This is a genomic window from Klebsiella pneumoniae complex sp. WS1778 (assembly GCF_049472055.1).
GTDB lineage: Bacteria > Pseudomonadota > Gammaproteobacteria > Enterobacterales > Enterobacteriaceae > Klebsiella > Klebsiella quasipneumoniae.
In genome coordinates this window covers 113,971-326,525 of record NZ_JBKGTJ010000005.1, presented here as the reverse complement: position 1 = coordinate 326,525, position 212,555 = coordinate 113,971, and the positions used below count along the sequence as shown (strand labels likewise).

Below are 212,555 nucleotides of genomic sequence, written 5' to 3'. Positions count from 1 at the left end.
AGAAGTGAAACGCCGTAGCGCCGATGGTAGTGTGGGGTCTCCCCATGTGAGAGTAGGGAACTGCCAGGCATCAAATAAAGCAGAAAGCTCAGTCGGAAGGCTGAGCTTTTTGTTTTTGCGTTTTAACAAGAACCCCGTCCCGAAAGGTGCGGGGTTTTTTGCTGTGTGGGGTATATCTCCCCGGTGGCGCTGCGCTTACCGGGGCTACACGATCCGTAGCCCGGACAAGGTGCGCAGCACCGTCTCCGGAGAGGCTCCTGTCTAAGGGTTAGCAGTTGCGACGTCAATCTTAGTCTGCTTCAGCCTGCTGCTCATGTATCAAATTCAATAACGGATACGGTTGCCCCAGATCGTCCGTTTCAGACCGCCCTGTCACCCTAAAACCCATTCTCTGATAAAACCCGACCGCTTGTTCATTCTGCTCATTTACGTTGGTCGTCAGCTTCGGCGTTAACGACAGCGCATGCTCAATCAGCAATCTCCCCACACCGCAGCCGCGGACATCTGGATCGACGAACAGCGCATCCATATGATCTCCGGTCAGTAGCATAAAGGCGATCGGCTGGTCCTCCGTGTTAACCGCCACCCACAGCGGAGCCTCCGGTAAAAATGCGCGTACCATCTCCTCCAGCTCCTTTCGATACGCTTTTGACAGAAAGTCGTGGGTGGCGTCGACCGACCGACACCAGATCGCAATCAGTTTATCCCCTTCATCAGGCCGGGAACGGCGGATGCTAATAACCATATTTTCTCCTTTTCTTCATTCTTATATTCTAACTCAATGCGCGCCGTGAAATTTTCTCACCGTGAACATGCAGACTCGACATTCACCCGATTCCTGGTTATCTTCAGCTATCTGGATGTCTAAACGTTTATACGTATGCTATGAGGTAATAGAGTTATGCCAATTCGGGTGCAGGACGAGCTACCAGCCGTCAATTTCTTGCGCAATGAAAACGTCTTTGTAATGACGACAACGCGTGCAACAACTCAGGAAATCCGCCCCCTGAAGGTGTTAATCCTCAACCTGATGCCGAAGAAAATCGAGACGGAGAATCAGTTCCTGCGTCTGCTGTCGAACTCTCCGCTGCAGGTGGACATCCAGTTATTACGTATCGATGCGCGTGAGTCACGTAATACGCCGGCGGAGCATCTGAATAATTTTTACTGCAATTTCGATGAGATCTGCGATCAGAACTTTGACGGCCTGATCGTCACCGGCGCTCCTTTAGGCCTGGTTGAATTTAATGATGTCGCTTACTGGCCGCAGATCAAACAGGTGCTGGAGTGGGCCAAGGATCACGTCACTTCGACGCTGTTCGTCTGTTGGGCGGTGCAGGCCGCGCTGAATATTCTGTACGGCATTCCCAAGCAAACCCGTGCCGAAAAGATTTCTGGCGTCTATGAACACCATATTCTACACCCACACGCCTTACTGACCCGCGGTTTCGACGACTCTTTCCTCGCCCCACACTCACGCTATGCTGACTTTCCGGCAGGGCTTATCCGTGACTATACCGATCTCGAGATCCTCGCGGAGACAGAAGAGGGCGATGCGTATCTGTTCGCCAGTAAAGATAAGCGTATCGCCTTCGTCACCGGCCACCCCGAGTACGATGCCAATACCCTGGCAAGTGAATATTTCCGCGATGTGGAAGCCGGTTTGAACCCTGAGGTTCCCCACAACTATTTTCCGCAAAACGACCCGCAGAACAAACCGCGCGCTACCTGGCGCAGCCACGGTAATCTGCTGTTCGCTAACTGGCTGAACTATTACGTCTACCAAATTACACCATACGATCTGCGGCATATGAATCCAACGCTGGAGTAATACTCCGCACGAAACGATCCTAAAGCGTTTCAGCACTTTGCCTCTGGCACCTTCGGGTGCCTTTTTTATTTCCGAAATTCACCTCACAGCTGATGATAACTTTAATTTCATTGTTATCAATATGTTAATGTCATTTTGAAATTAAAATGGAAATTGTTTTTGATTTTGAAAATTAATTGAGTAGTCTTAATTGTGCTGAGCGAAAACTGCACAACGATCTTTCGCTCGCTTCCAGCGGATCAACCAAGAGGAGCAGCACAATGACGCAGCAGGCGACAATCACCGATGAACTGGCCTTTAGTCAGCCCTATGGCGAGCAGGAGAAGCAGATCTTAACGCCTGAGGCGGTAGAATTTCTGACGGAACTGGTGAGCCGCTTTACGCCGGCGCGCAATAAACTGCTGGCCGCGCGTCTGCAGCAGCAGCAGGCTATTGACGATGGACAGCTGCCGGATTTTATTTCGGAAACTGCTTCCATTAGAAATAGCGACTGGACCATTCGTGGTATCCCGGCGGATTTACAGGATCGCCGCGTTGAAATTACCGGCCCCGTCGAGCGCAAGATGGTCATTAACGCGTTGAACGCTAACGTAAAAGTCTTTATGGCGGACTTTGAGGATTCGCTGGCGCCTGACTGGCGTAAAGTCATTGATGGTCAAATCAACCTACGCGATGCCGTGAACGGGACCATCAGCTACACCAATGAGGCTGGCAAAATCTATCAACTGCAGCCCAATCCCGCTGTGCTGGTATGCCGTGTGCGCGGTCTGCATCTGCCGGAAAAGCATGTGACCTGGCGTAATGAGGCCATCCCCGGCAGTCTTTTCGATTTTGCGCTCTATTTCTTTCATAACTACCAGGCGCTGCTGGCGAAAGGAAGTGGTCCCTACTTCTATCTGCCAAAAACCCAGGCCTGGCAAGAGGCGGCATGGTGGAACGATGTCTTCAGCTTTACTGAAGATCGCTTTGATTTGCCGCGCGGCACCATCAAGGCCACGCTGCTGATTGAAACACTGCCGGCGGTATTCCAGATGGATGAGATCCTGCATGCGCTTCGCGACCATATTGTCGGCCTGAACTGCGGCCGCTGGGACTATATCTTCAGCTATATCAAGACGCTGAAAAACCATCCGGACCGCGTACTGCCGGACCGCCAGGTGGTGACGATGGATAAACCCTTCCTTAGCGCCTACTCACGGTTGTTGATTAAGACCTGCCACAAACGCGGGGCGTTTGCGATGGGCGGGATGGCGGCCTTTATCCCGAGCAAAGATGTCGAGCGTAACCGTCAGGTGCTGAATAAAGTCACCGCCGACAAAGAGCTGGAGGCGAACAACGGTCACGATGGCACCTGGATCGCCCATCCTGGGCTGGCGGATACCGCCATGGCGGTGTTTAACCGCGTGCTCGGCGACAAGCCGAATCAGCTCTCGGTGACCCGTAGCGAGGACGCGCCCATTACCGCCGAACAGCTGCTGGCCCCCTGCGAGGGCGAGCGCACGGAAGCCGGGATGCGCGCCAACATTCGCGTGGCGGTGCAGTACATCGAAGCCTGGATCTCCGGCAACGGCTGCGTACCGATTTATGGCCTGATGGAAGACGCCGCGACAGCTGAGATCTCGCGCACCTCTATCTGGCAGTGGATCCATCATCAGAAAACCCTGAACGACGGCACGCCGGTCACAAAAGCGCTGTTCCGCCAGTGGCTGGCGGAAGAGCTGATGGTGATTCAGGAAGAGCTGGGAGAGCACCGCTTCAGCCATGGCCGCTTTGACGATGCGGCGCGGCTGATGGAGCAGATCACCACCTCTGATGAACTGATTGATTTTCTGACATTACCGGGCTACCGCCTGCTGGCCTAATCGCCAGATGGTGTGGTTCGCCATTTAGTCCTTCACCAATGCGCCTGGAGAGCCAGGAAATTATATGGAGCATCTGCACATGAAAACCCGTACCCAACAAATCGAAGAATTAAACAAAGAGTGGACGAACCCGCGCTGGGAAGGGATTACCCGCCCGTACAGCGCGGAAGAGGTGGTGAAATTACGCGGCTCGGTGAACCCGGAATGCACGCTGGCGCAGCTTGGCGCGGCGAAAATGTGGCGTCTGCTGCACGGTGAAGCAAAGAAAGGGTACATCAACAGCCTTGGCGCGCTGACCGGCGGCCAGGCCTTGCAGCAGGCGAAGGCCGGCATCGAAGCCATTTATCTCTCCGGCTGGCAGGTGGCGGCGGATGCTAACCTGGCGTCCAGCATGTACCCGGATCAATCGCTGTACCCGGCCAACTCGGTACCGGCGGTGGTGGATCGGATCAACAATACCTTCCGCCGCGCCGATCAGATCCAGTGGTCAGCCGGGATTGAGCCGAACGATCCGCGCTTTATCGACTATTTCCTGCCGATCGTGGCGGATGCGGAAGCCGGTTTTGGCGGCGTCCTTAATGCCTTCGAGCTGATGAAATCGATGATTGAAGCCGGTGCAGCGGCTGTTCACTTCGAAGATCAGCTGGCGTCGGTGAAGAAGTGCGGTCATATGGGCGGTAAAGTGCTGGTCCCGACCCAGGAAGCGATACAGAAACTGGTGGCGGCGCGTCTGGCGGCTGACGTGATGGGGGTCCCGACGCTGGTGATCGCCCGTACCGATGCTGACGCTGCCGATTTAATTACCTCAGACTGCGATCCGTACGATCGTGAGTTTATTACCGGGGATCGCACCAGCGAAGGGTTCTTCCGCACCCATGCCGGGATCGAGCAGGCGATCAGCCGCGGGCTGGCCTATGCGCCGTATGCGGACCTGGTGTGGTGTGAAACGTCGAAACCGGATCTTGAGCAGGCGCGTCGCTTTGCTGAAGCCATTCATGCGCGTTTCCCGGGCAAACTGCTGGCCTATAACTGCTCGCCGTCGTTTAACTGGAAGAAAAATCTCGATGATAAAACCATCGCCAGCTTCCAGCAGCAGCTGTCGGACATGGGATACAAGTACCAGTTTATTACCCTCGCCGGGATCCACAGCATGTGGTTCAACATGTTCGACCTCGCCCATGCTTACGCACAGGGTGAGGGGATGCGCCATTATGTTGAAAAAGTGCAGCAGCCGGAATTCGCCGCCGGGCCGGAAGGCTATACCTTCGTCTCGCATCAGCAGGAGGTGGGTACCGGCTACTTCGACAAGGTCACCACCATTATCCAGGGCGGCGCCTCGTCGGTGACGGCGCTGACCGGCTCGACCGAAGAAGATCAGTTTTGAGCCATGCCCGGTGGCACGACGCTAACCGGGCCAGTGAAGGGATCCAGGCCGGATAAGCGAGCGCGCCATTCGGCCTGACGTGGTGCCGGATGGGGGAGTTCGATGACGCGTGGTCTGGAATTACTGATTGCCCAAACGATATTGCAGGGATTTGACGCTCAGTATGGGCGTTTTCTCGAAGTGACTTCCGGCGCGCAGCAGCGCTTTGAACAGGCCGACTGGCATGCGGTGCAGCAGGCGATGAAACAGCGGATCCACCTCTATGACCACCATGTGGGTCTGGTGGTGGAGCAGCTGCGCTGCATCACGGAAGGAAAGAGCACGGATGCCGACTTTTTGCTGCGGGTGAAAGCCCACTACACCCGTTTGCTGCCGGATTACCCTCGTTTTGAAATTGCCGAGAGCTTTTTCAATTCGGTCTACTGCCGCCTGTTTGACCACCGCTCGCTGACCCCCGAGCGGCTCTTTATTTTCAGCTCGCAGCCCGAGCGTCCTTTTCGCACCCTTCCGCGACCGCTGGCGAAAGATTTTTTTGCCGATCGCGGCTGGCCGCACCTGCTGGGTAAAGTGCTGTCCGATCTGCCGCTGCGGCTGCCGTGGCAAAATAAAGCGCGGGATATCGGCTATATCATTGCCAGTCTGCAGGAGGCGCTGGGGGAGGAACTGCTCGCCACCTGTCATCTGCAAGTCGCCAATGAGTTGTTCTATCGCAATAAAGCCGCCTGGCTGGTGGGCAAACTGGTGATGCCGATGACCACGCTGCCCTTTTTGCTGCCGATCCATCGCAGCGACGAGGGCGAGTTGTTTGTCGATACCTGCCTGACCACCCATGCCGAAGCGAGCATCGTGTTTGGCTTCGCGCGTTCCTATTTTATGGTTTATGCGCCACTGCCCGGCGCCCTGGTGGAATGGCTGCGCGAGATCCTGCCGGGGAAAACCACGGCCGAGCTGTATATGGCGATTGGCTGCCAGAAGCACGCTAAAACCGAAAGCTATCGTGAATATCTGCACTACATCGCTCGCTGCGATGAGCAGTTTATTGAGGCGCCGGGCATTCGCGGGATGGTGATGCTGGTGTTTACCCTGCCGGGGTTTGACCGGGTGTTTAAGGTGATCAAAGACCGCTTCGCGCCGCAGAAAGAGATGACCGCCGCCCACGTGCGCGCCTGCTATCAGCTGGTAAAGGAGCATGACCGCGTCGGGCGGATGGCGGACACGCAGGAGTTTGAAAATTTCGTGCTGGAGAAACGACAAATCGCGCCGGCGCTGCTGGCGCTGCTGCAGGCGGAGGCGGGGAACAAACTGACCGACCTCGGCGACCGGATTGTCATCAGTCATCTGTATATTGAACGGCGAATGGTGCCGCTCAACCTGTGGCTGGAGCAGGTTAACGGCCAGGCGCTACGCGATGCGGTAGAAGAGTATGGGAATGCTATCCGCCAACTGGCCGCCGCCAACATCTTTCCCGGCGATATGCTGTTTAAAAACTTCGGCGTCACCCGCCACGGCCGGGTGGTGTTCTACGACTATGACGAAATCTGCTATATGACGGAAGTGAATTTTCGCCAGATCCCACCGCCGCGCTATCCCGAGGATGAGCTGGCCAGCGAGCCGTGGTACAGCGTCTCGCCGGGGGATGTGTTCCCGGAGGAGTTCCGCCACTGGCTGTGTGCCGACCCGCGCATTGGGCCGCTGTTTGAGGAGATGCATGCCGACCTGCTGCGCGCCGACTACTGGCGCGAACTGCAGACGCGGATTAAAAACGGCCATGTGGAAGATGTCTACGCCTACCGGCGCAAGCAGCGTTTTAGCGTACGCTATGGCGCTGACAGTAGGCCGGATAAGGCGTTTACGCCGCCATCCGGCAAGGTGCGCCGATCTGCCTGATGGCGCTACGCTTATCAGGCCTACTTAAAATGCCCCGGTGGGGCATTTTTTTTTATTTAACCCCGCCGTATGCCAGCGTGACCTCTTTCGCGGCCTTAATGACCAGCGCGCCCAGCTCGGTCACCCGGTCATCGGTCATGCGTGAGATGGGGCCGGAGATGGAGATTGCCGCGAACGGTTCGCGGTGTTCATCATAAATGCAGGCGGCGACGCAGCGCAGTCCGAGCGCGTGCTCCTCGTCATCGAACGAGTAGCCCCGCTTGCGGGTCTGCGCTAAATCTTCCTTCAGATGCAGCGGCGAGACCAGCGTGGCATGCGTATAGGCATGTAGCCCTTTACGGTGCAGGAGGCTGGTAACCTGCTCTTCGCTCAGCTGCGAGAGGAACGCCTTCCCGGCGCCGGAGGCGTGCATCGGCAGTTTTCCGCCGATCGGCGCCGACATCCGCATCAGCTGGGTGCACTGTACCTGGTCGATAATGATCGCCTGGTGGTCGCTCTGGTCAAGCACTGCCAGATTCACCGTTTCACCGGAATCTTCCATCAGCTGGCGCAGGATCGGGTGGACAATCGCCAGCAGATTGCGGCTTTGCAGAAAGCTGCTGCCGACCACGAAGGCATGCGCGCCGACGGCCCAGTGGCCCAGCTCGCCGACCTGGCGGACGAAACCCAGCTGCTGCATGGTGGTCAGCAGGCGGTGTGTGGTTGAGTTAGGCAGACCCGCCTGCTGCGCCAGCTCGGTCAGCGCGACGCTGCTGTGGGATTCGGCAATCCATTCGAGCAATTTCAGGCCGCGGGTCAGCGACTGAACCTGACCGCCAGCCTGCTGGGCGGTGGCAGCCGCGGGTTTTCTGCCGCGTTTCGCGGGAACGGGGGTAGTGGCCATCGCGGACTCCTTTTTCTGTATCGTGGAAATAATTTTCGTTTTATTTGGCGATAATGCAATCACTACCGGACTCATCGGAGGAGTGAAGCTGAACATGTCTCATATTGCCCGTTGTTGTCTTTTCCGCTCCGGTGGTTTATGCCAGTATGGTTTGTTGGCTATTTGGCCTGAGTTGAGCGTTGTCGGGAGCAAGTGTGAGCAGCAAAGTTGAGCAACTGCATCAGCAGTTAAAAGAACGTATTCTGGTTCTGGATGGGGGCATGGGCACCATGATCCAGGGCTATCGTCTGAGTGAGCAGGACTTTCGCGGTGAGCGCTTTGCTGACTGGCCGTGCGACCTGAAAGGCAACAACGACCTGCTGGTGCTCAGCAAGCCCGAGGTGATCCGCGAGATCCACGACGCCTACTTCGAGGCCGGCGCGGATATCATTGAGACCAACACCTTTAACTCGACAACCATCGCGATGGCGGATTACCAGATGGAATCCCTGTCGGCAGAGATCAACTTTGCGGCGGCGAAGCTGGCCCGCGCCAGCGCCGACGCCTGGACGGCCCGCACGCCGGAAAAACCGCGCTACGTCGCGGGCGTGCTTGGCCCAACTAACCGCACCGCCTCCATTTCGCCTGATGTGAACGATCCGGCGTTCCGTAATATTACCTTTGACCAGCTGGTGGCCGCCTATCGCGAGTCCACCCGGGCGCTGGTGGAAGGTGGCGTGGATCTGATCCTGATTGAAACGGTATTTGATACCCTGAATGCCAAAGCGGCCATCTATGCGGTAAAAGAGGAGATGGAGGCGCTGGGCGTTGACCTGCCGCTGATGATCTCCGGCACCATTACCGATGCCTCCGGCCGCACGCTTTCCGGGCAGACCACCGAAGCTTTCTATAACTCGCTGCGCCACGCCGAAGCCTTATCGTTTGGTCTGAACTGCGCCCTCGGGCCGGACGAACTGCGCCAGTACGTCCAGGAGCTGTCGCGCATCGCTGAATGCTACGTCACCGCGCACCCGAACGCCGGCCTGCCCAACGCCTTCGGCGAATACGATCTGGATGCCGATACCATGGCGGCGCAGATCCGCGAATGGGCGGAAGCCGGTTTCCTTAATATCGTCGGCGGCTGCTGCGGTACGACCCCGGAGCATATCGCCGCCATGAGCCGGGCGGTAGCGGGCCTGCCGCCGCGCCAGCTGCCGGAAATCGCGGTGGCCTGCCGCCTCGCCGGCCTTGAGCCGCTCAATATCGGCGATGACAGCCTGTTCGTTAACGTCGGCGAACGTACCAACGTTACCGGCTCGGCGAAATTTAAACGCTTAATCAAAGAAGAGAAGTACAGCGAAGCGCTGGACGTCGCGCGTCAGCAGGTGGAAAGCGGCGCGCAGATTATCGATATCAACATGGACGAGGGGATGCTCGACGCAGAAGCGGCGATGGTGCGCTTCCTCAACCTGATTGCCGGCGAGCCGGACATTGCCCGCGTGCCGATCATGATCGACTCCTCCAAGTGGGAAGTTATTGAGAAAGGCCTGAAATGCATTCAGGGCAAAGGCATCGTTAACTCGATTTCGATGAAAGAGGGCGTCGAACCCTTTATCCACCATGCGAAACAGGTTCGCCGCTACGGCGCTGCGGTAGTGGTGATGGCCTTTGACGAAGTGGGCCAGGCTGATACCCGCGAACGTAAAATTGAGATTTGCCGTCGCGCCTACAAAATCCTCACCGAAGAGGTCGGCTTCCCGCCAGAAGATATTATCTTTGACCCGAATATCTTTGCGGTGGCGACCGGTATCGAAGAACACAATAACTATGCCCAGGACTTTATCGGCGCCTGCGAAGACATCAAACGCGAGCTGCCGCATGCGCTGATCTCCGGCGGGGTCTCCAACGTCTCCTTCTCTTTCCGCGGCAATGACCCGGTGCGTGAGGCGATCCACGCCGTATTCCTCTACTATGCGATCCGCAACGGCATGGATATGGGGATCGTCAATGCCGGTCAGCTGGCCATCTATGATGACCTGCCGGGCGAGCTGCGCGACGCGGTGGAGGACGTGATCCTCAACCGCCGCGATGACAGCACCGAAAGATTGCTCGAACTGGCGGAAAAATATCGCGGCAGTAAAGTTGACGACGGCGCCAATGCCCAGCAGGCGGAGTGGCGCAGCTGGGAGGTGAAAAAACGCCTCGAATATTCGCTGGTGAAGGGCATTACCGAATTTATCGAACAGGACACCGAAGAAGCGCGTCAGCAGGCTGCCCGCCCGATTGAGGTGATCGAAGGGCCGCTGATGGACGGCATGAACGTGGTCGGCGATCTGTTCGGCGAAGGCAAAATGTTCCTGCCGCAGGTGGTGAAATCCGCTCGCGTCATGAAACAGGCGGTGGCCTACCTTGAGCCGTTTATCGAAGCCAGTAAAGAACAGGGCTCCAGTAACGGCAAAATGGTGATTGCCACGGTAAAAGGCGACGTTCATGACATCGGCAAAAACATCGTCGGCGTGGTGCTGCAGTGTAATAACTACGAAATCATCGATCTTGGCGTGATGGTCCCGGCGGATAAAATTCTCAAAACCGCCAAAGAGGTGAACGCGGATCTCATCGGCCTTTCCGGGCTGATCACCCCGTCGCTCGACGAGATGGTTAACGTGGCGAAAGAGATGGAGCGTCAGGGCTTTACCATCCCGCTGCTTATTGGCGGCGCAACCACCTCGAAAGCGCATACGGCGGTGAAAATCGAGCAGAACTACAGCGGCCCGACCGTTTACGTACAGAACGCCTCGCGCACCGTCGGGGTGGTGGCTGCGCTGCTCTCGGATACGCAGCGCGATGAGTTTGTCGCCCGCACGCGCAAAGAGTATGAAACCGTGCGTATCCAGCATGGACGTAAAAAACCGCGCACCCCGCCGGTGACCCTGGCGGCCGCACGGGAAAACGATCTGGCCTTTGACTGGGAGAGCTATACGCCGCCGGTGGCCCATCGCCTGGGGATTCAGGAGGTGGAAGCCAGTATCGAGACGCTACGCAATTACATCGACTGGACGCCGTTCTTTATGACCTGGTCGCTGGCGGGTAAATATCCGCGCATTCTGGAAGATGAAGTGGTAGGGGAAGAGGCGCAGCGCCTGTTCAAAGACGCTAACGAGCTGCTGGATAAACTGAGCGCAGAGAAAACCCTCAACCCGCGCGGCGTGGTGGGCCTGTTCCCGGCCAACCGGGTGGGCGACGATATTGAAATCTATCGCGATGAAACCCGCACCCACGTGCTGACGGTGAGCCATCACCTGCGCCAGCAGACGGAGAAGGTCGGCTTCGCCAACTACTGCCTCGCCGACTTTGTGGCGCCGAAGCTGAGCGGCAAAGCGGACTACATTGGCGCCTTCGCCGTCACCGGCGGCCTGGAAGAGGACGCGCTGGCGGAGGCCTATGAAGCGCAGCATGACGACTATAACAAGATCATGATCAAGGCCATCGCCGATCGTCTGGCGGAAGCCTTTGCCGAGTATCTGCACGAGAAAGTGCGCAAGGTCTACTGGGGGTATGCGGCCAATGAGAACCTCAGCAATGAGGAACTTATTCGCGAGAATTACCAGGGGATCCGTCCGGCGCCGGGGTATCCGGCCTGTCCGGAGCACACCGAAAAAGGCACCATCTGGCAGCTGCTGGACGTCGAAGCCCATACCGGTATGAAGCTCACCGAATCGTTCGCCATGTGGCCGGGCGCCTCGGTTTCCGGCTGGTATTTCAGCCATCCGGACAGCAAGTACTTCGCCGTGGCGCAGATCCAGCGCGACCAGGTCGAAGACTACGCGCTGCGTAAAGGGATGACCCCGGCGGAAGTCGAACGCTGGTTAGCGCCTAATCTGGGCTATGATGCCGACTAAATCGTCACCTTTCCTTACAACAAACAAGGCGCTCTGTGAGCGCCTTGTCTCTTTATTGAGGTTAACCCCTTATACTGAGATAGGTTCCAGAACGTCGGAACACCTATAACGATAAGGAGAAGCTGATTCCGTGTTAACTCTGCTACACCTGTTGTCCGCGGTCGCTCTGCTGGTGTGGGGCACGCATATCGTGCGTACCGGGGTGATGCGCGTCTATGGCGCTCGCCTACGTACCGTTCTCAGTAGCAGCGTAGAAAAAAAGCCGCTCGCCTTCTGCGCGGGTCTTGGCGTGACTGCGCTGGTACAAAGCAGCAATGCCACCACCATGCTGGTGACCTCGTTTGTCGCCCAGGATTTAGTGGGCCTCACGCCGGCGCTGGTGATGGTGCTGGGCGCCGACGTTGGGACGGCGCTGATGGCGAGGGTACTGACCTTCGACCTGTCGTGGCTGTCGCCGTTGTTGATTTTTATCGGGGTGATTTTCTTCCTCGGCCGCAAGCAGACCCGCGCCGGGCAGCTGGGGCGAGTAGGGATCGGCCTTGGGCTGATCCTGTTGGCCCTGGAGCTGATTGTGCAGGCCGTCCACCCCATTACCCAGGCCAACGGCGTGCAGGTGATTTTTGCCTCGCTGACCGGGGATATCATGCTGGATGCCTTGATTGGCGCTGTATTCGCGATCATTAGCTACTCCAGCCTGGCGGCGGTGCTGCTGACCGCGACGCTGACCGCGGCGGGAGCGATCTCTTTCCCGGTGGCGCTGTGCCTGGTGATTGGCGCCAACCTGGGATCGGGGCTGTTGGCGATGCTCAACAACAGCGCGGCGAACGCGGCGGCGCGCCGGGTGGCGCTGGGCAGCCTGCTGTTTAAGCTGGTGGGGAGCCTGATCATTCTGCCGTTCGTCCATCCGCTGGCCGCGGCGATGCACAAGCTGCCGTTGGCCGAGTCCGAGCTGGTTATCTACTTCCACGTTTTTTACAACCTGCTGCGCTGCATCGCGATGGTGCCTTTTGCCGGACCGATGGCGAAGCTGTGCCAGCGCATGATCCGCGATGAACCCGAGCTGGATAACCATCTCAAACCCAAGCATCTTGACCCGTCGGCGCTGGACACCCCGGCGCTGGCGCTAGCCAACGCCGCGCGCGAGACGCTGCGCATTGGCGACGCGATGGAGCAAATGCTGGAGAGCCTGCATAAGGTGATGCATGGCGAACCGCGTCAGGAGAAAGAACTGCGCCGCATGGCGGACGATATCAACGTCCTCTACACCGCCATTAAGCTCTATCTGGCGCGAATGCCAAAGGATGAGCTGGCGGAAGAAGAGTCCCGGCGCTGGGCGGAAATTATTGAGATGTCGTTAAACCTCGAGCAGGCCTCCGATATCGTCGAGCGGATGGGCAGCGAGATCGCCGATAAATCGCTGGCGGCGCGTCGCGCCTTCTCGGTGGAAGGGTTAAAGGAGCTGGACGCCCTGTACGATCTGCTGCTCAGCAATCTGCAGTTGGCGATGTCGGTCTTCTTCTCCAGCGATGTGCCGAGCGCCCGTCGCCTGCGGCGCAGCAAACACCGGTTCCGCATTCTTAACCGCCGCTACTCGCATGCGCACGTTGACCGCCTGCATCAGCAGAACGTGCAGAGTATCGAAACCAGTACGTTGCATCTGGCGCTGCTGGGGGATATGAAGCGCCTGAACAGCCTGTTCTGCTCGGTGGCTTACAGCGTGATGGAGCAACCGGATGAAGACGACGAACGGGATGACTACTGAGCCATTCCCCGGCGACGCTGTGCTAACCGGGGTTTTGCGTTTGGACGTCCCGTTGAGGCAGCCCGGATAAGGCGCAATGCGCCGCTATCCGGGAAACGTTAGCCACCCAGCCTCAGAAGCGGTGGCCCGCAGGCAGGGTTATCGCTTCTTCCCCCGCTTTGAACAACAGCGTCGGGTTCGGGCCACCGAGCGTCGCGTGACCATCGGTGACCTGGATCCAGTTTCCTTCCGGCAAACCAATCACCGTTAATTCCGGCGCCACGACCAGCAGTTCGCGGATACGCTGTTCGCGGGTTTCGCCCTGATGCCCGGTCGGCAACGCGTTGGTGAAGTGCGGGTTAATCTGTAGCGGGAACAGCCCCAGCGCATCAAATCCCTGCGGATCGACAATCGGCATATCGTTGGTGGTGCGAATGGTCGGGCAGGCGAGGTTTGAACCTGCGCTCCAGCCGATATACAGCGCCCCGCGTTTGACGACATCGACAATCGGCGCCAACAGACCGCGACTGCGGCACTCTTTCAACAGCTGGAAGGTGTTCCCGCCGCCGACGATCACCATCTCGGTGCTTTCAATGGCGGCGATAGGGTCGTCGACGCTGTGGATACCGGTTACGCTGACCGCCATGGGCGCCATAACCGCAGCCACTTTGGCCGTGTAATCATCCCAGGATTGCGTCACGCCAGCGAAGGGGATGAATACCGCCTTACGGCGCCCTTTGACCCGACCGGCAATCAGCGGCAGGGCGTGTTCCAGCCAGGCTTTTCCCGGCAGCGTGGAGTTACTGAGTAACAGCAGTTCCATCTTTTCTTCCTGTTTTAAAAATATTATTGAAGCAGAAATTCTAGCATCGCCCCCATACCGGCGCGCTGATATGGCGCATGATGTAGGTAAGCGGAATGCTGTTCACAAGCCCGACGAAGCTTCTGGATAATGAATCATACAATCCAGGTTTTTTCTCGCCCACAAGGTAGGGTATATTTCGCTTTTACAGGAGAATCTATGCTGCCCGACTCATCAACCCGATTAAACAAATACATCAGTGAAAGCGGCATCTGCTCGCGTCGCGAAGCGGACCGCTTTATTGAACAAGGCAACGTCTTTATCAATGGCAAGCGCGCCACGATTGGCGATCAGGTGAAGCCTGGCGACCTGGTCAAAGTTAACGGACGGTTGATTGAGCCGCGCGAAGCGGATGATCTGGTGCTGATTGCGCTGAATAAGCCGGTCGGCATTGTGAGCACCACAGAAGACGGCGAGCGCGACAACATTGTCGATTTCGTCAACCACAGCAAGCGTATCTTCCCTATCGGCCGTCTGGATAAAGACTCCCAGGGGCTGATTTTCCTCACCAATCATGGCGACCTGGTGAATAAGATCCTGCGTGCCGGCAACGACCATGAAAAAGAGTATCTGGTTACGGTCGATAAGCCGGTGACTGATGAGTTCATTCGCGGCATGGGCGCGGGGGTACCGATTCTCGGGACCGTGACCAAAAAATGTAAGGTAAAGAAAGAAGCGCCGTTCGTTTTCCGCATCACCCTTGTGCAGGGGTTAAACCGCCAGATCCGTCGCATGTGCGAGCACTTTGGCTATGAAGTGACGAAGCTTGAGCGTACGCGGATTATGAACGTCAGCCTGACGGGGATCCCGTTGGGTGAGTGGCGCGATCTGACCGATGACGAGCTGATCGACCTGTTCAAGCTGATTGAAAACTCCTCTTCCGAAGCGAAGCCGAAGGCCAAAGCGGCGATCCCCGGGATCAAGCGCCCGGTGGTGAAGATGGAAAATAGCAACGATAAAGGCCGCCCGGCTGGCAACGGCAAACGTTTCACCCAGCCGGGACGTAAAAAGAAAGGGCGCTAACGCCTGCCGCGGGTCGGTGTATTCGCCGACCAGGAAAAGGTTGCTTCCTTATCCGTCTTATAAGCCTGCTGTTTTTTCACCTGGCGGGCTTTCTTCGCTTCCGCTTCGCGCTGCGCCATCAGCTTATCGATATATTCCTTTTTCACGCTGTTCGTTTCCGCATTGCTCAGCGGGCGGCCGTGCGCAATGCGCGCGCGGTCAAGCAGCGTTTTCAATTCGCGCTGTTCGCGCTCGGTCATCTCTTTTTGTGTAATTCGGGGGAGTGCCATGGTGGTGCCCTCAGTCAGACCAGAGCACCCAGTGTACGGTAATGAATATTTTACTGATAGCCTGTATGGCAACTAAAGCACGCACACGCCCGGGCCTGCGCCCGGACGTGTCACGCTCAGCGCTTGCTGGCTTTTTTGGCGATGGGCTTCCCTGACCAGTATCCGGCCAGCAGCGAACCGGACAGGTTATGCCAGACGGAGAACAGGGCTCCCGGCAGCGCCGCCAGCGGGCCGAAGTAAATTTTACCCAGCGCGGCCGCCAGGCCGGAGTTCTGCATCCCTACCTCGATCGCCAGCGTACGGCAGGTGGATTCATCAAAACCAAACAGACGTCCGCCCCAGTAGCCGCCGAGCAGGCCAATGGTGTTATGCAGGATCACCGCGATAATCACCACCAGGCCAACGGACGCGATATGGGCCGCGGAACCCGCCACCACCGCGCTGATGATCGCCAGAATGCACACCATCGAGAAAGCGGGGAGGAACGGTTCCACCGCTTTCACCACCTTCGGCAGCAGATGATGGACAATCAGCCCCAGGGCGATGGGAATGACCACAATCTGCAGAATGCTCAGCAACATCCCCATGACGTCGACCTGAATGTGCGCGTCGACGTACAGACGGGTCAGCAGCGGCGTCGCGATGACGCCGACCAGGGTGGAGACCGAGGAGATAGTCACCGACAGCGCCACGTCCCCTTTGGCCAGAAAGATCATCACGTTGGAGGCCGTCCCGCTGGCGACGCTGCCCACCAGCACCATCCCGGCGGAGAGCTCCGGCGGCATATGAAACAGCAGCGCCAGCAGCCAGGCGGCGAGCGGCATCACCAGATAGTGCAGAAATATCCCTGCAGCGACCGGCGCCGGACGCGACAGGACGCGTTTGAAATCCGCCAGCTTTAGATGTACCCCCATACCGAACATAATCAGCATCAGCAGGGTGGTAACCCACGGGCCGATCGGGGTGAAAGTGGTAGGGGTGTAATAGGCCAGAACGGAGAGCAGCAGTGCCCATAACGGGAACAGCCGCGTCAGAGTTGCGAGCATGTTGTGTTCCTTGCGATACGCAAACCGGCCGCGCCGAACCGGTAGGGCGGCGAGCTGGTCAGCTGGTTGTGTTGATGTTGTTATAAAAAAGCCGGGTTCGAGCCCGGCTATAGGTATTGTTTATCGTGCTAAGGAATTTTATTCAAACAAATTATGATGCAACGTCTGCACCACCTTCTCCGCATCGGCGCCAGGGACCAGGAAGCAGAGGTTGTGGCTGGATGCGCCATAGCAGATCATGCGGATGTTAAACGGATCAAGGACGCCAAACACCTCTTTGCCGACGCCGCAGGCTTTCGACAGCTCGTTGCCGATCAGGGCAACCAGCGCCAGGTCTTCTTCCACTTCCACGCGACACAGCGAGGAGAGCTCGGTCAGCAGCGCCTGGGTCAGCAGGGTATCGCCCGCAGAGGTTGAGCCAGTGGTGTCCATGGTCAGGGCCACGCTCACTTCGGAGGTGGTGATCAAATCGACGGAGATGTTATGGCGCGCCAGAATACCGAACACTTCGGCGAGGAAGCCGCGGGAGTGCAGCATATTCAGGCTGTGCAGCGTCAGCAGCGTCTGGCGGCGGCGCAGCGCCAGCGCGCGGAACAGCGGCGGGTTCTCGGTGGTTTTACACACCAGCGTACCGCCCGCTTTCGGTTCTTTACTGGAGCCGACAAATACCGGGATATCGCTGCGCACGGCAGGCAGCAGGGTCGCCGGGTGCAGCACTTTGGCGCCAAAGGTGGCCATTTCCGCCGCCTCTTCAAAGGCGATGACGTCGATGCGTTTCGCCGCTGGCGCGACGCGCGGGTCGGTCGTATAGATCCCGGGCACATCGGTCCAGATATCGACGCGGGTGGCATTCAGCGCTTCGCCGAGCAGAGCGGCGGTATAATCGCTGCCGCCGCGGCCGAGGGTGGTGGTGCGGCCCTTCGCTTCGCTGCCGATAAAGCCCTGCGTCACCACCAGGCCTTCCGCGAGACGCGGCGTCAGCTGCTGCTGGGTCAGTTCGGCGACAGCGGCGATATCCGGTTCGGCGCGGCCAAAGCGATCGTTAGTGCGCAGCACTTTACGGGCGTCAAACCACTGCGCCTGAATTCCGCGTTCACGCAGAATCTCCACAAACAGCAGGGTGGACATCAGTTCGCCATGGCTGACCAGTTCGTCAGTCAGCGCGCTAGAGGAGGCGAGCGCGGCGGCTTCCGCCAGCGTGGTGATATTTTCCAGCAGGCGCTCAATCTCTTCGCGGATCACGTTGGGATAGCGCAAACGCTCCAGAATATTGAACTGGATCTGGCGCAGAGCGTCCAACTGGGAAAAACGTTCGGTGGGTTCCAGCCCTTCCGCTAAGGCCACCAGAATGTTGGTCACGCCGGCAGAGGCGGAGAGCACAACAATACGGGTATTGGCATCAAGCAGCGCCACATCAATGCTGCGGTTCATCGCGTCAAAATCAGCAACGCTGGTGCCGCCAAATTTGGCGACGACTAAATCTGTCATAACAACCTCGTGTCAGGGGGCCTGACTTATTAAAACGATTCCTGAACACCGATCCTGGCAGGGGCTGGATGCCGCCGGATCGCAACAAAATGTCTTAATAAGCCAGGCCAAATTATTCAGCCATGGCACAAGGGAAGAGCGATAAACAGGGTGGCGCAGAATGATAAACAACTACGATGTCACCCAGAAGTGCTCCACCTTGTAGACCCGACTCACCGCTCTGGGCGCTGAAGTGTTCGGGTATGAAACGCCCGACTGCGAACGTTTCTGGTGACAACCCAGGGGATTCAGCCCCTGTGGCCGGTGAGGAGCGTAACCAGACGCTCTTTCACCTCGGCGTTGCTCCCCCTCACGTATTTTCGCCGGACTGGTTCCTCCAATACGGTTACCTGGGCAACGCACCTCTTCTGGCAATTACCGACGTCTTTCACCTGGCCGGGGGAATAAGGACATTATATCCCCCGCGAATACCCTTTCGCTGTAGCGTGAAATGCGCGAGCAATAGATACTTACAATACGTAAGCACTGCGGATATATAAAGGCTTAACGCCAGCTATGTCAACGCTGCGGTTATGCGGATTTTTCATGCCCCTGCGGCTAACAGAAAAAAGCCTTATGATAGCTATACTAATGGGGCTTTTTACTCCGTTTTGACCCGATTCCTGACCGGCGTCAGGGACAAGTCACAAAAATCATCACAATTTTCCGTCACCGGCGCTACAATCGACCGAAGTCACAATCTCAAATCAGAAGAGTATTGCTAATGAAAAACATCAACCCAACGCAGACCTCTGCCTGGCAGGCATTACAGAAACACTTCGACGAAATGAAAGATGTCACTATCAGCGAGCTGTTCGCCAAAGATAGCGACCGTTTTTCTAAGTTTTCCGCGACGTTTGACGATCTGATGCTGGTGGACTTCTCCAAAAACCGCATCACCGAAGAGACGCTGGCTAAACTGCAGGATCTGGCGAAAGAGACCGACCTGGCGGGCGCCATCAAGTCGATGTTCTCCGGTGAAAAGATCAACCGCACCGAAGATCGCGCGGTACTCCACGTCGCGCTGCGCAACCGCAGCAACACGCCGATTGTGGTTGATGGCAAAGATGTGATGCCGGAAGTGAACGCTGTGCTGGAGAAGATGAAAACCTTCTCTGAAGCGATTATCTCCGGTAGCTGGAAAGGCTACACCGGCAAACCGATCACCGACGTGGTCAACATTGGTATTGGCGGTTCCGATCTCGGTCCGTTCATGGTCACCGAAGCGCTGCGCCCGTATAAAAACCACCTCAACATGCACTTTGTCTCCAACGTCGATGGCACCCACATTGCCGAAGTGCTGAAGAGCGTCAACCCGGAAACCACCCTGTTCCTGGTCGCGTCCAAAACCTTCACCACTCAGGAGACCATGACCAACGCCCACAGCGCGCGCGACTGGTTCCTGGCGACCGCGGGCGACGACAAGCATGTGGCTAAACACTTCGCGGCGCTCTCCACCAACGCGAAAGCGGTTGGCGAGTTCGGCATCGACACCGCCAACATGTTCGAATTCTGGGACTGGGTTGGCGGCCGTTACTCCCTGTGGTCGGCGATTGGCCTGTCCATCATTCTCTCCGTGGGCTTCGACAACTTCGTTGAGCTGCTGTCCGGCGCGCATGCGATGGATAAACACTTCTCCACCACCCCGGCGGAGAAAAACCTGCCGGTACTGCTGGCGCTGATCGGTATCTGGTACAACAACTTCTTCGGGGCAGAAACCGAAGCGATTCTGCCGTACGACCAGTACATGCACCGTTTTGCCGCCTACTTCCAGCAGGGCAACATGGAGTCCAATGGTAAGTATGTTGACCGTAATGGCCACGCCGTGGACTACCAGACGGGTCCGATCATCTGGGGCGAGCCGGGCACCAACGGTCAGCACGCGTTCTACCAGCTGATCCATCAGGGCACCAAAATGGTACCGTGCGATTTCATCGCCCCGGCTATCACCCACAACCCGCTCTCCGATCATCATCCGAAGCTGCTGTCCAACTTCTTCGCCCAGACCGAGGCCCTGGCCTTCGGTAAATCCCGTGAGGTGGTGGAGCAGGAATATCGCGATCAGGGTAAAGATCCGGCGACCCTGGAGCACGTGGTGCCGTTCAAAGTGTTCGAAGGCAACCGCCCGACTAACTCCATCCTGCTGCGTGAGATCACCCCGTTCAGCCTCGGGGCGCTGATTGCTCTGTACGAGCACAAAATCTTCACCCAGGGCGCGATCCTCAACATCTTCACTTTCGACCAGTGGGGCGTTGAGCTGGGCAAACAGCTGGCTAACCGCATCCTGCCGGAGCTGAAAGACGGCAGCGAAGTCAGCAGCCACGACAGCTCCACTAACGGTCTGATTAACCGTTATAAAGCCTGGCGCGCATAACGCTTGCGCAGCTAAGACGGAATGCCGACCTTATGGTCGGCATTTTTTTTACAGCCGTCGCAGCAGGCGGGCTGGATTCCCCGCCCACACGCCTTTCTCGGTGATGGACTTCGTCACCACGCTGCCCGCGCCAATCACCACGCCGTCGCAGATACTGACGGCCAGAATCGTGGCGCCGCTACCGATCGACACGTCATCGCCAATCTCAATCCGCCCCCAACTGGCGCGGTCGGCGTTTGGTTTGCCGTCGCGAAACAGATCGTTGGCGAACATCACCCCGTGACCGATAAAACAGCGCCGACCAATGGTGACGTACTCGCAGATAAAGGTATGAGACTGGATTTTACTCTCCGCGCCGATGCGGGTATTCCCCTGGATCTCAACGAACGGCCCGACGAAGACGTTATCGCCCAGCGTGCAGTCATACAGGTTGGCGGGCTGGTAAATAACGACATTTTCACCACAAACGACGTTACGTACGCCGGTGTCACGAAGCTCAGGCATAGTTCCTCTCATAGCGGTTTGGCCAGAATATGTAAGGTGCTTTGCTGGCTGGCGGAATGAAAAGTTGCGTCTCTGATGTGCTGCATCCCCTGGCGTTCGTAAAAACGGCGCGCGGCGGGATTCGCGGCGAGTACTTCCAGCCACAGCCAGCTTTCACCGGCCGTTTTTGCTCGCGTCTCGACGGCGTGAAAAATCTGCTCGCCGTAGCGGTGGCCAGTCTCCCCCGGCATCATGTAGAGCTTATGCAGCAGCGTACCCGTCGTGCCGTCGTCAGCCATTCGCTGTTGATAGCTATATTTAGCGAAACCAACGGGGGAAGCGGCTTCGGCGATGAGCCAATGATGGTTGGCATCGGTCAGACTCCGATGTAGCGCATCTTCGGCATATTCTTGCTTAAGAAATAACGCCAATTCATCGGCATTGCGCCAGAGATGGGCGAAGTGGTGCTGGTAACTGGCATAACCCATCGCGCTCAGTTGTGGCGCGTCGTCGGGTAATGCCTTTCGGATAGTCAACATGCTGCGTTCCTCGGGTCATTCAGTGGCTATAGTGCCTGTAATATGAACAACGTGGAACGACAAAAATCGGTGGGGAAGGGGCTGGAGGTTCTTCCTCCAGCCGGGGGGTTAACGGGCGAAAGCGATCGCTTCGATTTCGACGCCAGCGTCTTTCGGTAACCTGGCCACTTCCACGCAGGAGCGCACCGGAAAGGCCGCCTGATGTTCGGTAAAGAAGGCCTCGTAGGCGGCATTGATGGCGGCAAAATCCGCCAGGTCTTTCACAAACACCGTGGTTTTGACGATCTGACCAACGCTGAGGCCGGCGGCTTCGACGATGGCTTTCACGTTCTCCAGCGACTGGCGCGTCTGTTCGGCAATGTCGTCGGGCATGGTGCCGTCCTGCGGATTAATGGGCAGCTGGCCGGAGGTGATGGTCATCGCGCCGAGATTGACGCCCTGAACGTACGGACCAATCGCGGCGGGCGCGTCAGCGGTAGTAATAATCATGGGGTTACCCTTCAAACAGTTACAGAAAATAATTCAACAGCACCAGTGAGCCGACGCCGCTGACCACCACCCACACCAGACCCAAACGGAAGCTGGCGAGCGTACAGATAATAGCGGCGATCACCTTCGGGTTTTTTAAGTCGAACTCCATGCTGGAATTCACGCTCAGGATCTGAATGGTGATGATGGCCGGCAGGACGGTGACCGGCACGAAGCGCAATGTTTTGGTCACCCGCTCAGACATCTGGATCTTGCCGGCCAGGCCGATAAACGAGAAACGAATAAGAAAAGTGACCGCGGCCATGCCCAGCGTCAGGGCGATAAAGTAGCTATTACTCATTTTCCAGCGTCTCCACTAACGGCATATCGGATTCGGTTGTTGCCCTCTGCTTGCGCTCTTCCGCCAGGTCGACGCACAGGCCGGCGAGGACGCCGAGCACGGAGGCGACGACGATACCCAGCGAGTAGGGCAGGACCACTAACAGCACGCCGGAAACGGCGGCCACTACCGCGGCGACGGTGCAGGCCTGGCTTTTAATTTGCGGCACCACGATGGCGATAAAGGCGGCGACCATGGCGAAATCGAGACCGTATTTTTCAATGTGGGGAAACGAGGCGCCGACCAGCGCGCCAAGAAAATCGGCCAGCACCCAAATCGCCCAGAAGGTGATCATCGCCGAGCCATAAAACAGATATTTTTCCTTTTTATTTCCTTCCATCTCTTTAACGGTGGTGGCATACACCTCGTCGGTGAGCGCATAGGACATAAAGCATTTTTTAAAGAATGAGGCTTCGCGCACGGTACCGGAAATAGAGGCGCTATACAGCACGTGGCGAAGATTAATAATTAATGTGGTGAAAATAATCACGCCGAGAGTGGCGCCGGTTTTTAACATATTCAGTGCCAGCATCTGCGCCGAGCCGGCAATCACAATCGCCGACCACGCGGTACTTTGCCAGACGCTCATTCCGGCGCTGACGCTTAACGCGCCAACAATGAACGAGAAAGGAAAGTCCCCGATGCACAGGGGCATAATGGCGCTGGCGCCGCGTAATATGACTTTTTTATTCATCGTAAAATACCTGTTGGTGCAGGCAATAAATCATTATTGCGTAGGGTACAAAAGGGCTGGTCTTATTTGCTGACCATAATGCGAATGATCTCTTTATCAGTTTGCGCCATAGGCTTAATCACGAGGCGGCACAGGTTATTAATCGACTGTTCGACGTCGGCGCAGACAATGCCGTCGTTGGCGCTGGCGCAGCGGTTTTGCATCGCCATCAATACAGATTTAAAGGCGCTGGAGACCACCGAGGACACCTTCATCGCGCAGCTGTTGGAGGCGCCATCACAAATCATGCCGGTAACATCGCTAATCATATTGATGATGGCGGTGTTGATGGTTTCGATATTGCGGGTAAACAGCCATGCCATACCGGCGGCGGCGCCCATGGCGGCGGTGGAGGCCGCGCACAGTGCGGACAGGCGGGTATAGCGCGAATGGATGGAAATGGCCGTCAGATGCGAGAGCGCCAGCGCGCGAGCGAGCGTCTCTTCATCGGCATTCAGATGCTCGGCGACGGTTACCACCGGCATGGTCGCCGCGATCCCCTGGTTGCCAGAGCCGAAGTTCGACATAGCGACCACCGGGGCGCCGCCCATACGCGCATCGGAAGCCGCGACGGTGTTGATAATGACCTCACTCATTAAGTCATTGCTTAACAAACCATTTTTAACGGCTTCAGAGAATGTTCCGTTAATATTCAACCCATACTTTTTCGATTTTCCTTCTGCAGCCAGTGCGCTATTGAGGCGGGCGGCTTCCAGAATAAACATAATATTCTCAACCGGGGTGGAGATAATAAAGTCATACGCTTCCTGGAGAGAGAAAGTTGGCAGTTCGGCCTGCGCTGTGGCGCTATTTTCCCCGGCGTGTAATGGCTGCTGTTCACCATTAATATATAACTCGACCACATTGGTATGCGTGCCTTTTACCACGACGCGACAGGTCTGGTCACTGGCGCTGAGGGTGAAATCGAGATGAATAAAGTCAGGCGTGTCCTGGACGTCAATATTAACGTGGCCGGCGTCCACCAGCGCTTGTGCCTGTTCCACATGCTGTGAAGTAATGCCTGCCAGGGTCTGTAATCCCTTATCGGCATCGCCGCCAAAGGCGCCGATGGCGGCGGCCAGCGCGACGCCATTCACTGTCGTGCCGGGAATCGTGACGCCCGTGGCGTTTTTATACAGGTTGGCAGAAATAAAACCGCTAATTTTTTCGCAGGGTATCGCTAAATGTTTCGCGGCGTAAGCGGTGGTAAATGAAATAGCAACGGGTTCAGTGCAACCTAATGCTGGTGCGACTTCTCGCTGTAGCCAGCGAATAAAAAGAGAGGATGTTTGGTCAGACATTATTATGATTCCTGGACGTAAGATGATGAGGAAATATGCTAAGGGAATCGGCAGAAAAAAACTTTCTCAAATAACCCTTTATTTATTAAGGTCTGGAGAAAAGTTTTATTTTTAGCTATATCTAAACATGCAGGCTTGTATGTAAATTAAGCTATTGATTAACAATGGTTGTATAAGCAAATTTTTATGCAAATCATGGGAATCAGTCATGTCGATCACACGCCGTTAAGGAGAGCATTTTTCTCTTTTGCCGAAATCCTGCCCTGAGGGCGCAAAAATTTAAAGCCCACGCGGTGAGGGGTAACTGTAGATCTGAATCACACTTTTGCGCTATACCGGACGCAACAAGGACTGATTATGAGGTGTGAATATGTCGTCGGTTTATCGCCCACTGGTGAATTTTATCGCCACAGCGATGCAAACGGTTTTGAATCTTGGGCTGCTGTGCCTGGGGATTATCCTGATCGTCTTCCTCGGTAAAGAGACGCTGCATCTGGCCGATGTCCTCTTTACCCCGGAGCCGACCAGTAAGTACCGGCTGGTGGAAGGTCTGGTGGTCTACTTTCTCTACTTCGAGTTTATCGCGCTGATCGTCAAGTATTTTCAGTCGGGGTTCCATTTCCCGCTGCGCTATTTTGTCTATATCGGCATCACCGCGATTGTGCGTCTGATCATCATCGACCATGAGTCGCCGATGGCGGTACTTATTTATTCCGCCGCGATCCTGATTCTGGTGATTACGCTCTGGCTGTGTAACTCTAATCGCCTGAAACGCGAATAAAAAAAAGCGGCCTCCAGGGCCGCTGACCAACAGTCACAAATAGAATTTATGTAGGGTCCAGTTGAGGATAGCAGTGGCATTGGCCTTACTTTTTCAGCTGAGGGCGACGGCGACAATACCCGGTTGGGGTCGTGTATTGCGGCTAGACCGTCGGCCCTCCTCTGAAATTTGGGGCCGGTGTTACAAAAAAAACTTAACCTTTCACCCCACCCGCCGTCAGGCCGTTCACCAGCCAGCGCTGCGCCAGCAGGAAGACGACCGTGATCGGGATGGCGGAGAGTACCGCCGCGGCGGCAAAGTCGCCCCACAGATAGTTCTGCGGGTTGAGATACTGTTGCATACCTACCGCCAGGGTATAGCTGTTCACATCGCGCAGCAGCAGCGAGGCGACCGGCACTTCGGTGATAGCCGCGATGAACGACAGAATAAAGACCACCGCCAGAATCGGCACCGACAGCGGCAGCAGTACGAGGCGGAACGCCTGCCATGGGGTCGCGCCATCCAGCGCCGCCGCTTCTTCCAGCGAGCCATCGATGGTTTCGAAGTAGCCTTTGATGGTCCAGACGTGCAGGGCGATACCGCCCATGTAGGCAAAGATCACGCCGCCGTGGGTGTTGAGGCCGACGAACGGGATGTACTGGCCCAGGCGGTCAAACAACGCGTACAGCGCCACCAGCGACAGCACCGCCGGGAACATCTGGAAAATCAACATCCCTTTCAGCAGGGTCGCTTTCCCCGGGAAGCGCATACGGGCAAAAGCGTAGGCGCAGGTGGTGGAGAGGGCGACGATACCGATCGCGGTGATCCCGGCGACCTTAATCGAGTTCCACAGCCACAGCAGGACCGGGAACGGCGGCGGCGTGACGCGGCCATCCGCGTGTTCGACGCTGAAGCCTAACGCCAGACGCCAGTGCTCCCAGGAGATGGTATCCGGGATCAGGCTGCCGGTGGCGAAGTTACCCTCGCGCAGCGAGATGGCGATAACCATCAGCAGCGGAAACATAATCGCGGCGATAAAAATCAGTAGCAGGAGATGCGTGGTAAATAAACGTAGCTTCTGCGATTTGGGTTGGACCATAGCCATTGTAATTTTACTCCCCTTGACTTCGCACCAGGCTATTTTGCTTGCCATTTTGAACTCGGGCAGTGCTCAGAATTCTCACGTACTACGTGTACGCTCCGGTTCTTCCGCGCTGGCCGAGTCCAAACTGCCCGCGCCAATAACGCCTGGTTATTCCAATTAATCAAACTTCATGCGTGTGGCTTTCAGGTTCACAATCGCTAACGCGCCAACCAGCAGGAAGATAAGCGTGGCGATAGCCGCCGCCAGGCCGAAGTCCTGACCGCCGCCGCCTTCAAAGGCGATACGGTAGGTGTAGCTCACCAGCAGGTCGGTATAACCGGCCGGGGTGGTGGTGCCGAGACGGTCCGGACCACCGTTGGTCAACAGTTGAATCAGGACGAAATTGTTAAAGTTAAAGGCGAAGCTGGCGATCATCAGCGGCGTCAGCGGCTTAATCAGCAGCGGGAAGGTAATTTTAAAGAAGTTCTGGAACGGGCCGGCGCCATCCATTGCCGACGCTTCGTACAGATCGTCCGGAATCGCCTTCAGCAGCCCCATGCACAGGATCATCATGTACGGGTAGCCCAGCCAGGTGTTGACGATGATGATCATGGTGCGCGCGGTGGTCGGGTCGCTAAACCACGCCGGCTTAATGCCGAACAGCGTGCTGAGCATCATGTTGATTTCACCAAAGCTCTGGTTGAACAGACCTTTGAAAATCAGAATCGAAATAAATGACGGTACGGCATACGGCAGAATCAGCAGGACGCGGTAAATCGCTTTGCCTTTCAGTGCTTCCCACTGCACCAGGCAGGCAAGGATCATCCCCACCGCGACGGTCAGCACCACGGTCAGCACCGAGAACACCACCGTCCAGACGAAGATCGCGAAGAACGGTTTCTGGATGCCTTCATCGTGGAAGACGCGGGTAAAGTTGTCCCAGCCGATAGTCACGGTGTAGCCCGGGCTCAGCTTTTCTGTGCCCCAGCTACCGTCGGCGTTGATGGCCTGGTAGAAACCAACGTCGTTGTTCGGGCGGTATTTGACGTGGGTTTGATTGTTGGTCAGCACGCCGTTTTCGCCAAGCGTATACAGCGGTTGGGTGCCGGAGAACTGGCGCAGCGAGCTCATGATCACTTTGCTGTCGTCAGGCAGCACGGCGGTCAGCTGGTTCAGCGCGGTGCGGTTCTGGGTAATGACGCGCAGGTTGGCGCGCTCGCCTTCCGGCAGGGCGTCGGTTTCTTTTAACGCCAGCTTCTGCTCGCCGCCGAATTTAAAGGCGTCGGAAAGGTAGTTTTTACCGCTCTCACCGTCGGTCAGGGCCAGCTTCCACTCGTCGCCTGCCGGGATCAGCGTGAAGTTATAGGCTTTGCCGGCCTGGAAGGAGCGATCCATCAGCACCTGCTGCGCGCGCTCAAAGGTCAGCTGGTTGGTGCTGCTGTAGTTGGTGAACGCGATAGCGATAGTACAGATCAGCGGAAACAGGACAAACAGGCCCATGCCGGCGAGGCCGGGATAGACATAGCGCCAGGCATAAGCCTTGCGGTTAGCGAAAATATACAGGCCAACTGAGCTTAAAATCAGCGTCATGATGGCGAACAGGTACTCCCCCTGGGCGTACATCAAAACAACAAGGTAACCCACCAGCAGGCACAGTAAGCCAATCACAGACCATGTGAGTTGCGGACTTTGCCACCAGTGTTTCTTTTTAACGGCATCCATGGGGATCATCCTCTACAGCGGTGAAAGCTTATTTGTCAGGTGGCGCTTCGCTTACCTGACCTACGGTCCGAGCCGTAGTGGTAGGGCGGGTAAGCGCAAGCGCCACCCGCCGTTTTCTTACTTGGTGATACGGCTCTGGGCATCCTTCAGCGCAGCATCGACAGTCTGACGACCGCTGGCGGCGTTGATAACCGCGGTACGAACGGCATACCAGAAGGCAGACATCTGTGGGATGTTAGGCATGATTTCGCCTTTCTGGGCGTTCGCCATGGTGGCGGCGATGCGCGGATCTTTTTCCAGTTTTTCCTGGAAGGATTTCAGCGCCACGGCACCCAGCGGTTTGTCGTTGTTAACCGATTCCAGACCCTGATCGGTCATCAGGTAGTTTTCGAGGAACTCTTTCGCCAGCTCTTTATTCGGGCTGGCGGCGTTGATCCCCGCGCTCAGCACGCCAACGAACGGTTTCGATGGTTTGCCTTTAAAGGTCGGCAGCAGGGTCACGCCGTAGTTAACCTTGCTCTTATCGATGTTAGACCACGCCCACGGACCGTTGATGGTCATCGCGGTTTCACCTTTGTTGAAGGCCGCTTCCGCGATGGAGTAATCGGTATCGGCATTCATGTGCTTGTTCTTGATCAGGTCAACCAGGAAGGTCAGGCCCGCTTTCGCGCCTGCGCTGTCCACGCCGACGTCTTTCACATCGTACTTGCCGTTTTCAAACTTGAACGCGTATCCGCCGTCGGCAGCGATCAGCGGCCAGGTGAAGTACGGTTCCTGCAGGTTGAACATCAGCGCGCTCTTACCTTTCGCTTTCAGTTCTTTATCCAGCGCCGGGATCTCTTCCCAGGTCTTCGGCGGGTTCGGCACCAGGTCTTTGTTGTAAATCAGGGACAGCGCTTCCACCGCGATCGGGTAGGCGATCAGTTTGCCGTTATAGCGAACGGCATCCCAGGTGAACGGATAGAGTTTGTCCTGGAACGCTTTGTCCGGGGCGATTTCCGCCAGCAGGCCGGACTGCGCGTAGCCGCCGAAACGGTCATGCGCCCAGAAGATGATGTCCGGGCCGTCGCCGGTCGCCGCAACCTGCGGGAATTTCTCTTCCAGCTTATCCGGGTGTTCTACGGAAACTTTAATGCCGGTGTCTTTTTCAAACTTTTTACCCACTTCAGCGAGGCCGTTGTAGCCTTTGTCGCCGTTAATCCAGATAACCAGCTTACCTTCTTCAATTTTCGCGAGGGCAGAGGCGGAAAACATCATCGTGGTCAGTGCCGACAGCGCGAGGATGCGAGCGCCAGTTTTGATTTTCATATACCCGTCCTTTTTGGTGTTGTACTCGTGGATACACTTCGGTGGCTTAACGATGATGAGTTTCCTTTTTTAACAACCCCTTTCCATCCTCCCCAGGTCTACGCCCCACCCGCTGGTTGTGTGATCTCCATTGCAAAAACGGCCGTATTGCGTCCTGGAGCACAGAAAAAAGCGCCCAATTTTGTCGCCTCCATCACGAAATCACGCGCCGCCCGCCATCCCCCGCGGCGAGAGCCAATCTCTCATCCTCCCATCTCCTCCCCCATAAAAAAGCCGGGGGGCGGAGGATTTGCCCGGCTAATGAATGCCGCATAGTCGACCCATCTTGAATGTGACTGTTAGTGACAGGTTGTAACGAAGGGAGAAGGGCATGGCGAGCGTACAGCTGCGAAATGTAACGAAAGCCTGGGGTGACGTGGTGGTATCGAAAGATATCAATCTCGATATCCACGAAGGGGAATTCGTCGTGTTTGTCGGGCCATCGGGCTGCGGCAAATCTACCCTGCTGCGTATGATTGCCGGGTTAGAAACTATTACCAGCGGGGACCTGTTTATCGGGGACACCCGCATGAACGAGATCCCACCGGCAGAACGCGGCGTTGGGATGGTATTCCAGTCTTATGCGCTCTATCCCCACCTTTCCGTTGCGGAAAATATGTCGTTTGGCCTGAAGCTGGCCGGCGCGAAAAAAGATCTGATTAACCAGCGGGTGACCCAGGTTGCGGAAGTGCTGCAGCTGGCCCATCTGCTGGAGCGTAAACCGAAAGCCCTCTCCGGCGGTCAGCGCCAGCGCGTGGCGATTGGTCGTACCCTGGTGGCTGAGCCGAGCGTCTTCCTGCTGGATGAGCCGCTTTCCAACCTCGATGCCGCCCTGCGCGTCCAGATGCGTATCGAAATCTCCCGTCTGCATAAGCGACTGGGCCGCACCATGATCTATGTCACCCACGATCAGGTGGAAGCGATGACCCTCGCGGACAAGATCGTGGTCCTCGACGCTGGCCGGGTGGCGCAGGTCGGGAAACCGCTGGAACTCTATCACTATCCGGCTGACCGCTTCGTCGCCGGCTTTATCGGTTCACCGAAGATGAACTTCCTGCCGGTTAAAGTCACCGCGACGGCTATCGATCAGGTGCAGGTTGAACTGCCGAACCGTCAGCAAATCTGGCTGCCGGTGGACAGCGCCAACGTTCAGGCGGGCGCCAACATGTCCTTAGGTATCCGCCCGGAGCATTTACTGCCCAGCGATATCGCCGATGTGACCCTCGAAGGTGAGGTTCAGGTCGTCGAGCAGTTAGGTCACGAAACGCAAATTCATATCCAGATCCCCGCCATCCGTCAGAACCTGGTTTACCGCCAGAACGACGTGGTGTTGGTAGAAGAGGGAGCCACATTCGCCATCGGTTTGCCGCCAGAACGTTGCCATTTATTCCGTGAGGATGGCACCGCTTGTCGTCGGCTGCATAAAGAGCCGGGCGTGTAAGGCTTCCCATTAAAAAAAGGCGCGAACCCGGCTGGCGGTACACCGGCGAAGCGTGCAAAGAAAAGCAATGATCTCAGGAGATAGAATGATGATTACTCTGCGCAAACTTCCACTGGCGGTCGCCGTCGCGGCAGGCGTTATGTCTGCTCAGGCGCTGGCTGTCGATTTCCATGGCTACGCGCGTTCCGGCATTGGCTGGACCGGCAGCGGCGGCGAGCAACAGTGCTTCAAAGCGACCGGCGCTCAAAGTAAATATCGTCTTGGTAACGAATGTGAAACCTATGCGGAACTGAAGCTGGGCCAGGAGCTGTGGAAGGAAGGGGATAAGAGTTTTTATTTCGATACTAACGTTGCCTATTCCGTGAATCAGGAAGATGACTGGGAAAGCACCTCTCCGGCGTTCCGTGAAGCCAACATCCAGGGTAAAAACCTGATCGACTGGCTGCCGGGCTCCACGCTGTGGGCGGGTAAACGCTTCTATCAGCGTCATGACGTTCACATGATCGACTTCTACTACTGGGATATCTCCGGCCCGGGTGCAGGTCTGGAAAACGTTGACCTTGGCTTCGGTAAGCTCTCTCTGGCCGCTACCCGTAACTCAGAAAGCGGCGGCTCTTATACTTTCTCCAGCGATGACACCAAAAAATATGCTGCGAAAACTGCCAACGACGTCTTTGACATCCGTCTGGCGGGCCTGGAAACCAACCCGGGCGGCGTGCTGGAGTTAGGCGTCGATTACGGCCGTGCTAACCCGCAGGATGACTACCGTCTGGAAGACGGCGCGTCGAAAGACGGCTGGATGTGGACCGGTGAACATACTCAGTCCATCTGGGGCGGCTTCAACAAGTTTGTCGTTCAGTACGCCACTGACGCAATGACCTCCTGGAACAGCGGCCACTCTCAAGGGACCAGCATCGATAACAACGGCAGCATGATCCGCGTTCTGGATCACGGCGCGATGGACTTCAACGATGACTGGGGCCTGATGTACGTTGCGATGTACCAGGACGTGGATCTGGACAGCAAAAACGGCTCCACCTGGTACACCGTGGGTGTTCGTCCGATGTACAAATGGACGCCGATCATGAGCACCCAGCTGGAAATCGGTTACGACAACGTGAAATCCCAGCGTACCAGCGAAAACAACAACCAGTACAAAATTACTCTGGCTCAGCAATGGCAGGCAGGGAACAGCGTCTGGTCTCGTCCGGCTATCCGTATCTTCGCAACCTACGCGAAATGGGATGAAAACTGGGGCTACAGCAACACCTCCGGTCTGCAGACAAAAGACAGCAGCGGAAGCGGCGCTTTCACCTCCAGCCGCGGTGACGACAGCGAAGTTACCTTCGGTGCCCAGATGGAAGTGTGGTGGTAATACCGTCCGCAGGACGGGTGTAACCTGGGAGGGGCATCGGCCCCTCCTGACTATTCAGGGTTAGCGCGCTATTGCCTGGCTACCGCTAAACCGATGCTATCCAAGGTGAGAAGAATGAAAATGAAGAAAACTCTCGTCGCTCTGTGTTTATCCGCAGGGATGTTGGCATGCGTGCCGGGGATGAGCCTTGCCGATGTTAACTTTGTGCCGCAGAACACCAGCGCCGCGCCGTCTATTCCAGCCAGTGCGCTGCAGCAGCTGATCTGGACGCCTGCCGATCAATCGAAGACGCAGAGCGTAGATTTAACCACCGGCGGTCAACGCCTGGATGTACCGGGGATCGTCGGACCGGTCGCCGCCTGGAGCGTGCCGGCCAATATCGGTGAGCTGACCCTGACCCTCGACAGCGAGCTGAACAAACATAAGCAGATTTTTGCGCCGAACGTGCTGATTCTCGACCAGAACATGACGCCAGCGGCGTTCTTCCCCAGCAACTACTTCACCTATCAGCAGCCGGGCGTGATGACTGCCGATCGCCTGGGCGGCGTGATGCGCCTGACTCCGGCGCTGGGCCAGCAGAAGCTCTATGTACTGGTGTTTACCACTGAGAAAGATCTCCAGCAGACCACCACCCTGCTGGATCCGGCGAAAGCCTATGCCAAAGGCGCAGGCAATGCGGCGCCGGACATTCCGGATCCGATCGCCAAACATACCACCGATGGCGTGCTGAAGCTGAAAGTGAAAACCAACAGCACCTCCAGCGTGCTGGTGGGGCCGCTGTTCGGCTCCTCCGGCCCGGGCCCGGTCACCGTCGGTAACACCGCGGCGCCGGTAGCCGCGCCAGCCGCCGCAGCTGCTGCTGCGCCGGCCGCTAAAAGCGAACCGATGCTCAGCGATACCGAAACCTACTTCAACAACGGTATTAAGCAGGCGGTGAAACAAGGTGACATCGATAAAGCCCTGAAATTGATGAACGAAGCTGAGCGCCTCGGCTCGAAATCCGCTCGTTCCACCTTTATCAGCAGTGTAAAAGGCAAGGGGTAATCGTCTCCCCACAATGCTGATGTTTAGGCACAGCCTTTAGGTGCATCCTCCGGGATGCACCTTTTTTTGCACGCGCGGCGGTCTGTTGCATGGCTGTTGCGTGAATGATCGTATATTGACGTTTGCCCGCCACCAACCGCCTATTCTGCGATACAATGCTTGCACGTTATGTACCGGAGAATCAGGCATGTCCCATCCTGCGCTTACGCGACTGCGTGCGCTGCGCTATTTTGCCGTTATGCCGCCCCTGGCGCCGCCTCTGAGTGACTGGCTGCTGCTGGAGGACTCAATGACCCAGCGTTTTGAGCAACAAGGAAAGCAGGTCACCGTCACCCTGGTTAACGAAGGGTATATCGGGCGTGAGGCGCTGGCTGACGAAGCGGCGCTGTTGCCCGACGAGCCGCGCTATTGGCTGCGGGAGATTATACTCAATGCCGACGGTGAGCCCTGGCTGGCCGGGCGCACGGTGGTGCCGGAGTCGACGTTGTGTGGGCCGGAGCTGGCGCTACAGCAGCTCGGGCAGACCCCGCTGGGGCGATACCTGTTCACGTCGTCGACGTTAACCCGCGATTTTATTGAAATTGGTCGCGATGCAGCGCTGTGGGGACGTCGTTCCCGCCTGCGGCTAAGCGGCAAACCCCTGCTGCTGACCGAGCTGTTTTTGCCTGCGTCGCCGTTGTACTAAGAGGAAGAAAAAATGGAGTGGAGTCTGTCGCAGAATAAGCTGTTGGCGTTTCATCGCCTGATGCGCACTGACAAACCGATCGGCGCCTTGCTGCTGCTGTGGCCGACGCTGTGGGCGCTATGGGTGGCCTCGCCGGGCGTCCCGCCGCTGTGGATCCTGGCGGTCTTTGTCGCCGGCGTCTGGCTGATGCGCGCCGCCGGCTGCGTGGTGAATGACTATGCCGATCGAAAATTTGATGGTCACGTAAAGCGTACCGCCCGCCGTCCGCTGCCGAGCGGCGACGTCACCGAGAAAGAGGCGCGAACGCTGTTTATCGTTCTGGTGCTGCTCTCCTTCCTGCTGGTGCTTACCCTCAACACCATGACGATTTTGCTGTCGGTGGCGGCGCTGGCGCTGGCGTGGGTCTATCCGTTTATGAAGCGCTACACCCATCTGCCGCAGGTGGTGCTGGGGGCGGCCTTTGGCTGGTCGATCCCGATGGCCTTCTCGGCCGTCAGTGAATCGCTGCCGCTGAGCTGCTGGCTGATGTTCCTCGCCAACATTCTGTGGGCGGTGGCCTACGATACCCAGTATGCGATGGTGGATCGCGATGACGACGTCAAGATCGGCATTAAATCGACGGCGATCCTGTTCGGCGAAAACGATCGTCTGATTATCGGTATCCTGCAGGTGGCCGTGCTGGCGCTGATGGGCGCGGTGGGCTGGCTGAATGGGCTGGGCTGGGAATACTACTGGTCGCTGTTCGTGGCGGCGGGTCTGTTTGGCTGGCAGCAGAAGCTTATCTTCAATCGCGACCGCGACAACTGCTTTAAAGCGTTTATGAACAATAACTACGTCGGGCTGGTGCTGTTCCTCGGCCTGGCGATGAGCTACCTGTAAAACACCTGTCCCCATCCCCCCGGTTTACCGGGGGGCGGTGAGGACGGCAAACGCCGCGTTACGCGTCGTCCTGCGTGACGCTTTCGATCGTCAGACGTACATCCGATGTAATCAAATCCGCCAGCATCCGGTAGACCTTCAGGGTCTCTTCCGGCTCGGCATCGCCCGTATCGCTGATATAGCCTTCATCGCGCAGGGTCAACACCAGGGTACTGAACACTGCTTTGTCGAAGAACTCCGGCGCGTTGATGCCATGCAGCACCGACAGGCGCTGCGCCACGGTACGGCTCTCTTTCTCCAGCGAGCTGCGGTTGATCGACGGGTTAGCGCTCAGCAGCCAGAAGGTGATGGCGTAGCGCTGCAGCGTCTCGCGAGCGCCTGCGGCCAACAACTGCAGGGAGCGAGAGTGCGACGGGTTAAGGCTCATCACATCGCCATCGATGACGATCAGCTCCTGACGCAGCATCTCGGCAATCAGCGCATCCATTACTCCGGCCAGCTCCGCTTTCTCCCAGCGCAGGAACAGCTCGGCTTTGAGGAACGGGTAGAGCGTTTCCACATGGCGCAGCACTTCGGCGCGGCTGAGATGACGATGCTGAGTCACCAGGGCGGCTAACAGCGACGGCATCACCAGCATATGGGCGATGTTGTTGCGATAGTAGGTCATCAGCACCGCCTGCTCGCGCGGCAGAATGATGATGTCGCCAATGGTGTCCTTCTCCACTTCGAACTTGTTCATCTGCAGCGCATGGTCGATAAGCTCGCTGGCCGAAGCGGATGGGGCGGTGGCATCCGGCGAATAGGGCACATTGCGCAGCAGCGCGAGGTAGCACTCTAACTGCTGGGTGAGCTGCTCACGGGTCAGCGAACGCTGGCGGGAGGCCAGTAGCGCCGTACAGCACAGGTTCATGGCGTTGGCCGCGCCGGCGTTATTGATGCGCACCATCAGGTCAGCGGCGATGTTATTCACCGTCGGCGTAAGCCAGGAGGGGCGGACCGCTTCGATTGGGTCAATTGCTTCCCGCCACTCTGGCACATGGTGGTTCAGGTAGGTCATCAGCGGCAGCGGTTCGCCGAAGTTAACGTAGCCCTGGCCAAGGTTGCGCAGCTTGCTTAAGCCGCGCAGCATCTGCGGCAGACTCTCTTTCTCTTTGGTGGCGCCGCGCAGCTCTTTGGCATAGGTCCCCACCTCCATCACGTGCTCGTAGCCGATATAGATCGGCACCAGAGTGATCGGCCGGGTGCCGCCGCGCAGCATCGCCTGGATGGTCATCGACAGCGTACCGGTCTTCGGATCGAGCAGACGGCCGGTACGGGAGCGGCCGCCTTCGACGAAATACTCCACGGAATAGCCGCGGCTGAACAGTTCGCCAAGGTACTCGCGGAACACCGTGGAGTAGAGCTTGTTGCCCTTAAAGGTGCGGCGAATAAAGAACGCGCCGAGGCGGCGGAAGATTGGCCCGGCCGGCCAGAAGTTAAGGTTGATACCCGCCGCGATGTGCGGTGGCACCAGCCCCTGGTGATACAGGACGTAAGAGAGCAGCAGATAGTCCATGTGGCTGCGGTGGCAGGGGACATAGACAATCTCATGGCCGTCGTGCGCCAGTTGGCGTACGCGCTCGGCGTTATGCACGTTGATGCCCTGATACAGGCGGTTCCAGGTGAAGCCGAGAATGCGGTCGGTCAGGCGGATCATCTCGTAAGAGAAGTTCGCGGCAATCTCTTCCATCAGTGCAATCGCGTTCTGCTGGGCCTTCTCGTGGGAAATTTTCTTGCTGCGTGCTTCGTCTTCCACCGCACGGGCAATGGCCTTCGACGCCAGCAGCTTGTTAAACAGATCCTGGCGGGCCGGCAGACGCGGGCCGACGGCGGCCAGGCGCTGGCGGGCAAAATGCATCCGCGCGACGCGAGCCAGTTTCTGGGCGATGATCTTATCAGTACCGTGCTCATCGGCCATGCGACGCAGCGATACGGAAGGCGAGAAGCGCACGAAGCTGTCGCGGCCGAGCCAGGAGACGGCGAAAAATTTCTGAATGCCGTTAAGCATCCGCAGCGGCGGATTGACTTCCCCTTTCTCACGACCCGGCGAGCGGCCGAACATCACCGACACCGGCACCATTTGCACATCGAGATCCGGATGGTTGCGGTGCAGATCGAGGTAGTCGTGGAACAGCTTGATGGACTCTTCTTTTGGCGTGTAATAGGTGAATACGCGCGGCCCGCCGTGGATGAATACGTAGCGCGGCAGCAGGGCGCCGTCGATTTCCAGCGGTTCTAGCGGGTCAGGTAAATCATGCGCCAGGCATTGGGCGCGCAGCGTCAGCAGGTCCGCCTTGGAGTTATAGGGCAGGACGTACATGACCGGACGCGAGGTATCGAGTCCTAATTCCTGAGCAGGCTCTGCCGGAATAGACTTGCTTTTTACCAGCACCCGTAATGGTAAATTCAGTAATTTATAGTAAATTCGTTGCCAGCCGGACATAAACGATGTGAAGCCTCTGGTTAATCATGCAAATGCGCGGCAAGAATAACAGAAAGCGGGCAAAATTTCCGTTACCGCGCGGCAAACGCGTACACTCATCGACGTCATTTACATAAAAAAGGTTTTGTGATGGCCAATAATACCACCGGGTTAACCCGAATCATTAAGGCGGCAGGTTACTCCTGGAAAGGATTTCGCGCGGCGTGGATCAACGAGGCCGCGTTTCGTCAGGAAGGCGTCGCCGCCATTGTGGCCGTCGCAATAGCCTGCTGGCTGGACGTCGACGCCATCACCCGCGTATTGCTGATTGGCTCGGTCCTGCTAGTGATGATAGTCGAAATTCTCAACAGCGCGATTGAGGCGGTCGTGGACCGTATTGGCTCGGATTATCATGAGCTTTCAGGGCGCGCCAAAGACATGGGGTCGGCGGCGGTCCTGCTGGCGATTATCATCGCGCTGATCACCTGGGGAACGCTGCTGTGGAGCCATTATCACTAACGTTCTTCGCTAACCCTCGCAAAATATAAACAATCTGCCGATTTTTGTGTGCCATGTGGTTCCAAAATCACCGTTAGCTGTATATACTCACAGCATAACTGTATATACACCCAGGGGGCGGAATGAAAGCGTTAACGACCAGGCAGCAAGAGGTGTTTGATCTCATTCGGGATCATATCAGCCAGACGGGCATGCCGCCGACGCGTGCGGAGATTGCTCAGCGCTTGGGGTTCCGTTCCCCAAACGCGGCGGAAGAACACCTGAAAGCGCTGGCGCGTAAAGGCGCGATCGAGATCGTCTCCGGCGCCTCGCGCGGTATCCGCCTGCTGACGGAAGAAGAGCACGGCCTGCCGCTGATCGGCCGCGTCGCCGCCGGTGAGCCGCTGCTGGCGCAGCAGCATATTGAAGGCCACTATCAGGTCGACCCGTCGATGTTCAAGCCCAACGCCGATTTTCTGCTGCGCGTCAGCGGGATGTCGATGAAAGACATCGGTATTCTGGATGGCGATCTGCTGGCGGTCCACAAAACCCAGGATGTGCGCAATGGCCAGGTGGTGGTAGCGCGCATTGACGATGAAGTGACGGTCAAGCGCCTGAAAAAGCAGGGCAACGTCGTCGAACTGCTGCCGGAAAACAGCGAGTTTACCCCTATCGTTGTCGATCTGCGTCAGCAGAGTTTTACCATTGAGGGTCTGGCCGTTGGCGTGATCCGTAATGGAGAATGGCTGTAACGCCTGCCCCTGCGCAGCGTCATCTGATGCATGACGCTGCGACGTTTGTCCTCTATCAGGTCTCCGAACATGCTGCTCAACGCTGCCGATAAAGCGCTGTGGCGCCTTGCACTCCCCATGATTTTCTCCAATATCACCGTCCCGCTGCTGGGGCTGGTGGATACCGCAGTGATCGGCCACCTTGACAGCCCGGTATACCTCGGCGGCGTCGCGGTCGGAGCAACGGCCACCAGTTTCCTGTTTATGCTGCTGCTGTTTCTGCGCATGAGCACCACCGGGCTGACCGCTCAGGCCTGGGGGGCCAAAGATCCGCTGCGACTGGCGCGGGCGCTGGTGCAGCCGCTGGTCCTGGCGCTGGGCGCCGGGGTGTTAATTATCCTGTTTCGCCTGCCGCTGATTAACCTCGCCCTGCATATCGTCGGCGGCAGCGAGGCGGTTCTCGAGCAGGCGAGACGGTTTCTCGAAATCCGCTGGCTCAGCGCGCCCGCCTCGCTGGCCAACCTGGTGCTGCTCGGCTGGCTGCTGGGGGTCCAGTACGCCCGGGCGCCGGTGATTTTGCTGGTGGTCGGTAATCTGTTGAATATTGTGCTCGACCTGTGGCTGGTGATGGGCCTGCGGATGAACGTCCAGGGGGCGGCGCTGGCCACGGTCACCGCGGAGTACGCGACCCTGATTATCGGCCTGATGATGGCGAAGCGGGTGCTAACGCTGCGCGGCGTGTCGCTGGCGATGCTGAAAAACGCCTGGCGCGGAGACATGCGCCGTCTGCTGGCGTTGAATCGCGACATCATGCTGCGCTCCCTGCTGCTGCAGCTGTGCTTTGGCGCGCTGACCGTCTTCGGCGCCCGGCTGGGCAGCGATATCGTGGCGGTCAACGCCGTACTGATGACCATGCTGACTTTTACCGCCTACGCGCTGGATGGCTTTGCCTATGCCGTGGAGGCCCACTCCGGCCAGGCCTACGGCGCGCGCGACGGCAGCCAGCTGCTGGAGGTGTGGCGGGCGGCCTGCCGGCAGTCCGGTATGGTGGCGCTGGCGTTTGCCCTGGTTTACAGCCTGGCGGGGGGGCACATCATCGCGCTGTTAACCTCGCTGCCTTCCCTGCAGCAGCTGGCCGATCGCTATCTGATCTGGCAGACGATCCTGCCGGTGGTCGGGGTCTGGTGCTATCTGCTGGACGGCATGTTTATCGGCGCGACGCGCGGCGCGGAGATGCGGAACAGCATGGCGGTCGCCGCGGCCGGCTTCGCCGTGACGCTGCTTACGGTCCCGGTGCTCGGCAATCACGGCCTGTGGCTGGCGCTGGCCGTGTTTCTCGCCCTGCGCGGCCTGTCGCTGGCGCTGATCTGGCGCCGCCACTGGCGACGCGGAACCTGGTTTAGCTAGTTATTGCCGTTCATAACGGCTATCCATGAATTCCCGTGGTTGCGCACCGCTTACCGGGGCAACTCAGTAGCCCGGCTCAGCGTAGCGCAAGCCGGGGAAATCTCCTCAGTCTTATCCATCGGTATGGTGGTTAAAAATTCCGAATAACGAATCGGCGCCAGCATTCTCATCTATAGTTAATACCATGTCCGGCACAAAACGGGCTGTAAACCCACCGAATGATGAGGACGTTATCATGAATAAAGACGAAATCGGCGGTAACTGGAAACAGTTGAAAGGTAAAGCCAAGGAACAGTGGGGCAAACTTACCGATGATGATATGACCGTAATCGAAGGGAAGCGCGACCAGTTGGTCGGCAAAATTCAGGAGCGTTACGGCTATGCGAAAGATCAGGCTGAGAAAGAAGTCTCAGACTGGGAGCATAAGAACGACTATCGCTGGTAGCGTTCCTTGATCCGAAGAAAGAAGCATTTGTGTTAGTGCCTGTCTGAATGGCGCAGGGACGCGCCGTTAACCCTTTTTCCCGCTGCGGCTGCCGCTCAGCGGGCTTTCTTTTTGAGCTGAATAGTATGATCGTGGTGGCAGTGTCCCGGCGTGCTGCAGGCTTCTACTTCCACGCAGCTCGCGCAGAGGCCGTGAGCTTCAATCACATTGTGGCGCAGGGCGAAGCCCATTCTGGCCGCCAGCGTATGCATGATATCTTCCACCCCTTCAGCCGCCTCTTCCTTCACCACGCCGCAGCGGTCGCAGATAAACATGGCCGAGCTGTGGGTCGGCTGGTCAAAGAGATGACACAGCACATAGCTGTTGGTCGATTCCACCTTGTGGACAAAACCCTGCTCGAGTAAGAACTCCAGCGCGCGGTAGACCGTCGGCGGCTTCGCCTGCGGCTCTTTCTCGCGCAGCAGATCCAGCAGGTCGTAGGCGCTGATTGCCCCTTGCTGCAGGCTCATCAGGCGCAACACTTCCAGACGCTGTGGGGTCAGGCGTACGCCGCGTTGCGCACACAGCTTTTCAGCATGCGCTAACATCTCTTGCGAAGGGGTCTTATCCATGAGCATCCTCAGGTTGCGTGAAATTGAATCTGTTACTTTATCACGTTCCGCGGAAAACGCCGAGACCCGACGGGTGATGCGGGTCATACTTCAGGTTGTCGGTGCCTGCGCCAGTTCCGGGTGCTGGCCGCTGACGCTCGTGGAGGCTGCGCCTTAGCCGGCCGCTAAAACCGTCATGCCCGATTTAATCGCAACACGCCTGACCCAGGTATGCTATATCTGAAGTGTCTCATTTTCGGGAGAAAACGATGAAACGACCTGATTGCATTCGCCACTGGCGCGAACTGGAAGGGCCCGACGATGCCACTTATCCCGACAGCCCGGAGCGTTTTTCCATTGGCGCGCCGCTGGGGCGCGGTTTACGCCTCAATCGGTTGGGGATCCACCACGAGAGACTGCCGCCCGGGCGGCGCACCTCTTACCCGCACGCGGAGAGCGATGAGGAAGAGTTCATCTATGTGCTGGAGGGCTATCCGGAAGTGTGGATAAACGGCTATCTCTGGAAACTGGAGCCGGGGGACAGCGTGGGTTTTCCCGCTGGTACCGGCATCTGCCACACTTTTCTCAATAACACCGAGCAGGAGGTTCGTCTGTTGGTGGTGGGTGAGGCCAACAAAAAGTACAACCGAATTTACTACCCGCTCAATCCTGGCTATGCCGCGACGCGCCAGGATCGCTGGGTTGACCATCCGCCGCAGTTCTTTGGCCCACATGACGGCAAACCGCGGATAAAGTAATCGACACCGGGAAGGGGCGAAGCGCGGCGCACTACGCGCCTGTGGTTTATCTTTATGCTATAGTAGCGCCCCTTTTTACCCGGATGCTTATTTATTCGCCATGATGCCTGAATCAACGTCACCTGTTTTCCCTGCTCATCGCTTCTCCATCGCGCCGATGCTCGACTGGACTGACCGACATTGCCGCTACTTCCTGCGGCTGCTGTCGCGGCATACGCTGCTGTATACCGAAATGGTGACCACCGGGGCGATTATTCATGGCAAAGGCGACTACCTGGCGTATAGCGAAGAAGAGCACCCGGTCGCACTGCAGCTCGGCGGCAGCGACCCGCAGGCCCTGGCGCAGTGCGCGAAGCTGGCCGAGGCGCGCGGCTATGACGAGATCAATCTCAACGTCGGCTGCCCCTCCGATCGCGTGCAGAACGGGATGTTTGGCGCCTGCCTGATGGGTAACGCGCCGCTGGTGGCCGACTGTATCAAAGCGATGCGCGATGTGGTGTCGATCCCGGTCACGGTGAAGACCCGTATCGGCATCGACGACCAGGATAGCTATGAATTCCTCTGTGATTTCATTGAGACGGTCTCCGGCAAGGGCGAATGTGAGATGTTTATTATTCACGCCCGCAAAGCCTGGCTCTCCGGTCTGAGCCCGAAAGAGAACCGCGAGATCCCGCCGCTGGATTACCCCCGCGTCTGGCAGCTGAAGCGTGACTTCCCCCACCTGACGATGGCGATTAACGGCGGTATCAAATCGCTGGATGAAGCCAGAATGCAGCTTGAGCATATGGATGGGGTGATGGTCGGGCGTGAGGCCTATCAGAATCCGGGTATTCTGGCTTCGGTCGACCGGGAGATTTTCGGCGTCGCCGGCGCGGATGCCGATCCGGTGGCCGTCGTGCGGGCCATGTACCCGTATATTGAGCGCGAGCTCAGCAAGGGCACCTATCTGGGCCATATCACCCGTCATATGCTGGGACTGTTTCAGGGTATCCCAGGCGCCCGCCAGTGGCGTCGCTACCTGAGCGAAAATGCGCATAAACCCGGCGCCGACATTGCGGTGCTGGAGCAGGCCCTAAAGCTGGTGGCCGATAAGCGTTAGTTTCTCACCAAAACCTGGTGAAATTGACCACGCCTCGCACACTATTGCGGGGCGTTTTCTTTTAAATTCAGTTTGTTATTGTTGGCATGTTTTTTGTAATACCTGCAGAGCGACATATTAATGACTGTGGGGAGAGAGCCATGCTGGAACTGTTATTTGTCATCGGATTTTTTGTCATGCTGCTGGTCACCGGCGTATCGCTGTTGGGGATTATCGCCGCCATCGTGGTGGCTACGGCGCTGATGTTCGTCGGCGGTTTGTTTGCTTTAATGATCAAATTGCTGCCGTGGCTGCTGTTGGCGGTGGTGGTGGTGTGGGTTATTCGGGCGCTGAAAACCCCGGACGGAAACGCTTTTCGCGACAATAACCGTTGGCGTTACTAAGGTATTGAGGGGTGTGTCACAACCTGAACAATTTTGCACAGAACCGCGTAGGCATCGCTACGCAAATCTGTCACTATTAGCGCGTTAACGAATTCATCGCGCTGTACCCTACATACAGCCGAACTAAAAAAAAGTAAGGGCTTCCCAGGTGGAAGCCCTAAACTTTTGTCCTTTTGTCCTTTTGTCCTTTTGTCCTTTTGTCCTTTTGTCCTTTTGTCCTTTTGTCCTTTTGACCGCTTACGGCAGCAGCAGACTCGACCCCTGTGTCACCCGGCTCTCCAGAACTTCATGCGCCCGTCGCGCTTCGGTCAGCGGATAGGTCTGACTCTCCGGCACGTCCACTTTGATTACTCCACTGGCGATCAGCGAAAACAGCTCACTGCAGGCTTCAGCCAGCTCTTCCCGGTTGGTGATATAGCCCTGCAGCGATGGGCGGGTGACGTACAGAGAACCTTTCTGATTCAGGATCCCCAGATTAACGCCGGTCACCGGGCCGGAGGAGTTGCCAAAGCTGACCATCAGGCCGCGGCGCTGCAGACAGTCCAGAGAGGCTTCCCAGGTATCTTTCCCTACCGAGTCATAGACTACGGCGACTTTCTTACCGTCGGTGAGCGCTTTGAGCCGCTCCGCGATAGGTTCTTCGCGATAGTTAATCACCTGCCAGGCGCCCGCCGCTTTGGCGCGCTGCGCCTTCTGCGCGCTGCCGACGGTGCCGATAAGTTTCGCCCCCAGCGCTTTCGCCCACTGACAGGCAATCAGCCCCACGCCGCCGGCGGCGGCATGAAACAGGAACATCTCATCAGGCTTAATTTCGTAAGTTTTACGCAACAGATACCAGACCGTTAATCCTTTGAGGAACGACGCGGCGGCCTGTTCGAAAGAGATGGCGTCCGGCAGGACCGCCGCTTTATCGGCCAGCACATTGTGCACCGTGCTGTAGGCGCCGAGCGCCGACTGGGCGTACACCACCCGATCGCCTGCCTTAATGTGCGTCACCCCATGGCCGACTTTACTGACGATGCCGGCCGCCTCGGTGCCCAGACCGCTCGGCAGCGACGGCGGCGGATAGAGGCCGCTGCGAACATAGGTGTCGATATAATTGATGCCGATGGCTTTGTTTTCGACCTGAATTTCATGCTCCGCAGGATCGCGAGGGGTAAACTCAACCGCCTGAAGCACCTCCGGCCCCCCGTGTTTTGAAAATTCGATGCGTGTTGCCATGTTCGCTCCTGTGTTGTTCTGAGATTATCCAGTAAGCTTAACAGCCTGCGGCGGCAGCGACGGATTTTCTTACCCGCCTCAGGCCAGCCACGCTTAATGGGTTCTTTAGCGGCAATGGCTTTCTCGCTATACTGTCACGCTCTTTTCCGTATCGGTGAAATGTTAGGCTATGGCAGGAAATAAACCCTTCAACAAACCACAGACAGAAACCCGCGAACGCGATCCGCAGCTCGCCGGGCTGAAAGTCCCGCCGCACTCGATTGAAGCGGAGCAGTCGGTGTTGGGCGGTTTAATGCTGGATAACGAGCGCTGGGACGACGTCGCCGAACGCGTCGTTGCCGACGACTTTTATACCCGTCCGCATCGTCATATTTTTACCGAGATGGCGCGCCTGCAGGAGTCGGGCAGCCCGATTGACCTGATCACCCTTGCGGAGTCGCTGGAGCGTCAGGGACAGCTGGACAGCGTGGGCGGTTTTGCCTATCTGGCGGAACTGTCCAAAAATACCCCCAGCGCGGCGAACATCAGCGCCTATGCCGACATCGTGCGCGAACGCGCGGTCGTGCGCGAGATGATCTCGGTGGCCAATGAGATCGCCGAGGCCGGCTTCGACCCGCAGGGGCGAACCAGCGAAGATCTGCTCGATCTCGCCGAGTCCCGCGTCTTTAAAATCGCTGAAAGCCGGGCCAATAAAGACGAAGGGCCGAAAAACATCGCCGATGTCCTCGACGCCACTGTCGCCCGTATCGAACAGCTGTTCCAGCAGCCGCATGACGGCGTTACCGGGGTCAACACCGGCTACGACGACCTCAACAAAAAGACCGCCGGCCTGCAGCCGTCGGATCTGATTATCGTCGCCGCCCGTCCGTCGATGGGTAAAACGACCTTCGCGATGAACCTCGTGGAAAACGCAGCGATGCTGCAGGACAAACCGGTACTCATCTTCAGTCTCGAGATGCCCTCCGAGCAGATCATGATGCGTTCTCTGGCCTCGCTGTCGCGCGTCGATCAGACCCGCATTCGTACCGGTCAGCTGGACGATGAAGACTGGGCGCGGATCTCCGGCACCATGGGCATCCTGCTGGAAAAACGTAACATCTATATCGATGATTCCTCCGGCCTGACGCCGACGGAAGTGCGTTCCCGCGCGCGGCGTATCGCTCGCGAGCATGGCGGCATCGGGCTGATTATGATCGACTACCTGCAGCTGATGCGCGTGCCGTCGCTCTCTGACAACCGTACCCTGGAGATCGCCGAAATCTCCCGCTCGCTGAAGGCGCTGGCCAAAGAGCTACAGGTGCCGGTGGTGGCGCTGTCGCAGCTGAACCGCTCACTGGAACAACGTGCCGATAAACGTCCGGTCAACTCCGACCTGCGTGAGTCCGGCTCTATCGAACAGGATGCCGACTTAATCATGTTCATTTACCGTGATGAGGTCTATCACGAGAACAGCGATCTTAAGGGCATCGCGGAAATTATCATTGGTAAACAACGTAACGGCCCGATCGGCACCGTGCGACTGACCTTCAACGGTCAGTGGTCGCGTTTCGATAATTATGCCGGTCCTCAGTATGATGATGAGTAACCCTTCCTCCTTCTTTTATTAAGGAATTCAAATGCAAGCGGCAACTGTAGTTATCAACCGCCGCGCTCTGCGACACAACCTGCAACGTCTGCGTGAACTGGCGCCTGCCAGCAAACTGGTTGCGGTGGTGAAAGCGAACGCCTACGGACACGGTCTTCTTGAGACCGCGCGAACGCTGACCGACGCCGACGCTTTTGGCGTCGCCCGCCTGGAAGAGGCGCTGCGCCTGCGAGCGGGGGGGATCGCCCAGCCGATCCTCCTGCTGGAAGGCTTTTTTGCGGCGGAAGACCTGGCGGTGATCGCCGCTCAGCGTCTGCATACCGCGGTGCATAGCCCCGAACAGCTGGCGGCCCTGGAGCAAGCCGATCTCCCCGAGCCGGTGACCGTGTGGATGAAGCTGGATACCGGCATGCATCGCTTAGGGGTGCGTCCGGAGGAAGCCGAGGCGTTTTATCAGCGTCTGAGCCAGTGCAAAAACGTCCGCCAGCCGGTTAATGTGGTGAGCCACTTCGCCCGCGCCGATGAGCCGACCTGCGGCGCCACCGAACGCCAGCTGGATATTTTCACCACCTTTACCGAAGGCAAGCCGGGATTGCGCTCTATTGCCGCCTCGGGCGGTATCCTGCTGTGGCCGCAGTCGCATTATGACTGGGTGCGTCCGGGCATTATCCTGTATGGCGTGTCGCCGCTGGACGATCGCTCCACCGGGAAAGATTTTGGCTGTCAGCCGGTGATGACCCTGACGTCCAGCCTGATTGCCGTGCGCGAGCATAAAGCAGGGGAGCCCGTCGGCTACGGCGGCACCTGGGTCAGCGAACGCGACACGCGTCTCGGCGTGGTCGCGATGGGCTATGGCGACGGTTATCCGCGCGCCGCGCCGTCGGGCACCCCGGTGCTGGTCAATGGCCGCGAAGTGCCGATTGTCGGCCGGGTGGCGATGGATATGATCTGCGTTGACCTCGGCCCGCAGGCCCAGGATAAAGCCGGCGACGCGGTGGTGCTGTGGGGAGAGGGACTCCCGGTAGAGCGCATCGCCGAGATAACGAAAGTGAGTGCTTACGAACTTATTACGCGACTGACCTCCCGCGTCGCCATGAAATACCTCGACTAAGCCTTGTTCGTACCGGATAGCTCAGACGCTTATCCGGTACGCTATCGGTATAGCCGCGGACAAAAAAGCGGTTTATACCGCAGCGCGGTCACTTTCCCCTCAACATCCTCTCGACCTGCCGTCATATCCGGTTTATTGTGTAAGAACCTGCCCCATGTAAACCTGGAGATACATCGCGTGTTTCAAAAAGTTGACGCCTACGCCGGCGACCCTATTCTTTCTCTGATGGAACGCTTCAAAGAAGACCCGCGAAGCGACAAAGTCAACCTGAGTATCGGGCTGTATTACAACGATGACGGCATTATCCCGCAGCTGCAGGCGGTGGCGGAAGCGGAAGCGCGCCTGAACGCCGAGCCGCACGGCGCCTCGCTGTATCTGCCGATGGAAGGGCTGAGCGGCTACCGCCAGGCAATTGCGCCGCTGCTGTTTGGCGCGGAGCATAGCGCGCTTAAGCAAAACCGCATCGCCTCCATTCAGACGGTCGGCGGTTCGGGCGCGCTGAAGGTCGGGGCCGACTTCCTCAAACGCTACTTTCCTGAGTCCCATGTCTGGGTCAGCGACCCGACCTGGGAAAATCACATTGCCATATTTGAAGGGGCTGGCTTCGAAGTAAGTACTTACCCCTGGTTTGATAAAGCCACCAACGGCGTGCGCTTTGAAGCGCTGCTGGCGACGCTGCAAACGCTGCCGGCGCGCGACATTGTGCTGCTGCACCCCTGCTGCCACAACCCGACCGGCGCCGACCTGACGCCGGAACAGTGGGATCGTGTGGTGGAGATCCTGAAAGCGCGTCAGCTGATCCCGTTCCTCGACATCGCCTACCAGGGCTTTGGCGCAGGGCTGGAAGAGGATGCCTACGCCATTCGCGCCATCGCCAGCGCCGGGATGCCGATGCTGGTCAGCAACTCGTTCTCCAAAATTTTCTCCCTGTACGGAGAGCGCGTCGGCGGCCTGTCGGTGGTCTGTGAAGACAGTGAAACCGCAGGCCGCGTGCTTGGCCAACTGAAGGCCACCGTGCGCCGCAACTACTCCAGCCCGCCGAGCTTTGGCGCGCAGGTGGTGGCGACGGTGCTGAACGATGCCGGGCTGAAAGCCACCTGGCAGGCGGAAGTGGACGCCATGCGCGCGCATATCCTGACTATGCGTCAGGCGCTGGTCGACGCGCTGCAGCAGGTTGCCCCGGGCAGCGATGTGGATTACCTGCTCAAGCAGCGCGGGATGTTCAGCTACACCGGCTTCAGTGCGGCGCAGGTGGATCGCCTGCGCGACGAGTTTGGCGTCTACCTGATTGCCAGCGGACGCATGTGCGTGGCGGGGTTAAACTCACGTAATGTTCAGCAGGTCGCGAAAGCCTTTGCCGCGGTAATGTAAGCCGCTCTCCAGCAGGTTGTCTCTGCCGGTCAACGGGCAGGGGCAACCCCCTCTGATTGTGATCATCCTCTTTTTCTATGACATCTACGCGAAAAAGGCTTTTCATCCCTGTCGCCTGCGGGTAAGGTCGGGGCGTTACTAAGCATGCACATTATTGAAAACAATAATGATTGATAGATTTAGGGATAAATATGCGCAAACTTACTCTCGCCCTTGCGGCGGCTTCTCTCCTGTTCACGCTGAACAGCGCCGTAGTAGCGCGCGCCTCCACGCCACAGCCGCTGTGGGTCGGCACCAACGTGGCCCAGTTGGCCGAGCAGGCGCCGATCCACTGGGTTTCGGTGGCGCAAATTGAGAACAGCCTGCTGGGGCGTCCGCCGATGGCCGTCGGCTTTGATATCGATGACACCGTTCTCTTCTCCAGTCCTGGTTTCTGGCGCGGGCAAAAAACCTTCTCTCCCGGCAGTGAGGATTACCTGAAAAACCCGCAGTTCTGGGAAAAAATGAACAACGGCTGGGACGAATTCAGCATGCCAAAAGAGGTGGCGCGCCAGCTGATTGCCATGCATGTGAAGCGTGGCGACAGCATCTGGTTCGTCACCGGCCGCAGCCAGACCAAAACAGAAACCGTTTCTAAAACCCTGCAGGATGATTTTCTTATCCCCGCCGCCAATATGAACCCGGTGATTTTCGCTGGCGATAAGCCGGGTCAGAATACCAAGACCCAGTGGCTGCAGACGAAGCAGATAAAGGTTTTCTATGGCGACTCGGATAACGATATTACCGCCGCCCGCGAGGCGGGCGCCCGCGGGATCCGCGTGCTGCGTGCCGCCAACTCCTCCTATAAGCCGCTGCCGATGGCCGGCGCGCTGGGCGAAGAAGTGATCGTCAATTCCGAATACTGACAGGCGTCAGAACGTGATAAACGGCAGCGGTGACGCTGCCGTTTTTTTATGCAAAATCCGGGGTGGAAGGTTTTACCTTTTCACGTATTGCTGCACACTTAGAGGGATTCATTCGCAAAAAGGAGTCGATGATGTGGTATCAGCAAACCCTGACGCTTGGGCCTAAATCCCGTGGTTTTCATCTGGTCACCGACGAAATCCTCGGCCAGATCCGCGGGCTGTCCGGGGTGAAGGTCGGCCTGCTACACCTCCTGCTCCAGCATACTTCCGCTTCCCTGACGCTCAACGAAAACTGCGATCCCACCGTCCGGTATGACATGGAGCAGTATTTTCTTAACGCCGTGCCGGACAATGCGCCGTACGAACATGATTATGAAGGCCCTGACGATATGCCGTCGCACATCAAATCATCGATGCTTGGCGTGTCGCTGATGCTGCCGGTCGAGGACGGACGCGTCAGGCTGGGGACCTGGCAGGGCATCTGGCTGGGGGAGCATCGGATACACGGCGGTTCGCGGCACATCGTTGCGACGCTCATGGGGGAATAAAAGATGACAATTTCGGAGTTATTGCAGTACTGCATGGCGAAGCCGGGAGCAGAGCAGAGCGTCCACAGCGACTGGAAAGCCACGCAGATTAAGGTCTCGGACGTGCTGTTTGCCATGGTGAAGGAAGTCGAAGACCAGCGGCCGGCGGTTGCGCTGAAGGCGAGCCCGGAGCTGGCGGAGCTGCTGCGGCAGCAGCATCGCGACGTCCGGCCCAGCCAGCATCTCAATAAAGCACACTGGAGCACCGTCTTTCTGGATGGCTCGCTGCCGGATTCGCAAATCTACTACCTGGTCGATGCGTCTTATCAGCAGGCGGTGAAAATGCTGCCGGAGCCGGTCCGGCAGCAGCTTTCTCGCTAATTATTTTAGCATCGGCTTCAGGAAGCGCGCGGTGTGCGAGGCTTCGCACTCGGCGACGGTTTCCGGGGTACCGGAAACCAGAATTTCGCCGCCGCCGCTGCCGCCTTCCGGGCCGAGATCGACAATCCAGTCGGCCGTTTTTATCACGTCGAGATTGTGCTCAATCACCACGATGGTATTGCCCTGATCGCGCAGCTGGTGCAGCACTTCCAGCAGCTGCTGGATATCGGCGAAGTGCAGACCGGTGGTCGGCTCATCGAGGATATACAGCGTCTGGCCGGTACCGCGCTTGGACAGCTCGCGCGCCAGCTTGACGCGCTGCGCCTCGCCGCCGGACAGGGTCGTCGCCGACTGGCCGAGACGGATATAGGTCAGACCCACGTCCATCAGGGTTTGCAGTTTACGCGCCAGCGCCGGTACGGCATCAAAGAACTCGCGCGCTTCTTCGATAGTCATATCCAGCACTTCGTGGATGGTTTTGCCTTTGTACTTAATCTCCAGCGTTTCGCGGTTATAGCGCTTACCTTTGCACTGGTCGCACGGTACGTAGATATCCGGCAGGAAGTGCATTTCGACCTTGATCACCCCGTCGCCCTGGCAGGCTTCGCAGCGACCGCCGCGGACGTTAAAACTGAAACGGCCCGGCGTATAGCCGCGGGAACGTGATTCCGGCACCCCGGCGAACAGCTCGCGCACCGGCGTAAACACCCCGGTATAGGTCGCGGGGTTGGAGCGCGGCGTGCGGCCGATCGGGCTCTGGTCGATATCGATGACTTTATCGAAGTGCTCCAGCCCCTGAATATCGCGATACGGCGCCGGTTCGGCGATGGTCGCGCCGTTAAGCTGACGCTGGGCAATGGGGAACAGGGTGTCGTTGATCAGCGTGGATTTACCCGAGCCGGAGACGCCGGTGATGCAGGTAAACAGGCCCACCGGCAGGGTCAGCGTCACGTCTTTCAGGTTGTTGCCGCGCGCGCCGGTTAGCTTGAGGACTTTCTCCGGATCGGCGGGCACGCGCTGCTTCGGCACTTCAATTTTGCGCTTGCCGCTCATAAACTGGCCGGTCAGGGATTCTGGTACCGCCATAATGGCCTCCAGCGGTCCTTCCGCCACCACCTGGCCGCCGTGGACCCCGGCCCCGGGGCCGATATCGATCACATGGTCGGCGGCGCGAATGGCGTCTTCGTCATGCTCAACGACGATCACCGTGTTGCCTAAATTACGCAGGTGGATCAGGGTCCCGAGCAGGCGCTCGTTATCGCGCTGGTGCAGGCCGATGGAGGGCTCATCCAGGACGTACATCACGCCAACCAGTCCGGCGCCAATCTGGCTCGCCAGACGGATACGCTGGGCCTCGCCGCCGGAGAGCGTTTCCGCCGAGCGGGAAAGCGTCAGGTAGTTGAGGCCGACGTTGACGAGGAACTTCAGGCGATCGCCAATCTCTTTCAGCACTTTTTCGGCGATTTTTGCCCGCTGGCCGGAGAGCTTCAGATTGTTAAAGAAGTCCATCGCGTGGCCGATGCTCATATCGGAAATGGTCGGCAGCGGGGTGTTTTCCACAAACACGTGGCGCGCCTCACGGCGCAGACGCGTACCGTCGCAGCTGGCGCACGGGCGATTGCTGATGAACTTCGCCAGCTCTTCGCGCACCGCGCTGGATTCCGTCTCTTTGTAGCGGCGCTCCATGTTATGCAGCACGCCTTCGAACGGATGGCGGCGCACCGAGGTGTCGCCGCGGTCGTTCATGTATTTGAATTCAATATTCTCTTTACCGGAACCGTACAGGACCACTTTCTGCACGCTGGCGCTGAGGGTGCCCCACGGCGCTTCAACGTCAAACTTATAGTGCTCCGCCAGCGACTTCAGCATCTGGAAGTAGTAGAAGTTACGCCGATCCCAGCCGCGGATGGCGCCGCCCGCCAGCGACAGCTCCGGATTTTGCACCACGCGATCGGGGTCGAAATATTGCTGCACGCCGAGACCGTCGCAGGTCGGGCAGGCACCCGCCGGGTTGTTGAAGGAGAACAGGCGCGGCTCCAGCTCGCGCATGCTGTAGCCGCAGATCGGGCAGGCGAAGTTGGCGGAAAACAGCAGCTCTTCCGCTTTCTCATCATCCATATTGGCCACGATGGCGGTCCCGCCGGAGAGCTCCAGCGCGGTTTCAAACGACTCGGCCAGACGTTGCGCCAGATCGTCGCGCACCTTGAAGCGGTCGATGACCACCTCGATGGTGTGTTTCTTCTGCAGCTCCAGCTTCGGCGGATCCGAGAGATCGCAGACTTCGCCGTCGATCCGTGCGCGGATATAGCCCTGGCTGGCGAGGTTTTCCAGGGTTTTGGTGTGCTCGCCTTTGCGCTCTTTAATGATGGGCGCGAGCAGCATCAGGCGCTGACCTTCCGGCTGAGAGAGCACATTATCGACCATCTGGCTGACGGTCTGCGCCGCCAGCGGCACGTCGTGGTCCGGACAGCGCGGCTCGCCGACGCGGGCGTACAGCAGACGCAGGTAGTCGTGAATTTCGGTAATCGTACCCACCGTCGAGCGGGGGTTGTGAGAGGTTGATTTCTGTTCGATGGAAATCGCCGGCGACAGCCCTTCGATATGGTCGACGTCCGGCTTCTCCATCAGCGACAGGAACTGTCGCGCATAGGCGGAGAGCGATTCGACGTAGCGACGCTGGCCTTCGGCATACAGGGTGTCGAAAGCGAGTGAAGATTTGCCAGACCCGGAAAGCCCGGTGACGACAATGAGTTTGTCGCGCGGGATAACGAGGTTGATGTTTTTGAGATTATGGGTGCGGGCGCCCCGAACTTCGATCTTATCCATTCACCTTTCCCGGTAGGTAGATACACGGATTGCCTGGTTTGCTTGAAGGACAAACGGCAGAAACGGCTAATTATGACACAATTTAACCTGAATGAATATACAGTATCGGAATGCAAATTCAGGTCGAGTGTGCAACAATGTCGTAGCCGGGTACTATCTCTGGAATCAGCCTCGCAGCTATTAAAATGCTACGTGGAAATGGTACACTCGCGCGTTTACACTATTAAGAAACGTATTCAGGAGACACGAACATGGCCAGCAGAGGCGTAAACAAGGTGATTCTCGTCGGTAATCTGGGGCAGGACCCGGAAGTACGCTACATGCCAAGTGGCGGCGCAGTCGCCAACTTCACGCTGGCAACTTCCGAATCCTGGCGTGACAAGCAGACCGGCGAAATGAAAGAGCAGACTGAATGGCACCGCGTTGTGCTGTTCGGCAAACTGGCTGAAGTCGCTGGTGAGTATCTGCGTAAAGGCTCTCAGGTGTACATTGAAGGCCAACTGCGTACCCGCAAGTGGACCGATCAATCCGGTCAGGATAAATACACCACTGAAGTGGTGGTAAACGTTGGCGGCACCATGCAGATGCTGGGCGGCCGTCAGGGCGGCGGCGCACCGGCAGGCGGCGGACAGCAGCAGGGCGGTTGGGGTCAGCCTCAGCAGCCGCAGGGCGGCAACCAGTTCAGCGGCGGCGCGCAGTCCCGTCCGCAGCAGCAGGCTCCGGCAGCGCCTTCCAACGAACCGCCGATGGACTTCGACGACGATATCCCGTTCTAAGGCCTGCCTTAAACGCGATATCCGCGTAGTTAACACAGAAAGCCCCGGTTTCGCCGGGGCTTTTTTTATGATTATTTCACCACCGCCTCAGAAGTGGTTTTGACCGCTGGCCGCGAGCGCTTCAGGCCGCGGGCACCTGAGCGGTCGCGGGCATCGCCACGCTGGGCTGCGGTTTGGCTGGCGGCGCCACCGGCTCCTGCCGCGGTGCCGCCGTCGCTTTCTGTTTGCGGGCCATGTCATCGACGATCAGCCGATAGGCGATGTAATACTTATAGATATTGCTGACGTAGGTCACCGTTTCCGCGCCGATTTTTTCTGCCGCCAGATTTTCGACGTTACCGAACCAGACGTTTGGATCAAACCCGCGCTGTTTGGTCATGGTGCGCAGGCGGGCGATACGCGCCGGACCGGCGTTGTAGGAGGCAAAGGCAAATAGCGCTTTATCCAGCCGGGTCATGGGCTCATCAGCATAGTAACGATCTATCATCCAGCGCATATATTTCACGCCAGCATGAATATTGGGATCCAGCTGTTTAATATCGCCCACCTTCAGCTCTTTTCCGGTGCGGGGCATCACCTGCATCACTCCGACGGCGCCAACGTGGCTTCGAACCGACTGGTTCAGCCGCGACTCCTGGTATCCCTGGGCCGCCATCAGCAGCCAGTCGACATCATAGCGATCGCCATATTTACGGAAGACGTCCACCATGGCGAGGAACTTGCGCCGTTCCTTACTCGCTGCGGCATTTTTAACATATTGGGCATTTTTCAGGTAACGCAGCAGCAGGGTATTACCCAGCGTGGTGCCCTGACGATTCTTTTTCACGAAGTTGTTCAGCAGCGCCAGCAGCTGCGGGCTGTCCTGGCGTACCGCCCACGCAATGTTGCCGCCGTCGCGCAGCACCACGTTGTCATGGACCTGGATTTTCGGAAATACCTGTTTCCAGAAAACCGCTTTATGCTGATCGACGACGATCAACGGCACCAGCCCGGCGTTGAGCATTTCCAGCAGATCTTCATCCTCCAGCGCTTCCGGCGCCGCTTCCAGGGTAACCGGCGGTCGTGACTCGCTGGCAAATCGGGCGTTCAGCGCTTGCAGACTTTCGTAATAGCTGGAGGAGCGGCGAACAAAGACCGTTTGACCGGAGAGCTGCTCCAGACTGTCGACCTTCGGCGATGCCGGGCCGGAGATCAGTAATTCTTTCACGTTGCTGTAGAGCGGTTGGGCGAAATCGACCTGGGCTTCCCGCGAGGGCGTGATAGTCAGGTTGGCGGCGGCGATATCCCCTTTACCTTCATTAAGCGCGGTAAAGAGATTATCCCGACTGACCGGCACAAAAACGATATGCAGCTTCAGGTGGCGCTGTTTTAGCTTTTTATCTTTCGCCAGCTGTTTATTCAGATCGTTTTCCAGCGCGATAAAAATGTCGTGCGTTGCCCCGCGCTGGGTGCCTTTATCAATAAAAAAGAAGGTCTTGCTGTAGGTGGTTAATACCCGGATGGTGCGCCGATCGAGCATGCCAGGCAGATCGCCTTTCCACGGCTGCAGCATGTCGTCGATATGGATCGACAGCGTATTGTCTTCGGTTGCCACCGGCGGCGCGATTTCCGCCTCCGCCGCCGGCAGAAAAGGGGCGAATAACAGCGTCGCGAGGCAGGTAAGCCAGGCGATAAACAGGCGTGATAGCGAGTTGGCGTTCATGGAGGAGCACTCCGCAGGGGGATGTGTTTATTTTAGCAGAACGGCCGCCGTTAGCTGGGTAGGACATGGGGGAAAAGGTGTAACGATACCGACAAAGAGTCTTTCGCAAATAGTATTACTTACTATTAATGTGCTTTTGTCTTTAATTTAACTATGGAGATAATATGATAAAAATATGTTTTTTTAATGATGAATAGAAAGTGATGATTTTATTTTTACTTTATTCTCTTCCGTTTGTTTTTTGGTAACCAGCTGATTGGTAAATGTTATTTTATTTTTCTCTGATATTGATTATTATCATCTTGATAATGAATCTCATTTTTATTACCGTAACACGGCACATTACTCTAATGACACGCTGTCTGGATTACGCTATCAAAGAATAGCGCGCAGCGCTTTTTCTCTAATGATGAAACAGGGCACTTAATTTTATTATGCCTCACGCTGTCTTCTTATTCCCATTAATGCCGGGAAGGCGCTGACCTGCGCCAAAATCTGGCGAGGCGCTGAGGCAAGTATTTTATCCCATTGTTTTTTCAATTGGGGAAGGCGTTATGCCCGACAGCAACAGAAAACAGGGCATATCCTATGAAATACACGTCTCTCTTCCCGCTGGGGATCGCCATTCCTCTGTTTGCCTGTAGCGTGCCGCTGCAGGCGACAGAAGGCGTTATCGAACCATCGACGTCTGACGAGAGCACCCCCACTGCTGAAAATCACGAGGAAACGATGGTGGTAACTGCCGCCAGGCAGAACCTGCAGGCGCCGGGCGTGTCGACCATTACTGCGGACGAGATTCGCAAACATCCCCCCGCCCGCGATGTGTCGGAGTTAATTCGCACGCAACCCGGAGTCAATCTGACCGGTAACTCCACCAGCGGTCAGCGAGGCAACAACCGGCAAATTGATATCCGTGGGATGGGACCAGAGAACACTCTGGTGCTGGTCGATGGAAAACCGGTCACCAGCCGTAACTCGGTGCGGTATGGCTGGCGCGGCGATCGTGATTCCCGTGGCGATACCAACTGGGTGCCGGCAGAGATGATCGATCATATCGATGTGATCCGCGGCCCGGCGGCGGCGCGCTATGGTAATGGCGCGATGGGCGGGGTCGTCAACATCGTGACCAAACCGACCACGCCTGAATGGCATGGGTCGTGGAATACCTATATGAATGCTCCGCAGCATCGTAAAGAAGGGTCGACGAAACGTACCAACTTTAGCCTCAATGGTCCGCTGTCAGACAGTGTCAGCTTCAATCTCTGGGGTAATCTGAGTAAAACCCAGGCCGATGCTCAGGACATTAACGCCGGGCATGAAGCCGAGCGTACAGGCTCCTACGCGGGCTCTTATCCTGCCGGACGTGAAGGGGTGGTGAACAAAGATATTCACAGTAAGCTGCGCTGGGAGTTCGCCCCGATGCAGGCCCTGGAGTTTGAGGCCGGCTACAGCCGACAGGGCAACCTCTATGCCGGCGACACACAAAACACCAATACCAGTACGCTGGTGAAGAGCATGTACGGGAAAGAGACTAACCGTCTCTACCGGCAAACTTATGGCGTGACATGGACCGGCGGCTGGGATAATGGCGTGACCAGCAACAGCTATGCCCAGTACGAACACACCCGCAACTCGCGAATGAATGAAGGGCTGGCGGGGGGGACGGAAGGGATCTTCTCCAGTAGCGAGTTTTCAGATATCGATCTGGCCGATGTTCTGCTACATAGCGAAGTGAATATTCCGTTTACGCTGGGGGTCGATCAGAATCTGACGCTGGGGACAGAATGGAATCAGCAGCGGATGAAAGATGGCGTATCGACAACCCAGGCGCTCTCTTATGGAACTATCGATGGCGTATCGGCTACTGGTCGTAGCCCGTACTCCAGCGCCGAGATCTTCTCGCTGTTTACCGAAGATAATATGGCGCTAACGGACAGCACCCTGCTGACACCCGCTCTGCGCTTCGACCACCACAGCATCGTCGGCAATAACTGGAGCCCCTCACTGAACCTGTCCCAGGAGCTGACGGACGACTGGACGCTGAAGCTGGGCATTGCCCGCGCTTACAAGGCGCCTAACCTCTACCAGTTGAACCCGAACTATATTCTCTACAGCAACGGTCAAGGCTGTTACGCCAGTAGTTCCGCCTGCTATCTGATGGGGAATAGCGACCTGAAAGCGGAGACCAGCGTTAATAAAGAGATTGGTCTTGAGTATAAGCATGAGGGCTATCAGGCGGGAATCACCTGGTTCCGTAACGACTATCACAACAAGATTGAGTCAGGGTACGCGGCGGTGGGCACTGCCAGCAACGGCACCACCAATATCTATCAGTGGGAAAACGTACCAAAGGCGTTAGTGGAAGGCCTGGAAGGAACGTTGAATCTTCCGATGGGGGAGACGGTTAACTGGAGCAATAACCTGACATGGATGCTGCAGAGCAAGAATAAGACGACAGGCGACCGACTGTCAGTGATCCCGCAGTTTACCCTGAACTCGACTTTGAGCTGGCAGGTCCGTGAAGATCTCTCTCTGCAGAGCACCTTTACCTGGTATGGCCGACAGAAACCAAAACGCTTTAATTATAAGGGCGAGGCGGTCAGCGGCAGCGAATTAAACGAAGTCAGCCCATACAGTATTGTCGGTCTCAGTGCGACCTGGGATGTGAACAAAAACCTGAGCTTCACCAGCGGGATAGATAACCTGTTTGATATCCGCCACTATCGGGCAGGGAATGCGCAAACGACCGGCAACGCGACGACGGGAGCTTATCTGTATGGCGCGGGTGCCGAGACCTATAACGAATCGGGGCGGACCTTCTTTGTGAGCGTAAATACTCACTTCTGATGGTGCTGGTGAGAATGAAACCGGGTGCAGCGCGGCCCGGTTTTTTTATTTCAGATGAGAGCGGTGGAGACAATTATAAATGGTGACAAAATCTTCACGCCCTCTACATTATTAGCTCAAAATATCTTTTTATACTGATTTCCGTCGCGCAAGGTCGTTGATCCCGATCGGGCTCGATAATAGCACCCTGCTATTTCCCTTCTGCAATACCCCCCTGCCCCCCTTCCATTCCCAACCGCAGCGATGCGGAGGAGGGGGACCTTCCTTATTTTTGCCGGGTGACCTGATGACGATATTGAGTGGGGGTGAGCGCATGATATTTTTTGAAGGTACGATTAAACGCACTGAGATCGTCATAACCAACCATAATACAAATATCGACAATACGGTAACCAGGCGTCGTCAGCAATAAACGGCGACAGAGCGACATGCGCTGCTGGCGGATATATTCCATCGGCGATCGATCAAAATAATGACGGAAGAGCCGAAACAAATGCCAGGGGGAATAACCAGAGATATCGCTCAGATCGTCGACGGTCAGTTTCTTATCCAGATTATTATCGATCCACAAGAGCAGGTCGCTTAATACCGATTGCTGGAGCGTTTTGCTATGCATGATTGAGGCCAATCCCAAAAACGAAGGGCTCCTCAATGAGGAGCCCTGGATTTATTGAACGGTGAGCTCGCCGTGGCGAACCTGATAATTTTTTTGGTTATCAGGGCCAATAAAGTCGCTGGCGGGTTTTGCCACCTGCAGATGACCAAACGCGGTTGATTGCTCTGCATGATAATTTTCGCCGTCATTCACGTTGCCGTGCCCGTTATAACGGGCAATGGCCGGGAAGGGATACACCGGACGCGTTGCGATAACGGCTGGAGCGGCGTCAGCGTAAGGCTGACTGACTTTCTGCACGCCGTGAAACTGCGTTTGGGCATCTGGTTTTTCTGTCATCGGCGGCAGCCTGGCGGCGGCTGGCGCCCGTTTGCCGGCCATAATCTCCTGCGGCGCGATGCCTTCCTCGGTCCAGCGCATCAGCGGGGTAAGGAGATCAATTTGATCGTAACCTTCGCCATTACCGCAATGTGCTACCCCAGGCAGCAGGAATAACCGCAGGAAGGAATCCGTTGCGGCATGGCCCATCTCTGCTTCTACGCCGCGGTAATAGGCGATAGAAAAGGCTGGGCTGACGGAGTCATCGACCAGACCGTGCCAGAGGATAAGCTTGCCGCCGCGCTGCTGATAGGCATGAAGATTGGTATTTGCCGCATTATAGAGCGGTGCCAGTTGAGCGACGGCGTCAAAATTCTGCTGATTAAGTGGGAAATCCCGCATCGATTGGATCTTCTGTTTTCCTCCCGGCAGGAGCACGGATTGCAGAGCCGGTAGTACCATCATTTCCGACATTGAGTGGCCGGTTGGCGTCTCCGGCACCGGCCAGCGTAGCTCGGAGCCCAGCGGAAGACCGCCAGCGACGAACTGGGCGCCGTGGCTGTCGTAAGCGCCGCGGTAGAGCTTTTTCACTACCTCAATCTCTTCCTGTGTCAGGCAGGCGGAACGGTCCTGAGCGTTGGCAGGACAGCGGGGAAGCCAAGTCTCAGAGAACTGACAGGCATAGGGGTTTTGCAGGATGCCGTCCTGCACGCCGGAAAGCGTCGGGCAGTGAGCCAGTATGGCCTGGTGAATCAAAGGTAAGCGATCTTTCAACAAGATAGCGGTACCGTCCGGACGCTGATTGGCGGCCACATTCCAGCCGTGGAAGAAGGAGTTCTGAAACTGGAAAAAGGCCGCTGGCGCACCAGCGCTGATACCGTCAAAATCCTGCGGAAAGCGCTGCGCTTCCATCAATGCTTCGCGACCGCCGTCTGAGCAGCCCATAAAGTACGCGTACTTTGGCAGCTGGCGGTAAAGCGTCTGCATCACCGCTTTAGCCAGCACTGCGGTCAGGTGGTTGGCGCGCCAGGCAAAATCGATGCGCTTTTGCGGATCTTCGGCCCATGACGCATCCATCATACTGCCATGGTGCCCCATATCGGTTGCTGCCACCACAAACTCGCCGTTCATTGCCGGCAGGCAGCCGCTGGCATTCGACAGACTCAGGTTAATACTCCCGCACAGTCCGCCGCAGCCGACCTGCAAGAAACGTTGACTCCAGCGCTGGGTCGGCAGGGCAATCTGCACGCCAATCTGGGGGGCGATAGTGGCGCTCACCTTGCACCAGCTTCCCTGCGCGGAGGTCTGCATTTCAGTGTGGTTGATAGTGACCTTTGCGCCAACGGCGGCGCTGAAGTCGGTAGCGCTTAGCGCATCGCATGTTAGCGCGGGGAGAACAATCGGCAGACTGGAGGCAGCCTGCGCTGGCGAAGCGAACGATAACCCAAAGAGGGTGCAGATAATGATGGGTAAGATCGTTTTAAGTAAGCGTGACATACGCAATTCCCTGTAATTGATGATGGGAGGCGGCAGGATGGTGAAGCCTATGCCTCACCTTCCCTGGCGAGGCGCCACTGCTTGGCTATTGTAGATAACGATAGACTTTCCTTGATGCCTTGATAAGGCGTCCCTACTGTATTCTGCTATTTTGAGGAAAATATGGAGATGTTCGCCATCGGCGTCTGGTGGTGAATACAAGATAAAATGTTGTGATGTCGATTGCATAATTTATTCAATTTCTCTTCATTATATCTGCTGGCTTTAAGAATATGATTGTGCCTGTTCCTGGTGATTCCAGAGAACAACATTCCTAACGAGATCCTTCCCCCTTTCCATTAGCAAGAAAGGGGGATTTTTCAATAAAGACCGTTCAGGTAAATCTAAATATAGCTCTGGTGTTGGCCATTAGAACCACGGCGTTCAGGAAAAGTTCCATCATTAAATATATTTTTAAACATGATTTAACATCCTTTTTTTCTCCATTTTGTCGCCATAATTGCATGTAATTCTGCGCCTCGCTCAGGTTATTTCTGTCGCATATCTTAGATACGCATCCTGAACAAATAAGCTCAACGCCAGCAGATAACTGCTATTGCTCATTATCTCGTAGACGACACATTCATGTTAAAAAAGACTCATATCATCAGCGGATTATTGATTACCCCTTTAACGCTGTACGCCGCAACCTCATATCAAGTTGATGATATCCGTTTTGAAGGGCTGCAGCGCGTGACCGTCGGGGCGGCGCTATTAAGTATGCCGTTGCACGCGGGAGAAGCGGTGACGGCAGAGGAAGTCAGCGAGGCAGTGCGCGCGCTGTATGCGAGCGGCAATTTCGAGAATGTGCAGATCCTGCGCGATGGGAAAACGCTGGTGGTGCAGGTTAAGGAGAGGCCCACTATTGCCAGCATCAGTTTTTCCGGGAATAAGTCGGTGAAGGATGATGCGTTAAAGGAAAATCTCACCGCGACAGGTATTTCAGCAGGTAGCGCACTGGATCGAAATTCGCTTAGCGAAATAGAAAAGGGGTTGCAGGATTTCTATTACAGCGCGGGGAAATACAGCGCGCAGGTTCACGCTGTGGTGACACCGTTACCGCGTAATCGCGTTGACTTAACGTTCGTCTTTCAGGAAGGCGTATCGGCGAAAATCGCACAAATAAACATTATCGGTAATCAGGCGTTTCGGGAAGAGACGCTCCTGGACCAGCTTCAGCTACGCGATAATGTGCCGTGGTGGAATGTGGTAGCGGATAAAAAATATCAGAAACAGAAGCTGGAAGCCGATCTGGAAACGCTGCGCAGTTTTTATCTCGATCGCGGCTATGCGCGCTTTGCGATCCAGTCCACGCAGGTCAGTATGACGCCAGATAAAAAATCCCTGTATATCACCATCACCCTCAATGAAGGCGAACGTTATCAGGTCGACCGAACTCAGGTGACAGGCGACCTGGCGCAGCATGGACCGGAGATCGAGGCCCTTGCCCAGCCGCTGGCGGGGGCATGGTATAGCGGGGCGCAAGTCACCACGGTTGAAAATGAGATCAAAAAGCGTTTTGGTAAGTATGGTTATGCCTGGCCGCAGGTGACGACCACGCCGGAAATCGATGACGCGCATCATCGTGTGACGCTGCATATTCAGGTCAACGCCGGCCGCCGTTACTCGGTACGCCAGATCCGCTTTTCCGGTAACGACACCTCCCGGGACGCGGTGTTACGTCGTGAAATGCGCCAAATGGAAGGGGCGTGGCTCAACAACGAAAAAGTCGAGCAAGGGAAAGTACGTCTTGATCGAACGGGTTTTTTTGAGAACGTTGAACAGCAGATCGTTCCGGTCAATGGAACGGCGGATCAGGTCGATGTGGTCTACAAGGTGAAGGAGCGCAACACCGGCTCATTCAACGTGGGCCTGGGATTTGGTACGGATAGCGGCGTGAGCTATCAGCTTGGCGTGACGCAGGATAACTGGCTGGGTACGGGCAATAGCGTGAGCTTCAATGGGACGCGCAACAGCTATCAGTCTTATCTTGAACTGGGGGCGACGAACCCGTGGTTTACCGTTGATGGCATCAGCCTGGGCGGAAAGATTTTTTATAACAGCTATGATGCTTCCGATGCGGATGCCGGGAGCTATAACCAGCAGAGCTATGGCTTAGGCAGTACGCTAGGGTTTCCCATTAGCGAAAATAACTCCCTGAACCTGGGGCTGGATTATGTCCATAATCGCCTGACCAATATGGATCCGGAGCTGACGACCTGGCGCTACCTCAGCTCTCGGGGAATCGAGCCCAGCGTGGTGACGAAAGATGGCGACAGTGGCGCAAAATATAGCGCCAACGATTATTTTTTGAGTCTTGGATGGGGCTACAACGATCTCGATCGCGGCTTCTTCCCGCGTGCGGGAAACAAGAGCAGCCTGAGCGGTAAAGTGACGCTCCCTGGTTCGGATAATAGCTACTACAAACTCTCTTTTGACACCGCCCAGTATCTGCCGCTGAGCGAAAACAAGCGCTGGGTCTGGATGGAACGCCTGCGCGCAGGCTATGCTGGCGGGTTAGACGGCAAAAGTGTGCCGTTCTACGATAACTTTTACGCTGGCGGTTCGTCGTCGGTGCGCGGCTTCTCTTCTAACACCATTGGGCCTAAAGCGGCCTATTACCGCTGCAATGGTAGCGAAAGCAGCTATAGCGCCTGCCCGCTGGACGCCTCGTCTGATGCGGTCGGCGGGAATGCCATGGCGGTGCTGAACAGCGAATTTATCATTCCAACCCCCTTTGTGAATGACAAATACGCCGATAGTCTGCGAACCTCGCTGTTTGTTGACGCGGGGACGGTCTGGAGCACCTCCTGGCACAACACCACGCAGACGCTGGCGGCAGGTATCCCTGACTACGGCGATCCGAGTCATATTCGTCTCTCCGCGGGGATTGCCGTGCAGTGGATGTCTCCCCTTGGTCCACTGGTCTTCTCCTGGGCAGAGCCGTTTAAAAAGTACGATGGTGATAAAGCAGAACAGTTTCAGTTTAATATCGGCAAAACCTGGTAGGGCCTCAGCGGGGCTTGTTAGACCGGCGTGGCAATATTCTGTGGACTGTCTTCCGACATAGCGATTGAGCAGAATATGCTCAATCGCTATGTCGATATTAGCGCTAAGGAATGCGATCTGGCGGGACACCCGCGACATTTACCCGAGCGCGGTCTGAGGGCCTCGCGGAGCTGGTGACGTACGACGAGGTAACCGCGCAATAAATAGCTGCCTGCTACGGTCCTCTTTTCTTGCCAACCGCGGGTAATGCTCAGTGCTGCATCATCTAATACCAATGACTGAGGCCTCATCCAGAGGGACTAAGACGTATTGTCAATTAAGTTTATATTATCTTATTTTTTATTATATTTTCTTTTTTAAGGTTAATTTGGCTGTTTTTTATCGGGCCTAATCATAAATTTCGAGAGGAAAATGAAACGTTACTAATAATGGGTTGTGTTGTTAGGAATTGTCTTAAGTCACATAATTGTCAGGGACGCTTGCGGTTTATAATAATGAATGCTATCACTATATACGGTAACAATTTGTAGCATCTGTATAAGGAAGGAATATGAAATGGACTATTCTTAATACTCTGATCTGCCCGCAATCCGGCATCGCCTTCTCGGCAATATCCAGTCTGCGTTTCTTAAAATTTATCATGTGGTACGAGGCCGATGTGATCCTGCTGCCCGGCGAGTCGATGAAGCTCTATTCCTCGAGAGTTTTAATTAATGACCAGTATCATTCATTAAAAATCTACAATATTACGGTGTACGATGAGGCGCAATGGGAAAAATTACGTGAGCGGCCATCTTGCCCATACCATGCCGGCGGCGAGCGGTCTGACTCCTGTTTTTACCAGTCCTTTTGCGCAATTAAGCGCTGTCCGAATAATATTCCCCGCAGCGAACCCTGGCGGTAGTCAGTCCACGCCGCCGGCCAGCCGCCGGCGGCGTGGCGTTATTTCGCCAGCAGGGCCGCCAGCCGCGGCTGGACGCTTGCGCAGCCCGCCAGCACGAGGTTGCCTCGCCGCAGACCCTCATTGGCGAGAAACGCATTGCACTTTCCCCCCGCCTCCTCAATCAACAGCATGCCTGCCAGCGCGTCCCAGCTGTTCATATGCGCTTCATAATAGGCATGGAGCTGGCCGGCGGCGACATGCGCCAGCATCAGGGCCCCCGCGCCGAAGCGGCGATATTCCAGGCCGGCGTCGAGCAGGGTCGCGATGGCCTGGGCGTAGTCGCTGGCCGGGGCGCGGCTGGAACGGCCCATACCCACCACCACCGCATCCGGATCCGGTTCGCGTAGCGTCAGACGCTGGCCGTTGAGATACGCGCCTTCGCCGCGGCCGGCGAAGAAAAACTCATCGCGATCGGGAGCGTAGATAATGCCAAGCGTCAGCTCGGCCTGGCATACTCGTGCCAGCGAGATACACCAGTAATCCATACCGAGGATAAAGTTGGTGGTGCCATCGACAGGGTCGAGCACCCAGACGGTCTGTTCATCGCCAGCAAAACCGCTCTCCTCGCCGAGGAAACCCTCCTGGGGAAAATGGGCCTGCAGCCAGCCTTTAATCTGTTGTTCTACCGCGCGATCCGCCTGCGACACAAAGTCCTGGCGCGATTTTTTATCGACCTGTAATCCCGCATCGCGCAGCGCCTGGGCGTGGGCGCCAGCCTGGTGAATCAAGGCGCATAATGACTCTCGTTGTGCTTCCGTCATAGTCCTGCTCTCAGATAACAAAGGGCGACGTGCGCCGGTGAATTAACGTCACCTCCACCCAGGTGGTGCGTGAAGGTTGTAAAGGGTCGGCGGCGCGCTCCTGCAGCCGGGTAAGCGCCTGGCGGGAAATCGCCGCCACATCCTGATGTAGGGTGGTGAGCTGGTAGCTATATTGCGCGGTCGGCGGCGTGTTATCAAAACCAATCAGCTGATAATCCTCAGGCGCCTGTTTGCCGCGCTGGCGCATTCCATCGAGAAAGCCACAGGCAAGCTGGGCATTGGCGCAAAAGATCCCCTCAGGCACCTCGCCAGCGAGCGCCGCGGCCTGCTCACCGCCGACGTAGCCCTCTTCCGGACAGGCGAGGTGCGCCAGGTCGCGTTCGATGTCCACTCCGCGCGTCTGTAGCGCCCGGCTGAACGCTTCCCCGCGCATGCGTCCGGCCCAGGTGGAAGGGTGAATATTGAGCCAGCCGAAGCGCCGACAGCCGCTGCGCAACAGCTGGTCGGCGGCCAGCTCGGCGCCAGCGGCGTTATCAGAGCAGACATAATCCACCCCGGGGATCGTCGGTTGACGGTTAATGCCCACCACCGGAATATGCTGCTGAACGCACTCGTTCACCAGCGCTTCCGGCGGCTGGCCGGAGGTAACGATAACTCCGGAGACGCGAAACTGAGCGAAACGGCGCAGGGTGTGCGCCAGATCCTGCTCGCTATGGATCTCGCTCACCAGCGCCTGAAAGCCCTGGCGTTGGATCTCGTTGAGCAGGGCATCAAGCAGGGCGCTGCGAAAAGGATCGCTGATGCGCGAGACGATCACGCCGATTAAGTGGCTGCGCTGGCGGTTCAGCCCCTGGGCGAGGAAGTTAACCTGATACCCCAGCTCTTCGGCGGCGCGCAACACCCGCGCCCGGGCATCGGGAGAGATGCTGCCGTTGCTGCTCAACGCCCGGGACACCACCGCCCGGGAGACGCCCGCTCGCCGGGCAACGTCCTGGGCGGTGACGCTGGGTTTACGGGGTGCAGGGCTCATAGGATATGCGCCTCGTCGTTAAACGTGGGACGCGGCAACGTTAAGGCGAGCCCATCCCGGGAAACGAATAAACCCGGCCACGGCTGGCAGGCCTGCTTCAGCGCCGGCAGGGAAGCATCCTCGCAGTGATAGAGCCCCAGCGCCGGGAGCTGCAGCGTTCTGAACAGCATCAGGCAAGAGGGGAAATCGCCATGAGAGGCGTCATCGTCCAGAGCCGCCACCGAGGCACACTCCTGAAACGCCAGCCCGGCGCCGGCCATCAGGGCCATCGAGTCGGCGGTCGGCCGGCCATCGCCGCTGTAAAACAGCGTCTGCCCGGCAATGGTGATACGGATGGCGCGATTACTCAGCTCATGCTGGGTGGGGGCAGTGCGGATCTGCCAGTCCTGCCACGTCCAGGCGTCGCGACACGCTTGCCAGTCGAGGGTGAAGCCAAGCTCCGCCTGCGGCCAGTTCGCCAGCGCGGCCAGCTGCTTGAGCACCGGCTGCTGCGCCGGCTGGCAGTAGATAATCAACGGCTTCTGGCGGGAGCCGCTTTTCCAGTAATTCAGCAGTGCCGTCAGACCGGTGCAGTGGTCCGGATGAACGTGGGTGAAGTAGATCGCGTCGATATCGTTGACCCCGCCGCCGCGCTGCCAGAGCGCGCGGGGAACGGTGGGGCCACAGTCGATTAACCACTGTTTGTTGTCCGCGTCGATTACCCGCAACGCGGAAGTATTTTGCGTGCAGGAAAAGGCGCTCCCGCAGCCAAGCACATCTATTTTCATTTACCCTCGCCAAAAATTTTTGTCGCTTAATTAAATTGTCATAAATACCCGACAAAGTAGGCTCACATCATGTCGAGTCAACGTTGCATTTTTTTTACAGCTAAATGAACACGTGTTCATACCAATAAAAAATGCCCGCAACAGCGCTTTCAGGTAGCGAATATGAGTTATTTAAAGATCTCTGGCCTTAAAATTAGTTATGGCGATAAAGTGGTTTTACATAATATCGATCTGGCGGTCGAGCAGGGGGAGATGATCGCCCTGCTCGGCCCTTCCGGATGTGGAAAAACCACCCTGCTGAATGCCCTCTGCGGTTTTATTCCGGTGGAAAGCGGGGAGATCGCCATCGCCAGCCGATCGATCACCCATCAGGCGCCGGAGCAGCGCAATATCACCATGGTGTTTCAAAGCTACGCCCTGTGGCCGCACCTGACGGTGGCGCGCAATATTGGCTATGGCCTGAAGCTGCGCAAATGGCGCGGGGCGGATATCACACGGCGAGTGGCGGAGCTGCTACGGATCGTCAATCTCGACGGGCTGGCTGACGTGAAGGTGACCGAACTCTCGGGCGGCCAGCGGCAGCGGGTGGCACTGGCGAGGGCGCTGGCGATAGAGCCTCAGGTGCTGGTGCTGGATGAGCCGTTATCTAATCTGGATGCCAAAGTGCGGCTCAATGTGCGCCATGAAATTAAATCTCTGCAAAAGAAACTCGGCTTTACGTCATTAATTGTCACCCACGATCAGCAGGAGGCATTAGTGATGGCGGACCGAATTGCGGTATTAAACCAGGGGCGAATTGAGCAAACCGGCACGCCGGAACAAATATATCAGCGACCCGCGACACCCTTCGTCGCTGATTTTATGGGCGCCGATAATAAAATAACCTCTGATGAAATATCCGCTGCCGCAATATCCGGTTTATCCGCTGCTCAGCAGGGTGAAAAAGTCATTTATTTTCGCAGCGCCGATGCCACGCTCGCTGAATTAACGCAGCCCGCGCCGCAGGAAGGGCTCGCCCTGGAGGGGATGGTGGAGCAGAGCGCGTTTCTGGGCAATCTGTATCGCCACAGCGTGCGCTGTCATGACCGCCTGCTGCAGGCCGACTCCGCTCAGTGCTGGCCGACGAAAAGCCGCGTCAGGCTCCATGTGCCGATGCCGGCCCTCCATATTTTTCCTTTACCACTATCACAGTGATATCAGCGTGTTCATTCTGGGGACAATCCATGTTTACTAAGACGAAAGCAGCGATCTTAACGACCCTCTGCCTGAGCGTTAGCGCCCAGGCCGACACCTTTCTTAACGTCGCCACCGCGGGCGATCAGAATATGGTGGATTACGTGAAAACCTGGCTGGGGCCAAAATTTGAAGCCGCTCATCCCGGCGTCAAGGTGCGGGTGATCGGTACCGGCCCAGGCGACGCCGGGTCGAATAAAATTAGCGAGAAGCTGAGCGCCCAGCAGGAGAGCGGCGCGCAGCAATGGGATATCGACGTCGCCGTGGTGCATCAGAAGGCGGGCGGGGAGCAGGTGGAAAAGGGATTGCTGCAAAAATATCGCCAGGATATTCAGACCGGCGGCATGGTGAGCTCGCCGAGCGCCACCCAGGCGCTGGGCGTTAACGTCGACGGATACGTCATGCCGATGTTCTTAAGCCAGACCGCTATCGCCTGGAACAGCGATCTCGTCAATACGCCACCGGCGTCGTATGACGAGCTGGTGGCCTGGACGCAGAAACATCCTCAGGCTTTTGGCTATAACGGCATCAAGAACGGCATGTCCGGCGTTAGCTTTGTGGTGGGCTGGATCTACGCCTACGGGACCGACGCCGAGCGCCTCTCCTCCGCGCCTTATGATAAAAGCGTCGAAAAGGGCTGGCAGCAAGCCTATGAGAAACTGAAGGCATTCAATAAAAATGTCACTTTCACTCCGGGCAACGCTGGAACGCTCGACATGCTAAGTCGGGGAGAGATTGCCATGGGCCCGGTATGGGTCGACATGTTCTATAGCTGGAAAGATCAGGGCAAGCTGCCGCCATCGATTAAGCTCGCTTTACTGGCCCCGGGCATGCCGGGTCAGCCGATGTATTACGTCATTCCGGCGAAAGCGGCGAATCCGCAGCTGGCGCGCGACTTTATCGCGCTGGCCACCAGCCCGGAAGTGCAGGCGCAGGGGATCGTTAAGCAGTTCAACTGGTATCCGGGCATCGACGCCGGGCAGGTGAAGCCGAAGCTGGATGCAGCGACCTGGCAAAAGCTGTTTGCCGAAATCTCGCCAGAAGCGTTGGCGAAGTATGGCAAAAGCTTCCCGATCGCTCCCTACTTTGACGATATCAAAGAGGGTTACGAAAGCCAGGTGGCCAATTAACCCTTTTTCCAGCCCGGGTCGCCGATCCGGGCGCTTGCTTGTGCCAACGCCAGGTTCTTTATGTCCAGTTCATTAAAATATTTGCTGCTGGTTGCCCCGGCCGCGCTGATGGTCGCGATCCTGTTTTTGTATCCGCTGGGGTTTTCGCTGGTCTCGGCGTTTACCGCGCCGGGACAGCCGTTCACCCTCGATCATTTTCGCAAGGTCTACGCGCTTTACGCCAACGATGTGCTCTTTTCGCTGCTTATCGTGCTGATCTCGGTGGCGTTGTTAGCGCTGATCGCCATTACCCTGTCGGCAGTGATTGCGCTGTCGCCTTGCCGGCCCGTTGTTCGCCTGCTGGGTTTTTTGTATCGCCTGCCGCTATTTATTCCTTTTATCGTCGTCGCTCAGATGATGCGCACTTTTCTCGCCAAAAATGGCCTGATGAACAATGCGCTGGTGGCGGCCGATCTGGTCAGGCCGCTGGAGACCCTCTCCTGGTTGGGATGGAAGGGAATTGTCATTACCTTTGTCTGGAAGCAGCTGGCCTTTGCTACGCTGTTGATCTGCGGAGCGATGGCGGCGCTGGAGCCGTCGCAGATCCTCGCCGCACGTAACCTTGGCGCCTCCCGGCCGCGGTTGCTGTTCGATATTATGCTGCCGCAGGTCCTGCCGACCATCGGCGTGGCGCTGGTGCTGTCGACGGTAACCATGATGTCGGTGCTGTCGGTACCGCTGATGATCGGCGTGGGGACGCCGACGATGCTGACCGTGGATATGGCGTTTCGCGTCAATTCCTATGGTGATTACGCGGTGGCGAATGCGCTTGGCGTGGTGTCGCTGGCGATCTGCGGCGCGCTGTCGTGGTTTTACCTGCGCCATAGCCTGCAGCAAAAAGGCGGTGAATGATGAAAGCGCTGAATCTTGCTTCCTCTCCGTCATGGTGGGTAAGAGGACGCCGTAAAGTGAACGCCAGCCCGGTGCTGCAGAGCCTGCTGCTGCTGTTTATGCTGCTGGCGATGTTTGGCCCGCTTCTGAACCTGTTGATCTGGACCGTAGCGGAAAGCTGGTATTTTCCCCATTCGCTGCCCAGCCAGTGGGGCCTGAAGTACTGGTATCAGGTTTTCAATCCGTACAGCGATGTCTCCAGCTCGCTGTTAACCAGCATACTGATCGCCCTGCTGTCGGTGGGGGTCTGTTTGCTGATTTCCGTTCCCGCCGGCTATGCGCTTTCCCGGCGGAAAATGCCGCTGCGGGTGCTGTTTATGCTGCTGTTTCTCCTCCCGCAGGCCTTTCCCAACCTGACGGTATACATGAATATTGCTCGTCTGTTTTACCAGTGGGGCTTGAACGGAACTATCGCGGGGGTGGTGCTGGTGCATAGCGTCCATGGTCTGATGTACTCGGTGTGGATCTGTGTGGCCGCGTTTTCAGCCATCGACCCGCTGCTGGCGCGGGCATCGCGTAACCTGGGCGCCGGACCGGTGTATACCTTCTGGCACATCGTGCTGCCGCAGGCGGCGCCAGGGATCGTTGCCGCCTGCATCTTTGTTTTTCTGGAGTCGTTGGATGAGTTTACCGGCACCTTCTTCGTCGGGGCGCCGGATATCACTACGCTGCCGCTGCTGCTCTATAACGCCAGCATGTCGGGTAACTATCAGGTCTCGTCGATTACCGCGCTGATTTTGCTGGTGCCATCGCTGCTCTTTATGGTGGTGATCCATAAATTTATGCGTCCGGAGATGATGGCGAAATTGGGGAAATAAGAGCTGCAGAAAACGAAAAAGCTTCCCGTCGGGAAGCTTTTTAACCTCAGGTCATCATCATTGGCCATTCTGGCGGCGTCTGACTCATGACTTCAATCATCACATCTTTGATATTGCCCCAGATTTTGGCAATATCGAGCAGGGTGATGCCGAGCAAACCGGTGGCGAACCAGCAGGCGGCGGCAAGGCCGAGGCAGCTGCAGATCACCGCCAGACCGGCGTAATCGCTTTTGCGAAGCTGAATATTCAGTGAGCTGGCGAGAAACATGAGTACTGCGCTCACCAGGGGCCAGCGCAACAACACGACACTGGTAGTAATGGAAGCCATTAACCTATCCTCAAAGAAAGTCGGGGAGCCATGGACGACCTGGCGCGACTGACGATGGCATAGCGCTCTGGTCTCAACTGGCGTACTAGAGAGTGATGAAACGCCATTTCTGTTTCATCAACTTGTGTGAACTATATCACACTTGGCGCTTTCTTCACCAGTCAAAAAATGAGCTTTCGCTGCGTTTAATAGCAATGTTATTTGTGTGGATATTAGTGAGCAACCCCCGATGATCTTATTTTCATTGCCTTGCTAATGATTATTATTCTGCGGGTTTTATTACCTGTTCTTGTTTATTACACGGAGAAACCGAGTCAGATACGCGTCTATTCTTAATCTTGGCGGAATATCTTCCGAATACCTGATAAATAAGTATTATTCTTCACCATCAGGGGTAAAGCTGACGCCCGTGAGGGCTGGCAGAAAATCTGCTGATGTCTATCGCAGTCGCGATTGCTAACGTGTTTGGTCTACCTTAATTAAGGCATATCGCATGGATGTAAGCGTAAATGGGTGACAGTGCGCCGCATAAGGCGCTAAGGCTCATCGGAACGGGTTTGGTTATTTTATTGCCAGTGGTACTGGCATTGTGGTTTGCCCAGCTGCGGGCGAAAGCCGAAACCATTGATCAATTACACTCATTTTCGCAGTTGGCGCTGCAAAAAACGGAAATGGTCATCCGCGAAGCGGATCAGGCCCGGGCGAAAGCCAGCCAGTATCGCGGGGAGCTATGCTCAGCGGACCATCAGCGTTATTTATTGCATATCGTTCGTGGCCTGCTGTATGTGGAAGATCTGATCTACGCTAACGGCCAGCGCTTTATCTGTTCAACGTCCGTTCATCAGCAAACCGGCTGGCGGATGCCGGCGGCCAATTACACCAAAAAGCCGGATGTCGCGATTTACTATTACCGGGACACGCCGTTTTATCCGGGCTTTGCCATGAATTATATGCAGAAGGGGCCCTATGTGGTGGTGGTCAATCCCTTCTCGTACAGCTCGGTAATCGCCAGCGATCGCGATTTAGCCTATGGCGTATTTGATACCAAAACCAACCTCTTTTTCTCGGTCAGTAACAATGTCGAGCCCGCGGAACTTCATGCGTTGATTCGCGAAGGCGATACCTTTTTTAATCAGAATGGCCGGGTGTATACGATAGCCCGCTCCGCTATCCGGCCGATCGCCGTCATTATGTCCACCTCGCGGGCCAGCTATTATCACAACTTTTGTGACCAGGCCAGCCTGACGCTGCCGCTGGGGATCATTTGCAGTATTTTACTGGTGCTGGTGTGGTCGCGCACCCGCCGGCAGTATCACTCGCCGCGCAATATGCTGCAGCGGGCTCTGAGCTGCCGCCAGCTGCGCCTGCACTACCAGCCGATTATCGATATTAAAAATAACCGCTGCGTCGGAGCGGAAGCGCTGCTGCGCTGGCCTGGGTTTGACGGCCCGGTGATGAACCCGGCGGAGTTTATTCCGCTGGCGGAAAATGAAGGCATGATTGCCCAGGTGACGGACTACGTGGTGGATGAGCTGTTTTACGAAATGGGCGAGTTTCTTGCCAGCCATCCGCAGCTGTACGTGGCGATCAATCTCTCTGCGTCGGATTTCCACTCGGCGCGGCTGATTTCACAGATCAGTGAGAAAGCGCGCAGCTATGCGGTCTGTATCGGACAGATCAAAATCGAAGTTACCGAGCGGGGGTTTATCGACGTGCCGAAGACCACGCCGGTGATCCAGGCGTTTCGCGAAGCGGGCTATGAAATTGCCATCGATGATTTCGGCACTGGCTACTCGAATCTGCATAATCTGCACGCCCTGAACGTCGATATCCTTAAAATCGATAAAACCTTCGTTGATACGCTGACCACCAACAACACCAGCCACCTCATTGCCGAGCACATCATCGAGATGGCGCGCGGGTTGCGTTTAAAGACTATCGCGGAAGGCGTGGAGACGCCGGAGCAGGTAAGCTGGCTCTACAAGCGCGGCGTGCAGTATTGCCAGGGCTGGCTGTTTGCGAAAGCGATGCCGGCGCGGGAATTTATGCAGTGGTTAGCCAATGCGCCCGCGCCCGTGAACGTGCCTCAGCCGCCGCGTCACGCGGAGATCTGATGGCGGTAGTCGCTGGGGGTGCGGTCAAACTCCCGGCGGAATACCCGCGAGAAGGTTTGCTGCGAGACATAGCCCAGATCCATAGCGATATCAAAGATCGGCCGCTGGGTGGTTCGCAACGCCTCCGCCGCCAGCAGCAGGCGGCGCTGACGAATATAATCCCCCAGCGTCTGATGCATCACGGTGCGGAACATCCGCTGCAGGTACCACTTCGAGTATCCTGACTTTCTGGCGACTACATCAATGTTAAGTGGTTGATCGATATGTTCATCAATCCATTCAATCAGTGTTTGAATAATATCCTGATGGGACATAAAGCGGCCTCTCTCAATTCTCGATTCGTCGTTTTGTCTGCGGGCGAGTATAATTCCTCAAGTTAACTTGAGGTAAAGCGCTTTATGGAAAAGAAATCACCCCGCATCAAAATGCTGCTGACGCCCGGGGAAGTGGCAAAACGAACCGGCGTGGCGGTCTCGGCCCTCCATTTTTATGAGAGTAAAGGGCTGATCCACAGCCAGCGGAATGCCGGCAATCAGCGGCGCTACCGGCGCGATGTCCTGCGCGCGGTGGCGATTATCAAAATTGCGCAACGTATCGGCATCCCGCTGGCCACCATCGGCGACGCGTTTGGCGTGCTGCCAGAAGGGCACAATCTCAGCGCAAAAGAGTGGAAAATGCTGTCATCACAGTGGCGCGAGGAGCTTGACCGGCGTATCCACACCCTGACGGCGCTGCGCGACCAGCTCGACGGCTGCATCGGCTGCGGCTGTTTATCGCGGCGCGACTGCCCGCTACGTAACCCGGGCGATAAGCTGGGGGAAGAGGGGACCGGCGCCCGGCTGCTGGAGGAGGATTAAAAAAACTAAAGCGCCACAACTGGGCGCTTTAGTTGTTTTCCGGTCTTGGTCTTTCGCATTATCTCGTTGGTTCACGAGAGGGTTTCCCCCGACGTCGACGTCCCTCAGTATTGCGCAATCTGTTGATGGAGGTTCCGGTTTGCGTCGACACTTTAACTATGGCATCTGCCGCCGTTTTTTCCTCACTATTTTGCCGAAATTTTCCCGGCAATCAGCGCCTGTTCCTATAGTTAATTTGAACAAACGACGGGAGAGGCCCATGCTGACGGTACATCATCTTAATCAGTCACGATCGCAACGCGTACTGTGGGCGCTGGAGGAGCTACAGCTGCCTTATCAGATAGTCCGCTATCAGCGGGAAAAGTCGATGCTGGCGCCAGCGGCATTGAAGAAAATCCACCCGCTGGGTAAATCGCCCGTGCTGGAAGACAACGGCTATGTGCTGGCGGAGTCCGGAGCGATCCTTGAGTATTTGCAGGAGAGCTGGGACAGCGATGGGCTGCTGAAGCCGCAGGGCACAGATGACAAACTGCAGTACCGCTTCTGGCTGCACTATGCCGAAGGTTCGCTGATGCCGCTGCTGTTAATGAAGCTGGTGTTCGCCAGCCTCGGCAGACCTCCGGTGCCCTTTGGCGTCCGCTCGCTGGGCTCGCTGCTGGGCAAAGGTATCCAGAAAGCGTGGCTCGATCCCCAACTGGCCACCCATGCGCGGTTCATTGACAACCATCTGGCCACGCGGCCATGGTTTGCCGGCGAGCAGCTGAGCATGGCCGATATCCAGATGAGCTTCCCGGTGATGGCGCTGTTGTCCCGCGGCGGCATGGATGATCTTCGCCATATCGAGGCCTGGCGACAGCGGGTAGAGCAGCGCCCGGCCTGGCAGCGGGCCATCGAGCGCGGCGGCCCCTTCACCTTACCCGGCGCCTGAGGTATCAGCGGATCCGATGACGCGGCTAAATGAAAGCAACTGACTAAAAAATTGTTAGCGGATTGCGCATGGACGATAACGTTTGCGCATCAGCTGGTTATTTTCTGTTCGTCATAAGCGAAATTTAGCGAAATACGATAAACATCGGTTGAAAAGGGTTATCTAAAGGCCGGATAATCGTTTGCCTTTCTGTTTTGCTCCCTCTTTTATCTGCTATCCAGGGGGAGGAGACAAGGTTGACACACCGTAGTGTATGCGTGGAGTTAAACGTTTGCTTTTTTGCAGCCCCCCTGGCGCTGCGATTCGGTACAAGGAGATCGCGTTTAACTGGCAGTGGAGGGTCCACCACGCATACCAACGAACAATAAAAATTTTCAGGGGAAGTTTTCTATGTCTACGCCTTCAGCGCGTACCGGCGGTTCATTAGACGCCTGGTTTAAAATTTCGGCGCGCGGCAGCACCGTGCGTCAGGAGATTGTTGCAGGTCTTACTACCTTTCTGGCAATGGTGTACTCCGTCATCGTGGTGCCGGGCATGCTCGGAAAAGCGGGCTTCCCGCCGGCCGCGGTGTTTGTTTCTACCTGTCTGGTGGCGGGCGTTGGCTCGCTGGCGATGGGATTATGGGCAAACCTGCCGATGGCCATCGGCTGCGCTATCTCGTTGACCGCTTTCACCGCCTTCAGCCTGGTGCTGGGGCAGCACATCAGTATTCCGGTGGCGCTCGGCGCGGTATTCCTGATGGGCGTCCTGTTTACGGTGATCTCGGCAACCGGCATCCGCAGCTGGATCTTGCGCAACCTGCCGCAGGGCGTGGCCCACGGTACCGGGATCGGGATCGGTCTGTTCCTGCTGCTGATTGCCGCCAATGGCGTTGGCCTGGTGATCAAAAACCCGCTGGACGGTCTGCCGGTGGCGTTGGGGAACTTTGACAGCTTCCCGGTGGTGATGTCGCTGATTGGCCTTGCGGTGATCATCGGTCTGGAAAAAATGAAGGTACCGGGCGGTATTCTGCTGACCATTATCGGCGTGTCGATTGTCGGCCTGATTTTCGATCCTAACGTCCATTTCTCCGGGATTTTCGCCATGCCATCCCTGAGCGATGACCAGGGCAACTCGCTGATTGGCAGTCTGGATATCGTCGGCGCGCTGAATCCGGTTGTGCTGCCCAGCGTGCTGGCGCTGGTGATGACGGCGGTTTTTGACGCCACCGGCACCATCCGCGCGGTGGCCGGTCAGGCGAACCTGCTGGACAAAGACGGACAGATCATCAACGGCGGTAAAGCGCTGACCACCGACTCCCTGAGCAGCGTCTTCTCTGGCTTAGTCGGGGCGGCGCCGGCGGCGGTGTATATCGAATCGGCGGCGGGTACGGCAGCCGGCGGTAAAACCGGCCTGACCGCGGTGACGGTAGGGGTCCTGTTCCTGCTGATCCTGTTCCTCTCTCCGCTCTCTTATCTGGTGCCGGCCTACGCGACCGCGCCGGCGCTGATGTACGTCGGCCTGCTGATGCTGAGCAACGTGGCGAAAATCGATTTCAACGACTTCGTCGACGCGATGGCTGGCCTGATCACCGCGGTGTTTATCGTGCTGACCTGTAACATCGTGACCGGCATTATGATCGGTTTCGCGACCCTGGTGATCGGCCGCCTGGTCTCCGGCGAGTGGCGTAAGCTGAACCTCGGCACGGTGATTATCGCGGTGGCGCTGGTGGTCTTCTACGCCGGCGGGTGGGCGATTTAAACCCTTTGTGCTCCTCACGGGCGGCTCAGGCCGCCCGTTTTATTTTTAAGCCACATCCTGTTTCCATTTGCGTTAATCTGGGTAGCGTATGATTCACAGGCAAGACGCCTCACAGGTATAAAAGAAAACGCAGCAAACAGGGAACACATGGAAATATTCTTTACCATCCTCATCATGACCCTTGTGGTCTCACTCTCCGGGGTAGTGACGCGCGTACTGCCCTTTCAGGTTCCACTCCCACTGATGCAAATCGCCATTGGCGCGCTTCTGGCGTGGCCGACCTTTGGTTTGCACGTTGAATTTGATCCAGAGCTGTTTCTGGTCCTGTTTATCCCGCCGCTGCTGTTCGCCGACGGCTGGAAAACGCCGACCCGCGAATTCATTGAGCACGGGCGCGAGATCCTTGGCCTGGCGCTGGCGCTGGTGGTCGTGACGGTGGTCGGCATCGGCTTTCTGATCTACTGGATTGTGCCGGGCATTCCGCTTATCCCGGCGTTCGCGCTGGCGGCCGTACTGTCGCCGACCGATGCCGTGGCGCTCTCGGGTATCGTCGGGGAAGGGCGGATACCGAAAAAAATCATGGGCATTCTGCAGGGTGAGGCGCTAATGAACGACGCCTCCGGCCTGGTCTCGCTCAAGTTTGCCGTCGCGGTGGCGATGGGCACCATGGTCTTTACCGTCGGCGGCGCCACCGTTGAGTTTCTGAAGGTGGCGATTGGCGGCGTGCTGGCCGGGTTTGTGGTGAGCTGGTCGTATGGCCGCTCGATGCGCTTCCTCAGCCGCTGGGGCGGTGACGAGCCCGCCACGCAGATCGTCCTGCTGTTCCTGCTGCCGTTTGCCTCCTACCTGATCGCCGAACATATCGGCGTCTCCGGCATTCTGGCGGCGGTGGCGGCAGGGATGACCATCACCCGTTCCGGCGTGATGCGTACCGCGCCGCTGGCGATGCGCCTGCGCGCTAACAGCACCTGGGCGATGCTGGAGTTTGTCTTTAACGGCATGGTGTTTCTGCTGTTGGGCCTGCAGCTGCCGGATATCCTCTCCAGCTCGTTGGTGGCGGCGGAAGCCGACCCCAACGTCGAGACCTGGATGCTGTTTACCGACATCATCCTGATCTATGCCGCGCTGATGCTGGTACGTTTTGGCTGGCTGTGGTCGATGCGTAAGCTTAGCCAGCGCTTCCTGAAGAAGAAACCGATGGAGTTTGGCTCCTGGACCACGCGCGAGCTGCTGATCTCCTCCGTTGCCGGGGTGCGCGGGGCGATTACCCTCGCCGGTGTGCTCTCTATTCCGCTGTTGCTGCCGGACGGGAATGTCTTTCCGGCGCGCTATGAGCTGATTTTCCTCGCCGCCGGGGTGATCCTGTTCTCGTTGTTCGTTGGGGTGATTGCGCTGCCGATCCTGCTGCGTCACATTGAATCGAGCGATAATGTGCAGCAGCGGAAAGAGGAGCGTCTGGCGCGGGCGGCGACGGCGGACGTGGCGATTGTGGCGATCCAGAAGATGGAAGAGCGGCTGGCGGCGGATACCAAAGAGAATATCGATAACCAGCTGCTGACCGAAGTCAGTTCGCGGGTGATCGGTAACCTGCGCCGGCGCGCCGATGGGCGTAACGACGTGGAAACCTCTATGCTCGAAGAGAGTCTGGAACGCCGCTTCCGCCTGGCGGCGCTGCGCTCTGAGCGCGGCGAGCTGTATCATCTGCGCGCCACCCGGCAGATCAGTAACGAGACGCTGCAGAAGCTGCTCCACGATCTCGACCTGCTGGAAGCGCTGTTAATCGAAGATCAATAACCTGTAATCCGGATAGCGCGACGCTTAACTGGCGAGACTGCAGTAAATGTGTAGCCCCGGTAAGCGTTAGCGCGACCGGGGGAAACCCGGGCAGCGGCGCAAGCGCCTGACCCGGGCTACCCCTTCCCTTGCGGAACGCGTTGTCACCAGGGAATTATTCCAGCCAGAACGCTTTGCTGCACGCCAGCCAGGCCTCAGCGCTGCGCGACATATATACGCCTTCCCGCCAAATCATCCCCAGCTCCCAGCGCAGCTCGCTTTGCAACGGGATCCAGCAAAAATTCTGCCGGTCGAGACGCTGGCAAATCGGTTCCGGCAGGATCGCTACGCCAATGCCCGCCTGCACCATGGCGGCGAGAAAATCCCACTGGCCGCTGCGCACCGCGATACGTGGCTTCACGTCATGCTCGGCAAACAGCCGCATCAGCTGCTGGCTAAGGGCAAATTCCTCGTTGTAGATAACCAGCGGATGCGACGCCAGCTCGGCCGGCGAGAGCGAGGTTTTACCTTCCCACTCCGCGGTTCTTGGCGTCAGGACGCACAGCGGGTGATTGAACAACGGCAGAATGGTGAGGCTGCTATCCTCCTCGACAGGCAGGGCGGTCATCGCCATATCAAGTTCGCCATTGCTGACCGCCTGCTGGACCGTCAGGCCGCCAAACTCGGCGATCTTCAGCTCGACGCCCGGATAGCGCTGGCGGAAGCGACTGATCGGCTCGGCCATCAGCATCCCGACCATCGGCGGAATGCCAAGCCGCAGCACCCCTTTATGCAGGTGGTTGATATCGCTCAGCTCTGACTCCAGCTGGCTGAACTCGCCCAAGATCGCCTGGCCGCGTTCAAAAACGACGCGCCCGGTATCGGTGAGCAGTAGTTTGCGGCCGTCGCGGATCAACAGCGTGCAGTTCAGCTCATCTTCGAGATTCTTGAGCATCTTGCTGATGGTGGGCTGTGTGACAAACAGCTTTTCCGCCGCGCGAGTAAAACTCTGCTGACGAACCACTTCAACGAAATAGCGCAGCGTTCGGATATCCATAATTATTCCCTGAGACTATACCTGCGATGATTTTAATTCATTTCTGTCCGCTTCGGCGGCTCTCTATACTGCTCGCCTGACTTCTTTTTTTCAGGACTATCGCACATGGCCTTCGCGCCAGCTCGCGTTGCCCCCGCCGTGGCGCAACGACTTCAGATCCCGGTACAGGTACTTCTCTACGTCGGGTTATTCATCTTCGCACAATATCTGGTGAACAGGTGGCAGGTACCGCTGCCGGCTAACCTGGTCGGCATGGTGATGCTCCTGCTGCTGATCGTCTGCCGGGTGATACCGGTAAGCTGGGTGCGCGCCGGCGCCCGCTGGCTGCTGGCGGAGATGCTGCTGTTTTTCGTCCCGGCGGTGGTCGCGGTGGTGAACTACGCCCAGCTGTTGATGGTCGATGGTTGGCGGATATTTCTGGTGATTGCCTTAAGCACGCTGATGGTGCTCGGCGCCACCGCCTGGGTCGTTGACAAGGTCTATCGTTACGAAGTGGGCAGGTTAAAAAAATGAGCGATGCCGTGCTGAGTATCCTGTGCCTGGTGGCGACGCTGGTCCTCTATTACGCCAACAAAAAACTGTATCGACGTTTTCATAAACTCCCTCTGATGCCGCTGGTGTTCACGCCGATCCTGCTGGTGCTGATTCTGGTGGTAGGCCATATCTCTTATCAGAGCTATATGGGAGAGACCCACTGGCTGCTGTGGCTGCTGGGCCCGGCGACCATCGCCTTTGCCGTTCCGGTGTATGAAAATGTCGCGGTGATTAAACGCCACTGGATGTCTCTCAGCGCAGGGGTGGTGACGGCGGTGGTGGTAGCGGTGACCAGTTCCGTGTGGCTGGCGCGCGGATTGATGTTGTCTGACGAAATTCAGCGTAGCCTGGCGGTGCGCTCGGTGACCACGCCCTTTGCGCTGGCGGCGGCGAAACCGCTCGGCGGTCAACCCGATCTGGTGGCGCTGTTTGTGGTGATCACCGGCGTGTTTGGCATGGCGGTGGGAGATATGCTGTTCTTACGTCTTGCTATCCGGGAGGGGATGGCGAAAGGAGCCGGGTTCGGCGCGGCTTCCCATGGTGCGGGAACGGCGCGCTCGTATGAGCTGGGCCAGCAGGAGGGCGTGGTGGCCAGCCTGGTGATGATGCTGTCAGGCGTAGTGGTGGTGCTGGCTGCGCCGGTCGTGCGCTGGCTGCTGTTTTAACATGGTCCCGTAACCGGATATTATGAAATATTGAGGGGGAGAATAGTTGTGGACTATTTTCCCCTGTTTTTGTTTATACCCGTTATTACTCATCATAAAAGATTAAGTCGATTCTTATGTTTCTCCTTAATTTGTAAGAAAATATTTCAATGGCGTCGGTTATTTAATTGCAATCTAAATATAATTCAGTGTTTTTATTATTTTCACGAATTATATAACTGCTTATCCAAGTGATTTTTAAGGTTTTTTATGTCGCGCCGATAATCTTTTAATACGCGTTGTATAAAAAATAGCATATCTGTTGATAATTGAATTTTTACCATGTGTTAGTTATTCTTTTTACGCGAGCTTGTATTATTGAATGGATTCATAGTGGGTCGTTTATTTCTGCATAATAGTGCCTGTCATCAAGCCGATAGCATGTAAATGCCGGCATGACGCCGCGCTGATTGAATTTCATTCTCTAATATCGCTGCATAAAGCAATTGACGGACTGATTGTCGTTTATAATGGATATGGGAATAAATATGAAGATGAGTAAAAAATTTCTGGCAGGTGCCCTGATTTTCTCTGCCTGCAGCGCGCTGTCTACCGTTGCCCAGGCTGATAACACCATTACCTTTAATGGCATTGTTTCAGATACTACCTGTACGGCGACCATCGATGGCGGTGTGACTGCCATTGATATGGGTACCACCTCGGTGGCGGACCTGAAAGCGTATACCTTCGGCGCAGCCAAAAATTTCTCCTTTAGCTTAGCGGATTGCCCGACGGTGGAAGAGGGGGGAAATAACTCCGCCCGCGTGACTTTCGGCGGGGTTTCCGATACCGCGAATAGCGATTACTTTAAAAACCAGGCTACGGAAGACGCAGCAACGGGCGTCGCTGTGGCGCTGTATGACGAAGCCGGTAGCCTGATGAAAAATAACGAAGAAGGTTCCGATGTCGATATCTCTTCCGGTGCCGCAACGATTCCGTTCACCGTTAAGATGGTGAAATCGGGCTCTGGTGAACCGACAAAGGGTGCCGTTCAGACAACGGTAACTTATAACGTGACCTATCATTAATTCTGCATTTTATTGAAGGGAGAAAGGGGGATCGTCTGTTATTCCCCTTATTTAAGCGTATGAGATATCCTTTTTTTGTGGTTGGTTTAGTGCTGTCGTCTTCTATCGCGCAAGCCAGCGTGGTGGTTGGCGGTACGCGCCTTGTCTTTGATGGTACGAAGAATAACGCCGTTATTAGCGTTGAGAATAAAGATCAGAACAGCAATATCGTGCAGTCCTGGCTCTCTGTGGTTGATGCTGCTTCACCAGCAAAAGATGCATTTATTATTACACCACCGCTATTTCGTCTTAAAGCCAGAGAAAAAGGATTTGTGCGTATTGTCCGTTCAGGAAAGATGTTACCAGACGACCGCGAATCCATGTTTTGGCTAAATATTAAAGGGATCCCGGCGACGGAATATATTCCTGATAAAAATGTCGTGCAGTTTGCTATCAACTCGAAAATAAAATTAATTTACCGGCCTGCCGCGTTAAAAGGTAATACACCAGAAAGCTATGCCGACAAATTACAATGGGGTAAAGAAGGAGCGACCCTAACGGTAAAAAATAGTTCACCAGTGTATATGAATTTCTCGCAGGTTAGTCTTAACGGTAAAAATATTTCTGGTGCATGGTTTGCAGCCCCGTTTTCGACTTTAAAAATACCCGTCAGGAGTAACCTGTCCTCGGCAGGAAAAAAAGAAATCACATGGAGCGTGATTAATGATTATGGTATGTCAGGGAAGAAATATACCGCTCTTATTCAGTAGGATTGAGCCGCTATTTCCAACTAAAAGTCTCTGCGTCGCTATTTTTCTGTGCCTGAGTACCCTACCTACTTGCGCTGAGGCCGGCGAATATTTCAACCCAAACCTACTCGAAGTCACCGCTAATAGTGCGACTTCAGTTGATCTGTCTTATTTTTCGCAAGATGGCGTACCGCCGGGTACTTATTACCTGGATGTTTTCATCAATGATAAGTATGTCGGTTCTGAATCGCTCCTGTTTCAGGTAAATAACCCTGACGCTGGTGCAAACGCAACGGTGACTCCCTGTCTTTCTACGGAGTTTCTTCATTCATGGCTCATCAATACCGCCGCCTATCCGAAGCTGTTCGAGGCAGGAAAAACCTGTGCTCAGCTGTCGGCGATCCCGGGCGTGACGTTTACGGTTTCACTTGCCCAACAGCGGATAGATTTTACCGTCCCACAAGCCGCCATGCTGAACCGCCCCAGGGACTATGTGCCGGAGAGCCAGTGGCAGCAGGGGATTAACGCCGGTATTCTCAACTACAGCATTTCCGGGCAGCGCAATACCCCGCGACATAACGGCGCGACTATCGACAGCCAGTTTATCAGCCTGCAGCCTGGCGTGAACCTGGGGCCGTGGCGCCTGCGCAACTACAGCACCTATAGCCACAGCGACAATAGCAGTCGCTGGGAGTCGGTATACTCCTATATCACCCGCGATATCCAAACCCTGCGCAGTCAACTGGTGGTGGGCAACACCTATACGTCGTCCGGCATCTTCGACAGCATGAGCTTTACCGGCCTACAGCTCAGCTCAGATAAAGAGATGCTGCCGGATAGCCTTCACGGGTTTGCGCCGACGATCAAGGGTATTGCGCGTACCACCGCTGAGGTCTCGGTCTATCAGAATGGCTATAGCATTTATAAAACCACCGTTGCACCCGGCGCCTTTGAAATAAAAGATCTTTACGCCACCGGCAGCGCCGGCGATCTGTACGTCAGCATTAAAGAGTCTGACGGCAGCGAGCAAAACTTTGTGGTGCCATTCGCCTCGCTGGCGATCCTGCAGCGCGAGGGCCAGCTGGACTATGCGCTGAGCAGTGGCAGAACGCGCTCAGGTAGCTCCGACGATAAAGAATATAACTTTATTCAGTCCTCTCTGGTTTATGGCGTGACCAGCAACGTTACTCTTTATAGCGGCTTTCAGCAGGCGGAAGATAAATACACCAACTTGCTGTTAGGCGCCGGTTTTAATCTTGGGACTATCGGCGCCCTCTCATTTGATGGTTCTCAGTCATGGGCTGATGTCAACGCCAACGCCGCGGCCACATCGACCAGTAAAGAACAGGGGCAATCTTATCGCGTCCGCTTTAGCAAAAGTTTTCTCCAGACCGGGACCAACTTTTCCGTGGCCGGTTATCGCTATTCCACCGCGGGATACTATTCGTTTCAGGATTTTGTCGATAACGCTTCCACTCAGTATGACTGCTGTACCAGCAACGGCAGAACGAAAGGCCGTTTTGACGCCTCGGTGTCACAGACGCTGTTTGGCTATGGCTCACTTTCGCTGTCGCTGATCAATGAAACCTACTGGGACAACTCGCGCATGGCGTCGGTCGGGGTGGGCTATAGCGGAGCAATCGGCAAAGCCTCCTACTTTATTAACTATTCCTATAACCGCAACGTGCAGAACACCGATGACAGCGGTCATAACCGGCCGGCCAGCGATACGGTCGTCTCCCTGACGTTAAGCATTCCGCTGGGAGACTCACTCTCCGCGAATTACACCATGAACCATGGCCGCCATAACGACACCACGCACAGCGTGGGACTTAACGGTTCAGCGTTCGAGGATCGCTCCCTGAACTGGAGCGTGCTGGAAGGGTACAACACCCAGGATAAGAGCACTTCCGGCAACCTCAGCGTCAACTACCAGGGGGCAAAAGGCGACGTGGCGGGCGGCTATGGCTACGACCGCTACAGCAATCACTACAACTATTCGCTGCGCGGCGGCATGGTCGCCCATTCAGGTGGGCTCACGCTGTCACGCTTTCTGGGGGAGAGTTCGGCGCTGGTCGAGACCCCCGGCGTCAGCGATGTGACGGTGCGCGGCCAGACAAACGTGACGACGGATGCCACCGGATATGCCGTGGTGCCCTACGTCCGTCCATACCATCGTAATAGCCTGGCGCTGGATGAACAGGAAATCCCCGGCGCTGAAGTGGATAACGTTGCCAGAACGGTGGTACCGACGCGCAACGCGATCGTCAAAGTGCAGTATGACACGCGAATTGGCTATAAGGCGATGCTCATACTGCGCACCCGCAGCGGGGTGGTGCCCTTCGGCGCGCTGGTGACCCTCGATAACGCCCGGCCTAACACCAGCGTCTCGCGCAGCAATATCGTTGGCGATGAGGGGCAGGTTTACCTGACGGGGTTGCAGAAAAAAGGCCAGCTGCTAGCACGCTGGGGGGACAAAAGCAGTGAGCAGTGCACCGCTCATTATGATTTCTCCAGCACCACGCTGAGCGACAATATTCAGTTTTATCAGGCCATCTGCCGATAATGGCCGTACGTTCGCAACAGGAAAAAAGGGCTGATATGAGCATTAAAGACTGCGGAGCAGGGGGCTGTGTACTGGCTAGCCTTTTACTGCTCTCCGCTCCCGGGTTGGCTTACGAGAGCAACAGCACGGTCAATTTTAAGGTTACGGGCACGATCGAAGCGCCCTCCTGTGAGGTGGCCGTGGAGCCGTCGAATCGTATTGATTTAGGCACCGTTCCCTATCAGACGTTCTCCGGAAAAGCGGGATCGAGCAGCGCCAGCGTGCCGGTTAAGCTGCTCTTTTCCAACTGTTCCGCCTATGCGTCGGCAGTGACGATCACATTCAGTGGGGCTGGTTTCGATGAAACCCATACTTCGATCTATAAAAACTATATGACAGGCAATAGCGGGGCCACCGGCGTTGGTTTGCAACTGCTCAGCATGGCCGACCAGCAGCCGCTGGGCCCCGATAACCAGTATCTCTTCACCTTTGATAGCGAAGCGGACATCCACACGTTCACCATGGCGGCACGGATGTACTCACCTTATGGCCAGGTGAGTCCCGGCATTGTCGGTTTTACCGCCACGTTTGATGTGGCTTATAAATAATGATTTCGACAGGGAAGTTTATGAAAAAGCTTATTTTATTTTTCATTGTGGTGCTGATCCCCTCCTACAGCTGGGCGTTATGTGAGGGGAAAAATTATGGCGATATCTCGATGACTAACCTGCCGGAAAAAATACTGATCAACGCCGGAAATTATACCGCGGGTACGGTGCTGTACGATTCCGGGAAAATGAATCACGCGCAAACGTTTATGCTCAATTGCCAGGGGCAAATTTACGCGGTGTTTGCCTGGTCTTCGAGCAATGCCGGGGCGTTGGTCGGCGATAACATCTATACCACCTCGGTGCAGGGGATCGGGATACGCGTTAAAGTGTGGCTTAATATCAGTGGTGAATATGAGAACGATACAAATGATTTCACTCCCGACTCGCAGGTGCATTATATCGGCGATGCCAACTTTAAACTCGGTGAGCCTAATGGCTTTTTAGATTACTTCGCTTCCACACATTACACCCCGGCGTATCAGCTGCAGCTGGTAGCGACTGGCGGCGCGATTGCCAGCAATAGTACATTATCCTTTAACGACCCGGTGGCGACGGTATCGGCAAAGGATAAGTCAGGCTCGGTAGCGATTTCCCAACTGCATATCAGCGGAACCACCAGCATCCAGATGATCCCGATGGGGTGCGATGTCAGTAGCAATAATCTTAGTTTTGCCATGGGCAGCATCAATACCGGCGAGTTTAATAGCGCGACGAAGGTAGGATCAGCGCGGCAGTCCATGAATCTCTTTTGCGAGCCGGGAACCAATGTTTCGATGCGGGTGGTGGCGGCGGAAGCGAGTGGGAATAATCCTGATAACACCGTAATGGCCTTAACGGCAGAAGAGAATGTTGCCACCGGGGTGGGGGTCCAGTTGAATCTGGATGGCGAAGCGCTGCCGCTGAATACCGACATCAGCCTCTATACCTCGAGCCGTACGACGGTAACGAACGACGGCGCAGATGCCAGCTATAGCTATTTCACCCATCCCGACAGTCCTGGCGGGGCAGCCGCTCAGCAGTCGCTCGCTTTTTCCACAAACTATTATAAGACGGGAAATATAGTGACAGCAGGTTCAGCAAACGCAGCAGGGGTGATCACCTTCACCTACAACTGACGGGGGCAGAATAAGCCCCTTCCCCGGACGATGCCGGGGAAGGGGGAGAAGCTTAATGCGCCTGGCCGCGTTCGATACCGATGCCGGTTTGTGAACGGATAAACTGGGCGCGGAACTGCTCGCGCTCGCGCATCCCTTCCGGTGAGTTATCGGTTGCGGAGAAGACCCAGATACCGATGAACGCGATAGCGATGGAGAACAGCGCCGGATATTCATACGGGAACAGCGCTTTCTCATGACCGAGGATCTGCACCCAAATGGTCGGGCCGAGGATCATCAGAATCACCGCTGTCAGCAGACCCAGCCAGCCGCCGATCATCGCCCCGCGGGTGGTCAGCTTCGACCAGTACATCGACAGCAGGATAATCGGGAAGTTACAGCTGGCGGCAATAGAGAACGCCAGGCCGACCATGAAAGCGATATTCTGATTTTCGAACAGGATGCCCAGCAGAATGGCCACCACGCCGAGGATCAGCACCGTAATTTTGGAGACCTTCAGCTCCTGACGCTCGGTCGCCCCTTTACGGAAGACGTTGGCGTACAGGTCGTGCGACACCGCCGAGGCACCCGCCAGCGTCAAGCCAGCGACCACCGCCAGAATAGTGGCGAAGGCGACCGCGGAGATAAAGCCGAGGAACAGGTTGCCGCCCACCGCATCCGCCAGATGCACCGCCGCCATATTATTGCCGCCGATAAGCTGCCCGGCCGCGTCTTTGAACACTGGGTTCGCGCCGACCAGCATGATGGCGCCGAAGCCGATGATAAAGGTCAGAATATAGAAGTAGCCCATAAAACCGGTGGCGTAGAACACGCTTTTACGCGCTTCTTTGGCGTCGCTCACGGTAAAGAAACGCATCAGGATATGCGGCAGGCCGGCGGTACCAAACATCAGACCGAGGCCAAGGGAGAGCGCGGATATCGGATCTTTCACCAGCCCGCCTGGGCTCATAATCGCCGCGCCTTTCGGGTGGACGGCCATCGCTTCGGTAAACAGATTATTGAAGCTGAAGCCGACGTGCTTCATCACCATAAAGGCCATAAAGCTGGCGCCGAACAGCAGCAGAACCGCTTTGATAATCTGCACCCAGGTGGTCGCCAGCATGCCGCCGAACAGGACATAGAGCACCATCAGGACGCCCACCAGCACCACCGCAACGTGATAGTTAAGGCCGAACAGCAGCTGGATCAGCTTGCCGGCGCCAACCATTTGGGCGATCAGATAGAGGGCCACCACCACCAGCGAGCCGCAGGCGGAGAGGGTGCGGATCGGTCCCTGTTTGAGACGATAGGACGCCACGTCGGCAAAGGTGTAGCGGCCAAGGTTGCGCAGACGTTCGGCAATCAGAAACAGGATAATCGGCCAGCCGACAAGGAAGCCCAGCGAGTAGATCAGACCGTCGTAACCGGAGGTATACACCAGCGCGGAGATACCAAGGAACGACGCTGCCGACATAAAGTCGCCGGCAATCGCCAGCCCGTTCTGGAAACCGGTGATATTGCCGCCGGCGGTGTAGTAATCGCTGCGCGAACGCACCCGTTTTGACGCCCAGTAAGTGATGTACAGGGTCAGGGCGACGAAAATCAGGAACATGACAATCGCTTGCCAGTTGGTCGGCTGGCGCTGTACCGCGCCGGTAATGGCGTCTGCGGCCTGAACGCCGAGGGGCAGCAGCGTAGCGGCGAGCGCCGTCAGGACTCTCTTGATCATGCTTTTACCTCGTTGAGAACGCTCTTAGTCAAACGGTCAAATTCACCGTTGGCCCGCCAGACATAAATACCGGTGAGAACAAACGAAATGACGATCACCCCGATGCCCAGCGGGATCCCGCGGGTGACGCTGGTCCCGGCGTGCAGCGGCGTGCCGAGCCAGCCTGGCGCGAAGGCGATAAGCAGAATAAAGCCCACATAGATCACTAACATAATCACTGACAGAATGGCGGCAAACCGTTGCCGTGATGCTACCAGCTCCCTGAAATGCGCACTATTTTCTATCCGCTGACAAAGTTGTTCATTCATCTTAGCGTCTCCAGAGGTCTCCCTTTCGTCATCCACGCAGCGGACGCTGGCGACAGCAACCCCTCCGGCGTTAAAGGCCGGGATACGGTTCGCTGACGGCGTTCCTGCGAGTGAAATCCTGGGGGAGGGACTTATTTTTATCCTCTCCCCGGTGGGGGAGAGGGTGTAGGGAATCGGTCCTTACTTAAGAAGGCATGGTAATGGCCTGCTTCTCTTCGAGCAGTTTTTCCACTACGCCAGGATCGGCGAGAGTCGAGGTATCGCCGAGGTTGCTGGTGTCGCCCGCGGCGATCTTGCGCAGAATGCGGCGCATGATTTTGCCCGAGCGGGTTTTTGGCAACGAATCGGTCCAGTGCAGAACATCCGGCGTCGCCAGCGGGCCAATCTCTTTACGCACCCAGTTACGTACTTCCGCATACAGCTCCGGCGTCGGTTCTTCACCGTGATTGAGCGTCACGTAGGCGTAGATAGCCTGGCCCTTGATGTTGTGCGGAATACCGACCACTGCCGCTTCGGCGATTTTCGGGTGCGACACCAGCGCCGATTCGATCTCGGCAGTACCCAGACGGTGGCCGGAGACGTTCAGTACGTCATCCACGCGGCCGGTGATCCAGTAATAGCCATCTTCATCTCGGCGCGCGCCGTCGCCGCTAAAGTACATATTTTTGAAGGTGGAGAAGTAGGTTTGCTCAAAGCGCTCATGATCCCCGAACAGGGTACGCGCCTGGCCGGGCCAGGAGTCGGCGATGGCAAGATTGCCCTCGGTGGCGCCATCCAGCGGCAGCCCTTCGTTATCCACCAGCACCGGCTGAACGCCGAAGAACGGGCGGGTAGCGGAGCCAGCCTTCAGCTCAATCGCCCCCGGCAGCGGGGTGATCATAAAGCCGCCGGTTTCGGTCTGCCACCAGGTGTCCATCACCGGGCACTTCTCGTTACCGATCTTCTTCCAGTACCACTCCCAGGCTTCCGGGTTAATGGGTTCGCCGACCGAGCCGAGAATGCGCAGCGAGGAGCGGTCTGTGCCTTCGATAGCCTTGTCGCCTTCCGCCATCAGGGCACGGATCGCCGTCGGAGCGGTATACAGAATGCTGACCTTATGCTTATCGACGACCTGGCACATACGCGCCGGGGTTGGCCAGTTCGGCACCCCTTCGAACATCAGAGTGGTGGCGCCGCAGGCCAGCGGGCCGTACAGCAGATAGCTGTGGCCGGTGACCCAGCCGACATCGGCGGTGCACCAGTAAATATCGCCCGGGTGGTAATCGAAAACGTATTTAAAGGTGGTGGCCGCGTAGACCAGATAGCCGCCGGTGGTGTGCAACACCCCTTTCGGTTTACCGGTGGAGCCAGAGGTATAGAGGATGAACAGCGGATCTTCGGCGTTCATCTCGACGGGGCGGTGTTCGGCGCTGGCGTTCGCCATCAGATCGCTCCACCACAGATCGCGGCCTTCCTGCCAGTCGATTTTACCGCCGGTACGTTTCAGGACCACGACGTGTTCAATGCTGTTTACGTTCGGGTTTTTCAGCGCGTCATCGACGTTTTTCTTCAGCGGGATGGCGCGACCGGCGCGCAGCCCTTCATCCGCGGTGATCACCAGGCGCGAGCTGGAGTCGATAATGCGTCCGGCCACTGCCTCCGGCGAGAAGCCACCGAAAATCACCGAGTGGATGGCGCCGATGCGGGCGCAGGCCAGCATCGCCACCGCGGCTTCCGGCACCATCGGCATATAGATGGCGACCACGTCGCCTTTTTTAATCCCGAGGCCGAGCAGCACATTGGCGAAGCGGCACACGTCCGCATGCAGTTCACGGTAGGTGATGTGCTTGCTCTGGCTGGCGTCGTCGCCTTCCCAGATGATGGCGGTTTGATCGCCGCGCTCGGCGAGGTGGCGGTCGAGGCAGTTGGCGGCGAGGTTCAGGGTGCCGTCTTCATACCATTTGATGGAAATGTTACCTGGCGCGAAGGAGGTATTCTTCACGCGGGTGTAGGGGCGCATCCAGTCAAGGATTTTCCCCTGCTCGCCCCAGAATGTATCAGGGTCGGTTATAGATTGTTGATACTGCGCCTTGTACTGATCCGGGTTAATCAGGCAACGTTCCGCAATGTTAGCGGGAATAGGGTGTTTGTGTATTTGGCTCATGGCTTTTTTTCTCCTTTGAACTTGTTAAATATATGTCAAACAAACGTTAAGAGTAGGGGTTTTGACAGCTTTGTTTGTTAATTGGGGGGCAGATCACGCAATGATTCAACTGAGTGAAATTTCGTCAAATGAAACTTTGAAGTGAAATAATTACGCAAATGAATTTATAGAAATGGATGGTGTGAAATATTTTTTATTACAAATACTTATGCAAGGTAACTGGGGGAAATTCGCTGCTTTATGCAGAAAAGCAGAGGAAAGCCCTGTTCTTAAAGGCTTGCGCAGCATGCCGTGCAAATGATACTGATATTGCGCGTTAAATAACCCCACAAAGCAACGCAACACAATTCATACCCCCTGCAGTGGGTACCATGACGAAAAGGAATGGTGCCTTTCATTGAGGAAGTCAGTAGTGAAGAAAACAAAAAAAGTCAGTCTGGCCTGGCAAATTTTGCTAGCCCTGGTGCTGGGTATCCTTCTGGGCAGTTATCTGCATTACCACGCCGAAAGTCGCGATTGGTTGATTAGCAATTTGCTGACACCGGCGGGCGATATCTTTATCCATCTGATTAAAATGATCGTGGTCCCGATTGTTATTTCGACCCTGGTGGTCGGGATTGCCGGCGTGGGCGATGCCAAACAGTTAGGCCGGATCGGCGCCAAAACGATTATCTATTTCGAAGTGATCACCACGGTGGCGATCGTGCTGGGTATCACCCTGGCCAACGTCTTTCAGCCGGGAACAGGCATTGATATGTCGCAGCTGGCGGCGGTTGATATTTCGAAATACCAGAATACCACCGCTGAGGTGCAGAGCCATGCGCATGGCCTGATGGGCACCATCCTGTCGCTGGTGCCAACCAACATCGTGGCGTCGATGGCGAAAGGCGATATGCTGCCGATTATTTTCTTCTCGGTGCTGTTTGGTCTGGGGCTCTCCTCGCTGCCGGCGACGCACCGTGAACCGCTGGTGACGGTCTTCCGCTCCATCTCCGAAACCATGTTCAAAGTCACCCATATGGTGATGCGCTATGCGCCGATCGGGGTGTTCGCCCTGATTTCAGTGACCGTCGCCACCTTCGGGTTCGCCTCGCTGTGGCCGTTGGCCAAGCTGGTGCTGCTGGTTTACTTCGCGATCCTGTTTTTCGCGCTGGTGGTGCTGGGGATTGTCGCCCGCCTGTGCGGCCTGAGCATCTGGATCCTGATCCGCATCCTAAAAGATGAGCTGATTCTGGCTTACTCCACCGCCAGCTCCGAGAGTGTGCTGCCGCGAATTATCGAGAAAATGGAAGCCTATGGAGCGCCGGCGTCGATCACCAGCTTCGTGGTGCCGACCGGCTACTCCTTTAACCTCGATGGCTCAACGCTGTATCAGAGCATTGCGGCGATCTTTATCGCCCAGCTCTACGGCATCGACCTCTCCATCTGGCAGGAGATCACCCTGGTGCTGACCCTGATGGTGACCTCGAAGGGGATCGCTGGCGTGCCGGGCGTCTCCTTTGTCGTGCTGCTGGCCACCCTGGGCAGCGTCGGGATCCCGCTGGAAGGTCTCGCCTTTATCGCCGGCGTTGACCGTATCCTCGACATGGCGCGTACCGCGCTGAACGTGGTGGGCAATGCGCTGGCGGTGCTGGTTATCGCCAAGTGGGAGCATAAGTTCGACCGTAAAAAAGCGCTGGCGTATGAACGCGAAGTGCTGGGCAAGTTTGATAAAACCGCCCAATAAAACACAAAGCCCGGCGCGAGTGCCGGGCTTTTTCTTATCCTTTACTGATCCTGTCAAACTCTTCGCAGCCGGTATCAAATCCCTCAAGACAGCTAACGTTCAGCCAGTGCAGCGCCTTCTGCTTATTCGGTTCGATAAAGCCTTTTTCCCCCTGCTGGAACATCATCCCGGCCCAGTATTCGGCATAGCCGGTCCGCGAGAGCGCTGAGCTGCCTTTGAAGTATTCGCTCGCTTTCACATCATCTTCCGGGCCGTGCACACCGCTGGCGTAGATCAGCCCGAGCAGCATCTGGGCGTCTACCGCCGCATCGCTTTCGCTGTCCTGGGCGGCATCCTGCAGGAGCGTGATGGCGTGCGCCACGTCGGTGGGACCGGCCTGACGGTTCACCAGCACCCGCGCGAGGACGATTTCCCCGGATTTACTGCCGGCCTTAACGGCTTTTTCCGCCAGCTGGCGGGCCTGCGGATAGTCCGCCTGCTGCGGATTGCGAATTTTGAGCTGCGCCAGCAGGGCCAGCGCGTCACCATCGCCTTGCGCCGCTGCTTTCTGGGCCCAGAATTCGGCTTTCTGATAATCGCCGGAGCTGACCCAGGTATCCGCAAGGTAATATTGCGCGCGACGATCGCCGGCTTCCGCCTGCTGTTGATACTGACTGCCGGGTTCGGTGGCCACCGCTGCGCCGCTGGTGAAAACCAGTAAAAATAAAAAGAGGTATTTCATTTGTATTTATTATCAGCAAGGAACATAGCGCGCAGTATAAAGGGAGGCGAAAAAGAAGAAAATGGCGGGAATTAGCGGGGTGAATACCCGGATAGCGGCGCGTAGCGCCTTATCCGGGCTACGGTTCGGTATTCGGTTGGTAGCCCCGGTAAGCGTAAGCGCCACCGGGGAGGGTTCCCGGATATCGGGTATGGCCGTCGAACCTTAACCCATCGCGCTTTCGCGCAGGCGGGATTTCAGCTTGTTGTACTCGTCGATCACGTACTGTTCCGCCGCGCGCTGATCGGCAATCCGCTCAACGTTGACCGCGCAGTACTTGTACTCCGGCGTTTTGGTTATTGGGCTCAGGTTCTCCGACACCAGCTCGTTACAGGCGCCAATCCACCACTGGTAGGTCATATACACCGCGCCTTTATTCGGCCGGTCGCTGACCTGCGCGCGGGTGATGATCCGACCCTTGCGCGAATTCACCCACACCAGCGCTTCATCCTCAATGCCTAACCGTTCGGCGTCGGCGGTGTTGATTTGCGCATAGCCAGGCTCATCCGCCAGCGCCGCCAGCGCCGCGCAGTTACCGGTCATTGAACGGCACGAGTAGTGGCCGACTTCGCGCACCGTCGACAGCACCATCGGGTACTCGTCGGTGAGCTTATCGATCGGCGCGACCCAGTCGCAGGTGAAGAACTGCGCCAGCCCGTTCGGGGTATCGAACTTCTCTTTAAACAGATACGACGTCCCCTGATCGGCGTCGGACTCATCGCGGCACGGCCACATCACATAGCCGAGCTCACCCATTTTCTCGTAGGTGGCGCCGTAGAAGTCCGGGCACAAATGCCGCAACTCGTCCCAGATCTCCTGGGTGTTGTTGTAGTGCATCGGATAACCCATCCGGGTAGCGATTTCGCTGATGATCTGCCAGTCGGTTTTCAGATCCCACTTCGGCTCCACGGCTTTAAAGAAGCGCTGGAAGCCGCGGTCCGCTGCGGTGTACACGCCTTCGTGCTCGCCCCACGACGTGGACGGCAGGATGACGTCGGCCGCGGAGGCGGTTTTGGTCATGAAAATGTCCTGGACGATCACCAGTTCCAGATCGTCGAACGCTTTGCGCACCGCTGACAGTTCAGCATCGGTCTGCAGCGGATCTTCACCCATAATGTACGCCGCCCGCACTTCACCGTGCGCCGCGCGGTGCGGCAGCTCGCTGATGCGATAGCCGGTATGCGCCGGCAGGCTGTCGACGCCCCAGGCTTTGGCGAACTTCTCGCGGTTTTCCGGGAACTTAACGTACTGGTAGCCTGGATAGGTATCCGGCAGCGCACCCATATCGCAGGCGCCCTGGACGTTGTTCTGGCCACGCACCGGGTTGACGCCGACGCTCGGTTTGCCGAGGTTGCCGGTGAGGATCGCCAGGCTGGTCAGGGAACGCACGGTCTCCACGCCCTGGTAGAACTGGGTAACGCCCATGCCCCACAGAATGGCGGCGGATTTGGCGCTGGCGTACATCCGGGCGCAGGCGCGGATCTCCTGGGCGCTGACCCCGGTGATCTCCTCCACCGACTCCGGCGTGTAGCCTTCAACGATTTTGCGATACTCCTCGAAGCCTTCGGAACGGCTGGCGACGAAGGATTTATCGTACAGATCCTCTTCAATAATCACGTGGCCAATCGCGTTGAGCAGCGCGATATTCGAGCCGTTCTTCAGCGCAATGTGCATATCGGCGATGCGCGCGGTTTCAATTTTGCGCGGGTCGCAGACGATAATTTTCGCCCCGTTGCGTTTAGCGTTAATGACGTGATTCGCCACGATAGGGTGGGAATCCGCCGGGTTGTAGCCGAAGATAAACACCAGATCGGTGTTATCAATCTCTGTGATGGCATTACTCATGGCGCCGTTACCGACCGACTGGTGCAGACCTGCAACCGAAGGGCCGTGTCAGACGCGAGCGCAGCAGTCGACGTTATTGGTACCAATAACGGCGCGCGCGAATTTTTGCATCACATAGTTGGTTTCATTACCGGTGCCGCGGGAGGAGCCGGTGGTTTGGATCGCATCCGGGCCATATTTGGCTTTAATGGCGCTGAGGCGAGTGGCGACGTAATCCAGCGCCTCATCCCAGGAGACAGCTTCCAGCTTGCCGCCGCGTTGACGACGGATCATGGGGGTTTTCAGGCGCGGCGTCAGGATCTGGGTATCGTTAATAAAGTCCCAGCCATAATAGCCTTTCAGGCACAGGGTTCCCTGGTTGGTTTTCCCCTGCGCCGCTTCAGCCCGAACGATTTTGCCGTTATCGACCACCAGATTGATTTTGCAACCTGATGCGCAATACGGGCAAACCGTGACGACTTTTTTCATCGGTCTTGCTCCAGTTATTCAATGGGCGCGTTTGCGCTATCGCGCCGTCACTATGCATCTTCTATGCCATATTTTCATTGTGGGTATTCCTTGATGATACGCGGCTTTTTTGGGCGAAATGCTGACGAAAAACAGCCTGTCGACAGATTTGACGTGTCGATACCCTGGAGATGTGACGGCGCTTGAAAAAATGTCACCGGGAGAGGAATTTGTCGGCGCAGCCTTGCAGAATCGATCAGACTGACACTAACTCCCCGCGGGCAGAGGCAAAGATGAAACCGGTCATTTTAGTGGTCGATGACGACATAGCGATGGGCGAGCTGCTCAGAGATGTGCTCGGCGCGCACGCGTTTGAGGTGCTGGTCTGCCAGACCGGCGGCGACGCGCTGGCGACGGTGGCGCAGCGGGCGGACATCGCGCTGGTTTTGCTGGATATGATCCTGCCGGATACCAATGGCCTGCAGGTGCTTCAGCAGCTGCAGCGCACCCGGCCGGAGCTGCCGGTGGTGATGCTCTCCGGCCTGGGCAGTGAGTCCGATGTGGTGGTGGGCCTGGAGATGGGCGCCGATGATTACATCGCCAAACCGTTCAGTTCGCGGGTGGTGGTCGCCCGGGTGAAGGCGGTGCTGCGGCGCAGCGGGGCGCTGGCCAGCGAGGCGCCGGGCGTCGCCGCCGGCCTGACGTTCAACGGCTGGCGGCTGGATACCACCCGCTGTGAGCTGTATAACCCGCAGCAGCAGGCGATCCCGCTGACCCAGGGAGAATACGGTTTGCTGCTGGCGCTGGCGCAGAACGCCCGCCGGGTACTGAACCGCGAACAGTTGCTGGCGCTGACCCATACCGAAAGCACCGAGGTGTTCGACCGCACCATCGATGTGCTGATCATGCGCCTGCGGCGCAAAATCGAGCTGAACCCGCATCAGCCGACGCTGATTAAAACGCTGCGCGGCCTGGGCTATGTCTTTTCCGCCGACGTGACCCACAGCGAGAAGGCGGCATAGTGCGGGAAGCTGTCTAACCGGCCTGGCCATTGCTGGGGGAGTCAACCCTTCTAATTATTTTGCAACTGAATAAACGTCTGTAGCTCAGTGAGCGTTTTGGCGCCGTCGATCGCATTGGCAGCCTGCAGGCTGGCGCGGGCGCAGGCGTGGGCCAGCTGCAGACTGTCGGTTAACGGCCAGCGTTCGTGGCTGCCGTACAGCAGGCCGGCGCAGAAGGCATCCCCGGCGCCGACGCTGCCGACAATCTCCTCCGGCGGCAGCCGCCATGACGGCACCCAGCGCCCGGCTTCGGTACGTGAGACGCCCCATGCCCCCTCCGGGCAGTGGATCACCACCCGTTGGCGCACGCCGGCGTCAAGCAATGCGCTGGCGGCGCTGGCGATATTGGCGACGTGCGGCTCGCCGTTGGGTAGCCGAATCTCCAGCCCGCTAAACTCGCTGGCTTCCAGTTCATTGATGGTCAGGTAGTCAAGATGCGCCAGCGCCGGCAGGACCAGCGGGCGGTAGCGCGGGTCGCCCTTGCGCGACACCAGATCGAGGGAAACCTCATAGCCTCGCTCGCGCATCTGCGCCAGCAGTCGCGCGCTGCGGGTGCCGTACACTTCGTCGGGGCGATCGAGACTCTCAAGCAGCAGCAGATAGCCGAGATGGAAAATTTTCAGCGGCGCATCCAGCGGCTCAAAGGCCGGAAGGTCAAGCAGGCGGTTGGCGCCGGGGGAGTGAAAAAAGGTACGCTGACCGTCAGCGTCGGTCATCACCTGAGTCATCGAGGTGGGGGCAGAGCTGGTGCGCTGCACGAGCTGGCGATTGATATGGTACTGATCGAGCATGGCGGTAATGTAGTCGCCATCGTTATCCTCGCCAATCAGGCCGACCGCCTGCAGCGGCAGGCCGGCGTGCATTTTGGCCAGGGTCAGCAGGACGTTCAGCGGCGCGCCGCCGGTGGCGCGTTCGCTATGCATAATCTCCACCAGCCAGCCGCGCTCCGGCCACTGTCTGATCTGGTGGACATGATCGACCAGCATGTTGCCTGCGGCAATAATGCCTTTACGTTCCATGATCGCTACTCCGCGCCGTCATACTTGTTAAGCGTAGCGCACAATCGGCGGAACGATCGTGCGCCCGGTTGCGCTTATTTCACGGTCCAGCCTTTGTAAGAGCTGACGTTGTTTTTGTCGATCATGGTCACCGGGATCAGCACCGGCGCGGTTGGGGCCGGTTTGCCCTGCAGGATGTTGTAGCCAATTTCCACCGCCTTCGCCGCCATCACCTGGGGATCCTGCGCCGGCGTTGCGACAAACAAGGAGTTCTTACGCTTCAGTGCCTCTTCGCCGTCCGGGCTGCCGTCGACGCCGACGATGAAGAACTCGCTGCGCTGCGCCTGTTTCGCTGCCAGATCGGCGCCAATCGCTGTCGGATCGTTGATCGCGAACACGCCGTCAATCTTCGGATTGGCCGCCAGCAGGGAGGTCATCACCTCCAGTCCGCCTTCCCGGCTGCCTTTGGCGTTCTGGTTGGAGGACAGAATTTTTATATCCGGGTGTTTTTTGAACTCCGTTTCGCAGCCTTCGACGCGGTTTTGTACGGCGGAGACCGGCGGCCCGTTGATGATCACCACGTTGCCTTTGTTGTTCAGACGATCGCTAATGTATTTACAGGCCAGCTCGCCCGCCTGGGTGTTATCGGAGGTGATGGTGGCGTCGGCCCCTTCGGCGGCAACGTCAACCGCCACCACCACGATCCCGGCCTCTTTGGCCCGTTTCACCGCCGGGCCAATGCCTTTCGAATCGGCGGCGTTGAGGATAATCATATCGACTTTGGCGGCGATAAAGTTATCGATCTGCGCCACCTGCTGGCCCAGATCGTAGCCGCTGGAGACCAGCGTCACTTTGACGTTATCCCCCGCCAGCTTGCGGGCTTCCAGCTCCGCGCCCTTGGTGATCTGCACAAAGAACGGGTTGGCAAGGTCGCCCACCGTCACGCCAATCGCTTTCAGCTCTTTGGCCGACGCAAAAGGGGAGGCGGCCAGCAGCGCGCCAGCACACAGCGCGGTGACTATCGGTTTTAAACGCATTCGCTTTTCCTCGCAGGTAAGATGGTGTTGTTATGCACTTTGATGATGTCGGGTACGGTATTTGTCGATCAGCACCGCAATGATGATCACCGCCCCTTTGATCACCAGTTGCCAGAAGTAGGAGACCCCCATCAGGGTCATACCGTTATTGAGGGTGGCGATAATCAGCGCCCCCACCAGCGTACCGGTGATGGTGCCGATCCCGCCGACGAAGCTGGTGCCGCCAAGAATGACCGCGGCGATGGCGTCCAGCTCGTAGCCGACCCCGAGGTTACCGTTGGCGCTGTACAGCCGGGAGGCGCTCATCACTCCGCCAAGGCCGGAGAGCAGGCCGCTCATGCCATAGACAAACAACAGCACCAGCCAGACTTTAATGCCGGTCAGCCGCGCCGCCTGCATGTTGCCGCCCACCGCGTAGATATGCACCCCAAGGGTGGTTCGGCGCAGGATAAACCAGCACACCGCGATAACCGCCAGGGCGATGACCACCAGCCACGGTACCGGGCCGAGGTAGTCATTGCCGATCCACTCGAAGCTGATATCGGAGTTGATCACCGTGGTGCCGTCGGCCAGCAGATAGGCGGCGCCGCGCAGCGCCGTATAGGTGCCGAGAGTGACAATAAACGGCGGTAGCCCGGCGAAGGCCACCAGCGCGCCGTTGAACAGGCCGAGCAGCAGGCCGAGCATCAGCGCCGCCGGAATCGACAGCAACGCCAGCTCCGGGATCAGCGAGACCACCATTGCCGCCACCGCGGTGGTGCCGAGAATGGAGCCGACGGAAAGGTCAATGCCGCCGGTGAGGATGATGAAGGTCATTCCCGCCGCCAGCACAATGTTGATCGAGGCCTGGCGGGTGATATTCAGCAGATTGCTTTCCGTGAAGAAGTTGGGGGCGATAAAGCCGAAGACGGCGACGATCAGGATGAGGATCGGCAGAATGCCGACGGTCTGCATCAGGTCGCCCATCAGCATTTTTTTCGCCGAAGCGGATTTCGCGACCGGCGCGGAGGTCTCTTTCGGTATGCTCATAGTTGCCCTGCCTTAAGGTGAGAATCGTTCACGCCGGTGGCCAGCGTCATGATCTGTTCCTGGCTGATATCGCCGGACTGCAGCTCGCCGGCGATAGTCCCTTCGCGCATCACATAGACCCGGTCGCTCATGCCCACCACTTCGGGCAGTTCGCTGGAGATCATCAGAATGGCGACGCCCTGGCGCGCCATGTCGTTCATGATGCGGTAAATCTCGCTTTTCGCGCCGACGTCGACGCCGCGGGTGGGTTCATCAAGGATCAGAATGCGCGGGCCAATCGCCACCCAGCGTGAAATCAATAATTTCTGCTGGTTGCCGCCGGACAGCCCGCCGGCGCGCACCTGGGCGTGCGGTACGCGGATGTTCAGCAGCTGGATGGCATCATCGGAGATGGTTTGCGCCTTCCGGCGGTTGAGCATTCCCCAGGTCGCGTCGCGCTCCAGCGTCGCCATGGTGATGTTTTCCTGGGCCGCCAGTTCGAGAAACAGGCCCTGCTCTTTGCGGTTTTCGGTCAGAAAGCCGATGCCATGGTCGATGGCTTCGCGCGGCGAGTGGATCACCACCGGCTCGCCGTCGATCTCGATCACCCCGCCGGTGGCTTTGCGCACGCCAAAGATCAGCTGCGCCAGTTCGGAGCGTCCGGCGCCGACCAGCCCGGCGAGGCCGACGATTTCGCCGGCATGCACCACCAGGCTGCTGGGCTTAACCTTACCGCCATCGGTCAGATCCTCGACCCGCAGGCGCGGCTGGCCGCGGGGAATATCGCGCTCTTTATTGAACAGATCGCTGAGCGGACGGCCGACCATCATGCGCACCAGCTCCGGTGCGTTGAGCTTGTCGCGCACCAGGCTGCCGACATACTGCCCGTCGCGCAGGACGCTGACCCGGTCGGAGAGCTCATACACTTCCGCCATGCGGTGGCTGATATAGATAATCGCCATCCCCTCATCGCGCAGGCGCAGGATGAGGTCGAACAGGCGCTGGGTTTCCCGCGAGGAGAGGGCGGCGGTGGGTTCATCCATCACCAGAATGCGGCTTTGACGGTGCAGGGCGCGGGCGATCTCCACTTGCTGCTGCTCGGCGATGGTCAGGGTCATCACCCGGTCGCTGGCCCTGAACTGGGCGCCGAGACGGTCGATCACCGCCTGCGCCTGGCTGAGCATGGCTTTGCGCTGCACCAGGCCACCGCGCGCCAGCTCGCTGCCGAGGAAGATGTTTTCCGCGACGGTCAGGTTCGGCGCCAGCTGCATCTCCTGGTAGATCAACGTGATCCCGGCGGCCAGCGCGTCCTTGGGGCCGCGGATCGTTTGCGGTTTCCCGTCGATCAGGATCTCGCCGCTGGTGGCGGTATAGGCGCCGGCGAGGATCTTCATCAGCGTGCTTTTTCCGGCGCCGTTTTCCCCCATCAGGGCATGGATCTCGCCGGGCCAGACCGTCAGGTCGACGCCCTTCAGCGCGTAGAATTTGCCAAAAGCTTTGGCGATATGGCGCATTTCCAGTACCGGGGTGGCGGTCATCACGGCGCTCCTGTCTGCGAGAACAATAGCAGCAGTCCACCACCGGAAAATAAATGCAGGATGTCAGAATCCATTCATATTTGTCATAGTGATAAATAGTTAACCGCGATCACAGTTACGCGGCGTCATTTTCTGCACCGTCACGCTTATCTGCCGACCGTTCCTTCACCGGAGTTGCTATGACCGCTCGCCGACACCCGTTTTTCACCAGCGCCCGTGGCCGCCTGCTCTCCTTTAATCTGCTGATGGTGGTCGTCACCCTGCTGGTGAGCGGCGTGGCGGTGTTCGGCTTTCACCACGCCAGCCAGCTGCAGGAGCAGGTGCAGCGCCAGACCCTCAACGATATGCGCGGCAGTATGGATCTGGCGCGGGACACGGCGAATGTCGCCACGGCCGCGGTGCGCCTGTCGCAGGTGGTGGGCGCGCTGGAGTACAAAAGCGAAGCGGAACGGCTGCTGGCGACGCAGCAGGCGCTGAAGCACTCGCTGGCCCAGCTGGCGGCGGCCCCGCTGGCGCAGCAGGAGCAGGCGCTGGTGGCCAGTATTATTCGCCGCAGCAACGCGCTGCAGCAGAGCGTGGCGGAGATGCTGGAGCGCGGCCAGCGCCGCCATCTGCAGCGCAATGCGCTGCTGAGTTCGCTTTACCAGAATCAGAGCAACCTGCGCCATCTCGCCGATCTTAACGATCGCGGCGGGGAGCGGGCGATCGATCCTCGCCGGCTGGCCGAGATGGACCGGCTGATCGTCGCCGCGATCCATACCGTCACGCCGCGGTCGATCGTCCTGCAGCTCGACCAGCTGCGCGGCGACCTGCCGGCCCATAGCGCCGATCCCGCGCTGGCGTTTGTTCTCCCCGACGTCACCCGGGAGCTGGCGAAGCTGGCCCCGCTGTCGGCCCAGCTGGAGGAGAGCGACCTGACGATCAGCTGGTACATGTACCACATCAAAGCGCTGGTCGCGCTGCTTAACGACGACATCAATCAGTACGTGACCCGGGTGGCGGAAGCCTCCGAACAGCGGGCGGCGCAGAGCCATCGGGAGCTGCGCTCCATCAGCATGTTTATTCTGCTTTCCGCGCTGCTGGCGCTGGCGATCACCGGCTGCGCCGGGTGGTACATCTACCGTAACCTGGGCTCTAACCTGACCGCTATCTCGCGGGCGATGTCGCGGCTGGCTCAGGGAGAGCCGAACGTCTCGGTGCCGGCCCTGCAGCGGCGCGACGAGCTGGGCGAACTGGCGCGCGCCTTTAACGTTTTCGCGCGCAATACGGCGTCGCTGGAGCACACCACCCGGCTGCTGAAAGAGAAGACCACCCAGATGGAGATCGATAGGATTAAGCGTCAGGAGCTGGAGGAGGCGCTGTTGCACAGCCAGAAGATGAAGGCCGTCGGCCAACTGACCGGAGGCCTGGCGCATGATTTTAACAACCTGCTGGCGGTGATCATCGGCAGCCTTGAGCTGGTGGAGCCGAATGCGCAGGATGCGCCACGCCTCACCAGGGCGCTGAAGGCGGCGGAACGCGGGGCGCTTCTGACCCAGCGGCTGCTGGCCTTTTCGCGTAAGCAGGCGCTGCATCCCCAGGCGGTGGCGATGGCGCCGTTGCTGGAGAACCTCAGCGAGCTAATGCGTCACTCCCTGCCGGCGACCTTGAGCCTGGAGATTGAGGCGCAGTCGCCGGCGTGGCCGGCATGGATAGACGTCGGCCAGCTGGAAAACGCCCTGATTAACCTGGTGATGAACGCCCGCGACGCCATGGCCGGGCGCGCGGGCGTCATTAAAATTCGTACCTGGAATCAGCGGGTCACCCGCAGCAGCGGCCAGCGGCAGGATATGGTGGCTCTGGAGGTGATCGATCACGGCTGCGGCATGTCGCAGGCGGTGAAAGCCCGGGTGTTTGAACCCTTCTTTACCACTAAAGCCACCGGCAGCGGCAGCGGCCTGGGGCTGTCGATGGTGTATGGCTTTGTGCGCCAGTCGGGCGGCCGGGTGGCGCTGGAGAGCGCGCCGGGGCAGGGGACGACGGTGCGGCTGCAGCTGCCGCGGGCGATGACCGAGGTAGAGAAGGCGGTGGCGCCGGTGGAAGACGAACCAATCCCGGCGGGAGAACGGCTGGCGCTGGTGCTGGAAGATGAAGAGGATGTTCGCCAGACGCTGTGCGAACAGCTGCATCAGCTGGGCTGGCTGACGCTGGAAACCGCCAGCGGGGAAGAGGCGCTGCAGCTGCTGGAGGCCTCGCCGGATATTGCCCTGTTGATTAGCGATCTGATGCTGCCCGGCGGGCTGAGCGGCGCCGATGTGATCCATACCGCGCGCCGCCGCTTTCCGGCGCTGCCGGTGCTGCTGATCAGCGGTCAGGATTTGCGCCCGGCGCAGAACCCGGCCCTGCCGGAGGTGGAGTGGCTGCGTAAGCCCTTTACCCGCGCTCAACTGGCGCAGGCGCTGAGTGCAGCGTACGCGAGGATTTGAGATTCCTCCGCTACCCGGGCGGCATGCCGATGATTAAGGTAGCGGCAGGACTCTGATGAGATTGGCCCCGATGAAACGTTACGCAATCGCACTGCTCTTTTGCACTCTGTCGCTGACCAGCCTGGCCGCCCGCGCCGATATTATCGATGACGCGATCGGCAATATTCAGCAAGCCATTAACGACGCCTATAACCCGGGTAGCAGTCGCTCTGATGACGACGACAGATACGATGACGATGGCCGGTATGATGACGGGCGCTATCAGGGAAGTCGCCAGCAGAGCCGTGACAGCCAGCGTCAGCATGACGATCGGCAACGCCAGCTGGACGATCGCCGCCGTCAGCTGGATGAACGCCAGCGCCAGCTCGATCGCGATCGCCGCCAGTTAGAAAGCGATCAGCGTCGTCTGGACGATGACTATTGATCGCCCCGCAGCAGACCGACGCCTAATCCAGCACGATTTCCATCCCGTCATAACCCGCTTCGAAACCTTCCGGTAGCGGGTTATCCATCATCCAGACGTCAAACTGATGGCTGATATGGGTGAGGATCACCCGCGGACAGCCTATCGCCTGGTTAAGGGCGCGAACGGTATTGAAATCGTTATGGTTACGCGGGGTCTGCGCCCGCGGCTCATGGCTGCAGTCGATGATCATCGCCTGCGGGCGGTTGCTGAGTAAAAACTTCAGCGTCTTGTCCGGCAGCCCGGCGGTATCCGAGAGCCAGGCTACCCGACTGTGGGCCGACTCCAGCAGATAACCGAAGGTGAGCTTCGAATGGTTGAGCGGCAGGGGCGTTACCCGCAGGCCCTGCAGCTCAAACACCACAAACGGCGTGACGGTATGGCTGAAGTCGAGCAGGCCGGGGTGCTTGAACAGATCGTCGCAGCCGGCGTCGTCCGGCGGGCCGTAGACCGGGATCGGCGCGCCCACGCCCCAGCGCAGCGGAAACAGCCCCTGCACATGATCCAGGTGATAGTGGGTTAGCAGCACCTGCTGAAAGCTGCCGGCGGGATGATGTTCCATCAGATCCGGTCTGCCGGCGTCCAGCAGCGTCACTGCGCTGTTGAACGTCACCACCCCGCTACAGGGGCGTCGGCGATGGCTTTCCTCGCGGCGGGCGCGGCGGCAGGCCGCGCAATCGCAGCCAAAGGCCGGCACCAGCTGAGCGCCGCCGGTGCCGGTTAAGCGGAGGGTCAGGCTCATCGTGTCACCTTTGGTTTATACCAGCGGATCCGCTTCGCGCACCGCGTGGCTGCGCAGCAGGCGGAAAAATTCATCGACCGATTGTCGGAGACTGCCGTCGTTATTCAGCGTCAGGCAATCGTCCGGCTTATAGCGCGCGGCGCGGTCCAGACGCTGGGCGATATCCACCGCATTTTCCCGGCCGCGCTGCTCCAGCCGCTGGCGCAGCACCGGCGGCGAGACGGCGAGACAGATCGGCACCAGCACCTCGCCGTAGCGTTCCCGCGCCAGCGCCAGATGGGCGCGGGAGCCATTGGCCACCACGTCGAAGCCGGCGTGCAGCCACAGGTCGATCTCCACGCCAATGCCATAGTAAGTATGGTTGGCGTGCCAGCTGAGGGCAAAGAGATGCTGCTCGGCGCGGGTAAAAAATTCATGTTCGCTGAGGGCGATATGGTTTTCGTTACCGGCGTTAAAGGGCCGGGTAATGTAACGATGCGCCACCAGCAGCTGCGGGTGCTCGCGCTGGCGCAGCGCCGCCAGCAGGCTGTCTTTCCCGGAGCCGGAGGGGCCCACCAGCCAGATCAGTTTTCCCGGCATTAAAAGACCCTCCTTCCCTGGCGCCAGACATGGTCGATGTGGACATGCTCGCCGCGACGGTGCGCCAGCACCAGGTCGGCGCGTTTCCCCTCGGCGATGACGCCGCGATCGTCAAGGCCCAGCGCCTGCGCCGGATGTTTGCTGACCAGACGGATCGCCTGCGCCAGGGTGAAGGCGTTATCCTCGGCGTCGGCGATGCGGAATGCGGCATCCAGCAGGCTGGCGGGATAGTAGTCGGAAGAGAGAATGTCGAGCAAACCGTGGTTCGCCAGCAGGTGGGCGGCGACGTTGCCGGAGTGGGAACCGCCGCGCACGATATTCGGCGCCCCCATCAGGACGTGCATCCCGTGCTGACGTGAAGCCTGCGCCGCGGCCAGGGTGGTGGGAAACTCGGCGATGACGCTACCCAGCTGGTGGGATTCAGCCACATGCGCCTCGGTGGCGTCGTCGTGGCTGGCGAGGGCGATACGGCGGGCGCGGCACATGGCGGCGATGGTCTGGCGATTGGGCTGCGACCAGGTGGCGGCCAGAGCCATCTGCTCGGCTTCAAAACGGTCCATTTCGTCATGCGTCAGATGATATTTTCCCTGATAGTAATCGCGGTACTTGCTGCGATCGGCGTACTGACGCTGGCCGGGCGAGTGGTCCATCAGAGAGACCATGCTCACCGACTCGCGGTCGATCAGCTTTTCAAACAGCGGCAGCGTGGTGTGATGCGGCAGCTCGCAGCGCAGGTGCAGGCGGTGCTCTGCGCGGTTAAGACCGCGCTTTTGCGTCTCTTCCACCGCATTGACCATCTTCTCCAGATTCTCAAGACGATCGCCGCCATCGCGCACGTCGCCAATCGCCACGGCGTCCAGCACGGTGGTGATGCCGCTGGCGACCATCATTGCGTCGTGGCTGCTCATCGCCGAGTGGGCCGGCCAGTCTACCTTCGGCCGCGGGGTAAAGAACTTGTCGAGGTTATCGGTATGCAGCTCGATAAGGCCCGGCAGCAGCCAGCCGCCTTCCCCATCCAGCGCCTGCGGCAGCCGGCTCTGGCTTTCAGCGAAGGCGAGAATGCGACCGTCCTGGACTTCCAGCGAACCGTGGACCACGTCATCGTCGAGAACCAGTTTTACGTTATTGATAATCATGCTGTTATTCCCATGGGGTGCAGCCGGTCGGCGACCTGACGGCGTACCCCTTCGTCATGGAAAATCCCGACGATGGCCGCGCCGCGCGCTTTGGCATCGTGGATCAGGTCGACCACGGCAGCACTGTTTTTGCCATCCAGTGAGGCGGTGGGTTCATCGAGGAGCAGGATCGGATAGTCGACCGCAAAACCGCGGGCGATATTGACCCGTTGCTGTTCGCCGCCGGAAAAGGTCGACGGCGCAAGGTGCCACAGACGTTGCGGAACGTTGAGGCGGGTCAGCAGCTGGGCGGCTTTGGCGGCGCTCGCTTCACGCGGCGTCCCGAGATCGAGCAGCGGCTGCATCACCACCTCCAGCGCCGAAATACGCGGGATCACCCGTAGAAACTGGCTGACCCAGCCGATGGTGGTTTTGCGCACTTCCAGCACCTTGCGCGGCGTGGCGGTGACCAGGTCCACCCATTCGTCGCCGTGGCGGATATGAATATGGCCGCTGTCCGGCAGATAGTTGGCGTACAGCGAACGCAGCAGGGTCGATTTGCCGCTGCCGGAGTGACCGTGGAGCACCACGCACTCCCCGGCGTTAACGGTCAGCGAGGCGTCGGCCAGCACCGGCAGACGCACGCCGTGCTGCTGGTGCAGAACAAAGGTTTTATGGACGTTTTCAACGCGGATCATGTTAGCTCTCACGAGGTTGGGTTGCCGGGTGGCGCTTCGCTTACCCGGCCTACGAATAACGCACCTGTGGGCCGGGTAAGGCGCAGCCGCCACCCGGCAAAACAGCATTAATTCTGCAACACCGACGACACCAGCAGCTGGGTATAAGGATGGTGCGGATCGTCGAGCACCCGGTCGGTTAAGCCACTTTCCACCACCTGGCCCTGCTTCATTACCAGCAGTCGGTTCGCCAGCAGGCGGGCGACGCCGAGATCGTGGGTAACAATCACTACCGCCAGATTCAGCTCCACCGCCAGGCCACGCAGCAGATCAAGCAGCCGCGCCTGCACGGACACATCCAGCCCGCCGGTGGGTTCATCCATAAACACCAGCTTCGGCTGGGTGACCAGATTGCGGGCAATCTGCAGACGCTGCTGCATGCCGCCGGAGAAGGTGGTGGGCAGGTCGTCGATGCGCGAGGGCGGGATCTCCACCTCCTGCAGCCACTTTTCAGCGGTGGCGCGAATGTTGCCGTAGTGGCGGGCGCCGGTGGCCATCAGCCGTTCGCCGATGTTGCCCCCGGCGGAGACCTGGCGACGCAGACCGTCCATTGGGTGCTGATGCACCACCCCCCATTCGGTGCGCAGCAGGCGGCGGCGTTCGGCTTCGCTCATGGCGTACAGCGAGCGCTGCTGGTACAGCACCTCGCCCCGCTGCGGCGTCAGGCGGGCGGAGATTGCCTTCAGCAGGGTGGTTTTACCGGAGCCGGACTCGCCGACGATGCCGAGCACTTCTCCCGGCCACAGCTCGAAGGAGACATCGCGAAAACCTTTATCAGGGGCGTAGAGATGGGTCAGGTTATTCACAGCAAGTAATGGCTGGTTCATTTTTTCTGCCCCTCGCTCTGCTGGCGGCAATAGTCGGTATCGGAGCAGACAAACATCCGCTGGCCGCTGTCATCCAGCACCACTTCGTCGAGGTAGCTGTGGCGCGAGCCGCAGATGGCGCAGGGTTCATCCCACTCCTGGACGGTAAATGGGTGGTCGTCGAAATCGAGACTCTCCACCGGGGTATAGGGCGGCACGGCGTAGATCCGCTTTTCGCGCCCGGCGCCGAACAGCTGCAGCGCCGGCATCATATGCATTTTCGGGTTATCGAATTTCGGGATCGGCGAGGGATCCATCACGTAGCGGCCATTGACCTTCACCGGGTAGGCGTAGGTGGTGGCGATATGGCCGAAGCGGGCAATATCTTCATACAGTTTCACCTGCATCACGCCGTACTCTTCCAGGGCGTGCATGGTGCGGGTTTCGGTTTCACGCGGCTCGATAAAGCGCAGCGGCTCCGGGATCGGCACCTGGTAGATCAGGATCTGATCCTCCACCAGCGGCGTCTCCGGGATGCGATGGCGGGTCTGGATCAGGGTGGCGTCTTCGGTACGCTCGGTGGTGGCGACGCCGGTAACACGCTTAAAGAACTGACGAATCGACACCGCGTTGGTGGTGTCATCGGCGCCCTGGTCAATCACCTTCAGCACGTCGTTCTCGCCGATGACGCTGGCGGTCAACTGGATGCCGCCAGTGCCCCAGCCGTAGGGCATCGGCATTTCGCGACCGCCGAACGGCACCTGGTAGCCGGGAATGGCTACCGCTTTGAGAATAGCCCGGCGGATCATGCGCTTGGTTTGCTCGTCGAGATAAGCAAAGTTATAGCCAGTCAGTGGGTTAGCCACGTTCGTTCTCCCGTTGCAGGCGTTTCAGCAGCGCCAGTTCGGCCTGGAAATCGACATAGTGCGGCAGCTTCAGATGCGAGACGAAGCCGGCGGCTTCAACGTTATCGGCGTGGGCCAGCACAAACTCTTCATCCTGGGCGGGACCGGCAATCTCTTCGTCATAGTCCGCCGCCTGCAGGGCGCGGTCGACGAGGGCCATGGCCATCGCTTTGCGCTCGCTCATGCCGAAGGTCAGACCGTAGCCGCGGGTGAAGTGCGGCGGCTCATCCTGCGGGGCGACGAAGCCGTTGACCATTTCGCATTCGGTGAGCAGCAGCTCGCCAATATTGACGCTAAAGCCCAGCTCTTCCGGGACAATCTCCACCTGCACGTAGCCGCTGCGGATCTCGCCGGCAAACGGATGGTTGCGGCCATAGCCGCGCTGAGTCGAATAGGCCAGCGCCAGCAGGTAGCCTTCATCGCCGCGCATTAGCTGCTGCAGGCGCGAAGAACGTGAGCAGGGGTAGACCGGCGGGGTGCGGGTGATATCGTCGGGCGGTGTGCCGCGATCTTCCTCGGCCTTCGCCAGACCCTGCTGCGTGAGCAGGCTAAAGACGTGCGGCGTCGGCTGCGTGTCGCACTCGGCTTGCTGCACAGAAGGCGCTTCGCCGTTTGCCAGCAGGGTAAAATCGAGCAGGCGGTGGGTGTAGTCGTAAGTGGGGCCCAGCAGCTGGCCGCCGGGGATATCTTTGTACACTGCCGAGATGCGGCGTTCGAGACGCATTTTGGCGGTGTCGATCGGTTCGCTAACCGCCAGCCGCGGCAGGGTGGTGCGGTAGGCGCGCAGCAGGAAGATCGCTTCGACGTTATCGCCGCTGGCCTGTTTGAGCGCCAGCGCCGCCAGTTCGCGGTCGGCGATGCCGCCCTCGGTCATCACCCGGTCCACCGCCAGATTGAGCTGTTCGCCTATCTGGTCAACGCTCAGTTCGGGAAGCCGTCCATCGCCCCGTCGTTTCTGTTCCTGTAAGGCGTGAGCGGCGCGGATCGCCTTCTCGCCGCCCTTGACGGCAACGTACATTTAGCAAACCTCCACGTGAGTGGTGCGCGGGATCGCCAGCAGGCGCTCGCCGCAGGTGAGGATCAGATCAATGCCCAGCGGGAACGGGTGTGGGCGCTCCGTCAGTTCGTCAATGATGCAGTCCGGCAGCTGAGGGGCGATCATTCGCTCTTCGGCAATGCCCGCCCCGGTCAGGCGCAGCATGCGTCCGCCGCTAAGGCTGGCGAGCTGAACGATCAGCGTGACGCCGGTCTCCGGGGCGGTGACGGTGCCAGCGGAGAGGACGTTGAGCTGCTCGGCGCTGATGCCGTCATTGGCGACGGCAAAGACCGCCTGCTGCGGCTGGTCCACCAGCGGCGCGCCGGTATGAAAGCGCAGATTCTGTCCCACCAGATCGTTATGCAGAGCGCTGGCGAGCCAGACCGGCGTTTCGCGATCGGCAAGGGTCAATAGCAGGCTGGTGGAAGCGACGTTCAGCGGCTGCCAGCCGTGCTGTAACTGCTGCAGGGAGACAATCACCCCCGGCTCGCTCATCGCTTTCAGCAGGCGACGAAAACTGTGTTGGGCATCCTGCACAGCCAGGGAAAAAGCGGGTTGTAAGGTCATGCGTTATCTCCGCGAACCAGGGTAAAGAAGTCGACCCGGCTGGCGTTGACTTCGGCGCGTCGGGCTTCAATGCGCGCGCTGCGTAGCGCTTCCAGCGGGGTTATCAGGGTTTCCATTAAATTGTGAAAATGGCGGGGTGACTGCAGCAGGGCGTCGATGGCCGCGCAGCGTTCGGCGTGCGGGCGGTCGCGGCCTAAGATCCAGCTGTAGCCGAGCGTTCCGTCGGCCAGACGTACCGCGGCGCGGGTGAGCGTGGCGTCGCCGGCGAAGAAACGGTCGCCGATACCGCCCATCCGGGCCTGAAGCTGCACCAGGCCAGTCTCGGGAGTGCGGATCAGTTCATACTCCGGCGCCAGCTGCAGGGAGTGCATGCGCGCCAGAAGATCTTGCGGTTCACTGTGGGCCAGCACGGACATCCAGCGCTGGCGGGTGGCGGTATCGAAGTGCATTCAGTGCTCCATGGTGAATTCAATCATGTCGGCGCGGGTGAGGCTGACGGAGTATTCGGTGGCGGCCTGCTCGCCCTGGCGGCTGTTGAGGGTGCGGACGCAGAGCAGCGGCGCCATATTGGGGATCTCCAGCAGTTTGCTCTCTTTCGCCTGTGCGCGACGGGCGCTGATTTTGGTGCGCACCCGGGTCAGTTCGACGTCAAGCCGATCGCGCAGCAGGTCGTGCAGCGAGCCGTGGCTGAAGGTCTGTAACACCGGCCAGAAGCGCAGGTCGGCGAAGTAGTGGTCAATCAGGCACAGGGCGACGCCATTGACCCGGCGCAGGGTGCGCAGATGAATGACGTTCTCGCCCTCGCTAATACCAAAGGCTTCAGCAACGTGCGCGCTGGCGGGGCGCAGTACCGACAGCAGTTTTTCGCTGGTGGGATCGCTGCCTTGTTCCAGCAGGTTTTGGCTGAAACGCGCCTGGGCGTTGAGCGGGTAATCGATCGGCCGCATCAGCACCAGCACGCCGACGCCCTGACGGCGTTGTACCCAGCCGCGCTCAACCAGCTGGTCGATCGCCCGGCGCAGGGTGTGGCGGTTTACGTCGAAGCGCGTCGCCAGCTGCTGCTCGGCGGGCAGATAGTCACCGCAGCGATAGTGGTGGCGCAGCTCCTGCTCAAGCCGGGCGGCGATTTCCTGATAGCGCGTGGGATAACTGGTCGGATGTCTGGACAGGTGCATGGTCATCAAGCCTCACACAGCATAGGCGAGGAGCTTCCTCGCGTTGTGAGCCGATCCTGACCGGTTTATGTTGCAGTTCGGTTAAGTGATGATGACTAAAGTATGAAGAGTTAATGCCAGACGGATGACAGGGCGGCCAGGCCGCCCTGGCGGGGTCAGCCTTGTTTGACCACGTTGATCATCCAGGGAACGCCAAAGCGATCCACGACTTTGCCGAAGCCGTGGGCCCAGAAGGTTTCCTGCCAGGCCATCTCAATGCGTCCGCCGACCGCCAGCGCTTCGAACCAGCGCTGACCTTCAGCGACATCCCTGGGATCGAGGACGAGGGTGAAGCCGGCGTAGTGTTCATCGGGCCCGAAGGCGCTGTCGCTTAGCATCAGCTCGCCGTTGCCGATGCGCAGGCTGGCGTGGGCGATGGCGTCATTCGCCATTTTCTGGCCAGACGGGCAGCCGTCAGAGGCTTCCTGCGCCGAAGGCGGCATTTCGCCAAAGGTCATTTTAAACATCAGCTCCGCGCCCAGCGTCTGCTGATAGAAGGCGATCGCCTCGGCGCAGTTGCCCGCAAAGGCAAGGTAGGGACTTAAGGACATGGTGAATACCTCAGTGACCGTAACCCGTAAAGCGTAGTCGCCCGCAGCGGGATTGAGCCAGACGGCAGCGCGAAAATGGGGGTGGGAATACCGCTGCAGGGGGCAGCATAAATAGCGGCGGCTGGCCGGATAAATAACCGGATACGCAGGGAGGCGAGGGACCGTCAGGATATCGGGAGCGGCGACGGCGATAGGGGAAAATAATCGCGTCGCCTGCCCGGAAATAAATCAGTTCTTTTTGACGAATTCAGATTTCAGCTTCATCGGGCCAAAACCGTCAATTTTGCAGTCAATATTGTGATCGCCTTCGACCAGGCGGATATTCTTCACTTTGGTGCCGATTTTCAGCATCGAAGAGCTGCCTTTAACCTTCAGATCCTTCACTACCGTGACGCTGTCGCCATCGGCCAGTAAATTGCCGTTGGCATCTTTAACGATCAGAACGTCGGTTTCTTCCGTGGCTTCGGCAGGGTTCCACTCATGGGCGCATTCCGGGCAGATGTACATGCCGTTGTCTTCATAAGTGTAAGTCGAATCGCATTTTGGGCAGTGTGGCAGTTGCATGACGTTCCTCGTGATGTCGTCGAAAAACAGGACGTTGGTCCTTTAAACAGTGGCTGAGAGCCGAAAGTGGGTGTGATTATAGCGCAATCACCCACTTTTGTCGGGTGTTTTTTTGCTAAAAAATAGCCGTGGTGTTATTCCGGGAAGAAGCGAATAAACGCTGAAATTAACCGCCCGAGGTGGAGCAAAATCGACGAAATAATTTCCGGGCGATCGGCAGGAAATGAACTTATTTATTTTTCGACACTCTGTAATTAGGCGGTAAATTTATGTGAAGTTGATCGCAGATATAAACACTGTTAGGGTAAAAAAGGGGAGCAGGTCAATTTCATCAATTATCACGATGAGCCGCTCTATTTATTCACCAGTAGCCAGAGCAGGCGTCAACAGGTTCGGTTGTACATTCTGTCAGCAGACAGTGCAGGCAAACCTGCTACGCTTGAAATGAGGAGCACAGCAATTCACCGCTCCTGACGCACGATGCGAATGGCTTTGCCATTCGGCGAAGAGGCGTGCACTCAAGGCGGAGTAGCAGAGGAAAAATATGCTTAAAAGGAAAAAAATAAAGCCCATCACCCTTAAGGATGTGACCATCATCGACGATGGTAAACTGAAAAAGGCGATCACCGCGGCCTCCCTGGGCAACGCGATGGAGTGGTTCGATTTCGGCGTCTACGGCTTTGTGGCCTACGCCTTAGGTAAAGTCTTCTTCCCCGATGCCAACCCAAGCGTGCAGATGATTGCCGCACTCGGTACCTTTTCCGTTCCATTTTTAATACGTCCGCTGGGCGGCCTGTTCTTCGGGATGCTGGGCGATAAATATGGTCGGCAGAAAATTCTCGCGATAACTATCGTGATCATGTCGATAAGTACTTTCTGTATCGGCCTTATTCCTTCGTATGCCACGATAGGTATCTGGGCGCCGATCCTGCTGCTGCTGTGTAAAATGGCGCAGGGTTTCTCGGTCGGTGGTGAATATACCGGGGCATCGATCTTCGTCGCGGAATACTCCCCTGACCGTAAACGCGGGTTTATGGGCAGCTGGCTGGACTTTGGCTCCATCGCCGGGTTTGTGATGGGGGCTGGCGTGGTGGTCCTGATCTCCAGCGTAGTGGGGGAACAGAACTTCCTTGAGTGGGGTTGGCGTATCCCGTTCTTCCTGGCGCTGCCGTTAGGCATCATCGGGCTCTATCTGCGCCATGCGCTGGAAGAAACCCCGGCGTTCCAGCAGCATGTGGACACCATGGAGCAGGGCGACCGTGAAGGTCTGCAGGACGGGCCGAAGGTCTCCTTTAAAGAGATTGCCACGAAGCACTGGCGAAGCCTGCTGACCTGTATCGGTCTGGTGATTTCCACCAACGTGACCTATTACATGCTGCTGACCTACATGCCGAGCTACCTGTCGCATAACCTGCACTACTCGGAAGATCATGGGGTGCTGATCATCATCGCCATCATGGTCGGGATGCTGTTTGTACAGCCGGTTATCGGTATGCTCAGCGACCGCTTCGGCCGCCGTCCGTTTATCCTGATTGGTAGCGTGGCGCTGTTTGCCCTGTCGATCCCGGCCTTCATTATGATCAACAGCAACGTGATTGGCCTGATCTTCGCCGGTCTGCTGCTGCTGGCGGTGGTGCTGAACTGCTTTATCGGGGTGATGGCCTCCTCGCTGCCGGCGATGTTCCCGACGCACATCCGCTTCAGCGCCCTGGCCAGCGCCTTTAACATCTCGGTGCTGATTGCCGGTCTGACGCCAACCCTGGCGGCGTGGCTGGTGGAAACCACGCAAAACCTGATGATGCCGGCGTACTACCTGATGGTGATCGCCATGGTGGGTATGGCCACGGGCCTGTCGATGAAAGAGACCGCTAACCGTCCGCTGAAAGGGGCGACCCCGGCGGCATCGGACATCCAGGAAGCGAAAGAAATCCTTGGCGAGCACTACGATAACATCGAACAAAAAATCGAAGATATCGATCAGGAGATTGCCGATCTGCAGGCAAAACGGTCGCGACTGGTGCAGCAGCATCCGCGTATCAACGACTAACCGTTTTTCACGATAAACCATGCCGCCTGGGGAAACCCCGGCGGCATTTTTTATGCCTCCGGCAGGGCCAGACCGTGACGACGCTGTTGGCTGAGTTTACGGTACTGCTGCGGCGGCATTCCCACGTAGCGGGTGAAGGTGCTGTAGAAGCGACTGCTGGAGCGGAAACCGGCGGTGAGGGCAATATCCAGGATGGTCTTGTCGGTATCGCTCAGCAGCGCCCGCACATGATTGATGCGCATGGCGGTAATGTACTGCTTCATGGTTTGCTGCATCACTCTCTGGAACACCCCCATCGCATAGTTCGGGTTGAGCTTAACGTGCTCGGCGACGGCATTGACGGTCAGCGCCTGGTCGTAGTGGGCGGCGATAAACTCCAGCATCTGGCTGACATAAAACTGCGCATGGCGCGAGACGCTATTCTTATGGGTGCGCGAGGTTTTGTTAACCAGAATCGGCTGCCAGCCGGCGAGGCTCAGCCGCTTCAGCATCAGGGCGATTTCATCGATCGCCAGCTGGCGAATTTGTTCATTGTCGTGGTTCAGCTCCTGCTGCCAGCGGCGCACCTCGAAGGCGCTCAGCTGCTGGGCGGCGAGGGATTTAATCACCATCCCGTGGGTCACGTGGTTGATCAGCTCCCGGTCCAGCGGCCATGAGAGAAACAGATGCATCGGCAGGTTAAAGATCGCCATCTGCTGGCACTCCCCCGGGCGGGTCAACTGATGCGGCGTACAGGCCCAGAACAGGGTGATATAGCCTTTCTCAATGCGCACTACTTCGTTATTGATCAAATACTCCACATCGCCATCGAACGGCACGTTGACCTCTACCTGGCCATGCCAGTGGCTGGTGGGCATGGCGTGCGGAGGGCGCAGCTCGATATCCATACGCTGATACTCAGAGTAGAGCGCCAGCGGGCTGCGGCTCTGCTTTTCATCGCTGCTGCACATAAAGGGATCGGGGGGCAGGGAGGTGAAGCGGTGTTCCATCGTTAGCGTATTCCTGAATTGTCAGAGTGGCTGCATTTTTCGCCAGAACTGACCACAGCTTAGCGGAAGAATCGGCCCATTTTCTCTCCTTTTTGCGCAATTTGTTCCCGAATACTCAGATTTTGTGGCGCTTAATGGCCGATCTGAGTTTTCGGGAATGCTCCGGTGGGAACAGGGCAGCGCAACGCTGAACGGCGTGCCACTCTGCAAGGGTTCAATGACCAGAATGGAGAGAGCGTAATGACCGCCCCAAAAATTACCTTTATCGGCGCCGGTTCGACGGTGTTCGTTAAAAATATTCTCGGTGATGTTTTCCAGCGCCCGGCGCTGAAATCGGCGCATGTCGCGCTGATGGATATCGATGACACCCGACTGGAAGAGTCGCATACCGTGGTGCGCAAGCTGATGGATTCCGTCGGCGCGAAGGGCGAAATCAGCTGCCATCGCGATCGCAAAACCGCCCTGCAGGGCGCTGATTTCGTTGTGGTCGCCTTCCAGATTGGCGGCTATGAGCCCTGTACCGTCACTGATTTTGAGGTCTGTAAACGCCATGGCCTGGAGCAGACCATCGCCGATACGCTGGGTCCGGGGGGCATTATGCGCGCCCTGCGCACCATACCTCATCTATGGGCTATCTGCGACGACATGACCGAGGTCTGCCCGGACGCCACCCTGCTTAACTACGTCAACCCAATGGCGATGAACACCTGGGCCATCTACGCCCGCTACCCGCATATTAAACAGGTTGGCCTGTGCCACTCGGTGCAGGGAACGGCGGAAGAACTGGCGCGCGATCTTGACCTCAACCCGGCGGATTTACGCTACCGCTGCGCCGGGATTAACCATATGGCGTTCTATCTCTCGCTGGAGAAAAAGCTCGCCGACGGCAGCTATGTCAACCTTTATCCCGACCTGCTGCAGGCCTACGCTGACGGGCGCGCGCCGAAGCCTAACCTGCACGGCAACCCGCGCTGCGAAAACATCGTCCGCTATGAGATGTTCAAAAAGCTCGGCTACTTTGTGACCGAGTCGTCGGAGCATTTTGCCGAATACACGCCATGGTTTATCAAGCCGGGCCGCGAGGACCTTATCGCCCGCTATAAAGTGCCGCTGGATGAATACCCGAAACGCTGCGTCGAGCAACTGGCCAACTGGCATCAGGAGCTGGAGAGCTATCAGCGCGGCGAGCGCATCGAGGTGAAGCCATCCCGCGAGTATGCCAGCACCATCATGAACGCCATCTGGACCGGCGAGCCAAGCGTGGTGTATGGCAACGTACGCAATGACGGCCTTATCGACAACCTGCCGCAGGGCTGCTGCGTGGAAGTGGCTTGCCTGGTGGACGCCAACGGCATTCAGCCGACCAAAATGGGTGCGCTGCCGGCGCATCTGGCGGCGCTGATGCAGACCAACATCAACGTGCAGACGCTGCTCACGGAGGCGATCCTCACCGAAAATCGCGATTACGTCTATTACGCCACGATGATGGATCCGCACACCGCTGCGGTGCTGGGGATCGAAGAGATCTACGCGCTGGTGGACGATCTGATCGCCAGCCACGGCGACTGGCTGCCGTCCTGGCTGCATCGTTAATCTTCTCATGCCGCCGGGGGCAACGACCCGGCGGCGTCCTGCATGCTCTATCAAACACTGAAGGAGGCGCTGGCGACAGCGACCTGTACCCTATGAGTATTTCAATGACAACAAAGCTCAGCTACGGATTTGGTGCCTTTGGTAAAGATTTCGCTATCGGTATCGTCTACATGTACCTGATGTATTACTACACCGATATTGTTGGACTGTCGGTTGGGGTGGTCGGCACCCTGTTTCTGGTGGCGCGGATCCTCGATGCGATAGCCGATCCGATCATGGGGTGGATCGTGAATTGTACGCGATCGCGATGGGGAAAATTCAAACCGTGGATCCTGATCGGCACGATAACCAACTCGGTGGTGCTGTATATGCTGTTCAGCGCCCATCACTTCTCCGGCGGGGCGTTACTGGCATGGGTGTGGCTAACCTACCTGCTGTGGGGGTTCACCTACACCATCATGGATGTGCCGTTCTGGTCGCTGGTGCCGACTATTACCCTCGATAAGCGCGAACGTGAACAGCTGGTGCCCTATCCACGCTTTTTCGCCAGCCTAGCGGGATTCGTTACTGCCGGCGTCACGCTGCCGTTTGTCAGCGCCGTGGGCGGCGCCGACCGCGGTTTCGGTTTCCAGATGTTCACCCTGGTGTTGATCGCCTTCTTCGTGGTTTCCACCCTCGTCACGCTGCGCAACGTCCACGAGGTTTACTCCTCGGATAGCGGCGTGAGCGAGGATGCCAGCCATCTCTCACTGCGCCAGATGGTGGCGCTGATCTATAAAAACGATCAGCTGGCCTGCCTGTTGGGCATGGCGCTGGCCTATAACACGGCGGCGAATATTATCGCTGGCTTTGCGATTTACTACTTTACCTACGTGATTGGCAGCGCGGAGATGTTCCCGTATTACATGTCCTACGCCGGCGCGGCGAACCTGCTGACGTTAGTGCTGTTTCCGCGGCTGGTGAAAGGGCTGTCGCGGCGCATTCTGTGGGCGGGCGCTTCGATCATGCCGGTGCTGGGCTGCGGCGTGCTGTTGCTGATGGCGCTGAGCGGGGTCTACAACGTCGCGCTGATTTCGCTGGCCGGCGTGCTGTTGAATATCGGCACCGCGCTGTTCTGGGTGCTGCAGGTTATTATGGTGGCCGATACCGTCGACTACGGCGAATATACGATGAACATCCGCTGCGAAAGTATCGCCTATTCGGTGCAGACGCTGGTGGTGAAAGCGGGCTCGGCGTTCGCGGCCTGGTTTATCGCCATCGTGCTCGGTATCATCGGTTATGTGCCGAATGTGGCCCAGTCGTCCCAGACGCTGCTGGGGATGCAAGCGATTATGATAGCGCTGCCGACGCTCTTTTTTGCCCTGACGCTGTTTCTCTATTTCCGCTATTACAAGCTCAACGGCGATATGCTGCGTCGCATTCAGATTCACCTGCTGGATAAATATCGCCGGGTACCGGAAAATGTGGCTGAGCCGGAACGGCCCATTGTGGTACCCAACCAGGTGTAAAAAGCGTTCGAAAACAGCTGACGAAAGAGGGGAGGGATGCTCTCTTTTTTGGACAAAAATGAGCGTTGAAAGCGGACGAAAAGAGAAAACGTATTTCTCTAATTTGTCTCAAAATATTCTCTCTTTAGGTTCATGCAGTTGTTATTTGCTCCAATTATTCTCAATTAAAACTCAGAATTGTCTCTTTTTCGTGCTCTTGCGCTGCTTTTTAACTCTTGCTACTCTTTTTGGGTGTTACATTTTTCTCTTATTTGTCTCAGTGATGGAGCAATGCGATGCGCATTTTTATCGATGATGGTTCAACCAATATCAAAATGCTGTGGGAGCAAGATGGCGAAACTTTCACCCATATCAGCCCCAACAGTTTTAAACGCGGCTGGTCTGCCACCTTCGGTTCCGGGAAGCCCTTTAACTACACCGTGGATGATGAAAAGTACTCATTCGACCTGATCACTCCCGATGCGCTCCCGACCAATAATATTGACTGGCAGTACAGCCCGTTGAACTCCATCGCTGTCCATCACGCGCTGCTGACCAGCGGTCTTGAGCCGCAGGACGTCGAAATCGTCGTGACGCTGCCGCTGACTGAATTTTATGACGAGGATGCGCAATATCGCCTCGACAACATTGAGCGCAAGAAAAAGAGCTTGCTGCGAGACGTTAAGCTGAATAAAGGCGTGGTCTTCAACATCACCAAAGTCACCGTGCGCCCGGAATCGATTCCAGCGGGCATTAGCCTGTGTGATGAACTCAAGCCCTCCCATTCGGTGTTGATTATCGACCTCGGCGGCACCACGCTCGATATCTCGATGGTAGCCGGGCAGATGACCTCGGTATCGCGCATTTACGGCGATCCGAAGCTGGGCGTATCGCTGGTGACCGACGCCGTTAAGCTGGCGCTGGCGCGGGCTAACACCGATACCTCAAGCTATAACGTCGACCAGATCATTATCAATCGCCACGACGAAGAGTATCTGACCGATAACATTAACGATCCGGATGCGGTTTCTGAGGTGAAGAAGGTGATCAATAACAGCATCGAACGTCTGACCACCCGCGTCCTGACGGCTATCGATAGCTTTAAAGGCTACTCGCATGCCATCGTGATTGGCGGCGGCGCGCCGCTGGTGGCCGATGCCATTCGTGAACGTATGGGCCTGCGTGAGGACCGTTTCGTGGTGGCTGAAGAGCCGCAGTTCGCCCTGGTGCGTGGTCTGAAAATTATTGGCTAAGGAGCGTCTATGACTCTGGATCGCAGAAAAGTGCTGATTTACCTGCGCCCGGATATCAGCGCCAGCGAGCGCTTCGCGGACGCAAAAATTGAGGCCCACCACCGCGGCGACCGCGGCGATATGTCGCGCACGGCGCTGCTGGCGGGGCTGGCGTTAGGGGAAGTCGATAGCCGCTTGCCGTCGATGCTGGCGGCGCTGCTGGCGGAAGACACTAAACCGGAAACGCTGCGCAAGATGCTGGCCTCGTTCCTTGAGATCCAGCCGGCCTCTTCCGTCCCGGCAGCCGCGCCAGCGGCCGCCCCGGCTAAGGCGCCGGAGCCGCCCGCGCCGGTGAGCGAGAGCGTTTCGGCGCGCAACCTCGCCGGTTCGCTGCCGGACTAAGCGCTATTCGCGGTTTGCGCTATCCGGGAAACTCCCCGGCTTGCGCTGCGCTTAGCCGGGCTACTGTTTACACTGTCCGGTAGCCCGGGTAAGGCGGAACGCCGCGACTGGGAAATTCCCCGGCTTGCGCTGTGCTTAGTTTGTAGGCCGGGTCAGGCGTAGCCGCCACCCGGCAGTAAGACGGTACGCCGCCACCCGGGATGTCGCCCCTATCCGTGGGCGAGAAAGCGGGCCAGGCGCTGCTGCAGCAGGCGATTTTCGCGGGTCAGCCGCGCGTTCTCATCCAGCAGGGTCAGCGCTACCGCGATCCCCGGCCAGTCCAGCTCCAGCTCGTTACGCAGGCGCACCGCGCGATGGACAATCGTCACCGCGCTGTCGTCGAACAGCCAGGTGTCCGCCTGCGGCTGGTGCGGTTCAATCATGCCTAAGCCGACAATCTCCGTCAGCTCCTCTTCCGACACCCCGGTACGCAGGCACAATTCGGTAATGGTAAACGTCACTGTTACTGTAGCCATCAGGCTTTCCCCCATGTCTTACGCGGATCGAAGCTGGCTTCGGCGGTGGCCAGCTGTTGCCAGAGCTCACGCGCTTTTTCATCTGGTTTTGGCGGCATCACCATTTTAATAACGGCGAACAAATCGCCGGTGTGGGTTTTGCTCACCAGCCCTTTGCCCTTGATACGCAGGCGCTGCCCTGCCTGGCTACCCGGCGGCACCGTCAGCAGAATGCTCTCTTTCAGGGTGGGCACCGTGACTTTGGCGCCCAGCGCGGCCTCCCACGGCGCCAGCGGCAGGACGATCTCCAGGTTATGTCCCACGATATCGAACAGCGGGTGCGGGGCGATATGGATCACCAGCCACAGATCGCCGTTCGGGCCGCCGTTTTCGCCCGGCGTCCCCTGGCCTTTCAGGCGGATGCGCTGTCCATCGGCCACCCCGGCGGGGATCTTCACATTCAGCGTTTTCGGCGTTTCGCTTTCAATCATGCCGAACACGTTATACACCGGCAGGTTATAGCTGATGGTGCGGGTTTGCTCGGCCAGCGTCTCTTCAAGGAACACCGCGACCTCGATCTCCAGGTCGTGGCCGCGCGCCGCGTGCTGGCGGCGACGCTGATGCGCCTGCTGGCCAAACATGGAGGAGAAGATGTCGTCGAAATCCTGCTGGCTGTAGCTCTGCTCGTGGGTCTGCTGCTGGCGACCGAACCCGGGATCGTTGCGATGCTGCCAGAGCTGATCGTATTCCGCGCGCCGTTGCTCATCTTTCAGGACTTCCCAGGCTTCGGCGAGATCCTTAAATTTGGCTTCGGCATCATTTTCTTTACTGACGTCGGGGTGGTACTTGCGCGCCAGGCGGCGGTAGGCGGTCTTGATGGTTTTCAGATCGTCGGTTGGTTGCACCCCGAGAATGGCATAATAATCCTTCAATTCCATGCTGTTATCTCATCTATGCTCAGTGCGGTGGTTACATATTCCCTGGATCAGGCGTCTGTATAAAGCGTAGGGCAAATGCGCCCTGAAGGGGAAGAAAAGTGGCGGAAACTTGACGCCGTCGGGATCAACGGCGTCTTGGGCAAGGCTAGTCTTTCGCCTGCGGCCGCTGACGACGGCGCCAGCCTGCGAACAGCACCAGCAGCGCGCCGATGGCGCCGGCCAGGCGCGCCATGCCCTCGCCGGCAGTGGGAAACAGCTGGCGGAGGGTAGGGTCGCTGACCAGCATTGAGCCGGCAATCCAGCCGATGAGCATCCCGCCCAGCAGCACCACCGCGGGAAAGCGGGTGAGCAGGGCCAGCACCAGTTTGCTGCCGGCGACGATAACCGGGATGCTGATCGCCACGCCGAGGGCGACCAGCGCAATGTGTCCTTTGCCTGCGGCAGCCACCGCCAGCACGTTATCCAGCGACATGATCACATCCGCTACGGTGATGGTGATTGCGGTGCGCCACAGGCTGCCTGAGCTGGCAACCTCGCTCTCGTCCTCTTCATCACTGACCAGCCTGATGCCAATCCACAGCAGGAGCAGCGCGCCGACTATTTTCAGCCACGGCAGCGACAGGAGATACAGGGCGATCGCCAGCAGCAGGATGCGCGCCAGAATGGCTCCTACGGTGCCGATGACGATCGCTTTGGTGCGTTTTTGCGGCGGCAGTTTGCGACAGGCCATGGCGATCACCACGGCGTTATCGCCGCCCAGCAGTAAGTCGATGGCGACAATCTGCAGCATAATCACCGCCATGTCCCATTGTTGAAGAAACGCATACATATTGAGAGAAACCACCTGAAATAAATACCACGAAAAGCCGCTGCGCAGGGGACTCCGCCCGGTGAGCGTTGACCGCTGGCGCCGGCCCGCGCCGACGCGCGTGGAACCTGAGCCTGAAAAATAAAGTTACGAATCAACGCGCCGTCGGGCAAGGCTTCGGCGAAAAAGGGTGATATTTTGTCATACAGACACACCTGCCGTTCACTTATCGCAAGGATCCCCACTATGTCTGGCCACAAGAAATACCTCTCTGTCGCCCTGCTGAGCGCTGTTTTACTGCCGGCGATGGCCTCTGCCGCTGACGCGCCGGCGACCTTCACCCCGGAACAGGAGGCGCAAATCGGCAAAATCGCCGCCGATTACCTGGTCGCCCACCCGGAAGTTCTCCTGCAGGCAAGCCAGAAACTGCAGCAAATTCAGGCTGAGCAACAGGCCAGCGCGGCCACCCAGGCGGTGCTGAAGAATGCCGCCTTGCTGACCCAGGATAAAAATACCCCGACTTACGGCCCGGCCAACGGCAAAGTCACGGTGATTGAGTTCTTTGACTACCAGTGCGTCTACTGCAGCCGGCTGGCGCCGGTGATGGAACAGGTGATTAAAGCACATCCGCAGACCCGCTTCGCTTTTAAAGAGTGGCCTATCTTTGGCGGCCGCTGGGAAAGCTCGCTGGAGGCGGCAAAAACCGGCCTGCAGATCTATCAGCAGAAAGGGGCGGATGCCTATCTGACCTACCATAACGGGATCTACGCCACCGGACATAACGAAGGCAAGCTGACGACGGCGGATATCCAGCAGCAGGCGAAGAAAGCCGGCTTTGATGTGAAGAAGGCCAGCGACGTCGAACCGGTACTACAGAGCATTAACGACCTGGCGCAGGAGATTGGTCTTAGCGGCACGCCGGGCGTGATCGTGATGCCGACCACCGGCGCCACGGAAGCCAGCATCACCGTCTTCCCGGGACTGGCGGATAAAGCCTCGCTCGAAGCCGCGATTAAAAAAGCCGGCGGCTGATCGGCGGCGTCGTTACCCGGTCAGGGCCGCCGAGGGCGGCTCTGCTATCATTCATGATCCCTTTCCTCGTTCGGCGGCGGCAGCGCGTGGCTTTTTAAATCAATAATCTGGCCAATGTGATCGTGGTAAACGGTCAGCAAATTATAGCGACTCATCTCGGAGATGATCTGCGGGGCGACGTTAAAGCTGCTGGCCAGCTCCTCATCCCGCAGAGTAAGCACCGCGGTGTGACGCCGGGTGTGGGCGCGGCGTCGGTTATAGTGATACCAGAGGATCAACAGCCAGCCATTCAGCGCGGCAAGCAATAAATACACCAGCGCCGTATTCAGGGAGTCCATCAGCGACGACCAGCGCGGGGAGGGCGGCGCGATGAACTGCATCAGCAAATTGGCGTAAAGAAAGAACAGAAAACCGAGCCAGGCCAGCAGCGTTAAGCCGGCGTCCACCAGCCGGGGCAGCACGCGGTGTTCGGTTAAGATGAGCGTATTTTCATTCATCGCAGGCTTCCTTTTCCCCGGTCCGGGCTCACCCAGCGCGCGCGGGAACGTTGACGTTTCAACATCACTTTCGGAAAAGCGACCAGCGTGGTCAGCAGGCCGATCATCCAGTAAACCATCGGGAACCAGATCACCCAGAACAGGGATTTGGCCACCTTTTTCTCATAGCGCCGTTCGATATACAGGCTGGCGACGAACTGCAGCAGGCACATCAGGCCGAGCAGCATGCCGGTGAACTCAGGCGGAAACAGACTGTGCACGGTCAGGTTGTCCGGCAATGGCATCAGGCGGCTGAGGATAAACAGCAGGATGGTGACCGCGTAGGCAAAGGCCCACAGCGTGGAGCAGGCATACTCCAGAAACAGCGGCCACATCCGATGATGCTGCCAGTGAAACAGACGGCGCAGGTTGACCAGAAAGACTTCGGCCCCGCCCTGGGCCCAGCGTAGACGCTGCTTCCATAACCCTTTGAGGGTCTCTGGCATCAGGATCCAGCACAGTGCCCGCGGCTCGAAAAAGATGTCCCAGTGGCGGAGCTGAAGCTTCCAGCTGATATCAATATCTTCAGTGATCATATCCGGGCTCCAGTAGCCGACGTCCGCCAGCGCCTGGCGCCGGAAGGCGGCGATCACGCCAGAGACGGTAAAGACCCGGCCATAGATCCGCTGCGTCCGCTTGATAAGCCCAATGATCGACGAGAACTCCCCGACCTGAATGCGGCCGATCAGCGTGGATCGGGTGCGGATCCGCGGGTTGCCGGTGACCGCCCCGACGTGCGGGTAGTGGATCAGCGGGGCGACCAGCCAGGCCGCGGTATCCCGGTCCAGCAGGGCGTCGCCATCGATGCAGACCAGCAAATCGCCGCGGGCGGCGGCAGCGCCCGCTTTGAGCGCCACCGCTTTTCCCTGATTGGCGGCCAGGTGGATCACTCGCAGCCTCGGCTCCTCCTGCGCCAGCTGCTGCAGCACCTGGGCGGTGTTGTCGGAAGAGCCGTCGTTAATCGCGATCACTTCGAGATTGGCGTAACGCTGGGCCAGCGCCGCGCTGATGGTCTCCCGGGCGTTTTTCTCCTCGTTAAAGCAGGGGATCAGTATCGAGATCAGCGGATTGCCCGGCAGCGTCGGCGGCGGGGTATCCTCGCCCCACGGCCAGTGGCGCTCCAGCTGAAACCAGAAGTACAGACCCCCGGTGATCCATAGCACCGACATAAACAGCGGCCAGAAAAAGACAAAGTCGAGGATAAGCTCGCCGGTAAATACCGCTGCGACGCCTAACGGCAGCCCGAATACGAGGCATAAAATGCACAATGCGATAATGCGATCAGTCATGGTCAGGGTACCACCAGGAAGAGAATTGCGGTCTGATACGGGAGATATCAGGCTGATTGTTAATGAAATCGTCTGGGTAGTAGCCGTAGTTTTTGACGCCGTTTAGCCGCAGCAAACGCATCCAGTCCGCCAGCTGTTGGTCGGGAATGGCGTTGTGCTGGCGTCGGTTCCAGTCTTTGGCCTGCAGTTCAAAGATGGTTTTCTTCAGCGCGCCCGGGTGGCGGGCGACGGCCTGCACCAGCCGCGTCAGCCAGGCCTGGCTGGTGTCAATCGGCACGGACTCCATCAGCGGCATCGCCATGGGGACCGTCCAGTCATAGGCGGCAACGAAGTCATCAAGATTTTGCGCAAACCAGGCTTCGCTCTGCGGCTCCAGGATCGGCAGGGCGAAGAGATTACGCGCCGTTTTTACCTGCGGGCCGCGGATGGCCTGCACCGCCTGGCGCAGCTGCAGAGTGAAGCGGGTCAGGGTTTGGCTTTTGAAACGCATCCATGCTTCACGCTCCTGCGGACGCTGGGGCACCGGGCCGGCATCGTGCGCCAGGCCACTCTGCCGCCAGGCGGCGACCGCCTCCGGGCTCACGTCTTCAAAATCGGTCAGCACGGCGTCGTCGTGGAACAGAATCCCGCTGAAGCTGGCGTGTCGGGCCAGATCCTCATAGATGTCGATGATCTGCTGGCGAACCCGCGGATCCCAGGGCGACAGGCGAACATAGGGCTGACGGGCAAGCAACGCCTTCCCGGTTTGCGGATCCCAGCGCTGAACGCGCGGCAGATCGGACGAGAGATCGAAGGCCAGCACCGGCATCCAGGCATAAACCTTCACCCCGCCGCGGGTCTGCAGCTGCCAGGAGACGAAGTTAAACAGGTCGGCGCGCATCGGCAGCCAGCGGTTGGGGAAATAGAGCGACTTGATCGTGCCGTCGCCCTGCGGGTCGGAGAAGGCCTGCAGAAAGACGTGGCTGATTTTCATGTCATAGACGCGCTGTATCAGCTTATCGATATTCTTTGCCTGCTGGACGGGATTGGGGTCATAGACATAGTCCAGATCGACATGCATCACCCGAACAGGATCGGCTTCCTGGATCTGGGTTACGGCGTTGGCAAAGGCCTTGATCGACGGGTTACCGGCGATCAGCATGCGCGGAATATTGTCCAGATCCTTCACGTTGCCCAGGCCGTCGTTCAGCGTAAACGCCAGCTGATACCCCTGCTGTTTGGCGATGGCCAGGGTGCTGCCGCTGGCGGCGCCGTAGGGCCACACCCAGGCGCGCGGCGCTTTCCCGGCGACGTCGTGGATTTTCGCCGTTACTTTCTGCACGTCATCGGTCATTCGCCGGGTAAACTGCGCGTCGCTTTCATAGCGGCCGGTGGTTTTATCCCAGCCTCGGTTGGCGGCGGCGGGCTCGCGGCTGCCTTGGGGATTGGCCGGCAGGCCGTAATGCGAGGCCCAGGTGTGCGCGCCGATCTCCACCAGCGGCGAGCGGCTGAGCTCGCGCACCATCTCCCAGGTGGCGAAGCGATCGCGCGGCGTCATCAGGCCACCAAAATTAACGGGCTGGTTGGCGGGGGTGTCCACCCAGCTGCCCACCGGCGCCCACAGCGCCGGAACGTTCCAGGCTTTAAGCAGCGGCCAGACGCGGGTATAAAAACTGCTATAGCCATCGTCGAAGCTGAGAAGAAAAGCTTTAGGCGGAAGCGACTTAAGGCCATGATGGGCGTCCAGAATGTCCTGAACGCTCACGGCATGGTAGCCGTGATGCAGCAGCCAGGCGATCTGCTCATTAAGCGCGCTGGTCCGCACCGAAAGATAACGCTGGTCGGCGGCGTCGTCTTCGACGTCATGATAGGCCAGCACCAGAAAGCGATCCGCCGGCCAGGGTTTATTGGCCTCCAGCTGGGGTCGTTGCTGCGGGGCGAGGAAGGGGACCTCCTCAGCACGCACGCTGAAGATAAGGCACAGCCAGCCGAGAAGCATCAGGCCGTTGCGCAGGGTCGTGTTCAGCATGGTCATCCTTAAAACCGTATGTTTGCATCAAGAGTGATGGCGAGGTTGTTTTCACGTTTGCCGTCGTAGGGCCGCTTATCCCAGTTCAGCATCACCCCGGTGTCGACGACGTTGTTCCAGCGCAGGCGCTGCCCGTAACCCAGCACCGTAATCGCCCCGGCGGCGTGATTTTTTTGCCAGTAGCTGCCGCCGCCGGCGAGCAGCTGCTGGCTCCAGACGGTGTCATACCGCTGGTAAAGCGTGTGATCGACGGCCAGCGCCGCGGTGGCTGCGAGGTCGCGCGCCGGACTGTAATACGCGGTGTCAGTGCGGCTATTGGCGCTGGCCGCCAGACCGGGCTGCAGATCCAGCGTTAACCACGGCGTCTGCCAGAGGCGCTCTTTACCGGAGAGGGTGTACTCCTGACGACGGTTGTGGTCGGTAAACCGGCTGGCGGCCACGCTGACGCGGTACTCCCGGCGCTCGTTTTGATACCAGCGCAGCCAGCCTTCGCCGCGGTTGGCGCTGACGCCGTTGCGTAACGCGCGCAGCGGCGTCTGCTGCGAAATCCGTTCCAGCTCGCCGCCCAGCTGCCAGCCATCGTTAACGTCGTGCGCGGCGGAAAGGCGGACGCCGGGCTTATTCTCGCCGTGAAAATTGACGCTGGAGAGTTCAAGTTCTCCCCAGGCGTCGCGCGGGCGCCATTCAATACCGGCGAACAGCTGGCGACGGCTGCCTTTCCCCTCTTCAAAATTGCCTTTGGCAAAGCGGTGGCCGCCAAACAACCGCCAGCTGTCGGCTATCGGCGGGCTGTAGATCGCCGTCTCAAAACTGAGGTCGTGGGTACCGCTCACCGGGTTGTCGGAATGCAGCCCTTTGCCGACGCTCAGGCGCAGCTCGGAGAAATGATGGATTTCGCGGGCTTTGGCCAGGCGTTGGGTATTCAGATCCCGTGGCGAGCGGGCGATAACGTCGTCGGTCAGCAGATCCATCTGCCGCCACTCCTGCAGATCGAGAGCGACCCAGGCCTGCTGGCGCTCCAGCTGCAGGCTGGCGGGCTCCAGGGTTTCCGCCGCTTTCAACTGGCGTTCGGCAGCCCGCGGCAGCCCTCTGTCCTGCAGCACGGCGGCATAGTCGATCTGCAGCCCCTGGTTGCCGGGGGCCGTCGCCGCCAGGCGCTGCATACGGGCTTCGGCCTGCGGCAGGGCGTTGGTGGCGGAAAGATAGTGCACGTTAAGCGTCTGCGCGGTGAGCCAGTCGTCGTTCGGCTGGGGCGTCGGCGAGCCGTAGAGATGACGGATGTAGGGCGCATTCCGGGTGAGGCGGGCGACATACCGTTGCGCTGCCGGATACTGACCTGTGTCCAGCAGGGCGTAGAAAAGCTCATGTTCTTCATTCTGTTGGCTCGTCAACCACGAGGGATGCTGATGAATGAGCGTCAACGCAGGCTCAATCTGCTTAAGGGCGATATAAGAGGAGATGACCCAGCCGATGGCCCAGTCGGGAACCACCTGCTGCTGCGCGAGCAGGCTTTGGTATTCGCGGATGATCTGCGCGTAGTCTGCGTTGGCGTACAGCGCGCCCAGACGGTCAATGCGCGCCCGGGTGATGTCCGGGGCGGCCTGCGGATCGGGACGCCAGGCGGCGATCATCGCGTCGTATTGCGCCAGTGCCGTGCGGGCCAGCGCGTAACGCGCATTTTCTTCACGGGAAGGCGTATCGGCAAGGCGCACCAGCTCGGCGGCGGCGTTCAGCTGCAGGTTGCGCTTTTCCGCGGGCGTCAGTTCGACGCTATTCGCGAGGCCGAAGGCGGGTGAGTCGATCCGGTTGCGGGTCAGGGTCGCCATCAGGCTGGCCAGCGCGGCTTTGTTCTGCGGTTCGCGATCGAGGATCTGCGTGTCCACCAGCAGCTGGTCCCAGCTTTTGCCAAGCCGCAGGTAGACATAAGAGAGGGTCTGCAGGTGAGCCACGCTCGCCTGCTCCGCCACCAGGCGACGCGCTTCGCTGAGCGCCTCGCCGTCCTTGCGGGCATCGGCCAGCGTCTTGATATAGCCGATACGATAGTCGTCACTGTCAGGGGACTGGCTGAGAGCCTGCTGCCAGAGGAGGAGCGAGGCTTGCCACTGTTTCTGGTTGCGCAAAGCCTGCGCGGCGGCGGCGGTGCCCCGTGCGGGAAGCGGCATATAGACCTGATAGCGTCGCCAGATTTTCACGACCTCATCGTCCTGGCCGGCCCAGAGGGCTACCTGCAGCCAGTCGGCTACCTGAGAAGGGGTTAACGCATGCCGTAGCTGGTACTGCTGAAGATATGAGAGAAAGGGGGCGTACTGGCCCTGACGCGCTTGCAGGATCTGCTGGTCATAGAGCGAGTCCGCTCCCTGAACCAGCGTCGGGAAGAGCAAAAGCACGCCGATTGATAGCGAGAGTTTCGTGTTGCGATTAAACAATAACGTATTTGAATAAGGTGATCTTTCCATTTCTATTTGCCATATGTTCATCAAGAATCCATTGCACAACACGACCGTCCTTTGACGGTGAGTTAAAGGATGAGGATGGTCCCATTTAGCTGACTGGCACTGCGGGTGAATGACTTATTGCAAACTAATAAACCTATCTCCTGTGGATAATTGAATGGATAATTTATACCCGATACCGCGGCGGATAAATATGGTTAAATGACGAGCTGAGTTTTAAGATAAATCTGTAAAAATGGTTTAATTCGAATCGCCATGTTGAAGTCAATGTCTTTAACTTACTGAAATAAATAAAAAATGAAGCTGGCTGGAATTTTGTTTCAAATTTTCCTGGTGGCTTATATTGCTGTGAGGGGAAAGATTTTATATAGATATTTAAGATGATTTCTGACAAAAATTCTTAATAGCAAAAAAAGCATCTTTTCTGTGGGATTTTTTTATTTATAATTAATCCGTTTATTTTCTGTCCGAACCCTGGGAGGTTTTTCACAGCCAGATTCAGATGCCGCGCTAATGATAAATCACAGATCTCGTTATTTTTACCGCCATGCGGAGCGATCCTCAGGGGCAAGGATAATGTCTGGTTGACGAGAATTTGTTGATTAAATGTTAAAGGGACGACTTGTGGCAAATTCAATGATATTAGTTACCCAGGATCACTATCTTTTTCAAGGTGTTAAGAATTTCTTCCCTGATATCATTCAGTTAGATTCTAGCGGAAAAGCGATTTTAGATAATGAGGTTGATGAACTCTCTCTGCTGGTTGATAGCCGTTCGCCGCTTTGTCATTATGATTATCTGGTGATGGAGGCGGCACAATCCAGAAAGCGAATATGCTGTATTGTCCTCGATATGCGCCATCGGGAAGAGCATTTACTCAGCCTGAAATCGTTTTTAAACATGTCATTATCACCCGCCGATATGGCGACCTTATTTGGGCTTTTCCTGGAGATGAAGAGTAATCGGCTGACCAAAGAGTGGTTCGACAATCTGCGCTTAAGTATGACAGAGCAGCTGATGCTGCGTTTTCTTGGGGCGGGGATGACAATGGAGGAGGTGGCGTTGAATCTTAATACTTCGCTAAAAAGCCTTTACCGCAAGCGGACCGCACTTTATGAACGACTGGGGTTAGATAATTTTAATGAAGCCTGCTTATTTATCTTCAAAAATAAACTGCTGGACCAGTCCGGTCGATCGCCATGAGGGCTGGTTGTACAGGAAATGGGTGATATCGCAAGGTATGTAATGATGGAAATGTAATAAATTAAATAGATATTGATAGGTACAACCGTCGATACCGGTCGGTATCCAGGGTGGCGCCCGGCATATAATTCCGGAGCTCTTTGGAAGTAATTACCGCCATGGCGGTTTGCTATGCACAGCGATTATTATAATGAATATATTCCTTGCGCCGCAGAGGAATAGTTTTGTCATAAATTAACTTTACCATGGTATTCCGGCTCACGTGTCGGAATACCATGAGATATCGTGAAAGCATCAGAGGAGCGAGGTGGATGAGAATAAGGGACAGTATTGCGGAGCGGTTAGAAGCCTGCGGGCTCTACCGTCGGGCGGCATCCAGATGGATTGAGGTGATGCAGCGTTGTCTGGACGATGAGGACCGAGAGTGGATCCGTCACCATCGCAATCAGTGTCTGAAAAAGGCGCAACGTCCGCCGGCGCCGAAAGAGGAGTTTGCCGATCTCCACCAGGCGGCTAAAGAGACGCAATATCGCATGGGCATTGCTAAGCCTTATGGCGAAGCGTTCAGACTACCCGGCAAAGGGAAAACCGCCGCCGAATAATACCTTTCTTTATTGCGTTTGCCTGACGGCCTGCGTTTGCGCAGGCGTTTCATTGTCCGTAGGCCCACGCAAGCGCAGCGCCGCCTGGCGATATGCATCAGACGCCGTACCCGCGGTTGTGCCGGATGGCGGCATAAATGCCTTATCCGGCCTACGGGTCCTCCCGCAGGCTCAAACAGCGTAGGCCCACGCAAGCGCAGCGCCGCCTGGCGATATACATCAGACGCCGTACCCGCGGTTATGCCGGATGGCGGCATAAATGCCTTATCCGGCCTACGGGTCCTCCCGCAGGCTCAAACAGCGTAGGCCCGCGCAAGCGCAGCGCCGCCGGGCGATATGCATCAGACTCCGTACCCGCGGTTATGCCGGATGGCGGCATAAATGCCTTATCCGGCCTACGGGTCCTCCCGCAGGCTCAAACAGCGTAGGCCCGCGCAAGCGCAGCGCCGCTTGGCAGGGATCATAGAGTGGAGTTCGATGGAGAGTCCGGCTGCAGAAAAGCAAAAACCCAGCCATAGGCTGGGTTCTCTGAATAAGTGGTGCCCGGACTCGGAATCGAACCAAGGACACGGGGATTTTCAATCCCCTGCTCTACCGACTGAGCTATCCGGGCAACGGGGCGCATTAAACCGTAATCCGCCCACCCCGTCAACCAAATTTCTTAAATTACTTGTCGATTGCTTATCTTTGCGGCAATTCCGCGCTCAAAGGCGCATTTTGACTCAATATCACTGCATGCCGTTATCACCTTGACGGCTTTTCCAGCCGCTGGTGACGGAGATAACGTGACGCAACCCGGAAATCAGGTAATCACCAATCACCTCTTCATCTTCCCGCGGCGAGCTCAGCGTGATTTCCGCATCCACGCCGTGACGATAGGCGCCATGATGGCTGAAAATGGTGCCGATATAACATTTTCCGTTCAGCCACACCGGAATATAGGCCACCGTCTCATAGATATAGTTGACGGCAACGCCGCTGTAGTAGTTGTCCGCCTCGTCGGCGGAGGTGCCGGGCGGAATGGGGCAGATCGGTGCATCGTTGTCGCTGGCGGGCTTATCTTTCAGCAGGTTGCCCTGCATAACCTCCAGCGAGCGCAGCAGATCCGCTTTATCGCCGTCGCTCAGGCTGGGGGTCAGCGGTTGGTCTTTCTCCGGGGAGCGGATGCTGTTCAGCGTATAGCGATAGCGAACCGTCACCGCGGGCGTCTGGCTGGCGGTGCTGAACGGGCGCAGCAGGTAGAGATTATCTTCGCCAAACTGGCCGTTGTACCACAGGGCATACACCTGGCCGTTGATTTTGACCCAGTGGTTCCACTGGTTAGCCCCGCGGCCATTAATGGAAAAGAGGGCGCCGGGCACCCCGGCATCGAAATCGTCGCCATTATCACTGTCGCTACCGTCGACGGCGGCAAAATCATCCTCGCCGCGCCGGAGCACCCCGGTGTAGCTGAAGAGCCCGGTGCCGCCCACGTAGCTGTCGATGATCAGATCGCGTTTGCCGTCGCCGTCGAGGTCGATAAGCGTAAAGCTGACTTTGCCGTTTTCTGAATCTGCGCTAATTGCTGAGCGCAGAAACGCCTGCCACTCGTCATCGCTGATATCCGGGGACGGTTTGCTGGTCGTCACCAGGCTGTCATCGGCGTAAGTGAGGGTGAAGTCGGTAATATGGCCGGTTAACGGAAACTGCTCGGCGACCCGGTTCAGCGCCAGTTCGGGATCGCTTTTTTGCGCCTTCAGCACCGCGTTATACAGCGTTCGCAGGGCCAGGTTATCCGCCTCTTTCTGCTGCTTCGGGATCACCTGGCTGACAAAGGTCGGCAGCATCCAGGTACCGCCCGGGGTGATTTCCCGGCACATACCGGTGCTGTACTTCAGGCTGGGAACGAAGGTCTTACCCTCCCAGACCCGCGTCTCGCCGGTTACGCAGTCGGCCATGCCCCGCTCTTTATGCAGGAAGACCAGCGTGCCGTTGGCGTAGCTGGAGGCCTCGGTAGTGAGCAGCCGCGGTTTGCTCAACTGGGCGTTATCGACCAGCCACAGGGCATAGCCATCGTTATAGGGCGCTCGCCAGCAGAGCGCCTGCGCCAGCGAATGGGTTTTATCCAGCGCGGTGAGGGTAATCTGGCGCTCTGCCGCCGGAATGGCCGGGTTCTGCCAGTCTTCACAGCGCTGATTCAGCAGCGGCGTCAGGGAGGGCAACAGCTTCTGGCGCTGGAGCATGCTTAGCGGTACAGGCTGCGCGTTGTGGATCACCGGTGCGGCGATGATTTCCGGGGCGGGGGCGGCGGGCAAAATGGCGTCGTCGCCCGCATCGCCTTTATCCAGCAGCGCGTCGGCGGTGCCAGTGCGTCGCTGAAACGCATCCATTTTACCCAGCACCTCGCGGCTGCCGGCGCTGGAAAGCGGCAGGTGCTGGCCGTTCAGGGTGAATTCGATTTTGCGCTGATTCGCCAGGGCCTGTAGCAGGGCGGCAGTCTGATCGCTGTCCAGACGGAAGTGGCTGTCGTCCTGGGCGTCCAGCGCGCCAAGATCCCGGTCGTCGATCAGCAGGCTGGCGGTGGAGTCGGCGGGGATATCGTGCTCGATTTGCGCAAAGGTGGCCGTGGCGGCGAGGCGCTGTTCGCTGCCGGCGTTGCGGGTCAACAGCACGCTGACCTCGCCCATGCGGACGCCGTAACCCGCCGCCCGGCAGGTGCCAGTGTTATCGCAGGCGAGCTCCCAGTCTTTTTGCGTAAAGGAAAAACCTTGCAGGGGAGCCGCCAGCAGAGGTGTGGAGCACAGCCCCAGCCAGGCAGCCCAGAAGAACGCGCGCATATCAATCCCTGTCAGCAATCAGTGAGGGGGAAATTATAGGCGCGACGTGGCGGTTAGGATATCAGAATCAGGTTAAGGCGCCGCCCATACGACACTGGGCGAAGCGCAGAATATCTTCTGCCAGCCGCCGGGCCGTATCCACATCCGTCTGGCTACGCTTGATCAGCAGACGGCTCAGGCAGCCCTCGACGATCAGCTCCATCTGTTTAGCGACCATTTCCGGGTCATCCACCTCCAGCTGAGTCAGCAGCTCATGAGTATAGGCCAGCGAAGCCTGCTTCTGCTGTTCCGCCAGCTGGTGAATCGGGTGTTGGGCATCCGGATAGAAGGTGCAGGCGGCGATAAACAAACAGCCGGGGTAACGCTGATTGCTGACGCAGGTGGTGAGCGCGCTATAGCGTGCCAGCAGCTTTTGCTCTGCGCTTAAGGTGTCGTCCAGCAGCAGCTGACGGCGCCAGGCATCCACCTGTTGGCTCAGATAGCGAAGCGCGTCATACAGCAGCGCTTCACGATCGGGCCAGAAGCGTTTCAGGTCGCTCGTCGGACAGGACACGCGCTCAGCGACCATCTCCAGCGACGTGTTGGCGATACCTTCAATTTCAAGAATTTTAATGGCTTCTGCCAGGACGTCTTCACGCAGCACGGTGTTCTCCTCCATCTTTCCTCCTAAAGTGTCGCTCACGCTTGCCAATCGCGCAAATGGGCGCTGAATGCCGCAGCATCCATAAAGCCGGTGACTCGCCGGTCGGGCTGTTCCTGACCCTGCGCGTTGAAGAACAGGATCGTCGGCAGACCGAGCACCTGCAGGCGCTTCAGCAGCGCGGCGTCTTGCGGACTGTTCTTCGTCACATCAACCTGTAATAACACGACGCCTTTCAGCGCCTGCTGCACGTCAGGTGAGCTAAAGGTGTATTTTTCAAACTCTTTGCAGGCCACGCACCAGTCGGCGTAGAGATCGAGCATCACCGGCTGACCTTTTGCCTGCGCCAGCGCCCGGTCAAGCTCGGCCACCGAGCTGACGCGGGTGAAGGCCAGGTGCGCCTGCTGCTCGAGCGCCGGGGCGCCAAACGCCCAGTCCTGCAGGGGACGGGCGCTGACCAGCGCGGCGGCAAGAAGAATGATTTGCACCAGCCGCATCCACGGCCGGGTGGCGCCCAGCGAGGTGATAAACGCCCAGCTGAAGAAGGCGATACCGAGCATTGACCACAGACGTAATCCCCACTGGTCGCCGAGTATGCGCTCCAGCAGGAAAACGGGCAGAGCCAGGATCACGAACCCGAAGGCGGTCTTCACATGGCCCATCCATGGCCCGCTCTTCGGCAGCAGACGGTTGCCAAACACGGTGACGAGGATCAACGGCAGGCCCATGCCCAGCGCGTAGAGGTACAACGTGCCGCCGCCCAGCCACAGATTACCGCTCTGGGCGATATATAACAGGATGGCGCTCAGCGGCGCGGTGGTGCAGGGGGAGCAGATCAGCCCGGCAATAGCGCCCATCGCAAAGACTCCGCCGGGCGATCCGCCCTGGCGTTTATTGCTGAGCAGCGCCAGCCGCGTCTGCAGCGAGGAGGGCAGCTGCAGCGTAAACAGGCCGAACATGGAGAGGGCCAACAGTATAAACACCGCCGACAGACCCACCAGCACATACGGGTGCTGCAGGGCCGCCTGGAACTGCAGCCCGGCGGCGGCCACCACCAGCCCCAGCGCGGTGTAGGTTAAGGCCATCCCCTGGACATAAATAAAGGCCAGCAGCAGGGCGCGCGCGGTGGAAAGCCGCTGTTTGCCGCCCAGCACGATGCCGGAAATCAGCGGGTACATCGGCAGCACGCAGGGGGTGAAGGCGATACCAATGCCTATCAGCAGCGCCCACAGGGCGGTGAAAGGCAGGCGGGCGGGGGCGTCAGCTGGCGGCGCAGAGGCAGGCGCAGGTGAAGTGGCGATCTCCGGGGACGGACGCGGCTCAACCGGCAGCGGCGGGTTGAACACCGGACGACTGCTCGTCGGCGGCGCAGGGTCAATGGTGGACGCCTGGCCATCTGCCGAAGCCGCCAGCACGGCGCTCAGCGGGATCACTTTGGTCTCCGGCGGATAACAGAATCCGGCATCGGCGCAGCCCTGCCAGGTGACGGTGAGAGTGGCGTCTTTGTCCGCCTGCTTCACCGTGACCGGAACGGTCAGGCGCTGGCGAAAGATCTCGCTTTTGCCGTAAAACTCATCCTCGTGCCACTCGCCCGCCGGCAGTGCCGGTTCGTCGAGAGTCGCCCCGGCGGCGCGGAAGGTAAACTGTTGACGATAAAGATAATAACCATCCTTGATTTGCCAGCTCAGGTTGAGGTCATGCTGTTGCTGCTGAAAGTCAAAGGCGAAGGCCTGGTCAGCAGGCACGAAGTTCGAGCGCCCCGGTGCGTCGAATAACCCGGCGGTGGCTGACGCGCTGCACAGCAGCAGGATCAGCGTAATGATGCGGTAAGCCATGAGAGGTAATCGTTGTCTCCATACGTGACGGGCAGAACCAGCAGTTCAGGGGTTTGATACGGGTGGTGAGACTTCAGGCAGTCCAGCAGCGCCTGCTGATGGGCAAGATCGGTTTTGAGCAGCATCTGAACTTCATACTCCTGCTCCAGCTTCCCTTCCCAGTAATAGAGCGAGGTGGCCCCCGGCAGGAGCGTGGCGCAGGCGGCCAGCTTTTCCGCCAGCGCTTTCGCCGCCAGATCCTGGGCGGTTGCTTCATCCGGCGCGGTACAGAGCACAACAACAGCATCAGGCGTAGTCATCATGAACCTCGTATCAGCGAAAATAGGCACTATAGCATGCAAGATGCGGGGATATTAGCGTCACGAGCGGGGAATGGGAGGGAAGCGGGCAGCGGGCCCGTGCGGGGCCCGCTGCCGACGGCATTTACAGCATAATCCCGCCGAAGATGAAACCCAGGATCACGCACAGGGTGATAGCGATAACGCCGGGGATCAGGAAGGCGTGGTTAAAGACATATTTACCAATGCGGGTTGAGCCGGTGTCGTCCATCTCCACCGCCGCCAGCAGGGTCGGGTAGGTGGGCAGGACGAACAGCGCCGAGACCGCGGCAAAGGAGGCAATCGCCGTCAGCGGGCTGACGCCCAGCAGCAGCGCGGCGGGCATCAGCGCTTTGGTGGTGGCCGCCTGCGAGTAGAGCAGCGTGGCGGCGAAGAACAGCACCACCGCCAGCAGCCACGGGTAGTTTTGCAGCAAGTCGCCGGCCACGGCCTGGATGTCGCTGATATGCGCTTTAACGAAGGTATCCCCCAGCCAGGCGACGCCGAGCACGCAGACGCAAGCGCTCATCCCGGACTTAAAGGTACTGGCATTGAGCACTTCGCCGGTGTCGATTTTGCAGGTGATGCTGATCAGGGTGGCGATGGTCAGCATAAACACCACGATCGCCTCGTTACGCGGTAGTACAGGGTTTTTGATCAGGCCGACGGTATCGCTGATGGCCGTAGCGTAGAACATCACCGCCACGATGCCGATCAGAAACAGCAGAACGGAACGTTTGGCGTGCGGCTTCAGTTCAAATACCTGGCTGCCGCGTAGACTGACTTCACCCTTGGCCAGCCGCTCCTGGTAAACAGGATCGTCTTTCAGCTCGCAGCCGAGGAAGTTGCAGACGATAGCGGTGAGCATTACCGCCAGCAGGGTGACCGGAATACAGATGGCCAACAGCATCAGGTAGCTAACGCCCAGCGGCTCCAGGATCCCGGCAAAGAACACCACCGCGGCGGAGATAGGCGAAGCGGTGATCGCTATCTGGGAGGCCACCACCGCAATCGACAGCGGACGGGACGGACGGATGCCTTGCTCTTTGGCCACTTCGGTGATCACCGGCAGCGTGGAGAAGGCGGTATGGCCAGTGCCGGCGAGCACGGTCATAAACCAGGTCACCAGCGGGGCAAGGAAGGTAATATATTTCGGGTGGCGACGCAGCATCCGTTCGGCGAGGCTGACGAGGTAATCCATCCCGCCTGCGACCTGCATGGCGGCGATAGCGGCAATCACCGCCATAATGATTTCAATAACGTCGAAGGGGATCGCACCCGGTTTAATTTGAAAAATAAGCGTCAGGACAAGGACGCCAAGGCCACCGGCAAAGCCGATACCGATGCCGCCGAGCCGGGCGCCGAGATAAATCGCCAGCAGGACAATAACCAGTTCTGCACCAAACATATATGCCTTCCTTGTTTTTTAACAAGTTGATATTGGATTGTTGTATTTTAGTAAAACTAAAAAGCAAAAAGGCATGTCATCGCTGACATGCCTTTGAATGACTATCCGGAAAGATTACTGTTCGCTTTCATCGGTATAACGCTTCGCTTTATAAGCAGGATGCATCAGGTTTTGCGCGGAGAAAATGTCATCCAGCTCCGCCGCCGTCAGCAGCCCACGCTCCAGCACCACTTCCCGCACGCTCTTCCCGGTTTCGGCGCAGATCTTGCCGACGATATCGCCATTGTGGTGGCCGATAAACGGGTTGAGGTAAGTAACGATACCGATGGAGTTATAGACGTAACCTTCGCACACCGCTTTGTTGGCGGTAATGCCGTTGACGCATTTCTCCAGCAGGTTGTAGCAGGCGTTGGTCAGAATATGGATAGATTCGAACATCGCCTGGCCGATCACTGGCTCCATTACGTTCAGCTGCAGCTGCCCGGCTTCGGAGGCCATGGTTACTGTGGTGTCGTTGCCGATCACTTTAAAGCAGACCTGGTTGACCACCTCCGGCACCACAGGGTTAACCTTCGCCGGCATAATAGAAGAACCAGCCTGCAGCTCAGGCAGGTTGATTTCGTTGAGGCCCGCGCGCGGTCCGGAAGAGAGCAGGCGCAGGTCGTTACAGATCTTGGACAGTTTCACCGCCAGGCGTTTCAGCGAGCTGTGGACCATGACGTACGCCCCGCAGTCCGAGGTGGCTTCAATCAAGTCTTCCGCCGGAACGACCGGGAGGTTGCTCACTTCCGCCAGCTTCTGTACCGCCAGCTGTTGATAACCGTCCGGGGTGTTGAGACGTGTGCCGATGGCGGTTGCGCCAAGGTTCACCTCCAGCAGCAGCTCCGCGGTGCGCAGAATGCTTTTGGTCTCTTCATTGAGCAGCACATTGAAGGCATGGAACTCCTGGCCGAGGGTCATCGGCACCGCGTCCTGCAGCTGAGTGCGGCCCATCTTGAGGATGTCCTGGAATTCTACGGCTTTCGCCTGGAAACCTTCGCCCAGTTGCTTAATCGCATCGATTAGTTTGAGGATGGAGGCATACACCGCGATGCGGAACCCGGTCGGGTAGGCATCGTTGGTGGACTGACATTTGTTAACGTGATCGTTTGGGTTCAGATACTGGTATTCACCTTTCTGGTGACCCATCAGCTCGAGGCCGATGTTCGCCAGGACTTCGTTGGTGTTCATGTTTACGGAAGTGCCGGCCCCGCCCTGGAAGACATCGACCGGGAACTGGTCCATGCATTTGCCGTTATTCAGGACTTCGTCACAGGCGGCGATAATCGCATTTGCCGCGCTTTTGGGAATGGTCTGCAGCTCCTTGTTTGCCAGCGCCGCGGCTTTCTTCACCATTACCATGCCGCGCACGAATTCTGGTATGTCGCTGATTTTGCTGTTGCTAATGTAGAAGTTTTCAATCGCTCGCAGAGTATGAACGCCGTAGTAAGCGTCCGCGGGAACTTCCCTGGTGCCCAACAGATCTTCTTCGATACGAATGTTGTTTAACATGTGAACCTTCTTTTCAAGCTGCCAATGAATTCACCAAATACACAGAATATCCAGTATTCAGTATATTTTCTGGCCGACGATTATTTCCTTAACCGGCCCGGTGCCCAAGATCATATGCTGATGATAGCGAATATCAGTAAGCTTGATCACTTATTACATCGCGGGTGTGAGAAGATTTATTAATCTGTGAAATGGGTCACCGCTTTCCTATTCCTGGAAAAAATAAGCATTTCCGCTGATTGAAAAGCCGCTCAGCATCCCCATCTTAGTGGGATGCAATCAGCAAATTGATAACTACGGGGGCCGAACTCGGTGCCTGTCGATGAAGGAGACGCCGGTGCGTTGGATTCCGTTTATTGCCTTTTTTCTTTACGTGTACATTGAGATATCGATCTTTATCCAGGTCGCGCACGTGCTGGGCGTCTTTATGACGCTGATCCTGGTGATCTTTAGCTCGGTGGTGGGGATGTCGCTGGTGCGTAACCAGGGCTTCAAAAACTTCCTGCTGATGCAGCAGAAGATGGCCGCGGGCGAGAGCCCGGCGGCGGAGATGATCAAAAGCGTCTCGCTCATTATCGCTGGCCTGCTGCTGTTGATCCCGGGGTTCTTTACCGATTTCCTCGGCCTGCTGCTGCTTTTGCCCCCGGTGCAGAAGCACCTGACGATGAAGCTGATGCCGCATTTGCGCTTCAGCCGGATGCCGGGCGGCGGCTTCAGCGCCGGGACTGGCGGTGGAGAGACCTTCGAAGGGGAATTCCAGCGCAAGGACGAACAGCGCGACCGTCTGGACCATAAGGACGATCGCCGCGATTAACTTTTATCGGCCCGGTCAGCAGACGCGACCGGGCCGCTTTCTTATTGCGCCTATACGCTGCCTGTCGCCAGCTTGCGTCTCGGTAAAAACAACCACAGCGCCGCCAGCATCACCAGCGCGTACAAACTCTTCCAGCCGACCATCGCCAGCAGCAGCAGACAGAGAATGCTGCCCACCGCCGCCAGCAGCCGATAGCGCCCGCGCAGCAAACGACAGCCCGCCAGCATGCACAGCAGATAGATCATGATGAAAATGCCGTTGGCATAGACGATCAGCGCGTCCAGATTGATATCGAGAAAATAGATACACAAGGTGCTGACCACGCAGGAGCCCAGCACGGCGTTGAGGGCGTTGCGCGGGATCTGCCGCGGCGACAGCCTCGCGAGGTAGCTCTGCGGCTTATGCTGCGCCTGCGACCAGACCAGGCGGGCGAAGCTCTGAATATAGATGTTAAGGCTGGCGAAACAGGCGAGATAGCCGATGACGCAGGCCACCCACAGCGCTTCGACGCCGAACAGGCGGACCACGATATTCGGTAAAGACGCGGCCGCCGCCATCTCCTCGCCAAACGCGTGGAAGTGCAACACCAGCACGGTACAGGCCCAGTAGACCGAGCCGGCAAGCAGCAGGCCTATCATCAGCGCGCGGGGAAAATCGCGCTCGGGATGTTTAAACTCCGAGGCGAGATGGGCAAAGGCTTCCAGCCCGACAAAGCACCAGAACATCACCGACAGCGCGGAGAAGAGCTGGCCGCGGTCGATCGCCGCCGGGGCGGGGAAGGGGATTTGCGCCGGGCTTATTCCGCCGCGCCACCAGACGGCGACGATCAGCGCGACAATCAGCACGGCAACCAGGGTCTGCAGGTTGGCGCTGGAGCTGGCGCCGCGTGAACCGACCCACCAGACGATAGCCAGGGTACCTAGCTCCGCCAGCAACAGCTGCGCATCATGCCAGCCGAACAGCGCCTGGCCGAAGCCAGTGGCGATGTGCAGCGCGGCGGGGAGCCCGACCGGGATAACCGATAAAAATAACCAGCCGGTGACGCTAGCCAGACGTGGGCCAAAGGCCATATCGACAAAGTGGGCCACGCCGCCCGCGCTGGGGAAATGGCGGCCCAGCAGGGCGAAGACGATGGCAATCGGAAAAACAAGGAGGATGAGCAACGGCCATGCCCACAGGCTGTTATCGCCAGCGACCAGCGCCGCAAGCGCCGGGACGGCGAAAACGCCAGTGCCCAGCAGTGAGGTGGAAAGCAACCCGACTCCCTGTCCCAGCCCTAACTCCTGTTTTAAACCACTCATGATTCCATCCTGCGCCAGTAAAAACAAAGAGAGTATCACAATCGCTTTTCCTTATGACCGGTTGCCCGGTGACGCCGCTTTTTGCGTGCCAGCGCAAAGGTAAAAATTTTTTTTTAATTTTGCCCTTGAAGCCGGAAATGGCCATCCCCATCTCTCTCTGCACTAGCCGGTAAACCGCGTTCGGCCCGGCGTCACCCATAACTGATAATGACTTTCTCGAAGGAGAGCTATCAATGAGTATTCGTCCGTTACATGATCGTGTGATCGTCAAACGTAAAGAAGTTGAAACCAAATCTGCGGGCGGCATCGTTCTGACCGGTTCTGCAGCAGCTAAGTCAACGCGTGGCGAAATCATCGCTGTCGGTAAAGGCCGCATCCTGGAAAACGGGACCGTGCAGCCGCTGGACGTTAAAGTTGGTGACATCGTGATTTTCAACGATGGCTACGGCGTGAAGACTGAAAAGATCGACAACGAAGAAGTACTGATCATGTCCGAAAGCGACATCCTGGCAATTGTTGAAGCTTAATTCGCACGACCCTGAACGAATTTGAGGAATATAAGAAATGGCAGCAAAAGACGTAAAATTCGGTAACGACGCTCGTGTAAAAATGCTGCGCGGCGTAAACGTACTGGCAGATGCAGTTAAAGTGACCCTGGGCCCGAAAGGCCGTAACGTGGTTCTGGACAAATCCTTCGGCGCGCCGACCATCACCAAAGATGGCGTTTCCGTTGCTCGTGAAATCGAACTGGAAGACAAGTTTGAAAACATGGGCGCGCAGATGGTGAAAGAAGTTGCCTCTAAAGCGAACGACGCGGCAGGCGACGGTACCACCACCGCAACCGTGCTGGCGCAGGCCATTGTGAACGAAGGCCTGAAAGCTGTTGCTGCAGGCATGAACCCGATGGATCTGAAACGCGGTATCGATAAAGCGGTACTGGCTGCAGTAGAAGAGCTGAAAGCGCTGTCTGTTCCGTGCTCTGACTCCAAAGCTATCGCTCAGGTAGGTACCATCTCCGCTAACTCTGACGAAACCGTAGGTAAACTGATCGCGGAAGCGATGGACAAAGTCGGTAAAGAAGGCGTGATCACCGTTGAAGACGGTACTGGCCTGGAAGACGAACTGGACGTGGTTGAAGGTATGCAGTTCGACCGTGGCTACCTGTCCCCGTACTTCATCAACAAGCCGGACACCGGCGCCGTTGAGCTGGAAAGCCCGTTCATCCTGCTGGCTGACAAAAAAATCTCCAACATCCGCGAAATGCTGCCGGTTCTGGAAGCTGTAGCGAAAGCGGGCAAACCGCTGGTTATCATCGCTGAAGACGTTGAAGGCGAAGCGCTGGCGACCCTGGTGGTTAACACCATGCGCGGCATCGTTAAAGTGGCTGCGGTGAAAGCGCCGGGCTTCGGCGACCGTCGTAAAGCCATGCTGCAGGATATCGCTACTCTGACCGGAGGTACCGTTATCTCTGAAGAGATCGGTATGGAGCTGGAAAAAGCAACTCTGGAAGACCTGGGCCAGGCGAAACGCGTGGTTATCAATAAAGACACCACCACCATCATCGATGGCGTTGGCGAAGAGTCCGCAATCCAGGGCCGTGTTGCTCAGATCCGTAAGCAGATCGAAGAAGCAACCTCCGACTATGACCGTGAAAAACTGCAGGAACGTGTCGCTAAACTGGCTGGCGGCGTGGCAGTAATCAAAGTCGGTGCAGCTACCGAAGTTGAAATGAAAGAGAAAAAAGCACGCGTCGACGACGCCCTGCACGCAACCCGTGCTGCGGTTGAAGAAGGCGTGGTGGCTGGCGGCGGCGTAGCGCTGGTTCGCGTTGCTGCGAAACTCGCTGGCCTGACCGGTCAGAACGAAGATCAGAACGTCGGTATCAAAGTTGCGCTGCGCGCAATGGAAGCGCCGCTGCGTCAGATCGTGTCCAACGCCGGTGAAGAGCCGTCTGTTGTCGCGAACAACGTGAAAGCAGGCGACGGTAACTACGGTTACAACGCGGCAACTGAAGAATACGGCAACATGATCGACTTCGGTATCCTGGACCCAACCAAAGTAACCCGTTCTGCACTGCAGTACGCGGCTTCCGTGGCTGGCCTGATGATCACCACCGAGTGCATGGTGACCGACCTGCCGAAAGGCGACGCGCCTGATTTAGGTGCTGCTGGCGGCATGGGCGGCATGGGCGGTATGGGCGGCATGATGTAATCGTGCGCTATACAGCATAAAAAAGCAGAAACCCCTGGCCAGCAATGGCTGGGGGTTTTTCTTTTGGTGCGCTTTTTAGTATAAGGCTTATACATAAAATCATTTAAGCTGTATCAGAGCGGCAAGCACCTTCGTATCGGAAGCGACTGACAAGCGCGACCGGGTAAGGAATGAAAGCGGCTCATGCCGACGCAGTTTGAAGGATGACAGGTTTACATCCGGGCCAGTGCGTCCAGCTCATCGATCATGGGGAATAACATGCAGGTAAAATATTTAGCAGGGATTGCCGGCGCAGCCTTACTGTTAGCAGGTTGCAGTTCCAGCAATGAATTAACCTCTGCCGGCCAGAATGTGCGTTTTGTACAGGAGAAGCCGGGCGCAGAGTGTCAGCTGTTAGGGACCGCGACGGGTAAACAGAGTAACTGGCTCTCCGGCCAGAATGGCGATGAGGGTGGCTCCATGCGCGGTGCGGCTAACGCCCTGCGTAACCAGGCGGCAGCCATGGGCGGCAACGTGATTTATGGCGTCAGCAGCCCGACGCAAAATCTGTTGTCGAGCTTTGTGCCCACCGACAGCGAGATGAACGGCCAGGTATATAAGTGCCCGAACTGATGCGCGATGCCTCTCTCTGCGAGCGTAGAGAGAGGCGTGACCGGTAGAAGAGGGTCAGGCGTTAAGCTCCGCTTTCTTCTCCAGATAGAAGGCATGCAGGGGACGCAGACACTCTTCCAGGCTGAGCATTCTTCCTGGCTGGGAAGGAATAATGGTACTGAAGATTTGGCATGGCGCCAGCGCCGTGTGCATCGCCTTAAGCTTGGGGCTTTTCTCAATAAGGCGTACTACCACGCTGTTTTCCATTTCAGATAAATGTGGCGCACTGGTTTTTACCACCGCTCCGGAGACAATTTTCTTGCCTTCGTCCGTCTCGCAGCAATAGAGCACGCCCAGATAATGGGAAAACAGGTTTAGCTTCCATTCTTCCTGGGGATACTGCTGGTAATCAATATTCGGCTGAGTAGTTAAGTCGACGCTGTAGCACATTAAAAAATCCATATTTGAACTTAAATACTGGATAAGTTCCTGATCGCCGACTGTTTTTAATGCCTGTTGAATACCGATTATCAGGGCTTCAACCTGTCGGTCATCAATAGTTAACGTCTTAATTTGCTCATCCTGAAATACCAGGATCAGCGTTGACTGCGTTTCGCCAGGTTTAAGCGTAATAGACATTATACGCCGCTCAGGAGAAGGCTGTTGTATTTCAGCCATTTCTACCGTGGGGATATGGGTTACGAGTGTTTCGTTATAAGCGATAATCTCATCTTTGTAAGCCTCGCCTTTATTTTCAAGTCGCTGAAAAATTAAGGCCATTCTACTTTGCAATATCAGAAGCAGGTCGGATAATACGGGTGCCTGAAGATAGAAAATCTCACAGGTATCATTCGCTTTCTTGACCTTAAGTAACAGCGCCAGGAAACGCTCTTCAAAAGTAATTCCTGCAGTATTAAAACCAATAAACGTTCCTTGCATAATCTTCTCCTTTATTAAGCGGTAGCCATCGACTTCGATTGTGAGAGGTCAATAACGCGATCGGCTGATGCAATGGTTGATGGCCGGTGCGCGACAATAATTCGGGTGATACTTAACGCTGAAATCGACTGATTGATGACCGACTCATTTCTGAGATCCAGGTGACTAGTTGCTTCATCCATAAACAGAATACTCGGTTTACGGTACAAAGCACGAGCGATCAGGATACGCTGCTTTTGACCGCCGGAAATGCCCAGCCCCAGTTCGCCGACAATGGTTTCGTATCCCATCGCCATCTTCATGATTTCATCATGGATGTTGCAATGTTTGGCACATTCCATTACGAATTCCAAATCGGGGTTATCATCAAAACCACTGATATTATCGATAAGTGAACCTGAAAAGAGACGATCCTCCTGAAGTACGCAGGCGATACCGAGACGATAGTTATTTAAACCAATTTTTTGAATCTCCAGATTATCCGCCAGTATTTCGCCGGAGTCAGGTGAAAGCAAACCGCACATGACTTTCAACAGCGTGGTTTTGCCAACGCCAGATGGGCCAATTAGCGCGACAGACTCGCCTGGGGCAACCGTTATATTCAGATTGGTAAAAATAGGTTGTGAAAAAGGATCGTATTGATAACTCAGGTTCCTGACTTCAAGTTTCACGCCGGTGTTTGCTGTAAACACACGTCGGGATGGAAGTTCTTTTTCCGGTTCGCTAAAGGCGATTTCAGATAGACGTTCATTATGAAGCGAGAGCATACGAAGCTGCATCACCAAATCAATGAGATTCGATGCACGTTGAGAAAACTGGCCTCGATAAGCATTAAATGCCATAAACATACCGAGCGTCATCTCATTATCAATTACCATAATGGCACCCAACCACAGTACCACCACCTGATCGATAGAGGTGATAAAGGTATTAATCCCACCAAACATCATATCAAAGCGAGTTTGCTTAATACCTGCGTTACTGGCATCAACGTTAAGATTCAGCCAATGCTGCGAGCGACGTTCTTTTAAATTTAATGCTTTGATCGTGGAAATGCCATAAAGTGATTCCATAAAGTGAGAGTTAGCACGCGCCCCTTTAACGACCTGCTCTTCCGTTACGCGCCGATAAAAACTATAGGTAGCGAAGCGCATAATCGCATAGCAGGCGGTAAAGCCAATGACGACCCAGACTAACCAGCCGCCATATAATGTCAGCATGACTAACAAACCGATCGTCATTATCGAATCGATGATGCCAGTGACGATACTGTTGGTAAAAATTGAACGAATGGTATCCAGAGACGAGAAACGAGACTGGATATCACCTAAGTGTCTTTTCTCGAAAAAAGATAATGGCAAACTTGCCAAATGATCGAATAGCGTTGTTTTCCATTGAATGTTGGTCAACGTATTCAACGTCAACGACGTCCATGCTCGGAGCATGCTAATAAACGTGCGGAATAGCGTAAAAAATATTAAACCAATACAAATAACAGAGAGTAAACTTTCATCGTGCGCCATAATGACATGGTCAGTTACTAACTGTGTACCAATAGGCAACAGGAGGCCAATCGCTTCTACCACAACAGAGAAAGCAAAGATCTTAATCAGCGCCGATTTTAAACCAACAATTTTATGCATTAAATCCAGGAGTCGTAAACGGGATTTCGCCTCCTCTTGTTGGAAGTTATGATCAGGCCAGAGTTCAAGCGCAACGCCGGTAAAATTATTTGACATCTCACTGATGCCAATGATTCGTTTACCCAGCGCGGGATCGTGAATCACAAATCCGTTTTTCTTTACTTTTGTAAGGACTACATAGTGGTTCATTCCCCAGTGGATGATGCAGGGAAGCTTAAGCTGTTTTATTTCATCGAGGTCGAGCGCTAGCGCACGGTTTTTTAAACCAGCCTGCTCGGCTGTTTTGCTTAGAGACAGCAGTGAGGAGCCCTGTGAGGGGCTACCGAATCGTTGACGAAAATTAAATAAATCGATATTTAACCCATAATAACCACAGACCATCGCCAGACAGGCAACTCCACATTCCGATGATTCTGACTGTAGAATAACAGGCGTTTTGTTAACCAGAGAAAAATTTAGTTTTGCAACAATGGTTTTGAACAATTCGTTAGTCATGGATTGGCCCAGTAATGCTTTGAGTTATCTTATACACAGGGGTAAACATCCACATATAAAGTGGGCGCTCTTCGAGAAATACAACGGCTTGAGCCTTCAGTCCATTCGAAAGCGAAAGCGTTTTACCATTGTAATTAAAGGTTTTGTTTTCAATTTTGACAATGGTTTTATAGAGTGCCAGTTCCTGCTGGTTCGTTCCATTATTAACATTAGTGTATTCAGACAGTTCCTGTGGGGATGTCGGGACCGAAGATATTGAAAGTATTTTCCCCGGGAATTGCCCAAATTTATCGGATGGGAAAGCATCATAGCGGATGTTAATGACATCACCCGGTTTGACGTAAGGTATGCTATTATTAGGTAACCATAAAATAAGATAATATTCTATATCACCAGTGGGTTTGATTTGCGCTAAACTGCTGCCTTTGTCGACCATTTGTCCTTTTGTTACAGCCAGCGATTCAATGCGTCCTTCTGTGGTTGCTTTAATAATGACATTACCATTGGCATTTGATTCAACCAACTGGTTTTTGTAATCATTAATCTGGTTTTCCTGAGATGATATTTGGTTGTCAAAATCTGCCGTTTTTGTGATTTTATCGCTATTTAACTGGGTTACCTGGGATTCCAGTTGCATTTTCTGACTGACCAAAGACTGATAGGTACTCTGTTGTTGAAAGTATAATGAATGCTGATAGTTATACTGATCTTTGGTGATAAGGCCATCACGAAGATATTTATCGTAACTGGAAAGATTATCATGCATTTTCTTTAAACCAGTCTGCGCATTAACCAGCATGCGGTTAGTTTCTTTTAACGAATCATTGATGGTTTTTAGCTGTTTATCTAAAGATAAGCGAGTTTCTTCTTTATTATGAGAAAGTTTGGTGATGATATCTTCAGCGTTCGCAATCTTTTCATTAATGACTTCTATTTGCGCCGTACTGACGTTGCCTGTTGTTGTATTTCGGGAGATGTCAATTTCATATAAAGACTGTCCTTTGGCGACAAGGTCACCGACTTTTGCATATTGGGAAATAACAAACCCTTGCTGTGGCGCATAAACATTGACAGAATGAGGTAAAGTAATAACTTCCCCACGAACATCAATGCGTTGGGTAAAGGTACAAAATATTGTGGTGGTTATTAGAATGGCTAAAAAGGCAAAAGAAAGTAATGCAATAAGCCATGCTGGAAGCCCTGCTAGCAGCAAAGCCTTTCCTTTCCAGTGATGCTTTTTGTATTCGATCGCTTCCTTGCGATAGATTTTTCTTAACATAATTATCACTTACATAATGAAATGAAAAGGCCCGATATTTCAGGCCCTATTTACTTAGTAAAGAATGTCAACAAAACGTTGAGCAAACAGCTGAGGCGTAAATTAATTGCTCCAGAAGTTTAATGTGCCATCATAAACGGCATCCATTACACCTGTTGCATAATGCAGCGTCATATCCCAGCCAACGATACCCGCAGCAATACCAAAGCAGACGCCACCGAGAATAACCCCGGCAATCATTCCTACACCCTGGCCAATCGAGCCGATACCAAAGATACCGCCGCTTACGCCGCCCCAACGTCCAGCGTAACCTGTACCAAAAATCGCCCCCAGAGAGGCGCCCAGAGCGATGGCGCCTACTTCTTTAGCAGCCCAGGTCATAATATCGGTAAGAGTATCAGTCAGCGCGCCGCCAGAAATCTCTTCCATTTCAAATACAGTTAATTGATGCATGATTAGTCCTTTAACTAAAATTAAAATTATATGTTCATTCCAGACCGGAAGTTGGTCCGCAGAGAAGATAGTCGTTGCTGTAGTATGAATCAACTCAACTTAATGTGAATTGTTGATGAAATTTCAGATTCATTCTGAATCTAATCTAATCTAATTATTTTATAGATTCATAAAGCAATATTAATTTTAGCAAGTTAAATTAAGCTATTATTATGGACGTGACTCAAATTGTAGTGCATTACTTTCATCCGTATATATCATAATGCTTTTGATTATGTATGGAAAAATAAAAAAGGTGGATATCATTATCCACCTTTTATGAGATTATGGTTCTCTTTATTCTTCCTGAACTACTACCTCAAGTATCGCTTTTACATGCCCGGCCGAGACTTCAGCGCTGTTGTCGCTCATTCGGTAATAATCGGCGGTAAAGTTAATTTTTTGCGATGCTTGAGCGCTGGCAATACTGTAGGTCTCTGCGTCATAAAATATAACGGGACTATTGTCTTTTTTGAAGATAATGCCAACGTTGCTTGCTGCTCCGCCTCCTGTTAGCAGATTATCGATGATGCCATTCCCCGCAGGACTGGTGCCACTAACTGGGTTAAACCAATAGTAAAGTTTATTACCAATTGAACCCGCTGGGCATGAAACGTCCATTGTGATAGTTTTCTGTGATGGGGTTGTGCCACCCCGAGGGATTGACATTAATGTATTTTTTTCAATTGTATTTAAGGTGATTTGGCTCGGTCCAGACACAGTAATATCACAGGAGGTCGCCTTATAAGAAATACTCTTGAACTTCAGAGACGCAGTCATTAACAGACGATCTGACGCCCTGGGGTTGGTGCTTAAGTTACCCGCTGAGAATTTAAATACCGGATTGGTACTGACGCCGGATGTATCAATGACAGGTTTTGTTTTTATTAACCATACTGTCATAAATCTGTAGTCATCATTCGACTTTAAAATTGGCACAATCGTAGATTGTGCCACTGCGGGTTTAATTGAACCATGCTTGCTGTCCAGAATATCTGAAAACTGAAAACCAATACCATCAATCCCCGTTTCATAGACCGGTTTTCCCATTATACCCGTGACACCAGAGACCTCGGGTGCGGATGAGGTAATGATATACTGATCACCCATTATCTTGCTGCATTCAAAGGTTTTATAGTGTCCGGTACCAACTTTTTTGGTATACAAAACTGTACCAACGGGTATTGTTGGATCCGTTGCGATTTTAGGACTTAAGTTAAATACTGCTTGCCCATCGGAACCATCATAATCGCATTTGGCAGCTGCTTCACAACAACATAATAATATAGATAGAAAAATCAGTGTTTTTCTCATTCTTTATTGTCCTTGGTCAATATTAGCGACAAATTGTTTCGATTTGACTGATGCCAGCCGCTTTGCCTTCCCTGGCCGGTAAAGTAAAGGAAGCATTGCACTGCTGCGCCGCGCTTTTGCCCCATTGCACGTTAAGTATTCCGGTTTGCTGCAGGCCGGACATATAGACCATCCCGGCTTCGCTGACGATGCCTGGCTGTGCCTGGCTGCTCCCGGCGAGTAACACCATCGCACCATAAGGTACGTCCTGGCCGCTGGCCGTTTTCAGATGGACAAATGCGCGCTGGCCGATATTACCGGCATAATTGGCCCGCACGATGGCGCCGCGTGTCGGAACGACGCTCTGCGTGGTTTCCGGAAGCTCCATATCTTCGCCAAGCGAAGTACTATCGAGGGTGATATCGGTGCGACGATAAGGCGTGACATAAGGTACGATGGCGTAACCACGATAGTCGGTGGTGATGGTGTTATCGTTGGCCAGCTTGACGTTATCCAAACCTGGGGCCTTAACCAGTACGGCGGCATCGGTGATGTCCTGACCAAGCGTGACCCCATCGGCATGAGCGACAATGCTGCCGTTGGCGCCATAGTCTATACGCTCGCTACCGCGATCGTAGCTGTAACCGGCATTGACGCTGCCGCGAGCACCGTTATAGGTTGCGCGCATATCGCCGCTGTAGTATTCCCGGTTGCTGTATCCTTGCTGCAGGCTCCACTCCAGGCTGTCGTTATCCAGCGCGTTACCACCGATGGAGACCGACTGATCGGTAGACCCCGGATTACTGTTGGTTAACTGATAACTGGTATAGGTGCCCGGTAGCCAGTTGCTCAGCGGCAGCGTGACGGTCAGCGAGATACGCTGATCGTCCTGGGCGTCTTTCCCGGAGTTATTCCCGCTCCAGGTATAGCGGTTATAGCTGTACCCGAGGTAATAGTTTACATTGCGGAAGCCACCGTTGTACCCCACGCTGATCGACTTGTTGGTGCGCTTATCGTCCCAGTAATCTTCAATCAATCCACTGATAGACAGACTGCCGAGGCCTTTACCCAGGCTTTGATTCAGCGTCAGATTGGTGCGGTTGCGCAGCGAGCGAGGAGTATACTTGCCATCATTAGAATAGCTATCTAACACTTCAGAGAGGGTATTAAATCCGCGGGTGGAATAGCGGTAGCCAGCGATAGTCACGTTTGTACCGGTTTCGATAATATTTTTCCCGTAACGGACACGCCATGACTGCCCAGAGGTCTTTTCGTCGTCTTTCATTTTTGACCAGGCCTGGGTGACGTCTGCCGAGGCGGCGCCAAGCTCGCCGAGGTTATAGCCGAGGCCTGTTGACAGGGCCTGATAGCGCGATGCGGCCTGCACCCCGCCATAAAGCGTCAGGCTACTTGAGACACCGTAGGTCGCGGTAGCTTGCGTAAAGGGCGTTTCATCGACCCCGCCGTCGTAAGGACGATATTTACCAGACGTAATTTCATATTCCAGCTGATCTTCACGGACCATCACCGGCAGCGTAGCGAACGGTACGACGAACTCCTGCTTAGAACCGTCGGACTCTTCCACGGTGACGTAAAGGTCGCCGCTACCGCCGCTCGGGTACATATCGGTGATTTCAAACGCGCCAGGCGCCACGTAGGTCTGGTATACCTGGTAGCCGTTTTGTTTAATGAAGACACGGGCGTTGGTTTTGGCGATACCACGGATAATCGGCGCATAGCCGCGCATACTTTCCGGCAACATTGATGTATCGGTGGCCAGTTGAATACCGGTAAACGGTACACTGTCAAAGATGCCTGAGAGTGACGAGCTCTCACCCATCACCAGGTTACTGTTGATGGGACGAATGCTGCGCTGCATGTAGAGATAGGCTGAGTCCCAATCACCCGCATCGCCGTTGTTTTTATTCCAGGTGCTGAGGTTACGGATACGCCATGGGCCAACGTTGAGGCCAGACTGCAGGTTCAGGCTGTAGTATTCGTCATTGGCCTGCATGTCGTTTGAGCCGCTGAACTGATAGTTCACCAGCAGGGCGTTGATGCCGTCATCAAACTGATCCGGTGGAATATATCCCTGCGCGGTGGTAGATAGTGCCGCCTGCGGAATGGATATATTCAAGCGCTGGACGGTAAAGTCGAAATCCGCTTTGGTATCCGGGATGACTGAAAGATTGGCGCAGCCGTTTTTATCCTCGACCAGTTCGGGAAAGGCTTTAACCCGTACGCCATACTCTGCCAATGTTTTCAGGCTCAAACAGGGCACCAGGGCGGGCTCTCGATTATTCCCAGTGGCACGGCTATTCGCAACAAACTTCATTGTCCTGGTATCCAGATAGCGACCATTAAACATGATATCTACCCGATAATCCCCTGGCGCCTGTGCGTTCTGCGTCTGGAAAATAGATAAGTCGGGAGTGGTTGATGGATCGCTACCATTCAATGAGCTAATGAATGAGGGATCGAAAAAGTCACGTGCTTGCGCTTTATTATTCAAACCAGAAAGCAATGCCGGAAGCATTGCGAGGAAGACCGCGGATAGTTTGAATAATCCATTATTCTTATTTGGCATAGACACATCCCTATAATGATAAAATAAAATTCTTATTACAGCGATGAGGAATAGAGCGATCCTGCTCCGCCATAATCATTAACTACTTTCCAGTTGACGCTGGAGGCATTGATATTTTCTTTTAATGTCACTTCTTTGGTCGTCATTGGAGCGACCGAGTTGACTTCCGGCTTCACTTCTTTGCTACCAATCTGAACACTATGGAAATAGAAGAAAAACGGTGTCGGATTTTTAATCGTCAGTTTTGTGCCTGATTTCCGCCATTCGAGTTTTTTGGCTTCAATGTTTGGAGAAAGGTCGAAAAGTGCTTTTGGACGATAGACCAGACGCATGCGGTGGCGGACCGCCAGTTGAATAGTATTGGCGTTGGCTTTCTCATCGTCCGCCGGCGGGATGGCCATCACGTTAAAATAGTATATGGATTCCCGGTCGTTCGGGGCATTGACGTTTCCGGTAGAAAATAGACGCACGGTATTCTGCTGCTTACCCTCAAGGCGGAATAACGGAGGTGTAGCCATAAAAGAGGGCGTTTTCCCTGCCGGCGCTTCAACCCAGGATTTAATCAGATAAGGGATGTCATCTTTATTTTCGATTTGCGCGGTGATTTCACGCGCACCTTCTTTATAGAGGTAGCGGGTGGACTCAATCACAATACCAGCATGGGCAATACTACTGAGGAGTAATGCACAGGATGCGGTGATATTTAATAAGTTCCTGAACATGGTTTTTCTCTGAATGCGAAAAAGGGCCCGCCGTGAAGCGGAGCCCTTCGGGGAAAAATTAGAGGGTATAATCGATAGTAAAGGTCGCAACACCTTTAACCGGACCTTCGGTAACCGGAGTCGCGGAGTTCACTTTCACATAACCAGTGGTGTACTTCAGCTGAGTGCCGCCAGCTGCAGTGTAGCTTTCGGTCATGAGGTCAGAACCGTCGAAACCTACGCGGTGTGCATCACGTACGCGCTGGATACCGATACCAATGCCGGTAGCGCCGCCAGGTGCGGTGTTGTCCAGGATGTTAGCGTTGCTGGAGGCACCGGTCACATTGACGGTTACAGCAGTAACCGGAGTGGCGCTACCCTGTGCGCAGTCTTTCACGTCAAAACCGAAGTCCTGAGTTTTAAACAGAGCACCAGCCGCTTCAGCATTCGCTTCGGTAGTGGTCACGGTCATCAGCTGAACGATACCGTTGTTCAGGGTACCCGTCGGAGTCACGACGCAAGAGTTAGCTGCATCAGAGACTTCACCCAGTACAGTTACCTGAGCGGTGTTGGTTGCCATTACCTGAGCACTCAGAACTGCAGAAGCAGCGACCATTACAGCTACGATTGTCTTTTTCATTTAATTAATCCATATATAGATACTTAGTCCTGTGTAGAATCGATAACAGTTATCATGGGAATGGAATATGCATTCCTATTGATATTGAAAATAAGCGCCAGCATTCCTTATATAGTGCTGAAACCTACCCTCCTGTGAACGACGCTACAATATCACTTGCCATAGCGAACCATGGAGAAGCGGGGGTAATTTAAAAGTCTGGTGCAAAAAATGCTTGTGAATTCTTGATGAAGCACACGTGAATTTAATAATGACCTTTTCTAATGAGATATTGAGTTAGGTTGAGATAAATTTAATCTGAAAATGTGGCTTTTAAACAAGATAACTATCGCTTGTCATTTTTTATGCGGTATCCTCAAAGCTGAAGTTCAATGTGAACTGACCCCGCTTCTGTCTGAAGCGATAATGTTCACGCCATGGTTTGGCTGGGATTATTTATTTTTGTTATGGATAATAGGGTTGCGTGGGGCAAGGATATGGATGATATTGCATTATTTAATGGCTGTATAATTAATCAGGAAATTATATTTAATGCCAATATGAATGAGCTGCGACCGCTTGCCGGGAATGGGGAGAGCATCAGCCTCAATGCGCCTACCGCCAGATGCTTGCTGCTGCTATTGCAGAATTGCGGCAAAGTGATTTCTCGGGATGAATTTCTGGCGGCTGTATGGGAAACACGGGGTGTGGTAGTTTCGCAAAATACATTTTATCAAAATATCTCTTTGTTGAGAAAATCGCTGCTCAAAGCCGGACTATCTGAGGATATCATTATCACCGTCAGACAAAAAGGCTTTAGCGTCGCCCCGGATACTTTAGTTATCCCGCTCTCGGATGAAGAGTGCGAGAATATGAATCGGGAAAGATTAACGCATTTTCACAGTAGTAAAACTGCTGATGTCATTTTCAATGATACGGGGAAAATTGACCATAAATTAAGTCTTCCACTACCAGTGAATTTAGCAATCCAGGAGAATGATAGGCGGGAAAATAGCGTGAAGGTGGCAGAGAAACTATCGGAACGATTACATATAACCTTTAAAGTTCCCACCTGGTTAATCGCGCTGATTGTCGTGATGATAGTTATCAATGTTATCGTACTGATCGTGTTACATCGATAATACGCCGCCGCTGGGGTTTATATCGAGAAGGTAACGGTAAAGTGGATTGCCGAGTATGTTAGTCCCAACCTGGCTGTGTATTCATATTAAGATGTCTGCCAGCACGACCTGGCAGACAAGGGAGGGGAGCTAACGCTGCTTCAGTCCTAAATCCAGCGGCGTCTTGCTGGGTTCGCCGCCGATCTCTCGCGCCAGCTTCGGCACCATATAGCCGGAGATGAGGGTCAACAGTTCACGCATGATTTCACGGGCTTCATCATCGCTGACCATAAAGTGTGCCGCCCCTTGTACCCGGTCCAGCACGTGCAGGTAGTAGGGCATTACCCCGGCATTGAACAGCGCATTGCTGAGATCGGCCAGGGTTTGCGCGTTATCGTTCACCCCGCGCAGCAGCACGCTCTGGTTAAGCAGCGTGACGCCCGCCTGACGCAGCATGGCCATCGCCGCGCGAAACTCGCCGTCAATTTCATTAGCGTGGTTGACGTGGTTAACCAGGATCACCTGCAGCGACGAACGGTGGAAGCGGCTGGCCAGCATCTCGGTGATGCGCGCCGGGATCACGATCGGCAAGCGGCTGTGAATACGCAGACGCTTAACGTGCGGAATGGCTTCCAGCTGGGTCATTAGCCAGTCAAGCTCATGGTCCTTCGCCATCAACGGGTCGCCGCCGGAGAAGATGATTTCATCAAGCTGCGGATGCTCAGCGATATAGTTCATTGCCGTCTGCCAGTTGCGCCTGGTGCCCTGATTTTCGGCATAAGGGAAGTGGCGGCGGAAGCAGTAACGGCAATTGACCGCGCAACCGCCTTTCACCAACAGCAGGGCCCGGTTGCGATATTTGTGCAACAGGCCGGGCACGACGCTGTGCTGTTCTTCCAGCGGATCGGTGGAGTAGCCGGGGGCGACGATAAACTCCTCTTCGGCGGTAAGTACCTGACGAAGCAGCGGATCGTCAGGGTTGCCTTTCTCCATTCGGGCAATAAACGCGCGCGGGACTCGCAGCGGGAACAGGCGTCTGGCCTCATGTCCGGCCAGCAGTTTTTCATCAGCGTCTACATTTAAAAGACGCAGCAGTTCATCAGGACTGGTCACAACATTGGCAAGTTGCGTTATCCAATCTTCTCTGGATGGGGTATTTAGGGTTACAATATGCGCCATTTTGTGGCTTAGCTACCAGTTAAACAATTTCAGAGGGCCTTATGGCGACTTACTATAGCAACGATTTTCGTGCTGGTCTTAAAATCATGTTAGATGGCGAACCTTATGCGGTAGAAGCCAGCGAATTCGTTAAACCAGGTAAAGGTCAGGCGTTTGCGCGCGTTAAGCTGCGCCGTCTGCTGACCGGCACCCGCGTTGAGAAAACCTTCAAATCTACTGATTCTGCAGAAGGCGCGGACGTTGTCGATATGAACCTGACTTACCTGTATAACGACGGTGAGTTCTGGCACTTCATGAACAACGAAACCTTCGAACAGCTGTCTGCTGACGCGAAAGCGATCGGTGACAATGCCAAATGGCTGCTGGATCAGGCTGAGTGCATCGTGACCCTGTGGAACGGCCAGCCGATCGCGGTCACCCCGCCGAACTTCGTTGAGCTGGAAATCGTTGAAACCGACCCAGGTCTGAAAGGCGACACCGCGGGTACCGGTGGTAAACCAGCGACCCTGTCTACTGGCGCTGTGGTTAAAGTGCCGCTGTTCGTCCAGATTGGCGAAGTGATCAAAGTGGATACTCGCTCTGGCGAATACGTATCCCGCGTGAAGTAATTTCACGTCATGATGACTGGCGCAGCCTCTGTGCTGCGCCGCTCTTTCTGTACTGGCACGACGAGCACGACACATGAAGCGCAGCGTAAAACTCCTGGCGTTACTGTTTCTGAGCAGCGCACTGCTGTCTGGCTGCAATACCGCCCGCGGTTTCGGTGAAGATATTCAGGGCCTGGGCCACGCCATCTCTCGCGCTGTAAGCTGACTTCCTTCCGTTTCGCCTGCCGCGCTCGCCTTCCGGTGCGCCTGCTTCCTTCACGAATACTCCTTTTCTCTTAAAAAACGCAAAGATCCCTTCATCTGTGGACGGTTTGTCTATGCTTATAGGGCATGAAAACAAAACTGACACTAAGGATGACATTATGGTGAAAAAAACGATTGCAGCGTTCTTTACGGTTTTGGTCCTCTCTTCAGCACTGACCGCTTGTAACACCACGCGCGGTGTGGGTCAGGATATTTCAGAGGGCGGCAGCGCAATCTCTGGCGCAGCAACCAAAGCTCAGCAATAACAGCCTTCGACGGTACGGTTTTGCGCCGTACCGTTCTTCACTTCCCCCATTCTGTTGGATATACTCACTACGACTTTTCATCCACCTTACGGGACGACCCGTAAGCGTTTCTCATCCGGGGACGGCCCCAGCAAAGGAGCCTTATGTCCTGGATAGTCTTATTTATCGCTGGCCTGCTGGAAGTGGTGTGGGCCGTCGGCCTGAAATATACCCATGGCTTTAGCCGCCTGGTTCCCAGCGTCATCACCATCGTCGCGATGGTCGTCAGCATGGCGCTGCTTTCATGGGCGATGAAAACCCTGCCGGTGGGTACCGCTTACGCCGTCTGGACGGGGATCGGCGCCGTGGGCGCCGCTGTGACCGGTATCGTACTGTTAGGTGAATCCGCCAGCGCTATGCGTATCGCCAGTCTTGTCTGCATCGTGGTCGGCATCATTGGCCTGAAGATCAGCGCGCACTAGTTGTAGCGCTGATTGACCCAGACCAGTTTGCTGATATCAAAACCCTGCCGGGTGGCAATATCCAGCATCTGCTGCCTGACTTCCGGGGCGATGGTGGGGGCTCGCGCCAGTAGCCAGAGATAGTCGCGGTCGGGGCCGCAGACCAGCGCGTACCGATACTCCTTATCCAGCGCAATGACGTTATAGCTGCCATAGAAGGGGCCGAAGAAGGAGATCTTCAGCGCGGCGCGGCTGGGTTCGCCGGTAAAATACGCCACCCCGTCCGTTTTCTGCCACATGCCGCGGTCGGGGTTATAGCCTTTATTGACCACGTCCAGACCGCCGTCATCGCGCGGCTGCCAGGCGATCGTGACCTTTTCAAGCCCGCTTTCAAAAGGATGGTCGAAGCGGGCGATTTCGTACCAGGTACCCAGATAGCGCTGAACGTCGAAGGGGGTGACCACGGTGACGCCTGGCGGCGGGGCAGGGGTGCTGCAGGCGACAGACAGGAACGAGACGGCGACCGCGGTGATTATCGGCAGGATACGCATGGTATGCTCCTTGCTGGCTTTTAAGCTAAGTGTAGAGTCCGGCAGGGCAAAGGCGGCAAGATTTTTCTATGAAGCGAGCCCGGTAGCAGAATTGCTGCCGGGCTCTTGCAGGATCAGATAAACAGTACGCCAACCAGAGTAATGACGCTGAGGATCGCCGCCAGACCGTAGAAGACCCATTTGCCGTTTGGCACATGGATTTTCAGGTCGTGCATGGCGTGGTGAATACGATGCAGCCCACACCACAGCGGCAGGACAATCATCAGAAAGATGAACGCGCGGCCGATAAAGCTTTGGGCAAAGGCCAGCACGCGCTCATAGCTGAAGGCGTCGGCGGGGGCGAGCCCCAGCGGCAGCAAAATGCCCACCAGCAGCACCATCACCGGCGCGACAATCGCGCCCCACATGCCGCCAGCGCCAAACAGCCCCCAGAAAACGGGTTCATCGGAACGTTTCGGATTGGGATTAATCATCTCAGCCTCCTTACCAGAACAGGGCGACAAACAGGATCACCACGGTGACCACCGCCGTCACCACCCAGAGACCTTTAATCACCGGCTCTGGCCCCATTTTTTCGCCTTTGATGATGACGTTGGCGGCTTTCGGCGCCAGCTCGAACCAGGTTTTGGTGTGCAGCAGCGCCGCCGCCAGGGTGATCAGATTGAGGATCACCACCACTGGATTTTGCAGGAATCCGATATATCCCGCCCAGCTTTCGGCGCCGTGCTTGAGGGCAAACAGCCCGTAAATCAGCACAATGCTAAACCAGACCGTCGGTACCGCCGTGCCTTCCCGCACCATGTAGAAGCGATAAAACGGCAGCTTTTTCCACCAGGTGGAGGTCATCGGCCGCACGTAGGGTTTGCGTTTCGTCGTCATAATGCACTCCTTAGCGTGGTTTCAGGGTGGCGATAAGAAAGTCTTTCGAACTTTCCACCTTGCCCTGCTGGATCGCGGCCGCCGGGTCGACGTGCTTCGGACACACTTCCGAGCAGTAGCCCACGAAAGTACAGGTCCAGACGCCGTTCTGGCCGTTAAGCTGCGCCATGCGTTCCTTTTTGCCGTGGTCGCGGCTGTCTTCGTTATAGCGGTGGGCGAGGGTGATCGCCGCCGGGCCGATAAACTCCGGATTCAGGCCGAACTGCGGACAGGCGGCATAGCACAGTCCGCAGTTGATACAGCCGGAGAACTGATGGTATTTGGCCATCTGGGCCGGCGTCTGCTTGTTTGGTCCCTGGTCCGGGGTGCGGTTATTGCCGATGATGTACGGCTTAATGGCCTCCAGACTTTCGATAAAGTGGGTCATATCCACCACCAGATCGCGCTCGATCGGGAAGTTGGCCAGCGCTTCAACCTTGATGCCTTTGGTGTAATCCCGCAGGAAGGTTTTACAGGCCAGCTTCGGTACCTTATTGACCATCATGCCGCAGGAGCCGCAGATCGCCATCCGGCAGGACCAGCGGTAGCTCAGGTCGGGCGCCAGGTTGTCTTTAATGTAGCCCAGCGCGTCCAGCAGCGAGGTCTGCTCATCGTAAGGCACGTCATAGAACGCGCTGTGCGGTGCCGTGTCGACCTCCGGGTTGTAACGCACCACTTCGACTTTCAGGTTTTTCATCTCAGCCATGGGTGGTCTCCTTCTTCTCAGCCGCTTCCGCCTCAGCGCCATAAACACGTTTCGCCGGCGGCAGCGTGGTGATCTTCACATCGCCATATTCCAGGCGGGTGGTGCCATCAGCCTCGCGGAAGGCGAGCGTATGTTTGAGGAAGTTGACGTCGTCGCGTTCGGTACAGCCTTCATCCAGACGCTGGTGCGCACCGCGCGATTCTTTACGGGCGATGGCCGAGTGCGCCATACATTCGGCAACGTTTAAACCGTGTCCCAGCTCAATGGTGTAAAGCAGATCGGTGTTGAATACGCTGGAGTTGTCGGTAATGCGCACGCGCTTAAAGCGCTCCTGCAGCTCAGCCAGCTTGTCGATAGTTTTCTGCATCAGCTCTGGCGTCCGGTAGATGCCGCAGCCTTCCTCCATCGAGAGCCCCATTTCGTCGCGGATTTTCGCCCAGTTTTCGTTACCCTCCTGGTTGACGAGATCTTTCAGACGACGCTCCACATCGGCAGCTTGCGCATCGAGGGCGGAGCCGTTCATTTCGCCCGCTTGTGCGGCGCGCCGCATGGCCTGTTCCCCGGCCAGGCGGCCGAAGACCACCAGCTCGGCCAGCGAGTTGGAGCCCAGGCGGTTGGCGCCGTGCAGACCAACGGACGAGCATTCGCCCACGGCAAACAGCCCTTTGATGCGGGTTTCGCACTGTTGATCGGTTTCGATACCGCCCATGGTGTAGTGCGCGGTCGGGCGTACCGGAATCGGTTCTTTCACCGGGTCGACGCCGACGTAGGCTTTCGCCAGCTCACAGATAAACGGCAGGCGCTCCAGCAGCTTTTTCTCGCCGAGGTGGCGCAGATCGAGGTAGACCACGTCGCCGCGCGGCGTGGGAATGGTGTTCCCTTTCCGCCACTCGTGCCAGAAGGCCTGGGACACTTTGTCGCGCGGGCCCAGCTCCATATATTTGTTCTTCGGTTCGCCGAGCGGGGTTTCCGGGCCCATGCCGTAATCCTGCAGATAGCGATAGCCGTTTTTGTTGACCAGAATCCCGCCTTCACCGCGGCAGCCTTCGGTCATCAGGATCCCGGAACCCGGCAGACCGGTCGGGTGATACTGAACGAACTCCATATCGCGCAGCGGCACGCCGTGGCCCAGCGCCATACCCATCCCGTCACCGGTAACGATGCCGCCGTTGGTGTTGTAGCGATAGACGCGTCCGGCGCCGCCGGTGGCCAGCACCACCGCGTTGGCGCGGATCTGCACCAGCGTGCCTTCCATCATATTCATCGCCACCAGGCCGCGGGCCTGGCCGTCATCGACCAGCAGATCAAGGACGAAATGTTCATCAAAGCGTTGAATTTGGGGAAACTGAAGGGAGGTCTGGAAGAGGGTATGCAGCATGTGGAAGCCGGTTTTATCGGCGGCAAACCAGGTACGTTCGATCTTCATGCCACCGAAGCGCCGGACGTTAACGCTGCCGTCAGGGCGGCGGCTCCACGGGCATCCCCACTGTTCCAGTTGGGTCATTTCCGTCGGGCAGTGGTGAACGAAATAGTCGACGACATCCTGCTCGCACAGCCAGTCGCCTCCGGCGACGGTGTCGTGAAAATGGTACTCAAAGCTATCGTGATCCTGGGCAACGGCTGCGGACCCCCCTTCTGCAGCGACCGTATGGCTGCGCATCGGATAGACTTTTGAAATCAGGGCGATTTTGGCATTGGGGTTGGCCTGGGCGGCGGCGATAGCGGCGCGAAGGCCTGCCCCGCCGGCGCCAATTACGGCGAGATCGGCTTGAAAAGTGTGCACGACATTCCTCCAGTTTTAGTGTATTTCGCCGCCGGGCTGGCGAAAAAGTATCACTGCTCCTTTATAGGTACAGGAGTATAGCCGTAGGGTCAGTATGGAAAATTGACGTGTTCGATTTTTTTATCGATATGTGCGGTTATTTATCAGTGATATTTATGCATTTAGGTTAACGATAGATTAATGGCATGTAATCTGCCGGGGATTGCACAAAATTTGTTTCACTCGCCGGTTGCGAGTAGACTTCGTGCCCTTGTTTGCAATCGGAGAAAGTACCATGAGCGAGACGGCAACCTGGCAGCCGAGCGCACCCATTCCCAATCTGTTGAAACGCGCGGCGGTGATGGCGGAAATCCGCCGGTTCTTTACCGATCGCGGCGTGCTGGAGGTGGAGACGCCTTGCATGAGTCAGGCGACGGTAACGGATATCCATTTGTTCCCGTTTGAAACCCGTTTCGTCGGCCCGGGCCACTCACAGGGACTCAATCTGTACCTGATGACCAGTCCGGAATACCATATGAAGCGCCTGCTGGCGGCGGGCTGTGGCCCGGTCTTCCAGCTGTGCCGTAGCTTCCGTAATGAAGAAATGGGGCGTCATCACAATCCGGAATTCACCATGCTGGAGTGGTATCGTCCGTGCTATGACATGTATCGCCTGATCAACGAGGTGGACGATCTGCTGCAGCAGGTGCTGGAGTGCCAGCCGGCGGAAAGCCTCTCCTATCAGCAGGCGTTCCAGCGTCATCTGGATATTGACCCGCTCTCTGCCGATAAAGCGCAGCTGCGCGAAGTCGCGGCGAAGCTGGATCTGAGCAATATCGCCGATACTGAAGAAGATCGCGACACGCTGCTGCAACTGTTGTTCACCATGGGCGTGGAGCCGCACATCGGCAAAGATCGGCCGACGTTCATTTATCATTTCCCGGCGACTCAGGCCTCTTTAGCGCAGATCAGCCCGGAAGATCATCGGGTCGCGGAGCGCTTCGAGGTCTATTACAAAGGGATTGAGCTGGCAAATGGTTTCCACGAGCTGACCGACGCCCATGAGCAGCGCCTGCGCTTTGAGCAGGACAACCGCAAGCGTGCCGCGCGCGGTCTCCCGCAGCAGCCCATCGATAACAACCTGCTGGCGGCGCTGGAGGCGGGGCTGCCGGACTGCTCCGGCGTGGCACTGGGCGTTGATCGCGTGGTGATGCTGGCGCTGGGCGCTGAAAGCATCGGCGAGGTGATCGCCTTTACGGTCGACCGCGCCTGATGGCGCTGTCACCTCCCGCCGCCTGCGGGCGAGGGAGGTGACAGGTCTGCCCTGATCCCCCCTCCCTCATGCTATCCCGGCTTTCGCCCGAATATCCACAATCTCCTTCGGTGCTTTTGCTACTATCCGCGCTCGTTTTATGAGGCCAGGCGACGCTGTTGGCGACCGGCGTGGTGTTGCTGATGGTGACCTTCGCCAATATCTTCACCATCATTCAGCCGGTCATCGACAGCGGGGACTGGAGCAGCACGCTGTGGATGGTCGGCGGGCCGATCTTCTTCTCGCTGCTGGCGTGGGGAATTTACGAAAGCTACCGTCGGCGCCTGGCGTCCGGCGCGCTGGTGATGGAGAGTTAAAGAACCTGCCCGGCAGTGCCGCCGGGCAGGCTATGGCTTAAAGGCTGCCAGCCGTACGTCGGCTGGTTTTTCCGGCCGAGGTCATGGTTTTACTGCTTTGCCTGCCGTCAATACTTTCCAGACGCATCTGGAACGGAGGGAACGGCATATCAATGCCATGCTCGCGGAAGCCCGCCAGGATCAGCTGATGCATCTCATGGCGCAGCGGCATGCGGTGCCCCATCTCGGCGGCAAAAATACGCAGCTCGAAAATCTGGATCCCCTGCTGCAGGTCGACGAGAAACGCCTCCGGCGCCGGGGTATCGATGACCAGCGAGCAGCGATGCGCCGCGGCGATGAGAATTTTCGTGACCTCTTCGGTATCGGCGTCCACAGGCGCCGGCACCGTCAGCACCACGCGGGTGACCGAGTCCGATAGCGACCAGTTGATAAACTGCTCGGTGATGAACGCCTTATTCGGCACGATAATCTCTTTCCGGTCCCAGTCGCTGATGGTGGTGGCGCGGGTATTGATGCGGGTGACGCTGCCCGTCAGATCGCGGATGGTGACCGTATCGCCGATGCGGATCGGTTTCTCAAACAGAATAATCAGGCCGGAGATAAAGTTAGCGAAGATCTCCTGCAGGCCAAACCCGAGACCCACACCCAGCGCGGCGACCAGCCACTGCAGCTTCGACCACTCAATGCCGATCATCGAGAAGCCCACCAGTCCACCGACCAGCATCAGCAGATACTTGGTGATGGTGGTGATGGCGTAGCCGGTGCCGGGCGTTAAATCGAGGTGCTGGAGGATCGCCAGCTCCAGCAGCGCCGGCAGGTTGCGCACCAGCTGAGTGGTGATGATCAGCACCAGAATGGCAATCAGCACCGCGCCAAGGGTGATGGGCTCGAGGCTTTCCACTCCTTGTACCGTTGAGGTAACGTCCCACAGCGAGATATTCTCAAGGAAGCCAAACGCCGAGTGAATTTCCGACCACAGCACGATGACCGACAGCAGCGCGATCAGCATCAGCAGGGAACGCACAAGGCGCAGCGACTGGGTACTGATGGCATCGAGATCGACCTCGCTGACCTCCGTCTCCACCGACCCTTCCGGGCTGCTGACGTGAACAGGCTCATCTTCGCCGCGGGCGCGCTGGGCGAGAATTTCCGCGCGACGATGGCGGGCCCGGTCGAAGGCCAGCCGGCGGCGCTGGATCAGCATCCAGCGGCGGATGATGTGATAGACCACCAGCAGCAGGAACCAGATGGCGACGGAAGTTTCCAGACGCGCCAGCAGCGCCTGGGCGGTGGCGAGATAACCGACGGCCGCCGCCAGCATGGCCACCAGCGGCGCGCCAAGCATCAGGTTCCACAGCAGGCGGTTCACCATGTTGTCGCCATTCCCCTCTTTATCCAGGTAGAGCGGGATACCGGCGTGCTTAAGACTCAGAGTGACCACCGCCAGCGCGCCGCAGATCAGCAGGAAGCACAGGCGGCCCAGCGAAGCGGAGAACTCGCGGTCGTTAAGATTATCGAACATGATCAGCGCCATAATCAGCGGCACAATCAGCCCGATGCTCATCAGGTAGTAGCGCATCGCTTTCGCCACTCGGTTACGCGGCCAGCCGAAGTGGGCGATAAACAGTCCGTTTGGCCGGGCGAAGGTGGCGCAGATCATCACCACCCACAACAGAGGCACCGTCGCGGTGACCCCATCGCCAATCGCCACCGCCAGCGGGAATGGCCAGGCGGACTGCAGACCATAGCCGAGCGTCATCCATAGCACCGGCAGCGGCGAAGCCACCAGTATCGACCAGAAGACCGTACGCAGCGTCAGCCAGAAGTGATCCTGGGTGACTTTCCCCACCCGAGCGCTGGAGCGCTCAAGGAAGCGGGTGAAATGGCGCCGCGAGCTGATGCTGAAGCCAACCAGCAGCAGGGCGGCAAACAGCGGTAGCAGGGTCTCTTTGCTGGTGAGCATCATCGCGCTGGCTTTACCCAGTTCGCTGATGGTATCCAGGGAGATCAGGCGCCGCAGATCCTGGACGATTTCCAGCGGCCAGGAGAAGCCGATGGGGCTGACGTCCGAAGTCCAGAACAGATAGCGGTGGGTGGCTTCGTTGATCTCCTTCAGCGCGTCTTCCAGCTGGCCGTTGGCGACCTTCAGCTTAGTGAGCTCCAGCATCAGGGTATCGCCGCCGCGCAGCAGCGAGTTCAACAGCTCGTTCTGCGTGCGCAGCTGCGCCTGCAGGATCTTGTTCTGCTCGCTGGTCAGCGGTTCGCCGTCGGCCTGGCGGATCTGCCGCAGCTGCGGCTGCTTACTGAGTAAATCCTCAAAGCGCAGACGCTGCACGCGCAGCTGCGCCATCTCCGTATCCAGCTGCTGCGGGCGAGGGCGCTCCGGCAGCCGCGCCACCTGGGCGCGCAGGGCTTCGCCCAGCAGATTAGAGGAGCCCAGCCACTGCGACTGCTCGCGCAGGGTGTTTAACGCCTGGCGCACCTGCAGCGTTTGATTCGTCGCCTGCCGCTGCTGGGACGCCACCAGATCCATACGCTGCGCCTGCTGGTTCAGCGCCTGGGAGAGTTCGCGGTTGACTTTAAACTGGGCGGTGATGTCCGGCGGCAGGTTTTCACTGTTCTCCGCCAGCAGTTCGGTACTCTCCAGTGCTTTTTCCGCCTCACGCTGGCGCTGGTTGTTCTGCAGATTACGCAGCGCCTGCAGATAGGCATCCAGCTGCTCGCTCTGCTTTTGCGCCAGTTCAGAACGGGCGCGCGACAGCTCCTGGCGGTTATTGGCGGAGAGCTGGGCGAGGTCGAGTTCATCCACCAGCGCCTTCAGGCGCGCCGATTCCGCCTGCAGGGCAAGATTTTGCGCCTGGGCGAGAGCATTGTTGCCGGTTTGCGTGCCGATGCGGCGCTCAACCTCATTGAGCTGACGCCGGGCGTCGGTTTGCTGCTGCGGCAGCTGGTTCAGGGAGTCGGCGATTTCACGCGCGCGATCCTGCTCCTGTTGCGCCTGACGGCTTGACTCCAGCAGCTGGCTGCTGACCTGGAGGATCTCCTGGTTCAGCGCATCGGCGGTCAGGCCGACTGGCACCTGGCGCGGCTCTTCGCTCAGATTGTTGAGCTGGGCGCGCAGGCTTTGAAACAGTTTGGGGAAATTGTCGATAACGTCCTGATACTGACGGGCGCGCTCGAGAGACGATTTTCGCTCCTCAAGCGCGTTCAGGGCGGACTGCAGAACTTCAACGGTTTCAGGCTGGGCGGGCTTTGCCGCCTTCGCCTGTTCCAGTTCCTGGGTTATCTGTTTAGCATCCGGGGCTGTCGCAGCGTACGCCCCGAAACTGAGGCTCAAGGCCAACAGGAAAGTGTATATCAGGCGCACGGCATAACCCTTTTGCTGAAGAATTAACCTTGGTCTTGTTTATCGTCAACCAGCGGGCTGGCGCGATGTTCGGCGCGGATCTCTTCTTCCGGTAACGGCGCCGGTTCAGCGGCGGTGGTTGCTTCCACCGTTGTCGCCAGCGGTTGGCCGATTTTAGTCACGGACAGGCTTTGCAGCGTGTCGACCAGCTTCACCTGGCCCGGGGCAAACAGGTTGATCACGGTGGAGCCCAGTTTGAAGCGGCCCATCTCCTGGCCTTTCAGCAGGGCGACGGAGCCTTCGCTGTCGCCAGCGGGCCAGGTCCAGCGTTTAATAATGCCTTCGCGCGGCGGGGTTACGGTGCCGGACCACACGGTCTCGATGCTGCCGACGATAGTCGCGCCCACCAGAATTTGCGCCATCGGGCCAAACTCAGTATCAAACAGGCAGATGACGCGCTCGTTACGGGCGAACAGGTTCGGCACGTTCTGCGCCGTCAGATGGTTAACGGAGAACAGGTCGCCAGGAACGTAGATCATTTCGCGCAGGATGCCGTTGCACGGCATGTGCACGCGGTGATAGTCGCGCGGCGACAGATAGGTGGTGGCGAAGCTGCCGTTACGGAACAGGTCGGCCATCTGATAGTTGCCGGCCAGCAGGGCTTCCAGGCTGTAGTTGTGGCCCTTGGCCTGCAGAATTTTGTCGTCTTCAATCGCGCCAAGCTGGCTGATTACGCCGTCGGCCGGCATCACCAGCACGTTAGGATCGGTATTCAGCGGGCGAACGTCGTCGCGCAGCGGGCGTACAAAGAAATCGTTGAAGGTGCGATAGGCCGCGGTATCCGGCTTCTGCGCCTCTTTCATATCGACCTTGTAGTATTTCACGAACAGATCGATGACCAGCTTCGTCAGCCAACCTGCGCGTTTGCTCGCACCCCAGCCTGCGAGGCGGGTGAGCCACAGTTTAGGCAGAATGTATTGCAGTGAAAGTTTAAGATCGTTTAACAAAGTAGCCTCCAGGCCATGATATGTCGTTCCTGACCCCGCCCGCGGGCGGGGACCTGAAAAAAGGGGGACGATTCTATACGTAAAACTCGCTAAATGGCATCCGCGTAAGCTGCGTCATCACCGCTGCCCGGCAGCGCCTGACGTGACACTCAGCTTAATGGTCAGTCATCGGACGAGGAAAAGTTTTTACGCGTTTTTACCTGTACCTGCGCCATGCTTTCCAGGATGCGGTGGTAGTTCTCGAAACGGCTCTCGGCGATCTTGCCGTTCTCTACCGCTTCACGAAGCGCACAGCCAGGATCGGTATCGTGTTTACAGTCGCGATATTTGCAACGGCCTAAATAATCATGGAATTCGACAAAGCCGTTGGTGATTTGTTCCGCTTCCAGATGCCACAGGCCGAACTCACGTACTCCCGGTGAATCAATCACATCACCGCCGTGCGGGAAGTGGTAGAGGCGCGCCGCGGTGGTGGTGTGCTGGCCTAAGCCGGAAACGTCCGAGACATCATTAGTGAGGATCTGATCCTCATTCAGCCCCAGCAGGGCGTTCAGCAGGCTCGATTTACCCACCCCGGACTGCCCGGCAAAGATGCTGATGCGGTCGGTCAGGGCCGCTTCCAGCGGCTTGAGGCCGTCCTGAGTACGGCTGGAGACCAGCAGCACGCGGTAACCGATGTGGCGGTAGATGTCCATTTGTTCATTGACGAAGCGCAGGCCATCGTCATCCAGCAGATCGATTTTGTTCAGGACGATTAACGGCTCGATATCCTGCGCCTCGCAGGCCACCAGATAGCGATCGATAATATTCAGCGATAGCTCAGGCAGGATCGCGGAAACCACCACGATCTGGTCGATATTGGCGGCGATAGGCTTCACGCCGTCGTAAAAATCCGGACGCGTCAGGACGGAGGCGCGATCGTGAACCGCTTCGACGATCCCTTTGACGCTTACGCCGTCGGCAGCGTCTTTACCCGGCCGCCAGACCACGCGGTCGCCGGTGACCAGCGAACGGATCGTCCGGCGGATATTGCAGCGATGCACGCTGCCGTCAGCGGATTCGACGTCGGCATGCATGCCAAAGCGACTAATGACAATGCCTTCCGACGGGTCGCCAAACAGGTTGTCATCGTAGTCGGCCTTCTCCGCAGTGGTTTTCAGACGGCGCTGGTGGTTGGCTTTGACGCGGCGCTGCTGGCCTTTGGAGAGTTTATTTTTACTCAATCGAACTGGCTCCTGGTCGCCCTGATGGGGCAAAACCTCTATGATACACGCTATTTTAGATGAATATAGTCACGCAAGAAGGGTGGAAAATAGCATGAGTGCAAATGAAAACAACCTCATTTGGATCGATCTTGAGATGACAGGGCTGGATCCGGAGCGCGATCGCATTATCGAAATCGCCACCCTGGTGACCGATGCCAACCTGAACATTCTGGCCGAGGGGCCGACCATCGCGGTGCATCAATCAGATGCCCAGCTGGCGCTGATGGACGAGTGGAATGTGCGGACGCATACCGGCAGCGGGCTGGTGGATCGCGTGAAGGCCAGCGCCGTCAGCGAGCACGACGCCGAACTGGCGACCATTGAGTTTCTTAAGCAGTGGGTGCCGGCGGGCAAGTCGCCGATCTGTGGCAACAGCATCGGCCAGGATCGTCGCTTCCTGTTTAAGTACATGCCGCAACTGGAAGCCTATTTCCACTATCGCTATCTGGACGTTAGCACGCTGAAAGAGCTGGCGCGTCGCTGGAAGCCGGAAATTCTCGACGGCTTTAAAAAGCAGGGTACCCATCAGGCAATGGACGATATCCGCGAGTCAGTCGCCGAGCTGGCTTACTACCGCGAGCATTTCATTAAGCTGTAAACCGCGACCGGGCCCTGTGCGCGGCCCGGTACACCTTTCTGCGTTATTTAAACCACTTCTGCTGCATCTGCTGGAAGTCAGGTGTCGCCATGACCGCGGTCAGGGCATCGTTGATCGCATTCAGCAGCTCCGGATCGTCTTTGCGCACCGCAATCGCATACTGCTTACCGTAATAAGCCGGGTCGGTGGCACGTTCATCCATGATGGCGTAGTCAGGGTTCTCCTGCTGCCAGGCGTCGAGGGTGGCGAAGTCGCCCATGACGCCGGTTATTTGCCCGGCCTTCAGCGCGGCCAGGGCGCTGGCGACGTCGTCGTAAGGAACAGCCTGTACGGCTTTCTGTTTATCACGCAGATAGTGTTGATGCAGTGTGCCTTTCACCACGCCGACTTTTTTGGCTTTCAGGTCGGCAAAGGTATGGGCGACATCTTTGTTGACGATCACCACCCCGGAGAGCGCCTGGCGATAGGGACGGCTGAAGGCGACCTGCTTCTCACGCATCGGGATCACTTCCATGCCGGCAATCACCGCGTCAAATTTCTTGAAGCGTAAAGCCGGGATCAGCGTATCGAAACGCTGCGCCGTGAACTGGCACTGCGCCTGCATCTGCTGGCACAGGGCCTGGGCAAGATCGATATCGAAGCCGACAGGCTGATTTTTGCCGTTGGCGGTGACAAACGGCGGATTGGCCGTGCTGGTGCCAAAATGGAGCGTCTCGGCTGACGCGGTTCCGATGGCCAGCGTGCTCAGCAGCAGGACGGTGAGGACTTTTCTCATGCTAATTCCCTGTTTGGCGGCGTGGTGGCCTCGTTTTACGTCGCGCCACCGCTGTATGATGCGAGCGATTTTGCGTCATTCAGGCGGGCGGAAAAAGCGATTTTGCCCGAAATGACGCTTATTTATACAATTCAGCGGCGTAGGTGGCGAGAAAATATCCATTTAAACAAAAAACGCAAAAAAGTGATGAACAGGGGGTTGCAGGGGCATCGAATTCTCGTATAATGCGCCTCCCGTAACGACGCAGAAATGCAAATTACGACGCCATCGAAATATGGCAAAAAATGCAGTAACGCGGGAATAGCTCAGTTGGTAGAGCACGACCTTGCCAAGGTCGGGGTCGCGAGTTCGAGTCTCGTTTCCCGCTCCAAAATTTGAAAGCACCATCCTGATCAAAGGATTTCATCTCGCAGATGCGGGGCGAAAGCCGAAGATTAAGCGGGAATAGCTCAGTTGGTAGAGCACGACCTTGCCAAGGTCGGGGTCGCGAGTTCGAGTCTCGTTTCCCGCTCCAAAATTTGAATGACACACCACACCAGTCGCAGTTTTCAGGTTGCTACACGGTAGCTTGAATGACGATGATTAAGCGGGAATAGCTCAGTTGGTAGAGCACGACCTTGCCAAGGTCGGGGTCGCGAGTTCGAGTCTCGTTTCCCGCTCCAAATTTTCTTCCATCTCTTATTTATCCACAGTGCAATCCAGCGCCGGGGATGATTTTCGTTTGGTCTGCAGAAATACTGTAAACAGAGTTATCCACAGGTTGTCGTTTCGCTTCTGACGGCGTAAATGCTTCGCTTTGTAAATAATATCTTTATATCTAATTGAAATTTAACAATTAAATTTCATTTCGAAATGTTAATCCGATCACTTGACCTCGGTCTGCGCCTTGAAACTCAATGTGTTTTAGATTTTATTCACAGCCTGTGAATGAATCAGGCGTCGCGCGGCAGGCCTTTCTCTACCACCCTGACCAGACGTAATTTTTTCGGCAGCTGTACTTCGACGGCGTCGACGCTGCGCTTTTTCAGTTGCTGGGCAATCGCCCACTCAATGTGCTCGTCGAGAAGCGGGTGCTCGCCCAGGCGACTCTCCAGTGCGCGAAGATGGGCTTCATCCCAGGGCGCATTGCCCAGCGCGACGGCGATATTACGCAGCCAGCGCAGGTGACCAATGCGACGAATCGCCGACCCTTCGGTCACCTTCAGAAACCACGCTTCGCTCCAGGCGAACAGCTCCACCAGCGGCGGGGCATGCAGCGCCTGGCGCGGGCTGAAATCCTCTTCATCGGTGAGCTGTGAGAAACGGTTCCACGGGCAGATAAGCTGGCAGTCGTCGCAGCCATAGATCCGGTTGCCGATGAGCGGACGGAACTCCTCCGGAATAGCGCCTTCCAGTTCGATGGTGAGATAGGAGATGCAGCGGCGGGCGTCGACGGTATAGGGCTCAACGATGGCCCCGGTGGGGCAGATAGTCATGCAGGCGACACAGCGTCCACACTCCTCCGCGACCGGGCTGTCGACCGGCAGGGGCAGGTCAATCAGCAGTTCGCCGAGAAAAAAGAATGATCCGGCGTCGCGGCTTAAGATAAGTGAGTGCTTACCTGTCCAGCCAAGGCCCGCTTTTTCTGCAATGGGCCGTTCCAGGATAGGCGCGGAATCGACAAAAGGTCTAAAATTGAGCGAAGCACACTGTTCCTGAATCTTCTCACCCAGTTTTTTCAGGCGATTACGTAGCAGCTTATGATAATCACGCCCGAGGGCATAACGGCTGACGTAACCCAGCGCGGGATCTTTCAGGGTGCGGGCAAAGGCGGCGTTGGCGGGCAGATAATTCATCCGCACGCTGATGACGCGTAACGTACCGGGCAGCAGTTCGTGGGGGCGGGCGCGCATCTTACCGTGACGGGCCATCCACTCCATTTCGCCGTGGTATTGTTTATCCAGCCATGCCTGCAGTTTGGGTTCACTGGCGCTGAGGTCGGTATCAGCGATACCGACCTGCTGGAACCCGAGCTCTGTGCCCCATTGTTTGATTTGTTGCGCTAACTGAACGAGATCGAGGGGCTGTGACATGATGGACCATACAATGACGAAAAACCCTGACAGTATACCATACAACATTTGGCCTGCGGAGGCGCTGCGCCTGGCCGAACGAGAGGCGGCGGACAGCCTGGGACTGACGCTGTTTGAACTGATGCAGCGCGCGGGCGAGGCGGCGTTCCAACTGGCCAGCCGCGCTTTTCCTGACAGCGCGCACTGGCTGATCCTCTGCGGGCATGGCAACAACGGCGGTGACGGATATGTCGTCGCGCGTCTGGCCCAGGCCGCCGGGCGGAGGGTGACGCTGCTGGCGGTAGAGAGTGACAGCCCGCTGCCGGAAGAGGCGCAGGCGGCGCGGGAGGCATGGCTTAACGCCGGCGGCGTGATCCATGCGGCCACTGTCCCCTGGCCAGACGATATCTCACTGATTATTGATGGCCTGCTCGGCACCGGGTTGCGCAGTGCGCCGCGTGAATACGTCGCGGTGCTCATTCACCAGGCGAACCACCATCCTGCGCCGGTGCTGGCTCTGGATATCCCTTCCGGCCTGAACGCGCAGACCGGCGCGACGCCGGGGGCGGTCATTCAGGCCGACCATACGCTGACGTTTATCGCGCTCAAACCGGGGCTGCTGACCGGCAAGGCGCGGGATGTCGTCGGGCAGCTCCACCATCATGCGCTGGGGCTTGAGCGCTGGCTCGCCGGGCAAAGTACCCCCCTGACGCGGTTTTGCGCCGCCCACCTTGCCGACTGGCTGCCGCCGCGCCGGGCCACCTCCCATAAGGGCGATCACGGCAAGCTGGCGATCGTCGGCGGCGATCGCGGCACGGCAGGCGCGATTCGCATGTGCGGTGAAGCGGCTTTACGCGCCGGCGCAGGGCTGGTGCGAGTACTCACTCACCCTGAGAACGTGGCGCCCATTGTCACCGCCCGGCCGGAATTAATGGTGGATGAACTGACGCCGCAGACCCTGAAAGCCGCGCTGGAATGGGCGGAGGTGGTGGCGATTGGCCCGGGCCTGGGGCAGAACGAGTGGGGACGCAGCGCCCTGCGCATGGTGGAAAGGGTTAACAAACCGATGGTCTGGGACGCCGATGCGCTGAACCTGCTGGCATTCAATCCCGATAAACGTCACAATCGCGTGCTGACGCCGCACCCCGGCGAAGCGGCCCGTCTGCTGAATATCAGCGTGGCAGAAATTGAAAGCGATCGCTTACTTTCTGCGCAGCGTCTGGTAAAACGGTATGGCGGCGTGGTCGTGCTGAAAGGCGCGGGCACGGTGGTGGCCAGTGAAAGCGGAGCGATGGGCATTATCGACGCCGGCAATGCCGGGATGGCCAGCGGCGGAATGGGCGATGTGCTCACTGGCATTATCGCCGCATTGTTAGGACAGCACCTGACGCCGTATGATGCTGCCTGTGCCGGGTGCGTCGCGCATGGCGATGCCGCCGACCGACTGGCCGCCCGCGAGGGCACCCGCGGCATGCTGGCGACCGATCTCTTTTCCACGCTCAAGCGTGTTGTTAACCCGGATGTGATTGACGTAGACCATGATTAACCGAGTGATTCCTTTACCCGATGAGCAGGCCACGCTGGCCCTGGGCGACCGTATTGCGCAGGCCTGTACCGGCGCCACCGTGATTTACCTTTATGGTGACTTAGGCGCGGGAAAAACCACCTTTAGCCGCGGCTTTTTACAGGCGCTCGGTCACCGCGGCAATGTCAAAAGCCCAACTTATACCCTGGTGGAACCGTATACCCTCGACAAGCTGATGGTGTATCACTTCGATCTCTACCGCCTGGCGGATCCTGAGGAGCTGGAATTTATGGGGATCCGCGATTATTTTGCCGACGATGCCATCTGCCTGGTGGAATGGCCGCAGCAAGGCGCAGGTGTCCTGCCTGACCCGGACGTTGAAATTCACCTTGATTACCAGGCACAAGGGCGTGAGGCGCGCATTACCGCGATCTCCTCACGGGGTGAGTCTTTACTGGCACGTTTAGCCATTTAGCCTGAAGGATGACGGGATGAAGTATCGCATAACCACCTGGCTTGCCGCTGCGCTGATGCTGTCGAGTCTTCACGCCACTGCGGCGAGTTTATCCGATATCCAGGTCTCCAACGGAGACCAGCAGGCCCGTATTACTCTTAGCTTTGTCGGTGAACCGGAGTACTCTTTTACCCCCCAGGGCAAACGACTGGTGGCGCTGGATATCAAACAGACCGGCGTATTGCAGGGACTGCCGCTGAAATTTAGCGGCAGCAACCTGGTGAAGAGCATTCGTGCCGGTACGCCGCAGGATTCGCAGACGCTGCGTCTGTTGGTGGATCTGACGGAAGATGGCAAAACCCGGGCGGTGAAGCAACAGAACGGGGCGAATTACACGGTGGTCTTTACCATCAACGCCGACGCGCCGCCGCCGCCGCCGCCACCTCCTGTGGTGGTGAAACGGGCCGACCCGTCGCCGGTGATGCCTTCCCGGACGGTGACGGCGGGACGCAATCCGTTCAGCTCGTCGGGTCATGAACGGCAGACGGTGATGACCTCCTCTCAGCCGGCGATGACCAACAATCAGACCGTGACCCGTCCGGCGGCCCGCACGGTGTCGGCGGATGACAAAGTCATTATCGCCATTGATGCCGGGCACGGCGGCCAGGATCCTGGCGCGATTGGCCCGAATGGCACCAAAGAGAAGAACGTGACTATCGCCATCGCGCGCAAGCTGCGGGCGCTGCTGAACGCCGATCCGCAGTTTAAACCGGTGCTGACCCGTGACGGGGATTACTTTATTTCGGTAATGGGACGCTCGGATGTGGCGCGTAAGCAAAATGCCAACTTCCTCGTCTCAATCCATGCTGACGCCGCGCCAAACCGCGACGCTACCGGCGCCTCGGTGTGGGTGCTCTCTAACCGTCGCGCCAACAGTGAAATGGCCGGCTGGCTGGAACAGCATGAGAAACAGTCTGAACTGCTCGGCGGCGCGGGCGATGTGCTGGCGAACAGCCAGGCCGATCCCTACCTGAGCCAGGCGGTGTTGGATCTGCAGTTCGGTCACTCCCAACGCGTCGGCTACGATGTCGCGACCAACGTGCTCAGCCAGCTGCAGCGGATTGGCAATCTGCATAAACGCCGTCCGGAGCATGCCAGCCTCGGCGTACTGCGCTCGCCGGACATTCCGTCGATCCTCGTGGAAACAGGCTTTATCAGTAACAACGGGGAAGAACGGCTGCTGGGGAGCGATGATTACCAGGAGCAGATTGCGGAGGCGATTTACAACGGTCTGCGCAACTACTTTATGCAGCATCCGCTGCAGTCTGCGCCTCGCGGCGAGGCGGCGCAGACCGCCAGCGCCGCAGCGCCAGGCGGGATGTTGATTAACTAAGGAGCAGGGGATGCCGATTCAGGTTCTGCCGCCGCAGCTCGCCAACCAGATTGCCGCCGGCGAAGTGGTGGAACGGCCCGCGTCGGTGGTGAAAGAGCTGGTTGAAAACAGCCTTGATGCGGGCGCCACGCGAATTGATATTGATATCGAACGCGGCGGCGCGAAGCTCATTCGCATTCGCGATAACGGCTGCGGCATCAAAAAAGACGAGCTGGCGCTGGCCCTGGCTCGCCACGCGACCAGCAAAATCGCCTCGCTCGACGATCTCGAAGCCATTATCAGCCTCGGCTTTCGCGGCGAAGCGCTGGCCAGTATTAGCTCGGTGGCGCGTCTGACGCTCACCTCGCGCACGGCGGAACAGCAGGAAGCCTGGCAGGCGTATGCCGAAGGCCGCGATCAGGCGGTGACGGTGAAGCCGGCGGCGCACCCGGTCGGCACCACCCTGGAAGTCCTCGATCTGTTCTACAATACCCCGGCGCGGCGCAAATTTATGCGTACCGAAAAGACTGAGTTCGGCCACATTGACGAGGTGGTCCGCCGCATTGCGCTGGCGCGCTTCGACGTCACCATCAACCTCAGCCATAACGGCAAGGTGATGCGCCAGTATCGGGCAGTCGCTCAGGATGGCCAACGGGAGCGGCGGCTGGGAACCATCTGTGGCGCCGCCTTTCTTGAACATGCCCTGGCGATTGAGTGGCAGCATGGCGATCTGACCCTGCGCGGCTGGGTCGCCGATCCGTTGCATACCACCCCTGCGCTGGCGGAAATTCAGTATTGCTACGTTAACGGGCGGATGATGCGCGACCGGCTGATCAACCACGCTATCCGCCAGGCCTGTGAAGACAAACTGGGGGCCGATCAGCAGCCGGCGTTTGTGCTGTATCTGGAGATCGATCCCCATCAGGTGGATGTGAACGTCCACCCGGCCAAGCATGAGGTGCGTTTCCATCAGTCGCGCCTGGTGCATGACTTTATCTACCAGGGCGTACTGAGCGTGCTGCAGCAGCAACTTGACGCGCCGCTGGCGGAAAAAGACGACCCGCCGGCGCCCCGTGCGATGCCGGAGAACCGGATCGCGGCGGGCGGCAACCAGTTTGCGCGGCCGTCGGAAGCGCGTGAACCGGCAACCCGTTTCAGCATCACGCCATCGCGTGAGTCTGCGGCCTCCAGCGGCAGGCCGGGCGGCGCGAGCTGGCCGCACGCGCAGCCGGGTTACCAGAAGCAGCAAGGGGCGCTTTATCGTCAGTTGCTCGACACGCCAACGGCGCCAAAGCCCGCGTTACAGACTCCGGCCACGGCGGAACTGGCCGGTCACAGCCAGAGCTTTGGCAGAGTGCTGACGATTGTGAGCCGCGACTGCGCGCTGCTCGAGCGCGAGGGCGGCCTGGCGCTGCTGTCGTTGACCGTTGCCGAGCGCTGGCTGCGCCAGGCGCAGTTGACCCCGGGAGCAGAGGCCGTTTGTGCCCAGCCGCTGCTGATCCCCCTGCGGTTAAAAGTGACGGAAGGGGAAAAACAGGCGCTGGCCGCCGCGCATCCGGCGCTGACGCAGCTGGGGATCGATATGCATACCGATGCCCTGCACGTGACGGTGCGCGCGGTCCCTTTACCCTTAAGACAACAAAATTTACAAATCTTGATTCCTGAACTGATAGGCTACCTGGCGCAGCAAAACGCATTCGACGTCGGCAATATCGCCCAATGGATGGCGCGTAATCTGACGAGCGAACAGACGTCATGGAATATGGCGCAGGCGATTGCGCTGCTGGCGGACGTTGAGCGTCTTTGCCCGCAGCTGGTGAGAACGCCGCCGGGTGGCCTGTTACAACCTGTAGATCTCCATTCGGCGATGAATGCCCTGAAAGATGAATGATGTAACCGAGGCGAGCCTGCCCAAGGCAATTTTTTTAATGGGCCCGACGGCCTCCGGCAAAACCGCGCTGGCGATAGCCTTACGTAAAGTTTTGCCAGTAGAGTTGATTAGTGTTGATTCCGCCCTCATTTATCGGGGAATGGATATTGGCACCGCCAAACCGGATGCCGCAGAGCTGAGCGCCGCGCCGCACCGGCTGCTGGATATTTTGGATCCTGCAGAGGCCTATTCCGCGGCGGATTTTCGCCGCGATGCGCTGGCGGCGATGGCGGAAATTGTCGCCGCCGGGCGAATTCCGCTGTTAGTCGGCGGGACGATGTTGTATTTCAAAGCGTTGCTGGAAGGATTGTCGCCCTTACCGTCCGCTGACCCAGAGGTCAGAGCGCGGATTGAGCAACAGGCCGCAGAGCAGGGGTGGAACGCGTTACATCAGCAGTTACAGGAGATCGATCCCGTAGCGGCTGCGCGTATTCATCCAAATGATCCGCAAAGGCTTTCCCGGGCACTGGAAGTTTTTTTCATTTCGGGTAAAACTTTAACGGAACTGACGCAAACGTCAGGAGACGCTCTGCCATATCAGGTGCATCAGTTCGCCATCGCCCCGGCGAGCCGTGAACTGCTCCATCAACGCATAGAACAGCGTTTTCATCAGATGTTAGCTTCAGGTTTTGAAGCAGAAGTACGGGCGCTTTTTGCCCGCGGAGATTTGCATACGGATATGCCTTCCATCCGTTGTGTCGGATACCGCCAGATGTGGTCATATCTCAATGGCGAGATCCCATATGATGAGATGGTTTATCGAGGTGTTTGCGCCACGAGACAGTTAGCCAAACGTCAGGTCACCTGGCTGCGCGGTTGGGAAGGTGTGCATTGGTTAGACAGTGAACAACCTGAACAAGCGCTCAACAAAGTATTACAGGTTGTTGGTGCGAGCCAGAACTGAACGTGTACAATTAAACGGTATCGTGCGTAATTTTTTTTGAGAATCGTAAGGTTCTGAGTACAAAACAAGCATACATATAAGGAAAAGAGAGAATGGCTAAGGGGCAATCTTTACAAGATCCGTTCCTGAACGCTTTGCGTCGGGAACGCGTTCCGGTTTCTATTTATTTGGTGAATGGTATCAAGCTGCAAGGGCAAATTGAGTCTTTCGATCAGTTCGTGATCCTGTTGAAGAACACGGTCAGCCAGATGGTCTATAAGCACGCAATTTCTACTGTTGTCCCGTCTCGCCCGGTGTCTCACCACAGCAACAATGCTGGCGGCGGTTCCAGTAACTATCACCACGGTGGTAGCGCGCAGAGCTCTTCTGCGCCGCAACAAGACAGCGACGACGCCGAATAAGGCTAGTGCTGTTTTTCCACGCCGGGGAGCCAGGTTTTCTGCGTTCCCCGCTGGTATTTTATAAGGGGTTTACGCTTGTTTGACCGTTATGACGCCGGTGAGCAGGCGGTACTGGTACACATCTATTTTTCGCAAGACAAAGATATGGAAGATCTCCAGGAGTTTGAAACTCTGGCCTCTTCCGCCGGTGTCGAAGCAATGCAGGTGATTACCGGTAGCCGTAAAGCACCGCACCCGAAGTATTTTGTTGGTGAAGGTAAGGCAGTCGAAATTGCGGAAGCCGTTAAAGCGACCGGCGCTTCGGTCGTGCTCTTCGATCATGCCCTGAGTCCGGCGCAAGAACGCAACCTGGAACGCCTGTGCGAATGCCGGGTTATCGATCGTACCGGTCTTATTTTAGATATTTTCGCTCAGCGCGCGCGCACCCATGAAGGGAAACTGCAGGTCGAGCTGGCGCAGCTGCGCCATATGGCGACCCGCCTTGTCCGCGGCTGGACCCACCTTGAAAGACAAAAGGGCGGGATCGGTTTGCGTGGCCCGGGTGAAACCCAGCTCGAAACTGACCGTCGTTTATTGCGTAACCGCATCATGCAGATCCTGTCGCGGCTGGAAAAAGTCGAAAAACAGCGTGAGCAGGGGCGGCGGTCGCGCGCGAAAGCCGATATTCCAACCGTGTCGCTGGTGGGCTACACCAACGCCGGAAAATCAACGCTCTTTAACCAGATCACCGCCGCCGAGGTCTATGCCGCGAACCAGCTGTTCGCGACCCTGGACCCGACGCTGCGCCGCATTGACGTCCCTGACGTCGGCGAAACGGTGCTGGCCGATACCGTCGGCTTTATTCGCCACCTGCCGCACGATCTGGTGGCCGCGTTTAAAGCGACGTTGCAGGAGACGCGTCAGGCGACGCTGCTGCTGCATGTGATTGACGCTGCGGATGTCCGCGTGCAGGAAAACATTGATGCGGTAAATACGGTTCTCGCTGAAATTGAGGCCGATGAGATCCCGGCGCTGCTGGTGATGAACAAAATCGACATGCTGGACGATTTTGAACCGCGCATCGATCGCGACGATGAAAATAAACCGATTCGGGTCTGGCTTTCCGCTCAGACCGGGGTTGGCGTACCACTGCTTTTTCAGGCGTTAACGGAGCGCCTTTCCGGTGAAGTGGCCCAGCATACGCTGCGCTTACCGCCGAAAGAAGGGCGACTGAGAAGCCGTTTCTATCAGCTTCAGGCGATAGAAAAAGAGTGGATGGAGGATGACGGCAGCGTGAGTCTGCAGGTGCGCATGCCGATCGTTGACTGGCGGCGCCTCTGTAAGCAAGAGCCAACGCTTGTTGACTATGTGGTTTGACCTTGCAGCTTGCCTGAAGATATTGACCCCTGTGGGGATATCAAAAACAAATATGGAGCATATACATGGCGTGGAATCAGCCCGGTAATAACGGACAGGACCGCGACCCGTGGGGGAGCAGCAAACCTGGCGGCAACTCTGAGGGAAATGGCAACAAAGGCGGTCGCGAGCAGGGGCCGCCGGATCTGGATGATATCTTCCGCAAGTTAAGTAAAAAACTTGGCGGGCTCGGCGGCGGCAAGGGCGGACTGGGCGGCGGCAATAGCGCGCAGGGACCTCGCGGACCGATGGGCGGGCGTATTGTCGGCATCGTTGCCGCGGCGGCAGTGATTATCTGGGCGGCCAGCGGTTTCTATACTATTAAAGAAGCCGAACGCGGCGTGGTCACCCGCTTTGGTAAGTTCAGCCATCTGGTTGAGCCGGGCCTGAACTGGAAGCCGACCTTTATCGATAACGTGCAGGCAGTAAACGTGGAGTCGGTACGTGAACTGGCGGCGTCCGGCGTCATGTTGACCTCTGACGAAAACGTGGTGCGCGTTGAGATGAACGTGCAGTACCGCGTCACCGATCCGGAGCGCTATCTGTTTAGCGTCACCAGCGCGGACGACAGCCTGCGTCAGGCCACCGACAGCGCGCTGCGCGGGGTGATCGGTAAATACACTATGGATCGCATTCTGACCGAAGGTCGTACCGTGATCCGTAGCGATACTCAGCGTGAGCTGGAAGAGACGATTCGCCCGTACAACATGGGCATCACTCTGCTGGACGTCAACTTCCAGACGGCACGTCCGCCGGAAGAGGTGAAAGCCGCGTTTGACGATGCCATTGCCGCGCGTGAGAACGAACAGCAGTACATTCGTGAAGCGGAGGCTTACACCAACGAAGTCCAGCCGCGCGCGAATGGTCAGGCGCAGCGTATCCTCGAAGAGGCACGCGCCTATAAGACCCAGACCGTCCTGGAAGCCCAGGGTGAAGTGGCTCGCTTTGCTAAGATCCTGCCGGAATACAAAGCCGCGCCGGAGATTACCCGCGAGCGTCTGTACATCGAAACGATGGAAAAAGTGCTGAGCCACACCCGTAAAGTGCTGGTTAATGACAGCAAAAACGGCAATCTGATGGTTCTGCCGCTGGACCAGATGCTGAAAGGCGCCGCTGCGCCGGCAGCAAAGAGCGATAGCAGTGACGCCAGCGATCTGCTGCGTCTGCCGCCAGCATCCAGCTCAAGCAGCGCCAGCACCTCATCAACCTCGAGCTCAACCGGGGGTAGCATTATGGACCAACGCCGCGCTAACGCGCAGCGTAACGACTACCAGCGTCAGGGGGAATAACGATGCGTAAATCTGTTATCGCGATCATTGTCATCGTGCTGGTAGTGCTCTACATGTCTGTCTTTGTCGTAAAGGAAGGCGAGCGCGGTATCACGCTGCGTTTCGGTAAAGTTCTGCGCGACGACGAAAACAAGCCGCTGGTTTATGCGCCAGGCCTGCACTTCAAGATCCCGTTTATCGAATCGGTGAAGATGCTGGATGCGCGTATTCAGACCATGGACAACCAGGCTGACCGTTTCGTCACCAAAGAGAAGAAAGACCTGATCGTCGACTCCTACATCAAATGGCGTATCAGCGACTTCAGCCGTTACTACCTGGCCACCGGCGGCGGCGACGTCTCCCAGGCCGAGGTGCTGCTGAAGCGTAAATTCTCGGACCGTCTGCGTTCTGAAATTGGTCGTCTGGATGTGAAAGACATCGTCACCGACTCCCGTGGCCGCCTGACGCTGGAAGTGCGTGATGCGCTGAACTCAGGGTCGGCCGGTACGGAAGACGAGGTTAGCACGCCGGCAGCTGACGACGCGATTGCCAAAGCGGCAGAGCGCGTGGAGGCGGAAACCAACGGCAAAGTGCAGGTGATCAACCCGAACAGTATGGCGGCGCTGGGTATTGAAGTCGTCGACGTGCGTATCAAGCAGATCAACCTGCCGGCGGAAGTGTCGGAAGCGATCTATAACCGTATGCGCGCGGAGCGTGAAGCGGTTGCTCGTCGCCACCGTTCACAGGGTCAGGAAGAGGCGGAAAAACTGCGCGCGACCGCGGACTATGAAGTCACCAAGACGCTGGCGGAAGCCGAGCGCCAGGGCCGTATCCTGCGTGGTGAAGGCGATGCGGAATCGGCAAAACTGTTTGCCGACGCGTTCAGCCAGGATCCGGGTTTCTATTCCTTTATTCGTAGCCTGCGCGCCTATGAGAAGAGCTTCCAGAGCAATCAGGATGTCATGGTCCTGAGCCCGGATAGCGATTTCTTCCGCTATATGCGTTCACCGGATTCGGTGCGTAAATAAGTCGAAGATGACAGTAACCTACAGTGGTTAATGCAAAAAGGCGCCTGAGACAGGCGCCTTTTTTTATGCTACGACGGCGTGAATTAGTTGCCGAGCAGCTTGTTTAGCAGGCCACCGATCACCGGCAGGCTCGCCAGCGTACTCTCGATGGTGCCGCCGATAGATGAGCCAACGCTTTCGCCCAGGGTTTTGCCCAGGTCCGGCGCCAGATCGGCCAGATTAATGGTGCCAAGCAGCGGCAGGTTGATGCTCAGGGCATCGGTGCCCATCGTCCATACGGCGGCGCCGACCTTACTACCTAAGGAGGCCAGGCCATCCTGTAACCAGCCTGCGCCGCTCACATTTTCGATTTCAAATGCGGTTAATTCTCTCATGATAATCTTCCTGATTATGTAGACGTACCGGGTTGTAGTACGCGACGGCATAGTTGCAATTTAAAAAATAGACAGCAATACAACTGGTTATGAATTTTGTTTCACCTTTCCGGTTCATAATGAAGAGGAAATACGGGACAATGTGAATTGAGTGAATGCATTCACTATGCTGGCCGATGACGCCTGCGAAGGCGGCGATGATACTTTTCAATTAGGGTTGACGATGAACTCCACCATTTGGCTGGCGCTGGCGCTGGTTTTAGTACTCGAAGGGCTTGGCCCGCTACTTTATCCGCGCGCCTGGCGCAAGATGGTCGCCAGCCTGAGCCAGCTCCCGGATAATTTATTGCGGCGCTTTGGCGGCGGACTTGTGGTTGCCGGGATTGTGATCTACTACATGTTGAGGAAATCGATTGGCTGATCAAAAAGTGGTCGGATTTGCCTTATTTTGGATGCAAAAAGTGCTGTAACTCTGAAAAAGCGATGGTAGAATCCATTTTTAAGCAAACGGTGATTTTGAAAAATGGGTAACAACGTCGTCGTACTGGGCACCCAATGGGGTGACGAAGGTAAAGGGAAGATCGTCGATCTCCTGACAGAACGGGCTAAATATGTTGTGCGCTACCAGGGTGGTCACAACGCCGGCCATACTCTCGTAATCAACGGTGAAAAAACCGTTCTCCATCTTATTCCATCAGGCATTCTGCGTGAAAACGTCACCAGCATCATCGGTAACGGCGTCGTGCTGTCTCCGGCTGCGCTGATGAAAGAGATGAAGGGCCTGGAAGACCGTGGTATCCCGGTTCGCGAGCGTCTGCTGCTCTCTGAAGCCTGCCCGCTTATCCTTGACTATCACGTGGCGCTGGACGTGGCGCGTGAAAAAGCGCGCGGCGCGAAGGCGATCGGCACCACCGGTCGCGGCATCGGCCCGGCTTACGAAGATAAAGTCGCTCGTCGCGGTCTGCGCGTTGGCGATCTGTTCGATAAAGCAACCTTCGCCGATAAACTGAAAGAAGTGATGGAATATCACAACTTCCAGCTGGTGAACTTCTACAAAGCAGAAGCCGTTGACTACCAGAAAGTGCTGGACGATGTAATGGCGATTGCCGACATCCTGACCGGCATGGTGGTGGACGTTTCCGACCTGCTGGATCAGGCGCGTAAACGCGGCGACTTCGTGATGTTCGAAGGCGCGCAGGGCACGCTGCTGGATATCGACCATGGTACTTATCCGTACGTAACCTCTTCCAACACCACCGCCGGTGGCGTGGCGACCGGCTCCGGCCTGGGCCCGCGTTATGTGGATTACGTTCTGGGTATCATCAAAGCTTACTCGACTCGCGTAGGCGCGGGTCCGTTCCCGACCGAGCTGTTTGATGAGACCGGCGAGTTCCTCTGCAAGCAGGGTAACGAATTCGGCGCCACCACCGGTCGTCGTCGTCGTACCGGCTGGCTGGACGCTGTCGCGGTTCGTCGCGCGGTGCAGATTAACTCCCTGTCCGGCTTCTGCCTGACTAAACTGGACGTCCTCGACGGCCTGAAAGAAGTGAAAATCTGCGTCGGCTACCGTATGCCGGATGGCCGCGAAGTGACCACCACTCCGCTGGCAGCCGACAACTGGGAAGGTATCGAGCCTATCTACGAAACCATGCCGGGCTGGTCTGAAACCACCTTCGGCGTGAAAGAGCGCAGCGGCCTGCCGCAGGCAGCGCTGAACTACATCCAGCGTATTGAAGAGCTGACCGGCGTACCGGTTGATATCATCTCTACTGGTCCAGACCGTTCCGAGACCATGATTCTGCGCGACCCGTTCGACGCATAATCACTCGCAAGGGGCGCCGTTCAGGCGCCCTTGTTTTTGCTGTTCGCCCGCCCCATTTTAAATAAATTAGCGGCCTGAGCGCTGGCTGGTTTATCATCAATAATAATGATGTCGCTCGACATACCCTGTTTTCTTTTCCCTGAGGTTTATGTGCAGTTAACGAGTTTCACCGATTACGGACTACGGGCGCTGATTTATATGGCGTCGCTGCCGGAAGGACGGATGACCAGTATCTCGGAAGTAACCGAGGTCTATGGCGTCTCCCGTAATCATATGGTTAAAATAATCAATCAGTTAAGTCGCATGGGCTATGTGACTGCCGTGCGGGGGAAGAACGGGGGCATTCGCCTCGGCAAACCAGCTGGACAGATCCGCGTCGGTGACGTGGTACGCGACCTGGAACCCTTATCGCTGGTCAACTGCAGCAGCGAGTTTTGCCACATTACACCAGCCTGTCGTCTGAAACAGGCACTAGCTGAAGCCGCGCAGAGTTTTCTCAAGGAACTGGATAACTATACGCTGGCCGATTTGGTTGAGAAGAATCAACCGCTTTATAAATTATTGCTGGTGGAGTGACGCCACTCTGCCGGAGATGACAACGGAGGAACCGATATGTCACAAGATCCATTCCAGGAACGCGAAGCTGAGAAGTACGCGAACCCAATCCCGAGCCGGGAATTTATCCTCGAACATTTAACCAAACGGGAAAAGCCCGCCAGCCGCGATGAGCTGGCCATCGAGTTAAATATCGAGGGCGAAGAGCAAACCGAAGCGCTGCGCCGCCGCCTGCGCGCGATGGAACGCGACGGTCAGCTGGTCTTCACCCGCCGTCAGTGCTATGCGCTGCCGGAGCGCCTTGATCTCCTCAAAGGAACCGTTATTGGTCACCGTGATGGCTATGGTTTCCTGCGTGTTGAAGGGCGCAAAGACGATCTGTACCTGTCGTCAGAGCAGATGAAAACCTGTATTCATGGCGACCAGGTGCTGGCCCAACCGCTGGGCGCGGACCGCAAGGGCCGCCGCGAAGCGCGCATCGTCCGCGTCCTGGTGCCGAAAACCAGCCAGATTGTTGGCCGCTACTTTACCGACGCTGGCGTCGGTTTCGTCGTCCCGGACGACAGTCGCCTCAGCTTCGATATCCTGATCCCGCCGGAAGAGATTATGGGCGCGCGGATGGGCTACGTGGTGGTGGTCGAGCTGACCCAGCGCCCGACCCGCCGCACCAAAGCCGTGGGGAAAATCGTCGAAGTGCTGGGCGACAACATGGGTACCGGCATGGCTGTCGATATGGCGCTGCGCACCCATGAAATTCCGTACGTCTGGCCGCCGGCGGTAGAAAATCAGGTTTCCGGCCTGAAAGAGCAGGTGCCGGAAGAGGCGAAAGCCGGGCGCGTCGATCTGCGCTCCCTGCCGCTGGTCACTATTGACGGTGAAGATGCCCGCGACTTCGATGACGCGGTGTACTGCGAGAAGAAACGCGGCGGCGGCTGGCGCCTGTGGGTAGCCATTGCCGACGTCAGCTACTACGTGCGTCCGGGGACGCCGCTGGACGCGGAAGCGCGCAGCCGTGGAACCTCGGTCTACTTCCCGTCGCAGGTGGTACCGATGCTGCCGGAAGTGTTGTCTAACGGTCTGTGCTCGCTGAACCCGCAAGTCGATCGCCTGTGCATGGTATGCGAGATGACGATTTCGTCAAAAGGCCGTCTGACCGGTTATAAATTCTATGAAGCGGTGATGAGTTCACATGCTCGCCTGACCTATACCAAGGTGTGGCATATACTGCAGGGCGACCAGGAGCTGCGCGAGCACTACGCGCCGCTGGTGAAGCATATTGAAGAACTGCATAACCTCTACAAGGTGCTGGATGGCGCCCGCGAAGAGCGCGGCGGTATCTCATTTGAAAGTGAAGAAGCTAAATTCATCTTCAACGCCGAGCGCCGTATCGAGCGTATCGAACAGACCCAGCGGAACGATGCGCACAAGCTGATTGAAGAGTGCATGATCCTGGCGAACATCTCCGCCGCGCGCTTCGTTGAGAAGGCGCAGGAGCCGGCGCTGTTCCGTATTCACGATAAGCCGAGCACCGAGGCGATTACCGCGTTCCGCAGCGTGCTGGCGGAGCTGGGGCTGGAACTGCCTGGCGGCAACAAGCCGGAGCCGCGCGATTACGCCGAACTGCTGACCTCCATCGCCGATCGCCCGGATGCGGAGATGCTTCAGACGATGCTCCTGCGGTCGATGAAGCAGGCGGTCTACGATCCGGAAAACCGCGGCCACTTTGGCCTCGCGCTGCAGTCCTATGCCCACTTCACCTCGCCGATCCGTCGTTACCCGGATCTGTCGCTGCACCGCGCCATCAAATATCTGCTGGCCAAAGAGCAGGGGCATAAAGGCAACAGCACGGAGACCGGCGGCTGGCACTACAGCATGGAAGAGATGCTGCAGCTGGGCGAGCACTGCTCGATGACCGAACGCCGCGCTGATGAAGCGACGCGCGAAGTCTCCGACTGGCTGAAGTGCGACTTCATGCAGGATCAGGTAGGCAACATCTTCTCCGGGGTTATCGCCAGCGTGACCGGCTTTGGCTTCTTCGTCCGTCTCAACGATCTGTTTATCGACGGCCTGGTGCATGTTTCCTCTCTGGATAACGACTACTATCGTTTCGACCAGGTGGGGCAGCGTCTGATCGGCGAGTCCGGCGGGCAGACTTATCGCCTGGGCGACCGCGTGGAAGTCCGTGTGGAAGCGGTCAACATGGACGAGCGTAAAATCGACTTTACCCTAATCTCCAGCGAGCGCGCGCCGCGTAATGTCGGCAAAACCGCCCGTGAGAAAGCGAAAAAGAGCACCTCCGGCAAACCGGGCGGCCGTCGTCGTCAGGTCGGTAAGCAGGTGAACTTCGAGCCGGACAGCGCGTTCCGCAAAGAAAAAGACCAGGCGAAAGCGAAGCCGAAAGGCGAGAAGAAAGCGAAAAAACCGTCGGCGAAAACGCAGAAAATCGCCGCCGCCACCAAAGCCAAGCGCGCGGCAAAGAAGAAGAGCGCCGAGTGATTGACCACCCTTCATCCTGAAGTCTGCTGACGCAGGACGGGGTGAAGGGCGGATAACAGAACCTAAAACGAGTACATCAATGAGTGAAATGATTTACGGCATCCATGCGGTGCAGGCACTGCTGGAGCGCGCACCTGAGCGTTTTCAGGAAGTTTATATTCTGAAAGGCCGTGAGGATAAGCGCCTGCTGCCGCTGATCCACGCTCTGGAAGCGCAGGGCGTGGTGATTCAGCTGGCCAACCGCCAGTTTCTCGATGAGAAGAGCGAAGGCGCGGTACACCAGGGGATCATTGCCCGCGTGAAGCCGGGGCGTCAGTATCAAGAGAATGATCTGCCGGATCTGCTGGCGCAGCTCGATCAGCCGTTCCTGTTGATCCTTGACGGTGTGACCGATCCGCATAACCTCGGCGCCTGCCTGCGCAGCGCCGATGCTGCCGGCGTGCACGCGGTGATTGTGCCAAAAGATCGTTCCGCGCAGCTGAATGCGACGGCGAAGAAAGTGGCCTGCGGCGCGGCGGAGAACGTCCCGCTGATCCGTGTCACCAACCTGGCGCGCACCATGCGTCTGTTGCAGGAGGAGAACGTCTGGATCGTTGGAACCGCAGGTGAAGCCGACCATACGCTGTTCCAGAGCAAAATGACCGGGCCGATGGCGCTGGTGATGGGCGCGGAAGGCGAAGGCATGCGCCGCCTGACCCGCGAGCACTGCGATGAGCTGATCAGCATTCCGATGGCGGGCAGCGTCTCCTCGCTGAACGTCTCGGTGGCCACCGGCATCTGCCTGTTTGAGGCGGTACGCCAGCGCAGCTAAGCTGACCCGCTGACGAAACTGAAAAGCCATCCTTCGGGATGGCTTTTTTGTGACCGCTCTCGCGGGCGAGTATCCCCCCGGATAACCATACTTAGGCTTATCGCCATTGATGGAGGGAGACACGATGCACTGGCAAACCCATACCGTTTTTAATCAACCGACCCCGCTGAATAACAGCAATCTGTTCCTGTCCGATACCGCCCTACGTGAAGCGGTGGTCCGTGAAGGCGCCGGCTGGGATGGCGATCTGCTCGCCAGCATTGGCCAGCAGCTGGGGACCGCAGAATCGCTGGAGCTGGGACGCCTGGCCAACAGCAACCCGCCGGAGCTGCTGCGCTATGACGCCACCGGCGCCCGACTGGACGACGTTCGCTTCCACCCCGCCTGGCACCTGCTGATGCAGGGGCTGTGCGCGAACCGGGTGCATAATCTCGCCTGGCAGGAGGATGCCCGTGAAGGCGCGTTTGTCGCGCGCGCCGCTCGCTTTCTGCTTCACGCCCAGGTAGAGGCCGGAACGCTGTGCCCGATAACCATGACCTTCGCCGCGACGCCCCTGCTGCAGCGCGCCCTGCCCGCGCCTTTTGGCGACTGGCTGTCGCCGCTGCTGAGCGACCGTTACGATCCCCACCTCGCGCCGGGCGACCAGAAGCGCGGTCTGCTGATTGGCATGGGGATGACCGAGAAGCAAGGGGGCTCCGATGTGCTGAGCAATACCACCCGCGCGGAGAAAACAGCGGAAGGGTTTTACCGGCTGGTGGGACACAAATGGTTCTTCTCGGTGCCGCAGAGCGATGCGCACCTGGTGCTGGCCCAGGCGCCTGCGGGTCTGTCGTGCTTCTTTGTGCCGCGCCTGCTGCCCGACGGGCAGCGCAACGGGGTGCGTCTGGAGCGCTTAAAAGAGAAGCTCGGCAACCGCTCCAACGCCAGTAGCGAAGTGGAGTTTTATGACGCCTGCGGCTGGCTGGTGGGCGACGAGGGCGACGGCGTGCGGCAGATCCTCAGGATGGGCGGTCTTACCCGCTTTGACTGCGCGCTGGGCAGCCATGCCCTGATGCGCCGGGCCTTCTCCGTAGCGCTGTATCATGCGCTACAGCGTCAGGCGTTCGGTAAAAATCTGGTCGATCAGCCGATGATGCGCCAGCTGCTGGGGCAAATGGCGCTCCGTCTTGAAGGACAGACCGCGTTTCTGTTTCGTCTGGCGCGAGCCTGGGACCGTCGGGATAATGCCCGGGAAAGCGCCTGGGCGCGTCTGTTTACGCCTGCGGCCAAGTTTGCCATCTGCAAGGCCGGTATCCCGTTTGTCGCTGAGGCGATGGAAGTCCTGGGAGGGATCGGCTATTGCGAGGAGAGTGAGTTGCCGCGGTTGTATCGCGAGATGCCGGTCAATAGCATCTGGGAAGGCTCCGGCAATATTATGTGCCTCGATGTGATGCGGGTACTGAGCAAGCAGCCGGCGGCGATGGAGCTGCTGGCCGCGGAGTGTGCGGAGGTGAAAGGACAAAACCGCCATCTCGACCGCGCATGGCGTCAGCTGCAGCAATTGCTGAAACGACCCGCCGAAGAGCAGGGCAGAGAGATTGCCCGGCTGGTCTATCGTCTGGGGGCGGGGGCGCAGATGCTGCGTTTCGCTTCGCCGCCGCTGGCCGAAGCCTGGTGCCGGATGATGCTCGACACGCGCGGCGGCATACGTCTTGACGCGCCGACCCTCGACGACCTGCTGCTGCGGGCCATGGGGCGGGGGCGCCAGGCACCTCAGGCGTAGAGAATGGCCTGCACGCGCCAGCTGTCCGGCTGTTGTTCCTCGTACATCTGAATAATGCGATACCAGGAGGCGCCTTGCTCGTCCGCTTTGCGGGCAATGGCGTGCTCCACATCCTGTTGGCTGCCGGAAAGATTAGCGACGGAGATCAGACCGATTTCATTCAGGCCGGTAACGCAATCCGCGCTGGCGAATTCGGCTGACTGCGCGGACGTGTTGGCCGTCGCAGTGGTTAACAGCAGGCTGGATAGGGTAAAAGATCGTTTCATCGTCAGCTCCATTTCACGTAGTCCCAAGGGCAGTCCGTTGCTAACGTCCTGCCAGGTGGCTGGCCGAACGTTATTATGCACAGGAGAACGTGAATGGACGCAAAGCTGTGTAAAGCAGATTTAAAGACGCCGCCTCGTCATCGACGATAGAGGATCGCCTGCGAATACCACTGGCCGGGTACCATGGTGTCATCGATCATGATGATGACGTAGTAATCGGCTTTGGCCGCTTCTGCTTTGGCCTTCAGCGCCGCTTCGACATCCATCGGCGAACCGTACATCAGTACGCTCACCGTGGCCATTTTCTGCAGGCCAGCCGTCTGGTTGCGCTGGATCTCCTGCGGATGGTCGGTGGCGGGCGGCGGGGCTTCCGGCGTTCCCTGCAGAGCACTACACCCGCTGAGGACGATAGCCAGTAACCACGGAGACAACCTGCGCATAACCATATCTCGTTTCCTGATAGTGATAGTGTAGTGGTAGCCTTAACAGGATTTCCGGGGAATGTTCCCGAACTGTTATCTCTGACGCGATTTTCGAATGAAAATGTTGTGAAAGCGTAACCGGGTTCTCAACATTATGAATCGTAGCAAACTGGGTTGCCTGGTGAATGCATTTTCCCATGCCGCCTAACCACAATAGAGAAGGGAGACGATAAATGATTGCACTAGAAATGCGCAACCTCGGCGGTGGCGAAATTTTGCATGCCTGCCCGCAGGAGAGTCTGGACAAACCACTGCCCTGTATCGTCTTTTATCATGGCTTTACCTCGTCGAAACTGGTTTACAGCTACTTTGCGGTGGCGCTGGCCCAGGCGGGTTTCCGGGTGATTATGCCGGACGCGCCGGAGCATGGCGCGCGCTATCACGGTGATGAGACCGGGCGGATGCAGCGCTTCTGGCCGATCCTGCAGCAGAATTTCAGCGAGTTTCCCGCGCTGCGCGAGGCGATTATCGCCGAAGGCTGGCTGGAAGGAGAGCGACTGGCGGTGGCGGGGGCGTCGATGGGGGGAATGACGGCCCTGGGTATCATGACGCACCATCCCGAGCTGAACAGCGTCGCCTGCCTGATGGGATCAGGCTATTTTCGTTCGCTGTCGCAAACCCTGTTTCCCTCGCCTGGCTTTGATGGCGACAGCCTCAGCGAATGGGATGTCAGCCATCAGCTGGCGTCGCTCGCCCGGCGGCCGCTGTTGCTCTGGCATGGCGATGCCGACGACGTGGTGCCGCCGGAAGAGACCTTCCGTCTTGAGCAAGCGCTCAGGCAGAGCGACCTTGCAGCCAGGCTGACCTGCGTCTGGCAGAAAGGCGTCCGCCATCGCATCACCCCGGAGGCGCTGGCCACGACGGTCGCCTTTTTTCAGCAGCATCTTTAAACGCGGATCACGCTGACGCCCTGGTCCTCAAGCTGCTTGAGGATCGCGGCATCGGCCTGTTTGCCGGTGATCACCACGTCAATTTGCCCGGCCTGGCTGAATAGCATTCCGGCGCGCTCGCCGATCTTGCTGCTGTCGACCAGCACCGCCAGCTTGCCGACCACGCTGAGCATTTTCTGCTCGGCCATGGCGGTCAACATATCTGTTTTGTATAACCCCTCGGCGGTTAACCCTTTGCCGCTGGTGAACATCCAGTGCCCGGCATAGAGGCTGTTTTCACTGCCGTGGGGGCTGAGGGTGATGGCGTGGCTGCGGTTGTACTGCCCGCCCATGATAATCACGCTGTCGTGTTCCTGGTCGATCAGGTAGTTGGCCAGCGGCAGATAGTTAGTGATGATCTGCACCGGTTTGCCGCACAGTTCACGCCCCAGCAGAAAGGCGGTGGAGCCGCAGTTGATGACGATGCTCTCACCCGGCGCGATCAGTTGCGAAGCGGCGCGCGCAATACGCACTTTTTCATCCAGATTCTGCGCCTGGTGGATATTCATCGGCGTCCAGCGGGGGCGCTGCTCGCTAATGGCTTCCGCGCCATTGCGTACCTTTTTCAGTTTGCCGCTTTCATCCAGCTTGTTGATATCACGTCGGGCCGTTGCGGGTGAGATCCCGAGCCGCGACATCACCTGCTCTACGGTAACAAACCCCGTTTGGGCGAGCAGATCCAGCAGAATTTGGTGCCTTTGCGCTTCCGTCATGAGCGAATCCGATTAAAAGTGAACGGCAAAGATGATATTTGAAATCATGTGAAAATACTAACCCTCAGGCGGGGTATTTCCGGCAGGCAGGGCCTGCCGGAGGCGGTTTACAGGAAGGATTTGAACGGCAGATCCGGCTCGATGGTGAAGCAGTCGTCGAAGCCGCGCGGGTAGTGATATTCGAAATTGTCTTTATCCAGCGGCCAGGTAAATTTGCCGCCGACCTGCCAGATAAACGGCTTGAAGCCGTACTTCAGACGATCTTTTTTCATCTCCCACAGGATGCGGATCTCCTGCGGATCGGCCTGAAAGTTCGACCAGATATCATGGTGGAACGGGATCACCACCTTCGCGTTGAGCGACTCTGCCATGCGCAGGATATCGGCGCTGGTCATTTTGTCGGTGATCCCCCGCGGGTTCTCGCCATACGAGCCGAGGGCGACGTCAATCTGATGCTCGTTGCCATGCTTCGCGTAATAGTTGGAGTAGTGGGAATCGCCGCTGTGGTACAGGTTGCCGCCCGGTGTTTTAAACAGATAGTTGACCGCGCGCTGGTCCATCCCGTCCGGCAGCACGCCGGCGGCTTTTTGATCCGCCGGGAGGGTGATCAGCGCGGTACGGTCGAACGCGTCGAGCGCGTGGATCTCAATGTCCTTAATCTTCACGACATCGCCGGGCTTCATGACGATACAGCGCGCTTTCGGCACGCCCCAGCCGATCCACATATCGACGCAGGTTTTCGGGCCGATAAACGGCACATCGGCCGGGCAGTTCTGCATGACGGCGGCGGCGACGTTGACGTCAATATGATCGTTATGATCATGGGTCGCCAGTACGGCGTCAATCTGGCGAATGGCGAATGGATCGAGCACGAACGGGGTGGTGCGCAGATTGGGCTGGAGCTTCTTCACCCCTGCCATCCGCTGCATCTGATGGCCGGTTTTCATCAGTGGATTGCCGTGGCTCTGCTTGCCGGTGCCGCACCAGAAATCGACGCAGACGTTGGCGCCGCCTTCGGATTTCAACCAGATGCCGGTACAGCCCAGCCACCACATGGCGAAGGTGCCGGGCGCAACCTGCTCCTGCTCAATCTCTTCATTCAGCCAGCTACCCCATTCCGGAAAGGTGTTCAGGATCCATGATTCACGGGTGATGGTCTGTACTTTACTCATCGCGGTCTTCCTCGTGCATTTTCAAAAGTAATCATTATTTGATTGGTTTTGATTTATGTTGTCACTGTGCTTCCAGGATTGCAATCATGTTTTCCACCCCTTTTGCGATCTGATACGCATGATCTCCCGTCTTTTTCACAGCTTACGTGCCTTGGTTTTTGTTTTATCTATATGATTTAAAATGTTTATTTATGTTTCATTATAAATGAATGGAAATAACCTGAGTGAAGAAAAGGATTATTGCGGTGTGCGTCACATTTAATCAAATTTAATCTTGTTGTGATTACTTTTGATTATTAGAGTGAGCAGCGAGAAATGCTGAGCGTAAGGCGCGTTCAGCGCCTTCACCATCGGGAGTGTGTTATGGCAATCCTCTACAACATCTTTACCGTTTTCTTTAATCAGGTGATGACTAATGCCCCGCTGCTGCTGGGTATCGTGACCTGCCTGGGCTATATCCTGCTGCGTAAAAGCGTCAGCGTGATTATCAAAGGCACCATCAAAACCATTATCGGTTTCATGCTGTTACAAGCCGGCTCCGGCATCCTCACCAGCACCTTTAAACCGGTGGTGGCGAAAATGTCAGAGGTGTACGGCATTAACGGCGCCATCTCTGACACCTATGCCTCGATGATGGCGACCATCGACCGGATGGGCGAGGCCTATAGCTGGGTGGGCTACGCGGTGCTGCTGGCGCTGGCGCTGAATATCTGTTACGTCCTGCTGCGCCGGATTACCGGCATCCGCACCATCATGCTGACGGGCCATATCATGTTTCAGCAGGCGGGGCTGATTGCGGTCTCGTTCTTTATTTTCGGCTACTCCATGTGGACCACCATCATCTGCACCGCGGTGTTGGTGTCACTCTACTGGGGCATTACCTCCAATATGATGTACAAGCCTACTCAGCTGGTCACCGACGGCTGCGGTTTTTCTATCGGGCACCAGCAGCAGTTCGCCTCGTGGATTGCCTACAAAGTGGCGCCCTGGCTGGGGAAAAAAGAGGAGAGCGTCGAAGACCTCAAGCTGCCCGGCTGGCTGAACATCTTCCACGACAACATCGTTTCCACCGCGATTGTGATGACTATCTTCTTCGGTGCGATCCTGCTCTCTTTCGGCATTGACGTGGTGCAGGCGATGGCGGGTAAAACCCACTGGACGGTCTATATCCTGCAGACCGGTTTCTCCTTCGCGGTGGCGATTTTCATCATCACTCAGGGCGTGCGGATGTTCGTCGCCGAGCTGTCCGAAGCCTTCAACGGTATCTCGCAGCGTCTGATCCCCGGGGCGGTGCTGGCGATCGACTGCGCCGCCATCTATAGCTTCGCGCCGAATGCGGTGGTCTGGGGCTTTATGTGGGGCACCATCGGTCAGCTGATTGCCGTCGGCATTCTGGTCGGCGTCGGCTCCCCGATTCTGATTATTCCAGGTTTTATCCCGATGTTCTTCTCCAACGCGACGATTGGCGTTTTTGCCAACCACTTTGGCGGCTGGCGCGCGGCGCTCAAAATCTGCCTGGTGATGGGCATGATTGAAATATTCGGTTGCGTATGGGCGGTGAAACTCACCGGCATGAGCGCCTGGATGGGGATGGCGGACTGGTCGATTCTGGCGCCGCCGATGATGCAGGGCTTCGCCTCCGTCGGGCTGGCGTTTATGGCCGTCATCATCCTGATTGCACTGGCTTATATGTTCTTCGCCGGCCGCGCGCTGCGCGCCGAGGAGGACGCGGAAAAACAACTGGCAGAGGCCTCTGCCCAATAAGGAGTTCTGATTATGACCGTACGTATTCTGGCTGTGTGTGGTAACGGGCAAGGCAGTTCCATGATCATGAAAATGAAGGTGGACCAGTTTCTGACGCAATCCAACATCGACCACACGGTAAACAGCTGCGCGGTAGGTGAATACAAAAGCGAGCTGAACGGCGCGGATATCATCATCGCTTCAACCCATATCGCGGGGGAGATTACCGTCTCCGGTAATAAACATGTGGTGGGCGTGCGTAACATGCTTTCGCCAGCGGATTTCGGTCCCAAGCTGCTGGAGGTGATTAAAGCTCACTTCCCGCAGGACGTGAAATAAGGAGCGGCCATGAAACTTCATGAATCGCTGGCGCAGAACCACTCCATCCGCCTGCAGGCGGAAGCGGAAACCTGGCAGGAGGCGGTAAAAATCGGCGTCGATCTGCTGGTGGCCGCCGACGTCGTGGAACCGCGCTATTACCAGGCCATTCTCGACGGCGTGGCCGAGCACGGCCCCTATTTTGTGATTGCCCCCGGGCTGGCGATGCCGCACGGGCGGCCGGAAGAGGGCGTCAGGAAAACCGGGTTTGCGCTGGTGACCCTGAAAAAACCGCTGATTTTCAACCACGAAGATAATGACCCGGTCGACATTCTGATCACCATGGCGGCGGTTGACGCCACCACTCACCAGGAGGTGGGGATTATGCAGATCGTTAATCTGTTTGATGATGAAGCCAATTTCGACCGTTTACGCGCCTGCCGCAGCGAGCAGGAAGTGCTGGATTTAATTAAAAACGCCACCGCGGCGGCTGTTTAAAAGGAACACTATCATGTCATTACCTATGTTACAGGTCGCACTGGACAACCAAACGCTGGCCAGCGCCTACGAGACCACCCGCCTGATCGCCGAAGAGGTGGATATCATTGAAGTCGGCACCATCCTTTGCGTCGGGGAAGGGGTGCGTGCGGTGCGCGATCTGAAAGCGCTGTACCCGCATAAAATTGTGCTGGCGGACGCCAAAATCGCCGACGCCGGCAAGATTCTGTCGCGGATGTGCTTTGAAGCCAACGCCGACTGGGTCACGGTGATCTGCTGCGCCGATATCAATACCGCCAAAGGGGCGCTGGATGTCGCCAAAGAGTTCAACGGCGACGTTCAGATCGAGCTAACCGGCTTCTGGACCTGGGAGCAGACGCAGGCATGGCGCGAGGCGGGCATCCAGCAGGTGGTCTATCACCGCAGCCGCGACGCGCAGGCGGCGGGCGTGGCGTGGAGCGAGGCGGATATCAGCGCAATTAAGCGTCTGTCCGATATGGGCTTCAAAGTGACCGTCACCGGCGGCCTGGCGCTGGAGGACCTGCCGCTGTTCGCTGGCATCCCCATCCACGTCTTTATTGCCGGGCGCAGCATCCGCGATGCCGCTTCGCCGGTGGAAGCGGCGCGCCAGTTTAAACGCTCTATCGCCCAGCTGTGGGGTTAAGGAGCGGCTATGTTGGCGAAACAAATTCCGCTCGGCATCTATGAAAAAGCGCTCCCCGCCGGGGAGTGCTGGCTGGAGCGGCTAAAGCTGGCGAAAGCGCTGGGCTTTGATTTCGTTGAGATGTCTCTCGATGAAACGGACGCCCGCCTTGCGCGGCTGGACTGGAGCCCGGAGCAGCGTCTGGCGCTGGTCAAGGCGGTGGCTGAAACCGGCGTCCGGGTGCCGTCGATGTGCCTTAGCGCCCATCGCCGTTTTCCGCTGGGTAGTGAAGACGACGCGGTGCGGCATCAGGGGCTGGAGATCATGCGTAAAGCCATCCGCCTGGCGCAGGATGTGGGGATTCGGGTGATCCAGCTGGCAGGCTACGACGTCTATTACCAGCAGGCGAACGATGAGACGCGCCGCCGCTTTCGCGACGGCCTGAAACAGAGCGTCGAGATGGCCAGCCGAGCCCAGGTAACCCTGGCGATGGAGATCATGGACTACCCGCTGATGAACTCGATCAGTAAAGCGCTGGGCTATGCCCATTACCTGAATAATCCGTGGTTCCAGCTTTACCCGGATATCGGCAATCTGTCGGCGTGGGATAACGACGTCCAGATGGAGCTGAAGGCGGGGAGCGGGCATATCGTGGCGGTACACGTCAAAGACACGAAGCCCGGCGTCTTTAAAAACGTGCCGTTCGGCGAAGGGGTGGTCGATTTTGAACGCTGCTTCGCAACCCTCAAGCAGACCGGCTACTGCGGCCCGTACCTGATTGAGATGTGGAGCGAAACCAGCGCTGACCCGCTGGCGGAGGTGGCGAAGGCGCGCGACTGGGTGAAAGCGCGGATGGCCCGCGCCGGGCTGATGGAGGCGGCGTAATGCAACAACTGAAACAGCAGGTGTTCGAGGCCAATATGGATCTGCCGCGCTACGGCCTGGTGACCTTCACCTGGGGCAATGTCAGCGCGATTGACCGGCAGCGCGGGCTGGTGGCGATCAAACCCAGCGGCGTGGCCTACGACGCCATGACCGTCGATGACATGACGGTGGTCGATCTACAGGGCAACGTGGTGGAAGGACGCTGGCGTCCCTCCTCTGATACCGCTACCCATCTGGCACTCTATCGCCGTTATCCCGGCCTTGGCGGAGTGGTGCATACCCACTCGACGCACGCTACCGCCTGGGCGCAGGCGGGGCTGGCGATCCCGGCGCTCGGCACCACTCATGCGGACTACTTCTTCGGCGATATCCCTTGCACCCGGGCGCTTAGCGCGCAGGAGGTGGATGAGGCCTACGAGCTGAACACCGGAAAGGTGATTATCGAAACGCTGGGTGAGGCAAACCCGTTGCATACGCCGGGGATCGTCGTCTATCAGCACGGGCCATTCTCCTGGGGGAAAGACGCCCACGAGGCGGTGCACAACGCGGTAGTGATGGAAGAGGTGGCGCGCATGGCGTGGATTGCCCGCGGCATTAATCCGCAGCTGCAGCCGATTGACAGCTGGCTGATGGAAAAACATTTTCTGCGTAAGCACGGGCCGAACGCCTACTACGGGCAGAAGTAAACGACGCGCTCCGGGGCTTTCACCCCTCACGGTGAAGCAACTGGTCTGGCCCCGGGGCCGTTTTTAATCCTGACGATAGGCCGACGGCATCACGCGCATGCCGATGAGCGTGACCACGCAAATTATCGCCCCGGCGTAAAACGTCGAGGCGGCGCCGAAGGTTTCCCACAGTACCCCCGCGCCGGTGCTGGCCAGCAGCAGAGCCAGGCCACTCATCAGATTAAACATACCGAACGCCGTGCCGCGTAGCTCCGGTGGCGCCGTATGGGCGACCATCGCCGCCAGCAGGCCCTGGGTCATTCCCATATGAATCCCCCACAGCGCGACGCCGATCAGCAGCGTGCTCCAGTGGCCGCTGAGCGCCAGCACGATATCGGCGAGGATCAGCACCAGCAGCCCCCACTGCAGCAGTTTGCTGTGGCTCATGCTGTCTGAGAGTTTACCGAACGGGTAAGCCGTGAGGCTGTAGACCAGGTTCATCGCCACCATCACCAGCGGGATGGTATAGAGCGGGATCTCCATCTGCTGGGCGCGCAGCACCAGAAAGGCTTCGCTGAAGCGGGCGAGGGTGAAAATGCTGCCGATCGCGACCACCCACCAGTAGGCGGCGGAGAGCTTTTTCAGGTTTTCGCGCTTCAGCGGATTGCTGCGTTTGTGCGCGATGGCGGATTTTGGCTCCTGTAGGCCGAATCCGAGCAGGAGAATGGAGAGCACGGCGGGAATGACCGCCACCCAGAAAATAGCGTGAAAATCGTTGGCCCAGATAAACATCAGCAGCACCGCCAGCAGCGGGCCGAGAAAGGCGCCGACGGTATCCAGCGCCTGGCGTAGTCCGTAGGCGGCGCCGCGGATCTCCGGCGGGGTGACGTCGGCGACCAGCGCATCGCGCGGCGCGCCGCGAATACCTTTGCCTACGCGGTCAATCATGCGGGCGCTAAACACCACCCCGGCGGTAGGGGCGATGGCAAACAGCGGCTTGCTGAGCGCGCCCAGGCCGTAGCCCAGCAGCGCCAGTCCTTTACGCTTGCCGACATAGTCGCTGATCGCGCCGGAGAAGACCTTCAGGATCAGGGCGGTGGCTTCCGCCAGTCCCTCGATAAGACCGATAATTATCACGCTGGCGCCGAGGGTAGTGGCCATAAACAGCGGTAAGAGGCTGTGGATCATCTCGGAGGAGACATCCATCAGCAGGCTGACGCCGCCGAGTACCCAAACGCCTTTGGGGATACGGCCTAAGGTGGCGAAACGCGGAACCATCAATCACTCCTGATTATCAAATGGCGAGTGGCTGATTAAATCAGGTTGCGATGACGCTGGTAAGTCGGTTTGTAAAATAATTCTCAATTGCGTTTAGGTGAGGGTTTCGCTTCGCCCCTCGCGAGGAGAGGCGAAGAATGGGCCCGGCGTTAGCGGTATATCACCGCGCTGGCGCGAAGCGGGCCGTTGGTTTCTGGTTCATGCATCAGGATGGGCTGGAAGTATTTCGCCCCCTGCGCATCGCTCAGCTGGCTAAGGGCCTGTTCAGCCTCGTGCTCAGTGGCCATATTATGATTGATATAGATAACGCCGAGGCTCTGCACGTCGTCCATGTTGCGGGCCTGTCGTTCGGTGATTTGGATAGCTGCCAGCGCGTTGGCGCTGAAGAAAAGCGCAGCCATCATGGCGATGATTTTCAGTTTCATATACTACGCTCCTGACTGACAGTCCTGACGCTGACTCGGGGGCTCTCCTGTGGTCGTTGGGCTTTGATATAAGTGTAATCGCTGCGCGTTCGTCGCATGGCGACCTTTTCTGATGCAGTTGTTCAAAAAAATGCCGCTTCCTTTGCTGGTTAATTTTAAATCACCCACTTAGCGCAACTTGACGCATAGTGCGAATTATTTGTGCAAATGCGCTTGTGTTCCTGGGGGGCCGCCATTAGAATGACGCGTCAATTTTTCAGCCGCCCTTTAACACGTTCCTTGCCTCCATGGGCCGCGGCTGACCCAGACAGGAGGCTGAATAATCCGTAAGGAGCAATTCGATGCGTCATTACGAAATCGTTTTTATGGTCCATCCTGACCAGAGCGAACAGGTTCCGGGCATGATCGAACGTTACACTGGTGCAATCACTGCAGCAGCAGGTACGATCCACCGTCTGGAAGACTGGGGCCGCCGTCAGCTGGCTTATCCGATCAACAAACTGCACAAAGCTCACTACGTTCTGATGAACGTTGAAGCGCCGCAGGAAGCGATCGATGAGCTGGAAACTAACTTCCGCTTCAACGACGCCGTTATCCGCAGCATGGTAATGCGTACTAAGCACGCTGTTACCGAAGCATCTCCGATGGTTAAAGCGAAAGACGAGCGCCGTGAGCGTCGCGAAGATTTCGCCAACGAAACCGCAGATGATTCTGAAGCTGGGGATTCTGAAGAGTAATCCTGATGACCAACCGTCTGGAGCTGTCCGGCATTATTTGCAGGACTCCACTTCGTAAGGTCAGCCCGTCAGGAATTCCTCACTGCCAGTTCGTGCTTGAGCATCGTTCAGTGCAGGAGGAAGCCGGTTTTCACCGGCAGGCATGGTGTCAGATGCCCGTTATTATTAGCGGTCACGAGAACCAGGCCATTACTCACAGTATAACGGTCGGTAGCGCAGTAACCGTTCGAGGGTTCATCTCTTGCCATAAGGCAAAGAACGGCTTGAGCAAAATGGTTCTGCATGCCGAGCAGATTGAATTGATAGATTCTGGAGACTAGCCATATGGCACGTTATTTCCGTCGTCGCAAGTTCTGCCGTTTCACCGCGGAAGGCGTTCAAGAGATCGACTATAAAGATATCGCTACGCTGAAAAACTACATCACCGAAAGCGGTAAGATTGTCCCGAGCCGTATCACCGGTACCCGTGCAAAATATCAGCGTCAGCTGGCACGCGCTATCAAACGCGCTCGCTACCTGTCCCTGCTGCCGTACACTGATCGTCATCAGTAATCGGTCACGGTCCATTAATACGACTTTGAGAGGATAAGGTAATGCAAGTTATTCTGCTTGATAAAGTAGCAAACCTGGGTAGCCTGGGTGATCAGGTTAACGTTAAAGCGGGCTATGCTCGTAACTTCCTGGTCCCGCAGGGTAAAGCTGTTCCTGCTACCAAGAAAAACGTTGAATTCTTCGAAGCGCGTCGCGCTGAACTGGAAGCCAAACTGGCTGACGTTCTGGCAGCTGCTGAAGCTCGTGCTGCGCAGATCAACGCCCTGGAATCCGTAACCATCGCGTCTAAAGCTGGCGACGAAGGTAAACTGTTCGGTTCCATCGGTACTCGCGACATCGCTGACGCTGTCACTGCAGCAGGCGTTAAAGTTGCTAAGAGCGAAGTTCGCCTGCCGAACGGCGTTCTGCGTAACGTTGGCGAGCACGAAGTGGACTTCCAGGTTCACAGCGAAGTATTCGCTAAAGTTATCATCAACGTGGTTGCTGAGTAATCGGCATCTGACGTTCTGGTAACAACAAACCGCCGGCCTTGTGCCGGCGTTTTGCTTTCCAGAGCCCTTCATTTTGCGGCGGCGTAACGCTCGCTGTCGTCTTCTCTGCTAGCGCGCACGCACAAAACTGCCATTCGACTGGCGGGTAAACAGCACCTGCTGACCATTGCCGGTATCAATAGTGAGCCCGGTGACCACGCCGTTGGCGTTCTGCCGAATCTGCACCGTCTGTCCGCTCTGCAACGTGCTTAATGGTTTACCAGCGCCTTCAACCTGCGCCATGGCGTAGACGTCGGTGGCCGGCAGCCCATGATCGCGGAACAGCTGGGCCAGGGTTTTGCCCGACTCGATGCGATAGGTTCGCCACTGTTGCTCAATGCCCGGCGCGGACTGCTGCGATGAGGATTGATAGGGCTGGGAGGCAGCGGGCTGTTGCGTTTGCGCCTGGTCCGGTTGCTCATCCTGAATCGGCTCCGGGGCGACCGGTGCCATCTGGTCGGCATCGCTCACGGTAGGCGTATTGGTGATCGGCGGCAGGGGAACGGCCTGATTGCCGCCAGCTTGCGGCTGGGACTGCGACTGCAGATTCAGATTTGCTTCACGGCTGGTGGTCGCCGGGTTTTGGCTATCGTCAGAGGGAAGCAGAATGCCGATGATAACCAACAGGAAGCCAGCGATAATTCCCCGGCGGTGCATCGGGGGCAGTGGGTCCAGGAGGCGAAAATGATCCGGGGCGTGCCAGATTTTCGCCAGGGTAGATGTCAGTTCAAAGCGCCCGGGCATGGCTTTCCTCCTGCTCCGCATATTTTTATCCTGCATATGAGTATAGATGGCTAACGTCCTGATGACCGGAACAAAGTGAAGTTAACCTGATGCCGCCTATTGTTTCTTTTTCGCTGAGATTTGTCATCATCCGCCGACAAAGTTTTACCCATTTCGCTATGGCTGTTATGCTTCCGGACGCTTTTCTCTTGATGTTTATCACCCAAAAAAGGAACAAAGATGGCAACCCCAACTTTTGACACTATCGAAGCGCAGGCAAGTTACGGTATCGGCTTGCAGGTTGGACAACAGCTGAGCGAATCCGGCCTGCAGGGGCTGCTGCCGGAAGCGTTGGTGGCGGGTATCGCCGATGCGCTGGAAGGTAACCAGCCGCAGGTGCCGGTAGAAGCCGTCCACCGTGCGCTGCGTGAAATCCACGAGCGCGCCGACGCCGTGCGTCGCGAGCGTTTCCAGGCGATGGCCGCTGACGGCCAGAAGTACCTTGATGAAAACCGCGAGAAAGAGGGTGTGAACAGCACCGAGTCCGGCCTGCAGTTCCGCGTGCTGACCCAGGGCGAAGGCCCGATCCCGGCCCGTACCGACCGCGTACGCGTGCACTACACCGGCAAACTGATCGACGGCACCGTCTTCGACAGCTCCGTCGCCCGCGGCGAACCGGCAGAGTTCCCGGTGACCGGCGTAATCGGCGGCTGGATTGAAGCGCTGACCCTGATGCCGGTAGGTTCCAAATGGGAACTGACCATCCCGCACAACCTGGCCTACGGCGAGCGCGGCGCTGGCGCGTCGATCCCTCCGTTCAGCACCCTGATCTTCGAAGTTGAACTGCTGGATATTATCTAAACAGCAGAGGCTTCCTCTTCCCCAGCGGCGGGGGAAGCCACAAAAATAGCGTAAAATCCTTAAGTTAAAAATTAATTGGAATTATGTTTTGCATTCATCGCATATGGGTGTATTTTTGTGAGCTATTTCGCGTTAGATGAGTGATATAACACTCACTTTAAACATAAAATTAACATTATATCTAAATCATAGTATTCATCCCTCCGATTCTTACCTAATATCGACTAGCCCTTGCTGGGGTTAATGACAGACGACAGGCCATCAGAGCCTGAACAACACAGACAGGTACAACAGGAAGAAATCACATGGTAGATCAGGTTAAAGTCGCTGCTATCGAGCAGGAGCCGACTGAACAATCGCTACGGCGAAATCTCACAAACCGACATATTCAGCTGATTGCAATTGGCGGGGCGATCGGCACTGGATTATTTATGGGTTCTGGCAAAACCATCAGCCTTGCCGGGCCATCCATTATTTTTGTTTATATGATTATCGGTTTTATGCTGTTTTTCGTTATGCGAGCCATGGGCGAATTACTGCTGTCGAACCTCGAATATAAATCCTTCAGCGACTTCGCGGCCGATCTGCTGGGCCCCTGGGCGGGCTACTTTACCGGCTGGACCTATTGGTTCTGCTGGGTGGTGACGGGGATGGCGGACGTGGTGGCGATCACCGCCTACGCGCAGTTCTGGTTTCCCGGACTCTCCGACTGGGTCGCGTCGCTGGCGGTGATCCTGCTGCTGCTGGGCCTGAACCTTGCCACCGTCAAAATGTTTGGCGAAATGGAGTTCTGGTTCGCGATGATCAAAATCGTCGCCATCGTGGCGCTGATCGTGGTCGGCCTGGTGATGGTCATGATGCATTTTAAATCGCCGACCGGCGTCGAAGCCTCTTTCGCGCATCTGTGGAATGACGGCGGCTGGTTCCCTAAAGGGCTGAGCGGCTTCTTCGCCGGCTTCCAGATTGCGGTATTCGCCTTCGTGGGGATTGAGCTGGTCGGTACCACTGCGGCTGAGACCAAAGACCCGGAAAAATCCCTGCCGCGGGCGATTAACTCCATCCCGCTGCGTATCATTATGTTCTACGTCTTCGCATTGATTGTGATTATGTCGGTGACGCCGTGGAGCTCCGTGGTGCCGAGCAAGAGCCCGTTCGTTGAGCTGTTCGTGCTGGTCGGTCTGCCGGCGGCGGCGAGCCTGATTAACTTCGTGGTGCTGACTTCCGCAGCCTCCTCAGCCAACAGCGGCGTCTTCTCCACCAGCCGTATGTTGTTCGGTCTGGCGCAGGATGGTCAGGCGCCGAAGATGTTCGCCAAGCTGTCGAAGCGTGCGGTGCCGGCGAAGGGCTTAACCTTCTCCTGCATGTGCCTGCTGGGCGGTGTGGTGATGCTGATGGTCAACCCGAGCGTGATCGCCGCGTTCACCATGATCACCACGGTGTCGGCGATCCTGTTCATGTTCGTCTGGACGATTATCCTTTGCTCTTACCTGGTCTATCGTAAAAAGCGTCCGCAGCTGCACGAGAAGTCCAAGTATAAGATGCCGCTGGGCAAATTAATGTGCTGGGTGTGCATGGCCTTCTTCGTCTTCGTACTGGTGCTGTTGACCCTCGAAGATGATACCCGTGAAGCGCTGATGGTCACCCCGCTGTGGTTTGTTCTGCTGGGTGCGGGCTGGCTGTTTGCCGGCAAAAAACGTCTGGCGAAATAAACGAAAATTTTAACGTTGCTTGCAACGGATCGTCATAAAAAAGGCCACTCAAAGTGGCCAAATAAGACGGACAATGTCGAGGGCGCCTGCGGGCGCCTTTTTCTTTACTTACCGGCGAGCGCACGCGGGAACAGCACGTTATTTTCCAGACTGATGTGCTCCATCAGATCGTCGATCATCTCGTTGATACCGTTATACATTGCCTTCCAGGTGGTGCAGGCTTCCGGCGGCGGCGTCACGTTATGGGTGATATGTTTGATTACCTCGAGCAGTTCGCCCGCTTCATCATGCTCGCTTTCCATTACGCCGATCGGGCCCCCGGCCTGGGCGCCCATCCCCTGTTTGATCATCGGAAACAGGATCTGCTCCTCTTTCATCATGTGGCTGGAGAGCTCCTGCTGCAGCATGGTCAGGTACTTCGTCAGCCCTTTCGGCACATTCGGTTTATCGGCGTGGACCCGTTCAACCTTGGTGGCTTGCAGGATCAGCTCCGGCAGCTGTTCGCGGTGCCGGTCATGATAGCGAACGATGATACGGTCGATGATCTCCGCCAGAGGCGCCGCGCGCCAGTCGCGGGTGATAGGCTCCCCGGCCAGTTTCTCCAGCTCGGCCTCAATCACCGCGACATCCAGCGCTTTGCGCGATGCGGCGCGCGCCAGCGTCTGTTTGCCGCCGCAGCAGTAATCCATATCGTATTGACGGAACAGGGCGGAGGCGCGCGGGATGGTCAGCGCCAGCTCGCCTAAAGGTTGGTCACGGAAAGCCATAGCAGTTACCTCGTCATCAGGAATATAAGATGTATTTTAAATGCATCTTTTTGGCGAGGGAATACCCCTTAATAGGGCCCGGCTACTTTTTTTCGTTCGTCAGCGGTTGCAACGTTGGTTTTTCCGGCCTGGCGCGGACGGCGGAGACCACGCCGAGCACCAGCAGCAGGATACCGCTCAGGGTCAGCAGCGGCGGTAAACTTTGCCGCAACAGAAAGGTATACAGAAGCCCGGCCAGGGTTTCGAAAACGATAAGCGGCCCGAGGATCACCGTCGGTAATCGTTGACTGGCAATATTCCAGCACAGCGCGCCGACCCATGAGCAGAGCACCGCGATGGCCAGCATCAGCGTAATAAACACCGCCGGGCGCGGGCCGAAGGGCAGGGGGAACCCGGCCTGCTGACCGTGCAGCCAGGCGCAGGCGGCGAGATAGCCGGCCAGCGAAACCGGAAGCGTCACCAGCGCCTGAGCGGTAGCCCACATCATCGGCGGTTGATGCGGGTTCTCCCGAAGCCAGCGGGCGTTGCGCAGGGCATACCAGGCCCAGCAGACCACCGACCCCAGCGCCAGCGCAATGCCGGAGCCGTAGCGCCACGGGCTAAAATCAGGCAGCCCCTGGCGCAGTTCCGCGACGTTAACGCAGATCAGGCCGACGGCGATGCAGACCAGCGCCGGAAACAAGCGCCGCCATGGCAGCTTTCCGTCGCGCTGGCTGTAAAGCAGATTGGCGAAGACCGGCAATACCACCGGCAGCGTGCCGATAATCATGGTGGAGACCGGCGCCCCGGTACGCTGAATGGCGCTGGCCAGGCAGACGTAATAGATAAGATTTCCCATCATCGTCAGACCCAGCGCGGTCCACCAGTCGTTCCGGCTCAGCTGGCGCAAACGCGCGCGCCCGAGCCATGCCAGCGGCAGGGCGATCAGACCCAGCGCCAGATAGCGTCCCATCGACTGCAGCATCGCCGGATACTCTGGCACCAGCAAAGGCCCGACGAAAATTAAACCCCACATCAGCCCCGCCAGCAGGGCGTACAACACACCACTAATCATCATTGCATCCATTGTCATCACTGTTGTCTGCAGTGTAGAAGGAGGCCGGGCGGGAATATTGTATGAGATTGCGCATCAGCGCCTGGCGACCTGCTTCTGATAGCGTACCGGCGTAATGCCGTAACGCTGGGTGAAGGTGCGGGTCAGGTGAGACTGGTCGGTGAGGCCGACGGCTATCGCCACTTCGGCGGCGGGCATGCCGTGGGTGAGAAACGCTTTGGCGCGCCACAGGCGGATGGCCATCAGCATCTGATGGGGCGTTACGTGATAGTGGGCTTTAAACTGGCGCTGAAAGTGGTACGGGCTCAGCGCCGCCACCTGCGCCAGCTCGTCGAGGGTGATGGGGCGCATATAGTTATCATGCAGGTAGTCGCGCACGCGGTCGAAGCGATGCCCGGCCTCACCCTGCGCCGAGGCATGGTGGGCCAGAGGGCGAAAGGCGTCGATGAGGTCGAGCAGCATTCCCTGCTGGGCCAGCGCATCTTCGCTGTGCCACAGACCGTAAATCAGCTGGCCAATCCGCCGGGACCGCAGGGGATCCTCGCGGACCACCTCGCTGAACCACCAGTCGCGCACCCCGGTGATGGCTTCCAGACGGTCGGGCTCCAGATAAATCATCCGGTAGCGCCAGCCGTCGGCGGTTTCCGCTTCGCCGGTGTGCAGCTCGTCGGGATTCATGGTGACAATGGCATTGGCGGCGGCGATGTGCTGACTGCCGCGGTAGCGAAAGCGCTCGGCGCCCTGCTCAATCACGCCAATGCCGAAAGCTTCGTGGGTATGGGGTTCAAAGGCGTATCGGGAGATATGGGCGTGGTAAAGCTCTACCCCGGGCAGCTGTTCGAGATGGCGAAAGCGCGCGCGATCTTTTTCATCACTAAATTGGGGTGGTACGCCCTGCATGCCTGCCTCCCGACGATTAATCTCTTCAATATGAGAGAGGAACCGCCGGGACGCAACCGCAAAAGCTGAGAGGGGCGGTTACAGAATGCCTTTCACGCTTTCGGCAAGGGAGGTGGTCGGACGGCCGATCAACGTACTCAGGGTGCGGCTGTCGTCAAACAGCCCGCCTTTCGAGGCGCCGACGTCGGAGTCTGCCAGCATATCGGCCAGACCCGCCGGCAGGCCGACGCTTTTCAGCGCGGCGGCGAAGTCGGCTTCGCTGAGATTTTGGTAGACCACGTTTTTACCGCTTTGCTTGCTCAGCTCAGCAGCCAGGTCGCTCAGCGTCCAGGCGTTATCACCCGCCAGTTCATAAACTTTCCCTGCATGGCCTTCACCGGCGATAACGCGGGCGGCCGCGGCGGCATAATCTGCGCGGGTAGCGGAGGCAATTTTACCTTCGCCGGCGGCGCCGATAAACACGCCGTGCTCCAGCGCCGGCGGCGCGCTGGCCAGATAGTTTTCAGTATACCAGCCGTTACGCAGCAGGGCGTAAGCGATACCCGAGTCGGCCAGCATCTGCTCAGTTGCAATATGCTCTGCGGCCAGGCCCAGCGGCGAAGTGTCGGCGTGCAGCAGGCTGGTGTAGGCGATGAACTTCACCCCAGCGGCTTTGGCGGCGTTGATGACGTTGCGGTGCTGTACGGCGCGCTGGCCGACTTCGCTGGAGGAGATTAACAGCAGTTTATCCACGCCCTGCAGCGCGGCGGTCAGCGCCGCTTCGTCGCTATAGTCGGCCTGGCGGACGACAACGCCCTGCTGGCTGAGAGTCTGGGCTTTGGCCGGGTTGCGGACAATCGCCACAATCTGGCCGGCAGGGACGGTTTTAAGCAGGTCTTGCAGAACGTAGTGGCCAAGCTGGCCGGTGGCACCGGTAAGAGCGATCATTAGTCTTCTCCTTCGTGTTTAGTGGCAGTTGTGGTAAGCTAACACCTTAACTAACTTTTAGTAAGTACGTACAAAAAGGTAAGTGTGAAAATGGCCGAACCGACGCTGAGCGAGAAACTGCGCAATGGCAATTTGTTTGCGGAACAGTGCCCGTCGCGCGATGTGCTTAAACATGTCACCAGCCGCTGGGGCGTGTTGATTCTGGTGGCGCTGCGCGAAGGAACCCATCGCTTCAGCGATCTGCGGCGCAAAATGGGCGGGGTCAGCGAAAAGATGCTGGCGCAGTCGCTGCAGGCCCTGGAGCAGGATGGTTTTATCGACCGCGTCTCTTATCCGGTGGTGCCGCCGCACGTTGAATATAGCCTGACGCCGCTCGGCCTGCAGGTGAGCGAGAAGGTGGCGGCCCTGGCGGACTGGATCGAGGTTAATCTGCCGGCGGTGCTGGCTAGCCACGAGGAGTGAAAATGTATCACTCCCTGTAGCCCCGGTAAGCGCAGCGCCACCGGGGAGATGTTCCCGGATAGCGGCTGGCGCCTTATCCGGGCTACCCGTCAGCTCCGGTTTGTAGCCCCGGTAAGCGCAGCGCCACCGGGGAGATATTCCCGGATAGCGGCTGGCGCCTTATCCGGGCTACCCGTCAGCTCCG

General features: G+C 57.3%; 194 protein-coding genes, 4 tRNA genes, 3 pseudogenes and 1 riboswitch. Of the genes and pseudogenes, 104 read left to right on the top strand and 97 right to left on the bottom strand.

All coding sequences use genetic code 11. The features are described 5' to 3' along the window. Positions 1–289 precede the first annotated feature (289 nt). Positions 290–745, bottom strand: coding sequence for an acetyltransferase (locus tag ACLEXF_RS21480; RefSeq protein WP_004206832.1), 456 nt, complete (start codon positions 743–745; stop codon positions 290–292). A gap of 156 nt (positions 746–901) precedes the next feature. On the opposite strand from ACLEXF_RS21480, the gene metA reads away from it, so the two are divergent. The 4 genes from metA to aceK all read left to right on the top strand — a co-directional run bounded on the left by metA (position 902) and on the right by aceK (position 6,964). Then, complete coding sequence (gene metA, locus ACLEXF_RS21475) at positions 902–1,831, top strand: homoserine O-acetyltransferase MetA (RefSeq protein WP_004206830.1); 930 nt, start codon at positions 902–904, stop codon at positions 1,829–1,831. A gap of 260 nt (positions 1,832–2,091) precedes the next feature. Continuing rightward, a complete protein-coding gene (gene aceB, locus ACLEXF_RS21470) occupies positions 2,092–3,693 on the top strand; it encodes a malate synthase A (RefSeq protein WP_032456808.1) in 1,602 nt (533 codons plus the stop codon). Between the two features lie 79 nt (positions 3,694–3,772). Then, positions 3,773–5,077 carry an isocitrate lyase gene (gene aceA, locus ACLEXF_RS21465; RefSeq protein ID WP_004206828.1) on the top strand — a complete coding sequence of 435 codons (1,305 nt, stop codon included), beginning with the start codon at positions 3,773–3,775 and terminating at the stop codon, positions 5,075–5,077. 102 nt (positions 5,078–5,179) lie between these two features. Then, the gene (aceK, locus tag ACLEXF_RS21460; protein WP_004206827.1) at positions 5,180–6,964 is read left to right on the top strand and encodes a bifunctional isocitrate dehydrogenase kinase/phosphatase; all 1,785 of its coding nucleotides are present in this window, start codon (positions 5,180–5,182) and stop codon (positions 6,962–6,964) included. Positions 6,965–7,016: 52 nt separating this feature from the next. Here aceK and iclR read toward each other — a convergent pair whose 3' ends face one another. Further along, positions 7,017–7,847 (bottom strand): glyoxylate bypass operon transcriptional repressor IclR, encoded by an 831-nt coding sequence (gene iclR, locus ACLEXF_RS21455; RefSeq protein ID WP_004206826.1) that lies wholly within the window; start codon positions 7,845–7,847, stop codon positions 7,017–7,019. Between the two features lie 194 nt (positions 7,848–8,041). Between iclR and metH the strand changes: the two genes are divergently transcribed. Both metH and ACLEXF_RS21445 read left to right on the top strand, forming a co-directional pair. After that, the gene (gene metH, locus ACLEXF_RS21450; RefSeq protein ID WP_407259969.1) at positions 8,042–11,725 is read left to right on the top strand and encodes a methionine synthase; all 3,684 of its coding nucleotides are present in this window, start codon (positions 8,042–8,044) and stop codon (positions 11,723–11,725) included. A 130-nt stretch (positions 11,726–11,855) separates the two neighbouring features. Beyond that, complete coding sequence (locus tag ACLEXF_RS21445; RefSeq protein WP_004206824.1) at positions 11,856–13,487, top strand: Na/Pi cotransporter family protein; 1,632 nt, start codon at positions 11,856–11,858, stop codon at positions 13,485–13,487. 112 nt (positions 13,488–13,599) lie between these two features. Here ACLEXF_RS21445 and pepE read toward each other — a convergent pair whose 3' ends face one another. Further along, positions 13,600–14,289 carry a dipeptidase PepE gene (gene pepE / locus ACLEXF_RS21440; RefSeq protein ID WP_065697393.1) on the bottom strand — a complete coding sequence of 230 codons (690 nt, stop codon included), beginning with the start codon at positions 14,287–14,289 and terminating at the stop codon, positions 13,600–13,602. A gap of 198 nt (positions 14,290–14,487) precedes the next feature. Between pepE and rluF the strand changes: the two genes are divergently transcribed. Next, a complete protein-coding gene (gene rluF, locus ACLEXF_RS21435; protein WP_407259968.1) occupies positions 14,488–15,351 on the top strand; it encodes a 23S rRNA pseudouridine(2604) synthase RluF in 864 nt (287 codons plus the stop codon). On the opposite strand, the gene ACLEXF_RS21430 is transcribed toward rluF, so the two are convergent. From ACLEXF_RS21430 to lysC, 3 genes are all read right to left on the bottom strand, one after another. Continuing rightward, positions 15,348–15,620: a DUF3811 domain-containing protein gene (locus tag ACLEXF_RS21430; protein WP_004177859.1), complete on the bottom strand. Its 273-nt coding sequence runs from the start codon at positions 15,618–15,620 to the stop codon at positions 15,348–15,350. The two genes, rluF and ACLEXF_RS21430, sit on opposite strands and share 4 nt — an antisense overlap. Before the next feature lie 116 nt (positions 15,621–15,736). Continuing rightward, on the bottom strand, positions 15,737–16,666 hold the full coding sequence (gene panS / locus ACLEXF_RS21425; RefSeq protein ID WP_017900130.1) for a ketopantoate/pantoate/pantothenate transporter PanS: 930 nt from the start codon (positions 16,664–16,666) through the stop codon (positions 15,737–15,739). Between the two features lie 138 nt (positions 16,667–16,804). Next, entirely contained in the window at positions 16,805–18,154 is a 1,350-nt protein-coding gene (gene lysC / locus ACLEXF_RS21420) for a lysine-sensitive aspartokinase 3 (protein ID WP_017900129.1), read from the bottom strand. Positions 18,155–18,333: 179 nt separating this feature from the next. Then, positions 18,334–18,569, bottom strand: a riboswitch (Lysine riboswitch). Positions 18,570–18,917: 348 nt separating this feature from the next. On the opposite strand from lysC, the gene pgi reads away from it, so the two are divergent. Then, the gene (gene pgi / locus ACLEXF_RS21415; RefSeq protein ID WP_004206271.1) at positions 18,918–20,567 is read left to right on the top strand and encodes a glucose-6-phosphate isomerase; all 1,650 of its coding nucleotides are present in this window, start codon (positions 18,918–18,920) and stop codon (positions 20,565–20,567) included. Positions 20,568–20,615: 48 nt separating this feature from the next. Here pgi and ACLEXF_RS21410 read toward each other — a convergent pair whose 3' ends face one another. From ACLEXF_RS21410 to ACLEXF_RS21385, 6 genes are all read right to left on the bottom strand, one after another. Beyond that, positions 20,616–21,071 carry an acyltransferase gene (locus ACLEXF_RS21410; RefSeq protein ID WP_032456809.1) on the bottom strand — a complete coding sequence of 152 codons (456 nt, stop codon included), beginning with the start codon at positions 21,069–21,071 and terminating at the stop codon, positions 20,616–20,618. An 8-nt stretch (positions 21,072–21,079) separates the two neighbouring features. After that, a complete protein-coding gene (locus ACLEXF_RS21405; protein WP_080936246.1) occupies positions 21,080–21,589 on the bottom strand; it encodes a GNAT family N-acetyltransferase in 510 nt (169 codons plus the stop codon). 108 nt (positions 21,590–21,697) lie between these two features. Beyond that, positions 21,698–22,078 carry a Rid family detoxifying hydrolase gene (locus ACLEXF_RS21400; RefSeq protein ID WP_407259967.1) on the bottom strand — a complete coding sequence of 127 codons (381 nt, stop codon included), beginning with the start codon at positions 22,076–22,078 and terminating at the stop codon, positions 21,698–21,700. Positions 22,079–22,097: 19 nt separating this feature from the next. Next, on the bottom strand, positions 22,098–22,418 hold the full coding sequence (locus tag ACLEXF_RS21395; RefSeq protein ID WP_004206276.1) for an AzlD domain-containing protein: 321 nt from the start codon (positions 22,416–22,418) through the stop codon (positions 22,098–22,100). Beyond that, positions 22,411–23,151 carry an AzlC family ABC transporter permease gene (locus ACLEXF_RS21390; RefSeq protein WP_423265811.1) on the bottom strand — a complete coding sequence of 247 codons (741 nt, stop codon included), beginning with the start codon at positions 23,149–23,151 and terminating at the stop codon, positions 22,411–22,413. The genes ACLEXF_RS21395 and ACLEXF_RS21390 overlap by 8 nt, the downstream gene beginning before the upstream one ends. A gap of 62 nt (positions 23,152–23,213) precedes the next feature. Then, positions 23,214–24,491, bottom strand: a complete 1,278-nt coding sequence (locus tag ACLEXF_RS21385) for a serine dehydratase subunit alpha family protein (protein ID WP_423265810.1) — start codon at positions 24,489–24,491, stop codon at positions 23,214–23,216. 370 nt (positions 24,492–24,861) lie between these two features. On the opposite strand from ACLEXF_RS21385, the gene psiE reads away from it, so the two are divergent. Beyond that, entirely contained in the window at positions 24,862–25,272 is a 411-nt protein-coding gene (psiE, locus tag ACLEXF_RS21380; RefSeq protein ID WP_004206282.1) for a phosphate-starvation-inducible protein PsiE, read from the top strand. A 193-nt stretch (positions 25,273–25,465) separates the two neighbouring features. On the opposite strand, the gene malG is transcribed toward psiE, so the two are convergent. The 3 genes from malG to malE all read right to left on the bottom strand — a co-directional run bounded on the left by malG (position 25,466) and on the right by malE (position 29,365). Then, a complete protein-coding gene (gene malG / locus ACLEXF_RS21375; protein WP_002884725.1) occupies positions 25,466–26,356 on the bottom strand; it encodes a maltose ABC transporter permease MalG in 891 nt (296 codons plus the stop codon). A gap of 156 nt (positions 26,357–26,512) precedes the next feature. Next, positions 26,513–28,057, bottom strand: coding sequence for a maltose ABC transporter permease MalF (malF, locus tag ACLEXF_RS21370; protein WP_017900124.1), 1,545 nt, complete (start codon positions 28,055–28,057; stop codon positions 26,513–26,515). Between the two features lie 117 nt (positions 28,058–28,174). Next, positions 28,175–29,365, bottom strand: coding sequence for a maltose/maltodextrin ABC transporter substrate-binding protein MalE (gene malE, locus ACLEXF_RS21365; protein WP_085841368.1), 1,191 nt, complete (start codon positions 29,363–29,365; stop codon positions 28,175–28,177). A gap of 370 nt (positions 29,366–29,735) precedes the next feature. Between malE and malK the strand changes: the two genes are divergently transcribed. The 5 genes from malK to ubiA all read left to right on the top strand — a co-directional run bounded on the left by malK (position 29,736) and on the right by ubiA (position 34,828). Beyond that, positions 29,736–30,845: a maltose/maltodextrin ABC transporter ATP-binding protein MalK gene (gene malK, locus ACLEXF_RS21360; protein WP_002884743.1), complete on the top strand. Its 1,110-nt coding sequence runs from the start codon at positions 29,736–29,738 to the stop codon at positions 30,843–30,845. 85 nt (positions 30,846–30,930) lie between these two features. Next, complete coding sequence (locus ACLEXF_RS21355; protein ID WP_002884747.1) at positions 30,931–32,220, top strand: maltoporin; 1,290 nt, start codon at positions 30,931–30,933, stop codon at positions 32,218–32,220. A 114-nt stretch (positions 32,221–32,334) separates the two neighbouring features. Beyond that, positions 32,335–33,264 carry a maltose operon protein MalM gene (malM, locus tag ACLEXF_RS21350; RefSeq protein WP_008807310.1) on the top strand — a complete coding sequence of 310 codons (930 nt, stop codon included), beginning with the start codon at positions 32,335–32,337 and terminating at the stop codon, positions 33,262–33,264. Between the two features lie 187 nt (positions 33,265–33,451). Beyond that, a complete protein-coding gene (gene ubiC, locus ACLEXF_RS21345) occupies positions 33,452–33,949 on the top strand; it encodes a chorismate lyase (RefSeq protein WP_017900123.1) in 498 nt (165 codons plus the stop codon). 12 nt (positions 33,950–33,961) lie between these two features. Then, positions 33,962–34,828 carry a 4-hydroxybenzoate octaprenyltransferase gene (gene ubiA / locus ACLEXF_RS21340; RefSeq protein ID WP_002884808.1) on the top strand — a complete coding sequence of 289 codons (867 nt, stop codon included), beginning with the start codon at positions 33,962–33,964 and terminating at the stop codon, positions 34,826–34,828. A gap of 58 nt (positions 34,829–34,886) precedes the next feature. Here ubiA and plsB read toward each other — a convergent pair whose 3' ends face one another. After that, the gene (gene plsB, locus ACLEXF_RS21335; RefSeq protein WP_004206289.1) at positions 34,887–37,310 is read right to left on the bottom strand and encodes a glycerol-3-phosphate 1-O-acyltransferase PlsB; all 2,424 of its coding nucleotides are present in this window, start codon (positions 37,308–37,310) and stop codon (positions 34,887–34,889) included. Positions 37,311–37,439: 129 nt separating this feature from the next. Here plsB and ACLEXF_RS21330 point away from each other — a divergent pair, with 129 nt between their 5' ends. The 4 genes from ACLEXF_RS21330 (at position 37,440) to ACLEXF_RS21315 (ending at position 40,370) form a co-directional block, all read left to right on the top strand. Beyond that, on the top strand, positions 37,440–37,808 hold the full coding sequence (locus tag ACLEXF_RS21330) for a diacylglycerol kinase (RefSeq protein WP_004206290.1): 369 nt from the start codon (positions 37,440–37,442) through the stop codon (positions 37,806–37,808). 122 nt (positions 37,809–37,930) lie between these two features. Then, positions 37,931–38,539, top strand: a complete 609-nt coding sequence (lexA, locus tag ACLEXF_RS21325; protein ID WP_004206291.1) for a transcriptional repressor LexA — start codon at positions 37,931–37,933, stop codon at positions 38,537–38,539. Between the two features lie 69 nt (positions 38,540–38,608). After that, a complete protein-coding gene (dinF, locus tag ACLEXF_RS21320) occupies positions 38,609–39,925 on the top strand; it encodes an MATE family efflux transporter DinF (protein ID WP_043519212.1) in 1,317 nt (438 codons plus the stop codon). A 235-nt stretch (positions 39,926–40,160) separates the two neighbouring features. After that, positions 40,161–40,370 carry a CsbD family protein gene (locus ACLEXF_RS21315; protein WP_004206293.1) on the top strand — a complete coding sequence of 70 codons (210 nt, stop codon included), beginning with the start codon at positions 40,161–40,163 and terminating at the stop codon, positions 40,368–40,370. 95 nt (positions 40,371–40,465) lie between these two features. Here ACLEXF_RS21315 and zur read toward each other — a convergent pair whose 3' ends face one another. Continuing rightward, complete coding sequence (zur, locus tag ACLEXF_RS21310) at positions 40,466–40,981, bottom strand: zinc uptake transcriptional repressor Zur (RefSeq protein ID WP_004206294.1); 516 nt, start codon at positions 40,979–40,981, stop codon at positions 40,466–40,468. A gap of 248 nt (positions 40,982–41,229) precedes the next feature. Between zur and ACLEXF_RS21305 the strand changes: the two genes are divergently transcribed. The 3 genes from ACLEXF_RS21305 (at position 41,230) to pspG (ending at position 43,200) form a co-directional block, all read left to right on the top strand. Next, entirely contained in the window at positions 41,230–41,718 is a 489-nt protein-coding gene (locus ACLEXF_RS21305; RefSeq protein WP_004206295.1) for a cupin domain-containing protein, read from the top strand. Between the two features lie 100 nt (positions 41,719–41,818). Further along, positions 41,819–42,817, top strand: a complete 999-nt coding sequence (dusA, locus tag ACLEXF_RS21300) for a tRNA dihydrouridine(20/20a) synthase DusA (RefSeq protein WP_017900120.1) — start codon at positions 41,819–41,821, stop codon at positions 42,815–42,817. A 140-nt stretch (positions 42,818–42,957) separates the two neighbouring features. Then, the gene (gene pspG / locus ACLEXF_RS21295; RefSeq protein ID WP_004206297.1) at positions 42,958–43,200 is read left to right on the top strand and encodes an envelope stress response protein PspG; all 243 of its coding nucleotides are present in this window, start codon (positions 42,958–42,960) and stop codon (positions 43,198–43,200) included. 237 nt (positions 43,201–43,437) lie between these two features. On the opposite strand, the gene ACLEXF_RS21290 is transcribed toward pspG, so the two are convergent. Beyond that, complete coding sequence (locus ACLEXF_RS21290) at positions 43,438–44,421, bottom strand: quinone oxidoreductase (protein WP_004177848.1); 984 nt, start codon at positions 44,419–44,421, stop codon at positions 43,438–43,440. A gap of 169 nt (positions 44,422–44,590) precedes the next feature. Here ACLEXF_RS21290 and dnaB point away from each other — a divergent pair, with 169 nt between their 5' ends. The 6 genes from dnaB to ACLEXF_RS21260 all read left to right on the top strand — a co-directional run bounded on the left by dnaB (position 44,591) and on the right by ACLEXF_RS21260 (position 50,301). Continuing rightward, positions 44,591–46,006 carry a replicative DNA helicase gene (gene dnaB / locus ACLEXF_RS21285; protein ID WP_002884942.1) on the top strand — a complete coding sequence of 472 codons (1,416 nt, stop codon included), beginning with the start codon at positions 44,591–44,593 and terminating at the stop codon, positions 46,004–46,006. Between the two features lie 31 nt (positions 46,007–46,037). Further along, positions 46,038–47,117, top strand: a complete 1,080-nt coding sequence (alr, locus tag ACLEXF_RS21280) for an alanine racemase (protein ID WP_048294005.1) — start codon at positions 46,038–46,040, stop codon at positions 47,115–47,117. 177 nt (positions 47,118–47,294) lie between these two features. Next, positions 47,295–48,488, top strand: a complete 1,194-nt coding sequence (gene tyrB / locus ACLEXF_RS21275; protein WP_048294006.1) for an aromatic amino acid transaminase — start codon at positions 47,295–47,297, stop codon at positions 48,486–48,488. Positions 48,489–48,679: 191 nt separating this feature from the next. Further along, positions 48,680–49,393 carry an acid phosphatase AphA gene (gene aphA, locus ACLEXF_RS21270; RefSeq protein WP_004206302.1) on the top strand — a complete coding sequence of 238 codons (714 nt, stop codon included), beginning with the start codon at positions 48,680–48,682 and terminating at the stop codon, positions 49,391–49,393. A gap of 131 nt (positions 49,394–49,524) precedes the next feature. Beyond that, entirely contained in the window at positions 49,525–49,941 is a 417-nt protein-coding gene (locus ACLEXF_RS21265; protein WP_004206303.1) for a secondary thiamine-phosphate synthase enzyme YjbQ, read from the top strand. Positions 49,942–49,944: 3 nt separating this feature from the next. Beyond that, the gene (locus ACLEXF_RS21260) at positions 49,945–50,301 is read left to right on the top strand and encodes an MmcQ/YjbR family DNA-binding protein (RefSeq protein WP_004206305.1); all 357 of its coding nucleotides are present in this window, start codon (positions 49,945–49,947) and stop codon (positions 50,299–50,301) included. On the opposite strand, the gene uvrA is transcribed toward ACLEXF_RS21260, so the two are convergent. Next, positions 50,302–53,127: an excinuclease ABC subunit UvrA gene (gene uvrA, locus ACLEXF_RS21255; protein ID WP_004206306.1), complete on the bottom strand. Its 2,826-nt coding sequence runs from the start codon at positions 53,125–53,127 to the stop codon at positions 50,302–50,304. 251 nt (positions 53,128–53,378) lie between these two features. Here uvrA and ssb1 point away from each other — a divergent pair, with 251 nt between their 5' ends. Further along, positions 53,379–53,903, top strand: coding sequence for a single-stranded DNA-binding protein SSB1 (gene ssb1 / locus ACLEXF_RS21250; RefSeq protein WP_004151744.1), 525 nt, complete (start codon positions 53,379–53,381; stop codon positions 53,901–53,903). A 121-nt stretch (positions 53,904–54,024) separates the two neighbouring features. On the opposite strand, the gene ACLEXF_RS21245 is transcribed toward ssb1, so the two are convergent. Further along, positions 54,025–55,605: a lytic transglycosylase F gene (locus ACLEXF_RS21245; protein ID WP_023319488.1), complete on the bottom strand. Its 1,581-nt coding sequence runs from the start codon at positions 55,603–55,605 to the stop codon at positions 54,025–54,027. A 588-nt stretch (positions 55,606–56,193) separates the two neighbouring features. Between ACLEXF_RS21245 and ACLEXF_RS21240 the strand changes: the two genes are divergently transcribed. After that, complete coding sequence (locus tag ACLEXF_RS21240; protein WP_374747724.1) at positions 56,194–58,452, top strand: TonB-dependent siderophore receptor; 2,259 nt, start codon at positions 56,194–56,196, stop codon at positions 58,450–58,452. 265 nt (positions 58,453–58,717) lie between these two features. On the opposite strand, the gene ACLEXF_RS21235 is transcribed toward ACLEXF_RS21240, so the two are convergent. Next, complete coding sequence (locus ACLEXF_RS21235) at positions 58,718–59,086, bottom strand: helix-turn-helix transcriptional regulator (protein WP_017900112.1); 369 nt, start codon at positions 59,084–59,086, stop codon at positions 58,718–58,720. Between the two features lie 33 nt (positions 59,087–59,119). Next, a complete protein-coding gene (locus ACLEXF_RS21230) occupies positions 59,120–60,880 on the bottom strand; it encodes a tannase/feruloyl esterase family alpha/beta hydrolase (RefSeq protein ID WP_374747723.1) in 1,761 nt (586 codons plus the stop codon). A 624-nt stretch (positions 60,881–61,504) separates the two neighbouring features. On the opposite strand from ACLEXF_RS21230, the gene bamA reads away from it, so the two are divergent. Together bamA and iraM are read left to right on the top strand one after the other, a co-directional pair. Continuing rightward, the gene (gene bamA, locus ACLEXF_RS21225; RefSeq protein WP_064187833.1) at positions 61,505–63,928 is read left to right on the top strand and encodes an outer membrane protein assembly factor BamA; all 2,424 of its coding nucleotides are present in this window, start codon (positions 61,505–61,507) and stop codon (positions 63,926–63,928) included. Positions 63,929–64,478: 550 nt separating this feature from the next. Continuing rightward, a complete protein-coding gene (gene iraM / locus ACLEXF_RS21220) occupies positions 64,479–64,832 on the top strand; it encodes an anti-adapter protein IraM (protein ID WP_004206315.1) in 354 nt (117 codons plus the stop codon). A gap of 38 nt (positions 64,833–64,870) precedes the next feature. Here iraM and ACLEXF_RS21215 read toward each other — a convergent pair whose 3' ends face one another. From ACLEXF_RS21215 to ACLEXF_RS21205, 3 genes are read right to left on the bottom strand one after another with little or no spacing between them, the layout of a single operon-like run. Continuing rightward, positions 64,871–65,632 carry an inositol monophosphatase family protein gene (locus tag ACLEXF_RS21215; protein ID WP_374747721.1) on the bottom strand — a complete coding sequence of 254 codons (762 nt, stop codon included), beginning with the start codon at positions 65,630–65,632 and terminating at the stop codon, positions 64,871–64,873. A 10-nt stretch (positions 65,633–65,642) separates the two neighbouring features. Further along, positions 65,643–66,662 (bottom strand): LacI family DNA-binding transcriptional regulator, encoded by a 1,020-nt coding sequence (locus tag ACLEXF_RS21210; protein ID WP_004206317.1) that lies wholly within the window; start codon positions 66,660–66,662, stop codon positions 65,643–65,645. Continuing rightward, positions 66,659–67,429 carry an MBL fold metallo-hydrolase gene (locus tag ACLEXF_RS21205; protein WP_004206319.1) on the bottom strand — a complete coding sequence of 257 codons (771 nt, stop codon included), beginning with the start codon at positions 67,427–67,429 and terminating at the stop codon, positions 66,659–66,661. The genes ACLEXF_RS21210 and ACLEXF_RS21205 overlap by 4 nt, the downstream gene beginning before the upstream one ends. A 162-nt stretch (positions 67,430–67,591) precedes the next feature. On the opposite strand from ACLEXF_RS21205, the gene ACLEXF_RS21200 reads away from it, so the two are divergent. Genes ACLEXF_RS21200 through ACLEXF_RS21185 form a run of 4 tightly spaced genes read left to right on the top strand, consistent with a single transcriptional unit; the run spans position 67,592 to position 71,540 of the window. Next, on the top strand, positions 67,592–68,623 hold the full coding sequence (locus ACLEXF_RS21200) for an ABC transporter ATP-binding protein (RefSeq protein WP_004206321.1): 1,032 nt from the start codon (positions 67,592–67,594) through the stop codon (positions 68,621–68,623). A gap of 29 nt (positions 68,624–68,652) precedes the next feature. After that, a complete protein-coding gene (locus ACLEXF_RS21195; protein WP_004206323.1) occupies positions 68,653–69,792 on the top strand; it encodes an extracellular solute-binding protein in 1,140 nt (379 codons plus the stop codon). Between the two features lie 60 nt (positions 69,793–69,852). After that, a complete protein-coding gene (locus tag ACLEXF_RS21190; protein ID WP_004206325.1) occupies positions 69,853–70,683 on the top strand; it encodes an ABC transporter permease in 831 nt (276 codons plus the stop codon). Continuing rightward, positions 70,683–71,540 (top strand): ABC transporter permease, encoded by an 858-nt coding sequence (locus tag ACLEXF_RS21185; protein ID WP_053810870.1) that lies wholly within the window; start codon positions 70,683–70,685, stop codon positions 71,538–71,540. The genes ACLEXF_RS21190 and ACLEXF_RS21185 overlap by 1 nt, the downstream gene beginning before the upstream one ends. A 46-nt stretch (positions 71,541–71,586) precedes the next feature. On the opposite strand, the gene ACLEXF_RS21180 is transcribed toward ACLEXF_RS21185, so the two are convergent. Further along, the gene (locus tag ACLEXF_RS21180; RefSeq protein WP_002885064.1) at positions 71,587–71,868 is read right to left on the bottom strand and encodes a YjcB family protein; all 282 of its coding nucleotides are present in this window, start codon (positions 71,866–71,868) and stop codon (positions 71,587–71,589) included. A 509-nt stretch (positions 71,869–72,377) separates the two neighbouring features. On the opposite strand from ACLEXF_RS21180, the gene ACLEXF_RS21175 reads away from it, so the two are divergent. Continuing rightward, positions 72,378–73,982 (top strand): EAL domain-containing protein, encoded by a 1,605-nt coding sequence (locus tag ACLEXF_RS21175; protein WP_017900108.1) that lies wholly within the window; start codon positions 72,378–72,380, stop codon positions 73,980–73,982. On the opposite strand, the gene soxS is transcribed toward ACLEXF_RS21175, so the two are convergent. Beyond that, positions 73,967–74,296 carry a superoxide response transcriptional regulator SoxS gene (soxS, locus tag ACLEXF_RS21170; protein ID WP_023291646.1) on the bottom strand — a complete coding sequence of 110 codons (330 nt, stop codon included), beginning with the start codon at positions 74,294–74,296 and terminating at the stop codon, positions 73,967–73,969. The genes ACLEXF_RS21175 and soxS overlap by 16 nt on opposite strands. 84 nt (positions 74,297–74,380) lie before the next feature. Between soxS and soxR the strand changes: the two genes are divergently transcribed. From soxR to ACLEXF_RS21150, 4 genes are all read left to right on the top strand, one after another. Further along, positions 74,381–74,839, top strand: coding sequence for a redox-sensitive transcriptional activator SoxR (soxR, locus tag ACLEXF_RS21165; protein WP_004109476.1), 459 nt, complete (start codon positions 74,381–74,383; stop codon positions 74,837–74,839). 259 nt (positions 74,840–75,098) lie between these two features. Further along, complete coding sequence (locus ACLEXF_RS21160; protein WP_017900107.1) at positions 75,099–75,767, top strand: glutathione S-transferase family protein; 669 nt, start codon at positions 75,099–75,101, stop codon at positions 75,765–75,767. Positions 75,768–76,157: 390 nt separating this feature from the next. Further along, the gene (locus ACLEXF_RS21155; RefSeq protein WP_004206333.1) at positions 76,158–77,507 is read left to right on the top strand and encodes an NCS2 family permease; all 1,350 of its coding nucleotides are present in this window, start codon (positions 76,158–76,160) and stop codon (positions 77,505–77,507) included. A 147-nt stretch (positions 77,508–77,654) separates the two neighbouring features. Further along, on the top strand, positions 77,655–79,301 hold the full coding sequence (locus ACLEXF_RS21150) for a Na+/H+ antiporter (protein ID WP_004206334.1): 1,647 nt from the start codon (positions 77,655–77,657) through the stop codon (positions 79,299–79,301). 154 nt (positions 79,302–79,455) lie between these two features. On the opposite strand, the gene ACLEXF_RS21145 is transcribed toward ACLEXF_RS21150, so the two are convergent. Further along, positions 79,456–80,337, bottom strand: a complete 882-nt coding sequence (locus ACLEXF_RS21145; protein ID WP_004177821.1) for a LysR family transcriptional regulator — start codon at positions 80,335–80,337, stop codon at positions 79,456–79,458. A 105-nt stretch (positions 80,338–80,442) separates the two neighbouring features. Here ACLEXF_RS21145 and ACLEXF_RS21140 point away from each other — a divergent pair, with 105 nt between their 5' ends. The 7 genes from ACLEXF_RS21140 (at position 80,443) to ACLEXF_RS21110 (ending at position 87,602) form a co-directional block, all read left to right on the top strand. Next, positions 80,443–80,850 (top strand): CidA/LrgA family protein, encoded by a 408-nt coding sequence (locus ACLEXF_RS21140; protein WP_002885086.1) that lies wholly within the window; start codon positions 80,443–80,445, stop codon positions 80,848–80,850. Next, positions 80,847–81,536 carry an LrgB family protein gene (locus tag ACLEXF_RS21135; RefSeq protein ID WP_310945365.1) on the top strand — a complete coding sequence of 230 codons (690 nt, stop codon included), beginning with the start codon at positions 80,847–80,849 and terminating at the stop codon, positions 81,534–81,536. Before ACLEXF_RS21140 ends, ACLEXF_RS21135 begins: the two co-directional genes overlap by 4 nt. 509 nt (positions 81,537–82,045) lie before the next feature. Continuing rightward, positions 82,046–82,603 carry a fimbrial protein gene (locus ACLEXF_RS21130; protein WP_072096590.1) on the top strand — a complete coding sequence of 186 codons (558 nt, stop codon included), beginning with the start codon at positions 82,046–82,048 and terminating at the stop codon, positions 82,601–82,603. 59 nt (positions 82,604–82,662) lie between these two features. Further along, positions 82,663–83,352, top strand: coding sequence for a fimbrial assembly chaperone (locus ACLEXF_RS21125; RefSeq protein WP_032426186.1), 690 nt, complete (start codon positions 82,663–82,665; stop codon positions 83,350–83,352). Beyond that, positions 83,306–85,897: a fimbria/pilus outer membrane usher protein gene (locus ACLEXF_RS21120; protein ID WP_407259964.1), complete on the top strand. Its 2,592-nt coding sequence runs from the start codon at positions 83,306–83,308 to the stop codon at positions 85,895–85,897. Before ACLEXF_RS21125 ends, ACLEXF_RS21120 begins: the two co-directional genes overlap by 47 nt. 35 nt (positions 85,898–85,932) lie before the next feature. Then, positions 85,933–86,484: a fimbrial protein gene (locus ACLEXF_RS21115; protein ID WP_004206345.1), complete on the top strand. Its 552-nt coding sequence runs from the start codon at positions 85,933–85,935 to the stop codon at positions 86,482–86,484. A 20-nt stretch (positions 86,485–86,504) separates the two neighbouring features. Further along, positions 86,505–87,602 carry a type 1 fimbrial protein gene (locus ACLEXF_RS21110; protein WP_004206347.1) on the top strand — a complete coding sequence of 366 codons (1,098 nt, stop codon included), beginning with the start codon at positions 86,505–86,507 and terminating at the stop codon, positions 87,600–87,602. A 52-nt stretch (positions 87,603–87,654) separates the two neighbouring features. Here ACLEXF_RS21110 and actP read toward each other — a convergent pair whose 3' ends face one another. The 3 genes from actP to acs form a co-directional block, all read right to left on the bottom strand. Next, positions 87,655–89,307 (bottom strand): cation/acetate symporter ActP, encoded by a 1,653-nt coding sequence (actP, locus tag ACLEXF_RS21105; protein ID WP_064178494.1) that lies wholly within the window; start codon positions 89,305–89,307, stop codon positions 87,655–87,657. After that, entirely contained in the window at positions 89,307–89,618 is a 312-nt protein-coding gene (locus ACLEXF_RS21100; RefSeq protein WP_004206350.1) for a DUF485 domain-containing protein, read from the bottom strand. Before ACLEXF_RS21100 ends, actP begins: the two co-directional genes overlap by 1 nt. A gap of 184 nt (positions 89,619–89,802) precedes the next feature. Continuing rightward, complete coding sequence (gene acs, locus ACLEXF_RS21095; RefSeq protein WP_004206352.1) at positions 89,803–91,761, bottom strand: acetate--CoA ligase; 1,959 nt, start codon at positions 91,759–91,761, stop codon at positions 89,803–89,805. Between the two features lie 100 nt (positions 91,762–91,861). On the opposite strand from acs, the pseudogene ACLEXF_RS21090 reads away from it, so the two are divergent. Next, positions 91,862–92,062, top strand: a pseudogene (locus ACLEXF_RS21090) (hypothetical protein). Between the two features lie 111 nt (positions 92,063–92,173). Beyond that, a complete protein-coding gene (gene gltP, locus ACLEXF_RS21085; RefSeq protein WP_004206354.1) occupies positions 92,174–93,487 on the top strand; it encodes a glutamate/aspartate:proton symporter GltP in 1,314 nt (437 codons plus the stop codon). A gap of 34 nt (positions 93,488–93,521) precedes the next feature. Here gltP and ACLEXF_RS21080 read toward each other — a convergent pair whose 3' ends face one another. Continuing rightward, the gene (locus tag ACLEXF_RS21080) at positions 93,522–94,208 is read right to left on the bottom strand and encodes a tetratricopeptide repeat protein (RefSeq protein ID WP_004206356.1); all 687 of its coding nucleotides are present in this window, start codon (positions 94,206–94,208) and stop codon (positions 93,522–93,524) included. Positions 94,209–94,412: 204 nt separating this feature from the next. Then, positions 94,413–96,560 (bottom strand): formate dehydrogenase subunit alpha, encoded by a 2,148-nt coding sequence (fdhF, locus tag ACLEXF_RS21075; RefSeq protein WP_077598907.1) that lies wholly within the window; start codon positions 96,558–96,560, stop codon positions 94,413–94,415. A gap of 272 nt (positions 96,561–96,832) precedes the next feature. Here fdhF and ACLEXF_RS21070 point away from each other — a divergent pair, with 272 nt between their 5' ends. Next, positions 96,833–97,561 carry a response regulator gene (locus tag ACLEXF_RS21070; protein WP_004206359.1) on the top strand — a complete coding sequence of 243 codons (729 nt, stop codon included), beginning with the start codon at positions 96,833–96,835 and terminating at the stop codon, positions 97,559–97,561. 50 nt (positions 97,562–97,611) lie between these two features. On the opposite strand, the gene ACLEXF_RS21065 is transcribed toward ACLEXF_RS21070, so the two are convergent. The 4 genes from ACLEXF_RS21065 to ACLEXF_RS21050 form a co-directional block, all read right to left on the bottom strand. Next, complete coding sequence (locus ACLEXF_RS21065) at positions 97,612–98,619, bottom strand: carbohydrate kinase family protein (protein WP_017900095.1); 1,008 nt, start codon at positions 98,617–98,619, stop codon at positions 97,612–97,614. 74 nt (positions 98,620–98,693) lie between these two features. Next, positions 98,694–99,635, bottom strand: a complete 942-nt coding sequence (locus tag ACLEXF_RS21060) for an ABC transporter substrate-binding protein (RefSeq protein ID WP_004206362.1) — start codon at positions 99,633–99,635, stop codon at positions 98,694–98,696. A 30-nt stretch (positions 99,636–99,665) separates the two neighbouring features. Then, complete coding sequence (locus tag ACLEXF_RS21055; RefSeq protein WP_004206363.1) at positions 99,666–100,664, bottom strand: ABC transporter permease subunit; 999 nt, start codon at positions 100,662–100,664, stop codon at positions 99,666–99,668. Further along, positions 100,661–102,181 (bottom strand): sugar ABC transporter ATP-binding protein, encoded by a 1,521-nt coding sequence (locus ACLEXF_RS21050; RefSeq protein WP_032456860.1) that lies wholly within the window; start codon positions 102,179–102,181, stop codon positions 100,661–100,663. The genes ACLEXF_RS21055 and ACLEXF_RS21050 overlap by 4 nt, the downstream gene beginning before the upstream one ends. Positions 102,182–102,360: 179 nt before the next feature. On the opposite strand from ACLEXF_RS21050, the gene ACLEXF_RS21045 reads away from it, so the two are divergent. Together ACLEXF_RS21045 and yjdP are read left to right on the top strand one after the other, a co-directional pair. Beyond that, positions 102,361–104,646 (top strand): ATP-binding protein, encoded by a 2,286-nt coding sequence (locus ACLEXF_RS21045; RefSeq protein WP_064187835.1) that lies wholly within the window; start codon positions 102,361–102,363, stop codon positions 104,644–104,646. 70 nt (positions 104,647–104,716) lie between these two features. After that, positions 104,717–105,070, top strand: a complete 354-nt coding sequence (gene yjdP / locus ACLEXF_RS21040; protein WP_004206366.1) for a DDRRRQL repeat protein YjdP — start codon at positions 104,717–104,719, stop codon at positions 105,068–105,070. Positions 105,071–105,092: 22 nt separating this feature from the next. On the opposite strand, the gene phnP is transcribed toward yjdP, so the two are convergent. The 13 genes and pseudogenes from phnP to ACLEXF_RS20975 all read right to left on the bottom strand — a co-directional run bounded on the left by phnP (position 105,093) and on the right by ACLEXF_RS20975 (position 114,282). Then, complete coding sequence (phnP, locus tag ACLEXF_RS21035; protein WP_064187836.1) at positions 105,093–105,851, bottom strand: phosphonate metabolism protein PhnP; 759 nt, start codon at positions 105,849–105,851, stop codon at positions 105,093–105,095. A gap of 15 nt (positions 105,852–105,866) precedes the next feature. After that, complete coding sequence (phnN, locus tag ACLEXF_RS21030) at positions 105,867–106,430, bottom strand: ribose 1,5-bisphosphokinase (RefSeq protein ID WP_004206368.1); 564 nt, start codon at positions 106,428–106,430, stop codon at positions 105,867–105,869. Continuing rightward, positions 106,430–107,566 carry an alpha-D-ribose 1-methylphosphonate 5-triphosphate diphosphatase gene (gene phnM / locus ACLEXF_RS21025; protein WP_004206370.1) on the bottom strand — a complete coding sequence of 379 codons (1,137 nt, stop codon included), beginning with the start codon at positions 107,564–107,566 and terminating at the stop codon, positions 106,430–106,432. The genes phnN and phnM overlap by 1 nt, the downstream gene beginning before the upstream one ends. After that, a complete protein-coding gene (gene phnL, locus ACLEXF_RS21020; protein WP_004206372.1) occupies positions 107,563–108,243 on the bottom strand; it encodes a phosphonate C-P lyase system protein PhnL in 681 nt (226 codons plus the stop codon). The genes phnM and phnL overlap by 4 nt, the downstream gene beginning before the upstream one ends. Before the next feature lie 107 nt (positions 108,244–108,350). Then, entirely contained in the window at positions 108,351–109,109 is a 759-nt protein-coding gene (gene phnK, locus ACLEXF_RS21015; RefSeq protein WP_004206373.1) for a phosphonate C-P lyase system protein PhnK, read from the bottom strand. After that, positions 109,106–109,954, bottom strand: coding sequence for an alpha-D-ribose 1-methylphosphonate 5-phosphate C-P-lyase PhnJ (locus ACLEXF_RS21010; RefSeq protein ID WP_002885202.1), 849 nt, complete (start codon positions 109,952–109,954; stop codon positions 109,106–109,108). Before ACLEXF_RS21010 ends, phnK begins: the two co-directional genes overlap by 4 nt. After that, complete coding sequence (locus ACLEXF_RS21005) at positions 109,947–111,011, bottom strand: carbon-phosphorus lyase complex subunit PhnI (RefSeq protein ID WP_017900090.1); 1,065 nt, start codon at positions 111,009–111,011, stop codon at positions 109,947–109,949. Before ACLEXF_RS21005 ends, ACLEXF_RS21010 begins: the two co-directional genes overlap by 8 nt. Continuing rightward, entirely contained in the window at positions 111,012–111,596 is a 585-nt protein-coding gene (gene phnH, locus ACLEXF_RS21000; protein WP_053810865.1) for a phosphonate C-P lyase system protein PhnH, read from the bottom strand. Then, positions 111,593–112,045: a phosphonate C-P lyase system protein PhnG gene (gene phnG, locus ACLEXF_RS20995; RefSeq protein WP_004206376.1), complete on the bottom strand. Its 453-nt coding sequence runs from the start codon at positions 112,043–112,045 to the stop codon at positions 111,593–111,595. Before phnG ends, phnH begins: the two co-directional genes overlap by 4 nt. Next, positions 112,046–112,771, bottom strand: coding sequence for a phosphonate metabolism transcriptional regulator PhnF (gene phnF, locus ACLEXF_RS20990; protein ID WP_004206378.1), 726 nt, complete (start codon positions 112,769–112,771; stop codon positions 112,046–112,048). A 155-nt stretch (positions 112,772–112,926) separates the two neighbouring features. Further along, entirely contained in the window at positions 112,927–113,361 is a 435-nt protein-coding gene (gene yjdN, locus ACLEXF_RS20985) for a VOC family metalloprotein YjdN (protein ID WP_032456862.1), read from the bottom strand. A 228-nt stretch (positions 113,362–113,589) separates the two neighbouring features. After that, positions 113,590–113,925, bottom strand: coding sequence for a zinc ribbon domain-containing protein YjdM (locus ACLEXF_RS20980; RefSeq protein ID WP_004206382.1), 336 nt, complete (start codon positions 113,923–113,925; stop codon positions 113,590–113,592). Positions 113,926–114,012: 87 nt separating this feature from the next. Beyond that, positions 114,013–114,282, bottom strand: a pseudogene (locus tag ACLEXF_RS20975) (hypothetical protein). Positions 114,283–114,469: 187 nt separating this feature from the next. On the opposite strand from ACLEXF_RS20975, the gene proP reads away from it, so the two are divergent. Then, positions 114,470–115,972, top strand: a complete 1,503-nt coding sequence (proP, locus tag ACLEXF_RS20970; RefSeq protein WP_004206383.1) for a glycine betaine/L-proline transporter ProP — start codon at positions 114,470–114,472, stop codon at positions 115,970–115,972. Between the two features lie 50 nt (positions 115,973–116,022). Here the strand turns inward: proP and melR are convergent, their stop codons facing one another. Then, positions 116,023–116,961, bottom strand: a complete 939-nt coding sequence (gene melR / locus ACLEXF_RS20965; protein WP_023319524.1) for a transcriptional regulator MelR — start codon at positions 116,959–116,961, stop codon at positions 116,023–116,025. 240 nt (positions 116,962–117,201) lie between these two features. Between melR and ACLEXF_RS20960 the strand changes: the two genes are divergently transcribed. From ACLEXF_RS20960 to ACLEXF_RS20945, 4 genes are all read left to right on the top strand, one after another. Next, on the top strand, positions 117,202–118,554 hold the full coding sequence (locus ACLEXF_RS20960; RefSeq protein WP_053810864.1) for an alpha-glucosidase/alpha-galactosidase: 1,353 nt from the start codon (positions 117,202–117,204) through the stop codon (positions 118,552–118,554). Positions 118,555–118,646: 92 nt separating this feature from the next. Then, a complete protein-coding gene (gene melB, locus ACLEXF_RS20955) occupies positions 118,647–120,062 on the top strand; it encodes a melibiose:sodium transporter MelB (RefSeq protein WP_044525156.1) in 1,416 nt (471 codons plus the stop codon). A 275-nt stretch (positions 120,063–120,337) separates the two neighbouring features. Further along, the gene (gene parM, locus ACLEXF_RS20950) at positions 120,338–121,294 is read left to right on the top strand and encodes a plasmid segregation protein ParM domain-containing protein (RefSeq protein WP_004146678.1); all 957 of its coding nucleotides are present in this window, start codon (positions 120,338–120,340) and stop codon (positions 121,292–121,294) included. 9 nt (positions 121,295–121,303) lie between these two features. Next, the gene (locus ACLEXF_RS20945; protein WP_048294029.1) at positions 121,304–121,675 is read left to right on the top strand and encodes a plasmid partitioning/stability family protein; all 372 of its coding nucleotides are present in this window, start codon (positions 121,304–121,306) and stop codon (positions 121,673–121,675) included. Between the two features lie 209 nt (positions 121,676–121,884). Here ACLEXF_RS20945 and cbpM read toward each other — a convergent pair whose 3' ends face one another. From cbpM to ACLEXF_RS20930, 3 genes are all read right to left on the bottom strand, one after another. Continuing rightward, positions 121,885–122,190, bottom strand: coding sequence for a chaperone modulator CbpM (cbpM, locus tag ACLEXF_RS20940; protein ID WP_002885324.1), 306 nt, complete (start codon positions 122,188–122,190; stop codon positions 121,885–121,887). Next, positions 122,190–123,107, bottom strand: a complete 918-nt coding sequence (gene cbpA / locus ACLEXF_RS20935; RefSeq protein WP_407259963.1) for a curved DNA-binding protein — start codon at positions 123,105–123,107, stop codon at positions 122,190–122,192. The genes cbpM and cbpA overlap by 1 nt, the downstream gene beginning before the upstream one ends. Before the next feature lie 145 nt (positions 123,108–123,252). Continuing rightward, positions 123,253–123,936 carry a TerC family protein gene (locus ACLEXF_RS20930; RefSeq protein ID WP_064151106.1) on the bottom strand — a complete coding sequence of 228 codons (684 nt, stop codon included), beginning with the start codon at positions 123,934–123,936 and terminating at the stop codon, positions 123,253–123,255. Between the two features lie 225 nt (positions 123,937–124,161). Between ACLEXF_RS20930 and ACLEXF_RS20925 the strand changes: the two genes are divergently transcribed. Further along, positions 124,162–124,947: a DsbA family protein gene (locus tag ACLEXF_RS20925; RefSeq protein ID WP_053810862.1), complete on the top strand. Its 786-nt coding sequence runs from the start codon at positions 124,162–124,164 to the stop codon at positions 124,945–124,947. A gap of 47 nt (positions 124,948–124,994) precedes the next feature. On the opposite strand, the gene pgaD is transcribed toward ACLEXF_RS20925, so the two are convergent. The 4 genes from pgaD to pgaA are packed head-to-tail and all read right to left on the bottom strand — an operon-like array spanning position 124,995 to position 131,236. Then, positions 124,995–125,444: a poly-beta-1,6-N-acetyl-D-glucosamine biosynthesis protein PgaD gene (gene pgaD, locus ACLEXF_RS20920; protein ID WP_032456868.1), complete on the bottom strand. Its 450-nt coding sequence runs from the start codon at positions 125,442–125,444 to the stop codon at positions 124,995–124,997. Next, positions 125,441–126,772: a poly-beta-1,6-N-acetyl-D-glucosamine synthase gene (gene pgaC / locus ACLEXF_RS20915; RefSeq protein ID WP_017900080.1), complete on the bottom strand. Its 1,332-nt coding sequence runs from the start codon at positions 126,770–126,772 to the stop codon at positions 125,441–125,443. The genes pgaD and pgaC overlap by 4 nt, the downstream gene beginning before the upstream one ends. Next, positions 126,765–128,780, bottom strand: a complete 2,016-nt coding sequence (pgaB, locus tag ACLEXF_RS20910; RefSeq protein WP_339110403.1) for a poly-beta-1,6-N-acetyl-D-glucosamine N-deacetylase PgaB — start codon at positions 128,778–128,780, stop codon at positions 126,765–126,767. The genes pgaC and pgaB overlap by 8 nt, the downstream gene beginning before the upstream one ends. A gap of 8 nt (positions 128,781–128,788) precedes the next feature. Beyond that, positions 128,789–131,236, bottom strand: a complete 2,448-nt coding sequence (gene pgaA, locus ACLEXF_RS20905; RefSeq protein WP_162994605.1) for a poly-beta-1,6 N-acetyl-D-glucosamine export porin PgaA — start codon at positions 131,234–131,236, stop codon at positions 128,789–128,791. Positions 131,237–131,869: 633 nt separating this feature from the next. On the opposite strand from pgaA, the gene ACLEXF_RS20900 reads away from it, so the two are divergent. Then, a complete protein-coding gene (locus ACLEXF_RS20900) occupies positions 131,870–132,436 on the top strand; it encodes a helix-turn-helix transcriptional regulator (protein ID WP_004206400.1) in 567 nt (188 codons plus the stop codon). A gap of 245 nt (positions 132,437–132,681) precedes the next feature. Further along, positions 132,682–133,038, top strand: coding sequence for a PerC family transcriptional regulator (locus tag ACLEXF_RS20895; protein WP_305961458.1), 357 nt, complete (start codon positions 132,682–132,684; stop codon positions 133,036–133,038). 537 nt (positions 133,039–133,575) lie between these two features. On the opposite strand, the gene ACLEXF_RS20890 is transcribed toward ACLEXF_RS20895, so the two are convergent. From ACLEXF_RS20890 to aspA, 7 genes are all read right to left on the bottom strand, one after another. Further along, positions 133,576–133,651, bottom strand: a tRNA-Phe gene (locus ACLEXF_RS20890). Positions 133,652–133,766: 115 nt separating this feature from the next. Then, complete coding sequence (locus ACLEXF_RS20885) at positions 133,767–135,854, bottom strand: DUF1176 domain-containing protein (protein ID WP_407259962.1); 2,088 nt, start codon at positions 135,852–135,854, stop codon at positions 133,767–133,769. A 67-nt stretch (positions 135,855–135,921) separates the two neighbouring features. Further along, positions 135,922–136,497, bottom strand: a complete 576-nt coding sequence (locus ACLEXF_RS20880; protein WP_032426201.1) for a transcriptional regulator — start codon at positions 136,495–136,497, stop codon at positions 135,922–135,924. 35 nt (positions 136,498–136,532) lie between these two features. Next, positions 136,533–138,329 (bottom strand): protein-disulfide reductase DsbD, encoded by a 1,797-nt coding sequence (locus ACLEXF_RS20875; protein ID WP_004206403.1) that lies wholly within the window; start codon positions 138,327–138,329, stop codon positions 136,533–136,535. Continuing rightward, positions 138,305–138,628: a divalent cation tolerance protein CutA gene (gene cutA / locus ACLEXF_RS20870; RefSeq protein ID WP_004206404.1), complete on the bottom strand. Its 324-nt coding sequence runs from the start codon at positions 138,626–138,628 to the stop codon at positions 138,305–138,307. Before cutA ends, ACLEXF_RS20875 begins: the two co-directional genes overlap by 25 nt. A gap of 124 nt (positions 138,629–138,752) precedes the next feature. Next, positions 138,753–140,054, bottom strand: coding sequence for an anaerobic C4-dicarboxylate transporter (locus ACLEXF_RS20865; protein WP_017900073.1), 1,302 nt, complete (start codon positions 140,052–140,054; stop codon positions 138,753–138,755). Between the two features lie 114 nt (positions 140,055–140,168). After that, positions 140,169–141,605, bottom strand: a complete 1,437-nt coding sequence (aspA, locus tag ACLEXF_RS20860; protein ID WP_002885424.1) for an aspartate ammonia-lyase — start codon at positions 141,603–141,605, stop codon at positions 140,169–140,171. Between the two features lie 337 nt (positions 141,606–141,942). On the opposite strand from aspA, the gene ACLEXF_RS20855 reads away from it, so the two are divergent. Beyond that, positions 141,943–142,419 carry an FxsA family protein gene (locus ACLEXF_RS20855; protein WP_004206407.1) on the top strand — a complete coding sequence of 159 codons (477 nt, stop codon included), beginning with the start codon at positions 141,943–141,945 and terminating at the stop codon, positions 142,417–142,419. 50 nt (positions 142,420–142,469) lie between these two features. Here the strand turns inward: ACLEXF_RS20855 and yjeH are convergent, their stop codons facing one another. After that, positions 142,470–143,720, bottom strand: a complete 1,251-nt coding sequence (gene yjeH, locus ACLEXF_RS20850) for an L-methionine/branched-chain amino acid transporter (RefSeq protein ID WP_004206408.1) — start codon at positions 143,718–143,720, stop codon at positions 142,470–142,472. Positions 143,721–143,953: 233 nt separating this feature from the next. On the opposite strand from yjeH, the gene ACLEXF_RS20845 reads away from it, so the two are divergent. From ACLEXF_RS20845 to ACLEXF_RS20835, 3 genes are all read left to right on the top strand, one after another. Then, complete coding sequence (locus tag ACLEXF_RS20845; protein WP_004152420.1) at positions 143,954–144,247, top strand: co-chaperone GroES; 294 nt, start codon at positions 143,954–143,956, stop codon at positions 144,245–144,247. 37 nt (positions 144,248–144,284) lie between these two features. Then, entirely contained in the window at positions 144,285–145,931 is a 1,647-nt protein-coding gene (gene groL / locus ACLEXF_RS20840) for a chaperonin GroEL (RefSeq protein ID WP_002885441.1), read from the top strand. Between the two features lie 258 nt (positions 145,932–146,189). After that, positions 146,190–146,543, top strand: coding sequence for a DUF4156 domain-containing protein (locus tag ACLEXF_RS20835; protein ID WP_004206410.1), 354 nt, complete (start codon positions 146,190–146,192; stop codon positions 146,541–146,543). 54 nt (positions 146,544–146,597) lie between these two features. Here the strand turns inward: ACLEXF_RS20835 and yjeJ are convergent, their stop codons facing one another. From yjeJ to ACLEXF_RS20795, 8 genes are all read right to left on the bottom strand, one after another. Next, a complete protein-coding gene (yjeJ, locus tag ACLEXF_RS20830) occupies positions 146,598–147,461 on the bottom strand; it encodes a YjeJ family protein (RefSeq protein ID WP_044525175.1) in 864 nt (287 codons plus the stop codon). Positions 147,462–147,475: 14 nt separating this feature from the next. Continuing rightward, a complete protein-coding gene (locus ACLEXF_RS20825; protein WP_043519268.1) occupies positions 147,476–149,599 on the bottom strand; it encodes a peptidase domain-containing ABC transporter in 2,124 nt (707 codons plus the stop codon). Further along, a complete protein-coding gene (locus ACLEXF_RS20820) occupies positions 149,592–150,878 on the bottom strand; it encodes an HlyD family secretion protein (RefSeq protein WP_423265809.1) in 1,287 nt (428 codons plus the stop codon). Before ACLEXF_RS20820 ends, ACLEXF_RS20825 begins: the two co-directional genes overlap by 8 nt. Positions 150,879–150,980: 102 nt before the next feature. Continuing rightward, entirely contained in the window at positions 150,981–151,331 is a 351-nt protein-coding gene (locus ACLEXF_RS20815; RefSeq protein ID WP_043519271.1) for a hypothetical protein, read from the bottom strand. Between the two features lie 336 nt (positions 151,332–151,667). After that, positions 151,668–152,684 (bottom strand): fimbrial protein, encoded by a 1,017-nt coding sequence (locus tag ACLEXF_RS20810; RefSeq protein WP_156235048.1) that lies wholly within the window; start codon positions 152,682–152,684, stop codon positions 151,668–151,670. Positions 152,685–152,706: 22 nt separating this feature from the next. Then, the gene (locus ACLEXF_RS20805) at positions 152,707–155,250 is read right to left on the bottom strand and encodes a fimbria/pilus outer membrane usher protein (protein ID WP_407259960.1); all 2,544 of its coding nucleotides are present in this window, start codon (positions 155,248–155,250) and stop codon (positions 152,707–152,709) included. Between the two features lie 35 nt (positions 155,251–155,285). Beyond that, entirely contained in the window at positions 155,286–155,972 is a 687-nt protein-coding gene (locus ACLEXF_RS20800) for a fimbrial biogenesis chaperone (RefSeq protein WP_004206417.1), read from the bottom strand. A gap of 58 nt (positions 155,973–156,030) precedes the next feature. Then, on the bottom strand, positions 156,031–156,591 hold the full coding sequence (locus tag ACLEXF_RS20795) for a fimbrial protein (protein WP_004206418.1): 561 nt from the start codon (positions 156,589–156,591) through the stop codon (positions 156,031–156,033). A gap of 476 nt (positions 156,592–157,067) precedes the next feature. Here ACLEXF_RS20795 and ACLEXF_RS20790 point away from each other — a divergent pair, with 476 nt between their 5' ends. Next, a complete protein-coding gene (locus ACLEXF_RS20790) occupies positions 157,068–157,712 on the top strand; it encodes a winged helix-turn-helix domain-containing protein (protein ID WP_043519376.1) in 645 nt (214 codons plus the stop codon). A 129-nt stretch (positions 157,713–157,841) separates the two neighbouring features. Here the strand turns inward: ACLEXF_RS20790 and epmB are convergent, their stop codons facing one another. Beyond that, positions 157,842–158,870, bottom strand: a complete 1,029-nt coding sequence (gene epmB, locus ACLEXF_RS20785; RefSeq protein WP_004206420.1) for an EF-P beta-lysylation protein EpmB — start codon at positions 158,868–158,870, stop codon at positions 157,842–157,844. 41 nt (positions 158,871–158,911) lie between these two features. Between epmB and efp the strand changes: the two genes are divergently transcribed. The 4 genes from efp to sugE all read left to right on the top strand — a co-directional run bounded on the left by efp (position 158,912) and on the right by sugE (position 160,448). After that, positions 158,912–159,478, top strand: a complete 567-nt coding sequence (efp, locus tag ACLEXF_RS20780) for an elongation factor P (RefSeq protein WP_004206421.1) — start codon at positions 158,912–158,914, stop codon at positions 159,476–159,478. 73 nt (positions 159,479–159,551) lie between these two features. After that, positions 159,552–159,683, top strand: a complete 132-nt coding sequence (locus ACLEXF_RS20775; RefSeq protein ID WP_004206422.1) for an entericidin A/B family lipoprotein — start codon at positions 159,552–159,554, stop codon at positions 159,681–159,683. A gap of 157 nt (positions 159,684–159,840) precedes the next feature. After that, on the top strand, positions 159,841–159,987 hold the full coding sequence (gene ecnB / locus ACLEXF_RS20770) for a lipoprotein toxin entericidin B (protein WP_004206423.1): 147 nt from the start codon (positions 159,841–159,843) through the stop codon (positions 159,985–159,987). A gap of 143 nt (positions 159,988–160,130) precedes the next feature. Then, positions 160,131–160,448, top strand: a complete 318-nt coding sequence (sugE, locus tag ACLEXF_RS20765) for a quaternary ammonium compound efflux SMR transporter SugE (RefSeq protein WP_004206425.1) — start codon at positions 160,131–160,133, stop codon at positions 160,446–160,448. On the opposite strand, the gene ACLEXF_RS20760 is transcribed toward sugE, so the two are convergent. The 5 genes from ACLEXF_RS20760 to frdA all read right to left on the bottom strand — a co-directional run bounded on the left by ACLEXF_RS20760 (position 160,445) and on the right by frdA (position 164,385). After that, positions 160,445–160,978, bottom strand: coding sequence for a lipocalin family protein (locus ACLEXF_RS20760; protein WP_004206426.1), 534 nt, complete (start codon positions 160,976–160,978; stop codon positions 160,445–160,447). The genes sugE and ACLEXF_RS20760 overlap by 4 nt on opposite strands. A 113-nt stretch (positions 160,979–161,091) precedes the next feature. After that, a complete protein-coding gene (frdD, locus tag ACLEXF_RS20755) occupies positions 161,092–161,451 on the bottom strand; it encodes a fumarate reductase subunit FrdD (RefSeq protein ID WP_002885526.1) in 360 nt (119 codons plus the stop codon). Between the two features lie 10 nt (positions 161,452–161,461). Beyond that, on the bottom strand, positions 161,462–161,857 hold the full coding sequence (frdC, locus tag ACLEXF_RS20750; RefSeq protein WP_002885530.1) for a fumarate reductase subunit FrdC: 396 nt from the start codon (positions 161,855–161,857) through the stop codon (positions 161,462–161,464). A 10-nt stretch (positions 161,858–161,867) separates the two neighbouring features. Continuing rightward, complete coding sequence (gene frdB / locus ACLEXF_RS20745) at positions 161,868–162,602, bottom strand: fumarate reductase iron-sulfur protein (RefSeq protein WP_004177729.1); 735 nt, start codon at positions 162,600–162,602, stop codon at positions 161,868–161,870. Beyond that, positions 162,595–164,385 carry a fumarate reductase (quinol) flavoprotein subunit gene (frdA, locus tag ACLEXF_RS20740; RefSeq protein ID WP_017900930.1) on the bottom strand — a complete coding sequence of 597 codons (1,791 nt, stop codon included), beginning with the start codon at positions 164,383–164,385 and terminating at the stop codon, positions 162,595–162,597. The genes frdB and frdA overlap by 8 nt, the downstream gene beginning before the upstream one ends. A 274-nt stretch (positions 164,386–164,659) precedes the next feature. Between frdA and epmA the strand changes: the two genes are divergently transcribed. Next, entirely contained in the window at positions 164,660–165,637 is a 978-nt protein-coding gene (epmA, locus tag ACLEXF_RS20735) for an elongation factor P--(R)-beta-lysine ligase (protein WP_004206428.1), read from the top strand. 149 nt (positions 165,638–165,786) lie between these two features. After that, positions 165,787–165,993 (top strand): annotated as a pseudogene (locus ACLEXF_RS20730) (glutamate/gamma-aminobutyrate family transporter YjeM); the annotation flags it as partial. A gap of 37 nt (positions 165,994–166,030) precedes the next feature. Here ACLEXF_RS20730 and mscM read toward each other — a convergent pair. The 3 genes from mscM to rsgA all read right to left on the bottom strand — a co-directional run bounded on the left by mscM (position 166,031) and on the right by rsgA (position 171,569). Next, the gene (mscM, locus tag ACLEXF_RS20725) at positions 166,031–169,360 is read right to left on the bottom strand and encodes a miniconductance mechanosensitive channel MscM (protein ID WP_407259958.1); all 3,330 of its coding nucleotides are present in this window, start codon (positions 169,358–169,360) and stop codon (positions 166,031–166,033) included. Positions 169,361–169,383: 23 nt separating this feature from the next. Beyond that, positions 169,384–170,346 carry an archaetidylserine decarboxylase gene (gene asd / locus ACLEXF_RS20720; RefSeq protein ID WP_017900928.1) on the bottom strand — a complete coding sequence of 321 codons (963 nt, stop codon included), beginning with the start codon at positions 170,344–170,346 and terminating at the stop codon, positions 169,384–169,386. A gap of 161 nt (positions 170,347–170,507) precedes the next feature. Further along, positions 170,508–171,569, bottom strand: a complete 1,062-nt coding sequence (gene rsgA, locus ACLEXF_RS20715) for a small ribosomal subunit biogenesis GTPase RsgA (protein WP_017900927.1) — start codon at positions 171,567–171,569, stop codon at positions 170,508–170,510. A gap of 94 nt (positions 171,570–171,663) precedes the next feature. On the opposite strand from rsgA, the gene orn reads away from it, so the two are divergent. Beyond that, positions 171,664–172,209, top strand: a complete 546-nt coding sequence (orn, locus tag ACLEXF_RS20710; RefSeq protein ID WP_004206435.1) for an oligoribonuclease — start codon at positions 171,664–171,666, stop codon at positions 172,207–172,209. Positions 172,210–172,252: 43 nt separating this feature from the next. On the opposite strand, the gene ACLEXF_RS20705 is transcribed toward orn, so the two are convergent. After that, positions 172,253–172,984, bottom strand: coding sequence for a transporter substrate-binding domain-containing protein (locus ACLEXF_RS20705; protein ID WP_004206436.1), 732 nt, complete (start codon positions 172,982–172,984; stop codon positions 172,253–172,255). 294 nt (positions 172,985–173,278) lie between these two features. On the opposite strand from ACLEXF_RS20705, the gene ACLEXF_RS20700 reads away from it, so the two are divergent. The 3 genes from ACLEXF_RS20700 to ACLEXF_RS20690 all read left to right on the top strand — a co-directional run bounded on the left by ACLEXF_RS20700 (position 173,279) and on the right by ACLEXF_RS20690 (position 173,646). Next, positions 173,279–173,354 (top strand) — tRNA-Gly (locus tag ACLEXF_RS20700). A 68-nt stretch (positions 173,355–173,422) separates the two neighbouring features. Beyond that, positions 173,423–173,498, top strand: a tRNA-Gly gene (locus ACLEXF_RS20695). A 72-nt stretch (positions 173,499–173,570) separates the two neighbouring features. Continuing rightward, a tRNA-Gly gene (locus ACLEXF_RS20690) sits at positions 173,571–173,646 on the top strand. Between the two features lie 270 nt (positions 173,647–173,916). Here the strand turns inward: ACLEXF_RS20690 and queG are convergent. Further along, positions 173,917–175,056, bottom strand: a complete 1,140-nt coding sequence (queG, locus tag ACLEXF_RS20685) for a tRNA epoxyqueuosine(34) reductase QueG (protein WP_407259957.1) — start codon at positions 175,054–175,056, stop codon at positions 173,917–173,919. 13 nt (positions 175,057–175,069) lie between these two features. On the opposite strand from queG, the gene nnr reads away from it, so the two are divergent. From nnr to hflC, 9 genes are all read left to right on the top strand, one after another. Then, positions 175,070–176,581 (top strand): bifunctional ADP-dependent NAD(P)H-hydrate dehydratase/NAD(P)H-hydrate epimerase, encoded by a 1,512-nt coding sequence (gene nnr / locus ACLEXF_RS20680; protein ID WP_074194158.1) that lies wholly within the window; start codon positions 175,070–175,072, stop codon positions 176,579–176,581. Continuing rightward, the gene (gene tsaE / locus ACLEXF_RS20675; RefSeq protein ID WP_004206439.1) at positions 176,574–177,035 is read left to right on the top strand and encodes a tRNA (adenosine(37)-N6)-threonylcarbamoyltransferase complex ATPase subunit type 1 TsaE; all 462 of its coding nucleotides are present in this window, start codon (positions 176,574–176,576) and stop codon (positions 177,033–177,035) included. The genes nnr and tsaE overlap by 8 nt, the downstream gene beginning before the upstream one ends. A gap of 16 nt (positions 177,036–177,051) precedes the next feature. Next, positions 177,052–178,407, top strand: a complete 1,356-nt coding sequence (gene amiB / locus ACLEXF_RS20670; RefSeq protein ID WP_043519282.1) for an N-acetylmuramoyl-L-alanine amidase AmiB — start codon at positions 177,052–177,054, stop codon at positions 178,405–178,407. Between the two features lie 10 nt (positions 178,408–178,417). Then, a complete protein-coding gene (mutL, locus tag ACLEXF_RS20665) occupies positions 178,418–180,277 on the top strand; it encodes a DNA mismatch repair endonuclease MutL (RefSeq protein WP_043519284.1) in 1,860 nt (619 codons plus the stop codon). After that, the gene (miaA, locus tag ACLEXF_RS20660; protein WP_004206442.1) at positions 180,270–181,220 is read left to right on the top strand and encodes a tRNA (adenosine(37)-N6)-dimethylallyltransferase MiaA; all 951 of its coding nucleotides are present in this window, start codon (positions 180,270–180,272) and stop codon (positions 181,218–181,220) included. Before mutL ends, miaA begins: the two co-directional genes overlap by 8 nt. A 92-nt stretch (positions 181,221–181,312) precedes the next feature. Further along, the gene (gene hfq / locus ACLEXF_RS20655) at positions 181,313–181,621 is read left to right on the top strand and encodes an RNA chaperone Hfq (protein ID WP_043519288.1); all 309 of its coding nucleotides are present in this window, start codon (positions 181,313–181,315) and stop codon (positions 181,619–181,621) included. A gap of 75 nt (positions 181,622–181,696) precedes the next feature. Beyond that, the gene (gene hflX / locus ACLEXF_RS20650; RefSeq protein WP_004146725.1) at positions 181,697–182,977 is read left to right on the top strand and encodes a ribosome rescue GTPase HflX; all 1,281 of its coding nucleotides are present in this window, start codon (positions 181,697–181,699) and stop codon (positions 182,975–182,977) included. Positions 182,978–183,042: 65 nt separating this feature from the next. After that, complete coding sequence (gene hflK / locus ACLEXF_RS20645; RefSeq protein WP_004146726.1) at positions 183,043–184,305, top strand: FtsH protease activity modulator HflK; 1,263 nt, start codon at positions 183,043–183,045, stop codon at positions 184,303–184,305. A gap of 2 nt (positions 184,306–184,307) precedes the next feature. Continuing rightward, positions 184,308–185,312: a protease modulator HflC gene (gene hflC, locus ACLEXF_RS20640; RefSeq protein ID WP_004192484.1), complete on the top strand. Its 1,005-nt coding sequence runs from the start codon at positions 184,308–184,310 to the stop codon at positions 185,310–185,312. An 83-nt stretch (positions 185,313–185,395) separates the two neighbouring features. Here the strand turns inward: hflC and ACLEXF_RS20635 are convergent, their stop codons facing one another. Beyond that, positions 185,396–185,686 carry a hypothetical protein gene (locus tag ACLEXF_RS20635; protein ID WP_023291715.1) on the bottom strand — a complete coding sequence of 97 codons (291 nt, stop codon included), beginning with the start codon at positions 185,684–185,686 and terminating at the stop codon, positions 185,396–185,398. A 223-nt stretch (positions 185,687–185,909) separates the two neighbouring features. Between ACLEXF_RS20635 and ACLEXF_RS20630 the strand changes: the two genes are divergently transcribed. From ACLEXF_RS20630 to ACLEXF_RS20605, 6 genes are all read left to right on the top strand, one after another. Then, complete coding sequence (locus tag ACLEXF_RS20630) at positions 185,910–186,107, top strand: DUF2065 domain-containing protein (protein WP_002885664.1); 198 nt, start codon at positions 185,910–185,912, stop codon at positions 186,105–186,107. Between the two features lie 102 nt (positions 186,108–186,209). Further along, positions 186,210–187,508, top strand: coding sequence for an adenylosuccinate synthase (locus ACLEXF_RS20625; RefSeq protein WP_004206445.1), 1,299 nt, complete (start codon positions 186,210–186,212; stop codon positions 187,506–187,508). A 150-nt stretch (positions 187,509–187,658) separates the two neighbouring features. Next, positions 187,659–188,084, top strand: a complete 426-nt coding sequence (gene nsrR / locus ACLEXF_RS20620) for a nitric oxide-sensing transcriptional repressor NsrR (protein WP_002885667.1) — start codon at positions 187,659–187,661, stop codon at positions 188,082–188,084. Between the two features lie 36 nt (positions 188,085–188,120). Further along, complete coding sequence (gene rnr / locus ACLEXF_RS20615; protein WP_004206447.1) at positions 188,121–190,559, top strand: ribonuclease R; 2,439 nt, start codon at positions 188,121–188,123, stop codon at positions 190,557–190,559. 79 nt (positions 190,560–190,638) lie between these two features. Continuing rightward, on the top strand, positions 190,639–191,370 hold the full coding sequence (gene rlmB / locus ACLEXF_RS20610; protein WP_002885669.1) for a 23S rRNA (guanosine(2251)-2'-O)-methyltransferase RlmB: 732 nt from the start codon (positions 190,639–190,641) through the stop codon (positions 191,368–191,370). Between the two features lie 124 nt (positions 191,371–191,494). Beyond that, positions 191,495–193,132 (top strand): isovaleryl-CoA dehydrogenase, encoded by a 1,638-nt coding sequence (locus ACLEXF_RS20605; protein ID WP_049092062.1) that lies wholly within the window; start codon positions 191,495–191,497, stop codon positions 193,130–193,132. On the opposite strand, the gene yjfN is transcribed toward ACLEXF_RS20605, so the two are convergent. Both yjfN and bsmA read right to left on the bottom strand, forming a co-directional pair. After that, on the bottom strand, positions 193,123–193,398 hold the full coding sequence (gene yjfN / locus ACLEXF_RS20600) for a DUF1471 family protease activator YjfN (RefSeq protein ID WP_004206450.1): 276 nt from the start codon (positions 193,396–193,398) through the stop codon (positions 193,123–193,125). The two genes, ACLEXF_RS20605 and yjfN, sit on opposite strands and share 10 nt — an antisense overlap. Before the next feature lie 137 nt (positions 193,399–193,535). Continuing rightward, complete coding sequence (gene bsmA, locus ACLEXF_RS20595; RefSeq protein WP_004206451.1) at positions 193,536–193,844, bottom strand: biofilm peroxide resistance protein BsmA; 309 nt, start codon at positions 193,842–193,844, stop codon at positions 193,536–193,538. 209 nt (positions 193,845–194,053) lie between these two features. Between bsmA and yjfP the strand changes: the two genes are divergently transcribed. Continuing rightward, the gene (yjfP, locus tag ACLEXF_RS20590; protein WP_004206452.1) at positions 194,054–194,770 is read left to right on the top strand and encodes an esterase; all 717 of its coding nucleotides are present in this window, start codon (positions 194,054–194,056) and stop codon (positions 194,768–194,770) included. Here the strand turns inward: yjfP and ulaR are convergent. Together ulaR and ulaG are read right to left on the bottom strand one after the other, a co-directional pair. Beyond that, entirely contained in the window at positions 194,767–195,522 is a 756-nt protein-coding gene (gene ulaR / locus ACLEXF_RS20585) for an HTH-type transcriptional regulator UlaR (RefSeq protein ID WP_004206453.1), read from the bottom strand. The two genes, yjfP and ulaR, sit on opposite strands and share 4 nt — an antisense overlap. 107 nt (positions 195,523–195,629) lie before the next feature. Beyond that, positions 195,630–196,694 (bottom strand): L-ascorbate 6-phosphate lactonase, encoded by a 1,065-nt coding sequence (gene ulaG, locus ACLEXF_RS20580; protein ID WP_004206454.1) that lies wholly within the window; start codon positions 196,692–196,694, stop codon positions 195,630–195,632. Between the two features lie 363 nt (positions 196,695–197,057). Here ulaG and ulaA point away from each other — a divergent pair, with 363 nt between their 5' ends. Genes ulaA through ACLEXF_RS20550 form a run of 6 tightly spaced genes read left to right on the top strand, consistent with a single transcriptional unit; the run spans position 197,058 to position 201,467 of the window. Then, positions 197,058–198,458: a PTS ascorbate transporter subunit IIC gene (ulaA, locus tag ACLEXF_RS20575; protein WP_023319569.1), complete on the top strand. Its 1,401-nt coding sequence runs from the start codon at positions 197,058–197,060 to the stop codon at positions 198,456–198,458. 12 nt (positions 198,459–198,470) lie between these two features. Then, the gene (ulaB, locus tag ACLEXF_RS20570; protein WP_002885682.1) at positions 198,471–198,776 is read left to right on the top strand and encodes a PTS ascorbate transporter subunit IIB; all 306 of its coding nucleotides are present in this window, start codon (positions 198,471–198,473) and stop codon (positions 198,774–198,776) included. 9 nt (positions 198,777–198,785) lie between these two features. Beyond that, positions 198,786–199,253 carry a PTS ascorbate transporter subunit IIA gene (gene ulaC, locus ACLEXF_RS20565; RefSeq protein ID WP_023319570.1) on the top strand — a complete coding sequence of 156 codons (468 nt, stop codon included), beginning with the start codon at positions 198,786–198,788 and terminating at the stop codon, positions 199,251–199,253. Positions 199,254–199,266: 13 nt separating this feature from the next. Further along, complete coding sequence (gene ulaD / locus ACLEXF_RS20560) at positions 199,267–199,917, top strand: 3-keto-L-gulonate-6-phosphate decarboxylase UlaD (protein ID WP_407259956.1); 651 nt, start codon at positions 199,267–199,269, stop codon at positions 199,915–199,917. Between the two features lie 9 nt (positions 199,918–199,926). Continuing rightward, complete coding sequence (locus tag ACLEXF_RS20555; RefSeq protein WP_228355951.1) at positions 199,927–200,781, top strand: L-ribulose-5-phosphate 3-epimerase; 855 nt, start codon at positions 199,927–199,929, stop codon at positions 200,779–200,781. Then, the gene (locus ACLEXF_RS20550; protein ID WP_004206461.1) at positions 200,781–201,467 is read left to right on the top strand and encodes an L-ribulose-5-phosphate 4-epimerase; all 687 of its coding nucleotides are present in this window, start codon (positions 200,781–200,783) and stop codon (positions 201,465–201,467) included. The genes ACLEXF_RS20555 and ACLEXF_RS20550 overlap by 1 nt, the downstream gene beginning before the upstream one ends. Positions 201,468–201,530: 63 nt before the next feature. On the opposite strand, the gene ACLEXF_RS20545 is transcribed toward ACLEXF_RS20550, so the two are convergent. Together ACLEXF_RS20545 and ACLEXF_RS20540 are read right to left on the bottom strand one after the other, a co-directional pair. Then, positions 201,531–202,724: an MFS transporter gene (locus ACLEXF_RS20545; protein WP_004177693.1), complete on the bottom strand. Its 1,194-nt coding sequence runs from the start codon at positions 202,722–202,724 to the stop codon at positions 201,531–201,533. A gap of 149 nt (positions 202,725–202,873) precedes the next feature. Next, positions 202,874–203,149, bottom strand: coding sequence for a DUF1471 domain-containing protein (locus ACLEXF_RS20540; RefSeq protein WP_004206463.1), 276 nt, complete (start codon positions 203,147–203,149; stop codon positions 202,874–202,876). Positions 203,150–203,490: 341 nt separating this feature from the next. On the opposite strand from ACLEXF_RS20540, the gene rpsF reads away from it, so the two are divergent. The 4 genes from rpsF to rplI are packed head-to-tail and all read left to right on the top strand — an operon-like array spanning position 203,491 to position 204,929. Beyond that, positions 203,491–203,886, top strand: coding sequence for a 30S ribosomal protein S6 (gene rpsF, locus ACLEXF_RS20535; RefSeq protein ID WP_002885691.1), 396 nt, complete (start codon positions 203,491–203,493; stop codon positions 203,884–203,886). A 5-nt stretch (positions 203,887–203,891) separates the two neighbouring features. Further along, a complete protein-coding gene (priB, locus tag ACLEXF_RS20530) occupies positions 203,892–204,206 on the top strand; it encodes a primosomal replication protein N (RefSeq protein ID WP_002885722.1) in 315 nt (104 codons plus the stop codon). A gap of 4 nt (positions 204,207–204,210) precedes the next feature. Next, entirely contained in the window at positions 204,211–204,438 is a 228-nt protein-coding gene (gene rpsR / locus ACLEXF_RS20525) for a 30S ribosomal protein S18 (protein ID WP_000135199.1), read from the top strand. A gap of 41 nt (positions 204,439–204,479) precedes the next feature. Then, complete coding sequence (rplI, locus tag ACLEXF_RS20520) at positions 204,480–204,929, top strand: 50S ribosomal protein L9 (protein WP_004206464.1); 450 nt, start codon at positions 204,480–204,482, stop codon at positions 204,927–204,929. Positions 204,930–205,037: 108 nt separating this feature from the next. On the opposite strand, the gene ACLEXF_RS20515 is transcribed toward rplI, so the two are convergent. Next, entirely contained in the window at positions 205,038–205,712 is a 675-nt protein-coding gene (locus ACLEXF_RS20515; RefSeq protein ID WP_023319573.1) for a LysM-like peptidoglycan-binding domain-containing protein, read from the bottom strand. A 219-nt stretch (positions 205,713–205,931) separates the two neighbouring features. Between ACLEXF_RS20515 and fklB the strand changes: the two genes are divergently transcribed. Beyond that, on the top strand, positions 205,932–206,552 hold the full coding sequence (gene fklB, locus ACLEXF_RS20510) for an FKBP-type peptidyl-prolyl cis-trans isomerase (protein ID WP_002886687.1): 621 nt from the start codon (positions 205,932–205,934) through the stop codon (positions 206,550–206,552). Between the two features lie 305 nt (positions 206,553–206,857). Next, positions 206,858–208,261: a D-serine/D-alanine/glycine transporter gene (gene cycA, locus ACLEXF_RS20505; RefSeq protein WP_004206470.1), complete on the top strand. Its 1,404-nt coding sequence runs from the start codon at positions 206,858–206,860 to the stop codon at positions 208,259–208,261. A 104-nt stretch (positions 208,262–208,365) separates the two neighbouring features. On the opposite strand, the gene ytfE is transcribed toward cycA, so the two are convergent. The 4 genes from ytfE to ACLEXF_RS20485 all read right to left on the bottom strand — a co-directional run bounded on the left by ytfE (position 208,366) and on the right by ACLEXF_RS20485 (position 211,909). Further along, entirely contained in the window at positions 208,366–209,028 is a 663-nt protein-coding gene (gene ytfE / locus ACLEXF_RS20500) for an iron-sulfur cluster repair protein YtfE (protein WP_069734326.1), read from the bottom strand. Between the two features lie 82 nt (positions 209,029–209,110). Beyond that, positions 209,111–210,082, bottom strand: a complete 972-nt coding sequence (locus ACLEXF_RS20495) for a DMT family transporter (RefSeq protein ID WP_004206472.1) — start codon at positions 210,080–210,082, stop codon at positions 209,111–209,113. A 75-nt stretch (positions 210,083–210,157) separates the two neighbouring features. Further along, positions 210,158–210,982, bottom strand: a complete 825-nt coding sequence (locus ACLEXF_RS20490; RefSeq protein WP_048294052.1) for an AraC family transcriptional regulator — start codon at positions 210,980–210,982, stop codon at positions 210,158–210,160. 78 nt (positions 210,983–211,060) lie between these two features. Beyond that, entirely contained in the window at positions 211,061–211,909 is an 849-nt protein-coding gene (locus ACLEXF_RS20485) for an SDR family oxidoreductase (protein ID WP_048294053.1), read from the bottom strand. A gap of 90 nt (positions 211,910–211,999) precedes the next feature. Here ACLEXF_RS20485 and ACLEXF_RS20480 point away from each other — a divergent pair, with 90 nt between their 5' ends. Then, on the top strand, positions 212,000–212,371 hold the full coding sequence (locus tag ACLEXF_RS20480; protein ID WP_004206475.1) for a winged helix-turn-helix transcriptional regulator: 372 nt from the start codon (positions 212,000–212,002) through the stop codon (positions 212,369–212,371). Positions 212,372–212,555: the final 184 nt, after the last annotated feature.

Coding starts and splice junctions, on each gene's coding strand:
- ACLEXF_RS21480 (WP_004206832.1), bottom strand. CDS start 745: ATGGTTATTAGCATCCGCCGTTCCCGGCCTGATGAAGGGGATAAACTG.
- metA (WP_004206830.1), top strand. CDS start 902: ATGCCAATTCGGGTGCAGGACGAGCTACCAGCCGTCAATTTCTTGCGC.
- aceB (WP_032456808.1), top strand. CDS start 2,092: ATGACGCAGCAGGCGACAATCACCGATGAACTGGCCTTTAGTCAGCCC.
- aceA (WP_004206828.1), top strand. CDS start 3,773: ATGAAAACCCGTACCCAACAAATCGAAGAATTAAACAAAGAGTGGACG.
- aceK (WP_004206827.1), top strand. CDS start 5,180: ATGACGCGTGGTCTGGAATTACTGATTGCCCAAACGATATTGCAGGGA.
- iclR (WP_004206826.1), bottom strand. CDS start 7,847: ATGGCCACTACCCCCGTTCCCGCGAAACGCGGCAGAAAACCCGCGGCT.
- pepE (WP_065697393.1), bottom strand. CDS start 14,289: ATGGAACTGCTGTTACTCAGTAACTCCACGCTGCCGGGAAAAGCCTGG.
- rluF (WP_407259968.1), top strand. CDS start 14,488: ATGCTGCCCGACTCATCAACCCGATTAAACAAATACATCAGTGAAAGC.
- ACLEXF_RS21430 (WP_004177859.1), bottom strand. CDS start 15,620: ATGGCACTCCCCCGAATTACACAAAAAGAGATGACCGAGCGCGAACAG.
- panS (WP_017900130.1), bottom strand. CDS start 16,666: ATGCTCGCAACTCTGACGCGGCTGTTCCCGTTATGGGCACTGCTGCTC.
- lysC (WP_017900129.1), bottom strand. CDS start 18,154: ATGACAGATTTAGTCGTCGCCAAATTTGGCGGCACCAGCGTTGCTGAT.
- pgi (WP_004206271.1), top strand. CDS start 18,918: ATGAAAAACATCAACCCAACGCAGACCTCTGCCTGGCAGGCATTACAG.
- ACLEXF_RS21410 (WP_032456809.1), bottom strand. CDS start 21,071: ATGCCTGAGCTTCGTGACACCGGCGTACGTAACGTCGTTTGTGGTGAA.
- ACLEXF_RS21405 (WP_080936246.1), bottom strand. CDS start 21,589: ATGTTGACTATCCGAAAGGCATTACCCGACGACGCGCCACAACTGAGC.
- ACLEXF_RS21400 (WP_407259967.1), bottom strand. CDS start 22,078: ATGATTATTACTACCGCTGACGCGCCCGCCGCGATTGGTCCGTACGTT.
- ACLEXF_RS21395 (WP_004206276.1), bottom strand. CDS start 22,418: ATGAGTAATAGCTACTTTATCGCCCTGACGCTGGGCATGGCCGCGGTC.
- ACLEXF_RS21390 (WP_423265811.1), bottom strand. CDS start 23,151: ATGAATAAAAAAGTCATATTACGCGGCGCCAGCGCCATTATGCCCCTG.
- ACLEXF_RS21385 (WP_423265810.1), bottom strand. CDS start 24,491: ATGTCTGACCAAACATCCTCTCTTTTTATTCGCTGGCTACAGCGAGAA.
- psiE (WP_004206282.1), top strand. CDS start 24,862: ATGTCGTCGGTTTATCGCCCACTGGTGAATTTTATCGCCACAGCGATG.
- malG (WP_002884725.1), bottom strand. CDS start 26,356: ATGGCTATGGTCCAACCCAAATCGCAGAAGCTACGTTTATTTACCACG.
- malF (WP_017900124.1), bottom strand. CDS start 28,057: ATGGATGCCGTTAAAAAGAAACACTGGTGGCAAAGTCCGCAACTCACA.
- malE (WP_085841368.1), bottom strand. CDS start 29,365: ATGAAAATCAAAACTGGCGCTCGCATCCTCGCGCTGTCGGCACTGACC.
- malK (WP_002884743.1), top strand. CDS start 29,736: ATGGCGAGCGTACAGCTGCGAAATGTAACGAAAGCCTGGGGTGACGTG.
- ACLEXF_RS21355 (WP_002884747.1), top strand. CDS start 30,931: ATGATGATTACTCTGCGCAAACTTCCACTGGCGGTCGCCGTCGCGGCA.
- malM (WP_008807310.1), top strand. CDS start 32,335: ATGAAAATGAAGAAAACTCTCGTCGCTCTGTGTTTATCCGCAGGGATG.
- ubiC (WP_017900123.1), top strand. CDS start 33,452: ATGTCCCATCCTGCGCTTACGCGACTGCGTGCGCTGCGCTATTTTGCC.
- ubiA (WP_002884808.1), top strand. CDS start 33,962: ATGGAGTGGAGTCTGTCGCAGAATAAGCTGTTGGCGTTTCATCGCCTG.
- plsB (WP_004206289.1), bottom strand. CDS start 37,310: ATGTCCGGCTGGCAACGAATTTACTATAAATTACTGAATTTACCATTA.
- ACLEXF_RS21330 (WP_004206290.1), top strand. CDS start 37,440: ATGGCCAATAATACCACCGGGTTAACCCGAATCATTAAGGCGGCAGGT.
- lexA (WP_004206291.1), top strand. CDS start 37,931: ATGAAAGCGTTAACGACCAGGCAGCAAGAGGTGTTTGATCTCATTCGG.
- dinF (WP_043519212.1), top strand. CDS start 38,609: ATGCTGCTCAACGCTGCCGATAAAGCGCTGTGGCGCCTTGCACTCCCC.
- ACLEXF_RS21315 (WP_004206293.1), top strand. CDS start 40,161: ATGAATAAAGACGAAATCGGCGGTAACTGGAAACAGTTGAAAGGTAAA.
- zur (WP_004206294.1), bottom strand. CDS start 40,981: ATGGATAAGACCCCTTCGCAAGAGATGTTAGCGCATGCTGAAAAGCTG.
- ACLEXF_RS21305 (WP_004206295.1), top strand. CDS start 41,230: ATGAAACGACCTGATTGCATTCGCCACTGGCGCGAACTGGAAGGGCCC.
- dusA (WP_017900120.1), top strand. CDS start 41,819: ATGATGCCTGAATCAACGTCACCTGTTTTCCCTGCTCATCGCTTCTCC.
- pspG (WP_004206297.1), top strand. CDS start 42,958: ATGCTGGAACTGTTATTTGTCATCGGATTTTTTGTCATGCTGCTGGTC.
- ACLEXF_RS21290 (WP_004177848.1), bottom strand. CDS start 44,421: ATGGCAACACGCATCGAATTTTCAAAACACGGGGGGCCGGAGGTGCTT.
- dnaB (WP_002884942.1), top strand. CDS start 44,591: ATGGCAGGAAATAAACCCTTCAACAAACCACAGACAGAAACCCGCGAA.
- alr (WP_048294005.1), top strand. CDS start 46,038: ATGCAAGCGGCAACTGTAGTTATCAACCGCCGCGCTCTGCGACACAAC.
- aphA (WP_004206302.1), top strand. CDS start 48,680: ATGCGCAAACTTACTCTCGCCCTTGCGGCGGCTTCTCTCCTGTTCACG.
- ACLEXF_RS21265 (WP_004206303.1), top strand. CDS start 49,525: ATGTGGTATCAGCAAACCCTGACGCTTGGGCCTAAATCCCGTGGTTTT.
- ACLEXF_RS21260 (WP_004206305.1), top strand. CDS start 49,945: ATGACAATTTCGGAGTTATTGCAGTACTGCATGGCGAAGCCGGGAGCA.
- uvrA (WP_004206306.1), bottom strand. CDS start 53,127: ATGGATAAGATCGAAGTTCGGGGCGCCCGCACCCATAATCTCAAAAAC.
- ssb1 (WP_004151744.1), top strand. CDS start 53,379: ATGGCCAGCAGAGGCGTAAACAAGGTGATTCTCGTCGGTAATCTGGGG.
- ACLEXF_RS21245 (WP_023319488.1), bottom strand. CDS start 55,605: ATGAACGCCAACTCGCTATCACGCCTGTTTATCGCCTGGCTTACCTGC.
- ACLEXF_RS21240 (WP_374747724.1), top strand. CDS start 56,194: ATGAAATACACGTCTCTCTTCCCGCTGGGGATCGCCATTCCTCTGTTT.
- ACLEXF_RS21230 (WP_374747723.1), bottom strand. CDS start 60,880: ATGTCACGCTTACTTAAAACGATCTTACCCATCATTATCTGCACCCTC.
- bamA (WP_064187833.1), top strand. CDS start 61,505: ATGTTAAAAAAGACTCATATCATCAGCGGATTATTGATTACCCCTTTA.
- iraM (WP_004206315.1), top strand. CDS start 64,479: ATGAAATGGACTATTCTTAATACTCTGATCTGCCCGCAATCCGGCATC.
- ACLEXF_RS21215 (WP_374747721.1), bottom strand. CDS start 65,632: ATGACGGAAGCACAACGAGAGTCATTATGCGCCTTGATTCACCAGGCT.
- ACLEXF_RS21210 (WP_004206317.1), bottom strand. CDS start 66,662: ATGAGCCCTGCACCCCGTAAACCCAGCGTCACCGCCCAGGACGTTGCC.
- ACLEXF_RS21205 (WP_004206319.1), bottom strand. CDS start 67,429: ATGAAAATAGATGTGCTTGGCTGCGGGAGCGCCTTTTCCTGCACGCAA.
- ACLEXF_RS21200 (WP_004206321.1), top strand. CDS start 67,592: ATGAGTTATTTAAAGATCTCTGGCCTTAAAATTAGTTATGGCGATAAA.
- ACLEXF_RS21195 (WP_004206323.1), top strand. CDS start 68,653: ATGTTTACTAAGACGAAAGCAGCGATCTTAACGACCCTCTGCCTGAGC.
- ACLEXF_RS21190 (WP_004206325.1), top strand. CDS start 69,853: ATGTCCAGTTCATTAAAATATTTGCTGCTGGTTGCCCCGGCCGCGCTG.
- ACLEXF_RS21185 (WP_053810870.1), top strand. CDS start 70,683: ATGAAAGCGCTGAATCTTGCTTCCTCTCCGTCATGGTGGGTAAGAGGA.
- ACLEXF_RS21180 (WP_002885064.1), bottom strand. CDS start 71,868: ATGGCTTCCATTACTACCAGTGTCGTGTTGTTGCGCTGGCCCCTGGTG.
- ACLEXF_RS21175 (WP_017900108.1), top strand. CDS start 72,378: ATGGGTGACAGTGCGCCGCATAAGGCGCTAAGGCTCATCGGAACGGGT.
- soxS (WP_023291646.1), bottom strand. CDS start 74,296: ATGTCCCATCAGGATATTATTCAAACACTGATTGAATGGATTGATGAA.
- soxR (WP_004109476.1), top strand. CDS start 74,381: ATGGAAAAGAAATCACCCCGCATCAAAATGCTGCTGACGCCCGGGGAA.
- ACLEXF_RS21160 (WP_017900107.1), top strand. CDS start 75,099: ATGCTGACGGTACATCATCTTAATCAGTCACGATCGCAACGCGTACTG.
- ACLEXF_RS21155 (WP_004206333.1), top strand. CDS start 76,158: ATGTCTACGCCTTCAGCGCGTACCGGCGGTTCATTAGACGCCTGGTTT.
- ACLEXF_RS21150 (WP_004206334.1), top strand. CDS start 77,655: ATGGAAATATTCTTTACCATCCTCATCATGACCCTTGTGGTCTCACTC.
- ACLEXF_RS21145 (WP_004177821.1), bottom strand. CDS start 80,337: ATGGATATCCGAACGCTGCGCTATTTCGTTGAAGTGGTTCGTCAGCAG.
- ACLEXF_RS21140 (WP_002885086.1), top strand. CDS start 80,443: ATGGCCTTCGCGCCAGCTCGCGTTGCCCCCGCCGTGGCGCAACGACTT.
- ACLEXF_RS21135 (WP_310945365.1), top strand. CDS start 80,847: ATGAGCGATGCCGTGCTGAGTATCCTGTGCCTGGTGGCGACGCTGGTC.
- ACLEXF_RS21130 (WP_072096590.1), top strand. CDS start 82,046: ATGGATATGGGAATAAATATGAAGATGAGTAAAAAATTTCTGGCAGGT.
- ACLEXF_RS21125 (WP_032426186.1), top strand. CDS start 82,663: ATGAGATATCCTTTTTTTGTGGTTGGTTTAGTGCTGTCGTCTTCTATC.
- ACLEXF_RS21120 (WP_407259964.1), top strand. CDS start 83,306: ATGATTATGGTATGTCAGGGAAGAAATATACCGCTCTTATTCAGTAGG.
- ACLEXF_RS21115 (WP_004206345.1), top strand. CDS start 85,933: ATGAGCATTAAAGACTGCGGAGCAGGGGGCTGTGTACTGGCTAGCCTT.
- ACLEXF_RS21110 (WP_004206347.1), top strand. CDS start 86,505: ATGAAAAAGCTTATTTTATTTTTCATTGTGGTGCTGATCCCCTCCTAC.
- ACLEXF_RS21100 (WP_004206350.1), bottom strand. CDS start 89,618: ATGAATGAACAACTTTGTCAGCGGATAGAAAATAGTGCGCATTTCAGG.
- acs (WP_004206352.1), bottom strand. CDS start 91,761: ATGAGCCAAATACACAAACACCCTATTCCCGCTAACATTGCGGAACGT.
- ACLEXF_RS21080 (WP_004206356.1), bottom strand. CDS start 94,208: ATGAAATACCTCTTTTTATTTTTACTGGTTTTCACCAGCGGCGCAGCG.
- ACLEXF_RS21070 (WP_004206359.1), top strand. CDS start 96,833: ATGAAACCGGTCATTTTAGTGGTCGATGACGACATAGCGATGGGCGAG.
- ACLEXF_RS21065 (WP_017900095.1), bottom strand. CDS start 98,619: ATGGAACGTAAAGGCATTATTGCCGCAGGCAACATGCTGGTCGATCAT.
- ACLEXF_RS21060 (WP_004206362.1), bottom strand. CDS start 99,635: ATGCGTTTAAAACCGATAGTCACCGCGCTGTGTGCTGGCGCGCTGCTG.
- ACLEXF_RS21055 (WP_004206363.1), bottom strand. CDS start 100,664: ATGAGCATACCGAAAGAGACCTCCGCGCCGGTCGCGAAATCCGCTTCG.
- ACLEXF_RS21050 (WP_032456860.1), bottom strand. CDS start 102,181: ATGACCGCCACCCCGGTACTGGAAATGCGCCATATCGCCAAAGCTTTT.
- ACLEXF_RS21045 (WP_064187835.1), top strand. CDS start 102,361: ATGACCGCTCGCCGACACCCGTTTTTCACCAGCGCCCGTGGCCGCCTG.
- yjdP (WP_004206366.1), top strand. CDS start 104,717: ATGAAACGTTACGCAATCGCACTGCTCTTTTGCACTCTGTCGCTGACC.
- phnP (WP_064187836.1), bottom strand. CDS start 105,851: ATGAGCCTGACCCTCCGCTTAACCGGCACCGGCGGCGCTCAGCTGGTG.
- phnN (WP_004206368.1), bottom strand. CDS start 106,430: ATGCCGGGAAAACTGATCTGGCTGGTGGGCCCCTCCGGCTCCGGGAAA.
- phnM (WP_004206370.1), bottom strand. CDS start 107,566: ATGATTATCAATAACGTAAAACTGGTTCTCGACGATGACGTGGTCCAC.
- phnL (WP_004206372.1), bottom strand. CDS start 108,243: ATGATCCGCGTTGAAAACGTCCATAAAACCTTTGTTCTGCACCAGCAG.
- phnK (WP_004206373.1), bottom strand. CDS start 109,109: ATGAACCAGCCATTACTTGCTGTGAATAACCTGACCCATCTCTACGCC.
- ACLEXF_RS21005 (WP_017900090.1), bottom strand. CDS start 111,011: ATGTACGTTGCCGTCAAGGGCGGCGAGAAGGCGATCCGCGCCGCTCAC.
- phnH (WP_053810865.1), bottom strand. CDS start 111,596: ATGACCTTACAACCCGCTTTTTCCCTGGCTGTGCAGGATGCCCAACAC.
- phnG (WP_004206376.1), bottom strand. CDS start 112,045: ATGCACTTCGATACCGCCACCCGCCAGCGCTGGATGTCCGTGCTGGCC.
- phnF (WP_004206378.1), bottom strand. CDS start 112,771: ATGCACCTGTCCAGACATCCGACCAGTTATCCCACGCGCTATCAGGAA.
- yjdN (WP_032456862.1), bottom strand. CDS start 113,361: ATGTCCTTAAGTCCCTACCTTGCCTTTGCGGGCAACTGCGCCGAGGCG.
- ACLEXF_RS20980 (WP_004206382.1), bottom strand. CDS start 113,925: ATGCAACTGCCACACTGCCCAAAATGCGATTCGACTTACACTTATGAA.
- proP (WP_004206383.1), top strand. CDS start 114,470: ATGCTTAAAAGGAAAAAAATAAAGCCCATCACCCTTAAGGATGTGACC.
- melR (WP_023319524.1), bottom strand. CDS start 116,961: ATGGAACACCGCTTCACCTCCCTGCCCCCCGATCCCTTTATGTGCAGC.
- ACLEXF_RS20960 (WP_053810864.1), top strand. CDS start 117,202: ATGACCGCCCCAAAAATTACCTTTATCGGCGCCGGTTCGACGGTGTTC.
- melB (WP_044525156.1), top strand. CDS start 118,647: ATGAGTATTTCAATGACAACAAAGCTCAGCTACGGATTTGGTGCCTTT.
- parM (WP_004146678.1), top strand. CDS start 120,338: ATGCGCATTTTTATCGATGATGGTTCAACCAATATCAAAATGCTGTGG.
- ACLEXF_RS20945 (WP_048294029.1), top strand. CDS start 121,304: ATGACTCTGGATCGCAGAAAAGTGCTGATTTACCTGCGCCCGGATATC.
- cbpM (WP_002885324.1), bottom strand. CDS start 122,190: ATGGCTACAGTAACAGTGACGTTTACCATTACCGAATTGTGCCTGCGT.
- cbpA (WP_407259963.1), bottom strand. CDS start 123,107: ATGGAATTGAAGGATTATTATGCCATTCTCGGGGTGCAACCAACCGAC.
- ACLEXF_RS20930 (WP_064151106.1), bottom strand. CDS start 123,936: ATGTATGCGTTTCTTCAACAATGGGACATGGCGGTGATTATGCTGCAG.
- ACLEXF_RS20925 (WP_053810862.1), top strand. CDS start 124,162: ATGTCTGGCCACAAGAAATACCTCTCTGTCGCCCTGCTGAGCGCTGTT.
- pgaD (WP_032456868.1), bottom strand. CDS start 125,444: ATGAATGAAAATACGCTCATCTTAACCGAACACCGCGTGCTGCCCCGG.
- pgaC (WP_017900080.1), bottom strand. CDS start 126,772: ATGACTGATCGCATTATCGCATTGTGCATTTTATGCCTCGTATTCGGG.
- pgaB (WP_339110403.1), bottom strand. CDS start 128,780: ATGCTGAACACGACCCTGCGCAACGGCCTGATGCTTCTCGGCTGGCTG.
- pgaA (WP_162994605.1), bottom strand. CDS start 131,236: ATGGAAAGATCACCTTATTCAAATACGTTATTGTTTAATCGCAACACG.
- ACLEXF_RS20900 (WP_004206400.1), top strand. CDS start 131,870: ATGATATTAGTTACCCAGGATCACTATCTTTTTCAAGGTGTTAAGAAT.
- ACLEXF_RS20895 (WP_305961458.1), top strand. CDS start 132,682: ATGGTATTCCGGCTCACGTGTCGGAATACCATGAGATATCGTGAAAGC.
- ACLEXF_RS20885 (WP_407259962.1), bottom strand. CDS start 135,854: ATGCGCGCGTTCTTCTGGGCTGCCTGGCTGGGGCTGTGCTCCACACCT.
- ACLEXF_RS20875 (WP_004206403.1), bottom strand. CDS start 138,329: ATGGCTTACCGCATCATTACGCTGATCCTGCTGCTGTGCAGCGCGTCA.
- cutA (WP_004206404.1), bottom strand. CDS start 138,628: ATGACTACGCCTGATGCTGTTGTTGTGCTCTGTACCGCGCCGGATGAA.
- ACLEXF_RS20865 (WP_017900073.1), bottom strand. CDS start 140,054: ATGTTTGGTGCAGAACTGGTTATTGTCCTGCTGGCGATTTATCTCGGC.
- aspA (WP_002885424.1), bottom strand. CDS start 141,605: ATGTTAAACAACATTCGTATCGAAGAAGATCTGTTGGGCACCAGGGAA.
- yjeH (WP_004206408.1), bottom strand. CDS start 143,720: ATGAGTGGTTTAAAACAGGAGTTAGGGCTGGGACAGGGAGTCGGGTTG.
- ACLEXF_RS20845 (WP_004152420.1), top strand. CDS start 143,954: ATGAGTATTCGTCCGTTACATGATCGTGTGATCGTCAAACGTAAAGAA.
- groL (WP_002885441.1), top strand. CDS start 144,285: ATGGCAGCAAAAGACGTAAAATTCGGTAACGACGCTCGTGTAAAAATG.
- ACLEXF_RS20835 (WP_004206410.1), top strand. CDS start 146,190: ATGCAGGTAAAATATTTAGCAGGGATTGCCGGCGCAGCCTTACTGTTA.
- yjeJ (WP_044525175.1), bottom strand. CDS start 147,461: ATGCAAGGAACGTTTATTGGTTTTAATACTGCAGGAATTACTTTTGAA.
- ACLEXF_RS20825 (WP_043519268.1), bottom strand. CDS start 149,599: ATGACTAACGAATTGTTCAAAACCATTGTTGCAAAACTAAATTTTTCT.
- ACLEXF_RS20820 (WP_423265809.1), bottom strand. CDS start 150,878: ATGTTAAGAAAAATCTATCGCAAGGAAGCGATCGAATACAAAAAGCAT.
- ACLEXF_RS20815 (WP_043519271.1), bottom strand. CDS start 151,331: ATGCATCAATTAACTGTATTTGAAATGGAAGAGATTTCTGGCGGCGCG.
- ACLEXF_RS20810 (WP_156235048.1), bottom strand. CDS start 152,684: ATGAGAAAAACACTGATTTTTCTATCTATATTATTATGTTGTTGTGAA.
- ACLEXF_RS20805 (WP_407259960.1), bottom strand. CDS start 155,250: ATGCCAAATAAGAATAATGGATTATTCAAACTATCCGCGGTCTTCCTC.
- ACLEXF_RS20800 (WP_004206417.1), bottom strand. CDS start 155,972: ATGTTCAGGAACTTATTAAATATCACCGCATCCTGTGCATTACTCCTC.
- ACLEXF_RS20795 (WP_004206418.1), bottom strand. CDS start 156,591: ATGAAAAAGACAATCGTAGCTGTAATGGTCGCTGCTTCTGCAGTTCTG.
- ACLEXF_RS20790 (WP_043519376.1), top strand. CDS start 157,068: ATGGATGATATTGCATTATTTAATGGCTGTATAATTAATCAGGAAATT.
- epmB (WP_004206420.1), bottom strand. CDS start 158,870: ATGGCGCATATTGTAACCCTAAATACCCCATCCAGAGAAGATTGGATA.
- efp (WP_004206421.1), top strand. CDS start 158,912: ATGGCGACTTACTATAGCAACGATTTTCGTGCTGGTCTTAAAATCATG.
- ACLEXF_RS20775 (WP_004206422.1), top strand. CDS start 159,552: ATGAAGCGCAGCGTAAAACTCCTGGCGTTACTGTTTCTGAGCAGCGCA.
- ecnB (WP_004206423.1), top strand. CDS start 159,841: ATGGTGAAAAAAACGATTGCAGCGTTCTTTACGGTTTTGGTCCTCTCT.
- sugE (WP_004206425.1), top strand. CDS start 160,131: ATGTCCTGGATAGTCTTATTTATCGCTGGCCTGCTGGAAGTGGTGTGG.
- ACLEXF_RS20760 (WP_004206426.1), bottom strand. CDS start 160,978: ATGCGTATCCTGCCGATAATCACCGCGGTCGCCGTCTCGTTCCTGTCT.
- frdD (WP_002885526.1), bottom strand. CDS start 161,451: ATGATTAATCCCAATCCGAAACGTTCCGATGAACCCGTTTTCTGGGGG.
- frdC (WP_002885530.1), bottom strand. CDS start 161,857: ATGACGACGAAACGCAAACCCTACGTGCGGCCGATGACCTCCACCTGG.
- frdB (WP_004177729.1), bottom strand. CDS start 162,602: ATGGCTGAGATGAAAAACCTGAAAGTCGAAGTGGTGCGTTACAACCCG.
- epmA (WP_004206428.1), top strand. CDS start 164,660: ATGAGCGAGACGGCAACCTGGCAGCCGAGCGCACCCATTCCCAATCTG.
- orn (WP_004206435.1), top strand. CDS start 171,664: ATGAGTGCAAATGAAAACAACCTCATTTGGATCGATCTTGAGATGACA.
- ACLEXF_RS20705 (WP_004206436.1), bottom strand. CDS start 172,984: ATGAGAAAAGTCCTCACCGTCCTGCTGCTGAGCACGCTGGCCATCGGA.
- queG (WP_407259957.1), bottom strand. CDS start 175,056: ATGTCACAGCCCCTCGATCTCGTTCAGTTAGCGCAACAAATCAAACAA.
- nnr (WP_074194158.1), top strand. CDS start 175,070: ATGACGAAAAACCCTGACAGTATACCATACAACATTTGGCCTGCGGAG.
- tsaE (WP_004206439.1), top strand. CDS start 176,574: ATGATTAACCGAGTGATTCCTTTACCCGATGAGCAGGCCACGCTGGCC.
- amiB (WP_043519282.1), top strand. CDS start 177,052: ATGAAGTATCGCATAACCACCTGGCTTGCCGCTGCGCTGATGCTGTCG.
- mutL (WP_043519284.1), top strand. CDS start 178,418: ATGCCGATTCAGGTTCTGCCGCCGCAGCTCGCCAACCAGATTGCCGCC.
- miaA (WP_004206442.1), top strand. CDS start 180,270: ATGAATGATGTAACCGAGGCGAGCCTGCCCAAGGCAATTTTTTTAATG.
- hfq (WP_043519288.1), top strand. CDS start 181,313: ATGGCTAAGGGGCAATCTTTACAAGATCCGTTCCTGAACGCTTTGCGT.
- hflK (WP_004146726.1), top strand. CDS start 183,043: ATGGCGTGGAATCAGCCCGGTAATAACGGACAGGACCGCGACCCGTGG.
- hflC (WP_004192484.1), top strand. CDS start 184,308: ATGCGTAAATCTGTTATCGCGATCATTGTCATCGTGCTGGTAGTGCTC.
- ACLEXF_RS20635 (WP_023291715.1), bottom strand. CDS start 185,686: ATGAGAGAATTAACCGCATTTGAAATCGAAAATGTGAGCGGCGCAGGC.
- ACLEXF_RS20630 (WP_002885664.1), top strand. CDS start 185,910: ATGAACTCCACCATTTGGCTGGCGCTGGCGCTGGTTTTAGTACTCGAA.
- ACLEXF_RS20625 (WP_004206445.1), top strand. CDS start 186,210: ATGGGTAACAACGTCGTCGTACTGGGCACCCAATGGGGTGACGAAGGT.
- rnr (WP_004206447.1), top strand. CDS start 188,121: ATGTCACAAGATCCATTCCAGGAACGCGAAGCTGAGAAGTACGCGAAC.
- rlmB (WP_002885669.1), top strand. CDS start 190,639: ATGAGTGAAATGATTTACGGCATCCATGCGGTGCAGGCACTGCTGGAG.
- ACLEXF_RS20605 (WP_049092062.1), top strand. CDS start 191,495: ATGCACTGGCAAACCCATACCGTTTTTAATCAACCGACCCCGCTGAAT.
- yjfN (WP_004206450.1), bottom strand. CDS start 193,398: ATGAAACGATCTTTTACCCTATCCAGCCTGCTGTTAACCACTGCGACG.
- bsmA (WP_004206451.1), bottom strand. CDS start 193,844: ATGGTTATGCGCAGGTTGTCTCCGTGGTTACTGGCTATCGTCCTCAGC.
- yjfP (WP_004206452.1), top strand. CDS start 194,054: ATGATTGCACTAGAAATGCGCAACCTCGGCGGTGGCGAAATTTTGCAT.
- ulaR (WP_004206453.1), bottom strand. CDS start 195,522: ATGACGGAAGCGCAAAGGCACCAAATTCTGCTGGATCTGCTCGCCCAA.
- ulaG (WP_004206454.1), bottom strand. CDS start 196,694: ATGAGTAAAGTACAGACCATCACCCGTGAATCATGGATCCTGAACACC.
- ulaA (WP_023319569.1), top strand. CDS start 197,058: ATGGCAATCCTCTACAACATCTTTACCGTTTTCTTTAATCAGGTGATG.
- ulaB (WP_002885682.1), top strand. CDS start 198,471: ATGACCGTACGTATTCTGGCTGTGTGTGGTAACGGGCAAGGCAGTTCC.
- ulaC (WP_023319570.1), top strand. CDS start 198,786: ATGAAACTTCATGAATCGCTGGCGCAGAACCACTCCATCCGCCTGCAG.
- ulaD (WP_407259956.1), top strand. CDS start 199,267: ATGTCATTACCTATGTTACAGGTCGCACTGGACAACCAAACGCTGGCC.
- ACLEXF_RS20555 (WP_228355951.1), top strand. CDS start 199,927: ATGTTGGCGAAACAAATTCCGCTCGGCATCTATGAAAAAGCGCTCCCC.
- ACLEXF_RS20550 (WP_004206461.1), top strand. CDS start 200,781: ATGCAACAACTGAAACAGCAGGTGTTCGAGGCCAATATGGATCTGCCG.
- ACLEXF_RS20545 (WP_004177693.1), bottom strand. CDS start 202,724: ATGGTTCCGCGTTTCGCCACCTTAGGCCGTATCCCCAAAGGCGTTTGG.
- ACLEXF_RS20540 (WP_004206463.1), bottom strand. CDS start 203,149: ATGAAACTGAAAATCATCGCCATGATGGCTGCGCTTTTCTTCAGCGCC.
- rpsF (WP_002885691.1), top strand. CDS start 203,491: ATGCGTCATTACGAAATCGTTTTTATGGTCCATCCTGACCAGAGCGAA.
- priB (WP_002885722.1), top strand. CDS start 203,892: ATGACCAACCGTCTGGAGCTGTCCGGCATTATTTGCAGGACTCCACTT.
- rpsR (WP_000135199.1), top strand. CDS start 204,211: ATGGCACGTTATTTCCGTCGTCGCAAGTTCTGCCGTTTCACCGCGGAA.
- rplI (WP_004206464.1), top strand. CDS start 204,480: ATGCAAGTTATTCTGCTTGATAAAGTAGCAAACCTGGGTAGCCTGGGT.
- ACLEXF_RS20515 (WP_023319573.1), bottom strand. CDS start 205,712: ATGCCCGGGCGCTTTGAACTGACATCTACCCTGGCGAAAATCTGGCAC.
- fklB (WP_002886687.1), top strand. CDS start 205,932: ATGGCAACCCCAACTTTTGACACTATCGAAGCGCAGGCAAGTTACGGT.
- cycA (WP_004206470.1), top strand. CDS start 206,858: ATGGTAGATCAGGTTAAAGTCGCTGCTATCGAGCAGGAGCCGACTGAA.
- ytfE (WP_069734326.1), bottom strand. CDS start 209,028: ATGGCTTTCCGTGACCAACCTTTAGGCGAGCTGGCGCTGACCATCCCG.
- ACLEXF_RS20495 (WP_004206472.1), bottom strand. CDS start 210,082: ATGATTAGTGGTGTGTTGTACGCCCTGCTGGCGGGGCTGATGTGGGGT.
- ACLEXF_RS20490 (WP_048294052.1), bottom strand. CDS start 210,982: ATGCAGGGCGTACCACCCCAATTTAGTGATGAAAAAGATCGCGCGCGC.
- ACLEXF_RS20485 (WP_048294053.1), bottom strand. CDS start 211,909: ATGATCGCTCTTACCGGTGCCACCGGCCAGCTTGGCCACTACGTTCTG.
- ACLEXF_RS20480 (WP_004206475.1), top strand. CDS start 212,000: ATGGCCGAACCGACGCTGAGCGAGAAACTGCGCAATGGCAATTTGTTT.